General features: G+C 69.5%; 207 protein-coding genes, 3 tRNA genes and 1 other RNA gene (2 of these 211 cut by a window edge). 128 read left to right on the top strand and 83 right to left on the bottom strand.

Annotated features, from left to right (window positions below):
- The 3 genes in view from ACU5E9_RS06705 to ACU5E9_RS06695 are tightly spaced (each overlapping or abutting the next) and all read right to left on the bottom strand, a layout consistent with a single transcriptional unit that may run on beyond the window.
- Nucleotides 1-797 carry the start of a PTS fructose transporter subunit IIABC gene (locus ACU5E9_RS06705; RefSeq protein ID WP_456812838.1) on the bottom strand. The gene continues 1,255 nt to the left of window position 1, outside the view, so the window shows 797 of its 2,052 coding nt (coding positions 1-797); it begins with the start codon at nt 795-797; the stop codon falls past the left edge of the window.
- Complete coding sequence (locus ACU5E9_RS06700) at nt 794-1,765, bottom strand: 1-phosphofructokinase family hexose kinase (RefSeq protein WP_456812837.1); 972 nt, start codon at nt 1,763-1,765, stop codon at nt 794-796. The genes ACU5E9_RS06705 and ACU5E9_RS06700 overlap by 4 nt, the downstream gene beginning before the upstream one ends.
- Nucleotides 1,762-2,550: a DeoR/GlpR family DNA-binding transcription regulator gene (locus ACU5E9_RS06695; RefSeq protein WP_456812836.1), complete on the bottom strand. Its 789-nt coding sequence runs from the start codon at nt 2,548-2,550 to the stop codon at nt 1,762-1,764. Before ACU5E9_RS06695 ends, ACU5E9_RS06700 begins: the two co-directional genes overlap by 4 nt.
- 599 nt (nt 2,551-3,149) lie before the next feature.
- On the opposite strand from ACU5E9_RS06695, the gene ACU5E9_RS06690 reads away from it, so the two are divergent.
- From ACU5E9_RS06690 to ACU5E9_RS06670, 5 genes are all read left to right on the top strand, one after another.
- Nucleotides 3,150-3,752: a DUF559 domain-containing protein gene (locus ACU5E9_RS06690; RefSeq protein WP_456812835.1), complete on the top strand. Its 603-nt coding sequence runs from the start codon at nt 3,150-3,152 to the stop codon at nt 3,750-3,752.
- Between the two features lie 77 nt (nt 3,753-3,829).
- On the top strand, nt 3,830-4,999 hold the full coding sequence (locus ACU5E9_RS06685; RefSeq protein WP_456812834.1) for an exonuclease SbcCD subunit D: 1,170 nt from the start codon (nt 3,830-3,832) through the stop codon (nt 4,997-4,999).
- Entirely contained in the window at nt 4,996-8,040 is a 3,045-nt protein-coding gene (locus ACU5E9_RS06680; RefSeq protein WP_456812833.1) for an AAA family ATPase, read from the top strand. The genes ACU5E9_RS06685 and ACU5E9_RS06680 overlap by 4 nt, the downstream gene beginning before the upstream one ends.
- Before the next feature lie 75 nt (nt 8,041-8,115).
- Complete coding sequence (locus tag ACU5E9_RS06675) at nt 8,116-9,414, top strand: S1C family serine protease (RefSeq protein ID WP_456812832.1); 1,299 nt, start codon at nt 8,116-8,118, stop codon at nt 9,412-9,414.
- A 67-nt stretch (nt 9,415-9,481) separates the two neighbouring features.
- Nucleotides 9,482-9,871, top strand: coding sequence for a DUF2834 domain-containing protein (locus tag ACU5E9_RS06670; RefSeq protein ID WP_456812831.1), 390 nt, complete (start codon nt 9,482-9,484; stop codon nt 9,869-9,871).
- Between the two features lie 27 nt (nt 9,872-9,898).
- Here ACU5E9_RS06670 and ACU5E9_RS06665 read toward each other — a convergent pair whose 3' ends face one another.
- The 5 genes from ACU5E9_RS06665 to ACU5E9_RS06645 all read right to left on the bottom strand — a co-directional run bounded on the left by ACU5E9_RS06665 (nt 9,899) and on the right by ACU5E9_RS06645 (nt 13,572).
- Nucleotides 9,899-10,282 carry a tyrosine-protein phosphatase gene (locus ACU5E9_RS06665; RefSeq protein ID WP_456812830.1) on the bottom strand — a complete coding sequence of 128 codons (384 nt, stop codon included), beginning with the start codon at nt 10,280-10,282 and terminating at the stop codon, nt 9,899-9,901.
- Between the two features lie 86 nt (nt 10,283-10,368).
- Nucleotides 10,369-11,004: a Pr6Pr family membrane protein gene (locus tag ACU5E9_RS06660; RefSeq protein ID WP_456812829.1), complete on the bottom strand. Its 636-nt coding sequence runs from the start codon at nt 11,002-11,004 to the stop codon at nt 10,369-10,371.
- 165 nt (nt 11,005-11,169) lie between these two features.
- Nucleotides 11,170-12,006: an amino acid ABC transporter ATP-binding protein gene (locus ACU5E9_RS06655; RefSeq protein ID WP_456812828.1), complete on the bottom strand. Its 837-nt coding sequence runs from the start codon at nt 12,004-12,006 to the stop codon at nt 11,170-11,172.
- Entirely contained in the window at nt 11,993-12,661 is a 669-nt protein-coding gene (locus ACU5E9_RS06650; RefSeq protein ID WP_456812827.1) for an amino acid ABC transporter permease, read from the bottom strand. Before ACU5E9_RS06650 ends, ACU5E9_RS06655 begins: the two co-directional genes overlap by 14 nt.
- Before the next feature lie 80 nt (nt 12,662-12,741).
- Entirely contained in the window at nt 12,742-13,572 is an 831-nt protein-coding gene (locus ACU5E9_RS06645; RefSeq protein WP_456812826.1) for an amino acid ABC transporter substrate-binding protein, read from the bottom strand.
- Nucleotides 13,573-13,803: 231 nt separating this feature from the next.
- On the opposite strand from ACU5E9_RS06645, the gene ACU5E9_RS06640 reads away from it, so the two are divergent.
- Nucleotides 13,804-14,793, top strand: coding sequence for an ADP-ribosylglycohydrolase family protein (locus ACU5E9_RS06640; protein WP_456812825.1), 990 nt, complete (start codon nt 13,804-13,806; stop codon nt 14,791-14,793).
- 21 nt (nt 14,794-14,814) lie between these two features.
- On the opposite strand, the gene ACU5E9_RS06635 is transcribed toward ACU5E9_RS06640, so the two are convergent.
- Genes ACU5E9_RS06635 through ACU5E9_RS06620 form a run of 4 tightly spaced genes read right to left on the bottom strand, consistent with a single transcriptional unit; the run spans nt 14,815 to nt 20,412 of the window.
- Nucleotides 14,815-16,929, bottom strand: coding sequence for a RecQ family ATP-dependent DNA helicase (locus ACU5E9_RS06635; RefSeq protein WP_456812824.1), 2,115 nt, complete (start codon nt 16,927-16,929; stop codon nt 14,815-14,817).
- Nucleotides 16,926-17,405: a PPOX class F420-dependent oxidoreductase gene (locus ACU5E9_RS06630; RefSeq protein WP_456812823.1), complete on the bottom strand. Its 480-nt coding sequence runs from the start codon at nt 17,403-17,405 to the stop codon at nt 16,926-16,928. The genes ACU5E9_RS06635 and ACU5E9_RS06630 overlap by 4 nt, the downstream gene beginning before the upstream one ends.
- Before the next feature lie 50 nt (nt 17,406-17,455).
- Entirely contained in the window at nt 17,456-17,872 is a 417-nt protein-coding gene (locus tag ACU5E9_RS06625) for a VOC family protein (RefSeq protein WP_456812822.1), read from the bottom strand.
- A gap of 32 nt (nt 17,873-17,904) precedes the next feature.
- Entirely contained in the window at nt 17,905-20,412 is a 2,508-nt protein-coding gene (locus ACU5E9_RS06620) for a glycoside hydrolase family 65 protein (protein ID WP_456812821.1), read from the bottom strand.
- Nucleotides 20,413-20,498: 86 nt separating this feature from the next.
- Here ACU5E9_RS06620 and ACU5E9_RS06615 point away from each other — a divergent pair, with 86 nt between their 5' ends.
- Nucleotides 20,499-21,803 carry a M18 family aminopeptidase gene (locus ACU5E9_RS06615; RefSeq protein ID WP_456812820.1) on the top strand — a complete coding sequence of 435 codons (1,305 nt, stop codon included), beginning with the start codon at nt 20,499-20,501 and terminating at the stop codon, nt 21,801-21,803.
- Nucleotides 21,804-22,235: 432 nt separating this feature from the next.
- Here the strand turns inward: ACU5E9_RS06615 and ACU5E9_RS06610 are convergent, their stop codons facing one another.
- Nucleotides 22,236-23,744, bottom strand: a complete 1,509-nt coding sequence (locus ACU5E9_RS06610) for a SulP family inorganic anion transporter (RefSeq protein WP_456812819.1) — start codon at nt 23,742-23,744, stop codon at nt 22,236-22,238.
- 75 nt (nt 23,745-23,819) lie between these two features.
- On the opposite strand from ACU5E9_RS06610, the gene ACU5E9_RS06605 reads away from it, so the two are divergent.
- Nucleotides 23,820-24,440, top strand: coding sequence for a MerR family transcriptional regulator (locus tag ACU5E9_RS06605; RefSeq protein WP_456812818.1), 621 nt, complete (start codon nt 23,820-23,822; stop codon nt 24,438-24,440).
- Between the two features lie 30 nt (nt 24,441-24,470).
- Nucleotides 24,471-25,490: a hypothetical protein gene (locus ACU5E9_RS06600; protein WP_456812817.1), complete on the top strand. Its 1,020-nt coding sequence runs from the start codon at nt 24,471-24,473 to the stop codon at nt 25,488-25,490.
- Nucleotides 25,491-25,558: 68 nt separating this feature from the next.
- Here ACU5E9_RS06600 and ACU5E9_RS06595 read toward each other — a convergent pair whose 3' ends face one another.
- Nucleotides 25,559-26,476, bottom strand: a complete 918-nt coding sequence (locus tag ACU5E9_RS06595) for an oxygenase MpaB family protein (RefSeq protein WP_456812816.1) — start codon at nt 26,474-26,476, stop codon at nt 25,559-25,561.
- A gap of 102 nt (nt 26,477-26,578) precedes the next feature.
- Here ACU5E9_RS06595 and menC point away from each other — a divergent pair, with 102 nt between their 5' ends.
- The 3 genes from menC (at nt 26,579) to ACU5E9_RS06580 (ending at nt 28,505) form a co-directional block, all read left to right on the top strand.
- Nucleotides 26,579-27,688 (top strand): o-succinylbenzoate synthase, encoded by a 1,110-nt coding sequence (gene menC / locus ACU5E9_RS06590; protein WP_456812815.1) that lies wholly within the window; start codon nt 26,579-26,581, stop codon nt 27,686-27,688.
- A 119-nt stretch (nt 27,689-27,807) separates the two neighbouring features.
- Nucleotides 27,808-28,179, top strand: a complete 372-nt coding sequence (locus ACU5E9_RS06585; protein ID WP_456812814.1) for a VOC family protein — start codon at nt 27,808-27,810, stop codon at nt 28,177-28,179.
- 35 nt (nt 28,180-28,214) lie between these two features.
- The gene (locus ACU5E9_RS06580) at nt 28,215-28,505 is read left to right on the top strand and encodes a hypothetical protein (protein WP_456812813.1); all 291 of its coding nucleotides are present in this window, start codon (nt 28,215-28,217) and stop codon (nt 28,503-28,505) included.
- Here ACU5E9_RS06580 and ACU5E9_RS06575 read toward each other — a convergent pair.
- The gene (locus ACU5E9_RS06575; protein WP_456812812.1) at nt 28,465-29,325 is read right to left on the bottom strand and encodes a DUF429 domain-containing protein; all 861 of its coding nucleotides are present in this window, start codon (nt 29,323-29,325) and stop codon (nt 28,465-28,467) included. The genes ACU5E9_RS06580 and ACU5E9_RS06575 overlap by 41 nt on opposite strands.
- 72 nt (nt 29,326-29,397) lie before the next feature.
- Between ACU5E9_RS06575 and ACU5E9_RS06570 the strand changes: the two genes are divergently transcribed.
- On the top strand, nt 29,398-30,873 hold the full coding sequence (locus tag ACU5E9_RS06570) for a sugar porter family MFS transporter (RefSeq protein WP_456812811.1): 1,476 nt from the start codon (nt 29,398-29,400) through the stop codon (nt 30,871-30,873).
- Between the two features lie 23 nt (nt 30,874-30,896).
- Here the strand turns inward: ACU5E9_RS06570 and ACU5E9_RS06565 are convergent, their stop codons facing one another.
- The 10 genes from ACU5E9_RS06565 to ACU5E9_RS06520 form a co-directional block, all read right to left on the bottom strand.
- On the bottom strand, nt 30,897-31,622 hold the full coding sequence (locus ACU5E9_RS06565) for an RNase H family protein (protein WP_456812810.1): 726 nt from the start codon (nt 31,620-31,622) through the stop codon (nt 30,897-30,899).
- Nucleotides 31,623-31,644: 22 nt separating this feature from the next.
- Nucleotides 31,645-32,823: a MarP family serine protease gene (locus ACU5E9_RS06560; RefSeq protein WP_456812809.1), complete on the bottom strand. Its 1,179-nt coding sequence runs from the start codon at nt 32,821-32,823 to the stop codon at nt 31,645-31,647.
- A 43-nt stretch (nt 32,824-32,866) separates the two neighbouring features.
- Nucleotides 32,867-33,181 (bottom strand): DUF6510 family protein, encoded by a 315-nt coding sequence (locus ACU5E9_RS06555; protein ID WP_456812808.1) that lies wholly within the window; start codon nt 33,179-33,181, stop codon nt 32,867-32,869.
- Nucleotides 33,178-33,891, bottom strand: a complete 714-nt coding sequence (locus tag ACU5E9_RS06550) for a ferredoxin reductase (protein ID WP_456812807.1) — start codon at nt 33,889-33,891, stop codon at nt 33,178-33,180. Before ACU5E9_RS06550 ends, ACU5E9_RS06555 begins: the two co-directional genes overlap by 4 nt.
- Before the next feature lie 32 nt (nt 33,892-33,923).
- Nucleotides 33,924-34,517 (bottom strand): sulfite oxidase-like oxidoreductase, encoded by a 594-nt coding sequence (locus tag ACU5E9_RS06545; protein WP_456812806.1) that lies wholly within the window; start codon nt 34,515-34,517, stop codon nt 33,924-33,926.
- Between the two features lie 37 nt (nt 34,518-34,554).
- Nucleotides 34,555-34,929 (bottom strand): nuclear transport factor 2 family protein, encoded by a 375-nt coding sequence (locus tag ACU5E9_RS06540; protein WP_456812805.1) that lies wholly within the window; start codon nt 34,927-34,929, stop codon nt 34,555-34,557.
- A gap of 60 nt (nt 34,930-34,989) precedes the next feature.
- On the bottom strand, nt 34,990-36,420 hold the full coding sequence (locus ACU5E9_RS06535; RefSeq protein WP_456812804.1) for a DUF222 domain-containing protein: 1,431 nt from the start codon (nt 36,418-36,420) through the stop codon (nt 34,990-34,992).
- 196 nt (nt 36,421-36,616) lie between these two features.
- Complete coding sequence (locus ACU5E9_RS06530; RefSeq protein WP_456812803.1) at nt 36,617-37,843, bottom strand: DUF4232 domain-containing protein; 1,227 nt, start codon at nt 37,841-37,843, stop codon at nt 36,617-36,619.
- A 41-nt stretch (nt 37,844-37,884) separates the two neighbouring features.
- Nucleotides 37,885-38,262: a TraR/DksA family transcriptional regulator gene (locus ACU5E9_RS06525; protein ID WP_456812802.1), complete on the bottom strand. Its 378-nt coding sequence runs from the start codon at nt 38,260-38,262 to the stop codon at nt 37,885-37,887.
- 2 nt (nt 38,263-38,264) lie between these two features.
- The gene (locus ACU5E9_RS06520; protein WP_456812801.1) at nt 38,265-39,923 is read right to left on the bottom strand and encodes a molybdopterin-dependent oxidoreductase; all 1,659 of its coding nucleotides are present in this window, start codon (nt 39,921-39,923) and stop codon (nt 38,265-38,267) included.
- A 433-nt stretch (nt 39,924-40,356) separates the two neighbouring features.
- Here ACU5E9_RS06520 and ACU5E9_RS06515 point away from each other — a divergent pair, with 433 nt between their 5' ends.
- From ACU5E9_RS06515 to ACU5E9_RS06495, 5 genes are read left to right on the top strand one after another with little or no spacing between them, the layout of a single operon-like run.
- Entirely contained in the window at nt 40,357-42,096 is a 1,740-nt protein-coding gene (locus ACU5E9_RS06515; protein ID WP_456812800.1) for a glycosyltransferase family 2 protein, read from the top strand.
- Nucleotides 42,093-42,824: an HlyD family efflux transporter periplasmic adaptor subunit gene (locus ACU5E9_RS06510; protein WP_456812799.1), complete on the top strand. Its 732-nt coding sequence runs from the start codon at nt 42,093-42,095 to the stop codon at nt 42,822-42,824. Before ACU5E9_RS06515 ends, ACU5E9_RS06510 begins: the two co-directional genes overlap by 4 nt.
- Nucleotides 42,821-44,917 carry a glycosyl hydrolase gene (locus ACU5E9_RS06505; RefSeq protein ID WP_456812798.1) on the top strand — a complete coding sequence of 699 codons (2,097 nt, stop codon included), beginning with the start codon at nt 42,821-42,823 and terminating at the stop codon, nt 44,915-44,917. Before ACU5E9_RS06510 ends, ACU5E9_RS06505 begins: the two co-directional genes overlap by 4 nt.
- Nucleotides 44,918-44,934: 17 nt before the next feature.
- Nucleotides 44,935-47,433 carry a DEAD/DEAH box helicase gene (locus ACU5E9_RS06500; protein WP_456812797.1) on the top strand — a complete coding sequence of 833 codons (2,499 nt, stop codon included), beginning with the start codon at nt 44,935-44,937 and terminating at the stop codon, nt 47,431-47,433.
- Nucleotides 47,434-47,482: 49 nt separating this feature from the next.
- Nucleotides 47,483-48,538, top strand: a complete 1,056-nt coding sequence (locus tag ACU5E9_RS06495; RefSeq protein WP_456812796.1) for a Gfo/Idh/MocA family protein — start codon at nt 47,483-47,485, stop codon at nt 48,536-48,538.
- A gap of 8 nt (nt 48,539-48,546) precedes the next feature.
- Here the strand turns inward: ACU5E9_RS06495 and ACU5E9_RS06490 are convergent, their stop codons facing one another.
- The 3 genes from ACU5E9_RS06490 to ACU5E9_RS06480 form a co-directional block, all read right to left on the bottom strand.
- On the bottom strand, nt 48,547-48,939 hold the full coding sequence (locus tag ACU5E9_RS06490) for a LysM peptidoglycan-binding domain-containing protein (protein ID WP_456812795.1): 393 nt from the start codon (nt 48,937-48,939) through the stop codon (nt 48,547-48,549).
- Nucleotides 48,940-49,147: 208 nt separating this feature from the next.
- Complete coding sequence (locus ACU5E9_RS06485; protein ID WP_456812794.1) at nt 49,148-50,527, bottom strand: L-serine ammonia-lyase; 1,380 nt, start codon at nt 50,525-50,527, stop codon at nt 49,148-49,150.
- Nucleotides 50,528-50,549: 22 nt separating this feature from the next.
- Nucleotides 50,550-51,509, bottom strand: a complete 960-nt coding sequence (locus ACU5E9_RS06480; RefSeq protein ID WP_456812793.1) for a helix-turn-helix transcriptional regulator — start codon at nt 51,507-51,509, stop codon at nt 50,550-50,552.
- A 61-nt stretch (nt 51,510-51,570) separates the two neighbouring features.
- Here ACU5E9_RS06480 and ACU5E9_RS06475 point away from each other — a divergent pair, with 61 nt between their 5' ends.
- Together ACU5E9_RS06475 and ACU5E9_RS06470 are read left to right on the top strand one after the other, a co-directional pair.
- Nucleotides 51,571-52,578: an ATP-binding cassette domain-containing protein gene (locus ACU5E9_RS06475; RefSeq protein ID WP_456812792.1), complete on the top strand. Its 1,008-nt coding sequence runs from the start codon at nt 51,571-51,573 to the stop codon at nt 52,576-52,578.
- Nucleotides 52,575-53,381, top strand: coding sequence for an ABC transporter permease (locus ACU5E9_RS06470; RefSeq protein ID WP_456812791.1), 807 nt, complete (start codon nt 52,575-52,577; stop codon nt 53,379-53,381). Before ACU5E9_RS06475 ends, ACU5E9_RS06470 begins: the two co-directional genes overlap by 4 nt.
- Before the next feature lie 9 nt (nt 53,382-53,390).
- Here the strand turns inward: ACU5E9_RS06470 and ACU5E9_RS06465 are convergent, their stop codons facing one another.
- The 5 genes from ACU5E9_RS06465 to ACU5E9_RS06445 all read right to left on the bottom strand — a co-directional run bounded on the left by ACU5E9_RS06465 (nt 53,391) and on the right by ACU5E9_RS06445 (nt 59,379).
- Complete coding sequence (locus ACU5E9_RS06465; protein WP_456812790.1) at nt 53,391-53,984, bottom strand: CoA-binding protein; 594 nt, start codon at nt 53,982-53,984, stop codon at nt 53,391-53,393.
- Nucleotides 53,981-55,282, bottom strand: a complete 1,302-nt coding sequence (locus ACU5E9_RS06460; RefSeq protein ID WP_456812789.1) for an O-acetylhomoserine aminocarboxypropyltransferase/cysteine synthase family protein — start codon at nt 55,280-55,282, stop codon at nt 53,981-53,983. Before ACU5E9_RS06460 ends, ACU5E9_RS06465 begins: the two co-directional genes overlap by 4 nt.
- A gap of 100 nt (nt 55,283-55,382) precedes the next feature.
- Nucleotides 55,383-56,405 (bottom strand): YeiH family protein, encoded by a 1,023-nt coding sequence (locus ACU5E9_RS06455; RefSeq protein WP_456812788.1) that lies wholly within the window; start codon nt 56,403-56,405, stop codon nt 55,383-55,385.
- A gap of 90 nt (nt 56,406-56,495) precedes the next feature.
- On the bottom strand, nt 56,496-57,596 hold the full coding sequence (locus ACU5E9_RS06450; protein WP_456812787.1) for a fatty acid desaturase family protein: 1,101 nt from the start codon (nt 57,594-57,596) through the stop codon (nt 56,496-56,498).
- A gap of 190 nt (nt 57,597-57,786) precedes the next feature.
- Entirely contained in the window at nt 57,787-59,379 is a 1,593-nt protein-coding gene (locus ACU5E9_RS06445; RefSeq protein WP_456812786.1) for a dolichyl-phosphate-mannose--protein mannosyltransferase, read from the bottom strand.
- A gap of 53 nt (nt 59,380-59,432) precedes the next feature.
- On the opposite strand from ACU5E9_RS06445, the gene rsmI reads away from it, so the two are divergent.
- From rsmI to ACU5E9_RS06400, 9 genes are all read left to right on the top strand, one after another.
- Nucleotides 59,433-60,308, top strand: a complete 876-nt coding sequence (gene rsmI / locus ACU5E9_RS06440) for a 16S rRNA (cytidine(1402)-2'-O)-methyltransferase (protein ID WP_456812785.1) — start codon at nt 59,433-59,435, stop codon at nt 60,306-60,308.
- 66 nt (nt 60,309-60,374) lie between these two features.
- The gene (metG, locus tag ACU5E9_RS06435; protein ID WP_456812784.1) at nt 60,375-61,937 is read left to right on the top strand and encodes a methionine--tRNA ligase; all 1,563 of its coding nucleotides are present in this window, start codon (nt 60,375-60,377) and stop codon (nt 61,935-61,937) included.
- The gene (locus ACU5E9_RS06430) at nt 61,930-62,886 is read left to right on the top strand and encodes a TatD family hydrolase (protein ID WP_456812783.1); all 957 of its coding nucleotides are present in this window, start codon (nt 61,930-61,932) and stop codon (nt 62,884-62,886) included. The genes metG and ACU5E9_RS06430 overlap by 8 nt, the downstream gene beginning before the upstream one ends.
- A complete protein-coding gene (gene rsmA / locus ACU5E9_RS06425; RefSeq protein ID WP_456812782.1) occupies nt 62,883-63,776 on the top strand; it encodes a 16S rRNA (adenine(1518)-N(6)/adenine(1519)-N(6))-dimethyltransferase RsmA in 894 nt (297 codons plus the stop codon). Before ACU5E9_RS06430 ends, rsmA begins: the two co-directional genes overlap by 4 nt.
- Before the next feature lie 56 nt (nt 63,777-63,832).
- Nucleotides 63,833-64,768 carry a 4-(cytidine 5'-diphospho)-2-C-methyl-D-erythritol kinase gene (locus ACU5E9_RS06420; protein ID WP_456812781.1) on the top strand — a complete coding sequence of 312 codons (936 nt, stop codon included), beginning with the start codon at nt 63,833-63,835 and terminating at the stop codon, nt 64,766-64,768.
- A gap of 80 nt (nt 64,769-64,848) precedes the next feature.
- Nucleotides 64,849-66,654 (top strand): ABC-F family ATP-binding cassette domain-containing protein, encoded by a 1,806-nt coding sequence (locus tag ACU5E9_RS06415; RefSeq protein WP_456812780.1) that lies wholly within the window; start codon nt 64,849-64,851, stop codon nt 66,652-66,654.
- 289 nt (nt 66,655-66,943) lie between these two features.
- A complete protein-coding gene (locus tag ACU5E9_RS06410; protein ID WP_456812779.1) occupies nt 66,944-67,834 on the top strand; it encodes a MetQ/NlpA family ABC transporter substrate-binding protein in 891 nt (296 codons plus the stop codon).
- 72 nt (nt 67,835-67,906) lie between these two features.
- Nucleotides 67,907-68,947 (top strand): methionine ABC transporter ATP-binding protein, encoded by a 1,041-nt coding sequence (locus ACU5E9_RS06405; RefSeq protein ID WP_456812778.1) that lies wholly within the window; start codon nt 67,907-67,909, stop codon nt 68,945-68,947.
- Nucleotides 68,948-68,949: 2 nt separating this feature from the next.
- Nucleotides 68,950-69,609 carry a methionine ABC transporter permease gene (locus ACU5E9_RS06400; RefSeq protein ID WP_456812777.1) on the top strand — a complete coding sequence of 220 codons (660 nt, stop codon included), beginning with the start codon at nt 68,950-68,952 and terminating at the stop codon, nt 69,607-69,609.
- Between the two features lie 18 nt (nt 69,610-69,627).
- On the opposite strand, the gene ACU5E9_RS06395 is transcribed toward ACU5E9_RS06400, so the two are convergent.
- Entirely contained in the window at nt 69,628-70,119 is a 492-nt protein-coding gene (locus ACU5E9_RS06395) for a MarR family winged helix-turn-helix transcriptional regulator (protein ID WP_456812776.1), read from the bottom strand.
- Nucleotides 70,120-70,223: 104 nt separating this feature from the next.
- On the opposite strand from ACU5E9_RS06395, the gene ACU5E9_RS06390 reads away from it, so the two are divergent.
- From ACU5E9_RS06390 to ACU5E9_RS06380, 3 genes are all read left to right on the top strand, one after another.
- Nucleotides 70,224-70,295 (top strand) — tRNA-Gln (locus ACU5E9_RS06390).
- A gap of 21 nt (nt 70,296-70,316) precedes the next feature.
- On the top strand, nt 70,317-71,741 hold the full coding sequence (gene glmU / locus ACU5E9_RS06385) for a bifunctional UDP-N-acetylglucosamine diphosphorylase/glucosamine-1-phosphate N-acetyltransferase GlmU (RefSeq protein ID WP_456812775.1): 1,425 nt from the start codon (nt 70,317-70,319) through the stop codon (nt 71,739-71,741).
- Entirely contained in the window at nt 71,742-72,719 is a 978-nt protein-coding gene (locus ACU5E9_RS06380; protein WP_456812774.1) for a ribose-phosphate diphosphokinase, read from the top strand.
- Nucleotides 72,720-72,803: 84 nt separating this feature from the next.
- Here ACU5E9_RS06380 and ACU5E9_RS06375 read toward each other — a convergent pair whose 3' ends face one another.
- Nucleotides 72,804-73,103: a DUF1905 domain-containing protein gene (locus ACU5E9_RS06375; RefSeq protein WP_456812773.1), complete on the bottom strand. Its 300-nt coding sequence runs from the start codon at nt 73,101-73,103 to the stop codon at nt 72,804-72,806.
- A gap of 9 nt (nt 73,104-73,112) precedes the next feature.
- Nucleotides 73,113-73,475: a hypothetical protein gene (locus ACU5E9_RS06370; RefSeq protein WP_456812772.1), complete on the bottom strand. Its 363-nt coding sequence runs from the start codon at nt 73,473-73,475 to the stop codon at nt 73,113-73,115.
- 94 nt (nt 73,476-73,569) lie between these two features.
- Here ACU5E9_RS06370 and ACU5E9_RS06365 point away from each other — a divergent pair, with 94 nt between their 5' ends.
- On the top strand, nt 73,570-74,838 hold the full coding sequence (locus ACU5E9_RS06365; protein ID WP_456812771.1) for an APC family permease: 1,269 nt from the start codon (nt 73,570-73,572) through the stop codon (nt 74,836-74,838).
- Nucleotides 74,839-75,440: 602 nt separating this feature from the next.
- On the opposite strand, the gene gndA is transcribed toward ACU5E9_RS06365, so the two are convergent.
- Both gndA and ACU5E9_RS06355 read right to left on the bottom strand, forming a co-directional pair.
- Entirely contained in the window at nt 75,441-76,844 is a 1,404-nt protein-coding gene (gene gndA / locus ACU5E9_RS06360; RefSeq protein WP_456813508.1) for an NADP-dependent phosphogluconate dehydrogenase, read from the bottom strand.
- Between the two features lie 120 nt (nt 76,845-76,964).
- Nucleotides 76,965-77,675, bottom strand: coding sequence for a FadR/GntR family transcriptional regulator (locus tag ACU5E9_RS06355; RefSeq protein ID WP_456812770.1), 711 nt, complete (start codon nt 77,673-77,675; stop codon nt 76,965-76,967).
- 221 nt (nt 77,676-77,896) lie between these two features.
- On the opposite strand from ACU5E9_RS06355, the gene ACU5E9_RS06350 reads away from it, so the two are divergent.
- The 3 genes from ACU5E9_RS06350 to mfd all read left to right on the top strand — a co-directional run bounded on the left by ACU5E9_RS06350 (nt 77,897) and on the right by mfd (nt 82,881).
- Entirely contained in the window at nt 77,897-78,517 is a 621-nt protein-coding gene (locus ACU5E9_RS06350) for a 50S ribosomal protein L25/general stress protein Ctc (protein WP_456812769.1), read from the top strand.
- Between the two features lie 111 nt (nt 78,518-78,628).
- Complete coding sequence (gene pth / locus ACU5E9_RS06345) at nt 78,629-79,216, top strand: aminoacyl-tRNA hydrolase (RefSeq protein WP_456813507.1); 588 nt, start codon at nt 78,629-78,631, stop codon at nt 79,214-79,216.
- Between the two features lie 29 nt (nt 79,217-79,245).
- The gene (gene mfd / locus ACU5E9_RS06340) at nt 79,246-82,881 is read left to right on the top strand and encodes a transcription-repair coupling factor (RefSeq protein WP_456812768.1); all 3,636 of its coding nucleotides are present in this window, start codon (nt 79,246-79,248) and stop codon (nt 82,879-82,881) included.
- Here mfd and ACU5E9_RS06335 read toward each other — a convergent pair.
- Nucleotides 82,811-84,016 (bottom strand): Na+/H+ antiporter NhaA, encoded by a 1,206-nt coding sequence (locus ACU5E9_RS06335; protein ID WP_456812767.1) that lies wholly within the window; start codon nt 84,014-84,016, stop codon nt 82,811-82,813. The genes mfd and ACU5E9_RS06335 overlap by 71 nt on opposite strands.
- Before the next feature lie 140 nt (nt 84,017-84,156).
- Between ACU5E9_RS06335 and ACU5E9_RS06330 the strand changes: the two genes are divergently transcribed.
- The 9 genes from ACU5E9_RS06330 (at nt 84,157) to ACU5E9_RS06290 (ending at nt 92,499) form a co-directional block, all read left to right on the top strand.
- Nucleotides 84,157-84,882, top strand: coding sequence for a MazG family protein (locus tag ACU5E9_RS06330; protein WP_456812766.1), 726 nt, complete (start codon nt 84,157-84,159; stop codon nt 84,880-84,882).
- Between the two features lie 15 nt (nt 84,883-84,897).
- Nucleotides 84,898-85,431 carry a ferritin gene (locus ACU5E9_RS06325; protein ID WP_456812765.1) on the top strand — a complete coding sequence of 178 codons (534 nt, stop codon included), beginning with the start codon at nt 84,898-84,900 and terminating at the stop codon, nt 85,429-85,431.
- A 120-nt stretch (nt 85,432-85,551) separates the two neighbouring features.
- Nucleotides 85,552-86,805 carry a histidine--tRNA ligase gene (gene hisS / locus ACU5E9_RS06320; RefSeq protein ID WP_456812764.1) on the top strand — a complete coding sequence of 418 codons (1,254 nt, stop codon included), beginning with the start codon at nt 85,552-85,554 and terminating at the stop codon, nt 86,803-86,805.
- Nucleotides 86,806-86,966: 161 nt separating this feature from the next.
- Nucleotides 86,967-88,247, top strand: coding sequence for a phosphopyruvate hydratase (gene eno / locus ACU5E9_RS06315; RefSeq protein WP_456812763.1), 1,281 nt, complete (start codon nt 86,967-86,969; stop codon nt 88,245-88,247).
- Nucleotides 88,248-88,424: 177 nt separating this feature from the next.
- Nucleotides 88,425-89,054: an FtsB family cell division protein gene (locus tag ACU5E9_RS06310; RefSeq protein ID WP_456812762.1), complete on the top strand. Its 630-nt coding sequence runs from the start codon at nt 88,425-88,427 to the stop codon at nt 89,052-89,054.
- Nucleotides 89,051-89,587, top strand: a complete 537-nt coding sequence (locus tag ACU5E9_RS06305) for a DUF501 domain-containing protein (protein WP_456812761.1) — start codon at nt 89,051-89,053, stop codon at nt 89,585-89,587. Before ACU5E9_RS06310 ends, ACU5E9_RS06305 begins: the two co-directional genes overlap by 4 nt.
- Nucleotides 89,584-90,861 (top strand): S8 family peptidase, encoded by a 1,278-nt coding sequence (locus ACU5E9_RS06300; protein WP_456812760.1) that lies wholly within the window; start codon nt 89,584-89,586, stop codon nt 90,859-90,861. The genes ACU5E9_RS06305 and ACU5E9_RS06300 overlap by 4 nt, the downstream gene beginning before the upstream one ends.
- A gap of 39 nt (nt 90,862-90,900) precedes the next feature.
- On the top strand, nt 90,901-92,352 hold the full coding sequence (locus tag ACU5E9_RS06295) for an NAD(P)/FAD-dependent oxidoreductase (protein ID WP_456812759.1): 1,452 nt from the start codon (nt 90,901-90,903) through the stop codon (nt 92,350-92,352).
- A gap of 70 nt (nt 92,353-92,422) precedes the next feature.
- Nucleotides 92,423-92,499: transfer RNA gene (locus ACU5E9_RS06290), tRNA-Leu, on the top strand.
- A gap of 96 nt (nt 92,500-92,595) precedes the next feature.
- Here the strand turns inward: ACU5E9_RS06290 and ACU5E9_RS06285 are convergent.
- Nucleotides 92,596-95,169, bottom strand: a complete 2,574-nt coding sequence (locus ACU5E9_RS06285; RefSeq protein WP_456812758.1) for a hypothetical protein — start codon at nt 95,167-95,169, stop codon at nt 92,596-92,598.
- Between the two features lie 252 nt (nt 95,170-95,421).
- Here ACU5E9_RS06285 and ACU5E9_RS06280 point away from each other — a divergent pair, with 252 nt between their 5' ends.
- From ACU5E9_RS06280 to ACU5E9_RS06265, 4 genes are read left to right on the top strand one after another with little or no spacing between them, the layout of a single operon-like run.
- Nucleotides 95,422-96,072, top strand: coding sequence for a TetR/AcrR family transcriptional regulator (locus tag ACU5E9_RS06280; protein WP_456812757.1), 651 nt, complete (start codon nt 95,422-95,424; stop codon nt 96,070-96,072).
- Nucleotides 96,069-97,316, top strand: a complete 1,248-nt coding sequence (locus ACU5E9_RS06275; protein ID WP_456812756.1) for an alanine racemase — start codon at nt 96,069-96,071, stop codon at nt 97,314-97,316. Before ACU5E9_RS06280 ends, ACU5E9_RS06275 begins: the two co-directional genes overlap by 4 nt.
- Nucleotides 97,313-98,623: a D-arabinono-1,4-lactone oxidase gene (locus ACU5E9_RS06270; RefSeq protein ID WP_456812755.1), complete on the top strand. Its 1,311-nt coding sequence runs from the start codon at nt 97,313-97,315 to the stop codon at nt 98,621-98,623. The genes ACU5E9_RS06275 and ACU5E9_RS06270 overlap by 4 nt, the downstream gene beginning before the upstream one ends.
- Nucleotides 98,620-100,068: a glycoside hydrolase family 1 protein gene (locus ACU5E9_RS06265; protein ID WP_456812754.1), complete on the top strand. Its 1,449-nt coding sequence runs from the start codon at nt 98,620-98,622 to the stop codon at nt 100,066-100,068. Before ACU5E9_RS06270 ends, ACU5E9_RS06265 begins: the two co-directional genes overlap by 4 nt.
- Nucleotides 100,069-100,162: 94 nt before the next feature.
- Here the strand turns inward: ACU5E9_RS06265 and ACU5E9_RS06260 are convergent, their stop codons facing one another.
- Nucleotides 100,163-100,897 (bottom strand): ABC transporter permease, encoded by a 735-nt coding sequence (locus tag ACU5E9_RS06260; RefSeq protein WP_456812753.1) that lies wholly within the window; start codon nt 100,895-100,897, stop codon nt 100,163-100,165.
- On the bottom strand, nt 100,894-101,628 hold the full coding sequence (locus tag ACU5E9_RS06255) for an ABC transporter ATP-binding protein (protein ID WP_456812752.1): 735 nt from the start codon (nt 101,626-101,628) through the stop codon (nt 100,894-100,896). The genes ACU5E9_RS06260 and ACU5E9_RS06255 overlap by 4 nt, the downstream gene beginning before the upstream one ends.
- A gap of 182 nt (nt 101,629-101,810) precedes the next feature.
- On the opposite strand from ACU5E9_RS06255, the gene ACU5E9_RS06250 reads away from it, so the two are divergent.
- Both ACU5E9_RS06250 and ACU5E9_RS06245 read left to right on the top strand, forming a co-directional pair.
- Nucleotides 101,811-102,377: a LemA family protein gene (locus ACU5E9_RS06250; protein ID WP_456812751.1), complete on the top strand. Its 567-nt coding sequence runs from the start codon at nt 101,811-101,813 to the stop codon at nt 102,375-102,377.
- A gap of 38 nt (nt 102,378-102,415) precedes the next feature.
- Nucleotides 102,416-103,300: a M48 family metalloprotease gene (locus ACU5E9_RS06245; RefSeq protein ID WP_456812750.1), complete on the top strand. Its 885-nt coding sequence runs from the start codon at nt 102,416-102,418 to the stop codon at nt 103,298-103,300.
- Nucleotides 103,301-103,390: 90 nt separating this feature from the next.
- On the opposite strand, the gene ACU5E9_RS06240 is transcribed toward ACU5E9_RS06245, so the two are convergent.
- Complete coding sequence (locus ACU5E9_RS06240; protein WP_456812749.1) at nt 103,391-104,611, bottom strand: winged helix-turn-helix domain-containing protein; 1,221 nt, start codon at nt 104,609-104,611, stop codon at nt 103,391-103,393.
- Between the two features lie 150 nt (nt 104,612-104,761).
- Here ACU5E9_RS06240 and ACU5E9_RS06235 point away from each other — a divergent pair, with 150 nt between their 5' ends.
- Genes ACU5E9_RS06235 through ilvA form a run of 6 tightly spaced genes read left to right on the top strand, consistent with a single transcriptional unit; the run spans nt 104,762 to nt 111,440 of the window.
- Complete coding sequence (locus ACU5E9_RS06235) at nt 104,762-105,898, top strand: ABC transporter substrate-binding protein (protein ID WP_456812748.1); 1,137 nt, start codon at nt 104,762-104,764, stop codon at nt 105,896-105,898.
- The gene (locus tag ACU5E9_RS06230) at nt 105,888-106,748 is read left to right on the top strand and encodes an ABC transporter permease (RefSeq protein ID WP_456813506.1); all 861 of its coding nucleotides are present in this window, start codon (nt 105,888-105,890) and stop codon (nt 106,746-106,748) included. Before ACU5E9_RS06235 ends, ACU5E9_RS06230 begins: the two co-directional genes overlap by 11 nt.
- A complete protein-coding gene (locus ACU5E9_RS06225; protein ID WP_456812747.1) occupies nt 106,745-107,629 on the top strand; it encodes an ABC transporter permease in 885 nt (294 codons plus the stop codon). The genes ACU5E9_RS06230 and ACU5E9_RS06225 overlap by 4 nt, the downstream gene beginning before the upstream one ends.
- On the top strand, nt 107,626-108,801 hold the full coding sequence (locus ACU5E9_RS06220; RefSeq protein WP_456812746.1) for an ABC transporter ATP-binding protein: 1,176 nt from the start codon (nt 107,626-107,628) through the stop codon (nt 108,799-108,801). Before ACU5E9_RS06225 ends, ACU5E9_RS06220 begins: the two co-directional genes overlap by 4 nt.
- A 9-nt stretch (nt 108,802-108,810) precedes the next feature.
- Nucleotides 108,811-110,187: an AI-2E family transporter gene (locus tag ACU5E9_RS06215; protein WP_456812745.1), complete on the top strand. Its 1,377-nt coding sequence runs from the start codon at nt 108,811-108,813 to the stop codon at nt 110,185-110,187.
- Entirely contained in the window at nt 110,184-111,440 is a 1,257-nt protein-coding gene (gene ilvA / locus ACU5E9_RS06210; RefSeq protein ID WP_456812744.1) for a threonine ammonia-lyase, read from the top strand. The genes ACU5E9_RS06215 and ilvA overlap by 4 nt, the downstream gene beginning before the upstream one ends.
- Before the next feature lie 71 nt (nt 111,441-111,511).
- Here the strand turns inward: ilvA and greA are convergent, their stop codons facing one another.
- Together greA and ACU5E9_RS06200 are read right to left on the bottom strand one after the other, a co-directional pair.
- Entirely contained in the window at nt 111,512-112,000 is a 489-nt protein-coding gene (greA, locus tag ACU5E9_RS06205; protein ID WP_456812743.1) for a transcription elongation factor GreA, read from the bottom strand.
- A 412-nt stretch (nt 112,001-112,412) separates the two neighbouring features.
- Nucleotides 112,413-112,808: a DUF4307 domain-containing protein gene (locus ACU5E9_RS06200; RefSeq protein ID WP_456812742.1), complete on the bottom strand. Its 396-nt coding sequence runs from the start codon at nt 112,806-112,808 to the stop codon at nt 112,413-112,415.
- Nucleotides 112,809-112,885: 77 nt separating this feature from the next.
- On the opposite strand from ACU5E9_RS06200, the gene mca reads away from it, so the two are divergent.
- The gene (gene mca / locus ACU5E9_RS06195; RefSeq protein ID WP_456812741.1) at nt 112,886-113,755 is read left to right on the top strand and encodes a mycothiol conjugate amidase Mca; all 870 of its coding nucleotides are present in this window, start codon (nt 112,886-112,888) and stop codon (nt 113,753-113,755) included.
- Nucleotides 113,752-114,063: a hypothetical protein gene (locus ACU5E9_RS06190; protein WP_456812740.1), complete on the top strand. Its 312-nt coding sequence runs from the start codon at nt 113,752-113,754 to the stop codon at nt 114,061-114,063. The genes mca and ACU5E9_RS06190 overlap by 4 nt, the downstream gene beginning before the upstream one ends.
- A 42-nt stretch (nt 114,064-114,105) precedes the next feature.
- Here the strand turns inward: ACU5E9_RS06190 and trhA are convergent, their stop codons facing one another.
- Complete coding sequence (trhA, locus tag ACU5E9_RS06185) at nt 114,106-114,807, bottom strand: PAQR family membrane homeostasis protein TrhA (protein WP_456812739.1); 702 nt, start codon at nt 114,805-114,807, stop codon at nt 114,106-114,108.
- A gap of 76 nt (nt 114,808-114,883) precedes the next feature.
- Between trhA and ACU5E9_RS06180 the strand changes: the two genes are divergently transcribed.
- The 3 genes from ACU5E9_RS06180 to ACU5E9_RS06170 all read left to right on the top strand — a co-directional run bounded on the left by ACU5E9_RS06180 (nt 114,884) and on the right by ACU5E9_RS06170 (nt 118,355).
- On the top strand, nt 114,884-115,663 hold the full coding sequence (locus ACU5E9_RS06180; protein ID WP_456812738.1) for an isoprenyl transferase: 780 nt from the start codon (nt 114,884-114,886) through the stop codon (nt 115,661-115,663).
- Nucleotides 115,660-116,805: an aminotransferase class V-fold PLP-dependent enzyme gene (locus ACU5E9_RS06175; RefSeq protein WP_456812737.1), complete on the top strand. Its 1,146-nt coding sequence runs from the start codon at nt 115,660-115,662 to the stop codon at nt 116,803-116,805. The genes ACU5E9_RS06180 and ACU5E9_RS06175 overlap by 4 nt, the downstream gene beginning before the upstream one ends.
- A gap of 200 nt (nt 116,806-117,005) precedes the next feature.
- Nucleotides 117,006-118,355: a PhoH family protein gene (locus tag ACU5E9_RS06170; RefSeq protein ID WP_456812736.1), complete on the top strand. Its 1,350-nt coding sequence runs from the start codon at nt 117,006-117,008 to the stop codon at nt 118,353-118,355.
- Nucleotides 118,356-118,427: 72 nt separating this feature from the next.
- Here ACU5E9_RS06170 and ACU5E9_RS06165 read toward each other — a convergent pair whose 3' ends face one another.
- The 5 genes from ACU5E9_RS06165 to xseA form a co-directional block, all read right to left on the bottom strand.
- Nucleotides 118,428-119,852 (bottom strand): class II fumarate hydratase, encoded by a 1,425-nt coding sequence (locus ACU5E9_RS06165; protein ID WP_456812735.1) that lies wholly within the window; start codon nt 119,850-119,852, stop codon nt 118,428-118,430.
- A gap of 74 nt (nt 119,853-119,926) precedes the next feature.
- Entirely contained in the window at nt 119,927-120,565 is a 639-nt protein-coding gene (locus ACU5E9_RS06160) for a carbonic anhydrase (protein ID WP_456812734.1), read from the bottom strand.
- Nucleotides 120,562-121,302: a DUF4245 domain-containing protein gene (locus tag ACU5E9_RS06155; RefSeq protein WP_456812733.1), complete on the bottom strand. Its 741-nt coding sequence runs from the start codon at nt 121,300-121,302 to the stop codon at nt 120,562-120,564. Before ACU5E9_RS06155 ends, ACU5E9_RS06160 begins: the two co-directional genes overlap by 4 nt.
- Nucleotides 121,299-121,520 carry an exodeoxyribonuclease VII small subunit gene (locus ACU5E9_RS06150; RefSeq protein ID WP_456812732.1) on the bottom strand — a complete coding sequence of 74 codons (222 nt, stop codon included), beginning with the start codon at nt 121,518-121,520 and terminating at the stop codon, nt 121,299-121,301. Before ACU5E9_RS06150 ends, ACU5E9_RS06155 begins: the two co-directional genes overlap by 4 nt.
- Nucleotides 121,521-121,563: 43 nt before the next feature.
- A complete protein-coding gene (gene xseA / locus ACU5E9_RS06145) occupies nt 121,564-122,790 on the bottom strand; it encodes an exodeoxyribonuclease VII large subunit (RefSeq protein ID WP_456812731.1) in 1,227 nt (408 codons plus the stop codon).
- Nucleotides 122,791-122,904: 114 nt separating this feature from the next.
- Here xseA and ACU5E9_RS06140 point away from each other — a divergent pair, with 114 nt between their 5' ends.
- Complete coding sequence (locus ACU5E9_RS06140; RefSeq protein ID WP_456813505.1) at nt 122,905-123,945, top strand: 4-hydroxy-3-methylbut-2-enyl diphosphate reductase; 1,041 nt, start codon at nt 122,905-122,907, stop codon at nt 123,943-123,945.
- Between the two features lie 18 nt (nt 123,946-123,963).
- Here ACU5E9_RS06140 and ACU5E9_RS06135 read toward each other — a convergent pair whose 3' ends face one another.
- Together ACU5E9_RS06135 and fbaA are read right to left on the bottom strand one after the other, a co-directional pair.
- On the bottom strand, nt 123,964-124,533 hold the full coding sequence (locus ACU5E9_RS06135) for a DUF6264 family protein (protein WP_456812730.1): 570 nt from the start codon (nt 124,531-124,533) through the stop codon (nt 123,964-123,966).
- 26 nt (nt 124,534-124,559) lie between these two features.
- Nucleotides 124,560-125,585 carry a class II fructose-bisphosphate aldolase gene (fbaA, locus tag ACU5E9_RS06130; RefSeq protein ID WP_456812729.1) on the bottom strand — a complete coding sequence of 342 codons (1,026 nt, stop codon included), beginning with the start codon at nt 125,583-125,585 and terminating at the stop codon, nt 124,560-124,562.
- A 228-nt stretch (nt 125,586-125,813) separates the two neighbouring features.
- Between fbaA and glpX the strand changes: the two genes are divergently transcribed.
- Nucleotides 125,814-126,746, top strand: a complete 933-nt coding sequence (gene glpX / locus ACU5E9_RS06125; protein ID WP_456813504.1) for a class II fructose-bisphosphatase — start codon at nt 125,814-125,816, stop codon at nt 126,744-126,746.
- 18 nt (nt 126,747-126,764) lie between these two features.
- Here glpX and ACU5E9_RS06120 read toward each other — a convergent pair whose 3' ends face one another.
- Genes ACU5E9_RS06120 through ACU5E9_RS06110 form a run of 3 tightly spaced genes read right to left on the bottom strand, consistent with a single transcriptional unit; the run spans nt 126,765 to nt 129,162 of the window.
- The gene (locus tag ACU5E9_RS06120) at nt 126,765-127,433 is read right to left on the bottom strand and encodes a pentapeptide repeat-containing protein (RefSeq protein ID WP_456812728.1); all 669 of its coding nucleotides are present in this window, start codon (nt 127,431-127,433) and stop codon (nt 126,765-126,767) included.
- A complete protein-coding gene (locus ACU5E9_RS06115) occupies nt 127,433-127,885 on the bottom strand; it encodes a nitroreductase family deazaflavin-dependent oxidoreductase (RefSeq protein ID WP_456812727.1) in 453 nt (150 codons plus the stop codon). The genes ACU5E9_RS06120 and ACU5E9_RS06115 overlap by 1 nt, the downstream gene beginning before the upstream one ends.
- Nucleotides 127,886-127,890: 5 nt before the next feature.
- Nucleotides 127,891-129,162, bottom strand: coding sequence for an MFS transporter (locus ACU5E9_RS06110; RefSeq protein WP_456812726.1), 1,272 nt, complete (start codon nt 129,160-129,162; stop codon nt 127,891-127,893).
- Nucleotides 129,163-129,233: 71 nt separating this feature from the next.
- On the opposite strand from ACU5E9_RS06110, the gene prfB reads away from it, so the two are divergent.
- The 4 genes from prfB (at nt 129,234) to smpB (ending at nt 133,106) form a co-directional block, all read left to right on the top strand.
- Nucleotides 129,234-130,340, top strand: coding sequence for a peptide chain release factor 2 (gene prfB / locus ACU5E9_RS06105; RefSeq protein ID WP_456812725.1), 1,107 nt, complete (start codon nt 129,234-129,236; stop codon nt 130,338-130,340).
- A gap of 81 nt (nt 130,341-130,421) precedes the next feature.
- Nucleotides 130,422-131,615, top strand: a complete 1,194-nt coding sequence (gene ftsE, locus ACU5E9_RS06100) for a cell division ATP-binding protein FtsE (protein ID WP_456812724.1) — start codon at nt 130,422-130,424, stop codon at nt 131,613-131,615.
- Nucleotides 131,612-132,526 carry a permease-like cell division protein FtsX gene (gene ftsX, locus ACU5E9_RS06095; RefSeq protein ID WP_456812723.1) on the top strand — a complete coding sequence of 305 codons (915 nt, stop codon included), beginning with the start codon at nt 131,612-131,614 and terminating at the stop codon, nt 132,524-132,526. Before ftsE ends, ftsX begins: the two co-directional genes overlap by 4 nt.
- Before the next feature lie 103 nt (nt 132,527-132,629).
- Complete coding sequence (smpB, locus tag ACU5E9_RS06090; protein ID WP_456812722.1) at nt 132,630-133,106, top strand: SsrA-binding protein SmpB; 477 nt, start codon at nt 132,630-132,632, stop codon at nt 133,104-133,106.
- On the opposite strand, the gene ACU5E9_RS06085 is transcribed toward smpB, so the two are convergent.
- The gene (locus tag ACU5E9_RS06085) at nt 133,103-134,800 is read right to left on the bottom strand and encodes a DUF222 domain-containing protein (RefSeq protein ID WP_456812721.1); all 1,698 of its coding nucleotides are present in this window, start codon (nt 134,798-134,800) and stop codon (nt 133,103-133,105) included. The two genes, smpB and ACU5E9_RS06085, sit on opposite strands and share 4 nt — an antisense overlap.
- Nucleotides 134,801-135,123: 323 nt before the next feature.
- Here ACU5E9_RS06085 and ssrA point away from each other — a divergent pair.
- Nucleotides 135,124-135,509, top strand: a transfer-messenger RNA (tmRNA) gene (gene ssrA / locus ACU5E9_RS06080).
- 128 nt (nt 135,510-135,637) lie between these two features.
- On the opposite strand, the gene ACU5E9_RS06075 is transcribed toward ssrA, so the two are convergent.
- Nucleotides 135,638-136,450 carry a class II glutamine amidotransferase gene (locus ACU5E9_RS06075; RefSeq protein WP_456812720.1) on the bottom strand — a complete coding sequence of 271 codons (813 nt, stop codon included), beginning with the start codon at nt 136,448-136,450 and terminating at the stop codon, nt 135,638-135,640.
- Nucleotides 136,451-136,634: 184 nt separating this feature from the next.
- Here ACU5E9_RS06075 and ACU5E9_RS06070 point away from each other — a divergent pair, with 184 nt between their 5' ends.
- Nucleotides 136,635-137,804 (top strand): carboxylate-amine ligase, encoded by a 1,170-nt coding sequence (locus ACU5E9_RS06070; protein WP_456812719.1) that lies wholly within the window; start codon nt 136,635-136,637, stop codon nt 137,802-137,804.
- Between the two features lie 53 nt (nt 137,805-137,857).
- On the opposite strand, the gene ACU5E9_RS06065 is transcribed toward ACU5E9_RS06070, so the two are convergent.
- On the bottom strand, nt 137,858-138,595 hold the full coding sequence (locus ACU5E9_RS06065) for a PIG-L family deacetylase (RefSeq protein ID WP_456812718.1): 738 nt from the start codon (nt 138,593-138,595) through the stop codon (nt 137,858-137,860).
- Nucleotides 138,592-139,809, bottom strand: coding sequence for a glycosyltransferase (locus ACU5E9_RS06060; RefSeq protein WP_456812717.1), 1,218 nt, complete (start codon nt 139,807-139,809; stop codon nt 138,592-138,594). Before ACU5E9_RS06060 ends, ACU5E9_RS06065 begins: the two co-directional genes overlap by 4 nt.
- A 105-nt stretch (nt 139,810-139,914) precedes the next feature.
- On the opposite strand from ACU5E9_RS06060, the gene ACU5E9_RS06055 reads away from it, so the two are divergent.
- Nucleotides 139,915-141,255: a GAF domain-containing protein gene (locus tag ACU5E9_RS06055; protein ID WP_456812716.1), complete on the top strand. Its 1,341-nt coding sequence runs from the start codon at nt 139,915-139,917 to the stop codon at nt 141,253-141,255.
- Between the two features lie 9 nt (nt 141,256-141,264).
- Here the strand turns inward: ACU5E9_RS06055 and ACU5E9_RS06050 are convergent, their stop codons facing one another.
- Complete coding sequence (locus ACU5E9_RS06050; RefSeq protein WP_456812715.1) at nt 141,265-141,792, bottom strand: septum formation family protein; 528 nt, start codon at nt 141,790-141,792, stop codon at nt 141,265-141,267.
- Nucleotides 141,793-141,829: 37 nt separating this feature from the next.
- Complete coding sequence (locus ACU5E9_RS06045) at nt 141,830-142,645, bottom strand: inositol monophosphatase family protein (protein ID WP_456812714.1); 816 nt, start codon at nt 142,643-142,645, stop codon at nt 141,830-141,832.
- 114 nt (nt 142,646-142,759) lie between these two features.
- On the opposite strand from ACU5E9_RS06045, the gene ACU5E9_RS06040 reads away from it, so the two are divergent.
- A tRNA-Lys gene (locus ACU5E9_RS06040) sits at nt 142,760-142,835 on the top strand.
- Between the two features lie 135 nt (nt 142,836-142,970).
- Nucleotides 142,971-143,333: a DUF805 domain-containing protein gene (locus ACU5E9_RS06035; protein WP_456812713.1), complete on the top strand. Its 363-nt coding sequence runs from the start codon at nt 142,971-142,973 to the stop codon at nt 143,331-143,333.
- On the opposite strand, the gene ACU5E9_RS06030 is transcribed toward ACU5E9_RS06035, so the two are convergent.
- Nucleotides 143,322-144,350, bottom strand: coding sequence for a LacI family DNA-binding transcriptional regulator (locus tag ACU5E9_RS06030; RefSeq protein ID WP_456812712.1), 1,029 nt, complete (start codon nt 144,348-144,350; stop codon nt 143,322-143,324). The genes ACU5E9_RS06035 and ACU5E9_RS06030 overlap by 12 nt on opposite strands.
- A 139-nt stretch (nt 144,351-144,489) precedes the next feature.
- On the opposite strand from ACU5E9_RS06030, the gene ACU5E9_RS06025 reads away from it, so the two are divergent.
- The 6 genes from ACU5E9_RS06025 to ACU5E9_RS06000 all read left to right on the top strand — a co-directional run bounded on the left by ACU5E9_RS06025 (nt 144,490) and on the right by ACU5E9_RS06000 (nt 153,592).
- Nucleotides 144,490-145,794, top strand: a complete 1,305-nt coding sequence (locus ACU5E9_RS06025; RefSeq protein ID WP_456812711.1) for an MFS transporter — start codon at nt 144,490-144,492, stop codon at nt 145,792-145,794.
- A gap of 57 nt (nt 145,795-145,851) precedes the next feature.
- Nucleotides 145,852-148,269: a glycoside hydrolase family 2 TIM barrel-domain containing protein gene (locus ACU5E9_RS06020; protein ID WP_456812710.1), complete on the top strand. Its 2,418-nt coding sequence runs from the start codon at nt 145,852-145,854 to the stop codon at nt 148,267-148,269.
- Between the two features lie 138 nt (nt 148,270-148,407).
- Nucleotides 148,408-149,583, top strand: a complete 1,176-nt coding sequence (locus tag ACU5E9_RS06015) for a ScyD/ScyE family protein (RefSeq protein WP_456812709.1) — start codon at nt 148,408-148,410, stop codon at nt 149,581-149,583.
- 152 nt (nt 149,584-149,735) lie between these two features.
- Nucleotides 149,736-150,254, top strand: coding sequence for a peptide-methionine (S)-S-oxide reductase MsrA (gene msrA / locus ACU5E9_RS06010; RefSeq protein ID WP_456812708.1), 519 nt, complete (start codon nt 149,736-149,738; stop codon nt 150,252-150,254).
- Between the two features lie 308 nt (nt 150,255-150,562).
- Complete coding sequence (locus tag ACU5E9_RS06005; protein WP_456812707.1) at nt 150,563-152,611, top strand: glucose PTS transporter subunit IIA; 2,049 nt, start codon at nt 150,563-150,565, stop codon at nt 152,609-152,611.
- A gap of 117 nt (nt 152,612-152,728) precedes the next feature.
- The gene (locus tag ACU5E9_RS06000; RefSeq protein ID WP_456812706.1) at nt 152,729-153,592 is read left to right on the top strand and encodes a fumarylacetoacetate hydrolase family protein; all 864 of its coding nucleotides are present in this window, start codon (nt 152,729-152,731) and stop codon (nt 153,590-153,592) included.
- A 23-nt stretch (nt 153,593-153,615) separates the two neighbouring features.
- On the opposite strand, the gene ACU5E9_RS05995 is transcribed toward ACU5E9_RS06000, so the two are convergent.
- On the bottom strand, nt 153,616-154,419 hold the full coding sequence (locus tag ACU5E9_RS05995; RefSeq protein ID WP_456812705.1) for a GntR family transcriptional regulator: 804 nt from the start codon (nt 154,417-154,419) through the stop codon (nt 153,616-153,618).
- A 361-nt stretch (nt 154,420-154,780) separates the two neighbouring features.
- Here ACU5E9_RS05995 and ACU5E9_RS05990 point away from each other — a divergent pair, with 361 nt between their 5' ends.
- The 27 genes from ACU5E9_RS05990 (at nt 154,781) to ACU5E9_RS05860 (ending at nt 189,078) form a co-directional block, all read left to right on the top strand.
- Nucleotides 154,781-155,770, top strand: a complete 990-nt coding sequence (locus tag ACU5E9_RS05990; RefSeq protein ID WP_456812704.1) for an LLM class flavin-dependent oxidoreductase — start codon at nt 154,781-154,783, stop codon at nt 155,768-155,770.
- Nucleotides 155,767-157,041: an NtaA/DmoA family FMN-dependent monooxygenase gene (locus ACU5E9_RS05985; RefSeq protein WP_456812703.1), complete on the top strand. Its 1,275-nt coding sequence runs from the start codon at nt 155,767-155,769 to the stop codon at nt 157,039-157,041. Before ACU5E9_RS05990 ends, ACU5E9_RS05985 begins: the two co-directional genes overlap by 4 nt.
- A 247-nt stretch (nt 157,042-157,288) precedes the next feature.
- A complete protein-coding gene (locus ACU5E9_RS05980) occupies nt 157,289-158,593 on the top strand; it encodes an NtaA/DmoA family FMN-dependent monooxygenase (protein WP_456812702.1) in 1,305 nt (434 codons plus the stop codon).
- A gap of 2 nt (nt 158,594-158,595) precedes the next feature.
- On the top strand, nt 158,596-159,897 hold the full coding sequence (locus ACU5E9_RS05975) for an NtaA/DmoA family FMN-dependent monooxygenase (RefSeq protein WP_456812701.1): 1,302 nt from the start codon (nt 158,596-158,598) through the stop codon (nt 159,895-159,897).
- Nucleotides 159,898-159,926: 29 nt separating this feature from the next.
- Nucleotides 159,927-160,805 (top strand): ATP-binding cassette domain-containing protein, encoded by an 879-nt coding sequence (locus ACU5E9_RS05970; protein WP_456812700.1) that lies wholly within the window; start codon nt 159,927-159,929, stop codon nt 160,803-160,805.
- Entirely contained in the window at nt 160,802-161,635 is an 834-nt protein-coding gene (locus ACU5E9_RS05965) for an ABC transporter ATP-binding protein (protein WP_456812699.1), read from the top strand. Before ACU5E9_RS05970 ends, ACU5E9_RS05965 begins: the two co-directional genes overlap by 4 nt.
- The gene (locus tag ACU5E9_RS05960; RefSeq protein ID WP_456812698.1) at nt 161,632-163,149 is read left to right on the top strand and encodes an MFS transporter; all 1,518 of its coding nucleotides are present in this window, start codon (nt 161,632-161,634) and stop codon (nt 163,147-163,149) included. Before ACU5E9_RS05965 ends, ACU5E9_RS05960 begins: the two co-directional genes overlap by 4 nt.
- A complete protein-coding gene (locus ACU5E9_RS05955) occupies nt 163,146-164,285 on the top strand; it encodes an ABC transporter permease subunit (RefSeq protein WP_456812697.1) in 1,140 nt (379 codons plus the stop codon). Before ACU5E9_RS05960 ends, ACU5E9_RS05955 begins: the two co-directional genes overlap by 4 nt.
- A gap of 21 nt (nt 164,286-164,306) precedes the next feature.
- Nucleotides 164,307-165,131, top strand: a complete 825-nt coding sequence (locus ACU5E9_RS05950) for an ABC transporter permease (RefSeq protein ID WP_456812696.1) — start codon at nt 164,307-164,309, stop codon at nt 165,129-165,131.
- A gap of 115 nt (nt 165,132-165,246) precedes the next feature.
- Complete coding sequence (locus tag ACU5E9_RS05945; RefSeq protein WP_456812695.1) at nt 165,247-166,953, top strand: ABC transporter substrate-binding protein; 1,707 nt, start codon at nt 165,247-165,249, stop codon at nt 166,951-166,953.
- A gap of 62 nt (nt 166,954-167,015) precedes the next feature.
- A complete protein-coding gene (locus ACU5E9_RS05940; protein WP_456812694.1) occupies nt 167,016-168,497 on the top strand; it encodes an MFS transporter in 1,482 nt (493 codons plus the stop codon).
- Nucleotides 168,494-169,993: an MFS transporter gene (locus ACU5E9_RS05935; protein ID WP_456812693.1), complete on the top strand. Its 1,500-nt coding sequence runs from the start codon at nt 168,494-168,496 to the stop codon at nt 169,991-169,993. The genes ACU5E9_RS05940 and ACU5E9_RS05935 overlap by 4 nt, the downstream gene beginning before the upstream one ends.
- Before the next feature lie 204 nt (nt 169,994-170,197).
- Entirely contained in the window at nt 170,198-171,103 is a 906-nt protein-coding gene (locus ACU5E9_RS05930; protein ID WP_456812692.1) for an ABC transporter ATP-binding protein, read from the top strand.
- Complete coding sequence (locus ACU5E9_RS05925; RefSeq protein ID WP_456812691.1) at nt 171,096-171,920, top strand: ABC transporter ATP-binding protein; 825 nt, start codon at nt 171,096-171,098, stop codon at nt 171,918-171,920. The genes ACU5E9_RS05930 and ACU5E9_RS05925 overlap by 8 nt, the downstream gene beginning before the upstream one ends.
- Nucleotides 171,917-172,963: an ABC transporter permease gene (locus ACU5E9_RS05920; protein WP_456812690.1), complete on the top strand. Its 1,047-nt coding sequence runs from the start codon at nt 171,917-171,919 to the stop codon at nt 172,961-172,963. Before ACU5E9_RS05925 ends, ACU5E9_RS05920 begins: the two co-directional genes overlap by 4 nt.
- Nucleotides 172,960-173,823 (top strand): ABC transporter permease, encoded by an 864-nt coding sequence (locus ACU5E9_RS05915; RefSeq protein ID WP_456812689.1) that lies wholly within the window; start codon nt 172,960-172,962, stop codon nt 173,821-173,823. Before ACU5E9_RS05920 ends, ACU5E9_RS05915 begins: the two co-directional genes overlap by 4 nt.
- Nucleotides 173,824-173,885: 62 nt before the next feature.
- Nucleotides 173,886-175,544, top strand: a complete 1,659-nt coding sequence (locus ACU5E9_RS05910) for an ABC transporter substrate-binding protein (protein ID WP_456812688.1) — start codon at nt 173,886-173,888, stop codon at nt 175,542-175,544.
- A 25-nt stretch (nt 175,545-175,569) separates the two neighbouring features.
- Nucleotides 175,570-176,889 (top strand): NtaA/DmoA family FMN-dependent monooxygenase, encoded by a 1,320-nt coding sequence (locus ACU5E9_RS05905; RefSeq protein ID WP_456812687.1) that lies wholly within the window; start codon nt 175,570-175,572, stop codon nt 176,887-176,889.
- A 22-nt stretch (nt 176,890-176,911) separates the two neighbouring features.
- A complete protein-coding gene (locus tag ACU5E9_RS05900; RefSeq protein WP_456812686.1) occupies nt 176,912-178,417 on the top strand; it encodes an MFS transporter in 1,506 nt (501 codons plus the stop codon).
- A 95-nt stretch (nt 178,418-178,512) separates the two neighbouring features.
- The gene (locus ACU5E9_RS05895) at nt 178,513-180,150 is read left to right on the top strand and encodes a DUF2252 domain-containing protein (protein WP_456812685.1); all 1,638 of its coding nucleotides are present in this window, start codon (nt 178,513-178,515) and stop codon (nt 180,148-180,150) included.
- A 209-nt stretch (nt 180,151-180,359) separates the two neighbouring features.
- A complete protein-coding gene (locus ACU5E9_RS05890) occupies nt 180,360-181,445 on the top strand; it encodes a LacI family DNA-binding transcriptional regulator (protein ID WP_456812684.1) in 1,086 nt (361 codons plus the stop codon).
- A 154-nt stretch (nt 181,446-181,599) separates the two neighbouring features.
- Nucleotides 181,600-183,279: an ABC transporter substrate-binding protein gene (locus tag ACU5E9_RS05885; protein WP_456812683.1), complete on the top strand. Its 1,680-nt coding sequence runs from the start codon at nt 181,600-181,602 to the stop codon at nt 183,277-183,279.
- Entirely contained in the window at nt 183,272-184,354 is a 1,083-nt protein-coding gene (locus tag ACU5E9_RS05880; RefSeq protein ID WP_456812682.1) for an ABC transporter permease, read from the top strand. The genes ACU5E9_RS05885 and ACU5E9_RS05880 overlap by 8 nt, the downstream gene beginning before the upstream one ends.
- Nucleotides 184,351-185,283, top strand: coding sequence for an ABC transporter permease (locus tag ACU5E9_RS05875; protein ID WP_456812681.1), 933 nt, complete (start codon nt 184,351-184,353; stop codon nt 185,281-185,283). Before ACU5E9_RS05880 ends, ACU5E9_RS05875 begins: the two co-directional genes overlap by 4 nt.
- Complete coding sequence (locus ACU5E9_RS05870; RefSeq protein WP_456812680.1) at nt 185,280-187,010, top strand: ABC transporter ATP-binding protein; 1,731 nt, start codon at nt 185,280-185,282, stop codon at nt 187,008-187,010. Before ACU5E9_RS05875 ends, ACU5E9_RS05870 begins: the two co-directional genes overlap by 4 nt.
- On the top strand, nt 187,007-187,837 hold the full coding sequence (locus ACU5E9_RS05865; RefSeq protein ID WP_456812679.1) for an alpha/beta fold hydrolase: 831 nt from the start codon (nt 187,007-187,009) through the stop codon (nt 187,835-187,837). The genes ACU5E9_RS05870 and ACU5E9_RS05865 overlap by 4 nt, the downstream gene beginning before the upstream one ends.
- 44 nt (nt 187,838-187,881) lie before the next feature.
- Nucleotides 187,882-189,078 (top strand): glycoside hydrolase family 1 protein, encoded by a 1,197-nt coding sequence (locus ACU5E9_RS05860; RefSeq protein WP_456812678.1) that lies wholly within the window; start codon nt 187,882-187,884, stop codon nt 189,076-189,078.
- A gap of 87 nt (nt 189,079-189,165) precedes the next feature.
- On the opposite strand, the gene ACU5E9_RS05855 is transcribed toward ACU5E9_RS05860, so the two are convergent.
- Nucleotides 189,166-189,828 carry a DUF7002 family protein gene (locus ACU5E9_RS05855; protein ID WP_456812677.1) on the bottom strand — a complete coding sequence of 221 codons (663 nt, stop codon included), beginning with the start codon at nt 189,826-189,828 and terminating at the stop codon, nt 189,166-189,168.
- A 59-nt stretch (nt 189,829-189,887) separates the two neighbouring features.
- Nucleotides 189,888-190,706 carry a ferritin-like domain-containing protein gene (locus tag ACU5E9_RS05850; protein WP_456812676.1) on the bottom strand — a complete coding sequence of 273 codons (819 nt, stop codon included), beginning with the start codon at nt 190,704-190,706 and terminating at the stop codon, nt 189,888-189,890.
- Nucleotides 190,707-190,851: 145 nt separating this feature from the next.
- On the opposite strand from ACU5E9_RS05850, the gene ACU5E9_RS05845 reads away from it, so the two are divergent.
- Both ACU5E9_RS05845 and ACU5E9_RS05840 read left to right on the top strand, forming a co-directional pair.
- On the top strand, nt 190,852-191,331 hold the full coding sequence (locus ACU5E9_RS05845; protein WP_456812675.1) for a DUF2975 domain-containing protein: 480 nt from the start codon (nt 190,852-190,854) through the stop codon (nt 191,329-191,331).
- Nucleotides 191,331-191,561 (top strand): helix-turn-helix domain-containing protein, encoded by a 231-nt coding sequence (locus ACU5E9_RS05840; RefSeq protein WP_456812674.1) that lies wholly within the window; start codon nt 191,331-191,333, stop codon nt 191,559-191,561. The genes ACU5E9_RS05845 and ACU5E9_RS05840 overlap by 1 nt, the downstream gene beginning before the upstream one ends.
- A gap of 56 nt (nt 191,562-191,617) precedes the next feature.
- On the opposite strand, the gene ACU5E9_RS05835 is transcribed toward ACU5E9_RS05840, so the two are convergent.
- The gene (locus ACU5E9_RS05835; protein WP_456812673.1) at nt 191,618-192,292 is read right to left on the bottom strand and encodes a LysE/ArgO family amino acid transporter; all 675 of its coding nucleotides are present in this window, start codon (nt 192,290-192,292) and stop codon (nt 191,618-191,620) included.
- Between the two features lie 68 nt (nt 192,293-192,360).
- On the opposite strand from ACU5E9_RS05835, the gene ACU5E9_RS05830 reads away from it, so the two are divergent.
- Entirely contained in the window at nt 192,361-193,260 is a 900-nt protein-coding gene (locus ACU5E9_RS05830) for a LysR family transcriptional regulator ArgP (protein ID WP_456812672.1), read from the top strand.
- An 82-nt stretch (nt 193,261-193,342) separates the two neighbouring features.
- Here the strand turns inward: ACU5E9_RS05830 and ACU5E9_RS05825 are convergent, their stop codons facing one another.
- From ACU5E9_RS05825 to ACU5E9_RS05805, 5 genes are all read right to left on the bottom strand, one after another.
- Nucleotides 193,343-194,122: an anti-sigma factor family protein gene (locus ACU5E9_RS05825; protein WP_456812671.1), complete on the bottom strand. Its 780-nt coding sequence runs from the start codon at nt 194,120-194,122 to the stop codon at nt 193,343-193,345.
- Entirely contained in the window at nt 194,119-194,625 is a 507-nt protein-coding gene (locus tag ACU5E9_RS05820; protein ID WP_456812670.1) for a sigma-70 family RNA polymerase sigma factor, read from the bottom strand. Before ACU5E9_RS05820 ends, ACU5E9_RS05825 begins: the two co-directional genes overlap by 4 nt.
- 26 nt (nt 194,626-194,651) lie before the next feature.
- On the bottom strand, nt 194,652-195,386 hold the full coding sequence (locus ACU5E9_RS05815; protein WP_456812669.1) for a YceI family protein: 735 nt from the start codon (nt 195,384-195,386) through the stop codon (nt 194,652-194,654).
- Nucleotides 195,387-195,483: 97 nt separating this feature from the next.
- Entirely contained in the window at nt 195,484-196,305 is an 822-nt protein-coding gene (locus ACU5E9_RS05810; protein ID WP_456812668.1) for an IclR family transcriptional regulator, read from the bottom strand.
- A gap of 115 nt (nt 196,306-196,420) precedes the next feature.
- A complete protein-coding gene (locus ACU5E9_RS05805) occupies nt 196,421-197,443 on the bottom strand; it encodes a PAS domain-containing protein (protein WP_456812667.1) in 1,023 nt (340 codons plus the stop codon).
- 559 nt (nt 197,444-198,002) lie between these two features.
- Between ACU5E9_RS05805 and ACU5E9_RS05800 the strand changes: the two genes are divergently transcribed.
- The 3 genes from ACU5E9_RS05800 to ACU5E9_RS05790 all read left to right on the top strand — a co-directional run bounded on the left by ACU5E9_RS05800 (nt 198,003) and on the right by ACU5E9_RS05790 (nt 201,218).
- Complete coding sequence (locus ACU5E9_RS05800) at nt 198,003-199,274, top strand: quaternary amine ABC transporter ATP-binding protein (protein ID WP_456813503.1); 1,272 nt, start codon at nt 198,003-198,005, stop codon at nt 199,272-199,274.
- Entirely contained in the window at nt 199,271-200,257 is a 987-nt protein-coding gene (locus ACU5E9_RS05795) for an ABC transporter permease (RefSeq protein ID WP_456812666.1), read from the top strand. The genes ACU5E9_RS05800 and ACU5E9_RS05795 overlap by 4 nt, the downstream gene beginning before the upstream one ends.
- Nucleotides 200,258-200,324: 67 nt before the next feature.
- Nucleotides 200,325-201,218 (top strand): glycine betaine ABC transporter substrate-binding protein, encoded by an 894-nt coding sequence (locus ACU5E9_RS05790; protein ID WP_456812665.1) that lies wholly within the window; start codon nt 200,325-200,327, stop codon nt 201,216-201,218.
- Between the two features lie 52 nt (nt 201,219-201,270).
- Here the strand turns inward: ACU5E9_RS05790 and ACU5E9_RS05785 are convergent, their stop codons facing one another.
- The 5 genes from ACU5E9_RS05785 to ACU5E9_RS05765 form a co-directional block, all read right to left on the bottom strand.
- Nucleotides 201,271-201,720, bottom strand: a complete 450-nt coding sequence (locus tag ACU5E9_RS05785) for a flavodoxin family protein (protein ID WP_456812664.1) — start codon at nt 201,718-201,720, stop codon at nt 201,271-201,273.
- An 89-nt stretch (nt 201,721-201,809) separates the two neighbouring features.
- The gene (locus tag ACU5E9_RS05780) at nt 201,810-202,658 is read right to left on the bottom strand and encodes an alpha/beta hydrolase (protein ID WP_456812663.1); all 849 of its coding nucleotides are present in this window, start codon (nt 202,656-202,658) and stop codon (nt 201,810-201,812) included.
- The gene (locus ACU5E9_RS05775; protein ID WP_456812662.1) at nt 202,615-203,223 is read right to left on the bottom strand and encodes a CbiQ family ECF transporter T component; all 609 of its coding nucleotides are present in this window, start codon (nt 203,221-203,223) and stop codon (nt 202,615-202,617) included. Before ACU5E9_RS05775 ends, ACU5E9_RS05780 begins: the two co-directional genes overlap by 44 nt.
- A complete protein-coding gene (locus ACU5E9_RS05770; RefSeq protein ID WP_456812661.1) occupies nt 203,220-203,906 on the bottom strand; it encodes an energy-coupling factor ABC transporter ATP-binding protein in 687 nt (228 codons plus the stop codon). The genes ACU5E9_RS05775 and ACU5E9_RS05770 overlap by 4 nt, the downstream gene beginning before the upstream one ends.
- Nucleotides 203,903-204,646, bottom strand: a complete 744-nt coding sequence (locus tag ACU5E9_RS05765; protein ID WP_456812660.1) for a biotin transporter BioY — start codon at nt 204,644-204,646, stop codon at nt 203,903-203,905. The genes ACU5E9_RS05770 and ACU5E9_RS05765 overlap by 4 nt, the downstream gene beginning before the upstream one ends.
- Before the next feature lie 196 nt (nt 204,647-204,842).
- Here ACU5E9_RS05765 and ACU5E9_RS05760 point away from each other — a divergent pair, with 196 nt between their 5' ends.
- Nucleotides 204,843-205,112, top strand: a complete 270-nt coding sequence (locus tag ACU5E9_RS05760; RefSeq protein WP_456812659.1) for a GlsB/YeaQ/YmgE family stress response membrane protein — start codon at nt 204,843-204,845, stop codon at nt 205,110-205,112.
- Nucleotides 205,113-205,119: 7 nt separating this feature from the next.
- Here ACU5E9_RS05760 and ACU5E9_RS05755 read toward each other — a convergent pair whose 3' ends face one another.
- The 3 genes from ACU5E9_RS05755 to ACU5E9_RS05745 all read right to left on the bottom strand — a co-directional run bounded on the left by ACU5E9_RS05755 (nt 205,120) and on the right by ACU5E9_RS05745 (nt 207,750).
- Nucleotides 205,120-206,910, bottom strand: coding sequence for a glycoside hydrolase family 15 protein (locus ACU5E9_RS05755; RefSeq protein ID WP_456812658.1), 1,791 nt, complete (start codon nt 206,908-206,910; stop codon nt 205,120-205,122).
- A 48-nt stretch (nt 206,911-206,958) separates the two neighbouring features.
- Nucleotides 206,959-207,411, bottom strand: coding sequence for a hypothetical protein (locus ACU5E9_RS05750; protein WP_456812657.1), 453 nt, complete (start codon nt 207,409-207,411; stop codon nt 206,959-206,961).
- Between the two features lie 114 nt (nt 207,412-207,525).
- Nucleotides 207,526-207,750, bottom strand: a complete 225-nt coding sequence (locus ACU5E9_RS05745; protein WP_456812656.1) for a hypothetical protein — start codon at nt 207,748-207,750, stop codon at nt 207,526-207,528.
- A gap of 100 nt (nt 207,751-207,850) precedes the next feature.
- On the opposite strand from ACU5E9_RS05745, the gene ACU5E9_RS05740 reads away from it, so the two are divergent.
- The 4 genes from ACU5E9_RS05740 to ACU5E9_RS05725 all read left to right on the top strand — a co-directional run bounded on the left by ACU5E9_RS05740 (nt 207,851) and on the right by ACU5E9_RS05725 (nt 214,660).
- Nucleotides 207,851-209,020, top strand: coding sequence for an SLC13 family permease (locus ACU5E9_RS05740; RefSeq protein WP_456812655.1), 1,170 nt, complete (start codon nt 207,851-207,853; stop codon nt 209,018-209,020).
- Between the two features lie 94 nt (nt 209,021-209,114).
- Nucleotides 209,115-209,726 carry a TetR/AcrR family transcriptional regulator gene (locus ACU5E9_RS05735; protein WP_456812654.1) on the top strand — a complete coding sequence of 204 codons (612 nt, stop codon included), beginning with the start codon at nt 209,115-209,117 and terminating at the stop codon, nt 209,724-209,726.
- A gap of 3 nt (nt 209,727-209,729) precedes the next feature.
- Nucleotides 209,730-212,708, top strand: a complete 2,979-nt coding sequence (locus ACU5E9_RS05730; protein ID WP_456812653.1) for an MMPL family transporter — start codon at nt 209,730-209,732, stop codon at nt 212,706-212,708.
- On the top strand, nt 212,705-214,660 hold the full coding sequence (locus ACU5E9_RS05725; protein ID WP_456812652.1) for a YhgE/Pip family protein: 1,956 nt from the start codon (nt 212,705-212,707) through the stop codon (nt 214,658-214,660). The genes ACU5E9_RS05730 and ACU5E9_RS05725 overlap by 4 nt, the downstream gene beginning before the upstream one ends.
- Here the strand turns inward: ACU5E9_RS05725 and ACU5E9_RS05720 are convergent.
- Complete coding sequence (locus ACU5E9_RS05720) at nt 214,657-215,472, bottom strand: sugar phosphate isomerase/epimerase family protein (protein WP_456812651.1); 816 nt, start codon at nt 215,470-215,472, stop codon at nt 214,657-214,659. The two genes, ACU5E9_RS05725 and ACU5E9_RS05720, sit on opposite strands and share 4 nt — an antisense overlap.
- Before the next feature lie 79 nt (nt 215,473-215,551).
- On the opposite strand from ACU5E9_RS05720, the gene ACU5E9_RS05715 reads away from it, so the two are divergent.
- The 9 genes from ACU5E9_RS05715 to ACU5E9_RS05675 all read left to right on the top strand — a co-directional run bounded on the left by ACU5E9_RS05715 (nt 215,552) and on the right by ACU5E9_RS05675 (nt 226,220).
- Nucleotides 215,552-217,834, top strand: coding sequence for a bifunctional alpha,alpha-trehalose-phosphate synthase (UDP-forming)/trehalose-phosphatase (locus ACU5E9_RS05715; RefSeq protein ID WP_456813502.1), 2,283 nt, complete (start codon nt 215,552-215,554; stop codon nt 217,832-217,834).
- Between the two features lie 84 nt (nt 217,835-217,918).
- A complete protein-coding gene (gene ilvD, locus ACU5E9_RS05710; RefSeq protein WP_456812650.1) occupies nt 217,919-219,613 on the top strand; it encodes a dihydroxy-acid dehydratase in 1,695 nt (564 codons plus the stop codon).
- Between the two features lie 38 nt (nt 219,614-219,651).
- Nucleotides 219,652-221,472, top strand: a complete 1,821-nt coding sequence (locus ACU5E9_RS05705) for an acetolactate synthase large subunit (protein WP_456812649.1) — start codon at nt 219,652-219,654, stop codon at nt 221,470-221,472.
- Nucleotides 221,473-221,474: 2 nt separating this feature from the next.
- Entirely contained in the window at nt 221,475-221,984 is a 510-nt protein-coding gene (gene ilvN / locus ACU5E9_RS05700) for an acetolactate synthase small subunit (protein WP_456812648.1), read from the top strand.
- Nucleotides 221,985-222,027: 43 nt separating this feature from the next.
- Nucleotides 222,028-223,056: a ketol-acid reductoisomerase gene (gene ilvC, locus ACU5E9_RS05695; protein WP_134454082.1), complete on the top strand. Its 1,029-nt coding sequence runs from the start codon at nt 222,028-222,030 to the stop codon at nt 223,054-223,056.
- 297 nt (nt 223,057-223,353) lie between these two features.
- Nucleotides 223,354-224,040 (top strand): DUF998 domain-containing protein, encoded by a 687-nt coding sequence (locus ACU5E9_RS05690; protein ID WP_456812647.1) that lies wholly within the window; start codon nt 223,354-223,356, stop codon nt 224,038-224,040.
- Between the two features lie 153 nt (nt 224,041-224,193).
- Complete coding sequence (locus ACU5E9_RS05685) at nt 224,194-225,249, top strand: zinc-dependent alcohol dehydrogenase family protein (protein ID WP_456812646.1); 1,056 nt, start codon at nt 224,194-224,196, stop codon at nt 225,247-225,249.
- Nucleotides 225,250-225,327: 78 nt separating this feature from the next.
- Nucleotides 225,328-225,849, top strand: coding sequence for a DNA polymerase III subunit gamma/tau (locus ACU5E9_RS05680; RefSeq protein WP_456812645.1), 522 nt, complete (start codon nt 225,328-225,330; stop codon nt 225,847-225,849).
- Nucleotides 225,849-226,220: a bacitracin resistance protein gene (locus ACU5E9_RS05675; protein ID WP_456812644.1), complete on the top strand. Its 372-nt coding sequence runs from the start codon at nt 225,849-225,851 to the stop codon at nt 226,218-226,220. Before ACU5E9_RS05680 ends, ACU5E9_RS05675 begins: the two co-directional genes overlap by 1 nt.
- Before the next feature lie 8 nt (nt 226,221-226,228).
- Here the strand turns inward: ACU5E9_RS05675 and ACU5E9_RS05670 are convergent, their stop codons facing one another.
- The gene (locus ACU5E9_RS05670) at nt 226,229-226,630 is read right to left on the bottom strand and encodes a DoxX family protein (RefSeq protein ID WP_456812643.1); all 402 of its coding nucleotides are present in this window, start codon (nt 226,628-226,630) and stop codon (nt 226,229-226,231) included.
- Between the two features lie 97 nt (nt 226,631-226,727).
- Here ACU5E9_RS05670 and serA point away from each other — a divergent pair, with 97 nt between their 5' ends.
- Nucleotides 226,728-228,320 carry a phosphoglycerate dehydrogenase gene (gene serA / locus ACU5E9_RS05665; RefSeq protein ID WP_456812642.1) on the top strand — a complete coding sequence of 531 codons (1,593 nt, stop codon included), beginning with the start codon at nt 226,728-226,730 and terminating at the stop codon, nt 228,318-228,320.
- A gap of 62 nt (nt 228,321-228,382) precedes the next feature.
- Here the strand turns inward: serA and ACU5E9_RS05660 are convergent, their stop codons facing one another.
- Nucleotides 228,383-228,634: a DUF6458 family protein gene (locus tag ACU5E9_RS05660; RefSeq protein WP_456812641.1), complete on the bottom strand. Its 252-nt coding sequence runs from the start codon at nt 228,632-228,634 to the stop codon at nt 228,383-228,385.
- Between the two features lie 174 nt (nt 228,635-228,808).
- Here ACU5E9_RS05660 and ACU5E9_RS05655 point away from each other — a divergent pair, with 174 nt between their 5' ends.
- On the top strand, nt 228,809-229,026 hold the start of the coding sequence (locus ACU5E9_RS05655; protein ID WP_456812640.1) for a 3-isopropylmalate dehydrogenase. The gene runs 862 nt beyond the window's last position; the window shows 218 of its 1,080 coding nt (coding positions 1-218); the start codon lies at nt 228,809-228,811; its stop codon lies off the right edge, out of view.

Genomic DNA, 229,026 nt, shown 5'->3' with positions numbered 1-229,026 from the left:
GACTGGATGACGGGCTTGCCGGCGAAGCGGTTCTTGTCGCGCACGTCCACGTCGACCGCGAAGATCACGGCGTCGGCGGAGTTGATGACCGAGGCAGCCAGCGGGGTGGCCCCGGCGGAACCCTGGGTCTCGACCTGCAGATCGATTCCCATCTCCTTGGCGGCTGCGACGAGCGCATCCGCTGCCATGTAGGTGTGCGCGATGCCGGTGGGGCACGCCGTGACGGCTACGAGGCGGCGGGTCCCGGATGCTGCATCACCCGTGGTGCCGGCGCCGGTGGGGGCGGAGGTCGGGATGGAGGTGGTGGTGCGCCCGGCGGCGGGGGAGGACGGTGCGGCGGCGGCGACCGGGGCGACGATGTCGGTGACCAGGGTCACGATCTCGTCGGAGGTCTTCGCGGCGCGCAGGGCGGCGGTGAAGTCTTTCTTCATCAGCGACCGGGCCAGCTTCGACAGGATCTTCAGGTGGTCCTGGTCGGCGCCCTCCGGGGCGGCGATCATGAAGATCAGGTCGGCGGGGCCGTCGGCGGAACCGAAGTCGACGGGCTGGGACAGGCGCGCCACGGCCAGTGTCGGCTCGGTGACGGCCGAGGACCGGCAGTGGGGGATGGCGAGACCGCCGGGGATGCCGGTGGATGTCTTCGCCTCACGGGCGAGGGCGTCTGCGTACAGGCCCTCGATCTCGGTGGCCCGGCCGGCTCCGACAACGAGCTCGGCGAGGTGCCGGATCACGGTCGCCGGCTCGGCGCCGAGGTTCTGGTCCAAAGCAACGAGCTCTGGGGTAATCAGTGCACTCACTGGTCATCCTCCTTTGGATGGGTGGCAAAAGCCGTCACGGTGACGGCGGTGGGATCGGTTTGGTTCACGGCCGGCACGGTTGAGCCGGGCAGGGATGCGGCAGCGGCGCCGTGGGCGACGGCCTGACGCAGGCAGTCCGGGGCGGATGCTCCGGCCAGGTCGCGGAGCAGGAAGCCTGCCAGCGAAGAATCTCCGGCGCCGACGGTTGAGACCGCGACGATCGGGGGACGGGTGGCGAGCCAGTAGCCATCCTTGGTCACCAGCAGGGCGCCCTTGGAGCCGAGGGTGGCCAGCACGGCGCCGACCCCCGCTGCGATCAGGGCCTGGCTCGCACGGGCGGCCAGGTGCGGGTCGGCCTCGAGGCTGTCGGAGTCGCCGATGCCGGTGAGCTCGGCGAGTTCGTCGGCGTTGGGCTTGAGCAGGTCGGGGCCGGCACTGATGGCCGCGGCCAGGGGAGCGCCGGAGGAATCGATGGCGACCTTGGGGGCGTTCGTTCCGAAGCGGCTCTTCAGCGCCAGGGTGACGTCGGCGTAGAAGCTGTCCGGGACCCCGGGCGGCAGGGACCCGGCCAGGACGAGCCAGCCGGCGCCGTCGGCCTTCTCCAGGACCAGCTCGACCAGGGCCGCCTGCTGGTCGGCGCTCAGCGCCGGGCCGGGCTCGTTGACCTTGGTGGTGGTGCCGTCGGGTTCGGTGATGGCGACGTTGCTGCGGAGGGTGGCGCCGATGGGCAGGCCCAGGTGCGGGATGCCCTGCGCGGTGAGCGCGAGCAGCACCGGGTCGGTCGCGTCGCCGGGCAGGATGGCCAGGCTCTCGATGCCGGAGGCGGTGAGCGCGCGGCAGATGTTGACGCCCTTGCCGCCGGGCTCCTGGTGCGCGTCGACCGCGCGCTGAACCTCGCCGCGGCCGAGGGGGCCGGCGAGCTCGATGGTGCGGTCGAGGCTGGGGTTGGGGGTGAGTGTGACGATCATGCGATTACGACCTCGACATCCGCCGCGGCCAGGGCCTCGGCAAGTTTGGGGGAAGGGGGAGCGTCGGTGATGAGCGCGTCGATATCGCTCAGGGCGGCGAACCTGACCAGGGTTTCCTGGTCGAGCTTGGAGGAATCGGCGAGGGCGACGACGCGGCGGGCGGAGCGCACGATGGCGGTCTTCACGGCGGCCTCGACCGAGTCGGGGGTGCTGAAGCCGAAGTCGGCGGCCACGCCGTTGGCGCCCACGAAGGCGATGTCCGGGCGCATGGCGTCGAGCATCTGCGTGGTGCGGGTGCCCACGATGGCCCGGGTGAGGCCCCGCACCCGGCCGCCGAGGATCTGCAGCGAGATGGCCTCGTTGCCGGCCAGCTTGTACGCGATGGGGAGGGCGTTGGTGATGACGAGGAGCTCGTCGCCGGGCTTGGCGGGCGTCCACTCGAGCAGGCGGTCGGCGAGCAGTTCGGTGGTGGTGCCGGAGTCCAGGATGATCGACCCGGTGGTGCTCGCGGGGATCATGGCGAGGGCGGCATCGGCGATGCGGGCCTTCTCGTCGTGGCGCTGGCTCTGGCGCTCCTCGAGGCTGGGCTCGGACATGCTGAGCCGGTCGATGGCGACGGCGCCGCCGTGCACCCGGCGGAGGTGCCGGCTGAGCTCGAGCACGGAGAGGTCGCGGCGCACGGTCTCCGGCGTGATGTCGAAGCGCACGGCGAGCTCGTTCACGGTCACCCGGCTGCGGTCGGACACCATCTCGGCGATCATCGACTGACGCTCTTCGGCGAACATCGGGCCTCCTCGACGGTGAGAACTTCAGCGGATGCACGGTGGGGACCCGCGCGCTTTTGTTACGCCCGACTTTATCCCCGCTTCCCCCCTAAAGTCAACACAAACACAGACAAACAAAGATGCCAGGTTGCCGCCGGCGGTGAGTTACGTACTTTCCGCCCTCGATTTGCAAACGAAGGCCAAAAGTCCGTAACTCACTTCCCATCGAGCCGGGAGTGTGGAGAACTTCGGCGGGAGATCGGGGGATGGGGCACTCTCGACCGATGACCGCACGCATTCCGCTCCCCGACGGTTGGGCCGATCGCCCATTCCGCACCGGCGATGCCGTGGGCGCTGGCGTGAGTCGATCGAGACTGGATGGCGGCGATCTCGCCCGGCCGTTCTGGGGCGTCCGTGTCCCGGCGCAGGGGGCGGCGAGCGGCCGGGGTTACGCGACGCGCAGCGAGGTTGAGGCGCTCTGCCGTGCACTGCTCGTGCGCATGCCGCCGGACGCGTTCTTCACTCACTCCACAGCGGCATTGCTCCTCGGCTTGCCAGTGCCATCTCGGCTAGCGCGCCTTCGGCCGCTGAATGTGGGTGTACCCGCCCCGACCCGGCCGATGGAGGCCCGCGATGTCGTCGGCCATCGTCTCAGCCTCTCGCCGCACGACCTCGTCTACCGCGGCACGCTCCGGCTCACGAGCCCGGCTCGTACGTGGCTTGACCTCGCTGCGGCCCTCACCTTGCACGAACTCGTTGCCATCGGTGACTACCTTGTGCACTGGGAATCGCCCATCGTCACGCCGGGGGAGCTGGCCGCAGCGCTGGAGGCCTATCAGGGCCGCCGAGGACTGCAACGCGCCAGGGCCGCCCTCCCACTCCTCCGGGACCGCTCCGAATCGCCCCGCGAGTCCGTGCTGCGGGTGATCATCGTGCTCGCCGGCCTGCCCGAACCCCTCTGCAACTACAACGTCTTCGACGAGGACGGGCGGTTCCTGGCGAGGGGAGACCTGGCCTACCCCGAGTACAAGCTGCTCCTCGAATACCAGGGCGACCAGCACCGCACCGACCGGGCGCAGTGGCGCTCGGACATCCGCCGCACCGGTCGGCTCGAGGACGCGGGGTGGCAGGTGCTGCAGTTCACCGACGACGACCTCCGCGACCCGGCCGCACTGGTGGCGCGCATCCGGCTGCGGTTGCGCGCGCGAGGTGCGCAGCTGTGACCCGGAAGCGAGGGAGAAGTGGGGGCACGCGCGGCGGCCAGGCGGGCTCTGTCGGTGGCCGGAGGTAGCGTGAGGGTATGAAGATCCTGCACACGAGTGACTGGCATATCGGGCGCACCTTCCACACCCACCAGACCCTCGACCACCTGCGCATCGTGCTCGACGCCCTGGTCGAGATCGTGCGTGAACGCGGCGTCGACGTGGTCGCCGTCGCGGGCGACGTCTTCGATTCCGCGACCCCGTCGGCCGACAGCTATGCGCTGCTCAGCGGCACCCTGCAGCGCCTGCACGCCACCGGCGCCCGCGTCGTGATGACCAGCGGCAACCACGACTCCGCCACCCGGCTCGGCTTCCAGTCCGAATGGGCGGGCCTGGCCGGCATCCACGTCGTCACCGGTTTCGACCAGTACCGCACCCCGATCACGATCGACGACCAGCACGGCCCCGTGCACTTCTACGGCATCCCGTTCCTGGAGCCGGCCCTGGTGCGTCACCACTACCCCGACGAGCTCCTCAAGACCCACGAGCAGGTGCTGGGCCTCGCGATGCGGCAGGTGCGTGCCGACCTGGCCGGGCGTGGTGGCCGTTCGGTGGTGCTCTCGCACTGCTTCGCGGCGGGTGTTGCCGCGAGCGACGTGGAGCGCGACATCACGGCCGGCGGCATCGACCTCGTACCGGCCAGCGTCTTCGACGGCCCCGACTACGTGGCGCTCGGCCACATCCACGGGCGTGCCCGCCTCAGCGAGCGGGTGCGGTACTCCGGCGCCCCGCTGCACTACTCCTTCGCCGAGGCCGACAAGCCGCGCGGGGCCTGGCTCGTCGAGCTCGACGCCGACGGCCTGGGCGAAGTGGAATGGGTCGACCTGCCCATCCCGCGGCGCCTGAGTGTGCTCACCGGCGAGCTCGCCGCGCTGGCGGAAGACGACGAGTTCGCGTTCGCGGAGGACGACTGGGTGTCCGCGGTTCTCACCGACCAGGTGCGTCCGCTGGACGGCATGCGCACCCTGCAGAAACGGTTCCGGCACTGCATCGAACTCAGCCACCGCCCCACAGTGACCGCCCCCACCGAGGTCTCCACGTACACGGAACGCGTGAAGCACAAGAGTGACCCCGAGATCGTCGCCGGGTTCCTCGAATTCGTGCGCAACGGGGTGGGGCTGAGCGACTTCGAGCGCGACCTCGTCGCCGAGGTCCTGGCGACGAACCCGGATGCATCGAGAGACGCCACTGCGGAGGCATCAGCGTGAAAATCACCCGGCTGCGCATCGCGGGCTTCGGCCCCTACAAGACCGAACAGGTCGTGGACTTCACCCGGTTCGACGCCGACGGTATCTTCCTGATCACCGGCAAGACCGGAGCGGGCAAGTCCAGCATCCTCGACGCCATCTGTTTTGCCCTGTACGGCTCCGTGCCCCGCTTCGACGGCAGCGAGCTGCGGCTGCGCAGCGACCACTGCGACCCGGCCGACCCGAGCTTCGTCGAGCTCGAATTCACCCTCAAGGGCGACACCTACCGGGTGTACCGCACGCCCCGGTACGAGAAGCCGAAGAAACGCGGCACCGGCACCACCACCGCGCAGCCCGACGCCCGCCTCGAGCGGCTGGTCGGGGACACCTGGGTGGGCATCGCCGCTCGCCCCGTGGATGTGGGCAACGAACTCAGCAGCATCCTGCCGCTCAAGCAAGACCAGTTCCTCCAGGTCATCCTGCTCGCCCAGAACCGGTTCCAACGGTTCCTGCTGGCCAAGACCGACGACCGGCTCACCGTGCTGCGCACGCTGTTCGGCACGCTGCGGTTCCAGCAGCTGGAAGCCGACCTGCTCGCCCGCCGCAAGGTGCTCGACGATGAACTGTCGCTCGTGCGGCACGAGATCGACGGCATCGTGGCGGCGACACTGCGCCAGGCCTGGCGGGCCGAGGACGCGGCCGACGCCGGTACCGACGACGCCGACAACACCGGCGCGCCCGCGCAGCCCGACCAGCCCGACCTCGCCTGGTTCGAAGCGCACCTCGACGCCGTCGCCGAACGCCTCTCCGTGCAGGCCGCACACGCCGACACTGCCGCCGCCGCCCTCATCACGGCCACCGCGGCGTGGGAGCGCGCCGAGGAGCTGCGCCGGAGACAGGACCGCCGGGATGCGGCCGCACGCGCGCTGACCGCGCTCGACGAGCGCGCCGCGGAGATGCTGGATCGGCGCGAGTCCCTGCGGCGGGCCGAGCACGCCGCCCGGGTCTGGCCGCAGGTGCGCGCCTGCACCGAGGCCGCCGCCGACGTCACCGCGGCCGAGGATGCCGAGACCGCCGCCCGGGCAGCGTGGCAGCGTCTCGCCGCCACTGACACTGGCACTGGGACTGGCACTGATACCCAGGCGCCGGATGCCGCCGCCCTGTCCGACCTGATCGACGACAGGCTGCGGCAGCTCGGCGGCCTGGACGAGGTCCTCGCCGACGAGCGCCGACTGCCCGACCTGGAGGCGCAGATCGCCGCGCTTCAGAGTCGCTCTGCCGACCACGTGCACGCCCTCGACATCGCCCGGCTGCTGTTGCTCGCGCTGCCGGAGCGCATCGACGCGGCGACGGATGCCCTCACCCAGGCCACCCTCGGCGCCGCCCGCGCCCCCGAGGCGGAGGCAGCCCTTGCCCGTGCCAAGGCGGCGCTGGCCGCGGCCGAGGACGTGCGCCGGCTCGAGACGGAACTCGTCGGCGTGCACCGGGCCGAACGGGAGGCCGTGGCCCGGAACACCGCCGCCGCCGTGCACTACCAGGAGCTTGTGGACGCCCGGCTCGGCGGTTTCGCGGTCGAACTCGCCGCCGGTCTCGTGAACGGTACGCCGTGCACGGTCTGCGGGGCCACCGAGCATCCCGCCCCCATGGCCGGCGACACCGAGCCCGTGACCGAGGACGACCTCGACGGCGCCAGGGCCCTGATGGGCCGCCGGCAGGCCGCCGTCGATGCCGCCCGCGCGGACTCGCAGAAGGTGGCGACCGCACTCACCGAGGCCCGCACCCGCGCCGGCGGGGGAGACGCCGATGATCTCGACATCGCGGTCCGTGCGGCACAGGACACCCTGGCCACGGCCACCGCGCACCTCGCCCGGGTGCCCGGCCTCGAGGCCGAACTGGCCCGGTTGCGCGCCGACCAGGCCGAGGCCCAGGCTGCCCTGGCCCCGCTGCAGCTGGCCAGGGACGAAGCCGCCGTGCAGCTCGCCCAGCTCGGCACCGAGCGGGACAGCCTCACCGCCCGGATCCTCGCGCAGCGGTCCGGATTCGACAGCGTCACCGAACGCGCCGACAGCCTGCAGGCCGAACTCGACGCCGCCCGCGCGCTCGGCGACGCCCTGGCGCGGTCCGCGACGGCGCGGCGCACCGCGGCGGCCCTCGCCGACACCCTCGCCGTGCAACTGAGCGAGGAAGGCTTCACCGACGAGGCCGAGGCCGTCGCCGCCCGGCTCACCCCGGCCCAGATCGACGCCGGCCAGGCCGCCATCCGCGCCCACGACGACGAGCTCGCCGCAGCACGGGGCGTGCTCGCCGAGCCTGCGCTGGCCGGACTGCCCGCCGACCCGGTCGACCTCGCCCCGGCACGCCTCGCCCGCGACGAGGCCGCCGCCTCGCGCGACGCGGCCATCGCCCGCCGTGAGTCCCTCCGCGAACGCGTCGGCGCGCTCACCGCGCTGGTGGCGGATGCCCGGGCCCGGTTCGCCCTGGCCGCCGACCTGCTCGCCACCCAGGCCCAGGTGCGCCAGCTCGCCGCCGTCGTACACGGTGACGACCCCAACACCAAGCGGATGAAGCTCGAGACCTACGTCCTGGCCGCGCAGCTCGAGGAGATCATCGCAGCGGCGAACAACCGGCTGCGCACCATGACCGGCGGCCGGTACGCCCTCGAACACGACGACGCCCTGCAGTACCGCGGCAACCAGGCCGGACTCGGGCTCGCGATCCGCGATGAGCACACCGGTCGGGCCAGGGCCACGCACTCCCTGTCCGGCGGTGAGACATTCCTGGCGTCGCTGGCGCTGGCGCTCGGGCTGGCCGAGGTGGTGTCCAACCAGGCCGGCGGCATCGCCCTGGACACCCTCTTCGTGGACGAGGGCTTCGGCTCGCTCGACGCCGAGACCCTGGAAACGGCGATGAGCACCCTGGACAGCCTGCGCGCGGGCGGCCGCACCATCGGCCTGATCAGCCACGTCGAATCGATGAAGGAACAGATCCCGGCGAAGCTGCAGATCCGGGTGACGCCGCAGGGATACAGCGAAATCGAGAGCCTTTCCTTGGTCGGGTCATAGCTCGCACATAGCTTCACCGGCTTGTCTGAATCCAGTCGCGTTCCGTCCCCGGGCGCCAAGGAAAGGACACAGAGCATGAGCGAGTCTGACGCACCGGTCGAGACGCCCCCGAAGGCCCACCACCAGCGCTGGCGCACCGGCGACGTCGTCGCCATGGGCCTCGCTGCCGCGCTGGTCGTCGGCTCGGCCGGCACCGGTCTCTTCGTGCTGGCCACGAACGCCGACACCCCCGCGGCCGCCACGGCCAGCACCCAGACCGACACCACGTCGACCACCCCCGACACGACCACACCCGACATAACCACCCCCGACACCACCGCCCCGGATACCTCCAGCCAGGACAGCTACAGCGGCCAGGCGTTCGGCGGACCAAGCGGCGGATACGGCGGGGCCGGCGGGTACGCCGGCGGCCAGACGGGCACGAGCGGCTCTGCAACGGCCACCCTCGACACCACCGCAGCGACCGACGCCCAGTCGGTGGGCGTGGTCGTGATCGACACCGAACTCGCGTACGAAAGCGCCGCCGCCGCCGGAACCGGCCTCATCCTCACCTCGGACGGCCGCATCCTCACCAACAACCACGTCGTCGAGGGGGCCACCAGCATCACGGTCACCGTGGTCTCCACCGGCACCGAATACACTGCGGAGGTGGTGGGCACCGACGCCACCGACGACATCGCCGTGCTCGAGCTCGTCGACGCGAGCGGGCTCGCCGTCGCCGACCTCGACACCTCCGGAGCCGTCGCCGTCGGCGACGCCGTCACCGGGGTGGGCAACGCCAACGGCACCGGCACCCTCACCTCCGCGGCCGGTACCGTGCTCAACCTGGAGCAGTCGATCACCGCGCAGGACTCCGACGGCTCCGACGCCGAGGACCTGACCGGACTGATCGAGGTCGACGCCGACATCGAGTCCGGCGAATCCGGCGGCCCGCTTTACGACGCCGACGGCGAGGTGATCGGCATCGACACCGCCGCCTCGAGCGGCACCGCCGACATCACCGGCTACGCCATCCCCATCGAAGACGCCCTCGCGATCGTCGACGCCATCGACGCGGCCGCCGCCACCGGCGAGGACACCGACACCATCTCGGTCGGCTACCCGGCCTTCCTCGGCATCGGCCTGGGCTCCGCCACCGAGACAGATGCCGCGCTCGTCTCCGGCGTCATCGCCGAGACTCCGGCCGAGACCATCGGCCTCGCCGCTGGCGACACCATCACCGCCATCGACGGCACAGCGGTGGCCACCGCCGCCGCGCTTTCCGCCGCCCTGGCCGGCTACGAGCCCGGCGACACCGTGACGCTCGACTGGGTCGACGCCGCCGGTGCGACCGACAGCGCCGCCGCCACCCTCATCGCCGGGCCGGTCGGCTGAGCCGACCCGCCCTGCCCCGCCCACACCAGTGTGCCGCGATCGACCAGATCGCGGCACACTGGTGTGCATGACCCCCGCAGACGCACTACCCGCCCGCGAACACCCCGCCGACGCCCGCGCGACGGCCTCCGGCTGGACCACCCTCGTCTTCGTCTACCTTGCCCTGGCTATCGTCGGGCTGATCGGCACCTGGACCTGGAACATCCAGGCGATCCTGGAGGGCGGGAACTTCATCGCCGACTGGACGATGAGCGGGCCCGCCGTCTCGTCGCTGACCACCGACCTGCTGGTCGCGGCCATCGCCGGCAGCATCCTGATCATCGTCGAGGCGCGCCGCCTCGGCATGCGCGCCGGCTGGGCCTACGTGCTGCTGGGGCTGGTCACGGCGTTCGCGTTCGCCTTCCCGCTCTTCCTCGCGCTGCGGGAACGCCGGCTGGTGCTGGCGCGGTCCAGCTGAGACTGCATCGGCTGAGACCGGCGCCGGTCAGCTCACGTCGCCGGCGGCGAAGCCGGCCTCGTCGCCGGCGAAGCGCTCCCGCAAGGCCAGAAAGTGCGACACGGTCAGGCCGTGCCGCAGCAGGTACGGTTCGGGCCCGCCCAGCAAGCCGATGGCGGCAAGGGCGTCGAGCAGTGCGGAGGGGTGCGGTTCGGCCGGTAGCGCAGAAGCCACGGCCTCGTCCTGCGGGAGCCCGGCCACCAGCAGGGCCAGGGCGAGCACCAGGCCGGTGCGGTGATCGTCGCCGGGGCCGTGAACCAGGAGCGGCCCATCATCCTCGGCGAGAACGGCGACGGCGGCGGCGAGTTCGGCGCCGCGATGGTCGACCAGATCGGCGTAGACCCGGGCCCGGTCAGTGTGGATGCCGTTCATGAAACCCTCCAGAGCGTTACCGGTCGCATGACCGGTCGGCCATGCCGTGCCCAGTGTGCGGCGTCGAGGTGAACGGCAGGTGACGCTCAGGCCGGGTCGGCCTCCAGGGTCGCCGGTTCGCGGCGCCCGATCCGGCTCAGCCCGATGGCCGCGGCCGAGATGCCGACGATGACCACGGCGATGACCACGATGTACAACAGCACCGACGGCCATCCGCCCGGTTCACCGGGGTTGAGGAACGGGTAGGTCCACCAGTCGGTGAACGTGCCGCGCAGCAGGGCGTAGGCCAGCCAGGCCAACGGGTAGATCAGCGCGAAACCGATCTGCTTCCAGGCCAGCGCGGGGCGGCCGGGCGCCACCAGCCAGTCGAGCAGGATCAGGGTCGGCGCCCACACGTGCAGAACCTCGTTGGGCCAGCTGAGGCCCACGAAGCTGCCATCCGGCGGCAGGTTGCGCAGCAACAGGTTGTAGACCACGCCCGTGATCACGGCGTATGACAGGGTCGACATCCGCACCCGGGCCAGCAGCTCGGGTTCGGCGGCCAGACGCAGCGCCAACACACCACCGACGAAGAGCACCACGACGTTCATCAGGCCGGACTGGATGGTGAAGTATCCGAAGTAGCCGGCCGGATCGAACGCATTGTTGAGGAGCTGGTCGGTGATCTGGGTGATGATCGCCGTCAGGACGAGGGCGGCCAGCAGGATGCGCAGCACCCCCACGATCCGTCGATACGGTGTGGGTCGAGACGGTGTGGGTCGAGACGGTGTGGGTTGAGTGGAGGTGCGGGCGGTCGCCGCGTCGAAATTCACCTGTTCAGGTTAGGCCACCGCGCGGCCGTCATCCGGGAGGCGGGCTGGACGGGCCTGTACCTAACAGGCCCGTGCCTAGAAAGGGAAGAGCAGCCGGTGCAGGAACTGGCGGGTGCGTTCGTGCTGGGGGTTCCGCAGCATCTCGCGGGGGTCGCCGTGCTCCACGATGGTGCCGCCGTCGACGAAGGCCACCTCGGTGGCAACCTCACGGGCGAATTCCAGCTCGTGGGTCACGATCACCATGGTCCAGCCTTCGCCGGCGAGTTCCTTGATCAGCCGCAGCACGTCGCCGACGAGTTCGGGGTCGAGGGCGCTGGTGGGCTCGTCGAAGAGCAGCAGGGTAGGGCGGAGGGCGAGCGCCCGCACGATGCCCACCCGCTGCTGCTGGCCGCCGGAGAGCTCGAACGGGTAGCTGTCGCGCTTCTCGGCGAGACCGACCCGGTCCAGCAACGCCAGCGCTTCGGCCTCGACCTCGGCGCGCGGTCGGCCCTGCACGATGACGGGGCCCTCCATCACGTTCTCGAGCACGGTCTTGTGCGGAAACAGGTTGTAGTGCTGGAAGACCATGGCGGAACGGTCCCGCAGGGTGCCGAGGGCCTTCTTCGGTACCCCGGCGCGGGAGCCGTGAGCCGGGGCGAAGTCGATGACCACGGGAGCGTGCGACGCGTCTTCCGCGCCGACGATCTCGATGGTGCCGCCGTCGGCGATCTCCAGGCCGTTCAGGCAGCGCAGCACGGTGGTCTTGCCCGACCCGCTCGGCCCGATCAGGGCCAGCACCTCGCCGCGGGCGACGGTGAGGTCCACGGACTTCAGGACCTGGTTGGAACCGAAGCTCTTCTGCAGTCCGCGAACCGTGAGCAGGGCCTGTGCGGGCGGCGTCGGGTCAGACGGAGTCTGATCAGTGGGCGACATAACGGTCCAATCGCTTCTCGAGTACGCTCTGGCCGCTGGAGAGGACGAGGCAGATGACCCAGTAGAGCAGTGCGGCCTCGAGGTAAAGGGCCATGAACTGCCCGCTGAACGCCGCCACCTGCTGGGCCTCGCGGAACAGCTCGGTGACCAGGATGAGCGACGCCAGCGAGGTGTCCTTGACCAGGCTGATGAAGGTGTTCGACAGCGGCGGCACCGACACCCGGGCCGCCTGCGGCAGGATGATGCGGGTCAGGGCGCGCCGGTGCGACATGCCGATCATGTAGGCAGCTTCCCACTGTCCCTTCGGGACCGACAGGATGGCCGCGCGGATGACCTCGGCCGCGTAACCGCCGACGTTGATCGAGAACGCGATGATGGCGCTCGGCCACGGGTCGATCACCACACCGAGCGACGGCAGGCCGTAGAAGATCACGAACAGCTGCACCAGCAGCGGGGTGCCGCGCACGATCGAGATGTACACCCGCGCGATCGACGACACCCACTGCCGCCGGGACAACCGCATCAGCGCCAGCGCGAGGGCCAGCACCAACCCGATCGCGAACGAGGACAGCGCGAGCGGGATGGTGCCTCTGATCGCACCACTCAGCATCGGCCACAGCGAATCCAGCATGAGCTGCCAGGTGGACTGGCTCATCGGGGCGTCACGCGTGTGTCAACTGGTCGTGCATCAGGTGCTCGGGGAACATCAACAGCCGTTTCTCTCGTCGGTTGAGCCTACTGGGAGACGTCCGCCCCGAAGTAGGTGTCCGAGATGGAGGCCAGGGTGCCGTCTTCGCTCAGCGTGGCGAGGGCATCCGACACTGCTTCGGCCAGCGCGGTGCCGCCCTGGGCGAAGGCGAACGCGCTCTCCGAGCGGTCCTCGGTCTCGGCGGCGATCTTCAGGCCGGCGGCACCGGTCTGCTTCTTGTAGTCGAGGTAGGTGAGCTTGTCGTTGATGGTGGCATCGACGCGGCCGTCTTCGACCAGCGCGACGGACTGCGCCCAGCCCTCGACGCCCTGCACGGTGGCGCCGCTCTCGGTGGCCAGGGTATTCCAGTTGCTTGTGAGCGACTGGGCGGTGGTCTTGCCGGCGAGGCTCTCGAACGAGGTGATGTCGGTGTTGTCTTCCGGCACCACGATGACGCCGGTGGAGTAGGTGTACGGGGTGGAGAACTCGTAGGACTCCTCGCGCTCAGGGGTGATCGAGACCTGGTTGGCGATGGTGTCGAAGCGACCGGCCTCGAGGCCGGCGAAGATGGCATCCCACTGGGTCTCTTCGAACTTGGCCTCGACGCCCAGCTGGTCGGCGACCGCGCGGGCGACCTCGACGTCGTAGCCGGTGAGGTCACCGGAGCCGTCGGCGTGGAAGGAGAACGGGCGGTAGGTGCCCTCGGTACCGATGGTCAGGGTGCCGGATTCGAGCACGGAGCTGAGCGACTCGTCGGTGCCCGTCGTGGCGCTGCTGGTGTCGTCACCCGCGGACGCGCTGCACCCGGTCAGGGCCACCGCGGCGGCGAGCGTGAGGACTGTGGCGGAGACGAGGTGGCGCTTCATGTGAATGTTCATCCAATTTGCTATCGCGGGCTGTGGCCTGGTGGGTGCTGGGGTGTGGGTCTTCCGGGTAAGAAGGCACACACCGAGGTTAACAAGCCGCACACCACGGGGGTTATTCCGATGACGTCGAATGACACCCCTGACCCCCCGTTGTGGCACACCCGGCCACCTGTCGGGCGGTGGGCTTTCGGCATATGCTGCCGCCGTCGCACTCAACCCGAAGGAGTACGCGTGAAATTGTCGATGCTTCAACATGACCGTTCGTCCGGTGTTTTGCTCGGTATGGCCTGCGGTGATGCGCTGGGCGCCGGCTACGACCTGGCCGGCCCGCTGCCGCCCGACGCCCCTGTCGGCATGCGCGGCGGCGCCGATGCCGGTGCGCTGATGGCCAGGGGGGAGTGGACCGACTACACCGCGTTGGCCGTTCCGGTGGCCAGGGCGGCGGCCGACGGGCTCGACCTGCGCGCCGAATCGACCCTCGACATCATCGCCGCCGAGTGGGTGGACTGGGCGCACACCGCCCCCTTCGCCGGCCTGCAGCTCGGTGCCGCGCTCAGCGTGCCCGACCTCACCGCCGCAGCGGTGCGCCAGAGCGCCAGGAAGCGGCACGACCTGGTCGGCCGCAGCGCCGGCACCGGCTGCCTGCTGCGCACCGCCCCGGTGGCGCTGGCCTACCTGCACGACCCCCAGGCGCTGGCCGAGGCGGCGCGCGCACTCAGCGACCTCACCCACTGCGAGACCGACGCGGGAGACGCCTGTGTGCTCTGGGGACTCGCCATCCGTCACGCCGTGCTGGAGGGCGAACTCGACCTGAGGGTCGGCCTGGATGCGCTCGCGCCCGCCCGGCGCCAGCTCTGGTCGGCCCGTATCGCCACGGCCGAGCGCCGGGAGCCGCGGGAGTTCACCCGCAACGGCTGGGTCGTGCAGGCGCTGCAGGCGGGGTGGTCGGCGATCGTGCACACCAGGGACGACGACGCATCCCAGTACCGGCGCGGCCTGGAGGCTGCGGTGCGCGGAGGCGGCAACACCGACGCCGTGGCCGGTGTCGCCGGCGCACTGCTCGCCGCCCGGTGGGGCCTGGCCTCGGTGCCGAGCGAGTGGCGCCGCCTGGTGCAGGGCTGGCCGGGGCTCCGCGGCGCTGACCTCGTGCGCCTGTCGGTGCTCGCCGCGCACGGCCAGGACACCAATGAGGCCGGTGAACGGGAGAACTTTCGACTCCACGTAGTGCTGTAGCGGGGGTGGTGCTGGAGCGGGTCAGGACCGCAGGGCCAGAGCGAACGGCAGGACCTCCGGCGCGCCGGCCCGGCGGAGCAGGCGACCGGCGACGGTGATGGTCCACCGGCTGTCACCGAGGTCATCGACCAGCAGCACCGGTCCGGTGGCGTCGGCGAGGTTGGCCGCGAGTTCCGGCCCCACCTCGAACGCGCCCCAGACGCTGGAGAGCCGGTAGGCGCTGTTGCCGCCGGTCTCGCCGGTGGGCCCTGCGCCCACGAGGCTGAGGGTGCCGAGCATCGGCAGACGACCCACCCGGCTGAGCTCGGCCGCCACCGACGCCACGAGCAGCGGATGCTTCCGGGACGGCATCGCCACCACGCCCACGGGCCGCTCCGCCCAGCCCCACTCGGCGAGCACCCGCACGCAGGCCGCCAGCAGCGCCGGCGACGCGGGAGCATCCGGGGTGGCCGGGGCGAAGATGTCGCGGAGAGTGTTGCCCCAGCCCAGGTCGGTGAGCCGGGCCAGCGCCCGGCCGGGCAGCACCCGGTCGCCGGGGTCGATGCGGCCCTTGGCCGCCACCCCGAGGCGGTCGGCGCCGGTGGGCCACTGCGCGCGCGGTTCGAGGGCGACGCCCACCCGGTCGAGGGCGGAGGCGGCCGTGCTCGCGGCCCCGGCGAGCACCTCGGTGGGATACCAGGGCGAGGTGCAGTTGTCGCAGCGGCCGCAGGGCACGGCGGTGTCGTCGTCGAGGGCGCGCTGCAGGAACTCCATCCGGCAGCCGCTGCCGCGTTCGTACTCGATCATCGCGTTCTGCTCGTTCACCCGGGCCTGGCCGATGCGTTCGTACCGGTCGCTGTCGTACACCCACGGTTGCCCGGTGGCCACCCAGCCGCCGGTGACGCGGCGCACGGCGCCGTCGACGTCGAGCACCTTGAGGAGCAGCTCCAGGGGGGAGCGGCGCAGGTCCACCCGCGACTCCAGGGCCGGGGTGGACAGTGGGGCGCCGCCGGCGTTGTTCAGCGCGAGGAGCACGGCTTCCGCCTTGTGCTGGCTGGGCATCGACGAGGTGGCGAAGTACTGCCAGATCGCTTCGTCTTCCACCCCGGGCAGCAGCAACACGTCGGCGTTCTCGGTGGCGCGGCCGGCGCGGCCGACCTGCTGGTAGTAGGCGACGGGGGAGCTGGGCGCGCCCAGGTGCAGCACGAAGCCGAGGTCGGGCTTGTCGAACCCCATGCCGAGCGCGCTGGTGGCCACGAGGGCCTTGACCCGGTTGGCCTTGAGCAGGCCCTCGGATTCCTCCCGCTCGGTGGTGTCGGTCTGGCCGGTGTAGGCGCGCACCTCGTGGCCGGCGCCCTGCAGCAGCCGGGCGGTATCCTCGGCGGCGGAGACGGTGAGGGTGTAGATGATGCCGCTGCCGGGCAGTTCGGCGAGGTGGCTGAGCAGCCAGGCCAGCCGGGCCCGGGAATCCGGCAGGCGCAGCACGCCGAGCCGCAGCGACGCCCGGGCGAGCGGGCCGCGGATGGTGACCACGTCGGTGCCGCCACGAGAGACCTGCTCGGCCACATCCGTCACCACGCGGCTGTTGGCGGTGGCGGTGGTGGCCAGCACGGGCACCCCGGCCGGCATGGCGGCGATCAGGTCGCGCAGGCGTCGGTAATCCGGCCGGAAGTCGTGGCCCCAGTCGGAGATGCAGTGTGCCTCGTCGACCACGAGCAGGCCGACCCGGTCGAGCAGGGCGGGCAGCTGTTCGTCACGGAAGGAGGGGTTGTTCAGCCGCTCCGGGGAGACCAGGAGCACGTCGACCTCGTCGGCGCGGAGCTGGGCGAGCACGTCGGTCCACTCGTGCGCGTTGGCGGAGTTGATCGACACCGCACGCACGCCGGCGCGGGCGGCGGCGGCGACCTGGTCGCGCATCAGCGCCAGCAGCGGCGACACCAGGATGGTGGGCCCGGCGCCCTGGCGGCGGAGCAGAAGGGTCGCGACGAAGTACACGGCCGATTTGCCCCAGCCGGTGCGCTGCACGACGAGGGCGCGCCGGCGCTGGTCGACGAGGGTCTCGATGGCCTCGTACTGGCCCTCGTGGAAGTCGGCGTCCGCGCGGCCGACCAGGGTGCGGAGGATGCCGAGGGCGTCTTCGCGGGTGGTGGTGCTCACAGCGCGTCGAGCCGGGCGGCGACGTCGGCGGGGAACCCGCCGGTGGCGATGGGGCTCCACCGGGTGGGCGTGATGCGGATGAGGGACTTGTCCTGCAGGGCCATCGCCTCGCGGTACTCGGCCCAGTTCGGGTGCTCGCCCGCGATGCAGCGGAAGTAGTCGACCAGCCCGTCGCCGGCCTCGGGCATGTGCAGGATCTCGGCGGTACCGTCGACCTGCACCCAGGCGCCGTCCCACTCGTCGGAGAGCACCAGCACGGAGGTCTGCGGGTCGCGCTCGGCGTTCCGGGTCTTGGCCCGGGACGGGTAGGAGGAGATCACGATGCGACCCGCCTCATCGACTCCGCCGGACACCGGTGAGATCTGCGGCCGGCCGTCGCTGCGGGTGGTGGCCAGCAGCATCCGGTGCCGGGGTCGCACGAAGTCGAGCAGGTCGGGCAGGGAGACGGTGGTGCTGGTTGCGACATTACGGGCCATGCCCTCAGGCTAACCGGCTGCGCTGACAGAGCTGCACTGACAGAGCGGGGCTAGGGCAGTTGCTCCGGCACGGCCGCTGTGTCCAGGTGTACGACCTCCCAGAGGTGCCCGTCCGGGTCCTGGAAGCTGCGGCTGTACATGAAACCCATGTCCTGCGGTTCATAGGAAAAGCTGCCGCCGGTGGCGAGCGCAGTGTCGGCCAGCGTGTCGACGCCGGCCCGGTCGTCGGCGCTGATGGACAGGATCACCTCCGAGCTCATCGACGAGTCCACGATGGACTTGCTCGTGAACCGGGCCCAGGAGTCGTGGGTGAGCAGCATCAGGTAGATGTGGCCGTCGTCGAGCACGATGCAGGCGGCGGTGTCATCCGTGAACTGCGGGTTGAGGCTGAAGCCGAGGCCGCTGTAGAACGTCGTGGCGCGGTCGAGGTCCGCGACGGGCAGGTTGACGAACATCATCATGGACATGGGGCCAGTAAATTCCGAACCCTCCCGGCCCGCTAGGCACCGAGGAGGAAATCTCGGGTTTGGCCGGGGTAGAGCAGCGCCTCCCGCCCCTCCACCCGCACCCGGATCGGTGTGGCCCCGCCGCCGGGCAGCTGCAGCCGCAGGTTGCCGGCGGTGACCTCCAGGCGGATGGGCTGCTCGCGGTAGTTGATGCTGAAGCCGATCTTGTCGAGCTGGGGCGGCAGCGCCGGATGCAGCCACAGCATGTCGTCGCGGATCTCCAGGCCGGTGTAGCAACGCATCACCATGTCGATGGAACCGGCCATGGCGCCCAGGTGGATGCCTTCGTTGGTGGTGCCGCCCGGCACGAAGACGAGGTCGCTGTCCACCGCCCGGCAGAGCGCCTCCCAGGAGCGCCCCCGGTCGGACCGGGCATCCACCCAGGAGTGCACCACGTTGCTCAGGGTCGACCCGTGCGTGGACCTGGCCCGATAGAACTCGACGGTGCGACGGGTCAGTTCGGCGGAGAGTGAGTAGCCCAGGTCTTCGATCAGCTCCCGCAGCTCCTCGGCCGAGAACAGGTAGAGCAGCATGAGCACGTCCGCCTGCTTGGCGACCCGGTAGTTGTTGGTGCTGTCGCCCTCGGCGTTGAGGATCAGGTCGAGCCGGCCGAGGGCCTGGGCGTCGCTGCCGTACCGGGCGCGGTAGCGGTCCCAGTCGAGCTCGGGCAGCGCCTCGTAGCCGTCGAACTGGCTGAGTACCCCGTCGGCGTGGAAGACCAGGCGCATCCGCCGGCCGATCCTGTCCCAGCTGTCCACCTCGTCGGGGCGCAGCCGCAGCCGGTTCCAGAGCGGCCGGCAGGACCGGCCCTCGAGCAGCCCCACCGTGTCAACGGCCCGCCGCAGCACCCACGCGGCCATGACGTTCGTGTAGGCATTGTTGCGCAGGCCCTCGCCCGGGTGGCCGGGCAGGCCGTCGTGGAACTCGTCGGGGCCCATGGTGCCGGCGATGTCGTACCGGTCGGCGGCGTCGTCGTACTCGGTGAGGCTGGCGAAGAACCGGGCGATCTCCAGCAGCAGCTCGGCGCCCTGCTCGATGAGGTACTCGATGTCGCCGGTGGCCTGGTAATAGCCCCAGACGCTGTAGGCGAGGGCCAGGCCCACGTGGTGCTGCAGGCCGGAGTGGTCGGGCATCCACCGGTTCGTGCGCGGGTTGAACAGCTCGGTGGGGGTGACGTCGCGGCCGTCGATGCCGCTCTGCCACGGGAACCGGGCGCCCTCCTGCCCGGCGGCCCGTGCGGCGGCGCGGGCCTCTCCCAGCCGGCGGTAGCGGTAGCCGAGGAGCGACCGGCTGAGGTCTGGCCGGCGCAGGGTGAGTACCGGGTAGACGAACACCTCGTCCCAGAAGACATGGCCGCGATAGCCCTCGCCGTGCAGCCCGCGAGCCGGCACGCCCGCGTCGAGGTCGGCATCCACCGCGGCGACGGTCTGCAGCACGTGGAAGGTGTTCAGGTTCAGGGCCAGGGACTGCCGGGCGCCGCTGTGCAGGTGCACGGCGAACTCGTCCCAGAGGATCTGCCACTCCCGCTCGTGCGCCGCGAGCAACTCGGCTGGGTCCGCGGCGCGGCGCAACCACGTGGCCACTGCCGCCGACGGCGACACCACGGCCCGGTCCCTGGAGGTGCTGACGGTGACGACCTTCTCGACCCGCAGCGGCACGCCGCGCTCCAGGGTGAGGTCGAGTTCGTGGGCGACCCAGCGGCTGGAGTCGGTGAGGAACCGGCGAACCGGGTCCAGCCGCACCCCGTTGATGTAGACGCGGGTGCGCGCCGCCATGGCGATGTGGATGCCCGACCGGCTCGTCTCCACTTCCAGCAGCACCGACTCCTGACCGAGCGCCCGCGCCGTGCCGGGCATCAGGTGCAGGTGGGCGAGCAGCCGGTCGGCGGCCACGTTGCGGTTGGCCACCCGGCCGTCGATCGCACTCCGCACGGTGAGCGGGCCCGACCAGTCCTCGGCGGTGAAGGTGGTTTCCAGCACGGCGACGTGGGGGGAGGCCTGGGAGACGAAGCGCCGGCTCAGCACCCGGGTGACGTGGCCGCGGGAGTCACGGAAGCGCATCAGCCGGATGAGGAGGCCGCGGCGCAGGTCGAGTTCCTGGCTGTACTCGAGCAGGTCGGCGCTTTCCGGGTGGAACCAGCCGGTGTCCGGTGCGGTGAAGTCACCCACGCTGCTGGTGCCGGTTCCGGTGCGGAACCAGAGCGAGAGCCAGTTCGGGGCATTCACCATGTGCTCGTCGTCGCGGACGTGTTCGCCCGGGGAGGCCTCGGTGTCGCCGGCGGCCTCGCCGACGTGCACCTCGGTGCTGAGTGGGTTGTAGACGCCGGCGAGGTAGGTGCCCGGGTAGTGCACGGCATCCGTGCGGGCCTCTGGCGCCGCGCCGCGGGTGCCCCAGTAGCCGTTGGCGAGGGTGCAGAGCGCTTCCCGGTAGCCCTCGGTGTCGGGGTCGAAGCCGTCGAAGTGCAGCAGCCACGGGTCCGCTGTCGTGTCGCCCTCAGTCACGGATGCCTCCTCGCCTGTCCCGAGAGTCGCACCGCTTGGTGTCGTTGTCGAGGGCAACACCGCAAGGCGGATGGTTGGATGGAGCCATGACTTCTCTCTCGGCATACATCGACGATTTCGCCCGTTTCATCTCCGCGTCGCCGTCGTCGTATCACGCCGCCGCCGAGACGGCCCGTCGACTCGACGCGGCCGGCTTCGAACGCCGGGACGAGGCCGCGGACTGGTCGGTGCTCCCGCCCGCCCGATCCAGCCAGGCCGCGGCGGGTGCCGGCCGCCACTATGTGGTGCGTGACGGGGCGATCATCGCGTGGGTGCAGCCGGCCGGGGCGCAGGGGACCACGCCGTTCCGCATCCTGGGCTCGCACACCGATTCGCCCGGATTCAAGCTCAAGCCCAAGCCCACCACGGGATCGTACGGCTGGCTGCAGGCCGGTGTCGAGGTGTACGGCGGACCGCTGGCCAACTCCTGGCTCGACCGCGAGCTCGAACTGGCCGGCCGGCTGGTCACCGTCGACGGGGTCGAGCACCTCGTGCGCACCGGTCCGTTCCTGCGCATCCCGCAGCTGGCCGTGCACCTGGACCGCTCAGCCAACGAGGCGCTCAGCCTGGACCGGCAGCGGCACCTCAACCCGGTGTTCGGGGTGGGCGACATCCGCCAGGCCGACCTGGTCGGACACCTGGCGGCGCTCGCCGGGGTGGCCGGGGAGGACGTCGCTGGCTACGACATCCTCACCGCCGACACCAACCCGCCCGCCCGGTTCGGGCTGAACGACGAACTCTTCGCCGCCGGGCGGATGGACAACCTCTCCTCGGTGTTCGCGGGCCTGGTTGCGCTGCTCACCGTGTCCGACGACGAGGACTCCATCAGCGTGCTGGCCGCGTTCGACCACGAGGAGCTCGGTTCGCAGTCCCGCTCCGGCGCGAGCGGCCCGATGCTCGACGACATCCTCAGCCGCATCGGCGACGACCTCGGCGCCACGGTGTCCGACCGGCTGCGGGCCTACGCCGACTCCTGGTGTGTCTCGGCCGACGCCGGCCACTCCGTGCACCCCAACTACCCCGAGCGGCACGACCCGGCGAACCTGCCGCTGGCCGGCCGGGGCCCGCTGCTGAAGATCAACGCCAACCAGCGCTACGCCACGGATGCCGCCGGTGCGGCCCTCTGGGCCCGCTGCAGCGCCGCCGCCGGGGTGGCCTACCAGGAGTTCGTGTCGAACAACACGGTGCCCTGCGGCTCCACGATCGGGCCGCTCACGGCGACCCGGCTCGGCATCCGCACCGTGGATGTGGGCATCCCGCTGCTCTCGATGCACTCGGCCCGCGAGCTGGCGCACGTGAACGACCCGTTCGCCCTGTCTGCAGCGATCAGCGCGTTCTTCGCCGGGGCGTAGCCCGCGTCGCAGCGTGCGGGAGTGCTCGTGGCGTGCGAAAGTGCGCGCATTAACCCACGCCACGAGCATTTTCACCCGCCGCGAGACATATCGCGTGCCACGGGGTGCAGCAAAATGGTCGGTGGGTCGCGATACGCGGGAGGGTCGCGCCTAGGGCGAGCGCATACCCGGAAGGACAACTGTCGCGGCACTAGTTGGTGCTCGTGGCACGTGTTCGTCCCGGCGGCACATGCACGAACACGTGCCACCGCACGTGAGACGTGCCGCGGCGCGTGGTGCCGGCTGGTGGCGCACGTTGGTTGTCGTGGCCCAGGTTGTTCTTCGTGGCGCAGGTTGTAACCTGCGCCGGGAGAGATAACCTGCGCCGCGAGACCTAACCTGCGCCACGAGACATAAGGTGCGCCGCGAGACGCGGGGTGGGGCGTACAGCCGCTAGAGGCGCCCGGTGAGGCGGCCGTGCATGGCCCGGCTGCGTTCGTCGAGGCCGTGGAAGGCCACGGTGGCGCCGTGCTGGCGGTACTTGGTCTCGACCGAGTCGAGCACGGCCACGGTGGAGGCATCCCAGATCTGCGCCTGGGCCAGGTCGACCTCGACCGCGGCGGGGTCGATGCCGTAGGAGAACTGTTCCACCAGGTCGTTGCTGCTGCCGAAGAACAGCGGCCCGCTCACCGCGTACCGCACCGAGAGGCCGTCCTCGGCAAGGGTGCGGTCCACCTTCACCACGTGCGCCACCCGTCGGGCGAACAGCACCATGGCCAGCACGACCCCCGCGACGATGCCGATCGCGAGGTTGTGGGTGGCCACGACCACCGCGACGGTGGTGGCCATCACGACGGTCTCCGACACGGGCATCCGTCGCAGGGTGGCCGGGCCCACACTGTGCCAATTGACGGTGGTGACGGCCACGACCATCATCACGGCCGCCAGCGCCACCATCGGGATCTGCTCCATCAGGCCGCTGAGCGCGGTGACGAGCAGGAGCAGGAACACCCCGGCCACGAAGGTGGAAATGCGGGTGCGGGCCCGGCCGAGCTTCGCGTTCACCACGGTCTGGCCGATCATGGCGCAGCCGGCGATACCGCCGTACAGCCCGGCCAGCATGTTCGCGATACCCAGCGCCCAGGACTCGCGACCCTTCGTCGAACGGGTGTCGGTGATGTCGTCGACGAGCTTGGCGGTGAGCAGGGTCTCGACCAGGCCCACGAAGGCCACGCTGAGCGCGGTGGGCCAGATGATCTGCAGGGTCTCGAGGTTCAGCGGCACGAGCAGCGGGGTGAGGCCCGGCAGGCCGCCGGAGACGTCGCCCTGGTCGCCGACGGTGGGCACGGCCAGGTGGGCGATCATGGCGATCGCGGTGACGACGACGATGGCCACCAGCGGTGCGGGCACCGCCCGGGTGAACCGGGGCAGGCCGAGCACGATCAGCACAGTGAGCGCGAAGAGCGGGTAGACCAGCCACGGCACGTTCACCAGGTGCGGCACCTGCGCGACGAAGATCAGGATGCCCAGCGCGTTGACGAAGCCGATCATCACCGAGCGCGGGATGAAGCGCATCAGCCGGGCCAGACCGGTGACACCGAAGAGGATCTGCACGATCCCGGCCAGGAGCACCGCCGGGAGCAGGTATTCGACGCCGTGGTCGGCCACGAGCGGAGCGACCACCAGGGCGACGGCCCCGGCGGCGGCCGTGACCATGGCGGACCGGCCGCCGAGGAATGACATCGACACCGCAAGCACCACTGAGGCGATGAGGCTCACCTTGGGGTCGACCCCGGCGATGATCGAGAACGAGATCACCTCGGGGATCAGCGCGAGGGTGGTGACGACTCCCGCGAGCACCTCGACGCTCAGCGCCTTCGGCTGCCGGAGGGTGGCGCGCACGGTCGGCGGGGTGGGAGCGGACGGTGCGGCGGATGTCGAGGCGGTGGGGCGTGTGGGCAATGTGCAACTGTAATCGGCAGGGAAGATGCCCTCGGCATATAGACAGCGGCACTATCGGATAGTTACACTATCCGTATGAAAATGGCGCAGCTGAGCACGACCAGCGGGGTTCCCGTCGCGACGATCAAGTACTACCTGCGCGAGGGGCTCCTGCCGGCGGGGGAGCGGCACGGTCCCAACCAGTCCGTGTACGGCCCGGCGCACCTGCGACGATTGCGCGTCATCCGGGGACTGCTCGGTGTGGGCGGACTCAGCGTCGCCGCCGCCCAGCAGGTGATCGACGCCATCGATTCCGATCTCGGCCTGCAGCACACCTTCGATATCGCCCAGCGCACGGTGTCGGCCCAGATCCCGCCGGACTCCGTGTCGGCGGAGGCCATTGCCCACGTCGACGACGTGCTCAGCGGATGGCGGGTGTCGCCGGACAACCCCGGCCGCCTGGCCGCCGCCCGGGTGCTGCAGACTCTCGCCGAACTCGACCAGCCCGACCTCAGCGGCTGGGTGCCCGGCTACGCTGCGGCGGCGCTCGCCGTGGCGGAAGCCGACCTCGACGAGATCGATGCCCGCCCCGGCCTCGAAGCCAAGACCGAGATGGTCGTGGTCGGCACCGTGCTCGGCGACGCCCTCTTCGCCGCACTGCGCCGGGCTGCCCAGGAACACGTGTCCGCCCAGAGGTACGCACCGCCCACCCCGTAACCCCCATCCACCCGTCAGGAGTCCGTCATCATGGCCAGTACTCGCACCGGAACCGCCACCACCTTTCGCAGCATCCTGCTGAACGGGCCGCCGCCGCAGGGATCACCGCTGAACGGCCTGCCGGGCATCCGCTGGCACCGGCCGCTGCTCTGGCTCGCCGCCGGGATGGCGGTCGTCGCGATCGGCGCGGTCGTGGGCCTTGTGGTCGATCCCCGCACCGTCACGGGTGCGCCGCTCTGGGCCAAGCCGCTCAAGTTCGCTATCTCGGTGGGCATCTACGCCCTGACCCTGGCCTGGCTGATCGGGCTGCTGCCGGCCGGACCCGCCCGCCGGCGCCGGCTGGCCTGGTGGGCCGGCACCGTCGCGGTCGTGTTCCTGCTGGTGGAGATGGTGATCATCGTCGGAGCGGCCTGGGCCGGCCTGAGCAGCCACTTCAACGTGACGACGGCGTTCCACGCCGCTCTCTGGTCGGTGATGGCGGTGTCGATCGTGATCGTGTGGGTCGCCGCCGTGCCGCTGGCGATCCTGCTGCTCCGCACCGACCTCGGCGACCCGGGCCGCGCCCTCGCCATCCGCGCCGGCCTGCTGATCGCCCTGGTCGGCATGGGCCTGGCGTTCCTGATGACCGGGCCCACCGCCGCCCAGCTGGACGACTACCAGGGCATCGTGGGCGCCCACACCGTCGGTGTGCCCGACGGCGGCCCCGCCCTGCCGCTGCTGGGCTGGAGCACCGTGGCCGGCGACCTGCGCATCCCGCACTTCGTCGGGATGCACGCCCTGCAGGTGCTGCCGTTCTGCGCCCTGCTGCTCGAGGTGCTCGCCCGGCGGTGGCGCGCCCTCGCCCGCCCGCTCGCCCGCCGCGGCATCCTGCGCGCCCTGGTGGGCCTCTACCTCGGCGTGCTCGCGCTCGTGACCGGGCAGGCCCTCGCCGGCCAGTCCATCGTGCAGCCGAGCGCCCCGGTCCTGGCCATCGCGGCGGCCCTCGTCGTGGCCACGGCCGTCGCCATCACCCTCACCCTCCGCCGGGAATCCCGCCGGGCGCGGGCATAACTCCTGCAATTCTTCGCTGGAGCCCCGTTTTCGGTCCGAATCCGCCGTTTCGAGAAAATCTGCAGGAGTTATGCCACCGGGTCGGGGGAGTTGAGCCGGGCGATCCGGGTGCGGGCGGCATCCTCGGAGGTGGAGGAGGCGCCAAGGAGCAGGCGCACCAGGCCGAGCACGGCACCGGTGGCCCAGACCACCGGCAGGGGGGAGCGACGGAGGCCCAGCATCCGGCGGTATTCGGCGGGGATCGACGCGACGGCCCCGGCGAACATGATGCGGTAGAACGGCATCATCCCGCGCCGGAGCGGCGGGTTGCGGATGAAGCGCACCGCCTCGGCGACCCGGTCACCGCCCATCAGGACGCCGGCGTCGGAGAACGCGCGCAGCTGCGCGGCGAGTTCGGTGTCGGACCGGGGCGGGTCCTGCACGCCGACGAGTTCGCCGGCCTTGGCCCACTCGCGTACGTACCGGTCGGCGCCGCCGGGGATCGGGCCGCCCCAGAGCCGGTGGCTGGCGAGGAAGGCATCCGTGAACACCACGTGCACCCAGGCGAGCAGCTCGGGGTCACCCGCCGAGTACGGCCGCTCGACCCCCTGGGCGTCGAGGTACGTGCCCACGACCCGGTCGTGGAACCGGCCCACCCGGCTGGACTCGAGCTCGGCCTGCCCGGTGGCGGCGAAGGTCACGGTGACGAGCCACTGGATGGTGCCGCTGAGCCGGCCGAGCGGGTCCTCACGGTACCTCGACCAGTCGTGTACCCCGGCCATCGCGCCCGGGTGCAGGGTCTGCATGAGCAGCGCACGGATGCCCGCGACCATGGTGGCCATGCCGCCGTGCACGGCCCAGGACGCCGATCCCGGCCCGAAGAAGCCGGCATCGTCGCCCAACTCCATCGTGCCCACCCACGCCGGCCGGCCCTCGTCGTTGCCCGACAGGGTGACCAGGAGGTGTGAACGCCAGCTGTTCACGAATCCGTCGATGAGACTGCCCATTCTCGAACCCTAATCGACCGGTCCGGGCGGATGGCTGGGCGTGTGATCCGAATCCGGCCGGGAATCGGGCGTGGCTAGACTCCGAGGGAAAAGGAGCCGCACATGAGGATCGAGAACATCGAGCTGCGCCGGGTGGGCCTGCCGCTGGTGCGGCCGTTCCGGACCTCGTTCGGCACGATCACCGAGCGGGAGATCACCCTGGTGCACGTGAGCACCGCGGACGCGGAGGGCTGGGCGGAATGCGCCGCCGAGGTACGGCCGCTGTACAGCTCGGAGTTCCTGGCCGGCAGCGACCTGGTGATCCGCGACCACCTGATCCCGCGGCTGCAGGCCCTGGGCGACAGCCTCACCGCGGAGCGGGTGGCCGGCGCCCTCGCCCCGGTGAAGGGCCACCGGATGTCGAAGGCGGTGCTCGAGACCGCGATCCTCGACGCCCAACTGCGGCAGACCGGGCAGTCCTTCGGCGGCTACCTCGGCGCGGTACGGGACACCGTGCCGGCCGGCGTCTCGGTGGGGATCATGGACTCGGTCGACGAGTTGCTCGGCGCCGTGGTCGGCTACCTCGACCAGGGCTACCTGCGCATCAAGCTCAAGATCGAACCCGGCTGGGACCTCGCGCCGGTGCGCGCCGTGCGGGAGAGATTCGGTCCCGACCTGCTGCTGCAGGTCGACGCGAACACCGCGTACACGCTGGCCGATGCCCGGCACCTGGCCCGGCTGGACGCTTTCGACCTGCTGCTCATCGAGCAGCCGCTGGGCGAGCGGGACCTGCTCGGGCATGCGGCGCTGGCCCGGCTGATCCAGACCCCGGTGTGCCTGGACGAGTCGATCGAATCGGCCGAGGACGCTGCCGCGGCGATCAGCCTCGGCGCGTGCAGCATCATCAACGTGAAGCCGTCGCGGGTGGGCGGCTACCTGGAGGCCCGGCGCATCCACGATGTCGCGGCCGCGCACGGCGTGCCGGTCTGGTGCGGCGGGATGCTCGAGACGGGCATCGGCCGCGCCGCGAACGTGGCCCTCGCCGCCCTGCCGAACTTCGTCCTGCCGGGCGACACCTCCGCCTCCGACCGGTACTACGCAGAGGACCTCACCGCCCCGTTCGTGCTCGACAACGGTCACCTCCGGGTGCCCACCGGCCCGGGCACGGGGGTGGAGGTGCTGCCCGACGTGCTCGCGGAAGTGACCAGGTCGCGGCAGGACATCCGCTTCTAGCCGCCTCTGTCTGCTTCTAGCCGGCTCTGTCTGCTTCTAGCCGGCGCCCGGCCCCAGTCGTATGCTGGCGCCGTCTGCGTCGTGGCAGTCGGCCTCGGCGCGCAACGAGAGGATCCGCCATGGACATGAAGATCGAACTCGTCTACATCCCCACGACCGACGTCGACCGGGCCAAGAAGTTCTACGTCGACCAGGTGGGTTTCAACGCCGACTACGACCAGGTGGTGAGCGACGAGCTGCGTTTCGTTCAGCTCACCCCGCCCGGCTCGGCCTGCTCGATCGCACTCGGCACGGGCCTGACCGATATGGAGCCGGGCTGGCAACGGGGGCTGCAGATGGTGATCGCCGACGCGGATGCCGCCAGGACCCAGCTGCTGGCCGCTGGGGTGGAGGCCAGCGACGTGGACGAGCAGCCCTGGGGCCGGTTCGTCTACTTCGCCGACCCGGACGGCAACACCTGGGCGTTGCAGCAACTGCCGCCGCGGGACTGACCGGTGCCGACCCGCCGCGCACCTACGCTGGGCTGATGCCCTCCTACCGCGTGATCATGTCCATCGGCGCCCTGCAGAGCGGCGTTCGACCGGATGCGGTGCTGCCCGCCGCTGCCGCCGCGGCGGCGGACCTGACGACGGTGGAGGCCTCCGACCTGGCCGTGGTGGCCGGGTCGGCCCGCGCCACCGTGCGCTTCACGGCCGACGACGGCGATGCCGCGCTGGCCATCGGCCGTCACGTCGTCGAACAGACCCGGACGGTCGCCGAACCGGTGAGCTGGCTGGTCACTGAACGGGTGAAGGGGCGCTGGCTGCCGGTGCGCTGACGGCGCCGCGACGCTGCTCCGGCCGGGCCGGCGCGATGATCGTGCCCCGCCGGCCGTCGACGACCAGAGGGTCGGCGGCGCCGAGAACCTGGCTCCGCGCTGTGCCGAAGGTGCGCCAGAGCGACGCCGTCCAGGCGCAGAGCAGGGCGTCGATGAGGTCTTCGCGGTGTTTGTACGCCGTGTCGGTGAGTGGTGACGGCTCGGTGACCAGGCGGTCGGAGGCCTCGTGGCTGGTCAGGTCGAGCGGGGGAGAGGCCTTGTTCAGCCGCCAGATCCGTTCGATCAGGTCGTCGCACACCACGGCGCGAGCCGCCCGGCGCTCGATGAGGGGCAGCGCCGGATTCATCCGTTTGTACCGTGGACGTTTGTCGTCGTAGCCGAACTCCGCGGCGCCCACCAGGGTCGTGTACGGGTAGCACTCGAAGACGCTCGGAGTGGCGGAGTCGACCGGGTCGAGGCCGTCGGTATACGCCCAGCCCAGGTCCTCCAGCCGGCGGCGCAGGGTGACGCCGCCCAGCCGGGGCAGTGCCCGGTTGGAGGCGTTGGCCGAGACGTGCCACCGACCGTAGCGTGACCCGGTCTCCCGTTCGCAGATGCGCATCCCGGTGGGGTTGTTCACCACCAACGGCGCGTCGACGGCCAGGACGGAACCCGGTTCGACCAGGGATTGCACCCAGTCGACGACCTCGTCGATGCCGCGGGCCCAGCCTGCACTGATGACCCGACCGGTTTCGTCGATGCAGGCGAGCCCGCTCTCGTTCGCCGGTTTCGCCGCCGTGCCCTCCGCCCAGGCCAGATCCACCCCCAGGAAACGCGTCATGGGTCATGGATAGCACGTAAACTCGTCAGGTTGCTTATCAGCACACACACAATCGAAGAGGGGGATGTGGGAATGAACGACACGACTGAGCCTGCACAAATCACACCGGCCACGAACCGCAAGGTCATCGCGCTGGCGATCGCCGGCGCGTTCGGCGGCTTCCTCTTCGGATTCGACTCGTCCGTCATCAACGGCGCCGTCGAGGCCATTCAGGGCCAGTTCGGCCTCACCGAGGCCATCACCGGCTTCGCCGTGGCCAGCGCCCTGCTCGGTGCCGCGACCGGCGCCTTCCTCGGCGGCCGTTTCGCCGACCGGTTCGGCCGCATCCCGGTGATGCTCGCCGGCGCGATCGTGTTCTTCGCCAGCTCGGTCGGGTCCGGCCTGGCCTTCGGCGTGGTCGACCTCATCGTCTGGCGGGTGCTCGGCGGCATCGGCATCGGCCTGGCCTCGGTGGTCGCACCCGCCTACATCGCCGAGATCTCGCCACGGCAGATTCGCGGTCGGCTCGGTTCGCTGCAGCAGCTCGCCATCACCATCGGTATCTTCGCCGCCCTGCTCTCCGACGCGGTGTTCGCCACGACCGCCGGCGGCGCGAGCGAGATGTTCTGGTGGGGCCTGGAGGCGTGGCGGTGGATGTTCCTGGTCAGCGCCATTCCGGCCCTGGTCTACGGCGTGATCGCGCTGCTCCTGCCCGAGTCCCCGCGCTACCTGGTGCTGCACGACAAGGAGGACAAGGCCCGTGAGGTTTTGCTCCGGGTGACGCCGAACGGTGACATCGACCGCGAAATGCGGGACATGAAGGCCTCCATCGCGGACGACGTGAAGGCAAAGCGCACCGGGTCCCTGCGCGGGCCCGTGTTCGGCCTGAAGCCCATCGTCTGGGTCGGTATCACCCTGTCGGTGTTCCAGCAGTTCGTGGGCATCAACGTGATCTTCTACTACTCGACCACCCTGTGGAGCGCCGTGGGCTTCGAAGAGTCCAGCTCGCTGGCGATCTCGGTTGCCACGTCGATCACGAACATCCTGGTGACCCTGGTCGCCATCGCCCTCGTCGACCGGATCGGCCGCCGGCCCATCCTGCTCACCGGATCCATCGGTATGACGGTGTCGCTGGCCACCATGGCCATCGCGTTCAGCCAGTCGGTCATGGTCGACGGCGAGCTGTCGCTGCCGGGCGCGTGGGGACCGATCGCGCTGGTTGCCGCGAACGTCTTCGTGATCTCATTCGGCGCCTCCTGGGGACCGGTCGTCTGGGTGCTGCTGGGCGAGATCTTCCCGAACACCATCCGCGCGAAGGCGCTTGGCCTGGCCGCGGCCGCCCAGTGGATCGCGAACTTCCTGATCACGGTGACGTTCCCGCCGATGTCGGCGTGGTCGCTGCCGCTCACCTACGGCATGTACGCCCTGTTCGCCGGGCTGTCGTTCCTGTTCGTGTTCACCAAGGTGCCGGAGACGAACGGCATGTCGCTCGACGAGGCCAACACTCTGCTGCCGAACAAGAACGCGGCGAAGGCGAAGGCCGCCAAGAAGAACACGGCGCGGGCGTAACCCGCCGCTCAGCTCAGCTCAGCTCAGATCAGGTCGCGGAGCAGCTCTTCGGGGCTGACTCCGCGGCTGGTCGCCCGGCGCTTGAGCCGACCGAGCTCCTCGGCGCTCAGCGCCACCTGCACGGTGTGCGGGCGGTCGACCTCGAGGTCGAACAGGCCCAGGTCGGCGGAGGCGCGCGGCGCCGTTTTCTGTGCCGGAGCCACGGCTTTCGCGGGCGCTCCCTTCGCAGGCGTTCCCTGAGCGGGCGCCGCCGCGACTCGCGGGGTCGACGCCGGCACCGGTCCGCCGGCGACGAAACCCGGCCCGGCGGAGATCGTGGCACCGCGCTGGTAGGCCTCGGAGACCGCGCGGGCGCGGGAGTCGGCGGCCTCGTTGAGCGGGTGGTTCGCGTGGCCCTTGACCCACTCGAAGCGGTACTTGCGGCCGACCAGGGCTTCGTCGATCTCCTGGAGCAGATCGAGGTTCATCACCGGCTTGCCGTCGGCCTTGCGCCATCCCTTGGCCTTCCAGCCGCGCATCCACTTGGTGACCGAGTTGATCACGTACTGGCTGTCGCAGAGCACCAGGAGGTCGTCGTCCACATGAGCGGTGGCGCGGAACAGCTCGAGAACGGCCTTCAGCTCGCCCTGGTTGTTGGTGGCGTGCTTCCACCCGCCGGCGGCCCAGTTGTTGTCGTCGATGTACCAGGCCCAGCCGGCCGGTCCAGGGTTGCCAAGGGCCGAGCCGTCTGCGGCGGCGGTAATAGTCATTGCCCTAGTCTGCCAGCGACGGTCAGCTCTGAATGCAGGTGCCGGAATCGACCGCGCCGGAGAGGCCCGCCGCCTGGTCGACGACCGGGGCGACTTCCGACATCGCCAGCGCGTAGCCCACGTTGGCCGTGTTGGCGGCCTTGGCGAAGATGACCCCGGCGACCCGGCCGTCGACGGCGAGCAGCGGGCCGCCCGACTCGCCCTGCTGCACATCGGCCGCGAGCGTGTACACGGCCCGCGGGGTGGGGGACTGGCCGTAGATGTCGGCCACGAGCACCGAGTCCAGCGAGATCACCCGGGCCGGGTCGGAGTCGAACGGGCCACCGAACGGGTAGCCCAGGCTCACGGCCTCGCTGTCGACGGCGAGGTCGCCCTGCAGCGACAGCGGCGCGGCGGTGAGGCCGGGCACGGCGATGATCGCGAGGTCGTCGATGGGGTCGAAGTAGACGATCTCCCCGGTGATGGCGCCGGCTCCCGGCACCTCGACGACGGCGTCGGTCACCCCGGCCACGACGTGGGCGTTGGTGAGCACCCGCTCGGGCGCGATGACGAAGCCCGAGCCGGACTGGCTCTGGCCGCAGGCCACGGCGTTGCCGGTGATGCGCAGCACGGACTCGGCGGCCGTGTCGAGGGCGGCGCTGTCGAGCTGCGCGTCGGGCAGGGTGGGGCTCTGGCCGCCGAAGGCATCCGCGATCACGGGCAGGCCGTCGTCGACGACGGTGGAGCGCAACTCCGCGAGGAAGCTCTTGACCGGCACCGGGGTGACCGAGTCGATGGTGCGCACGACGCCGGACGAAGCGATGGCGGAGGTGAGCAGGGGGATGCCCAGTGCGCTCACGCTGAATGCCACCATCGAGATCACCGCGGCGGCGGCGGCCACGCCGACCACGGCGCCGAACAACCGGTCGATGCCGCGCAGCTTGCGCGGGGTGCGGTTGCGGAGGGCCCGCCCGATGGTTTCGCCGATGGTGAGGCCGGCAATCACGAGCAGCAGGGCCGCGGCGATCGACGCTGGGGTGCGCCATTCGATTGCGGGCACCCAGCCGGGCACCAGGGGCACCACGAAGTACGCAGCGACGGCGCCGGCGACGAGGCCGAGGAGGCCGCTGATGCTGCCGATCAGGCCGCTGCGAAAACCGGCCCCAAGACTGGCGAACAGCAGCACGATAAGAATGATGTCGAGGATGACCGAACCCTGCATGCACGCTCCTGCTTTGCGAGGCGGATGCCCCGCCAGTTGTAGCCTAGGCGGGCGACGGTGGGTTTTGCTGGGAAGCGCGCTCGTCCCGGTGCAGCTCCACGAAGCTCAGGCCGTGCAGGTCGAGACAGACGTTTTCGCCGGTGTCGACCATCCTGAGCAGGATCTCGGTGCAGCCGGGACAGCGCAACAACAGGCCGTGTGAACTCGGGTACAGCCGCGCGGTGGCGAGGGCTGCGGTGCGGCCGCAATGGGCGCAGCGCCCCCGGGCGCTGACGACGTCAATGGCGAAGAACTCGCTGAGCGGACCCGCGGCGGCGTTGCCGTCCAGGTAGTCGAGATCGTCGAGGTCGCGGGTCACGGTCTGGTCCCGGTACCGCCGTAGCGTTCGGTCTTGATCCGGTCGGCGGAGTGCCCGGCCTGCACGAGCCAGTCGGCGACGGTTTCGACGAAGGCGGTGGCGCCGCAGATGAACACGGCCGGATTGTCGGTGGCCGGCAGCGCGTAGTCGGCGACGGTCGCCGCATCCAGGCGCCGGGGCGGTGTGCTGCTGCCGGCCGGTGCCTCGCGGGTGTACACGATGGTGACGTCCACCAGCGGTGACCGGGAGAGGTCGTCGAGCTCGGCGCCGTAGTAGACGGCGTCGGGGCCGCGCACCGAGTAGAGCAGCCGGAACTGTGCGCCGGCGCCGGGGGTGTTCGGGTCGGCGGCGGCGTGAGCGCGAAGCATGGCCATCAACGGCACCACTCCTGAGCCGCCGGCGATGAGCTGCACGGGCGACGGATCCGCCGGATCCCAGACGAACCAGCCGCCGACGGGACCGCGCACCTCGAGCTGGTCGCCCACCGCCACCTGTTGCACGAGGTAGGGCGACACCTCACCGTCGGCAAGCTCCTCCACCGTGAGGTCGAGCTCCTCGCCGGGCAGCGCCGAAGCCACCGAGTAGGAGCGCACGGCGGTGTAGCCGTCCGGGGCGGTGAGGCGCACATCCACATGCTGGCCGGCCTGGTGACCGGCCAGGCCGGGCAGCCGCAGCCGCAGGGTGCGCGCGGTCCGGGTCTCCTGGGTCACTCCGATCACCTCCGCCACGTTCCAACCGGTTCTCACCAGTAACGCTCTTCGCGCCACGGGTCGCCGTACATGTGGTAGCCGTTGCTCTCCCAGAAGCCGGGCTCGTCCTGCCGCAGCATCTCGAGTCCGCGCACCCACTTGGCGCTCTTCCAGAAGTACAGGTGCGGCACCAGGAGTCGTGCCGGTCCACCGTGGGCCGGTTCAAGGGCCTCACCGTCGAACTCGTGCGCGATCCAGGCCTTGCCGCCGAGCAGGTCGTCGAGCGGAACGTTGGTGGTGTAGCCGCCGTAGGAGTGCGCCATGGTGAACTCGCAGTCGGACTCGACCGATTCGAAGAGGGTGTCGAGGGAGACGCCGCGCCAACTGGTGCCCAGCTTCGACCAGCTGGTGACGCAGTGGATGTCGGTGCTCACGTCGTCCTGCTTGAGCGCGAGGAACTCCGCCCAGCTCCACCGGTGCACCTGGCCGGTCTCGGTGGTGATGGTGAATTCCCATTCCTCCGGGGCGATGCGCGGCGTGGGGCCGGCCGACAGGACCGGGAAACCCTCGGTGAGGTACTGGCCCGGAGGGAGTGCAGGGTCGTCGCGGCGGCGACGGCCGAAGAAGCCTGGTGAGACGATTCCCATGGTGATCCTTTCGGGTGACTGGCGGCAGCCTATCGGGTCAGTCGGCCTCTGGTGCCTTGGCGTGGTCCATGTACCACTCGGTGCATTCGGTCGCGCGTCCGTCGGGTGCGAAACGGATGACCCACAGGTTGCTGTAAACGGGACCGTCGGTGTACCGGGTGGTTCCCTGCACCACGGTGACGTCCGGCGTCTCGGCGAGCGGTGCCCACTCGAAGGTGAAGCTCCCTGGGCCGTCGGCGAGGTCCAGCCAACCGTCGACGATCGCGTCGGCGCCTTGCCACGGCGCGGCGTACGGCTCGGTGCGGTAGGTGGCGTCGTCGGTGAAGAGGGGGCGGATGTCGTCAGGTTCGTTCGACGCCCAGGCGGACTGGTAGCCGCGCATCCACCGGTCCGTCCGCTGCTCGTTGTTCATCACTCCGTTGTAGTCGCATCCGCACGATCGGGCCAGTCTTTCGGCCGGTGCGAGAGGAGATTAGAACGGCGGGGGTGAATCGGGAAGCGGCGCCGGCGGGTGTTCGGGTGGCAAGGCGATGCTGGTGTCGGGTGTGTTGGTGTATTTCTTGCCGCCGGGGCTGATCCAGGTCAGGGCGCCGCCCGGCCCTTGTTGGGTGGTGAAGCTGGATTGGTGTTTCAGTCGATGGCAGCCCTTGCAGAGGCAGATGAGGTTGTCGACGTGGGTCTTGCCGCCGGTGTTCCAGGCTTGGGTGTGGTCGATCTCACTCAACGTGGCCCGCCGGTTACACCCGATGCCCTGGCAGGTTTCATCGCGGATTTCCACGTATCGGCGCATGTCCGCCGGCGGCGCGTACTGCTCGCTTCCCACGGAAAGCCGGGCCCCCGTCTCGGGGTGGGTGAGGATGCGGGTCCAACTGGTCGCCGTTCCCGCGATCTGCCGGGCCGTTTCCGGGTCGATCGGCCCGTACCCTTCGAGGATCGCGGGTTCGTCGCTGCGGCCCAGCAACGTCAACGCGGGAACGGTGATGTGCACCGTGCCGCGGATGCCGTGCCCACGCCCGCCCGGACCAACCCCGTCCAGCAGCAGGTCCCGGTACGCGTCGGCGCGACGCTGGTCCTTGGTGCGGGCCTGCACCGGCTCCTCCGCCCCGCCGCCCGCAGCACCGGGTGCGGCGTTGGCGGCGTTGGTCGCGTTGTCGTCCGTGTCGAGGTCGGCCGCGATCCGGCTGAGCCGGTCATACGCCGCCTGCGCTTCATCGGCTTTCAGGTAGGCGTTCAGCCACGCCATCCCGTCGGCGTCGGGCCGGAACACCACCCGCCGGGTCGCGAAGCCCGCGTCGGCGCGTTCCTGCAGCGGGACCGGGTGCATCCGCTCCCGGATCCGGAGAGCGGCCTTGGCGAACTGAGTCGAGGTGCGCTTTTCGGCCGCCCCCAGCACCGCCGCTTCAAAGCGCGGCAGCACCTCCTCGGGCAGGTTCACCGTGAGTTCGAGCATCTTCACCGCGTGCCCCCAGGTGTTCCGGCCCGCCGTCAACGACTCGTGGAACGCGGGCAGGTCCCCGGCCAGCCGGGTGGCGTCGAAGATCATGCTGCCGGCGGTGTTCGCCCGTACCCGCAACACCATCGCCGCCTCGGCCGCCATGCTGCGGCGGGCCAGTTCCTCGTCGTCCCAGGCCGGGCCGTGCGCGGCGGTGTCGGGGTCGTTGTGGCCGGACTCGATCGGGTCGCCGCGCAGGCCGGCGAGGATGCGGGGCTCGTGACCGAGCCGGTCCAGTTCGGCGAGCAAGCGGACCCGTTCGGCGTAGCAGCCGGCGAGGGCTTTCTCGTTCTCGAGCAGCGGGTCGATGACCGCACGGATCGCTTGCGCGACGAGATCCGCGACCGGGTCCACGGCGGCGTTGGGGGTGTCGTCGGGAAGGTCCTGGGGTGTGGCATCTGGGGTGGCCATACGCCTATAGAACCATGCACCACTGACACTCCCGATCTCAGTGAATCACTGGTGGAGAACCCGAAAAGCACCCACCTGTGGAGGAGCGGCCGACGCCGAAAATTGATCGGTCGGACCCGACATCGGCCCGGCCAGAATTACACTCCGCACCGCCTGGTAAATCTGGCCGGGGAGGTTCTGTCGAGAGCTGGTGCGCCTATTCGCCGGCTGGTGTGGGTTCGCTGACCGACCAGGCCGTGACGAAGACCTCGCCGCCGGCCACGATGTCCAGGGTGATCGGCCAGGAGCCGCGCTTCAACCCCGGATACAGTGCGGAGTACAGGGTGTACGTGGCCAGTTCGCCGTCGGTGGCCATCGCGTTCCAGCCGATTCTGGTCACTCCGTAGCCACCGGCGGGCACGGTGATCGGCATCGCCCCGGGGTCCTCGGCCATGAACGATCCGCCGTGCGTGATTGTCACGTCGATGGCCGACCCGTCCGCGTCGGCGAACGCGAGGTCGGGGTAGCCGTCGAGCACGCAGGGCGTGTCGGAGAAGTTCATCACTTCGATGCTGAGCACCCGGTGCCCGGTGGCGGCGTCCGGGTCGCCGAGCAGAGGAGTCGCCTGCTCGGGGGTGCACCAGCTGGGGTCGATGTCGTCCAGATCAGCGCCCGGCGCGACCTCGGCCGGAGGCGTGGCAACGACGTCTGGATCGGGCACGGCGCCGAGGGTGTGGCCCTCACCGACGGCAGAGGATTCGGCGGCAGCCACCCGGGCCGCCCGATTGCCGGCCCCAACGGTGCCGGCGGAGAGACACAGCGCCAACACGGCGATGCCTGCCAGCACCAGGTGCGGCCGGCCGGATGCGGCGGTGTGCTGCGCAGCCGCGGCCGGCGGGTCAGCCGCCGCGGCATTGTCTTCTCCCGCGGCGCTGGCGTGCGCGGCGAGCCAGCCCCGCGCGGGCCGGCGCGAGCCGAGCAGGGCCGGGATCCAGCCCCACAGCAGGCCCCAGTATCCGCTCTGCAGCATCACGCTGCCGGCGGGGTCGAGGATGAACGCGGCCCGGCTGGGCGGAAACCCGGTGACGATCGCGCTGAGGGCGAAAGGTGCGGTGGCGAGCACCCCGGTGGCGACGGCCACGAACCAGAGGGCGAGGAACCGGGTGGAGCGTGCGCCCGACCCCGCCCCGCCGACCAAGCCGGCCAGGAACAGGTGCACCAGGAAGACGACCACGGTCGAGACGACGGGCACCACGACGATCCAGGGCCAGGTGAGATTCCACACCCCGGACGGCATACCCTCCGACACCACATGGGACAGGATCTGGCGGGGCAGCCGCTCGCGCCAGGAAACAAAACCGAAGACCGCGGAACAGCCGAGCCAGAGGGCAGCCGCAACCACGCTCGGCCCCCAGCCGAGTCGTACGCGCCCCCACGATGACATGGCTCGAGCCTAGGGGAGCCCGGGCGCGACGGGAGGCCGGCCTAGCCCTGGCGGGCGCAATCGATGCACAGTTCGGCCGCCGGGCGGGCCTCCAACCGCTCGCGCCCGATCGCCTCGCCCCGGCGCAGGCACCGGCCGTAGCTGCCGTCGTCGATGCGGAGCAGCGCGGCGTCGATCGCCGCCAGGGATGCGGCCAGTTCGGCGTGCACTCCCGCTCGCAGGGACCACTCGTCGGAGAGGGTCGGGCCCTCGGGGTCGTGCTCGTCGTCGGCGTCCCCGCCGCTGCGGGCGGCCCGCACGGCGTTGAGGGTGTCGCCCTGCCGGCCCAGCTCCCGCTCGAGGTCCCGGCGTTGACGCCTGAGCAGGGCGCCGAAATGGGCGAGGTCGCTCACCGAGAGTTCGGGCACGGGCGCTGCCACGGTCAGGAGACCGACACGCTGATCTCGTGCAGGCCGGTGGCGCCATCCGGTGCGACATCGGCGAGCTTGCTGGTCTGCACCAGGCCGTTGGCATCAGTCGCCCGCACCCGCAGGGTGTGCGAACCGCTGGTGGCCGGCCAGTCCCAGCGCCACTGCCGCCAGGTGTCGACCGAGATCGCGTCGGCCAGCGTCGCGGAGTTCCACGCGCCGTCATCGACCTGCACGTCCACGGCCGAGACGCCCACGTGCTGGCTCCACGCCACCCCGGCCACGGTCACGGTCCCGGCGGCGACGGTGGTGTTCTCGCGGGGCACGTCCACGCGCGATGACAGCTTCACCGGCCCCTTCTCCGACCAGCCGCGGGTGGACCAGTAGGCCGTCTCAGCGTCGAACCGGGTGACCAGGAGCTCGGTGACCCACTTGGTGGCGGACACGTAGCCGTAGAGACCGGGCACCACCATCCGCACCGGATAGCCGTGTTCGAGCGGAAGCGGGTCGCCGTTCATGCCCACCGCAAGGATCGCGTTGCGGTCGTCGGTGAGGGCCTCGAGCGGCGTGCTGGCCGTCCAGCCGTCCTGGCTGCGGGAGAGCACCATGTCTGCCTCGGCCGTGGGCCCCGCCCGCTTGAGCAGCTCGCGAATCGGGTAGCCGAGCCAGACGGCGTTGCCGATCAGGTCGCCGCCCACGTAGTTCGACACGCAGGCCAGCGTGGTCGTGCTCTCCGCCAGCGGCAGGGCGAGCAGTTCGGCGAAGTCGATCTCCACCTCGTTCTCGACCAGGCCGCTGATCTTCAGGGTCCAGGTCGATGGGTCGATGCGCGGCACCGAGAGGGCGGTGTCGATGCGGTAGAAATCGGCATTGGGCGTGATGATCGGCGCCAGGCCCTCGATGTCGAACGATGCCCCGGCAGGGATGGGCGCGCCCGGCGTGGTGGGGGAGGGCAGGGTGAACAGTGCCCTGGCCGCATCCGCTGCCCGGCTGCCCGCGGTGAGCAGCTGCCCGCCGAGAGCTGCGAGCACCCCGACTCCCGCGCTGACGCCCGTGTAGACGAGAAAGCGGCGCCGGTCGAGTGCCGCGCGAGCCGCCGCCGCGGGGGTGACGGATGCGGTGCGCCCGGCCTGCACGGACGCCGCGGCCGCGGCAGCCGCCGGAGCCACGCTGGCACGCAACCGGTTCAGCAGCATGGTCAGCACCAGCGCGGCGACCAGCATCGCCAGCACCGGCGGCACGGCGTCGAACGGAGACGCCCCGGCGCGGGTGAGCGCCGCGACCAGGGCCACGAGACCCACGAGCACAATCACGAACCGCCCGAACGGCGGCCGGCGGTACTCGAGTACGCCGGCCAGCGCGGCGAGTACGACCGCGACCAGGGCGATGAACACGATCAACGCCGCCTTGTCGCCGGTGCCGAAGAGCGCGATCACCGTTTCCTTCACCCAGGCGGGCGCCAGGTCGATCAGGAGCGCACCGACCACCAGCACCGGGCTGGCGCCGGGTGCGATGAGTCCAGCGGTCAGTTCGGCCAGGCCGAACCCCGCCAGCACCGCCGCCAGGCCGGCCAGGGCCGGCAGCCAGAACCGCACTGACGGGCCCACAGAAGCGGGCCCGGATGGTCGCGCGGACGGCTCGGCGGCCGCCGTCGGCGGGAGGTTGCTGGACATGGGCTCAGCTTAGGTTTGCGCGCTGGGAGAACTGCCGGTAGCGGCTTACGAATCTCTTACGAGTGTGCCCCACTTGCGTCCCCCGCACAGGGGTCATGTTGAAAGCCCTGATTAACGCCGTGTTACGAACAGGAAAACCCTGCAGCTAAAAGCGGCCAAACGCTGTGCTTTCCTCACTGTCTGTGTTTACAGTTGCGCCAGGTCCGCTGCTCGGGTTACCCGCCCCTTCCGCCGGATGCTTCGCGTGTTCCGTTTGATCAATACCTCGCTCCATCGATACCTCGCCCCATCGAAATCCGGACAACGACGCCCGCCGCCAGACCGTCCCGCGTCCCTAGCGCACCCGGCCTGGTTGAACCATTTCCCGCGAGCCTCGCCCGAGACCTCCCTCGCGAACCCCGGACCCGAATCCGGTAGCCGAAATGAGACACGGATGACGACCCTTCATCCCCGCATTGACGACCCCGCGCTCATGCACCGGATCCCTCCGCACCGCCAGCGCGCCGACCAGGCCCGCGCCAATCAGGACGGGGCACGGCCGGCCCGCGCCGGGCACGACCACTCGCCGTCCCTGGTGATGCTGGTGCTGGTGGCCACCATCGGCATCCTGGCCTACGCCAACTTCCTGCTCAACCCGGCCAGCCGCGGCGACTGGCTGCCGTACACCCTGGTGATCATCGCCGAATCCAGCCTGATCTTCCAGGCGCTGCTGTCGATGTGGACCATCCTGTCCGGGTCGCAGGACCCGCGCGACTTCGGCTTCCACCAGGCCAAGGCCGCCCTGTTCGCCACCCGGTCGAGCCCGCGTGGTCCCGGAGCGGCCGCCTCGGATCGGCGGCCCCTGCACCTGAACGGGCAACCCACCAGCGTGGACGTCTTCATCACCACCTACGGGGAGGGCCTGGACGTGATCCGGGAGACGGTCAGCGCCGCCCTCGCCATCCGCGGGGCGCACGTCACCTGGGTGCTCGACGACGGCCGGTCCGACGATGTGCGTGACCTCGCCGCCGAACTGGGGGCCCGCTACCTGCGGCGGCTGAGCTCCAACGGCGCCAAGGCGGGCAACGTCAACCACGCCCTCACCGCCAGTGCGGGGGAGTACTTCGTGATCTTCGACGCCGACTTCGTGCCGGATCCCGAGTTCCTGGTGGAAACGCTGCCGTTCTTCATCGACGACAAGGTCGCGTTCGTGCAGACGCCGCAGGCCTACCGCAACCTGCACAACGTGATCTCCCGCGGCGCCGGCTACATGCAGTCGGTGTTCTACAAATTCATCCAGCCCGGCCGCAACCGGTTCAACGCCGCGTTCTGCGTGGGCACCAATGTGATCTTCCGCCGCGACGCGATCAACGACGTCGGCGGCATGTACACCGACTCCAAGTCCGAGGACGTCTGGACCTCGCTCAAGCTGCACGAGCGCGGCTGGCGGACCATCTTCATCCCGATGGTCCTGGCCACCGGTCACGCCCCGGACACCGTCGAGGCATATACCAAGCAGCAGCTGCGCTGGGCCACCGGTGGCTTCGAGATCCTGTTGACCAGCAACCCGCTCAGCCCCCGCCGCCGCCTCACCTTCGACCAGCGCCTGCAGTACCTGGTCACCGCGTCGTTCTACCTCACCGGCATCGCCCCGCTGCTCCTGCTGGCGGTGCCGCCGCTGGAGATCTTCTTCGACCTGCGGCCGATGAACCTCTCGACCAGCCTGGCCACCTGGCTGGTGTACTACGCGGGTTTCTACCTGATGCAGGTGGCGCTGGCGTTCTACACGATGGGGTCGTTCCGCTGGGAAACCCTTATGCTGGCCGCCGCGTCGTTCCCGATCTACCTGGCCGCCCTGGTGAACGTGGTGACCGGCACGGAGCAGCAGTGGCGGGCGACGGGCAACCGGTCGCAGGTCTCCTCGCCGTTCAACTTCATGATCCCGCAGGTGCTGGTCTTCGTCTTCCTCCTGCTCACCTCGGTGGTGGCGGTGTGGCGGGACCTCGGCATCGGCGCCCCCACCCTCGCCACCGCCTGGAACGTGACCAACACCGTCATCCTCGGCAGCTTCATCGGCGCGGCCCTGCACGAGAGCCGGGCGACGAAGCTGAGCCTCGCGGCCGAGCGCCGGCGGGTCAGCATCCGTGCGCACCGGCCGGCGGATGCCCCGAGCCGTGAGGCGGTGACCGCGTGACCTGGATCAATCGCCTCAAGCTGCTCACCGGACTGATCGGCGTCGTCGGACTCGTCGCCGTACTCACCGTGGTCTTCAACCAGCGCCAGGCGCAGGTGGCCAGCGTCTCGGCCTCGATCCAGGCGGCGCAGTACCCCGTCGGCACCGACTACGGCGGAGTCGTGATCGACCGGCTCGTCGACGAGGGGGACACCGTCACCGCCGGGCAGGAACTGTTCACGGTGCAGAGCCCCACCCTGCAGGCCGACCTGGCCGAGGGCCTCGTGAGCCTCGAGAACGTGGCGTACTCGGTGGCGCCGGACGGGATGCTCACCCTCACGGCTTCCGTCGACGGCACGGTCACCGGGATCAAGACCGAACGTGGGTCGTTCGTGCAGGCCGGCCAGGTGCTCGCTACCGTGGACCGGGGCGGGTCGCTGTTCGTGTCGGCCCAGTTCGTGCTCACCAGTACCGACTACGCCAGGGTCGAGGAGGGCGCGCACGTCGACATCGTGCTGCCCAACCAGGCCAGGGTCTCCGGCACCCTGGAGTCGATGGAGGTGTCAACGGTCGACGGCCAAGCGGAAACCACCGCCAGGGTCAGCAGCACCGGGTTCGCCGACGGCGAATTCAACGGCCTCGTCGCACCCGGCGCCCCGGTCTCGGCCACCCTGTCGCTCCGCGACGACGGCCCGCTGGCCGGCGTCAGCGACGGCGTGTTCGCTTTCCTCCGCACGATCGGACTGTGACGGTGCGCTCGAGACGACGCCAACTGGCCCTGAGCCTTGCCGCCGTGATCACCGCTGCGGCGCTGGCGGGCTGCACTCCGTCGGCGGCGCCGTCGCCGGCCGGCGGTGCCACCGGCAGCACCGACCCGGCGGGAACCACTGTCTTTCCCACCGCCGAGGTCGGACCGCTCGTGAACGCGGTGCCGCAGCGCACCATCAGACCCCTGCCGGCCGCGCGCCTAGCCGAGGGCCCCATCCCGCCGACCAACCGCTGGTTCTCCGGTCTGGTCTTCGGTGACGAGTCGATGCCGGTGTTCCCGCTGCCGCTGTCCTTCCAGCTCACGGACACCGGATTCGCCTTCGGGCTGCCCACGGTGAAAACCGAGAGCGCCGTCATCCTGGGCGGCAACACCCCCGCCATCCGCGTGCACCTCGACGCCGGCGGCCAGCCGGTGCAACAGGTCGTCACAGCGTACGACGAGGCGTCGGTCACCATCACCGCCAGCGCCGCCGGAATCGCGCAGGGCTCCACCGTCATCGCCGAGGGCTCCCCGTTCGTGTCGTTCACGGCCGCCACCGACGCTGCCCTCACCATGCCGACGGCGTTCACCCCCGCCGGCGACGGAGTCTTCACCACCGAGGTGGCCGGCACCGTCTACGGGCTGGTCTCCGCCGGCACCCTCACCGACGACGGCACCGGCCTGTCGATCCCGCGGGGCGGCACCGCCAGCTGGTTCGCCGTGCCCGCCGACGGGTCGTTGCAGGTCCTCGCCGCCGCCGCGGCGCATCCGCTCGCCGGCACCCGGCTCGACTACGACAGCGCACCGGGCGCGGCAACCACGACACTCTCCTACGACACCGTCGACGGCGGCGACACCCTGGTGGCCGCGATGCCGCACCAACTGGACGGCATCGCCGACGCCGCGACCTGTGACGCGGGCAGCTACCCGAGCATCTACGGCACCCTCACCCTCTGCGCCGGCACCGAGCTGAGCTGGACGGTGCCCACCGTGCTCCCAGACGGCGCGCTGGACCTGTCCGGCGTGGTGGGGGAGGACCGCCAGCGCCTGGCGGACCAGGTGCGCGCCGACCTGGAAACCACGGGAACCTTCGCCGCCGACACCTACTTCGGCGGCAAGTCCCTCTACCGGGCGGCGAACCTGCTGGAGGTGGCCCGCCAGGTGGGCGCCGACGATGCCGCCGCCGAGCTCACCGACCGGCTCACCACGGCGCTCGACGAGTGGCTGGAGCCGGCCGGCTGCGAGGAGCGCACCGAACGCTGCTTCGTCTACGACGCCCAAGCCAAGGGAATCGTGGGACTGGCCACCTCTTTCGGCTCCGAGGAGTTCAACGATCACCACTTCCACTACGGCTACTTCTTCTACGCGGCAGCCGCCATCGCGGCCGACGACCCCGCCGCCGCCGCCCGCTGGGCGCCGGTGCTCAACCTGCTCGCCGCCGACCTGGCCACGAGCGGCGGCAGCGAATACTTCCCGGACCGGCGGGTGTTCGACGCCTACGCCGGGCATTCCTGGGCCAGCGGCACCTCCCCGTTCGGTGACGGCAACAACCAGGAATCCAGCTCGGAGGCCGTGACCGCGTGGAACGGCCTGGCCCTCTGGGCCGACGCCAGCAACCAGCCGGACCTGGCAACCCAGGCCGGCTGGATGCTCTCCAGCGAGGCAGCGTCCGCCAGCGCCTACTGGACCGACTTCGACCTGACCGACCCGGTCTATGCCGGGTTCGACCACACCGTCACCTCACTGGTCTGGGGCGGCAAACGCGACTACGCCACCTGGTTCAGCGCCGAGCCGAGCGCCATGCTCGGCATCCTGGTGCTGCCGATGAGCCCCGTCGCCGGGTACCTCGGCGGCGACCCCGACCGGGTCGCGGCCAACCTGGCCGACTCCGTGCCCGGCGGGAACGAGCCGACCAGATACGACGTGATGTTCGGCGACTACCTGCTGATGTACGCGGCCCTGCAGGGCCCGGATGCGGCATCCGCTGCCCTCGAGGAAGCGGACAGCCTGCCCGCGGAACGCATCGACGACGGCAACAGCCGCGCCTACCTGCTGGCCTGGCTGATGCAATGGAGGACGCCGCCAGCCGGATAGGGGAGGATTGGGGGATCATGGCAACCCTCACCGCCCTCCCGCACGTCACCGACCCCGACGTCCTCTTCGAGGCGTTCGAACTGTGGGCGGCGGATGCGGGTCTGAGGCTCTACCCGGCGCAGGAGGAAGCGGTCATCGAGATCGTCTCCGGGGCGAACCTGATCCTCTCCACCCCCACCGGCACCGGCAAGTCCCTCGTGGCCGTCGGTGCGCACTTTGCCGCGCTGTCGGCCGGCAAGCGCACCTTCTATACCGCCCCGATCAAGGCGCTGGTGAGCGAGAAGTTCTTCGCGCTGGTGGAGATCTTCGGCGCCGAGAACGTGGGCATGATGACCGGCGACTCCTCGGTCAACTCCGACGCCCCGATCATCTGCTGCACCGCCGAGATCCTCGCCAACCTCGCACTCCGGAACGGCGAAGACACCCCGGTCGACCAGGTCGTGATGGACGAGTTCCACTTCTACTCCGACCCCGACCGCGGGTGGGCCTGGCAGGTGCCGCTGCTGCTTCTGCCGCGGGTGCAGTTCATCCTCATGTCGGCCACCCTCGGCGACGTCACCGACATCGCCGCCGACCTGTCCCGCCGCACCAACCGCGACACCGCCGTCGTCACCGGTGTCGAGCGCCCCGTGCCGCTGCACTACTTCTACGAGACCACCCCGGTGCACGAGACCGTGGAGGACCTGCTCAAGACCGGGCAGGCACCGGTCTACATCGTGCACTTCGCCCAGGCCGCCGCCCTCGAACGTGCCCAGGCGCTTTCCAGCGTGAAGGTGGTCACCAAGGAGCAGAAGGAGGCCATCGCCGACCTCATCGGCGAGTTCCGGTTCACCACCAGCTTCGGCAAGACCCTCTCCCGCCTGATCCGGATGGGCATCGGCGTGCACCACGCCGGCATGCTGCCCAAGTACCGCCGCTTGGTCGAGCAGCTCGCCCAGCGCGGCCTGCTCCGGGTGATCTGCGGCACCGATACCCTTGGCGTGGGCATCAACGTGCCCATCCGCAGCGTGCTGTTCACGGCGCTGACCAAGTACGACGGCGTCAAGATGCGCCAGCTGAATGCCCGCGAATTCCACCAGATCGCCGGCCGGGCCGGCCGGGCCGGCTTCGACACCGCCGGCACCGTGATGATCCAGGCGCCGGACCACGAGACCGAGAACCTCAAGGCCATCCAGAAGGCCGGCGACGACCCGAAGAAGAAGCGCAAGATCATCCGCAAGCGCGCCCCGGAGGGCTTCGTCTCCTGGGGCGAACCGTCCTTCCGGCGCCTCGTCGACGCGGAACCGGAAACCCTGACGTCGAGCATGCAGATGACCAGCGCCATGCTGATCAACGTGATCGCCCGCGGCGGCGACGCGTTCGCAAACGTGTACTCGCTGGTGTTCGACAACCACGAACCGTGGAAGCGCCAACTCGCCCACGCCCGCCGCGCCCTGGGCATCTACAAGACCCTGCGCGCCGCCGGCATCGTCGAGCAGGACGCTGACGGCAGCATCCGCCTCACCGTCGACCTGCAGGCCAACTTCGCGCTCAACCAGCCGCTGTCCCCGTTCGCGCTGGCCGCCTTCGACCTGCTCGATATCGAGGCGCCCACGTACGCGCTCGACATGATCTCGGTGCTCGAGGCCACCCTCGACGACCCGCGCCCGGTGCTTATGGGCCAGCAGTTCGCCGCCCGCGGCGAGGCCGTGAACGCCATGAAGAGCGAGGGCATCGAGTACGACCAGCGGATGGAGCTGCTCGAGGAGATCACCTGGCCCAAGCCTTTGGACGAGTTGCTCAGCTACGCGTTCGAGACCTACAAGCAGTCCCAGCCCTGGATCGCCGACTTTCCGCTGCGCCCCAAGACCGTGGTGCGGGACATGTACGAACGCGCGATGTCCTTCGGCGAGTTCGTCGCCTACTACAAGCTCGCCCGCAGCGAGGGCGTGGTGCTGCGCTACCTCTCGGATGCGTACCGGGCCGCCCGGCAGACCATCCCCGACGAGGCCAAGACCGAGGATCTGCTCGACCTGATCGAGTGGCTCGGCGAACTCGTACGCCAGGTGGACTCCAGCCTGCTCGACGAGTGGGAGGAACTCATCCACCCCGACCTGGCCGCGCACGAGTCGACCGCGCACGCCGTGGTGCCGCCAGCCCCGCACCGGCTCACCACCAACACCCGCGCGTTCCGGATTCTGGTGCGCAACGAACTGTTCCGCCGGGTGCAGCTGGCCGCGCTGGAGAACTACGACGCCCTCGGCGACCTCGACCGGGAGCACGGCTTCACCGCGGATGCCTGGGCCGACGCCATGGACGGCTACTACGCCGAGCACGACGAGCTGCTGGCCGGGGCGAACGCCCGCGGCGCCGGCCTGCTCATCCTCGACGAGGGTGCGGAGGTGTGGACCGCCCGGCAGATCTTCGACGACCCGGCCGGCGACCACGACTGGGGCATCAGCGCCACCATCGACCTGGCGGACTCCGACGAGCTGGGTGTGCCGGCCCTGACGGTGACCGGAGTGAACCGGCTCTAGCGGCCGCGGCCCGCGCTCGCCAGGTGCGGCCGGGGCGTACGCTCGAAGAATGCCTATCGAACAGACCGAGATTCCCCTGACCGCTCCGATCCGCGCCGGCGTGATCGGCTACGGACTATCGGGGCGGGTGTTCCACGCGCCGTTCCTCGCCGCCAACCCGGACTTCTCGCTCGACGTCATCGTGACCGCCAACCCCGAGCGGAGCGCCTCGGCCCTCGAGGCCTACCCCGACGTGCGGGTGCTCGCGACCGCTGAAGAACTCTTCGCTCGCGGCGACCTCGACCTCGTCGTGATCGGCACCCCACCGGAAACCCACGTTCCGCTCGCGCACGCCGCACTCGACGCCGGGCTGGCCGTGGTGATCGACAAGCCGTTCTCCACCACCTCCCAGGAGGGCTGGGAACTGCTCAACCGGGCGAAGAGCCTCGGACTGTCGATCACGGTGTTCCAGAACCGACGCTGGGACGGTGACTTCCTCACCCTGCAGGCCCTCCTGGCGGAGAACGCCCTTGGCGAGGTGTACCGGTTCGAGTCGCGGTTCGAGTCCTTCAAGCCCGGCCCTCCCCGCAGCTGGAAGGCCGACGCGACGCCTGATCAGGGCGGCGGCATCCTCTTCGACCTCGGTGCCCACCTGATCGACCAGGCCGTGCTGCTCTTCGGTCCGGTCGACGACGTCACCGCGAACCTGCAGACCCGGTACCCGGGTGGAGCCGCGGACGATGACAGCTTCGTCTCGTTGCACCACGGCTCCGGGGTCACGTCGCACCTCTGGATGAGCAAGTTCGCCGCGCAGGTCGGACCCCGCTACCGGGTCCTCGGCTCCGCCGCCGCGTTCGTCAAGTGGGGACTCGACGGTCAGGAAGAAGCGATCCAGGCCGGCCGGCTGCCGAGCGACCCGGCCTTCGGCCTGGAAGACGAGAGCGCCTGGGGCACCCTCGGCACCGACGGGAACACCACCGTCGTACCCACCCAGCGGGGCCGGTACGTGTCCTTCTACACCGAGCTGGCCGACGCGCTGCTGCGCGGGGCGCCGGTGCCGGTGGATCCCGCCGACGCTCTGCGGACCATCGAATTGATGGAGCGCATCCACGCCCTCACCCGGTAGCGGGGCTATTAGCCGGTCTTGGTCCAGTCCAGGTTGAGCACCTGGCGCTCGTAGATGTCCTCACCGATGCCGGCGACCTTGGGGTTCATCTTGAGCAGCTGCTGCATGGGAACGTTGAAGCGCTGGGCGATGTCGAAGAACGAGTCGCCCGGCAGCACCTTGTAGCTGATCGGCATCCCGGTGCCGTCGAGCACCGGCGCGCCCTGCGCACCGGGGATGGCGCCCAGATCCACTGCGGGTCCCTCCGGGAGCGGTTCCGGTGCAACCGGGGGATTCGGGTCGAGGGACGGATCCTCCACGACCGGTTCCTGGGTCGGCTCGGGCGTCGGCGTCGGCGTCGGCGTCGGCGTGGGCGTGGGCGTGGGTGTCGGGGTCGCGGTGACGACGACGGTCTGCGTCACCACGGGCGCCGGAGCGGCCGCGCACCCGGCGAGAACCAGCCCGGCGGCGACGAGCGCCAGAGCGGTGAGTGGACGGCGGATGGCGCGCGCAGACGATGCGGAGCGCGCGGAAAAGATGGACTCGTTGATGGTGTACCCCCAGGGAACCTAGCTTAGGTCAGGGATTACGCTGCCGCGGCATCCCGCTGTGCCCCCTTCGGGTGATCGGTCAGCATTCGATGACGTTGACCGCGAGGCCGCCCTCGCTGGTCTCCTTGTACTTGGTCATCATGTCCAGGCCGGTCTGCCGCATGGTCTCGATCACCGTGTCCAGCGAGACCAAGTGGGTGCCGTCCCCGTGCAGGGCGAGGCGCGCGGCCGACACCGCGGTGGAGGCGGCGATCGCGTTGCGTTCGATGCACGGCACCTGCACGAGCCCGCCGACGGGGTCGCAGGTGAGGCCGAGGTGGTGCTCCATCGCGATCTCGGCGGCATTCTCCACCTGCCGGGGGGTGCCGCCGAGCACGGCGCAGAGCGCGCCGGCGGCCATGGCGCAGGCCGAGCCGACCTCGGCCTGGCAGCCGCCCTCCGCGCCGGAGATGGAGGCGTTCGCCTTGACCAGGGATCCAATCGCCACGGCGGTCAGCAGGAACCGGCGGATGCCGGCGGCGTTCGCGCCCGGGACGAAGCGGAGGTAGTAGTGCGCGACGGCGGGGATGATTCCTGCGGCCCCGTTGGTGGGCGCCGTGACGACGCGGCCGCCGGAGGCGTTCTCCTCGTTCACGGCCAAGGCGAAGGCGTGCAGCCATTCGGTGGAGGTGTCCCGTTCCCGCGCGTGCAGGCCGTCGTATTCTTCCAGCTGCATACGAATGGCCGAGGCGCGCCGCTTGACCCCGAGCCCGCCGGGGAGGGTGCCGGACGCCTCGAGTCCGGCTTCGACGCAGGCGTGCATCGCCGTCCAGATCGCGTCGAGGCCGGCATCCAACCGATCGGTGCCGTGCACGGCCTCCTCATTGGCGCGGGCGACGTCGCAGATGCCGATGCCGTGGGTGTCGCAGAGCGCCAGCAGCGCGGCGCTGGAGGCGTATGGCATCGGCTGGGCCACGGTGGCCGCCGGCCGGATCGGGTCGCCGTCACGGCGGATGAAGCCGCCGCCGATCGAATAGTAAGTCTCCTCGAGCAGGGCCGCCCCGGCCGGGTCGTCGCCCCAGGCGGACAGGGTCATGGCGTTGGGGTGGCCGGGCAGCCGGGTGCGCGGCTCGAACACCACATCGCTCTTCTGCACCGGGACCGGATGGGTGCCATTCAGCAGCAGGGTGGCGCCGTCGGTGAGATCGACCCAGCGGTTGCGCACGGCGTCGGGGTCGCAGGCCTCGGGACGCAGGCCCTCCAGGCCCGCCAGGATCGCGTCCGGGGTGCCGTGGCCGAGCCCGGTCGAGCCCAGGGAACCGAACAGGGAACAGCGGATGCGGCGCACCTCCGGCAGCCGTCCGCTCTCAGCGAGGTGCTCGGCGAAGGTCAGGGCGGCGCGCATCGGGCCGACGGTGTGGGAACTGGATGGACCGATTCCGATGGAGAAGAGGTCGAGAGCCGATACGTACGCAGTCACCTGCCCCATCGTACGCGGGCGGCTACCGGGCGGCCGTGCCGATCCGTTCGGCCCGGCCACGGAGGAAGGCCAGCACCTCCTCCGACGCCTCGACGGTGTAGCGCACCTCGTCGGGGATCCACAGCAGCGCCGTCGCGAGGCCGGCCAGGTGGTCGCCGGCGAGCGGCCAGTCGGTGTGTCCGGCGTCGCGTGCCGTGGCGTCCCCGGCCCACCGGCCGAACAGGGTCCTGGCCTCGGTGAGGGGAAGTTCGAGCACCACCGTCGCGGTGTAGCCGGGGTCCACGTGGCGCACAGCCCTGGCCACCAGGGCGGCGGCGTGCTCGGCGCTCAGGTCGCGCGGCGGAAACAGCACCCGGGTTTGCTCGAGCTTCGAAATGCGGTCCAGCCGGAAGGTGCGCCAGTCGGCGCGACCGAGGTCCCAGGCCAGCAGGTACCAGCGGCGCCCGTACGGAACCAGCATGTGCGGTTCGGTGCTGCGGGTCGTGCCCTGACCGGTCGCGGCCGTGTAGCCGAACCGGATGCGTTCGCTGTCGCGGCAGCTCAGCGCCAGTTGGGCCAGCAGGTCGGCGTCGACCACCGGGCCGTCTCCCGGCGTCAGCGCCGTGTGCGATTGCAGCGCCTCGATGCGGCGGCGGAGCGCGGGCGGCAGCACCTGCTCGATCTTGGCCAGAGCGCTCAGGGTGGTGTGCTCGCCACCGCGCAACCCGGCGGCGGCCTGCGACCGCAGGCCGACGGCGATGGCGACGCCCTCATCGTCGGTGAGCAGCAGCGGCGGCAACCCGGTGCCGGCCACCAACCGGTAGCCGCCGACGGCGCCGCGCGCGGCATCGATCTGGTACCCCAGCTCCCGGAGCCGCTCGATGTCCCGCCGCAGCGTGCGATCGGTCACTCCGAGCCGGTCGGCGAGTTCCCGGCTCGACCAGTGCCGGTGGCTCTGCAGCAAGGAGAGCAGGTCGAGGGCGCGGGTGGTGGTGTCCGACATGTTTTCAGTATCCCCCCGCATGAGGACAGGAAGTGTCCTAATGCCCTTTTAGTCTGGCCGCATGACAACCACACAGAACACCCAAACCCTGATTGAAGCGCGAGGACTGGGCAAGTCCTTCGCGGCGAAGGGCGGAGCCATCGACGCGGTGAAGGACCTCGACCTCGAGGTGCGCCGCGGCGAGCTGGTGGCGTTCCTCGGCCCGAACGGGGCCGGCAAGTCCACCACCCTGCGGCTGCTCACCACCCTGCTGCCGCCGAGCACCGGCGAGGCCAGCGTGGCCGGCTGCGACATCCGCCGCGACCCTGCCGGCGTGCGTCGCCGCATCGGCTACATCGGCCAGGGCAGTTCGGCCGGGCACAACCAGCGGGTGCGCGACGAACTCCTCAGCCAGGGGGCGTTCTACGGCCTGGGCCGGCGGGAGACCCAGGCGCGTGCCGACGAACTGCTCAAATCGCTCGACCTCGGCGCCCTCGCCCGCCGGCAGGTGCTCGGCCTCTCCGGCGGCCAGAAGCGGCGGCTCGACATCGCCCTCGGCCTGATCCACCGACCGGAGCTCCTCTTCCTCGACGAACCGTCCACCGGGCTGGACCCGCAGAGCCGCGCCAACCTCTGGCAGCACATCGTGGCCCTCCGTGAAGACGTGGGCACCACGATCTTCCTCACCACGCACTACCTCGACGAGGCTGACCAGCTGGCCGAGCGGGTGATGGTGATGGACCACGGCGTCGTGATCGCCGATGACACGCCGACGGCCCTCAAGGCCCGCCTGGCCGGCGACCGCATCACGCTCACTTTCGACTCGGCGGAGGATGCGGCGACCGCCGCCCGGCACACCGGGGGCGCCGCCGCCGGCGCTGTCGTGACCCTCACTGCTGAGGCGGCCGCGGCCGGGGAGAGGGCGCTACCGGGACTGGTCCGCTCCCTCGACGCGGCCGGGCTGCCGCCCGTGGCTCTCACCCACCGCCAACCCACCCTCGACGACGTGTTCCTCACCCTGACCGGCCGGAGCCTCCGCGAAGAAGGTCGGTCGGCATCCGAATCGACCCCCCAGGAGGTGGCAGCATGACCGCCCAGACCCAGACCCAGACCCAGCCCCAGACTCAGCCCGTGTCCGCCCGGCCCGGGGTGACCGGCGACACCTGGAACGTGCTCGTGCGGGAGCTCCGCCCCGTGCTGCGCGACCCGTTCAGCGCCCTGTTCAGCCTGGTGCAGCCGCTGGTGTTCCTCGGCCTGTTCGGCCCGCTGCTGGTGGCATCCTCCGGCCTGCCGGCGGGGGAGACCCTGCAATGGTTCGTGCCCGGCATCCTGGTGATGGTGGCGCTGTTCGGCACGGCCTCCACCGGCGCCAACCTGCTCGGCGAGATGCAGACCGGCTCGCACGAGCGCACCCTGGTCGCGCCGCTGTCCCGCAGCGCCCTGCTGATGGGCCGGGCCCTCAAGGAGGTGGTGCCGCTGACCGTGCAGGGCCTGGTCATCTGCCTGGTGGCGCTGCCGTTCGGCTTCACCCTGAGCGTGCCGGGACTGGTCATCGGCTTCGTGCTGCTGGCCGTGTTCGGCGTCGGCTTCGGGGCGCTCAGCTACGCCGTGGCCCTGGCCTGCCGGGGCCGGGACTGGATGTTCTGGATCATCCACCAGACCCTGATCTTCCCGCTGATGATCCTCTCCGGCATGCTGCTGCCGCTGGATGACGCCCCGGGCTGGATGAAGGTCGCGGCGGCGCTCAACCCGCTCAGCTACGTGGTGCAGGCCGAACGGGACCTGTTCGCCGGCCAGCTGGCCACCGCCGGGGTGCTCGGCGGCTTCGTGGCCGCGGCGGTGACCGCGGTGGTCGGCCTGTGGGTCGGCATCCGCGCGATGCGCAGGTTTTAGCGAGCCGGGTTAGCGGATGGTCTTGCGGGCTGTGATCTGCCCGGTGTCGAAGCCGAGCAGGTGCAGCCCGCCGTGGAACCGGGCGTGCTCGATCTTGATGCAGCGATCCATCACGATGGTGAGCCCCTTCGACTCGCCATACTCGGCGGCTTCCTGGTTCCAGATGCCCAGCTGCACCCACACCGTCTTGGCGCCGACGGCGATGGCATCGTCGATCACGGAGGGGATGTCGGACGCCTTGCGGAAGACGTCGACGATGTCGGGCACCTCGGGCAGCGAGGCCAGGTCGGGGTAGGCCTTCTCACCCAGGATCGTGTCGGCGCGCGGGTTGACGAAGTAGACCCGGTAGTCGCTTGACTGCTGCAGATAGGTGCCCACGAAGTAGCTGGACCGGGCCGGGTTGGGCGAGGCGCCCACGATCGCGATCGACTTCGCGCGACGCAGGATGCCCAGGCGCGCCTTGGCGTCCGGTCCCTCCCAGGTGCGCTGGGTGCGTAGCAGCTTCGCCAGCGGGGAGTTGGCGGGGACGCTGCAGCTCAGCCCGTTGGTCAGCTGGACCGTCTCGGTGCTGTCCACTGTGGCAGGTACGGTGTCGGTGCTCATGCTGTTCCTCCCGTTCCGGCGGCCTGGGCCAGGGCCTGGTCGAGATCGTAGATGATGTCGTCGACGTCTTCAATGCCCACGCTGATGCGCACCAGGCCGGCCAGGACGCCGGCGTCGATGAGCTGCTGCTCGCTGAGCTGGGCGTGGGTGGTGGAGGCCGGGTGGATCACGAGGGTCTTGGCGTCGCCGATGTTGGCGAGGTGGCTGGCCAGGTCGACCGACTCGATGAAGGTGCGTCCCGCATCGCGGCCGCCCTTGACGCCGAAGCTGAACACCGAACCCGGCCCCTTGGGCAGGTACTTGAGTCCGCGCTCGTAGTGCGGGTGGCTGGGCAGGCCGGCCCAGTTGACGAAATCGACCCGCGGGTCGGCGTCGAGCCATTCGGCCACGATGCGGGCGTTGTTCACGTGCGCCTGCAGCCGGTAGGGCAGCGTCTCCACGCCCTGCGCGAGCAGGAACGCGGAGTGCGGGGCGAGCACCGGGCCGATGTCGCGCAGCTGCTCGGCGCGGAGGCGGGTGAGGAACGCGTACTCGCCGAAGTTGCCCGACCATTCCAGGCCACCGTAGCTGGGCACGGGCTGGGCGAAGAGCGGGAACTTGTCGCTGTGCCAGTTGAACCGGCCGCTCTCCACGACCACGCCGCCGAGGGTGGTGCCGTGGCCGCCGAGGAACTTGGTGGCCGAGTGGATGACAATGTCGGCGCCCCATTCGATCGGCCGGCAGAGGTAGGGGGTGGCGATGGTGGAGTCGATGATCAGCGGGATGCCGGCGGCGTGTGCCACGGCGGCGAGGCCCTCGATGTCGGCGACCTCGCCGGACGGGTTCGCCACGGTTTCGGCGAAGATCAGCTTGGTCTTGTCGGTGATCGCCGCGGCGTAATCGGCCGGGTCGGCGGACTGCACGAAGGTGGTGTCCACCCCGAAGCGGCGCAGGGTCACGTCGAGCTGGGTGATCGAACCGCCATAGAGGTTGGCGCTGGAGACGATGTGGTCGCCCGCGCCGGCCAGGCTGGCGAAGGTGATGTACTGCGCGGCCAGGCCGGAGGCGGTGGCGACGGCGCCCAGGCCGCCCTCGAGGCTGGCGATGCGCTCCTCGAACGCCGCCACGGTGGGGTTGGACAACCGGGAGTAGACGTTGCCGTACTTCTGCAGCGCGAACCGGGCGGCCGCATCCGAGGTGTCATCGAAGACGAACGCGCTGGTCTGGTAGATGGGCAGGGCCCGTGCCCCGGTGACGGCGTCGGGGATGTTCCCGGCGTGGATTGCCCTGGTGGTGAAGCCGTACTCGCGATCTGCCATGGCAATACGCTACCGGCCGGGTCGGGGCCGAGAAGCGGTGCGGCGTAACAGTGCGCCACATGCGGGCCGTGGAGGTCCGGGTTTCATCGCTGAATCGAGATCAGCTGATAAGGACGGCGCCGAGCGCCAGCACGGCGATCAGCAGCCAGGAGGCCAGCCCCACGCCGAGGGCCCGCCCGCCGGTGCGCAGCAGCGAGCCGAGCCGCACCGCGGTGCCGAGGCCGAACAGCGCCATCGCCAGGAGAATCGTCTGCACCAGGTCGGCGGCGTCGAGGACCGCGTCCGGCAGCGGCACCAGCGTGCGCACGAGCACGAGCGACAGGAACCCGGCCACGAACAGCGGCACCACCGGCGGCCGTGCCGTGACGGCGGGGGAGTCGGACCCGGTTCCGGCGGCATCCCCGGCCGGGGTGACGGGCACGGCCACGCGGCGGCGCTCGTAGACCGCGACGCTCGCCACGATGGGCGCGAGCATCAGCACCCGGGTGAGCTTGACCACCACGGCCACGGCGAGGGCGGCCGACCCGGCGATCTGCGCGGTCGCGACGACCTGGCCCACGTCGTGCACCCCGGCGCCCACCCAGTGGCCGAACTGCAGGTCGGTGAGGCCCAGCGGATGCCAGAGCAACGGCAGCACGCCGATCGCGAGGGTGCCGCACAGGGTGACCAGCGCCACCGGGGTGGCGGTCTCCTCGTCCTTGGCCTTCACCACGCCGCTCATCGCCCCGATGGCGGAGGCGCCGCAGATGGCGAAGCCGGTGGCGATGAGCAGCGGCTGGTGCCCGGGCAATCCCACGAGCCGGCCCAGCCACAGGGTGCCGACGAAGGTGAGCAGCACGATCAGCACGGTGGTGGTGATGGTGAGCCAGCCGAGCCCGGCGATGTCGACCAGGCTCAGCTTGAGGCCGAGCAGCACCACGCCCAGGCGCATGAGGCGTTTGGCCGCCAGCGACAGGCCAGGCTTCAACGGCCCGGCCAGCGCCGGTCGCAGCACGGGCAGCTGCCCCGCGAGGATGCCGAGCACGACCGCGGCGGTCAGCAGCGGGATCCCGGGCACGAGCGCGTGCACCAGCCACGCGACCAGCGCGGCCATCCCGGCCACGCCCACTCCCCACATCCACATCTGCCCAACCCTACCGATCAGCCAGCGAGGCGTGAGAAAAGCCCCAAGAATCCGAGATTCTTGGGGCTCAGCTCAGGGCTCGCGAGGTGGTCAGCGGTGGTGGAAGCGCTGCACCATCGGGCAGTCGAAGGGGTCGCGGGCGGCCAGGCCCACCTTGTTGAGGTAGGCGACGACGATGCCGTAGGACTCGAACAGGCCGGTCTCGGTGTAGAGGATCTTGTTCGACTCGCAGTATTCCTTGGTGATCTCCTGCGCCTTCTTGAGGTGCGGGCGGGCCATGTTCGGGAACAGGTGGTGCTCGACCTGGTAGTTCAGGCCGCCCATGAAGGTGTCCATCAGGGTGCCGCCGCGGATGTTGCGGCTGGTGAGCACCTGGCGGCGCAGGAAGTCGACCTTGCTCTCGTGCGGCAGCTGCGGCATGCCTTTGTGGTTGGGAGCGAAGGAGGCGCCCATGTAGACGCCGAAGACGGCCATCTGCACACCGATGAAGGCGAACGCCATGCCCAGCGGCAGGAAGTAGAAGATGGCGGCGAAGTACAGCACGATGCGGCTGGTGAGCATGGTGATCTCGAGCCAGCGCTTGTCGACCTTGCCCTTGCCGAACACGGTCTTGAAGCCGTGGATGTGCAGGTTGATGCCCTCGAGGGTGAGCAGCGGGAAGAAGAGGTAACCCTGCTTGCGGGTGATGAAGGAGGTGAGCCAGTTGACCTCTGCGGCGTCCTTCTCGTTGAAGCGGATCACGTCGGGCTCGATGTCGGGGTCCTTGCCCACGACGTTCGGGTTGGCGTGGTGACGGCTGTGCTTGGTCATCCACCAGGCGTAGCTGATGCCGACGAAGAGATTGGCGAGGATGCGGCCGGCCCGGTCATTCGCGGGGCCGGACTCGAAGACCTGGCGGTGCGACGCCTCGTGGGCGAGGAAGGCGAACTGGGTGAGGATGATGCCGAGCACGCCGGCGATGATCAACTGGTACCAGGAGTCGCCGAGCAGCACGAAGCCGACGCCGAGGCCCACGGTGATCAGGACAAGGGCGGCGAAGACGCCCCAGTAGAAGCCGGTGCGGCGGCCGAGCAGACCGAGGTTCCGCACGGTGTGCAGCAGGGAGGAGTACTCGGTGGTGGGGTTCTTGGAGTCGCCACCCTTGCGAGTGCGGACAATACGCACCGTGGGTGCGGCAGATGCTTCCGACATGAGGCCTTTGGTTTGTATCTGGACTTCTCAGTCGGTAATAGAGCAAACACTCGTCAAGCAGATACCGGATATCCTACGGGTCGCGGCCCCGATTTCGCCGGGAATTCACACCCCTTTAACAGGGGATGTATTCCAATTTCAGCATATGTCGAAATGTATGCACGCTCTGCAATATCAACGAAAGTGCTGGTCAGCGCCAGCTCGGCAGCCAGATGTGCATCTGCCAGAACGCGAACGGTACCTGGGTGCCGGTCCAGAGCGGCAGGAAGAAGGCGCTCACCAGGGTGGCAATGCACAGAAAAGCGACGACGACGACGAGCCCGACGGTGTTGCCCTGGCCGGTTTCGGAGCGGGGGGTGCGCCCGCCGATGCCCAGCAGCATCCCGATGACCAGGGTGAGGCCGAGGATCAGGTAGGGCTCGAAGGCGATCGTGTAGAACTGGAAGACCGTACGGTTCAGGTACGCCAGCCAGGGCAGGTAGCCGGCGACCATGCCCATCAGGATCAGCCCGACCTGCCACTGGCGGTAACGCACGAGCCGGTAGACCAGGTAGAGGATGGCCGCGGTCGCCGCCCACCAGATGATCGGGTTGGCGATGCCGGTGATCGCCTCGGAGCAGGTGGCGTAGTCACAGCCCTTCTCGCCGAGGGAACTGCCCTGGTAGTACATGCTCGTCGGGCGGGTGAGGAACAACCAGGTGAGCGGGTTCGCCTGGTACGGATGCGGAGTGACCAGGCCGACGTGGTAGCCGTACGCGGCGCTCTGGTAGTGCCAGAAGCTCTGCACGGAGTGCGGGACCCAAGCGAGCACCCCGGTCCAGGCCTGGCCGGCCTGGTCGGCGAAGTCGCGGTAGTAGCCGCCCGTGGTGACGAACCAGCCGGTCCAGGAGAGCAGGAACGTGACCACGGCGATCGGCACCATCAGCAGGAACGTGACCGGCCCCTGCTTGAGGATCGCGCCGCTGATCCAGAACGGCAGCCCGGCCCGGCGTCGGGCGAGGGCGTCGACGACGACGAGGTAGATCCCGAACGCGGCCAGGAAGTAGGCGCCCGACCACTTCACCGAACAGGCCAGGCCGAAGGCCAGCCCGGCGGCGACGACCCACGGTCGCCACCACAGGGCCGGTCCCCAGGTGGATTCGACCTCGTTGTCCCGTTTCTCCGCCAGCCAGGCCGCGAGGCGCTTGCGGTGGTGGTCACGGTCCAGCAGCACGGCGCCGAAGCCGAGCAGCCCGAAGAACATCACGTAGTTGTCGAGCAGGGCCACCCGGCTCATCACGATCGCGTTGCCGTCGATGGCGAACAGGAAGCCGGCGATCGAGGTGAGCAGCACCGACCCGAACAGCTTCTGCGCGATGAGCATGACGAGCAGCACGGCGAGCACGCCGACCATTGCGGTCATCACCCGCCAGCCGAACGGGTTGTCGGCACCGAACACTGCCATGCCCAGTGCGATCAGCCACTTTCCGAGCGGCGGGTGCACCACGAACGAGGCCGCGGTGGTGAAGATGTTGCTCTGCCCGGCGGCGAACAGGGCGTCGGCGCCATCCGGCCAGGCGGACTCGTACCCGTTGTTGAACAGGCTCCAGGCGTCCTTCACATAGAAGGTCTCGTCGAACACCAGGGAGGCAGGGTGGCCGAGGTTCCAGAACCGCAGTACCGCGGCGAGGAGCAGCACCAGGGCCGGACCGGCCACACGCACCCAGCGGGAGGACCACAGGGTCGACCACGGGTCGGGCCGACGGGGGGCCTGGTGGTCGGTCTCACTGAGGGTGGGGAGCACCTCACCATCGTAGTGAGCCGCCGCGGGGAGCCGCGTGCTGCGAGACTGGGAGCATGATCATTCTGGCAGCCACCCCCATCGGAAACCTCGGGGATGCCTCGGCCCGCCTCATCGAGGCGCTGCGCACCAGCACCGTCATCGCCGCCGAGGACACCCGGGTGACGGTGCACCTGCTCAAGGCCCTCGGGGTGGAGAACCGGCCGCGGCTGATCGCGCTGCACGACCACAACGAACGCGGCAAGGCCGCCGAACTGGTCGAACTGGCCCAGGGCACCGACCTGCTCGTGCTCAGCGACGCCGGCATGCCCACCGTGTCCGATCCCGGCTTCCACCTGGTGGATGCGGCGATCGCGGCCGGCGTCGTCGTCACCGCCATCCCCGGACCGTCGGCGGTGCTCACCGCTCTGGCCGTCTCCGGGCTGCCCACCGACCGGTTCACCTTCGAGGGCTTCCTGCCGCGCAAGCACGGCGAGCGGATGCAGGCCCTGCGCGAGGTGGCCACCGAACGCCGCACCATGGTCTTCTTCGAATCGCCCAACCGCCTGGCCGCCTCGCTCACCGACCTCGCCGCCGTCCTCGGCGAAGGTCGTCGTGTGGTGGTGTGCCGGGAACTGACCAAGTTCTATGAAGAGGTCAAGCGCGGCACCGCCGCCGAACTCGCCGAGTGGGCCGAGGCCGGGGTACGCGGAGAGATCTGCATCGTCGTCGCCGGCGCCGAGGCCAAGGTGCTCGACCTCGCCACCGGCGTGGAGGAGGTGCTCGCCCTCGTGGCCGGCGGTGCCCGGCTCAAGGACGCCGCGGCGGACGTGTCCGCCGCATCCGGCCTGGGCAAGCGCGACCTCTATGAGGCGGCCCTCACCGGCAAGTCCGGCGGAACCGGCCCGGGCCGCACCAAGGCCGCCCCGCAGCCCGATTTCCCGTTCTCCTGACAGCCGCGCCCCGGCGCGCGGCGTAACGGGGTCGGCGGGTTCGGCGGCTCCACATAAGATGTGAGCATGTCCGACGGCTCTTCTTTCTACATCACCACGCCTATTTTCTATGTGAATGATGTCCCGCACATCGGGCACGCCTACACGGAGGTGGCCGCGGATGTGCTTGCCCGCTGGCACCGCCAGCGTGGGGAGGACGCCTGGCTGCTCACCGGCACCGACGAGCACGGCCAGAAGATCCTGCGCACCGCCACCGCCAACGGGGTCACCCCGAAGGAGTGGGCCGACCGCCTGGTCGAAACCGCGTGGAAGCCGCTGCTGGAAACCGTCGACATCAAGAACGACGACTTCATCCGCACCACCGACGTCCGCCACGAGGTGAACGCGCAGAAGTTCCTGCAGCACCTCTTCGACGCCGGCCACATCTACACCGGTGAGTACGAGGGCTTCTACTGTGTGGGCTGTGAGGAGTACAAGCAGCCCAGCGACCTCGTCGACGGCACCGGCGAGTTCGCCGGCCAGCAGGTCTGCGCCATCCACTCCATCCCGGTCGAGCTGCTGCACGAGAAGAACTATTTCTTCCGGATGAGCACCTTCACCGACCAGCTGCTGGCGCTGTACGAGGCCGACCCCACCTTCATCCAGCCGGAATCCGCCCGCAACGAGGTCATCTCGTTCGTGAAGCAGGGCCTCTCCGACCTGTCGATCTCCCGGTCGAGCTTCGACTGGGGCATCAAGGTGCCCTGGGATGACAGCCACGTCGTCTACGTCTGGTTCGACGCCCTGCTGAACTACATCACCGCCGCCGGCTACGGCCAGGACGACGAGAAGTTCAGCCGCCTGTGGCCGGCCACGCACATCGTCGGCAAGGACATCCTCCGCTTCCACGCCGTGATCTGGCCCGCCATGCTGCTGGCCGCCGGGCTCCCCGTTCCCGCCAAGGTCTTCGGCCACGGCTGGCTGCTCGTCGGCGGCGAGAAGATGAGCAAGTCCAAGCTCACCGGCATCGCCCCGAACCAGATCACCGACACCTTCGGCTCCGATACCTTCCGCTACTACTTCATGCGCGCCATCAGCTTCGGCCAGGACGGCTCGTTCTCCTGGGAGGACCTCTCCGCCCGGTACCAGTCCGAACTGGCCAACGGCTTCGGCAACCTCGCCTCCCGCGTCATCGCCATGGTCGTGCGCTACTGCGACGGCGAGATCCCGGCCGGCGGCACGCCGACCGACGCGGATGCGGCCATCAACGCCACCGCGATCCGGGTCACCGAAGCCGCCGGCGAGGCCATCGACCGGTTCGCCCTGCACGAAGCCCTCGCCGCGGTGTGGGAACTCGTCGACGAGCTCAACGGCTACATCACCGCGCAGGAGCCGTGGGCGCTGGCCAAGAACCCCGACGACCGCGAACGCCTGGAAACCGTGCTGCACACCGTCGTGCGCGGCCTCGGCACCCTCGCCGTGCTGCTCTCGCCGGTGACCCCGCAGGCCACCGCCACGCTCTGGAGTGCCCTGGGCGGCACCGGCCTGGTCGAAGACCAGCGCATCGACCGGGCCTGGGAGTGGACCGGTGGCACCCACGTGTCCCCGCTGGCCGCCCTGTTCCCGCGCATCGAGGCCACGGTTGGCTAACGACTCCGCCGACAGCACCCACATCCGCTCCCGCGAGGCGAGCGCCGGCAGAGACCTGGTCTACCCGCCCGCGCCCGTTCCGCTGGTCGTGGGCGTGTACGACAACCACACCCACCTGGAAATCAGCGACGGCATCACCCCGCTCACCGTCGCCGAGCAGCTCGACCTCGCCAGCGGCGTGGGCGTGCGCGGTGTCATCCAGGTGGGCACCGACGTGGCCACCTCGCGCTGGTCGGCCGAGCTGGCCGCCCGCGAACCGCGGATGCTCGCCGCCGTGGCGATCCATCCCAACGAAGCACCGGAGCTGGACAACGCCGGCACCCTCGACGACGCCCTCGCTGTGATCGACGAACTCGCCGGCCGGCCCCGCGTGGTCGCGATCGGCGAGACCGGCCTGGACTTCTACCGCACCGCGCCCGACGGCCGGGCCGCGCAGTTCCGGTCGTTCGAGGCGCACATCGAGATCGCCAAACGGCACGGCCTCGCCCTGCAGATCCACGACCGCGACGCCCACGACGAGGTCGTCGAGACCCTGCTGCGGGTGGGAGCTCCCGAACGAACCGTCTTCCACTGCTTCTCCGGCGGGGCCGAGCTGGCCCGGCTGTGCGCCGACCAGGGCTGGTACATGTCCTTCGCCGGCCCGGTGAGCTTCAAGAACGCTGCCACCCTGCGCGAGGCGCTGGCCGTGGCGCCGCGCGCGCTGCTGCTGGTGGAGACCGACGCCCCCTACCTCACGCCCACCCCGCACCGGGGCCGGCCCAACGCGCCCTATCTGCTGCCGCACACGGTGCGGGCCATGGCCGACCACCTCGGCACGGATGTCGGCGTCCTCGCCGCCCAGATCACCTCGAACACCGAACTCGTCTACGGCCGGTGGGACGCGGAACCCGTCGTGCTGCCCGACACGCGAACCGACCCCCGCACCAGCCCGGCCGGAGGCCTCGCATGACCGACTCTGCCCACGAACCCGCCCACGAGCCTGCCAAGGCCTCCGCCGCGCCCACCCTGCTCGGACCCGCGGAGATCCGCGACCTCGCCGAGATGCTCGGCGTGAACCCGACCAAGAAGCTCGGCCAGAACTTCGTCATCGACGGCAACACCGTGCGCCGCATCGTCAAGGTCGCCGCCGTGCAGCCCGGCGAAACCGTCGTTGAGGTCGGCCCCGGCCTCGGCTCGCTCACCCTGGGCATCCTCGAGGTGGGCGCGAAGGTCGTGGCCGTCGAGATCGACGACCGCCTCGCCGAGCAGCTTCCGCTGACGGTGCAACTCATGCAGCCGGACGCCCAGCTCACCGTCATCCGCGCCGACGCGCTCAAGATCGCCGAACTGCCCGGCGAGCCCACCCGGCTGGTGGCGAACCTGCCGTACAACGTGTCGGTTCCGGTGCTGCTGCACCTGCTCGAGCACTTCGACTCCATCCGCGCCGGCGTGGTCATGGTGCAGGCCGAGGTGGGGGAGCGCCTGGCCGCGGCGCCCGGTTCCAAGATCTACGGCAGCCCGAGCGTCAAGGCCGCCTGGTACGGCTCGTTCCGCACCGCCGGCAAGGTGAGCCGGCAGGTGTTCTGGCCGGTGCCGAACGTGGACTCGATCCTGATCGCGTTCGAACGGCGTCAGGAGGACCTCGAGTCCGAGGAGCTGCGCCTGGCCACGTTCGCGCTCGTCGACGGGGCCTTCCAGCAGCGCCGCAAGATGCTGCGCCAGTCGCTGTCCACGGTGATGGGTGACTCCACCCAGGCCACCGCCGTGCTCACCGCTGCGGGAATCGACCCCACCGAGCGCGGCGAACAGCTCACCGTGCACGATTTCCTCACCATCGCCAGGGCCTGGCTGGCGGCCTGAGCCGTGGCTGGGGGAGCGCGACCGGGGCGGCCTTTTCGCTGGGCTAGGTTAGGAACATGACCGACACGGCGACCTCACCTGTTGTGCATGCGAGGGCACCGGGCAAAATCAACGTCTTCCTCAAGGTGGGGGCCGTGATGGACGACGGCTACCACGATCTCGCCACCGCGTTCCAGGCCGTCTCGCTCTACGAGGATGTGCGCGCCACGGCCGCGGAGGGCTTCACCGTCGCCTTCACCGGATCGATCGACACCTCCGGCCTGGCCGTGGACGAGAGCAACCTCGCCATCAAGGCGGCCCGCGCCCTCGCCACCGCCACCGGCTACACCGGCGGCGTGCACCTCGAGATCGACAAGAACGTTCCCATCGCCGGCGGCATGGGCGGCGGGTCGGCGGATGCGGCCGCGACCCTGCTGGCCTGCGACACGCTCTGGGGCACCGAGGCGAGCAAGGAAGAGCTGTTGCGGATCGCGGCGACCCTGGGCGCCGACGTGCCCTTCGCCGTGACCGGTGGCACCGCCATCGGCACCGGCCGCGGCGACCAGCTCAGCCCGGCACTGGCCAAGGGCCAGTTCCACTGGGTGCTCGCCCTGGCCGACTTCGGCATGTCCACCCCGTCGGTGTACAGCGAGCTGGACCGGCACCGCACCCGGCACGCGCAGGACATCTTCCCCGCCCAGGCCCAGCCCACGGTGGATGCGAACGTGCTGCAGGCCCTGCGCGCCGGCGACCCGGCCATGCTCGCCGACACCATGCACAACGACCTGCAGGCGCCGGCGCTGCAGCTGGCCCCCGGGCTCGGCCGGGTACTCGAACTCGGCGAGGCGAACGGCGCGCTGGCGGGCATCCTGTCCGGCTCCGGTCCCACCGTGGCGTTCCTCGTGCCCGACCAGGACGCGGGCCTCGAGCTGCAGGTGGCGCTGAGCGCCGCCCGCCTCCACGTCGTGCGCGCCACCGGCCCCGTGCACGGCGCCCGCATCCTCCACCCCTAGACCCGGCCTGCGTGTCGCGCACCGTTGCGCGGGCCAGCCGCGGTTCCGGCTCCCAGCTGCGACGGCTAGGCTCGAACCCTATGGCACATTTGCTCGGGGCCGAGTCCCTGCACCTTGAATTTCCCACCCGCGTTATCTTCGACAGCGTCACCGCCGGACTGAACGAGGGTGACCGCATTGGCATCGTCGGCCGTAACGGCGACGGCAAGTCCACCCTCCTGCGCCTGCTCGCCGGCCGCATGGAGCCCGATTCCGGCCGGGTGACCCGCCGGCGCGGCGTCACCATCGGCGTCCTCGACCAGTCCGACGACCTCGTCAACGGCCAGACCGTGGGCCACACCATCGTCGGCGGCATCGACGAGCACGTCTGGGCCGGCGACGCCAAGGTACGCGACGTCATCGCGGGCCTCGTCCGCGACATCCCCTGGGACACCCTCGTCGACGACCTCTCCGGTGGCCAACGCCGCCGGGTGGCCCTCGCCCAGGTGCTCATCGGCGACCACGACGTGGTCTTCCTCGATGAGCCCACCAACCACCTCGACGTGGAAGGCATCTCCTGGCTGGCCGGCCACCTCAAGAACCGCTGGGCCCAGAACTCCGGCGGCCTCGTGGTCGTCACCCACGACCGGTGGTTCCTCGACGAGGTCTGCAACATGACCTGGGAGGTGCACGACCGCCTGATCGAACCCTTCGAGGGTGGTTACGCCGCGTACATCCTGCAGCGCGTCGAGCGTGACCGGATGAGCGCCGTGATGGAGGGCAAGCGCCAGAACCTGATGAAGAAGGAACTGGCGTGGCTGCGCCGAGGCGCGCCCGCCCGCACCGCCAAGCCCAAGTTCCGCATCGACGCCGCCAACGAACTGATCGAGAACGAGCCGCCGCCCCGCGACACCGTGTCGATGCAGTCGATGGCGATGCAACGCCTCGGCAAGGATGTCGTCGACCTCGTCGACGTCAGCGTCAGCTTCGGTGAGAAGACCGTGCTCAACAACATCACCTGGCTGATCGCGCCGGGCGAGCGCACCGGTATCCTCGGTGTCAACGGCGCCGGCAAGTCGACCCTGCTCAACCTCGTCGCCGGCACCCTCACGCCCGACACCGGCAAGGTCAAGCGCGGCAAGACCATCAAGGTCGCCGTGCTCACCCAGCAGCTGTTCGAGTTGGACGACATCCGCAACCACCGGGTGAGCGACGTCATCGCCCGCCAGCGCACCTCGTACATGGCCGGCGGCAAGGAGATCACCCCCGGGCAGATGCTCGAGCGGATGGGCTTCATGAGCGCGCAGCTCTCCACCCAGGTCAAGGACCTCTCCGGTGGGCAGAAGCGTCGCCTGCAGTTGCTGCTGATCGTGCTGGACGAGCCGAACGTGCTCATCCTCGACGAGCCCACCAACGACCTGGACACCGACATGCTCGCGGCCATGGAAGACCTGCTCGACTCCTTCCCCGGCACGCTGCTCGTCGTCTCGCACGACCGGTACCTGATCGAGCGCGTCACCGACAACCAGTACGCGGTCTCTGACGGCGGCTTCCACCACCTGCCCGGCGGTGTCGACCAGTACCTCGACCTGCGCAAGCGCCAGGTCGCCGGTGGCTCCTTCACCGCGGATGCGGCCTCGCCGACGTCCGCCTCCGTCAAGGGATCCGGCAAGCCGGCCCTCGGCGGCGCGGAGCTCCGCAACGCGCAGAAGGAACTCGCGTCGATCGACCGCAAGGTGGCCAAGCAGCAGGCCAAGATCAAGGACCTGCACAACAGCCTCGCCGCGCACGACCAGAGCGACTACACCGGCCTGGGCGCACTCCAGGCCGAGGTCACGGCGGCCGAGGACGCCGTCGCGGGCTTTGAGACCCGCTGGGTGGAACTGTCGGTGCTGCTCGAAGAGTGAGTCAGCTGTTTCACGCGTCGGCTGAGCCCGATGATCGAACGCCGCCCCGGTCGCAGATTCTGTGACGGGGCGGCGTTTGTCGCAGAACCTGTGACGTTCTGTGACCCGACGGCTCACGGGCGCGCCAACCTGCGGCTACCGTAGAGGAGTGCCACGCGACGCTGCTGCACAGACTCCCGCGCGCACCAGCCCTGTGGTTTCTCTGTGCCTGAAACGAATGTGTCGAGCGTGGCGCGGTTTCCGCCTGTACCGGGCGGATGCACACAGCGACCGAAACGTGGAGATCAGCGTGAAGAACACCATCGTGAAAAAGGGCCTCCTGCCCATCCTGGCCATTGGCGCCAGCCTGACCCTGCTCGCCGGCTGCGCCGGTGGCGCGGGCGGTGACGACGAGACCGTGAAGATCGGCGTCGTCGGGGCCAGCGACCCGTACTGGGCCGAGTACACCGAGGCCGCAGCCGAGGAGGGCATCACGGTCGAGATCGTCGACTTCGCCGAGTACAACCAGCCCAACCCGGCCCTCACCAACGGCGACATCGACCTGAACCAGTTCCAGCACCTGGCGTTCCTGGCCGACTACAACGTCTCCTCCGGTGAAGACCTGACCCCGATCGGTGCGACGGCGATCTACCCGCTCGGACTGTACTCCAGCAAGATCACCGACGTCGACGAGATCAAGAAGGGTGACACCGTCGCCGTTCCGAACGACTCCAGCAACCTGGGCCGCGCACTGCTGCTGCTCGAGGGCGCCGACCTGATCACTCTGAAGGACGAGGGCACGATCTTCTCCACCCTCGACGACGTCGACACCGACAAGTCCAAGGTCGAGGTGACGGCCTTGGAGCCCTCCCTCACCGCCACGTCGCTGCCCGACGTTGCCGCGGCGGTTGTCAACAACGACTTCGTCGAGAAGGCCGGCCTCAAGTTCGAGGACGCCATCGTCAAGGACGACCCCGCCGACGAGACCGCGCTGCCGTATGTGAACGTCTTCGCGGCGCGCGCCGAAGACAAGGACAACGAGACCTACGCCAAACTGGTCGAGATCTACCAGAACACCAAGGCCGTCACCGACGGTGTGCTCGAGGTCTCCGGCGGCTCGGCTGTACTGGCTACCACCCCGGCCGCCGAACTCCAGGACACCCTCGCGACGGTGGAGAAGGAAACCGAAGCACAGAAGTAGGCAGTATCCCGGCCGGCCGGACCGCTCGCGCGGTCCGGCCGGCCTTTCCCCGTTCCAACCGAAGGATCGTGCATGTCCAGTCCCACCCCACTCGTCGAACTGCGGAACGTCTCCAAGGTGTATCCCGCCACGCTCAAGGGCGCGCCGGATGTGACGGCGATCGACGACGTGAGCCTCACCGTCGACGCCGGCGACGTCTACGGCATCATCGGCTACTCCGGGGCGGGCAAGAGCACCCTGGTGCGCCTGGTGAACGTACTCGAACGCTCCACCGCGGGGCAGATCCTCATCGACGGCCGCGACGTGGCGCAGCTGCCCGAACGCGAGCTGAGGCCGGTGCGCCTGGGCATCGGCATGATCTTCCAGCAGTTCAACCTGCTGAACTCCCGCTCGGTGGCCCGGAACGTGGCCTACCCGCTCGAGGTCGCCGGCCGGGACAAGCCCGAGCGGGCCAAGCGGGTCGCCGAGATGCTCGATTTCGTCGGCCTCGGCGACAAGGCCGGCGCGTTCCCCGACCAGCTCTCCGGCGGTCAGAAGCAGCGGGTGGGCATCGCCCGCGCCCTCGCCAGTTCGCCGTCGATCCTGCTCGCCGACGAGGCCACGAGCGCCCTGGACCCCGAGACCACCCACGAGGTCCTCGACCTGCTCAAGCGGGTCAACCGCGAGTTCGGGGTGACCATCATCGTCATCACCCACGAGATGGATGTCATCCAGACGTTGGCGACGAAGGTTGCCGTGATGGACAAGGGCAAGGTGATCGAGCGCGGCGACGTCTTCGACGTGTTCTCGAACCCGCAACAGGCCGCATCCGCCCGGTTCGTGTCGACGGTGGTGAAGGGGCAGCCCTCCGCGCCGGAGCTGGCCGTGCTGCGCGCCCGCCACAACGGCCGCATCGTCACCCTCGCCTTCCGCGACGACAGCGTCGACCAGAGCCGGGTGTTCAGCGAATTCTCTCGCGACGGGGTGGCCTTCCAGGTCGTCTACGGCGGCATCAATGAAATCCAGGGCCGCCCGTTCGGCCACCTCACCCTCGCCCTGACCGGGGAGGACGCGACCATCGACACCGCGCTCGACCGGGTGCGCGCGTTCACGACCATCACCGAGGTGCGCTGACCATGGAATCCCTCATCAACCTGCTGCCCGAACTGTGGAAGGCCGCAGGGGAAACCCTCTACATCGTCGGTTTCACCCTGTTCTTCGGGGGTATCGGCGGCCTGCTCGTCGGCCTCGGTCTCTACCTCAGCCGGGCCGGCAGCATTCTGGAGAACCGGGGCGTGTTCTCGGTTCTCAACGTGCTCGTCAACACCGTGCGGCCCATCCCGTTCATCATCTTCCTCGCCGCGGCACAGCCCCTGGCCCGGCTGGTCGTGGGCAGCGGCATCGGCAACAACGCGATCATCTTCACCATCGCCCTGGCCGCGTCGTTCGCGATGGGACGCATCGTGGAGCAGAACCTGCTCACCGTGACCCCCGGCGTGATCGAGGCCGCCCGCAGCGTGGGCGCAGGCCCCGTGCGCATCATCTTCACGGTGCTGCTGCCGGAGGCGCTCGGCCCGCTGATCCTGGGCTACACCTTCATCTTCGTGGCCCTGGTGGACATGTCGGCCGTGGCCGGGTACATCGGCGGCGGCGGGCTGGGCGCGTTCGCTCTGCTCTACGGCTACCGCCAGTTCGACCCGCTGGTCACCTGGGCGGCCGTGCTGCTGATCATCGTCTTCGTGCAGCTGGTCCAATTCCTCGGCAACCGCCTCGCCCGCAAGGCCCTCCGGCGCTGACCGCGGGCTGTCGCGGGGCTAGTCGAAGTCGAGGCTGAGCTTGCGGAGCAGGGCAGCGAGGCCGTCCTGGTCTGCGGGGGAGAGGCTTTCCAGCAGCGCGGCCTCGGCGTCGACCAGGCGGGTGATCGCCGCATCCACCCGGGTGAGGCCGCCGGCGGTCATGCCCACGAAGATGCCACGGCCGTCGTTGGGGTCGGTGCGCCGGGTGACCAGGCCGCGTTCGACGAGCCGGTCGATGCGGTTGGTCATGGTGCCGCTGGAGACCAGCGTCTGCTGCAGCAGCAGCTTGGGGCTCAACTCGTAGGGCGCGCCGGCCCGGCGGAGGGCCGAGAGCACATCGAATTCCCAGGAGTCCAGTTCGGAGCGGGAGAACGCCGTTCGGCGGGCGCGGTCGAGGTGCTTGCTCAGCCGGGCCACCCGGGAAAACACCTGCAGGGGAGTGAAATCCAGGTCCGGACGCTCGCGCAGCCAGGCATCAACGATCCGGTCGACTTCGTCATTGGCGGGCATCCCTTCATTATCGGGCCTGCCGGGAGCCGGAACGGGCCGATGACGCCCAGAGTCCCGCACATCTGGCAGACTTGTCTCCGTTGCCCGGCCCACAGCCGGAGCAATCCGCCGTGGTGTAATGGCAGCACGACAGCCTTTGGAGCTGTTAGGTCTAGGTTCGAGTCCTGGCGGCGGAGCTCGCGTTTGAGAGGAAACCCGTGACCGATTCCCGACTCGCCGTCATCGTGCTCGCCGCAGGGCAGGGCACCCGCATGAAGTCCAGCCTGCCCAAGCTCATGCATCCGCTGGCCGGCCTGCCGATCATCAGCCACGTGCTGGCGACCGCCCGGGCGTTGGATGCGGCGCATGTCGTGACCGTGCTGCGGCACGAACGCGAACGCCTCGCCGAGCTCGTCGCCCTCGACCTGCCGGAGAGCCTGCTCGTGGACCAGGACGAGATCCCCGGCACCGGCCGCGCGGTCGAGCAGGCCGTCGCAGCGCTGCCCGCCGACTTCGACGGCGACGTACTCGTGATCAGCGGCGACGTGCCGCTGCTGAACGCCGCCACCCTCACCAACTTCATCGACGCGCACCGCGAACGCGCCGTCGCCGCGACCGTGCTCTCCGCGTTCCCCGGCGATGTGACCGGCTACGGGCGCATCATCCGCTCGCTCGACGGCACCTTCGACCGCATCGTGGAGCACAAGGACGCCAGCGACGACGAGCGCGCGGTCGACGAGATCAACGCCGGCGTCTACCTCTTCGGCCTGTCCGAACTGCGCGACCAGCTGGCCCGGCTCACCACCGACAACGTGCAGGGCGAGAAGTACCTCACCGACGTGATCGGGCTGCTGCGCGCCGCCGGCTCCGAGGTGCGCGCCGTGCCGGTTGCGGATGCCTGGCTCGTCGCCGGCATCAACGACCGGGCCCAGCTCAGCGACACCGCCGCCAAGCTCAACGCCGTGATCGTGCGCGGCTGGCAGCTGGCCGGCGTGACCGTGCAGGACCCGGCCACCACCTGGATCGACCTCAAGGCCACCCTCGCCAACGACGTGACCCTGTTGCCCGGAACGCAGATCCTCGGCTCCACCACGGTGGCCACCGGCGCGATCATCGGCCCGGACACCACCCTGCTGGACTGCGAGATCGGTGAGGGGGCCACGGTCAAGCGCACCGACGGCACCCTCGCGGTGATCGGCGCCGGCGCCACCGTCGGACCGTTCGCGTACCTGCGACCGGGCACGTGGCTGGGCGCGGACGGCAAGATCGGCACCTTCGTGGAGACCAAGAACGCCGTCATCGGCGAGGGCAGCAAGGTGCCGCACCTGAGCTACGTCGGCGATGCCACCGTCGGGGTGCACTCCAATGTCGGGGCCGGCACGATCTTCGCGAACTACGACGGCGTTAACAAGAATCCGTCCGTGATCGGGTCGCATGTGCGCACCGGGTCGCACAACGTGTTCGTCGCGCCGATTAGAATTGGCGACGGAGCCTACACGGGAGCCGGAACGGTCGTCCGCAAGGACGTTCCCGCCGGGGCGCTCGCGATCAACGTGGCTCCGCAACGCAATATGGTCGGTTGGGTAGAGACCAACCGGCCGGGAACAGATGCGGCGACAGCCGCGTCACAGAGCGGAGACTAGGTGCCTGGAATCAAGAGCAGCGGCGAGAAGAAATTGGTGCTCATCTCGGGGCGAGCGCACCCTCAACTCGCGATCGACATCGCCGCGGAGCTTGGTTCGGAGCTGATCCCCACCGACGCACGCACTTTCGCGAACGGCGAGATCTACGCCCGTTTCGACGAGAGCGTGCGCGGGGCCGACGCCTTCGTCATCCAGTCGCACACCAACCCGATCAACGAGTGGTTGATGGAACAGCTGATCATGGTGGATGCGCTCAAGCGCGCGTCGGCCAAGCGGATCACCGTGGTCGCCCCGTTCTACCCGTACGCCCGCCAGGACAAGAAGGGCCGCGGCCGCGAGCCGATCTCTGCCCGCCTCGTCGCCGACCTGTTCAAGGTCGCCGGCGCGGACCGGATCATGTCGGTCGACCTGCACGCCGCCCAGATCCAGGGTTTCTTCGACGGCCCCGTCGACCACCTGTTCGCAATGCCGGTGCTGCTCGAGCACTTCCGGGTCAAGCTGGACCCGTCCACCCTCACCATCGTGTCCCCGGACATGGGCCGGGTGCGTGTCGCCGACATCTGGAGCGACAAGCTCGGCGCCCCGCTGGCCATCATCCACAAGCGCCGCGACCCGCTGGTGCCCAACCAGATCACCGTCCACGAGATCGTCGGTGAGGTCAAGGGCCGCGTCTGCCTGATCGTCGACGACCTGATCGACACCGGCCGCACCATCGTCCAGGCCGCTGAAGCCCTCCGGGCCGCCGGCGCCATCGGCGTCGTCGTGGCCGCCACCCACGCCGTGTTCAGCCCGCCCGCACTGGACCTGCTGCAGAACCCGGCCATCCAGGAGGTCGTCGTCACCGACACCCTGCCGATCCCCGAGGACAAGCGTTTCCCCACGCTGACCGTGCTGCCGATCGCGCCGCTCCTGGCGCGCGCCATCCACGAGGTCTTCGACGAGGGTTCCGTCACGTCGATGTTCGAGGGCGCCGCGTAAGCATCCGCCCCGCAGCTGGTGCTGCACCCGCCAGGCCGGTCCCGTTCTCGGGGCCGGCCTTCGGTGTGTTCGGGTACCGAAGGGTCAGAGCACCAGTTCGACGGTGACCGTGGTCGTGTCGCCCACGTCGATGCCCTCGGCCTGGCGGATGGCTTTCTTCACCGGCAGCACGAACCGGCCGGTGGCGCTCTCGGGAAAGATCGAGGTGGCCCAGCGGGAGTCGTTGATGCGCACCCGCACCCGTTGCGCGCCGAAGCCGGTGCGCAGACCGTCGGTGAGCTCGCGGATCTCCTCGGACTGGTCGGCGGGCAGGGAGACGAACACCCACGCGTTCATGCTCTCGGTGTTCCACAGCAGTGCCGTGAACGTGAAGGTGGGTCCCATCGGCTGCCGTCAGGAGACGCTGGTGGCCGGCGGTCGGAAGGGGCCGGGGATGATGCCCAGCGGCAGCACGAAGGTCTTGCGCTCGTTCTGGTCGATCGCGTAGCACTGCCAACCGAAGCCGCCGGGCCCGGTCAGGTCGAACCGGGCGTCGATGCCCTCCGAGAGCGGGTAGTAGCGCGCGACCGCCTGGGTGCACGCCCGCGCCGCCGTGGCGGTGGCGATGCTCAGGCTGGTCAGGATGCCGGGAACGACCAAGGCCACCAGGCCCAATACGACGACGAGCCGCATGAGCAGCACCATCCGCCGGCCGCGCAGGGGCCGGGCGGAGTCGTTCGGCTCGTAGCCGGAGAGTTCGGGGTGTTCGCTCGTCATGGGTGCCATCCAGTAAATCAGACCGCGCGCCCGCGCGCGCCTGCCAGGGGTGTTCGGATGCCCGCCGTTCACGTTGGCTGCCTACGCTGGGTGGGTGACTGGTACAAGCCAACCGGACCGGGCGCCGACCCTGGCCCGGCACCTCGGCACGGGCGGGGCCATCGTCGTGGGCCTGGCGGCGATGATCGGCGCCGGCGTGTTCTACGTCTGGGCGCCCGCGGCGGCCGTCGCCGGTTCCGGGCTGCTCATCGGGCTGGTCCTCGCCGGGCTGATTGCCTCGCTGAACGCCCTGAGTTCGGCCCAGCTGGCGATGAGCCACCCGGTCTCCGGCGGCGCGTACGCGTTCGGCCGGGCCACCCTCGGCCCGTGGTGGGGATTCTCGGCCGGCTGGCTGTTCCTGGCCGGCAAGACCGCGTCCGCCGGCGCCATCGCCCTGATCCTGGGCGGCTACCTCTGGCCGGAGCAGGCCAGGCTGGTCGCGGTGCTCGCCCTGCTCGCGCTCGGCGCCGTGAACCTTGCCGGTATCCGCAGCACGGCCCGGCTCAGTGCGGTGGTGGTCTTCCTGGTGCTCGGTGGGCTGGCCGCGCTGGTGTCCTGGGTCGTCGCCGGGATCGTCGGCGGCGGGCGCCCGGCGACCTTCGACCCGGGCACGCTACTCGACGCCGGCTGGGCGGGCATCCTGCAATCGGCCGGCCTGTTGTTCTTCGCCTTCACCGGTTACGCCCGGATGGCCACGCTGGGGGAGGAGGTGCGGAACCCGCGCCGCAGCCTGCCCCGGGCGATCGTGATCGCGCTCGGCCTCGCCCTGGTGATCTACGGGGTGATCGGCTGGCTCACCGTCACGGTGCTCGGGCCTGCCGCCCTGGCGCTCTCGGTCTCGCCCCTGGCCGACCTGGTGGGCGGCACGGAGCCGTGGACGAGCATCGCCAGGCTGCTGGCCGCGTTCGCCTGCCTGGGCTCGCTGGCGGGCATCCTGGCCGGCCTCAGCCGCACCGGCCTGGCCATGGCGCGGCAGGGTGACCTGCCCGGCGCGCTCAGCCGGATCTCGCCGGGCCGGCAGGCGCCTGCGACGGCCGAGGTGACGATGGCGCTCGTCGCCGTGGCCGGCGTCGTGCTGCTGGACCCGGCCCAGCTGGTCGGTTTCTCGGCCTGCGCGGTGCTGATCTACTACGCGATCGCGCACCTCGCCGCCCTGCGGCAGCCCCGCGAGCAGCGCTGGCTGCCTCGCTGGGTGCAATACCTGGGTGCGGCCGGCTGCCTGCTGCTCGCGATGATCCTGCCCTGGCCCGGCGTCCTCGCCGCCCTCGCCTGGCTCGCCCTCGGTCTTCTCGCCCGGGCCCTGCGCCGCCCCCGCCCCGCCTAACCCGCGGCGGGATCGGCGGCTCCTCCCCAGCTGGCGCGCCGGGCGGGTGTGCACCACTACGCTCGGCACGCTGTCCGGTGCGCCGGCGGATGCGACTCTCGGCGTATAACAGACGACCGACGGCGTGCTCGTGACCAGCCCGGCCCGCACCCTGCTCGACCTGGCCAGGACAGCGAGCTTCGAGGATGCCGTCGTCGCACTCGATCACGCCACCAATCCCCGCCGTGCGACGCCGGAGGTGCTCACGTATCCGGACAAGGTGTCGGAGATGCTGGCACGTGCTGTCTCGCTCCGTGGCCTCGCCAAGGCGCAGCGGGCGATCGACTGCCGGGGGAGGCCGTCTACGAGGAGAAGATCCGCGAGGACCACCTGCGCGCCGAGGGATTCCGGGTGGTGCGGTGGGGCCCGGCGGAGCTCGCCGACCGGGCCGCCCTGAGCCGGTTGCTGATCGCAGCGGGCCTGCCGGTCATCCGCTGACTCGCACCCGCGGTCGGCGGCCCGGCGGAGCAGACAACTGTTGCCCGTGCGGACAACTGGTCCCGTTACGCCGGGTGCAATTGTCCGCACGGGCAACAGTCGCCGTGCGGATGGTGCGGGTGGAGCTAGTGCGAGGAACCCTCGGTGACGATCTCGGTCCGGTCGCCGGACCACAGGGTGTGGAAGGTGCCTTCCTTGTCGACGCGCTTGTAGGTGTGCGCACCGAAGAAGTCACGCTGGCCCTGGGTGAGGGCAGCGGGCAGGCGGTCGGCACGCAGGCTGTCGTAGTACGCCAGCGACGACGCGAACACCGGCGCGGGGATGCCGGCGTGGGCGGCGTCGGCGACGACGTTGCGCCAGGAGTCCTGCGCCGTGGCGACGACATCGGTGAAGAACGGGGCTGTCACGAGCGAGACGAGTCCCGGGTTCTCGGTGTACGCCTCGGTGATGCGGTTCAGGAAACGGGCGCGGATGATGCAGCCGCCACGCCAGATCTTCGCGATCTCGCCCTTCTTGATGTCCCAGTTGTACTGCTCGGCGCCGGCGACGATGGCGTCGAAGCCCTGCGAGTAGGCGATGACCTTGGATGCGTACAGCGCCTGGCGCACACCCTCGATGAAGCCGTCCACGTCTTCGACGGGGTTGGCGGTCGGGCCGGGTAGGGCGGCGGCAGCGGCACGCTGCGCGGGCTTGGAGGAAACGGACCGGGCGAACACGGCCTCGGCGATGCCGGAGACGGGGATGCCGAGGTCGAGCGCGGTCTGCACGGTCCACACGCCGGTGCCCTTGCTGCCGGCCTGGTCGAGGATCACGTCGACGAGCGGCTTGCCGGTCTCCGCGTCGACCTGCTTGAGGACCTCAGCGGTGATCTCGATCAGGTAGCTCTCGAGCTCGCCCTTGTTCCACTCGGTGAAGATCTCGGAGATCTCGGCCGGGGTCTTGCCGGTGCCGCGACGGATGAGGTCGTACGCCTCGCCGATGAGCTGCATGTCGGCGTACTCGATGCCGTTGTGGATCATCTTGACGAAGTGGCCGGCGCCGTCGGTGCCGACGTGGGTGACGCAGGGCTCGCCGTCGACGACCGCGGCGATGGACTCGAGGATCGGGCCGAGGGTGACATACGCCTCTGCGGAGCCGCCGGGCATGATGCTCGGGCCCTTGAGGGCGCCTTCTTCGCCACCGGAGATGCCGGCGCCGACGAAGTTGATGCCGGTCTCGCGCACTGCCTTCTCGCGGCGGAGGGTGTCGGTGAACAGGGCGTTGCCGCCGTCGACGATGATGTCGCCGGGCTCGAACAGTTCGGTGAGCTGGCTGATGACCGCGTCGGTGCCCTTGCCGGCCTGCACCATGATGATCGCGGTGCGGGGGGTCGCCAGCGACGCGACGAACTCCTCGATGGTCTCGGAGGCCACAAAGCCGGCCTCGGGGTGCTCGTCCATGAGCAGCCGGGTGCGTTCGGGCGAACGGTTGTAGACGGCCACGGTGTTGCCTTCGCGGCTGGCGAGGTTGCGGGCGAGGTTGGAGCCCATCACCGCCAGGCCGACAACGCCGATGTTTGCTGAACCGGTTTCTGACACGTGTTCTCCCTTAGATCTGTGAGTTGTGATCATGTTCAAGATTAGTGGCTTGCTCAGACCATGTAATCATACTTATAGCGTTGATGCGGGATCGGCGGCCCAGGTGGGCTGCACCTCCGCATAGGTGCGGCGCATGATCAGCTCCATGGCCGCCCGCGCCTGATCCGGCCGGGCGGCCGCGATCGCATCCGCGACGTCGGCGTGCAACTGCAGGGTGTTCTCGTGCGGGTGGTCCGGCTGCAGGCCCAGGTCGGTGCGGCCGGAGAGCACCGCCGCGACGGGCTCGCCGAGCTTGGCGAACATCTCATTGCCCGAGCCCTCCAGCACCAGCCGGTGAAAGCGGATGTCCAGCTCCAGGAACGAGGACAGGTCGCCGGAGTCGCCCGCTGTGCGCATCAGCTCGGACACGTCCAACAGCTCGGCCGCGACGGAGGGCGCGGCGTGCCGGGCGGCCAGCTCCGCGGCCATCGGCTCCACCGCCGAGCGCAACTCGGTGAGCGAGCGCAGCTGTTCCCCTTTGCCGGGGCCGAGCAGGCGCCAGCGGATGATGGTGGGGTCGTAGGCGTTCCAGCTGGCCGGCGGCAGAACCTTGATGCCGACCCGTTTGACCGACTCGACGAGGCCCATCGATCCCAGCACCCGGATCGCCTCCCGGATCACCGACCGGCTCACGCCCTGGCGGCGTTCGATCTCGTCGGAAAGCAGGACGGTGCCCGCCGGAACCGTCCCGTCGACGATGGACCGCCCGACGTCTTCGGTCACTCGGGTGTGCAGGCTGGGCATGGTCGTCACTTTATCGTCTAGACTGTGGAGTTGAACTTCGGCGAGGGATTCGCGCCAGCCGGGAAACCGGCGCCAGCGAAATCCGTAATCGACGCGGCGAAAAGTCCTCCCCGGTCTTTCCTCACGCTGACATGCGTTCGAGTTGAATCAGTATCCATTCGTCGGGCTCAGGAGCCCGCGACACCACATCCGGGCGCACGTCGCCCGCAAGGAGACACACCATGGCCGAGGCCAAGAACAACAACAACAAGATTTCCGCTGACGCTCGCAACAGCTTCGGCAAGGGCGCTGCCCGCAAGCTGCGCGTGCTGGGCAAGATCCCCGCCGTCATCTACGGCCACGGCACCGACCCCGTGCACGTCGCCCTGCCGGCCCACGAGATCGGCCTGCTGCTGCGTCGTGCGAACGCCGTCCTGGAGCTCGACGTCGAGGGCACCACGCACCTGACCCTGGTCAAGGACGTGCAGAAGGACCCGGTTCGTCAGATCATCGAGCACCTCGACCTCATCGTCATCCGCAAGGGTGAGAAGGTCCAGGTTGAGGTCGCCGTGCACGTGACCGGCGAGTCCGCTCCCGGCACCATCGCGGACCTCGACGCCAAGACCCTGCTGCTCGAGGTCGAGGCCACGAACATCCCGCAGAGCGTCAGCATCGACATCGAGGGCCTCGAAGACGGCACCCTCATCCACGCCAGCGAGGTCAAGCTGCCTTCCGGCGCTGAGCTCATCTCCGACCCCGAGATGGTCGTCGTCGGCGTGCACCTGCCCGCCGAGGAAGAGGAAGAGGAAGAGGAGACCGCCGAAGGCGAAGAGGCTCCCGCCGAGGACGCTGCCGCCGAGTAGCCTTCCCCCTCCACCCGCCGGACAGAAACTCTGTGCTGTAGAAACTCTGTGCTGTAGAAATTCTGTGCTGTAGAAACTCTGTGTGACAGAAACTCCGTGTAAAGGAACCCCCTGGACGAGAATCTCTGGCTCGTAGTCGGGCTCGGTAACCCCGGGCCCGGCTACGCCGGCAACCGCCACAACGTCGGCCACATGGTGACCGCCGTGCTCGCCGACCGACTGCGGGCGAACTTCAAGAACCACAAGGCGAATTCCGCCGTCGCCGAGGGACGCAGCTTCCCCGGCGGCCCCAAGCTCGTTCTGGCCAAGCCGAACAGCTTCATGAACCTTTCCGGCGGGCCCGTCGCGGCGCTGCTGCGCTTCTACTCGATCGACGTCTCCCGCCTCATCGTCGTGCACGACGAGCTGGACCTGCCGTTCGACACGATGAAGATCAAGGTGGGTGGCGGCCACGGCGGCCACAACGGGCTGCGCGACATCATCGCCGCCACCGGCAGCAACGAGTTCATCCGCATCCGGATGGGTATCGGCCGTCCGCCCGGCCGGCAGAACGCCGCCGACTTCGTGCTGCACGACTACACCAGCACCGAGCGCGCGACCCTGCCGATCATGCTCGAGGATGCCGCGGACGCGGTCGAGATGATCGTCGCCGACGGGGTCACCTTGGCCCAGCAGAAGTTCCACGCCCCGCCCGCCTAGCGAGTCAGCGAAACCCGTAGACTTGTGCGGTGATTCTTCAGGGCTTGATTCCGGCGCTTTCCCGCGCCTCCACGTTCGACAACGCTCTGGCCTTCGCGGCCCGTGACGCCGACTTCTCCCTCACCGAGGGGCTGCGGGCCCCGCTGCTGGCCGCCCTGATGGAACAGCGCAACCGCCTCGACAAGGGCCGGGCCCTGTTCGTCATCACCGCCACCGGGCGCGAGTCCGAGGCGCTGCGGGAGAACCTCGGTTGCTTCTCCGACGAGGCCGAGATCGTCGAGTTCCCCGCCTGGGAGACCCTGCCGCACGAGCGCCTCAGCCCCAGCGCCGAGATCGTCGGCCGCCGGCTCTACGCGCTGCGGCGGATGCGCGACTGGGAGGCCCAGGATGCCGCCGCCCGCCGCCCGCTGATCGTGGTGGCCTCGGTGCGGGCCGCGCTGCAGCCCGTGGCCGACAACCTCACCGACTTCGACCCGCTCGAACTCACCGCCGGCGGCCGCGGTCACGACCTGGCGGCCATCGCCGTCGACCTCGTGAACGTGGCCTACGCCCGGGTCGACATGGTGACCCGCCGCGGCGAGTTCGCCGTGCGCGGCGGCATCCTCGACGTGTTCCCGCCGATGGCGGCGCATCCGTACCGGATCGAATTCTTCGGCGACGAGGTGGAACAGATCCGCGCGTTCGCGGTGGCCGACCAGCGCTCGATGCCCGAGCCGATCAGCTCGGTGAGCTTGCCGCCGAGCCGGGAACTGCTGCTCAGCCCCGCCGTGCGGCAGCGCGCCCGGGAGATGCAGCACGAGTTCCCCAGCCTCGCGGGCCTGCTCGCGAAGGTGGCCGAGGGCATCCCGGTGGAGGGCATGGAGAGCCTCGCGCCCGCCCTGGTCGACCGGCTCGTGCCCGTCACCCACTACCTGCCCCGCCAGGCCGCCGTCGCCGTGATCTCACCCGAACGGGTCGCTTCCCGTGCGATCAGCCTCGCCGAGACCAACCGGGAGTTCCTCTCCGCCGCCTGGAACGCCGCCACGGCCGGAGCGGAGGCCCCGATCGACCTGGCCAGCGGTGACTTCCTCACCCTGGGCACCCTGCGGGACGCCGTGCGCTACTCCGCCCCGGGCGAAGCCGCCACCGAACGGGTCTGGTGGACGATGAGCTCGTTCCAGGCCGCCCCCACCGACATCGAGGTGCTGCCGGAGCACCGGGAGATCGACGAGCTGCTCACCATCCGCATCGAGGGCGACGCGGTGCCGAGCTTCCAGGGCAACGTCGAGGGCGCCGTCGGGCACCTCTCCGCACGCCTCAAGGACGGCTGGACCGTCGCCGTCGTGGCCCAGGGCGCCGGCCTCGTCGACCGGGCCGCCGACGTGCTCGCCGGCGCCGAACTGCCCGCCCGCATCGTGGAGGAGTTCCCGGCGACCCCCGAGCCCGGCATCGCGTACCTGCTCAAGGCATCCATCGCGCACGGCTTCGAGATCCCGGAGACCAAGCTCACCCTGGTCAGCGAGAGCGAGTTCTACGGCCGCACCGTCGGCTACGACGCCCGCCAGATCAAGAAGCTCGCCAGCCGGCGGAAGAACGTCGTCGACCCGCTGCAGCTCAAGACCGGTGACCACGTGGTGCACCAGACCCACGGCATCGGCAAGTTCCTCGAGCTGACCCAGCGCGAGGTCTCCAGCGGCGGCCGCAACCCGGTCAAGACCACCCGCGAATACCTGGTGCTCGAATACGCGCCGTCCAAGCGCGGCCACGGCGGCGACAAGCTCTACGTGCCCACCGACCAGCTCGACCTGGTTTCCCGCTATGTCGGCGGTGAGGCGCCGGCGCTCTCCAAGATGGGCGGCAGCGACTGGTCGGCCGCGAAGACCAAGGCCCGCCGGGCGGTGCGCGACATCGCCGTCGAACTCGTCAAGCTGTACTCCGCGCGGATGGCCAGCAAGGGTCACGCGTTCGGCCCCGACACCCCGTGGCAGCGGGAGCTCGAGGAGGCGTTCCCGTTCGCGGAGACGCCCGACCAGCTCACCACCATCGAAGAGGTCAAGGCCGACATGGAACGGCCCATCCCGATGGACCGGCTGCTCTCCGGCGACGTCGGTTTCGGCAAGACCGAGGTGGCGGTGCGCGCCGCGTTCAAGGCCATCCAGGACGGCAAGCAGGTGGCCATGCTCGTGCCCACCACCCTGCTCGTGCGCCAGCACATGGAGACCTTCCAGGAGCGTTTCGCGGGGTTCCCGATCCACCTGCGCGCGCTCAGCCGGTTCCAGACCGACAAGGAATCCCGCGAGACCGTGGCAGGCATGCTCGACGGCACCGTCGACATGGTCATCGGCACCCACCGGCTGCTGTCGGACAACACCATCTTCAAGGACCTCGGCCTGGTCATCATCGACGAGGAACAGCGTTTCGGTGTCGAGCACAAGGATGCGTTGAAGAAGCTCAAGACCAACGTGGACATCCTCGCGATGAGCGCCACGCCCATCCCGCGCACCCTGGAGATGGCCGTCACCGGCATCCGGGAGATGTCCACCCTGGCCACCCCGCCCGAGGACCGGCACCCGATCCTCACCTTCGTCGGCCCGTACTCCGACCGCCAGGTGGCCGCCGCCATCCGCCGGGAACTGCTGCGCGAGGGCCAGATCTTCTTCGTGCACAACCGGGTCTCCAGCATCAACCGGGTGGCCGCGCAACTGGCCGAGCTGGTACCGGAAGCGCGTGTCGCGGTGGCGCACGGGCAGCTGCCCGAGGCGCAGCTGGAGCAGGTGGTGGTGGATTTCTGGGAGAACAAGTTCGACATCCTGGTCTCCACGACCATCATCGAGACCGGTCTGGACATCGCCAACGCGAACACCATCATCATCGACCGGGCCGACAAGTACGGCCTCAGCCAGCTGCACCAGCTGCGCGGCCGGGTGGGCCGGGCCCGGGAGCGGGCCTACGCCTACTTCCTCTACGACGAGAACAAGCCGCTCAGTGAGATCGCGCACGACCGCCTGGCCACCATCGCGGCCAACAACGAGCTCGGCGCCGGCATGCAGGTGGCGCTGAAAGACCTCGAGATCCGCGGAGCGGGCAACCTGCTCGGCGGCGAGCAGGCCGGCCACATCGCCGGGGTCGGCTTCGACCTGTACCTGCGCATGATCGGTGAGGCGGTGTCGACCTTCCGCGGCGACGTAGCCGAGGGCCAGACCGAGCTGCGGCTGGAGCTGCCCGTCGACGCGCACATCCCCGAGGAATATGTGGACAGCGAACGGTTGCGTCTGGAGGCCTACCAGAAGCTCTCCGGCGCCAGCGGCCCCGCAGCCGCCGACGACCAGATCGGCCTCGTGCTCGAGGAGCTCACCGACCGCTACGGCGAGCCGCCGGAGGCCGTGAGCAACCTCATCGCCGTCTCCCGGTTGCGCCGGCACGCCCAGCAGGCCGGCCTCGGCGAGGTCGTGGCGATGGGCTCCAACCTGCGCGTCGCGCCGGTGGACCTGGCCGACTCCATGCAGGTGCGGGTGCAGCGGATGTATCCCGGCACGAAGTACTCGGCCGCGGCCGGGTCGATGATCGTGCCGCTGCCGCGCGTGAACGGCGAGCCGGTGGCCGACGCCGCCCTGATCAAGTGGACGGGAGCGCTGCTGGATGCCGTGTTCCCGCGGCCCGTCGATACTGCCGTGCCCGCACACTGACCACAACCGCTGAGACGAGGATGGCGACCCCCGAGCCGAGCAGGACGGCGAGGGTGGCTTCGTCGACCACCTCGGTGTTCCCGGCGAACGCGAGGGCGCCCATCAGCAGCGACACCGTGAAGCCGATGCCGCCCAGGCACGCGACCATGACGATGTCGGCCAGCTTCAACCCGGCGCCCGACCCGCTGGGGCGCCGCGAGATCAGGCTGCCGAGCGCCCCGGCCAGGGTGATGCCGATGAGCTTGCCCACCGGCAGGGCCACCAGGATGCCCCAGAACGCCGGGCTGAGGTCGGCCGGGCTCACCCGCGGGATCGCGACCAGAGCCGCGGAGAAGGCGAACAACGGCAGGATCACGGCGTTCGAGTACGGCTCGAGCACGTGGTGGGCGCGGCCACCGGGAACCCGGGCCATCACCAGGCCGAGGATGACGCCGGCGATGGTGGCGTGCACGCCGGACAGGTAGGTGAAGTACCAGGTCGCCACGCCCAGCACGCCGAGGACCAGGACGACCGGCCAGACCGGCTTCCGGCCGAGCACCCAGGGGGAGCGGGGCTTGAGCAGCCGGCTGGTGACACCGAACAGGGTGGCCGTGATGGCGGCCACACCGATGAACTGCAGTTGCGGGTCCTGCGTGAAGAAGAACGCGATGATCAGGATGGCGACGAGGTCGTCGAGCACCGCCAGGGCGAGCAGGAACACCCGCACCCGGGTGGGGATGCCGCGGCCGAACACCGCCAGCACACCCAGGGCGAAGGCGATGTCGGTCGCGGTGGGCACCGGCCAGCCGGCCGCCAGCCCGGAGCCACGGGTGAGCAGCAGGTAGATGCCGGCCGGCACCACCACACCGCCCAGGGCGGCGAGGGCGGGCAACGCGGCCTTGCCCAGGCTGTTCAGGTCGCCGATGACGAGTTCGCGCTTGAGTTCGATGGCGATGAGGAAGAAGAACACCGCGAGCAGGCCGTCGCTGATCCAGTGCTTCGCCGACAGGTCGAGCCCGAAGATGCCGGTGGGCAGGTGCTCATTGGCGGCCATGATGAGCGCGGGGCCGAAGGCCAGGTTCGCGGCCACCAGGCCGAGCACCCCGGCGATCAGGAGGAATCCGGCGGCGTAGCGCTCGGAACGGATGAAGGTCATGCGGTGTCCTGTCCACCCGGCAGCAAAGCGGGTCGGTTCGACGTCGAGAACGACAACGCGTCGCCCGCCGACCAGACTTCCCGGCACACCTGCGCCCAGTTTAGCCGGGCCTCCCGGGACGGGGCCGCCTACGATGGAGTGTGACCGATTCAGCCCAGCCCACCGCATCCGCCGGCAGCCCCTCCAGCCTCGACGAACTGGTGACGACGGTCGCCCGGCTGCGCGCGCCCGGTGGCTGCCCGTGGGATGCGGAGCAGACCCACGAGTCGCTCGTGCAGTACCTCACCGAGGAGACCCACGAGCTGATCGAGGCGATCGAGAGCGGCAGCCGCGAAGACCTGCTCGAGGAGCTCGGCGACGTGCTCTACCAGGTGGTCTTCCACGCGGCCATCGCCGCCGAGACGCCCGGCGAGGGGTTCGACATCCAGGATGTCGCCGCCGGGATGACCCGCAAGATGGTGGGCCGGCATCCGCACGTGTTCGGTGGCACGAAGACGCAGAGCCTCGACGAGGTCGTCGCCGGCTGGGACGACGTGAAGGCGGCCGAGAAACCGCACCGCACCAGCGTGCTCGACGGCATCCCGCAGGGCATGCCCGCCCTGGCACTGGCCGACAAGGTGATCGGGAAGGCCCAGAAGATCGGCCTGCTCGAGACGGATCCGCCGGCGCTGCTGCCCATCAACAGCGAGGCCGAGCTCGGCCCGATCCTGCTCGCGATCGTGTCGGCGGCCAAGGCGCAGGGCCTCGATTCCGAACGGGCCCTCCGCACCGCCCTCCGCGACCTGCAGGAGGAGATCCGCGCGGCCGAACGGGAGAGCGGCTCCGACCCCGCCGACGCCGGCGTCATCGCGTTCCCCTCCGAGTAGCACTAACGTCGGACCATGACCGAGACATCCTTCAACGCGCTCCTGACCCAGCAAATCGGCAACGAGTTCGCCGCGTCCCAGCAGTACATCGCCATCGCCACCTGGTTCGACAGCCAGGACCTGCCCCAGCTCGCCGCGCACTTCTACCGCCAGTCGGTGGAGGAGCGCAACCACGCCATGATGCTCGTGCAGTACCGGCTCGACCGCGGCCTCGAGGTCGTCATCCCCGGCGTGCCCGCCGTGATCAACGGTTTCACCAACATCGTCGAGCCGATCGCGCTGGCCCTCGCCCAGGAGCAGCAGGTCACCGGCCAGATCGAGGCCCTGTTCCGGGCCGCCCGCTCCGACGGTGACGCCCTCGGCGAGCAGGCCATGCTCTGGTTCCTCAAGGAACAGGTCGAGGAGGTCGCCTCCATGTCGACCCTGCTCACCATCGCCAAGCGCGCCAAGGACAACCTCTTCGACATCGAGAACTTCATCGCCCGCGAGCACGTCGGCGACGCCGGCCTCGAAGCGGATGCCCCCGGCGCCGCCGGCGGCGCCCTCTAACCCCACGGCGCCGCAACTGTTACCCGTGCGGACAAGTGCACCCGGCACACCGGGCCCACTTGTCCGCAGCGGGAACAGTCGCGGCCGGGCGGACCTGCGCGACCTGACAGAATTGGGGGCATGGCAACAGCAGTGACCCCTCCCCGCGGCATGCGCGACTTCCTTCCGGCCGACAAGGCCACCCGCGAGAGGGCGCTGGGCGTCATCCGGCAGAGTTTCGCCGCGCACGGCTTCGACGAGATCGAAACGCCCGTGATGGAGGACACTGCCAGGTTGCACTCCGGTCTCGGCGGCGACAACGAGAAACTCGGCTTCGCCGTGCTCAAGCGTGGCCTCGCCCCGGCCGACCTCGTGGCCGCGGCCGACGCGGACGACCTGCTCTCGCTGGCCGACCTGGGCCTGCGCTTCGACCTCACCGTGCCGCTGGCCCGGTTCTACGCCAGCCACCGCGCCGACCTGCCCGCCGTGTTCCGGTCCATCCAGATCGCCCCGGTCTGGCGCGCCGAACGCCCGCAGAAGGGCCGCTACCGCCAGTTCATGCAGTGCGACATCGACATCATCGGCGAGGCCGGCCCGCTGGCCGAGATCGAACTGATCACCGCCACCGTCGCCGCGCTCGACAACCTGGGTCTGACCGGCTGTTCGGTGCGCATCAACGACCGGCGCATCCTCAGCACCATGCTCGCCAGCTGGGGCGTCGCGGCCGACCTCACCGAACGCGCCCTGATCACCCTCGACAAGCTCGACAAGATCGGCGTGGACGGCGTCGTCACCGAGCTCGGCGGCCTCGGCATCGAACGCGACGGGCTGGCCGACACCCTGGCGGGCTTCGCCGACGCCGGTTGGCCCGACCCCGCGGATGCGCCGGCCTGGCTGGACGCGGCGGCGTACGCCGACCTGCAGTCGCTCCGCGCCGCCCTGCCCGGCGTTGCCCTGGAGTTCGACCCCACCCTGGTGCGGGGGATGGGCTACTACACCGGCACCATCTTCGAGATCGCCCACCCCGACCTGGGCTACTCGCTCGGCGGCGGCGGCCGCTACGACGGCATGATCGGCCGGTTCCTCGGCACCGATGTGCCCGCCTGCGGCTTCTCGATCGGCTTCGAGCGGATTGTCGACCTGCTCGCCGGCGCGGACGACGAGACCGGCAACGCCGTCGTCCTCGTGCACGAGAAGGACGCCGACCCGGCCGCGCTCGTCGCCCTCAAGACGGCTCTCGTGGCCCAGGGCCTGCGGGTGCGCCTGGACAAGCGCACCAAGAATCTCAAGGCCCTGCTCGAACGGGCCGGTGCCGCCGGCTACGGCCGGTTCGCCTTCGTGACCGACGACTCCGTCGCACCGGAGGACCTCGTCTTCAAACCGCTGGCCGACTGAACGGCGCGTGATCTGCCGGTGAACGGGACTTCAGTCCTGACCGCACCCGCGTACCGATCACTAGACTGGTCAACGGACTGGGACACAGCGGCGTCTTCCTCAAAATCCACCCGGACTTAGAAATCCAAAAATAGATAGACAGACAGACACAGGAGATAGTTGTGGCTCTTATTGACGCAGTTGTTGCACGCGAAATCCTCGACTCTCGGGGAAACCCGACCGTCGAGGTCGAGGTTCTGCTCGAGGACGGCACGCTGAGCCGTGCCGCCGTTCCATCAGGCGCCTCCACCGGTGCCTTCGAAGCTTACGAGCTGCACGACGGTGACAAGAAGCGTTACCTCGGCAAGGGCGTGCTCAAGGCCGTCGGCTCCGTCACCGACGAGCTCGGCCCGGCCGTCGAAGACCTCGACGCCGCCGACCAGCGCATCATCGACATGGTCCTCAACGAGACCGACGGCACCGTCAACAAGGAGCGCGTCGGCGCGAACGCCATCCTCGGCGTGAGCCTGGCCGTCGCCAAGGCCGCAGCCAGCTCGGCCGACCTGCCCCTCTTCCGCTACCTCGGCGGCCCGAACGCCCACACCCTGCCGGTGCCGATGATGAACATCATCAACGGTGGCTCGCACGCTGACAACGACGTCGACATCCAGGAATTCATGGTTGTCCCGCTCGGTGCCCCCACGTTCAGCGAAGGCCTGCGCTGGGGCGTTGAGGTCTACCACGCCCTCAAGGGCCTGCTGAAGAGCAAGGGCCTGGCCACCGGCCTCGGCGACGAGGGTGGCTTCGCCCCCAACCTGCCCAGCAACCGTGCCGCGCTCGACCTCATCGTCGAAGCCATCACGCTCGCCGGCTACACGCCCGGCACCGACATCGGCCTGGCACTGGACTGCGCCGCCACCGAGTTCTTCAAGGACGGCGTGTACCACTTCGAGGGCAAGGAACTGACCTCGACCGAGATCGTCGCGTACTACGCCGAGCTCCTCGAGGCGTACCCGCTCGTCTCCATCGAAGACCCGCTCGAGGAGGAGGACTGGGAAGGCTACGTCCACCTCACCGCTCAGCTCGGCGACAAGGTTCAGATCGTCGGAGACGACCTGTTCGTCACCAACCCGATCCGCCTGGCCAAGGGCCTGGAGATCAAGGCTGCCAACTCGATCCTGATCAAGGTCAACCAGATCGGCACCCTGACCGAGACGATGGATGCCGTCGCCCTCGCCCAGCGCGCCGGCTACACGACCGTCATCTCGCACCGCTCCGGTGAGACCGAAGACACCTTCATCGCCGACCTCGCCGTCGCGACGGATGCCGGCCAGATCAAGACCGGTGCCCCGGCCCGCAGCGAGCGCGTTGCCAAGTACAACCAGCTCCTGCGCATCGAAGAAGAGCTCGGCGAGGCCGCGGTCTACGCCGGCCGCTCCGCGTTCCCGCGCTTCAAGGCGTAACCAGCACCAGAGCAGGACCCCAGCCCGGCGGGCTGGGGTCCTTCTTCTTGCCTGCGGGTTTGCTCAGGATCGCCGCCGCGCCACCCGTGGCGGAGCTCAGCGACCGAAAGTTCTGGCACTCTAGAACAGGAGAAATCCGCCGCCGGGCGCTACCGGTGGCAATCGGAGGGGAGTGACGTGACCTGGAACGGCTCGGGCATGACCCCGCCACGCCTCCCCGAACCGCGCCGCCCCAAGCCCAAACCCAAGGCCGACCCGGCCAAGGCGCCGGCCAAGCCCGCCGCCACGTCCACGACGAAGGCCGCCGGCAAGACCATGCCCCGGCCGGACTCGAAGGCCCGTACCGTGCGGCAACCGGTGCAGCTCGCCAGCACCGAGACCGCGGCCGGCAACTGGCTGCGGGGACTGCGCCTGTCCGGTTTCTCCTTCGTGATGATGGGCATCCTCGTCCTGGCCGTGATCGTCCTGGCCCCGAGCGTGCGCACGTACGCCGAACAACGCCAGCAGATCGACGAGCTCCGCGCCACTGTCGCCGCGCAAGAAGCGGATGTCGACAACCTCAAGGATGAACGGGAACGCTGGAACGACCGCACCTTCGTCACGACCCAGGCGCGTGACCGGCTCTCCTACGTGATGCCGGGCGACGTCAGCTTCCTGGTTCTCAACGACACCGGCGCCACCGTCGACGGTTCCGCCGACACGGCAGCCGTCAGCACGGCCATCCAGGACACCGAAGTCGACTGGGTCGACTCGATGTTTCGATCGGTGATGACCGCCGGGCTCGCACCACAGGAGGCAGCGAAATGACCAGACCCCCCTTCGACCCCGCCACCGCGGCCGACATCAGCACGGTCTCCGCGCAGCTGGGCCGCCCGGCGCGGAACGTCATCGGCATCGCCGCGCGCTGTGTCTGCGGCGCTCCCACCGTCGTCGCGACCGCGCCGCGCCTGGCGGACGGCACGCCGTTCCCCACCCTGTACTACCTGTCGCACCCTGCTGCGACCGCCGCGCTCTCCTTCCTCGAAGCGACGCAGGTGATGAACGAGTACAACCAGATGCTCGCCGACGATGAGGGCCTCCGCGCCCACTACCGATCCGCGCACGAGAGCTTCCTGGCCGATCGGGAAATGATCGGCGTGGTCCCCGAACTCGCCGGGGTGTCCTCCGGCGGCATGCCCGTTCGGGTGAAGTGCCTGCACGCCCTCGCCGCGCACTCCCTGGCGGCGGGACCGGGTGTCAACCCGATCGGCGACCTCGCGCTGATCCGCGCCGCCTGGTCGCCCGCGGTGTGCGAATGCCTGGACTACGCCCCGCCGGTGGCGCCGCCGGCCGACGCGTGAGTCGGCCCTGGCGCCGACCCCTCGCCGTCCTGGCGATCCTTGCCGCCGTGGTCGTGCCCGTCGTAGCGGTCGCCGGTGACGCTCCGGCCGCCCGCGCCGACCAGGTTCGCGACCTCGAATACTGGCTGAACGACTACGGCTTCAGCGAAGCCTGGAACACCAGCAAGGGCTCCGGCGTGACCGTCGCCGTCATCGACACGGGTGTGGACGGCAGCGTCGCCGAACTCAGCGGTGTTGTCACCGGCGGCACGGATGTCTCCGGCCTCGGCTCGTCCAACGGCCAGACCCCGGTCGGGGAGGACAACGAGCACGGCACCCTGGTGGCGTCGCTGCTCGCCGGCCGCGGCACCGCCACCGACAGCGGCCTGATCGGCGTCGCCCCGGAGGCGAAGATCCTCAGCGTCTCGGTGGCCTTCGGCACCAGCGGGGCGGAGCTGAGCAATGACGACCAGATCGCCAAGGGCATCCGCTGGGCCGTCGACAACGGCGCCGACGTGATCAACATGTCGCTGACCCGCAACACCCTGGACTGGCCCACCAGCTGGGACGACGCCTTCATGTACGCCTTCGAGAACGACGTCGTCGTCGTCGCCGCCGCGGGCAACCGGGGCAGCGGCACCGCCGAGGTCGGGGCTCCGGCCACCATCCCCGGCGTGCTCACCGTCGCCGGCGTCGACCGGGCCAAGGAGGCCAGCTTCGACGCGTCCTCGCAGGGCATCACCATCGCCGTCGCCGCGCCCAGCGAGAAACTCGTCGGTGTCGCCCCCGGCGGCGGCTACCTGCAGTGGGACGGCACCAGCGCGGCCGCCCCGATCGTGTCCGGCCTGGTGGCGCTGGTGCGCTCGAAGTTCCCGAAGCTGGATGCCGCCGGGGTGATCAACCGGATCATCGAAACCGCGAACGCCAACGGCCACACCGTGCCCAGCCCGATCTACGGCAACGGCCTCATCGACGCCGCCGGGGCCGTGTCGGACTCGGTGCCGAAGTCGACCTCCGCCACCCCCACCGAGCTGTTGCAGGAGTGGATCACCCTGCACCGCCGGGCGATCACCGCACCGGTGACCCCCACCGAAACGGCCCCGGCGGAGCCGATCGTACCCGATCCCGACCCCGCCCTGCCGGAGCGGAACACCGCCGCGGCCTGGCTGCCGAGCCCCCTCACCCTCACCTACGTGAGCCTGCCGCTCGCCGTACTGGTGGGGTTTGGTATCCTTGTAACGCTGTTCGGCATTGGGGCCACGCGGCATTTCAAGCGAATTCGTTCCAAGCTCTAAAATTTCGCGTATCCAATCCCTGTAGGAGGCCTTCTAATCGTGCCCAAAATTCTCATCGTCGGTGGCGGCTACGCGGGGTTCTATACCGCCTGGAAGCTGGAGAAGTGGCTGCGCCCCGGCGAAGCCGAGGTCACCATGGTCGACCCGCTGCCGTACATGACCTACCAGCCGTTCCTGCCCGAGGTGGCCGCCGGATCGATCGATCCCCGCCACTCGGTCGTCGCGCACCGCGCCCACCTGAAGAAGACCAGCGTCCTCACCGCGAAGGTCACCCACGTGAACCACGCCGAGAAGACCGCGACCATCACGCCGCCCGTCGGCGAGCCGTGGGAATTCAAATACGACATCGTCGTGGTCACCGCCGGCGCCGTGTCGCGCACCTTCCCGATCCCCGGGGTCGCCGACCAGGCCATCGGCCTGAAGACCATCGAGGAAGCCGTCGCGATCCGCGACAAGGTCCTCACCAACTTCGACAAGGCAGCCCAGCTGCCCGCCGGCCCCGAGCGCGACCGCCTGCTGACCTTCGTGGTCATCGGCGGCGGCTTCGCCGGCATCGAGGTCTTCGCGGAACTCCGCTCCTTCGCCAGCTCGCTGCTGACGAAGTACCCGGAGATCGCCTTCGAGGACACCCACTTCCACCTCATCGAGGCCATGGGTCGCATCATGCCCGAGGTGTCCGAGTCGACCGCGCTCTGGGTCATCAAGAACCTCGCCGAGCGTGGCGCAGAGGTGCACCTGAACACCCAGCTCACCTCCGCCGTCGACGGCGTGATCGAGCTCTCCACCGGTGAGTCGTTCGAATCCGACCTCATCGTCTGGACCGCCGGCGTCATGGCGAACCCGGGCATCGTGCGCAACACCGACCTGCCGATCGAGGAGCGTGGCCGCCTGAAGGTGCGCACCGACCTGCGCGTGGGCACCGAGGACGAGATCATTGCCGATGCCTGGGGCGCCGGCGACATCACCGCCGTTCCCGACCTCTCCGGCGGCGGCGTCGGCGGCTTCTGCGTGCCCAACGCGCAGCACGCCGTTCGTCAGGGCAAGCTGATGGCCAAGAACATCGTCGCGGTCCTCCGCGGCGAAGGCACCGTCGAGTACAACCACAAGAACCTGGGCGCCGTCGCGGGCCTTGGCCTGGGTGTCGGTGCGTTCCAGTCCGGCAAGTTCGCCCTCAAGGGCTTCCCGGCCTGGGTCGCCCACCGCGGCTACCACGGCCTGGCCATGCCGAGCTGGGAGCGCAAGATCCGCGTTGTCGGTGGTTGGGTGCTGAACATCTTCCTCGGCCGCGACATCGTGTCCATCGAGGCTGTGCAAACCCCGCGTGCGGTGTTCGAGCAGTTCGCCTCCCGTCCGAAGCCGCCGGTCGCCGCCCCCGCCGAGGCCCCGGCCGCGCCGGTCAAGGCGCCGCGCGCGCCGCGCAAGGCTCCGGTCAAGAAGCCCGTCGAGGTCGCCGCCGCCGAATCCGGCACGGAGACCGTCGCCGCACCGTAAAGTCACCAGTGGATGCCGCACGCTCGTGCGGTATCCGCTCGTGATGCCCGACTGCTCGTTAGTCGGGCGTGCCCCCGTAGCCCAACCGGCAGAGGCAGGCGACTTAAAATCGTCACAGTCTGGGTTCGAATCCCAGCGGGGGCACCATCACGCACGGCCCGGTGCTGTTTCTCAGCGCAACAGTGCCTCTCAGGGCAACACTGCCTCTCAGGGCAACACTGCCGCTCGGTGCAGCTGTACCGGTCAGCGCTGCGCGGGGAGCACGAAGCGCTGCCAGGCCCAGGCGGCCACGCTCACCCCGGCGAACAGCACGCCGGCCACCCAGAGCAGCCGCACGCTGCCGTCGCCGGTCCAGGCGTCGATCGTGGGGGAGAGCAGCACGAACAGGGCCAGGAACGCCGGCACGGTCAGTGCCGCCCAGACCGGCGGCGACCAGGCGAGGACGCTGCGTCCGCTGGTGCTTCCCACCGGGATCAGCACGAGAACGGCCGAACCGATCGACGCCAGCACCACCGTGTTCACGAATTCGGCGGCGAGGGTGCTGACGAACCCGTCGGCCGTGGGAAGCGTGCCCACGACGACCAGGCCGACCAGCCCGAGCGCCAGCAGGCTGCCCGCCCGCACGGCCGCGAGCTTGCCCCGTTCAGCGGCGAGCGGCCCGGTGCGCACCACCACACTGCCCAGCAGGCCGAAGAGCAGGGCGGGGTGCAGCTCGAGGGCCCGGGAGGCGAGAGCGGTGATCGCCACCAGCACCAGGTAGCGAGGCAGGATGGTGGTGGTCACGTCCAGGTGCAGGGCGCGGGAACCCCACCATTGCGGCACCAGCATGGCCACGGCGTTCACCACGGCCAGGGCGAGCAGCACGGCGAGCAGTAACCGCAGGTAGCTCGGTGTGCCGGCGACTGGGCCGGAGAGCAGCACGAAGACCGACGCAGCAACCAGGGCCACGCCGCCGATGACGGACTGGCTCAGCTGGACCGTCGGGGCCACCTCGAAGTCTTCGCGGGGGTGATTGCGGCCCGCGACGTGGTGCCCGGTGAAGATCGGCCGGCCGCCCCTGGCCCGGGAGACCGTGCCGGCCAGCAGCCGGGCGGGGAAGACGAGGAGCAACAGCGCACCCAGGGTGAGGAGGGCAGCCTGCGGCCACGGGAACTGGGCCACGGTCCACGGCGGGATCACGGCGGTGCTGAATTGGGTGGGGTCGCTCCAGCCTCCGGGCACCGTCAACTCCGGGGGCGCGCCGGCCTCGTCGTCGGGTCCGGACGGGGCCGGGACGCCGGGCGTCGGGGTCGCCGAGGGGCTGCCGGGTGTGGTGGGAGCCGGTGTGGTGGGAGAGGGTGTGGCCGGGGGCGCTGATGCGGCCGGGGTCGGCGTGGCCGGCACGGCGGCGGTGGGGCTGGGCGTGGGTTGCGGGGTCGCCGTGGGGGATGGCGTGGCCGCGGCGGGGCCGAAGCGCACCCGGATGGGTTCGCTGCCGGCGCTGACATTGCCCGCCGCATCCTGCTGCACCGCGCGCAGGGGGTAGGAGCCGGCGGCCACACCCGAGCCGGAGCAGGACCAGGTGCCACCGGAGACGACGCTGCTGCACACCGAGTACGGGCCGGCGAAGACGGTGACGGTGGCCCCGTTCTCGCCCTGGCCGTAGTACTGCGACCCGGCCAGGGACACCGTGCTGCCGGCGGTGGGGGCGACCACCACGGGGGAGGCCGGGGCATCGACGTCGATCGTCAGGGACACCGGAGCGCTGGCCGGGGACGAGTCCGGGGCGCTGAAGCCGGTCTGCTGGGAGGCGGTGATCTGCTCAGGACCGCTGACCAGGCCGCCCTGCAGCAGGCAGGCCCAGGCGCCGGAGGAGTCGACGGTGAATGAGCAACTCTGGCCGCCCGCGAGGGTGGCGGTGACGGTGGCGCCGGGGTAGCCCGTTCCGCGGACCAGCCCGCCGGTGCTGGACTGGCCGGTCGCCCCGCCCGTGACGGTGGGCGCCTGCAGCACCCGTACGGTGTGCGAGGCGGAGAAGCTCGCCTGGCCGGTGGCCACGACCCGGAGTTGGACGGCCGGTCCGCTGGGCAGGAGCACGCCGGCGCAGCTCCAGGTCGGGGTCCCGTCGGTGGCGACGATGCAGATCGGATCCCCGCCGGTGGGGGAGAGGAGCTGGATTTCGTGGGCGGGGTCGCGGCTGCCGGAAATGCTGGTGCTGCCGCCGACGAAGCTGCCGGTGGCCGGCGCGTCGATCGTCGGGGCGGATGCCGGCGGTGGCGACGTCGGTGTGGGGGTCGGCGTGGGCGTGGGCGTGGGCGTGGGCGTGGGCGTTGGCGTGGGAGTGGGAGTGGGAGTGGGCGTCGGAGTCGGCGTTGCGGTCGGTTTCGGCGTCGGTGTGGCCGTCGGCTTACGAGTTGGTGTCGGCGTCGGGGTGGGAGTGGCCGTGGCCGTGGGCGCCGGCGAGGGCGACCTGGTGGCAGTCGGGGATGGCGTCGAGGTGGGCGAAACCGATGGCGTCGGGGCGACGGACGGTGCCGGGGCGGCGCTTTCCAGCGGCGCCTTCGGGGGCGTCGGCGCGGAGCTCGTCGTGGGCGTTGGGGTGGGCGTCGGCGTGGGAGTGGGCGTCGGGGTCGCGGTAGGCGTCGGCGTCGGTGTGGCCGTCGCCGTGGCGGTCGGCGTGGGCGTCGAGGTGGCGGCCGACACCGATGCGGGCGGACCCAGCAGGGGAACGGTGAGCAGCAGGCCCAGGACCGCGCCGGCCAGCATCGACGCGCGCTTCAGCCGGCGACGGGGTCGGATGACCGGCCCGTGCGCGGAACTGCGACGTTGCGTGGACATGAACCCCCTCCCTCCATTCCATGGGCCATGCCGGTGAATGTCAACGTGGCGCGCCTCCCCGACCCGGAATTTGCCGAAGTTGTTATGAGCTGAAATCCGGTGTTCGCCCGACCGGTGCGGCATACTGGCGACTGGGTCATCTGCCCCACTCCCATGAGTTGAAACCCCATGAGTCGAAACCCCATGAGTCGAAACCCCATGAGTCGAAACCCCATGAGTCGAAACCCCATGACTCGAAACCGAGGTGCACCCGTGACACGCATATCCGCGGTGGACCGGCGCAGTGCACTGGTCGGAGCCGCCCTCAGGGTGGTCGCCGAGCGGGGCGTCGCCCACGCCACCACCCGGGCCATCGTCGCGGAGGCCGGAATGAAGCTGGCCAGCTTCCACTACGCCTTCGAGAGCCGGGACGAGTTGATGACCGAGCTCATCCGCTCGGTCACGGCCGACGAGGCCTCCGCTGTCCTGCCCGCGGCTCCGGCGGGAGAGGCCCCCGTGGCCCCGGGCGTGGACTCGCTCCGGCGCATCCTGCGCAGCGGACTGCAGCGCTACGCGGACCACCTGGTCGCCGAACCGCTCCGCGAGAAGGCCATGCTCGAGCTCACCCAGTACGCCCTGCGGTCCCCGGAGATGCAGCACCTGGCCCGGGAACAGTACGACGCCTACCACGCCCTCGCCGCGACGGCGCTGGAGTCCGCCGCCCGGCAGAGCGGATGCGAGTGGCTCCGCCCCGTCGATGACGTGGCCCGCCTGCTCGTCGCCCTCACCGACGGCGTCACCGTCGCCTGGCTGGTCGACCGCGACGACCCGGCCACCGCCACCCTGCTCGACCTCGCTGCAGACTCCGTCGCGGCCCTCGGGCGCGCCCGCACGAACACCGACCCGAAAAAGGTGAGCCCGTGATCCCCGAATCCACCCTCGACCTGTCCGTCCGCCCGGAAACGGCGCCGTGGCTCACCGCCCAGTCGTACTGGGAGGGGCTCACCGCGGCCACCCGGGGCCTGGACACACCCGTCGGGGTCTTGCACCTGGACGCGCTGCGGCACAACACCCACGACATGCTCGGGCGCGCCGCCGGCACCCCGATCCGCATCGCCAGCAAGTCCCTGCGGGTGCGTGGGGTGCTCGAAGCCGCCCTCGCCCTGCCGGGTTACAGCGGCGTACTGGCGTACACGCTGCCCGAGGCGCTCTGGCTGGCCGAGAGCATCGACGACGTCGTCGTCGGCTACCCCAGCGTCGACGTGGACGCGATCCTCCGGCTCGGCCGGTCGGCCGAGCTGGCCGGCCGGGTCACGCTGATGGTCGACTCGCTCGACCACCTCGATGCCGTCGACGCGGTGCTCCCGCCGTCCCGGCGGGAGAAGATCCGGGTCTGTCTCGAGCTCGACGCATCCTGGAACGCGCCGGTGCTCGGCCACCTCGGCGTCTGGCGTTCGCCCGTGCACACGCCGGAGGACGCCAGGGCCCTCGCCGTCGCCATCGTGTCCCGCCCAGGTTTCGACCTGGTCGGGCTGATGGCCTACGAGGCCCAGATCGCCGGCCTCGTCGACCAGCCCGCCGGGCGCCCGGTGCTGGGGCGCGTGAACCGCTGGGTGCGCAACAACTCCATCGTCGACATCAGCACCCGCCGCGCCGCCGCCGTCGCGGCCGTCCGGCAGGTTGCCAATCTCGAGTTCGTCAACGGCGGCGGCACCGGGTCGCTGGAGAGCACCCACGCCGACACCTCGGTCACCGACATCGCCGCCGGCAGCGGATTCTTCGGCGGGCACCTCTTCGACAACTACTCCGGGTTCCGGCCGGCGCCGGCGGCCGCGTTCGCGCTCTCGGTGGTGCGGAAGCCCACCCCGGCGTCGGCGACGCTGCTCGGCGGCGGCTGGATCGCCTCCGGCCCGCCCGGCACCGACCGTTCGCCCCGCCTGGTCTGGCCGGAGGGCCTCAACCTGGTTCCCCGGGAGATGGCCGGCGAGGTGCAGACCCCCGTCACGGGCGCCGCGGCCCGCGACCTGCGGGTGGGCGACCGGGTCTGGATGCGGCACACCAAGTCGGGGGAGCTCAGCGAGCACGTCAACGAATTCGCCCTGGTCCACGACGGAAATGTTGTCGACATGCTGCCAACCTATCGAGGCGAGGGCAAGGCCTTCCTGTGAGCGCCAGCGGCGCCCTCTGGCGCAACTGGGCGCGCAGCCAGTCGGTGATCCCGGCCCGGGTGGAGCGGCCCAGCAGCGCCGAGGCCGTGCAACGCGCGGTACTCGCCGCCGGCCGCACCGGGTCGCGCATCAAGGCCGTCGGCGCCGGGCACAGCTTCACCGGCATCGCCCTGGCCCCCGGTGTGCAGCTCGACCTCGACTGGAGCGGGGTGCGTGCCGTCGACGAGGCCGCCGGCCGGGTGACCCTCGCCGCCGGCACCCACCTCTACCAGCTGCCGGCGCTGCTGAAGCCGTACGGCCTCGCCCTGCAGAACATGGGCGACATCGACCGGCAGACCATCGCCGGCGCCATCTCCACCGGCACACACGGCACCGGCGGCGGGTTCACCGGCCTGGCCGGCCAGGTCGTCGGCGTGACCCTCGTCACCGGAGACGGATCGTTGCTCACTGTGAGCGAGACCGAGAACGCCGAGCTGCTGCCCGCCGTGCGGGTGGGACTCGGTGCCCTCGGAATCCTGGTCGACGTCACCATCCAGTGCGTGCCCGCGTACCTGCTGCACGCTGTGGAGACCAATGAACCGTACGAGTCGGTGCTCGAGTCTTACCTGGCCCGGAGCGCCACCGCGGACCACTTCGAGTTCTACTGGTTTCCGCACACCGACGCGGTGCTCACCAAGACCAACACCCGGCTGCCCCCGGGCGCCGCCAGGGCGCCGCTCGGCCGGATGCGCCGCTTCGTCGAGGACGAACTCCTCGCCAACGGCTTCTACCGCGGCACCTGCGCCGCCGGCGTGGTGATCCCGGCGCTGGTGCCCCCGGTCAACCGGCTCGCCGACGGGCTCACCGGCCGCCGCGACTACACCGACCTCTCCCACCGGGTGTTCGTCACCAACCGCACCGTGCGGTTCCATGAGATGGAATACGCGCTCCCGCGGGAACAGGTGCCCGACGCCATCCGTGAGGTGCGCGCGCTGATTGAGAAACGCGGCTGGCGGATCTCCTTCCCGCTCGAGGTGCGCTCGGCCGCGGCCGACGACAGCTGGCTGTCCACGGGCTTCGGCCGGGATACCGGCTACATCGCCGTGCACCGGTACTACCGCGAGAAGCCTGGTGAGTACTTCGCCGGGGTGGAGCCGATTATGCGCGCGCACGGCGGACGCCCACACTGGGGGAAGATGCACGACCTCGACGCCGACGCCTTGCGGGCGGTGTACCCGCACTTCGACGACTTCCTCGCCGTGCGGGACCGGCTCGATCCGGAGCGTCGTTTCAGCAACCGCTACCTGGAAAGAGTCCTCGGCCGATGAACAGCAATACCCCGGCGTCCCGCGCCTGGCAGCACCGCGCGGGGGAGCTGGGCGACCGGCTGCCCACCGGTTTCCAGATCGGAACCGCCACTTCCGCCTTCCAGATCGAGGGCGGCGCCAGGGACGGCGGCCGGGGCGAATCCAGCTGGGACGCCTTCACCCGGCAGAAGGGCCGCATTCTCGACGGCCAGAACGCGTCGGTATCGGCCGACCACATCGCGAACCTCACCGACGACGTCACCCTGTTGCGCGAGCTCGGCGCGGACCTGTACCGGTTCTCCTTCGCCTGGCCGCGCCTGCAGCCCGACGGTCGCGGGTCGCTCAACCGCGCCGGCCTGGCCTTCTATGACCGGTTGCTCGACGAGCTGCTGCGCACCGGCATCCGCCCGATGGCCGCGCTCCACCACTGGGACACCCCGCTCGCGCTCCGCGGCGGCTGGCTGAACCGCGACACCGCGCTGCGGTTCGGCGATTACGCGCACCAGATGGGCGAGGTCTTCGGCGACCGCATCGACGCCTGGGTCACCGTGAACGACCCCGCCACCGTCACCGTCAACGGCTACATGACCGGGGTGCACGCCCCCGGGGAGACGCTCCTGTTCGACGCCCTGCCGGCCGCCCACCACCAGCTGCTCGCCCACGGCCTGGCCGTGCAGGGCCTGCGCGCCGCGGACGTGCGCGGCCAGGTGGGCATCACCAACCAGCACACCCCCGTGCAACCCGGCACCGACCGCGAGGCCGACCGGGATGCGGCGGCCCTGTACGACCTGCTGCAGAACCGGCTGTTTGCCGACCCCGTGCTGCTCGGCCGCTACCCCGACCCGGTCGGCGTGTTCGAGAACGAACTGCGCTACCTGCACGAGATCGAACCGGACGACCTGCGCACCATCCACCAGCCGCTGGACTTCTACGGGGTCAGTTACACCGCGCCCAGCCGGGTTGCGGCGGGGGTGCGCCGCACGGCCGTGCCGGCGGGCAAGCCCGACGACATCCCGGCGGTGAACCGGCTCCCGTTCCGTCTCGAGGCGTTCCGGGAGCATCCGGTGACCGGGTCCGGCTCGCCGATCGCGCCGGAATACCTGCCCGTGCTCCTGACCGAACTGCGGGACCGGTACGCCGACGCCTTGCCGCCCGTGTACCTCACGCTCGCGGGCGCCGGCTTCCCCGACCGCACGGATGCGCAGGGCGCCGTGAGCGACCTCGCCCGCATCGACTACCTGGCCGAGCACCTCGTGGCCGCCGTGGAGGCCGTCCAGCCCGGCGGCCCCGCCGAGGGGGTCGCCCTGCGCGGCTGCCTGGTCTGGTCCCTGCTGGACTCCTTCGAATGGGCCACCGGCTACACCCAACGCTTCGGCCTGGTCCACATCGACTTCACCGACCCGTCCCGCCCGCGCACCCCCAAACTCAGCTACACCTGGCTGCAGCACCTCCTCAGCTCCCGTTAACCCGCTCCCGTTGACCCACCCCACAGCCCGCGAGCCGTGACCTGAGCCCCCCACACCGGCCGGGAGGCGTGCCCTGCTCACGGGGCGCGGACGGTCAGGGCGTGCGGCGGCGGAGGGTGATCGAGCCGAGGATCACGGCGCCCACGATCCAGGCCAGGATGATCAGCAGCTCGCCGAGCACGTAGGCGGTGTCTTCGCTGCCGGTGGCGACGGCGTTGAGCGCGTCGACGGCGTGCGAGAGCGGCAACCAGTCGCTGATCGCCTGCAGTACCTCGGGCAGCTGGTCCCGCGGCAGGAAGATGCCGCCGAGCAGGATCTGCGGGAACACGATGACCGGCATGAACTGCACCACCTGGAATTCGGTGCGCGCGAACGCGCTGGCCAAAAGGCCCAGGGTGGTGCCGAGGATCGCGTCGGCCACGGCGACCGCCACCAGCAGCCACACCGACTCCTCGATCTCGAGGCCGCAGACCGTGACGGCGAACAGCACCGCGATGCTCGACTGCAGCACCGCGAGCAGGCCGAACGCGAGGGTGTAGCCCAGGATCAGGTCGCCCTTGCCGAGCGGCATCGACAGCAGCCGCTCGAGCGTGCCGGTGCGCCGCTCCCGCAGTGTGGTGATGCTGGTGACCAGGAACATCACGATGAACGGGAACAGGGCGATCATGGCCGGGCCCACGCTCTGGAAGACATCGGTGTCCGAGAAGATCCAGGCCACCAACCCGACCAGCAGGCTCGGCACCAGCAGCAGGAGCGCGATGGTGCGAGGGTCGTGCCGGATCTGGCGGAGCACCCGGGCGGTGGTGGCCAGTGTGCGCATCGGGGTCATCGGCTGTTCCCGCTCGTGTTGCCGATCAGGCCCAGGAACGCGGCGTCGATGTCGGCCGCCCCGGTCGCGGCGAGCAGCCCGGCCGGGGTGTCGTCGGCGAGGACGTCGCCGTCACGCATCAGCAGCAGCCGGTCGCAGCGGGCCGCCTCGTCCATCACGTGGCTCGAGACGAGCAGGCTGGTGCCGCCGGCAGCCAGGCCGTGGAACAGCGCCCAGAGGTCCCGCCGCAGCACGGGGTCCAGCCCGACGGTCGGTTCGTCCAGCACCAGGAGTTCGGGGGAGCCGAGCAACGCCACGGCAAGCGACACCCGGCTGCGCTGGCCGCCGGAGAGCGAGCCGACCAGCTGGCGGGAGGCCGCACCGAGGTCCGTCGCACCGATCACCCGGTCCACGTCGGCGCGGCCGGCGCCGAGCACCGCACGGAAGTAGTCCAGGTTCTGCCGTACCGTCAGGTCGTCGTACACGCTGGCATCCTGGGTGACGTAGCCCACCCGCCGCCGCAGCTCCGCGGAGCCCGCCGGGCGGCCGAGCACGGTCACCGCACCGGATTGCACCACCTGCACGCCCACGATCGCCCGCATCAGGGTGGTCTTGCCCGACCCGCTCGGCCCGATCAGGCCCACGACCAGGCCCGCAGGGATCGAGAGGCTGAGGCCGCGCAGCACCCGGTGCGAGCCCCGCCGGGCGTGCAGCTCCGACACCACCACCGCGGGTTCCGACACTGTGTCCATGCCTGCATTATTCGCCGGTCAGGACATAAAGTCACGCAATCAGCGGGGAGGTTGCTTGGAGTGTGATGGGAAGGGAGTGGGAGCCCAGGTGGCCTTCGTTATGATGGCTGCATCGCACACATGCTGCGGCGGCCCGCCTCGTGCGTTCCGTCTCGCACGTTCAATCGCAAGGAGACGCTGCCATGGAATGGCTCATCCCGGTTCTCATCGTCGTCGCACTCGTTGCGATCGCGGGTATCTACCTGTGGGCGACGTACAACTCGCTCGTCACCCTCAAGGTGCGGGTGGATGAAGCGTGGAGCGACATCACGGTGCAGCTCAAGCGTCGTGCCGACCTGATCCCCAACCTGATCGAGACGGTCAAGGGCTACGCAGCCCACGAGAAGTCAGTCTTCGAGAACGTCACCAAGGCCCGCGCCGAGACCCTGTCCGCGCAGGGCCCGGTCGACGCCGCCGCGGCGGAGAACCACATGCAGTCCGCCCTGAAGAGCATCTTCGCCGTCGCCGAGGCATACCCGCAGCTGCAGGCCAGCCAGAACTACCTGCAGTTGCAGGGCGAGCTGGTCGACACCGAAGACAAGATCCAGGCCTCCCGCCGGTTCTACAACGGCGGTGTGCGCGAGCTGAACACCAAGATGCAGACCTTCCCGAACCACACATTCGCCAAGCAGCTCGGTTTCAGCCAGCGCGAGTTCTTCGAGGTCACCGACTCCGCGGCCATCGCCGAGCCGCCGCGCGTGCAGTTCTAACCGCACCCCCGAACGAGCCGTAACCCTGAAGAGGATCCATGTATAGCGCGATCGCGCGGAACAAGCGCAACACCGTCTTCATCATCGTGCTGTTCCTGGCGATCATCTCCGGTCTGGGCTGGCTGGCCAACGCCGTCTACGGCCAGGGCGGCTACGGCATCCTGATCCTGACGATCGTGGTCGCGGCCGGTTATGCGCTCATCCAGTACTTCGCCGCCGGCCGCCAGGCCGTGTCGATGAGCGGCGGCATCCGGGTGAACAGCGTCACCGACCACCCGCGGCTCTGGCGCATCGTGGAGAACCTGTCGATCACCACCGGCACGCCGATGCCCGAGGTGTACATCATCAACGACCCCGCGCCCAACGCCTTCGCCACCGGCCGCGACCCGCAGCACGCCATCGTGGCCGCGACCACCGGGCTGCTGGACATCATGGACGACGCCGAACTCGAGGGCGTGATGGCCCACGAGATCGGGCACGTGCGCAACTACGACATCCGGGTATCGATGATCGTCTTCGGCCTCGTCGTGGCCGTGGGTTTCATCTCCGACATGTTCCTGCGGATGGCCTTCTTCGGCCGCAACAACAACAGCAACGGCAACCCCGTCGTGCTGGTGTTCGGCCTGGTCGCCATGATCGTGGCCCCGCTGATCGCCTCGATCGTGCAGCTGGCCGTGTCCCGGCAGCGCGAATACCTCGCGGATGCCACCGGCGCGCTCACCACCCGGCAGCCGGATGCGCTCGCCAGCGCCCTGGCCAAGCTCGGCGAATACGGCCGCCCGATGCGGAAGCAGAACACCTCGATGGCGCACCTCTGGATCGCCGACCCGCTCAAGCCCGGCGTGATGGACAAGCTCTTCGCCACCCACCCGCCGCTGGGCGAGCGCATCGAGCGCCTGCACGCGATGGGCAGTAAGTTCTAGCCAGCGCGGCCTGACCCAACTGGTCCCGCACCGGACAAGTGGTCCCGGTGTGCCGGGTCCTTTTGTCCGCAGCGGGAACAGTTGCTGCGGCTAGGCAAGCTGGGCGGCAAGCTCGGCGGCCAGGGCGGGCGCGAGGGTGCCCCGGGGGACCACCTCGATGGTGTCCAGGCCCTGCCAGGCGGCCGTGCTGCGGAGCACCCCGGCGAGGCGGGCGGCAGTGTCCGTCGGGGCGGTGGGCTCGGCCCAGCTGGCCTGCACCCGCAGCACCCCGGACTGCCGGTCGTTCTTGAGGTCGACCCGGCCCACGATGGTGTCGCCGAGCAGCACCGGGAGCACGTAGTAGCCGAACTGGCGTTTCTCCTTGGGTGTGTAGATCTCGATCCGGTAGTGGAAGTCGAACAGGCGCTGCGCCCTGGCGCGTTCCCACACCACCGGGTCGAACGGGCTGAGCACGGCGGCGGCGTCGATCCGGCGCGGCAGCCGGGCGTCCCGGTGCAGCCACGCATCGCCGGGGGCACCGTTCCTGCCCCAGCCCGGAACCTGCACCGGGATGAGCTCACCGGCGTCCTCGAGCTCGTCGATCGCGGCCCTGGCCGGCTCCGTGCGCAGCCGGAAGTAGTCGGCCAGGTCCTTCACGGTGCCGATACCGTGCGCCCGGGCGGCCTGGGCGATGAGCGCCCGGTGGGCGTCGGCGGCCGGAATCTCCCGGTCGAGCAGCTCGGTGGAGAAGACCTGCTCGGGCAGCGCGTAGACCCGCTCGAAGCGTTCCCGGCCGCCGCTGACCACGTCGCCCCAGCGGAACAGGGTCTCCAGGCCGATCTTCACGTCTGACCAGCCCCACCACGGGCCGCGGTTCTTGTTGGCGTCGTGTTCGATGGCGCTGGCCCGCATCGGGCCGTTGGCCGCCAGCTCCGCCTTGAGCCAGGCGAGCATCGGGGCGTTCTCCTGCGACCAGTGCGCGTCGTCGGCGGCGGCCCGGTCGCGGTATGCCTGCATCCGCCAGCGGAACAGCGGCCAGTCATCCACCGGGATCAGCGAGGCCTCGTGCACCCAGTACTCGGTCAGGCGCGGATTCGCGCCGCTGCTGAGCCGGTCCAGCTGTGCCTTGTCGTACGGTCCGAGCCGGCTGAACGCGGGCATGTAGTGGCTGCGCTCGAAGACGTTGACGGAGTCGATCTGCAGCAGTGCGAGCCGGTCCACCAGGGCGCCGAGCTGGCGGATGCCGGGAGCTCTGGTCGCGGGCGGGCGACCGAAGCCCTGCGCGGCCAGGGCGACGCGGCGGGCGAGGGCGGGGGAGAGGGTCTGGACCACGCCTCGACCCTACCGGCGGCCAGGGACATCCGACGTTCACGCGCCGTTCAACGCGGTGGCGCCCCTCAGCCATTCGGCGCTTCTAGTCTCACAGCGATCGGTAACCCGGTACCTGACTGCTCATACCCCGACTTCCCCTACGGAGGACCCTTGCCTACCACCCGAACCCTGGCGGCCACCATCGCAGCGACCGCAATCGTCGCCCTCACCCTGACCGGTTGCTCGGGAGCCGCGGATGCCGCGGGCACCGACGGTTCCGTCGACGCGGCCACCGCCACCAGCCTGTCCGCCTTCGGTGACCTGGCCGCCCTCGAGGCCGCCGCCATCGATGAGGGCGCCCTGAACGTGATCGCCCTGCCGCGCGACTGGGCCAACTACGGCGCCGTGCTCGACCTCTTCGCCGAGAAATACCCGGAGATCACCATCACCGAGGCCGCCCCCGACGGCTCCAGCGCCGAGGAGATCCAGGCGGCCGAGAACCTGGCCGGCCAGGACACCGCCCCCGACGTCTTCGACCTCGGCCTGGCCGTCGCGCTCTCCAGCACCGACCAGTTCGCCCCGTACCAGGTGGCCAGCTGGTCCGACATCCCCGACGCCCTGAAGGAAGAGAGCGGGCTGTTCGTGGGTGACTACGGCGGATACATGGCCGTCGGCTACGACCCCGACGCCGTGCCGGCGCCGGAAGAACTCAGCGACCTGCTCGGCGACGAGTACAAGGGCAAGGTCGCCATCAACGGCGACCCGACCCAGGCCGGCGCCGCGTTCGCCGCCGTCGGCCTGGCCGCCGTGCAGAACGACGGCTCCGTCGACGACTTCCAGGCCGGCATCGACTTCTTCAGCGACCTCAACGCCGCAGGCAACTTCGTGAAGATCGACCCGACCCCCGCCACCATCGCTTCCGGTGAGACCCCGGTCGTCTTCGACTGGGACTACCTCAACGTGGGCTACGGTACCCAGCTGGAGGGTGAGCGCAACTGGGAGGTCGTGGTCTTTCCCGGCACCGGGTACGCCGGCTACTACAACCAGGCCATCAACAAGGACGCCCCGCACCCCGCCGCGGCGCGCCTCTGGCAGGAGTTCCTCTACAGCGACGACGCCCAGAACCTGTGGCTGGCCGGCGGCGCCCGCCCCGTGCTCGCCGAGGCCATGGCCGCGGACGGCACCATCGACGCCGACCTGTTCGACGCGCTGCCCGCCGTGCCCGACGAGACGGTGGTTCCCACGGCGGACCAGAGCGAAGCCGCCGCGACGCTCCTCGGCGAGAAGTGGGCAGCGGCTGTCCAGTAGGTTCCGTGTGCCGGCAGCAGCCTTCGGGCTGCTGCCGTTCGCGGTCTACGTGCTGCTCTTCCTCGCGCTGCCGACCCTGATCGCCGTCGGCACCGGGTTCGTCGACGGCGATGGCGGCTTCACCCTCGACACCGTCGCCGCCCTCGGCGACCCCGTCGTGCTGAACGCCTTCGGCAGCTCGATCGGGTTGTCGGCGTTGACCGCGGTGATCGGCGCCGTCGTCGGCGCCCTGGTCTGTTACGCGCTCCTCGGCGCGGCCCCGGACGGGCCGCTCCGTTCCACCATCGACTCGCTCAGCAGCGTGCTCGCCCAGTTCGGCGGGGTCATGCTCGCCTTCGCGTTCGTCGCGACCATCGGCATCCAGGGCATGATCACGGTGCTGCTGCGCGACACGTTCGGTATCGACATCTACGCGGACGGCGTGTGGCTCTACGAACTGCCCGGCCTGGTGCTGCCCTACATCTACTTCCAGGTTCCCCTCATGGTGATCACCTTCATGCCCGCCCTGGTCTCGCTGAAGACGACCTGGGCCGAGGCCAACGCCACCCTCGGCGGCAGCACCCGCAGCTACTGGCTGCGGATAGCCCTGCCGGTGCTGGCCCCGTCGTTCCTGGGCAGCCTGCTGCTGCTGTTCGCCAACGCGTTCTCGTCCTACGCCACCGCCGCTGCCCTCACCAGCCAGGGCTCGCAGATCGTGCCGCTGCAGATCCGGTCGGCCCTGACCAGCGAAACCATGCTCGGCCGGGAGAACCTGGCCGGGGCCCTGGCCCTCGGCATGATCCTCGTGATGACCGCCGTGATGATCGGCTACTCCGTGCTGCAGTCCCGCGCGGCGAGGTGGCAACGATGAGCGCCGGCCTGCGCACGCGTGGCGGCGTCGCCCACGCCCCGAGCCGGCTGGCCCGCGGCCTGATCCTCGGCAGCGTCGGGCTGGTCTTCGCGGTGCCGATCCTGGCGATGATCGAATTCACGCTGCGGCGGGGCCTCGCCGGCGGGTACGACTTCCACCGCTGGACCGACCTGTTCGCCGGCGGCCTCACCGGTGAGTACCGGCCCGTGCTGGTGGCGCTGGGCAACTCGGTGGGCCTGGCGGTCGGCACCGTCGCCATCGTGCTGCTGCTGCTCGTGCCCACCATGCTGCTTGTGCACATCCGCTTCCCGCGCCTGCGCCGCACGCTGGAGATCATCTGCATCCTGCCGATCTCGATCCCGGCGATCGTGCTCGTGGTGGGCCTGGCCCCGGTGTTCTCCGTCGTGGCCCGCCTCGCCGGCAGCGGAGTCTGGACCCTCGCGTTCGCCTACGGCATCACCGTGCTGCCCTTCGCCTACCGGGCGATCCAAGCCAACCTCGACGGCGTAGACGTGCGCACCTTGAGCGAGGCTGCCCGCACTCTCGGCGCCGGCTGGGGCAGCGTGCTCGTGCGGGTGCTGGTGCCCAACCTCCGCCGCGGCATCCTGGCCGGCGCCTTCATCGCCGTCGCCGTTGTGCTGGGCGAGTTCACCATCGCCTCCCTGCTCAACCGGGTCAACCTGCAGACTGCGCTGGTGGTGGTGAGCAAGAACGACCCGTACACGGCCGTGATCCTCTCGCTGGTGGCGCTGTTCGTGGCGTTCCTGCTGTTGATCGCGATCGGCCGGCTCGGCACCGAACGCCGGCGGCGCACCACCACGCCCCTCACCCCGATCCCGACCCCGACCCCGACCCCGACCCCGACCGGAGCCCGCCCATGAGCCAGCCGTCAGCGCGCGCAGCGCAGCCCACAGCGCAGCCCACCCCCCGCGCCGGGGCCGTCGTCGAATTCGCCGGGGTGGTCAAGAGGTTCGGCAACCACCTGGCGCTGACCGAGTTCGACCTCACCCTCGCGGCCGGCGAACTCGTCGCACTGCTCGGCCCCAGCGGCAGTGGCAAGACCACGGCGCTGCGGGTCCTCGCGGGCCTGGAGAACACCGATGACGGCCGCATCCTGATCGACGGCGACGACGTCTCCTGGCTGCCCACCAGCCGCCGTGACATGGGGATGGTGTTCCAGTCCTACTCCCTGTTCCCGCACCTCAGCGCCGGCCAGAACGTCGAATTCGGGCTGCGGATGCGCCGGGTGCCGGCCGCGGAGCGCCGCACCCGGGCCGCGGATGCGCTGGCTCTCGTCGGCCTGGACGCCCATTACGACAGGTACGCGCACCAGCTCTCCGGCGGCCAGCAGCAGCGGGTGGCGCTGGCCCGGGCGCTCGTGACCGAACCCCGGGTGCTGCTGCTGGACGAACCGCTTTCCGCCCTGGACGCGAAGGTGCGGGTGGGCTTGCGCGAACAGATCCGGCGCATCCAGACGGAGCTGGGCATCACGACCCTGTTCGTGACCCACGACCAGGACGAGGCCCTGGCGGTGGCGGACCGGGTGGCGGTGATGCGGGACGGCCGGATCGAGCAGGTCGGCACCCCGGAGGAGCTGTACACCCGGCCGGCGACCCCGTTCATCGCCGATTTCGTCGGCCTGTCCAACCGGCTGCCCGGAATGGTGCGGCACGGTTTCGCCGAGGTGCACGGAGTGACCCTGCCGCTGCTGGACCCCTCCCAGGCGGACGGCCCGGTGCGCATCTTCGTGCGCCCGGAAGACCTCACCCTGGAAAGTGCCGGAGCGTCCTCCGCCCGGTCTGTGCCCGGGATGGCTGTGCCCGAGACGGCCCTGCCGGGCACGGTGCTGCTGTCCAGTTTTCTCGGCTCGCTGCGGCGCACCAGCGTGCTGCTGGAGCACGGTGGAACCGTCGTCGTGCAGCACGACGTGCGCCAGCGGCTGGAGGTGGGCGAGAAGGTCTCCGTACGATTCGGCGGCGCGCCGGTGCCGGTGGAGGACGCGTCGGGACCCGCCGCGGCCGGCGCCCCCGTTTCGGTTGTCGCACCGTCTTAGACTGGTCCGGTGAGCACATCGACGGGACGGTCCGGGTGGTTCGGCAAACGTAGGAGCGGGAAGGTCCAGGGCGCTGCCGCGCCGGTGACGGCCGCGCTCGCACCGCTGTCGCCGGGGGACGCGGTGCCGGGCGATTCGGTGCCGGGCGATTCGGTGCCGGGCGATACGGTGCCGGACGAGGTCGCCGTGGAACCGGCCGTGCCGAACGGCGTCGACGAGAACCTTCCGGCGGGACTCCGTCTGGCCGGCGCCTGGTCCTGGCGGCTGCTGGTGATCGCCGCCGCCATCGCCGTCGTGCTCTTCCTGGTGGTGCAGCTGCGATTCATCGTCATCCCGCTGCTCGTGGCGGTGCTGGTCTCGGCGCTGCTCGTGCCGCTGGTCGGGTTCCTCACCCGGCACCACTGGCCCAAGGGCCTGGCCGTGGCGGTGGCCCTGGTGGGCACCCTCACCGTGATCGCCGGCCTGGTCACCCTCGCCGTCACCCAGATCGCCGCTGGCTCCTCCGGGCTGAGCGCCCGGTTCACCTCCTCGTACGCGAGCCTGAAGGAGGCCCTGGCGGCGTCACCGTTGCAGCTGAGCGAGACCGAGATCAGCCGGTACCTCAGCGACGTCGTCGACGCCGTGCAGGCCGACAGCCAGGTATTCATCACCGGGGCGCTCTCGGTCGGGTCGTCGGTGGGGCACCTGCTCACCGGGGCGCTGCTGGCCCTGTTCAGCCTGTTGTTCATCCTCATCGACGGCGCGAGCATCTGGAAGTGGATCGTGCGGCTCTTCCCGCGCCGGGCCCGCCCCGCCATCGACGGCGCCGGCATCGCCGGTTGGACGACGTTGGGCAACTTCGCCCGGGTGCAGATCCTGGTCGCGTCCATCGACGCCGTCGGAATCGGGTTGGGAGCCTTCTTCCTCGGCGTGCCGATGGCCATCCCGATCGGCGTGCTCGTTTTCCTGGGCTCTTTCGTGCCCATCGTCGGCGCCGTCGCGACGGGTGCGGTGGCGGTGGTCATCGCCCTGATCTTCAACGACTGGTTCGTTGCCCTGTTGATGCTCGCGGTGGTGCTGCTGGTGCAGCAGATCGAGGGTCACGTGCTGCAACCGTTGATCATGGGCACCGCCGTGAAGGTGCATCCGCTCGGCGTGGTGCTCGTCGTCGCCGCCGGGGCGCTCCTGGCCGGCATCCCCGGTGCACTGTTCGCGGTGCCCGTCGCCGCCGTACTGAACGTTATGATCAGCTACATCCACAGCGGCGCCTGGCGTGGCGACTTGCCGCCACTGGGCACGCCGGCCGGGTCGGTGCTGTGGCAGACCGTGCCGCAGCGACCGGGCTTCCGGCAGTCCCGCCCCCTCAGCCCCGCCGCCACCGCTCAAGCCCGAAAGACCCGTTCATGACAGACACACCCGTTCCCCTGGCAGAACCGGCCCTCGCCGGCCCCACCCTGGCCGATTTCGAGGCGGCCCGCGCCGTGGTCGCGCGGGTGGCCGACGTCACCCCGATGGAGAGCTCCCGCTACCTGTCCACGATCCTGGGATCGCCGGTCTTCCTCAAGTGCGAGAACCTGCAGCGCACCGGGTCGTACAAGATCCGTGGCGCCTACAACCGGCTCTCCAAGCTCACCGACGAGGAGAAGGCCCGCGGCGTCGTCGCCGCTTCGGCCGGCAACCACGCCCAGGGCGTGGCGTTCGCCGCCCGCGAGCTGGGTATCCAGGCGACCATCTTCATGCCCGTCGGCGTTGCCCTGCCCAAGCTGCAGGCCACCCGCGACTATGGCGCCCAGGTGATCCTGCGCGGCCACACCGTCACCGAACCGCTCCTGGCCGCGGCCGAATACGCCCGCGAGACCGGCGCCATCCTGATTCCCCCGTTCGACCACCCGGATGTTGTCGCCGGCGCCGGCACCCTGGGCCTCGAGATCCTCGACCAGGTGCCCGACCTCGACACGGTGATCGTGCCGATCGGCGGCGGCGGCCTCACCGCGGGCATGGCCAGCGTGCTCAAGCAGTACGCCGCCAGCCACGGCCGCACCATCCGGGTCATCGGGGTGCAGTCGGAGAACGCCGCGGCCTACCCGCCGTCACTGGCTGCCGGCGAGGCCCTCGCCATCGACATCACCCCCACCATGGCCGACGGCATCGCCGTGGCCAAGCCGGGCCTGCTCAACTTCGCGATCATCCGAGACGCCGTCGATGAGATCGTCACCGTCAGCGAAGACGACATGGCCCGGGCGCTGCTGGTGCTGCTCGAGCGCGCCAAGCTCGTGGTCGAACCGGCCGGCGCCGTCTCGGTCGCGGCCATCCTCGCCGGCAAGATCACCGCGACGGGCAACACAGTGGCGATGCTCTCCGGCGGCAACATCGACCCGCTGCTCATGCAGCGCGTGATCAGCCACGGCCTGGCCGCATCCGGCCGGTACCTCAAGCTGCGCATCATGCTGCCCGACCGCCCCGGCCAGCTCGCCCGCATCTCCGAACTGCTCGCCGAGGCCGCCGCGAACGTCATCGAGGTGCTGCACACCCGGCACGGGGTGGGCCTGCAGATCAGCGAGGTCGAACTCGACATCAGCGTGGAGACCCGCGGCCCCGAGCACCGCCAGCACGTCGTCGAGACGCTGCGTGCCGCCGGCTACGACCCGCGCACGGACTAGCAGCACAGCACGCAGGAAAGACGAAAGGCCGGCTGCACACGCAGCCGGCCTTTCTCGTTCGCTTGCGGGATCTACCCGGTGAAGGTCTCCACGAGGTGGATCTCCACGGCGATCTGCTTGCCGTTGGGGGTCTCGTAGCTCGTCTTCGCGCCCACCTTGAGTCCGATGATCGCTTCGCCCAGCGGGCTCTTCTCGCTGTAGACGTCGAGGTCGCTGTCGCCGGCGATTTCCCGGCTGCCGATCAGGAAGCGCGACTCATCGCCCGCGATCGTGGCGGTGATGATGGTGCCGGGCTCGACGATGCCCTTGCTCTCGGGGGCGTGGCCCACCTCGGCGGTGCGCAGCAGCAGGGTGAGGGTGCGGATGCGCGCCTCCATCTTGCCCTGCTCTTCCTTGGCAGCGTGGTAGCCGGCGTTCTCCTTGAGATCACCCTCCGAACGAGCGGATTCGATCTTGTTGGCGATATCGATGCGAGCGACGGTGCTGAGAGTGTCCAGCTCCGCAGCGAGGCGGTCGTAGGCCTCCTGGGTCAGCCAGGTGACCGAGGTTTCGGTAGTCATGGTTCTCTCCTTCTCGTGCTGATCGGTGATGCGCCGGCAGATGGTGCGCCGATGGTGCCGCGGGTGGCGGCCGTTCGCCGCTGAGACGGCCGATGGCCGGATGCAGCGCTGTGCTACTGGTGGGACGCTGTGTTACTGGTGGGTCGTACTGCTGTGCAGAACTACAGCTGTTCAGAAATACTGCTGTTCAGAAATACTGCTGTTCAGAAATACTGCTGTTCAGAAATACTGCTGTTCAGAAATACTGCTGTTCAGAAATACTGCTGTTCAGAAATACTGCTGTTCAGAAATACAGCTGTTCAGAAATACAGCTGTTCAGAAATACAGCTGTTCAGAAATACAGCTGTTCAGAAATACAGCTGTTCAGAAATACAGCGGACGCCCCGACTATTGCCAGGGCGAATACATCAGTCTAGGTCAACCAGCAACGGTAAATCAATCCGGTGTTGCTCAGCTCCGTGGTGTGCAAGACCTCGGTGAACGAGCGCGTGTAGTCCGTGGATGCGGGCAGGTCGATGACCTTCCAGCCCACCGTCGTGAAGGTCTCGTTCAGCGCCTGCACGGCGCAGCTGGATTCCGTGCCGGTGGGCAGGGAGACCTCGAAGGTCACGCTGACGCTGTTCTCATCGATGATCTGGTGCCCGATGTCCCTGGCCTCGATCGACGGCGCCGCACCGTCCAGGCCGGCCCAGACGACCCACGCGGTGAGGACCAGCGCGAACACTCCCGCGGTGATCCACAGAACCCTACGGTCACGCAGCCGGGTTCCGGACGTGCGTCCATAGCGATCGTCGAGGTTGCTGCTCACGGGCACTGACGACTCCACACTTCCGGTTCTACGATTAGGCTTGACCCAAGGTTAGCTGGCATTTCTGAGGAGTTTTCTTGACCCTGCGGCTCTTGGCAGTGCACGCTCATCCCGACGACGAATCGAGCAAGGGCGCGGCGACATACGCGTACTACCGGAGCCTCGGCGCCGAGGTGCTCATCGTCAGCTGCACCGGCGGGGAGCGCGGCAGCATCCTCAACGAGGACCTGGCGGATTCGGCCATGGCGGCACGGGACCTCTCCGGTCTCCGCCGGCTGGAGATGGCGGCCGCCCAGAAGGCGCTGGGCATCCAGCACCGCTGGCTGGGCTACCAGGATTCCGGCATGCAGGACGACGGCGGCGTGCCGAAGAACTCCTTCGCCGACATCCCGCTGGAGTACTCCGCCGAACCGCTCGTGCGGATCATCCGCGAGTTCCGCCCGCAGGTCCTCATCACCTATGACGAGAACGGGGGTTACCCGCACCCCGACCACATCCGCTGCCACGAGGTCTCCCTGGAGGCGTTCCGGGCCGCCGCCGACGCCGACCGCTACCCGGATGCCGGGCCCGCGTGGCAGATCGACAAGCTGTACTACGACCGCATCTTCAACCTCGAGCGCATGGATGCCATGTACCTCGAGTTGAGCGTCACCGAGCCGGACTCCGACTTGCTCGAACCGCTGGCCACCGCACGGGAACGGATGAGCGAGTACCCCAAGCTGGCGACGACGCACGTGCCGATCGGCGACTTCCTGGAGGTACGCGACGAGGCGCTCAAGGCCCACGCCAGCCAGGTGTCGCCCACCAGCAGCTTCTTCTTCTGGCCCAACGACATGGTGCGCAAGGCCTGGCCGTACGAGGACTTCCAACTCGTCGAATCGAAAGTTGACAGTGACATGCCCGAATCCGATCTCTTCGCCGGCGTGAGCGACAGGGACGACGCATGAGCGCCGTCTTCGCCCCGGTGGTCGGCTTCATCCTCAGCAACACCCCGCCGCCGGAGTTCAACCCGGACACCGTCACGCCCGGGCCGTGGGGCTTCTTCGCGATCTTCTTCGTGGCCGCCGTGACCCTGCTGCTGGGCATGGACCTGGCCCGCCGCATCCGCCGCACCAACTACCGCGCCGAGATGCAGGAACGCCTGCAGGCGGAGGTTGCCGAGCGTGACGCCGCCGCGGCCGCTGCGGCCGCCGATCAGAACAGCACCGATCAGAACAGCGCCGAGCAGAAGAAGACTGACAACTCTCAGGGGTAAGCGGGCCTCAGGGGTAGAGCGGTCCTAGGGGTACAGCGGGCCTCAGGGGTACAGCGGGTGGGTCGCGATGATCAGGATCGCGACCCAGTGGCAGAGGAACGCCACCACCGTGAGCGAGTGGAAGATCTCGTGGAAGCCGAACACGCCGGGAACCGGGTTGGGCTTCTTGAGGCCGTAGACGACCGCGCCGACCGAGTAGCACAGCCCGCCGACCATGATCAGGGTCATCATCACGGCGTCGGCCTGGAAGAAGTCGACGATGAACATCAGCGCGCCCCAGCCGAGCGCGAGGTACAGCGGCACGTAGAGCCAGCGGGGCGCGTTGATCCAGAACACCCGGAACGCGATGCCAAGGATGGCCCCGCCCCAGACCAGGCTGAGCAGCAGCACTGACTTCTCCGGCGGCAGGGCCAGCACGGTGATGGGAGTGTACGACCCGGCGATGAGCAGGAAGATGTTGGCGTGGTCGATGCGCTTGAGCATCATCCGGGTGCGCGGCTGCCAGTTGAAGCGGTGGTACAGCGCGGAGTTGCCGAACAGGAGCAGCGAGCTGACCACGAACACCGCGGAGCTCCATTTGGCCGCCGGGCCCTCGGCCGCCGCCAGCAGGATGATCCCGGCCACGATGGTGATGGGGAACACCCCGGCGTGGATCCAGCCCCGCCAGGTGGGCTTCTCGGGAACCTGGTGCTCGATCTCGTCTTCGAGCAGGGGGAGATTCGGGATGTCGTCCGCGGAGGCCATGCAGTCAGGATACGGCAGGCCGACGGGTGGCGCGGCGCGAACGCCAGCCGGATTGGACTAGCGTAACTGTGTGCACATGCGGCAATTCTCCCTCGGACGCGGACTCCTCTACCGGGTCTACCAGCGTCGCCTGCGCCGCGGCCTGACCGCGGCGGTGCTCCCGCAGCATGTGGCCATGATCATCGACGGCAACCGGCGCTGGGCCCGGCAGCTCGGCTACGACTCCGCCGCGCACGGGCACCGTGCTGGGGCGGCGAAGATGCGCGAATTCCTGGAGTGGTGCGACGACCTCGGCATCTCCGTGGTCACCCTGTACCTGCTGTCGGCCGACAATCTCACCCAACGCCCCACCGAGGAACTCTCCGCCCTGTTCGAGATCATCGCCGACCTCGCCGAGGACCTCTCGCACTACCGCGACTGGCGGGTGCAGCAGGTCGGCTCGAAGAAGTGCCTGCCCGGTCCGTTGGAGAGCGCGCTGGGCGCCGCCGAGGACCGCACCGCCGGCAAGTCCGGGCTGCACGTGAACCTCGCCGTCGGCTACGGCGGTCGCACCGAGATCACCGACGCCATGCGCAGCATCGTGGCCACCCACCACGCCCACGGCGGCACCCTCGAGGACCTCGCCGAGACCCTCACCCCCGAGCTCATCGGCCAGCACCTCTACACCGGCGGCCAGCCCGACCCCGACCTCGTCATCCGCACGTCGGGCGAACAGCGCCTCAGCGACTTCATGCTCTGGCAGAGCGCCCACAGCGAGTTCTACTTCGTCGAGGCGCTCGGCCCCGACCTTCGCCAGGTCGACTTCCTGCGGGCCCTGCGCGACTACGCCAAGCGGCACCGCAGGTTCGGCGGATGAGCTCCGGCGCCGCCTGGGACGCCTATCTGGACGGGTTCACCGAAGACCCGGGTTACCTCGACTACGGCCGGATCGGGCCGCTCGCGCGGGTCGTCGCCGCCGAGGCGCTCGGCCAGACCGAGGTGCTCACCCGGGCCCGGTTCGGCAGCCTCGGCCATTTCGGTGAGCAGGACCTGCGGATGCGCCACGCCGTCGCGGCCGTCACCGGCTTCCGGCCCGACCAGGTCGCCGCGCAACCGAACACCAGTATGGGGCTCATGCACGCCATGTTCGGCCTGACCGGCGACGTGCTGCTCTCCCCAGCGGACTTCCCCAGCGTGCCCTTCGCGGCCGTGCGCGCCGCCGAGGCGCTGCACGTGGCCGATCCGCTCTGGCTGGCCTTCGACGGCACCTCGGACACCGCGGGCCAGGTCACGCCCGGCCAGGTGCGGGACCAGCTCACCCCGGGCACCGTCGCCGTTGCCGTCAGCCTGGTCGACTCCCGCACCGGGTTCAGGGTCGACCTGGACGGCATCCGCCAGGTCATCGGTGACCGCCTGCTCATCGTCGACGCCATCCAGGGGTTCGGTGTGGTGGATGCGGCCTGGGACGCGGCCGACGTCGTCGCCTCCGGCGGCCAGAAATGGGCTCGTGCGGGGTGGGGAACCGGGTTCCTGGCCCTCAGCGACCGCGCAGTGGAGCGCCTCACCCCGGTGGTGTCCGGCTTCATCGGCACCGACCAGGCCGAGCCCTGGGACGAGGTGCCGCCACCGGTGCGGGCCGCGTCCGCATTCCGGGTCACCAACGCCGACGGCGTCGCCCAGGCCCGGTTCTCGGCGGCGCTGGAGGAGATCGCCCGGGTGGGCGTGCCCGCCATCGAAGCTGCCGTCGGCGTGAACGCCGAGCGACTCGTCGAGCTGGCCGACGAATTCGGGATCCCGGTGCGCTCGTCCCGCGACGCGCGGGAACGGGCCGGCCTGGTGGTGCTGGAGCCCGCCGCAGAGCGCCTCACCGCGCTGGGCGCCGCCCTGCACAACCACGGCGTCACGGCCACCAGTCGGGGCGGCACCGTGCGCCTGAGCACGCACGCCAGGCTCACCGAGGAGACCGTTGACATGCTGCGCGGCGCGTTCACCGCGTACTCCGCCGACGCCGCGTACTGAGCACCCCGTACGGGCGTCGCGACTGTTAACGTCTGGTGTCGTTGGGCGTGTCGTTTTTTGTATTTCCCGCCAACCGACGTAGCTTCATCTCATCAGGTACGGCACCTGATCGAGACGGCCACATAAGTACGGCTCGAGAAAAAGCTTGTGGTCGCTCGCCAAAGAATCCGCACCTTCACCGGTGCGGGGTGGGAGTGGTTGTGACCGCTAATCGAACCGACTACCTGAACGCTGAACAGACGACGTCAGGAGTCGACCAAACCGAGCGTACGTTCGTGCTTGACACCTCGGTTCTCCTGTCCGATCCGAAGGCGATCTTCCGATTCGCCGAGCATGCAGTGGTTCTCCCAGTGGTGGTGATCACCGAACTCGAGTCCAAGCGCAATGACCCGGAGATCGGGTATTTCGCCCGCCAGGCACTGCGCTACCTCGATGAACTCCGGGTGAAGCACGAACGACTCGACTTCGCCATCCCGGTGGGGGAGGGCGGCAGCCTCAGGGTCGAGCTGAACCATTCGAACATGTCGGTGCTGCCCAACGGCCTGCAACTGGGCGACAATGATTCGCGCATCCTGGCGGTGGCGATGAACCTCGCCAACGACGGGCTCGCGGTCACCGTGGTGTCCAAGGACCTGCCGTTGCGGGTGAAGGCCGCTTCGATCGGCCTGGCCGCTGACGAGTACCGGCACGAGCTGGCCGTGGACTCCGGCTGGACCGGCATGGACGAGATCACCCTGAGCGCCGAGCAGGTGAACGACCTCTACGACAAGGAGTCCCTGCAGACCCGCCTGGTGCAGGACATGCCGGTGAACACCGGCCTGGTCATCCACTCCGACCGCGGCTCGGCGCTCGGCCGGGTCACCGGCAGGGGCGAACTGCGCCTGGTGCGCGGCGACCGGGACCTGTTCGGCCTGCACGGCCGTTCCGCCGAGCAACGCCTGGCGATCGACCTGCTGCTCGACCCGGAGATCGGCATCCTGTCGTTGGGAGGTCGAGCGGGTACGGGGAAGTCCGCGCTCGCCCTCTGCGCCGGCCTGGAGGCCGTGCTGGAGCGCCAGCAGCACCGCAAGATCATGGTGTTCCGGCCGCTCTACGCCGTGGGCGGCCAGGAGCTCGGCTACCTGCCCGGCGACGCGCAGGAGAAGATGGGGCCCTGGGGCCAGGCCGTCTTCGACACGCTCGGCGCCCTGGTGAGCGAGAACGTGCTCGAGGAAGTGGTGGAACGCGGCATCCTCGAGGTGCTGCCGCTCACCCACATCCGCGGCCGGAGCCTGCACGACGCCTTCGTGATCGTCGACGAGGCGCAGTCGCTGGAGCGGAACGTGCTCCTGACGGTGCTGAGCCGGATCGGGCAGAACTCCCGGGTCGTGCTCACCCACGATGTGGCGCAGCGCGACAACCTGCGCGTGGGCCGCTTCGACGGCGTCGCGAGTGTTATCGAGACCCTGAAGGGGCATCCGCTGTTCGCGCACATGACCCTCACCCGGTCCGAGCGCAGCGCCATCGCCGCTCTGGTCACCGAGATGCTGGAGGGCAACGAGCTGGCCTGATGACCCCGTTGGTCGAGCTTGTCGAGACCCGGGTCTCGACAGGCTCGACCAGCGCAGCTACTCGACCAGCAGTTACGCCTGGGGCGGGCGGGTCATGCTCAGGACGTCGAGGGCAGTGTCCAGCTGCTCGAGAGTGACCTCGCCGCGCTCGACGAAGCCGAGGTCGATCACGGACTCGCGCACGGTGAGGCCCTGGGTGACGGAGTGCTTGGCCACCTTCGCGGCGGCCTCGTAGCCGATCACCCGGTTGAGCGGGGTGACGATCGACGGCGAGGATTCGGCCAGCGCGCGGGCACGGTCGAGGTTGGCCTCAAGGCCGTCGACGGTCTTGTCGGCGAGCACCCGGGCGCCGTTGGCGAGCAGCCGGATCGACTCGAGCAGCGCAGTACCCATCACGGGGATGGCCACGTTGAGCTCGAAGGCTCCTGAGGCGCCGGACCAGGCGATGGTGGCGTCGTTGCCGATCACCCGGGAGCAGACCATGAGCACGGCCTCGGGGATGACCGGGTTGACCTTGCCCGGCATGATCGACGAGCCCGGCTGCAGGTCGGGGATGCTCAGTTCACCGATGCCGGTGTTGGGGCCGGAGCCCATCCAGCGCAGGTCGTTGCAGATCTTGGTGAGTCCGACGGCGATCGTGCGGAGCGCGCCGGAGGCGTCGACGAGACCGTCCCGGTTGGCCTGCGCCTCGAAGTGGTCGAGGGCCTCGGTGATCGGCAGTTCGGTCTCGTCGCAGAGCAGCTCGATGACCAGCTGCGGGAAACCGGCCGGGGTGTTGATGCCGGTGCCGACGGCCGTGCCGCCCAGCGGGACCTCGGCGACGCGGGGGAGCGCGGTGCGCACCCGCTCGATGCCCAGGCGCATCTGGCGGGCGTAGCCGCCGAACTCCTGGCCGAGGGTGACCGGCGTGGCATCCATCAGGTGGGTGCGGCCGGCCTTGACGGCGGTGGCCCACAGTTCGGCCTTGGCCTCGAACGCCACCGCGAGGTGGTCGAGCGACGGGATCAGGTCGTCGATCAGCGCGCTGGTGACGGCGATGTGCACCGAGGTGGGGAACACGTCGTTGGAGGACTGCGACGCGTTGACGTGGTCGTTGGGGTGCACCGGGCTGCCCAGCCGCCGGGTGGCGAGGGTGGCGAGGACCTCGTTCATGTTCATGTTCGAGGAGGTGCCACTGCCGGTCTGGTAGACGTCGATCGGGAACTCGGAGTCGTGCCGGCCGGTGATGACCTCGTCGGCGGCGGCCGCGATGGCGTCGGCGATGTTCGCGTCCAGAACACCCAGGCGGGCGTTGGCCTGCGCGGCCGACTTCTTGATGCGGGCGAGGGCGGCGATCTGGGCGGACTCGAGCACCGAGCCGGAGATCGGGAAGTTCTCGACCGCCCGCTGCGTCTGTGCACCGTAGAGCGCGGCCACGGGAACCCGCACCTCGCCCATGGTGTCGTGTTCGATCCTGTACTCAGTGGGTACAGCGCCGGTCTCAGTTGAAATGTCCACCACGGTGTGTCATACCTTTCGATTCAATGTGCACGCGCCTGACGCTGTGCAGGCACATAAAGCTCGCATGACGCCTAAACGACGCCGACGACGATGTCTGGATCAGCGCGACCCTCGAGGAGCCGGTAATTCGCGCCGACGATAGCCAATGTACCGTCTGCGACGGCGGCGCTGATCATCTCGGAGCGTTGCACCAGCTCCGCGACGGTGTCGCGCAGGTGTTCCCGGCCGACGGCGGATGCGTCCACCCGGTCCGGGTCGAGCGGGCCGGTCTGGGTGCCACCGACGCGGCGCACCGCCGGCACGATCTTCTGGATGATGTTGTCGATGTGCGGGGGCAGTGCGTCGGGCTCGTCGGCCTGCGAGTCGATGGCGGCGCGCACGGCGCCGCAGCGGTCGTGGCCGAGCACCAGGATCAGCGGCACCTTGAGCACGGCGACGGCGTATTCGAGCGAGCCGAGCACCGAGTCGGAGATGACCTGGCCGGCGTTGCGCACGACGAACAGGTCGCCGAGGCCCTTGTCGAAGATGATCTCGGCGGCCAGCCTGGAGTCGCTGCAGCCGAACAGTGCGGCCATCGGCGTCTGCTCGAACGCGGTTTCCGCCCGGCGGTCGACATCCTGGCGGGGATGCTGCGGCGAACCGTTCACAAAGCGTTCGTTGCCCTCGGCGAGGTCGTTCCACACTTCGGCTGGGGTGGGGGTGCTGGTCATTCGGAGGACCCGTCCTGTTCTGTGCTGGACTGTTCGGTGCTGGACTGTTCTGTGCTGGACTGTTCTGTGCTGGACTGCTCGGTGCTGTTGGACTGTTCGGTGGTGATCTGCTCGGCGAGGGCCCCGGCGACGACCGCGAGCTCGTCGTCGGGGGCGGTGCCGATCAGCAGGTAGCTGCTGGCCCCGGCCTCGGTGACCAGGGCGGATTCGAAGTTGCCCTGGTCCTCGGCCGGCACCGGGTTGCGGTACACATCCCACTCGACGCCGTCGATGCTGATGGTGTCGCTGGCGGCCACCTTCTGCAGCTGGTCGGCGAGCCAGGTGGGGTCGGCGTCGACGGCCTGGGTGAGACCGACGAACTCGTTGGTGGGGGTGATCAGGCCGATGTACCAGCTGGAGACGCCGTCGCTGCCGCCACTCCGCCACTCCGCAGCGTTGGCCGCCCAGCCGCCCGGCAGGACGGGCGCGGCCAGGGGCACCTCGATGCCGGGCTGGGCCTGCTCGGCCACGGCGGCGTAATCGACGTTGCGGGTGAGCGGGGTGTCGCTGCGGGGAACGATGAGCACGAGCACGATGACCGCGCCCACCGTCGCGAGCAGCGAGTAGACGAGGTTGTTGATGGTCTTCCGCGACCGATAGTTGCGTGAGTTCGTCGCCAGCCGGGTGGCACGTTCCTCGGCGGTCTCCGGCCGGCCGAGCTCGGCGACGACCCGGGGCGGGCGAGGCGGGCGGCTCATTCCGCGGTGGCCGCGCCGCGGGCGGCGTCCAGGCGCGCCTTCGCGCCGATCAGCCATTCCTCGCAGCGGGTCGCGAGGGCTTCGCCCCGCTCCCACAGTGCCAACGACTCCTCCAGGGTCGACCCGCCCTGCTCGAGCACCGAGACGACACGGATCAGTTCATCCCTGGCCTGCTCGTAGCTGAGATCGTTCGTGGGCGTGGCGGCGGGCGAAGTCATGTGATCCATTCTATTTCGACAGTTTGATTTCGAAACCGCGGGCCTATTTCGACACCGCGGGCACGGTACCGACGCCAACGGTGATGCGCAGGTCGGTTCCGGCCGGCGCCTGGTCGGCCGTGCGGAGCACGTGGCCGTCCGGCAGCTGCACGATCGCGTACCCGCGGTCCAGGGTGCCCTGGGGGGAGAGCGCGCGCAGCTGGGAGCGCAGTTCGACGACGCTGGAGCCGGCCCGTTCGAGGGTGCGGTGCACGAGCTCGGCGCCGCGGGCGACGTACCGGGTCAGGTCCTGCGACCGGCTGTCGATGATCCAGTCCGAGCCGCTGAGCACGGGGCGGCTGCGGAGCTGTTCGAGCCGGTCGACCTCGCTGGCGAGGATGCCGGTGAGCCGGCTGCTCAGGCGCGCCCTGGCCTGCTGCACCCGGTTGAGTTCGTCCGACACGTCGGGCACCACACGCTTGGCCGCGTCGGTGGGGGTGGACGCGCGGAGGTCGGCGACGTCGTCGAGCAGCGGCCGGTCGGCCTCGTGGCCGATCGCGCTGACCACCGGGGTGCTACAGGCGGCGACGGCGCGCACCAGGCCCTCGTCGCTGAAGCCGAGCAGGTTCTGGAAATCGCCGCCACCGCGCGCGACGATGATCACGTCGACGGTGGGGTCGGCATCCAGCCGCTGGATGGCGGCGGTGACCTCGGCGACCATCCGATCACCCTGCACGGCGGCGTGGACGACGCTGAAGTCCACGGCCGGCCAGCGCAGCTGGGCGTTGCGCAGCACGTCCTTCTCGGCGTCGGAGTCCTTGCCGGTGACCAGGCCGATACGGTGCGGCAGGAACGGCAGCGCCTTCTTGCGGGAGGCGTCGAAGAGTCCCTCGGCCTTCAACTGGGCCCGCAAGCGCTCCAGTCGTTCGAGCAGGTCGCCGAGCCCGACGTGGCGCAGTTCGTAGACCTGCATCGTGAGCGTGCCGCCCTTGACCCAGTAGTTCGGCTTGACGAGGGCGATCACCCGGTCGCCCTGCTTGAAGTCGCCGGTGAGGCGGGCCTTCACCGACGACCAGACCGTGAAACTCACGGTCGCGTCGATGGAGAGGTCTTTCAGCTTGCCGTAGACGTTGCCGCCGCTGGAGCCCCACTGCACGATCTCGCCCTCGACCCAGGCGGTGCCGAGCCGTTCGATGTAGCCGCGGATCTTGTTGGAGAGCACTCCGACCGGCCAGGGCGCGTCGATGGTGGGAGGTGCGTCGCCCGCGGCGGGCATCGTGACGGCGTTCATGGGTCTCCTGGATCTGGCCGACGGGAACTGTCGGCTCGCACGGTCTGTTCAGACGCGCCCGCTTAGACTGTTCGGGTGAGTACCAGTACTAATGCGCCCGTGATCGGCCTTGGCATGCCCAGAATTCCGAGCCTGCGCAACAGGCTCAAGGATACCCCCGTGGATGGCCTGAAAAAGGTGCTGCTCGCGGCCCCACGCGGCTACTGCGCCGGCGTCGACCGCGCCGTCATCGCCGTCGAGAAGGCGCTTGAGCTGTACGGCGCGCCGGTCTACGTGCGCAAGCAGATCGTGCACAACACCCACGTGGTGAGTGAACTCGAGAAGCAGGGCGCGATCTTCGTCGAAGAGGTGGATGAAGTTCCCACCGGTTCGCACATCGTCTTCAGCGCCCACGGGGTGTCGCCGGCCGTGGTGAACGCCGCCGCCGAGCGCGGCCTGTCGGCCATCGACGCCACCTGCCCGCTGGTCACCAAGGTGCACCGCGAGGCCGTGCGCTTTGCCAGGGACGACTTCGAAATCTTGCTGATCGGCCACGAGGGCCATGAAGAGGTCGAGGGCACCGCGGGTGAGGCGCCGGAGCACACCACGCTCGTCGGCAGCCCGGACGAGGCCGACACCATCACGGTGCGCGACCCGAACAAGGTTGTCTGGCTGTCGCAGACCACGCTGAGCGTGGACGAGACCATGGAGACCGTGCGGCGCCTGCGCGCCCGGTTCCCGAACCTGCAAGATCCGCCCAGCGACGACATCTGCTACGCCACCCAGAACCGCCAGGTGGCCATCAAGAAGGTCGCCCGCGACTCCGACCTGGTGATCGTGGTGGGCTCGGCGAACTCGTCGAACTCGGTGCGCCTGGTCGAGGTGGCACTGGAATACGGCGCGAAGGCCGCCTACCGGGTGGACTACGCCAGCGAAGTGAAGCAGGAATGGCTCGACGGCGTGAACACCGTCGGCGTGACGAGCGGGGCATCCGTGCCGGAGGAGCTCGTCGAGGAGCTGCTGCGCGACCTGGCCGGAGCCGGTTACGGCGACGTCACCCAGGTCAAGACCGCTGAAGAGGACCTGCTCTTCTCGCTGCCCAAGGAGCTGCGCAAGGACCTGCAGGGCAACACCGACGCCCGCGCGATCGGCGGGCGGGTCAGCCGGACCGAGTAGGTCGAGCGGTCCGGCGGGCTACGGCTGGCTGAAGTAGTCGAGCAGGGCCGAGTCGCCGGCGAGCACGACGGCCATCGCGGCGACCAGGAGCACGAACGACACGACGCCGCCGATCAGCGGCACGTAGAACGCGCGCCGGTGGCGGAGCGTCAGCAGAATCGACAGCACTGCGGTGACCAGCCAGATGACAACCTGGCCGATGCTGCCGGCGGTGATGATCGCGGCGACGGAGTTGGCCGGGGTATAGGTGCCGAGGCCTGCCTGCGTGTAGAGCATCTGCATGGCCTCGGGCAGGGGCACCAGCACCGAAATGGTGATGAAGGTGCCCAGCAGCCCGAGCACCAGCAGGATCGCGGTGACGGGACGGTCCCAGGCCGGCGCCGCGGTGCGCGGCCGATCGGCCGGTTCCGTCGGCGCCGAGGGGCGCGCCGGGGCAACGGTGGCAGAGGCCGCAGGAGGGGTTTCCTCCTGCGGCGGGGTCCAGGTCCAGCCTTCCGGAGCCAGCTCGCCGTAGCGGGGCTGGGGGCGGTAGTCCACCGGCGGGGTTGCCGCCGGCTTCTGGTCTGGAGTGTTCTCTGCCATCGTCATCCGGTTCGCTCTGCTAGCTGTACTGACTAGCTGTTCGAGTGGCCGGCGCTGCCGAGCTGGCGGGTGGCCTGGGCGACGCGGGCGGCCATGGCCGTCTCGGCGACCTTGCCCCAGGCGCGCGGGTCATACAGCTTCTTGTTTCCGACTTCACCGTCGACCTTGAGCACGCCGTCGTAGTTCTTCAGCATGTAGTCGGCGATGGCGCGGGTGAACGCGTACTGGGTGTCGGTGTCGACGTTCATCTTCACGACACCGTTCTTGACGGCCTCGGCGATCTCGGCGTCGGTCGAGCCCGAGCCACCGTGGAAGACGAGGTCGAGCGGCAGGGCGCTGGTGCCGTACTTGGCGGCGACGCTGGCCTGGATCTCCGCGAGGAGCTCCGGGCGCAGCTTGACGTTGCCGGGCTTGTAGACGCCGTGCACGTTACCGAAGGTGAGGGCGGCCATGTAGCGGCCCTGGTCGCCGAGGCCGAGGGCCTCGATCATCTTGACGGTGTCGTCGAAGGTCGTGTACAGGTTGTCGTTGATGTCGCCCTCAACGCCGTCTTCTTCGCCGCCGACGGCGCCGATCTCGACCTCGAGGATGGCGTTGATCGCCTTGGTGCGGCTGATGATGCCCTTGGCGATCTCGAGGTTCTCGTCGAGCGCGATGGCCGAGCCGTCCCACATGTGGGACTGGAAGATCGGGTTGAAGCCGTCGGCCACTGCGGTCTCGGAGGCCGAGATGAGGGGCAGGACGAAGTCGTCGAGCGCACCCTTGGGGCAGTGGTCGGTGTGCAGGGCCACGGTGACGGGGTAGTTGTCAGCGACGGCGTGCGCGAACTTGGCGAACGCGAGGGCGCCGGCGGCGCGGTTCTTGACGGTGTGGCCGGCGAAGTAGTCGGCGCCACCGGTGGTGACCTGGATGATGCCGTCGGAGCCGGCTTCGGTCAGGCCCTGGAGCACGGCGTTGATCGACTGCGAGGAGGAAACGTTGAATGCGGGGTACGCGAACCCCTTCGACTTGGCCTTGTTCAGCATTTCGGCGTATTGGTCTGGGGTTGCGATGGGCATTGCTTCTCCTCGAAATCGAGCGGGGGTGTCCGTCAAGTCTAGCGAGGGCACATGTGGAAGCGCTCGGGGTACAAGGTCCCGCCGCACGGGCGCTGGGTAAGCTGGCCCCGTACCGGCGATGCTGCCGGCTGAGTCCATCAGCAACCCACATACGATCTCGAAGGACACCAACACACAGTGACTACCGAACACGACTCCCTCTACCTCCACCCCGACCGCAGCCTCGGCATGGAGCTGGTGAGGGCGACAGAGGCCGCCGCCATCCGCGCCGTGCCGTTCATCGGCCGCGGCGACAAGAACGCCGCCGACGGCGCTGCCGTCGATGCGATGCGCAAGTTCCTCGGCACGGTCGATTTCGACGGCGTCGTCGTCATCGGCGAGGGTGAGAAGGACGACGCCCCGATGCTGTTCAACGGCGAGCACGTCGGAAGCGGCCGCGGACCGTCCTGCGACATCGCGGTCGACCCGATCGACGGCACGTCGCTCACCGCCAACGGCCGCCAGAACGCGCTGAGCATGATCGCCGTCGCCGACCGCGGCAGCATGTACGACCCGAGCGCCGTCTTCTACATGGACAAGATCGTCACCGGTTGGGAGGGCCACGGCGTCGTGGACCTGCGCCAGCCGATCGGCGAGAACATCCGCGCCCTGGCCAAGGCCAAGGGCAAGGATGTGTCCGACATGACCATCGCGATCCTGGACCGGCCCCGGCACGCGGGCCTGATCGAGGAGGTGCGCGCCGCGGGCGCCGGCACCCGGCTGATGCTCGACGGCGACGTGGCCGGCGGCATCAACGCGGCCATCACGGAGACCCGCATCGATATGTGCGTGGGCATCGGCGGTACCCCGGAGGGCATCATCACGGCCTGTGCGCTGAAGGCCCTCGGCGGCTTCATCCAGGCCCGGCTGCACCCCAAGGACGACGACGAGGCCCAGCGGGCCATCGACGCCGGCCACGACCTGGACCGGATCCTGGGCGTGAACGACCTGGTCACCAGCGACAACACCTACTTCGTCGCCACTGGCGTCACCGACGGCCAGCTGGTCGGCGGGGTGCGCAAGATGGGACCGAAGATCCGCACCGAGTCCATCGTGTTGCGCGGCAAGACCGGCACCATCCGCCGGGTCGTGGCGGAGCACCTCGCGGAGAAGTGGCTCTAGCCAGCCATACGTTTCGGCCTATTCGACGATGATGCCCAGCTGCGCGGCGAGCAGCGGAGCGAGCAGCGCGAGCTGGGCGTCGTCGATGGTGGCGCCCTTGAGCCCTTCCAGGCTGTGGATGGCCGAGAAATCGCTGGAGCGCAGGTCCACGTCGGTGAGCCGCGCCCCGGCCACATCGAGGGTGCCGATCCGGCAGTCCCGCAGTTCGAGCCTCTGCACGGTGGCGCCGGAGAGGTCGAGCTCGTCGATGATGCAATTGGAGAGCAACACGTCGGTGACGGTGGCGTTCCGCAGGTTGATGAAGTCGAGCTTCGACCCGTCCAGCTGCACACCGCGCAGGCTGGAATCGTAGAGTTCGACCGAGCCGAGCCGCGAGTGCTCGATGCGGACGTCGCGCCAGCTGGACCGGGGGGCGCTGAAGACTGCCGCGTGCAGCTCGGTGGCGATGCACTCGTTCCAGGTGCTGCCGCGCAGCACCGTCGTGTTCAGGTCGACCCCGTGGAATTCGCATTCCGCGAACCGGGTTCCGGTGAAGTCCCGCCCGGAGAAGTCCACCCGGCTGTAGCGTTCGGCCTCACGGTCGTCGCCGCGGCCGACCAGGGCGCCGTCGTTGTCCAGCAGATTGTCGAGCACGATCCGGTCGAGCTGGGGGCCGCGTTTCTTCGACCGGCTCGGTGGCCTGGCCACTAGGAGGCCGGCGGTGCTGCGATCGGTTCGAGCAGGAACACCGGAATGACCCGGTCGGTCTTGACCTGGTAGTCGGCGTAGTCGGGGTACGCCGCCACGGCGCGTTCCCACCAGATCGCCTTTTCTTCGCCGGTGATCTCGCGGGCGGTCATGTCCTGTCGCACCGGTCCGTCCTGCACCTCCACCAGTGGATGCGCCACCACATTGGCGTACCAGACCGGGTTCTTCGGGCTGCCGCCGAGGGACGCGACAGCGACGTACCGGCCGTCGTGCTCGACCCGCATGAGCGGAGCCTTGCGGATCTTGCCGGACTTGGCGCCCAGGGTGGTCAGGACGATCACGGGCATCCCGCGCATGGTCGTGCCCTTGGTGCCGCCGGAGGTCTCGTACAGGTCGACCTGGTCACGGACCCACTTCTCGGGGCTGGCTGCGTATTCTCCGGTGAGGGGCACGATGTCTATCTTTCTCTCGGGGTGGGACGGGGATGCCGCGGCGCGTACCGCGGGATGTAGCGCCAGAGCACGCCGGCGCCGATGAGGCCGACGACGCCCATGACACCACTGGCCACCGACAGCGACACCAGCGCGGTGATGCCGGCGACGGCGAGGGGAGCGGCGGCGCTGCCGAAGTCGGCGGTGAACCGCCAGGCACCCAGGAACGGGGCCGGACCGGTGGGCGGGGCCAGGTCGGCGCCCAGGGTCATCAGCAGGCCGCTGCCGATACCGTTGGCCAGGGACAGGAACATGGCCACGCCGATGAACCACTGCACGTTCGCGGGCGCGTCGTGGGTGAACGCGAGCGCGAGCATCCCGAGGCCCAGGCCGATCATCGACGGGATCGCCGTCCACATCCGGCCGAACCGGTCCATGATCTGCCCGCTGGAGTAGAACAGCGCGAAGTCGATGCCGCCGGCGATGCCGATGATGAGGGCGGTGTCGGGTTCGTTGATGCCGATGCTCACCGCCCAGAGCGGTAGCAGCACCGTGCGGGTGGCGCGCATCGCGCCGACCAGGCCTGCGCCGGTGCCGAGCCGCAGCAGCACGCCGCGGTAGCGCCAGATCGTGCTGAACAGGCCGGCGGTCTCCGCCGCGGCGAGGTCCTCGCCGGCCGTCCGCACGGGGGTGTCCTCGCTGCCGGGCTGGGCGCTGGCGAAGGTGCTCGACGGGTCGGGCAGCAGCAACAGCACCAGGGCGGCCGCCAGGCAGCAGACGATGAAGATCCAGAAGACCGCGGTCGTGCCGCCGGTGAGGTGGATGACGCCGGCCGCGATGAACGGGCCCACGAACCAGCCGGCCCGGAAGACGCCGCCCAGGGTGGACAGCGCCCTGGCCCGGTAGGCCACCGGAACGTAGCTGGTCATGAACGCGTGCCGGGCCAGAGCGAACACGGCCGTGGCCAGGCCGATGAGGAAGATGCCGACGGCGAGCACGATGGGGTTGGGCGCGACGATGCAGACCAGGACCGCGAGCACCGCGAGCACCGAGGCGCCGATCATCGAGTTGCGTTCGCCGAAGCGGGACACCACGGCGCCGCTGGGGATGTCGCCGATCAGTTCGCCGACCATGACCATGGCCGCGATGAAGCCGGCGAAGGCCAGGGACGCGCCGAGGCCGTCGGCGACGAGGGGGATGAGCGGGATCATCGCGCCCTCACCGATGGAGAACAGCATGGTGGGCAGGAACGCTGCCAGGGCCACCCCTCGGAGACTGAAAGGGCGCTCGGTACTCATCGAATCGATGCTACCGCCGTCTCCGCCGGATCAGGTGCCGTCGCGGGCAGCCCGGTAGGCTGGATTCCACAATGATTGAGCTGGATTTCTCTGAGCAGATCGCCGCGCTGCGGGCCACGTTTGACGACATCCGGTCGGTGATCGACATCGACAGGCTGAAGCTGGACATTGCCGAGTTGAGCGACCAGGCGGGTGCCCCCGACCTGTGGAACGACTCCGAGCACGCCCAGAAGGTGACCAGCGAACTCAGCCACCGCCAGAGCGAGCTCAAGCGGATCGACAGCATCGAGTCCCGCCTGGACGACCTCGAGGTGCTCGTCGAGCTCGCCAACGCCGAGGGCGACCAGGACTCCGCCGACGAGGCCACGGCCGAGCTGCTGAGCGTGCAGAAGGTGCTCGGCGACCTCGAGGTGCAGACGCTGCTCAACGGCGAGTTCGACCCGAACCCGGCCGTGATCACCATCCGCGCCGGCGCCGGGGGAGTGGACGCCGCCGACTTCGCCGAGATGCTGCTGCGCATGTACCTGCGCTGGGCAGAGCAGCACGACTACACCACCAACGTGCTCGACGTGAGCTACGCCGAGGAGGCCGGCATCAAGTCGGCCACCTTCGAGGTGAACGCGCCGTACGCGTTCGGCACCCTGAGCGTCGAGGCCGGCACGCACCGCCTGGTGCGGATGAGCCCGTTCAACTCCGCGGGCAAGCGGCAGACCTCATTCGCCGCCGTCGAGGTGGTGCCGTTGATCGCCCAGGCCGAGGCCGTGGAGATCCCCGACAACGACATCCGCGTGGACGTGTTCCGTTCCAGCGGCCCCGGCGGGCAGTCGGTCAACACCACCGACTCCGCCGTGCGAATCACCCACCTTCCCACCGGCCTGGTGGTGAGCTGCCAGAACGAGAAGAGCCAGATCCAGAACCGTGCAGCGGCCATGCGGGTGCTGGCGTCCCGGCTGCTGCTGCTGCAGCGTGAGCAGGAGGCGGCCACCAAGAAGGAATTCGCCGGCATCATCACCGCCAGCTGGGGCGACCAGATGCGCAGCTACGTGCTCGCCCCGTACCAAATGGTGAAGGACCTGCGCACCGAGTACGAGGTCAACAACCCGTCCAACGTGTTCGACGGTGACCTGGACGGCTTCATCGCCGCGGGCATCCGCTGGCGCAAGACGCCCACCGAGTAGGAACATCCGAAACTGTTGACTTGCCCATTGGGTATGTCGCAATTGGAAAAACTTGGCCTGCCTGCCTAGGCTCGAAACGCCATGATCCGATTTGATCACATCACCAAAAAATATCCCGGTACGAACCGACCGGCCCTGAACTCAATCGACGTCGAAATTCTTCGCGGCGAGTTTGTCTTCCTGGTCGGAGCTTCGGGCTCGGGAAAGTCCAGCTGCCTTCGCCTGATGCTGAAGGAGGAGAAGCCGTCCAGCGGCAGCATTCACGTGCTGGGCCAGGATCTGCGCTCCATCTCCAACCGCAAGGTGCCCTACTTCCGGCGCAACCTCGGGGTGGTCTTCCAGGACTTCCGGCTGCTGCCGAACAAATCGGTATACGACAACGTCGCGTTCAGCCTGCAGGTGATCGGCAAGTCCCGCGGGTACATCCAGCAGGCCGTGCCCGACACCCTGCAGATGGTCGGGCTGGCCGAAAAGGCCCAGCGCCTGCCGCACGAACTCTCCGGTGGTGAGCAGCAGCGCGTGGCCATCGCCCGCGCCATCGTGAACAAGCCGCAGATCGTGCTGGCCGACGAGCCCACCGGAAACCTGGACCCCACCACGAGCGCGGAGATCATGGCGCTTCTCGCGCGGATCAACGCCAGCGGCACCACCGTGATCATGGCCACCCACGAGGCCGGCATCGTCGACAAGATGAAGCGCCGGGTCATCGAGCTGTCCGCCGGGCAGATCGTGCGTGACGAACGCCAGGGCGGCTACGCCACCGCGGCGATCCCCATGGTGTTGCCCCCGGGTGAGCGGGCCGCGTCCCGGTCCTCCCGGATGCCCACGACCATCGCGGCCCCGGCCGAACCCCTGACCTTCCCCGCCGATCCCGACCCGGCGCTGACCCAGCCCGCTGCGTCGGTTCCAGCCGCGTCCGCGGCCGAGCCCGCAGCTGAGACCGCGACGCTGCCCGCAGCCGAGGCCGTTCCGGCGGCCGCCGCGGTCGGCACCGAGCCCACGCCGACCGCCGAGCCGCAGTTCCAGCCGCAGCCGGTGGCGGCCACCGCACCGGAGCCCGTCACTGTTCCGGCCGCGCCGGAGCAGCAGGACCAGCGGGAGCAGGCCGAGACTCCGGTCGAGGAGCCGCCCACCACCACGATGTCACGGCCGGTCATCCCGGTCACCCAGCACGACGAACCAGAACAGCTCACGCTGGCCGAGAAACTCGGCCTGCGGGCTCCGGGCGAGAAGCCCGACCCGACCACTGAGCAGAACGTAGGACCCACCCGATGAGACTCGGACTTGTGCTTTCCGAAGCATCCACAGGCCTCCGCCGCAACGCCTCGATGGTCGTCTCCGTCGTGCTCGTGACCTTCATCTCGCTCACCTTCGTGGGTGCGGCCATCCTGATGCAGATGCAGATCGGCCAGATGAAGAACTTCTGGTACGACCGCGCCCAGGTGGGCATCTACATGTGCACCAGCCTGTCGACGGCCGAGACCTGCACAGCGGGGGAGGCGTCCCCGGAGCAGATCGACGCCGTCAAGGCCCAACTCGAGTCGCCCACGCTGGCGACGTTCATCGACAAGTACTACTTCGAGACCCACGAACAGGCTTACGAGAACTTCCAGACGCAGTTCGCCGGCAACCCGGTGGCCGAGTACGTCACGCCAGAGCAGCTCAACCAGACCTTCTGGGTGAACCTCGTGAATCCGAGTGATTCCGACGTCCTGGTGGAGGGCCTGTCCGGTGTGGCTGGAGTCGAGAGCGTCGCCGACCAGCGCAAGTACCTCGACCAGATCTTCTCGGTGCTGAACGTGGCCAGCTACACGGCGATCGGTATTGCATCGCTGATGTTGGTTGCGGCGGCGTTGTTGATCGCCACCACGATCAGGCTGTCGGCCTTCTCGCGGCGCAAGGAGCTGGGCATCATGCGCCTGGTAGGCGCGTCGAACAGGTTCATTCAAACACCGTTCATCCTGGAGGGCGTGTTCGCGGCCCTGCTGGGTTCCGTGCTGGCGGGCGGTGCGACGGTGGCAATAGTGCAGTACTTCGTGCAGGGCTATCTGGGTGACAAACTCACTGGGTTCGCCCTTGTCGGGCTGGATGACGCCTTCCTGGTGGTGCCGATGCTGGTGTTGATCGGAGCCGCCCTGGCTGCCGCGTCGGCCAACTTCGCGATCACCCGCTACCTGAAGGTCTGATCATTCGACGGACGTAGCCGTGGAGCGGCCGCTCGGTCCGCTAGACTGATGGGCTGCCTGGCGGATGCCGGGCGCCAAGACCGAACCGATCGAGGAGAATGCCGTGCCCAGGGAAAAAGGCGAGAAGGTCGTCGCGACCAATCGCAAGGCGCGCCACGACTACCTCATCGAGGACACCTACGAGGCCGGAATGGTGCTCAGCGGCACCGAGGTGAAGTCGCTCCGCGCCGGCCGGGCGTCGCTCGTCGACGGCTACGCGTTCATCGAGTCTGGTGAAGCGTGGTTGGATGCCGTTCACATCCCCGAGTACGCCGCGGGCACCTGGACCAATCACCCGCCGCGCCGCAAGCGCAAGCTGCTGCTGCACAAGCAGGAGATCATCAAGATCAGCCACAAGACCAAAGAGGGCGGCTACACCCTCATTCCGCTGAAGATCTACTTCAGCAACGGTAAGGCCAAGGTCGAGATTGCCGTGGCCAAGGGCAAGAAGGAATACGACAAGCGGCAGACCCTGCGCGAACGCCAGGACAAGCGCGAGTCCGACCGGGCCATGTCCGCCCGGCGCAACCTCGGCGACTAGCTCCGCGAGTCGTGGGCCCGGTGCGGGTCTGGTTTTCGCCATCTGCCGGACGGGTCGATCCACCGGGGCGCTTTGACCTGAGGCACGCCTTTCACCATGCGGATCTCCCAGCCGGAGGTCTCGATGGTGTGGTGGTGGTACCAGCAGAGCAGCACCCCGTTGGACACGTCGGTGGGTCCGCCCTTGAACCAGGGCACGACGTGGTGCACCTCGGCCCATTGGGGTGGGGAGCTGCAGCCGGGGATGATGCAGCCGCCGTCTCGGGCGGTGATGGCTCGGCGTTGGGCCCGGTTGAAGAAGCGGATTCTTGTGCCCAGGTCGAGGACGGCACCGTTCTTAGCCAGATACACGGGCTGCATGCCGCCGTTGTCGATCATCTGGTTGACGGTTTTCATCGAGATCGGGGCGTCCACTCCGTCGATCCAGCCCAGCCCGGTTCCGGCCAGCAAGTCTGCGGCGTTCACGTGCACCATCACGGTGGGTGGCATGCCGCCCATGGTGGGGGTGCGAGGGTCCTGAGCAACCTGGGTGAGGATGCCGCGGAGGATGTCAGCCCGCTTCTGTCCGCCGGTGCGCTCGTCGAGGATCTCGCCGGGGACCAGTTCGCCGGCCTCGATGCGCTGCTGCTCCTCCGCGGACGGGAATTTCGGGGCGCTGCGGGCGGACTGGTAGGTGTTGAACAGGGCCTGCATGATGCCCTTGAGGTCGGGGGGGACCCCGCCGCGTATTGGGTAGAGGCCGTCGCGTTTGTCCCCGAAGGTGATGGTTGATTTCGCTTCGAGGGTCGGTTCGTTCGGGGCCGCGCCGTCGGGGTTGAGCAGCGCCCGGCTACGGGCGGCCAACTTGCGGATCTCATCGGCCGTGTAGCTGAATCCGTCGGAGTCGCCGAGCCTACCGACCCGCCCGGCGCCGGCAGCCGGTTCGTCGGTGGCCTGGATCCGGCCGAACACGGACCCGGTGGCGCGTTCCACGAGGCCGGCTTCGGCGTCGTCGACCCGGTCCTGGTCGGCGTCGAAACGGCCGTGCACCTTGTAGTCCGCCAGGCCGGCCACGATCGTCGCGGCCGCATCCACACCGAGCTCTCCGGCGGTGAGCGCCGCGGCAACATGCGGGAACACCGGCTCGAGCACCCGACCGGCGATCACGCGCGGGGCGACCTTGTCGCCCAGCTCCATGCGGCGTTTCATCTCCGCGATCGAGGTGCCGGTCAGCCGGGTGAGGAGATCGTTCTGGTGGGGTGCGCCGAGCTTCCAGGCCAGGGAGTCGTTGCCCAGTCCGGGCCGGGATCGGTCACCGACCGTCGCGGCGGTGCGGACCCGGGCGGCATCCACCGGGCGGCCGGCCCGCTCCACGGCCTGGGTCAACGCGATGACCTCGGGGTCGCTGAGCCCCTCCACATCAATTGACGCCAAGACGGCCTGGGTGGTTCGCGCGGCGTCGTCGAGGGCTTTGAGCTTCTGTCCGAACGGCCCGGCGAGTACCCGTTGCACGGCGGGGAGCTCAGCCGGTTCCTGCCACGCCGGCCGCGTCTCCTTGGGCGGGAGAGGAGAGTCGGCGCTGTTGGTGGCGGGTCGTACCATCGCGTCGATAATGGGCGCTGGTACGGCGAGGCTGGTGTTCCAGTCAGCCGAGGGCTGAGCGGCGGGAGTGCCTCCCGTCGCTGCTGTGGAACCACCTGCCAGGTCGTCGTCCATACCCACATTCTCCCACGAATGAGAGGCTCATGTGAGGAAATGTCATCTTATCCACACGTCAATATCGCAACTGATTCCCAATCTGACAAGTGGTCCCGGTGTGCCGGGCCCATTTGTCCGCAGGGGGAACAGTTGGCGGTGGCGAGCGGTGGCGAGCGGTGGCTGGCGGTGGGGCGGCGGCTCAGGGTGGCTAACGGTGGCGGGGGAAAGTGTTGTATCCTGAAAGGCCGTGGTGGTGGGCTGAAAATGTTCGCCACTACGGTTTTGGAAACTCAACAGCGTGTGACAACAATCCGCGTTCTGCCCAGGTAGAACGTGAACATGGGGATGATCGGTTTCGACATTGCCTGCGTAACTGTGAGAAGCGGGTCGAGGATGCAGGGTTATCTCGTTAACGATCTCTGCAAAACTATAAGTGCCGATTCAACTCGCACTGCCAAGCGTTCCGCTTTCGCCCTCGCGGCCTAAGTAGAACCACATTTTGGCCGTCAGACCGGGAATGCTCTCTACCCGGATACTGACGTCATTTAGAGAGATTGCTCCTATCCTGAGCCTCGGGGTATAGGGGGACTTAAACGAGGGCTGGGCTCGTCGGATCAGCTGCCAGTGGCAAGTTCCGGAGCCGAGTAGAACGTCTTCACTGGATACACCCGTAGAAGAAACATGACTGCAGCAGTGGACCGGGGTTCAATTCCCCGCATCTCCACCACTGGGTTGTTGTCACACGCTGTTGTTCTCACACGCTGTTGTTCTCACACGCTGCTGAATCCATACCCAACGCCACCCCTCGGGGTGGCGTTTCGTGTATCTCCCGCCTATCTCGAGCCGACCGGCGTCTCAGTCGGCCAGGAACGGCTGGTGGCGGTAGCCATCGGCGTCGAGGATGACGGCTGTCGCCTCCGGCACCTCCACGAAGACGCCGGGCAGGTCGTTGAGCGGCTCGGAGACCACGACCTTCGCCTGGTCGCCGAAGTCCGCCAGGCGCTCCACGTCGGGATACATGCCCCGCAGCGTGGGAACGTCGGTGGAGTGGAACAGCGACCGGGTGCGACCCTGGGTGGAGTAGCGGAACGCCCAGAGGGTCTCGCCATCCGACACCGCCACGGTGCCCTGCCAGGGGAATTGCACGCCGTGGGAATGGCCGACGGATTCGACGGTGCGCATCGCCCTCCCGATGGCGGCGATCGGGTCATCGCGCAGGCCGTACGTGAGCGCGAGATGGAAGACCACCTCGGAGTCGGTTGTGCCGAGCACGTGCGGATACAGCGAGGGATCGATCTCCATCGTGAGGTCGCGCCTGAGTTCCGGCCAGTCCGCGATGGCGCCGTTGTGCATGAACATCCAGTTCTCGTACCGGAACGGATGGCAGTTCGTCTGCTGGATCGGCGGGCCCGCCGCCGCCCGCACATGGGTGAAGAACAGAGGGCTCACAATCGCCCGGGTGAGCTCGCGCAGGTTTTGGTTGTTCCACGCCGGGTCGATGCTGTGGAAGACCGCCGGCTCGGTGTTCGCGGCGCCACCCGAGTACCAGCCGAAGCCGAATCCGTCACCGTTGACGGTCTCGGCGCCCAGCGGAGAATCGAGGGACTGCGCCACGATGGAGTGCTTGGCATCGAGCACGATGGTCGCGGCACGCAGCGGTTCTCCCATATAGGCCAGCCACCTGCACATAATGTCTTCTCCCGTCCCGCGCACCGGCACACGGAGCGCACGCGACCAGTGTGCACCGTTCTCGCGCAACCCGATCGGCTCTTGACCGACTCGGATCAAGCGACGAGAATCACCTGAATGGTTCCACCCTCGGACCTGTCCGGGGACGACGGAAGAGGTCATTATGGCCACGTTCGGCATCGAAGAGGAGTTCCAGTTCCTCGATCCGCACACCCTGCGGCCAGCAGATGTGGGTGCCCAGGTTTACGAACGTCTCCTCGCCATGCCCGCCTGGCGTGAGGTGACGCACCGTGAGTTCCTGGCCTCGCAGGTGGAACACGCATCCGTGGTGTTCGATCGGCTGGACGTCGCCCGCGCGGCAATGGTGGGCTTCCGCCGTGTTGTCGCGGAGTGTGCCGCAACCCTGGGCGTCGTGGTGGCCAGCGTCGGCACCCCGCCGGACACGACCCAGTTCCCGTCGATCACGGATGTCGACCGGTATCACCGCATCGTGCGGACAATGGACGGGGTGATCGCCGACCACCAGGTGAGCGGCCTGCACGTGCACGTCGGTATCCCGAACCGGGAGGCCGGGGTGATTGCGCTGAACGCCGTCCGGCCCTGGTTGCCGCTGTTCAGCGCACTGTCCTCGAATTCCCCGCTGTGGTGGGGACACGACACCGGGTACGACAGCTGGCGCACGGTGCTGCTGCGCCGGTGGACGACCTCGGGCAGCCCGCCGGCTTTCCTCGACGCCGCGGACTACGACCGCCGGATCGCCCGGCTGCTGGGCATCGGCGGCACGGTCGATCTCGGGGTGATCATGTGGGACGTGCGCTTGTCGGAGCACCTGCCCACCATCGAGTTCCGCATGGCCGACGCGCAGCTGGACGCGCACTCGACGCTGCTCATCGCCGCGCTGTGCCGGGCCTTCGTGGCGCACGCACTGAACGTGCCCGCTGCGCACAGCGTCGCCGCGCAGGCTTCGGCCGAGGTGCCGTCGGAGTTGCTGTCGGCCGCCCTGCTGCATTCGGCGCATTTCGGCATGCGGCACGAGGTCTTCGACCCATTCACCGGCGGGCTGTTGCCGGCGCACGACTGCCTCTATGCGTTCGTCCGGATGCTCGAACCCGAGCTGGTCGCCTCCGGCGACAGCGCCTTCGTCACCGAGGAGGTGGCCCGGCTCGTGACCGACGGCACCGGTGCGGCGCGGCAGCGCGCGGCCTTCCAACGGGCCGGGCTGCCCGGACTCCGCCGACTGCTCAGGACGACGATCACGTCCGACGGCCGCGACGGGGACGGCACCCGGCCGTTCGCACCGGTCGCCCTGCGAGTCGGCTCCGCCCTGGCCTGAGCGGCTACCCGGGCCTGAGCGACTGCCTGGGCGATACTCTGAACGAGACGCTGCTAGACGGCGTGCAGGCGGAGGCCCGCGGAGGTGCTGATGGCCTCCCGCTGCCCGCCGGAGTGCACGATGTCACCGCCGTGCACGGTGAGCTGGCTGGCATGCGCGCGCAGCGCATCCGTCACCAGGCCCAGGTGCTGGGGGAGGTCGAACCACTCGGCGTCGGCGGCCGGTTCCTCGAGCACCTCGGCGAACGGCGTGCGGGTGGCCGCACAGGCCGCGAGGGCGGCCTCGTGGGCGCGCACGTGGTCCGGGTGCCCGTAGCCGCCGCCGTTGTCGTAGCTGACCACGAGCGAGGGCCGGAGCACGCCGAGCAGGGCGATGAGATCGTTGGTCACCTCGGCCAGCGGCGCCACCGACAAAGCGTCCGCCGCGGCATCCGAGGCCGGTCCGGCCAGTCCGGGACGGATCCACACCATGCCGGAGTCCCGGTAGCGGCGCGGGGCCAGGCCGGGCACGCGGGCGGGTTGCTCGCCGAGCCAGAACCGCTCGGTGATGCCCAGGATGCGCGTGGCTCGGGCGAGTTCCCGCTCACGTTCCCTGGCCAGCCGCGCGGTACCGGCCAGGGCGGTGAGCGGTCCGGCCACAACCTCGCCGCGTTCGCCGCGGGAGCAGGTGACCAGGTACACGTCGCTGCCCCTGGCGACGAACTCGGCGATGAGGGCGCCCGTCGAGATGGTCTCGTCGTCGGGGTGGGCGTGCACGAACAACACGGATTCCCGGCCGTCGAGCAGGCTCACGCTCCGACCGAAACGGGCAGCAGGGTGCGGTAGACCTCGAGCAGGGCGGCCGCGGAGCGAGGCCAGTCGAAGATCTCGGCCCTGGCCCGGGCGGCCAGCGACAGGCGGCGGGCCAGCTCGGGGTCGCCGAGCACCTCGGTGAGGGCGGCGGCCCAGTCCTGCGGGTCCCTGGATTCGATGATGAGCCCGGTGTCACCGGCGAGTACGGCCTCACGCAGGCCGCCGGTGCCCTGGGCGACGACGGGTACCCCGCTGGCCGCGGCCTCCAGCGCCACGAGCCCGAAGGTCTCGGAGTGCGAGGGCACCAGCACGACCCTCGCGCCGCGGAACAGGGCGGCGAGGTCGACGCGGGACCGCGGGCCGACGAAACGCACGCCGTTCGCGATGCCGTGTGCGGCGGCCAACCGGGTGAGCTCGTCGATGTAGCCGTCGTAGTCGGCCGAGGCGTCGCCCGCGATCACGAGCTCCGGACGCAGATGCTCCGGCACGGCGGCCAGCGCTTCGATGGCGAGGTCGAGGCCCTTGAGCGGTTGCAGCCGCCCGGCGACGACCGCGTAGCCGAGCGGGGATCCGCCCGCGGCCGGCGGCCGGGTACGGGGATGGAAGAGGGTGCCGTCGACGCCGGGATGAACCACGGTGATGCGGTCGGGGGAGCCGCCCAGGCGGCGCACGACGGTCTCGGCCTCCGCGGCGCTGATCGCCACGATGGCGTCGGATTCGCGGGCCAGCCGCGCCTCGCCGGCCATCCGCCCGCCGGACTCCGGGCGTTCGCCCTCGGAGAGCGGGGTGGCCGCGTCGGCCGCGATGGAGTGGAAGCTCTGCACGTGCGGAACGCCGAAGCTGCGGGCCAGGGGGAGCATGGCGATGCCGGAGAACCAGTGGTGCGAGTGGATGACGTCCCACGGCCCGAGGGTGCTCGCCCGGCCGCGGAACTCGTCGATGAACTCCTCGTGGTCGCCCTTGGGCACCGACCGGAGCGGTCCGGCGTCGAGGTAGCGCAGCGTCACGCCAGGGCCGAGACGGCGGGCGGCCGGCAGGTCGGGGGAGGAGCGCCGGGTGAGGATCTCGACGTGGTGCCCGGCCGCTGCCATGGCTTCGGCCTGGTGCCGGACGACGACGTTCATGCCGCCGGCGTCACCGGAACCGGGCTCGGCGCCGGGCGACGTATGCAATGAGACCAGGGCAATGCGGAGGGGATCGGTAACGGGAGACACTACAGAATCTTAGGACATCAGGCGGATGCGTATGATGAGCAGCAGTTGTATGCAATGTTCGCTTGCGGCCGGGTTCGCACTCACCGCGTCCAGTTGGAGGGTCACGTGCACGGAATCCTCCGTTGGACCATGGCCCCCGTGATGCGTGGCTGGGCCGCGAACCTTGAGCGAAAGTTCGCCGGCGTGCCGCAGCCGCTGGACGCCCCGCAGGTGCATTCGCCGGGCCGGGACAGCCACCGCATCCTGATCGTGGGCGGCGGGATGGCCGTCGGCTGGGGTGTGCTCAGCCACACCCTCGGCCTGCCGGGCTCCCTGGCCAGGGCGCTCACCGCTCGCACCGGCCGCGGCGCCGGGGTCGACGTCACGGCCCGGTCCAGCATGACGGTGCGAACGGCGCACCGGCACATCGACTTCGACACCCTCCGGCGCTATGACGCCGTCGTGCTGACCCTGGGCATCGGCGATGCCGGCCAGCTCACGTCCCCGCGTGCCTGGCTGCACGATCTGGCCCGGCTGGTCGAGCGCATCCAGCTCTCGACCGCGGGAGGAACCGAGATCTACCTCGCCGGAATCGTGGCGCTGTCGTCGCTGCCGATCTTCAAGACCCCACTCGGCGCCCTGGCCGGGGCCCAGGCCCAGGCGCTCAACCGGGCCAGCATCGCCTACTGCGCCCAGCAGAACGGCATCAGTTACGTGCGCCTCCCCGCCACCGTGGCGTCGACGTCGGGCCGGTTCCGCTCCGCGACCGACTACGAGGTCTGGGCGGATTCCCTGGCCGCCCAGATGGTGGCCGCGCTGCCGCGGGCGTCCGGGTCGGCCGGCGAGCGGGACGATGCCGCGCTGCCGACACGCACGGCCGAGGAGACCGAGGCGGCCAGGCACCGGGCGCTCCTGACCCTGAACCTGCTCGATACGGCACCGGAGGAACGCTTCGACCGGATCGTCGCGCTGGCCAGTTCCACGCTGGGAACCAGTGCCGCCGCATTCACCGTGCTCGACGGCGACCGGCAGTGGCACAAGTCGGTGGTGGGCCTACAGGTCACCGAGATCCCGCGGAGCAGTTCGTTCTGCACGGTCACCGTCCTCGAGCCCGCCGCCCTGATCGTGCCGGATGCCCTGCTCGACGACCGCTTCCGGGACAGCCCGCTGGTTGTTGCCGGCCCGCGCCTGAGGTTCTACGCCGGTTTCCCCATCGAGTCGCCCACGGGGGAGCGCATCGGGGCGCTGTGCGTCTACGACGAACAGCCGCGTTCCGTCGACAGTGTGGATGTGGTGCTGTTGCGGGAGCTGGCCCTCGTGCTGCAGAACGAACTCTGGCGGCCGGTGGACGGTGCCGGCACCGATCCTGGCAGCTCCGTTCCTGGCAGCACCGTTCCTGGCAGCACCGTTCCTGGCAGCACCGTTCCCGGCAGCGCCGCCGCCGACGGCGCCGCGTCCCCGCTCTGACCGGAGCGCTTACCGGGCGGCGCCGGCCAGGGATCCGGTGACGGGCCCGCTCATGTCGCCGATCAGGCAGTGCACCACCCGGTCACCGGCCGGCGCGGGTGCCGCGCTCGCGTCCGGCAGGAGGTAGGTATAACCGAGGGCGGATGTCGCGTCTTGGGACAGGCCCAGGAACGGCAGGAAAGCGGCGGCGCAGCCCTCCTCGGCGGCGGCCACGAGGGCATCCGTGCCGGGGGCGGCACCCGCATCATCGGCCGTGCTGGCGACGTCAAGGTCATCGTAGACCTCCCAGTCGTGCGCTTCCGTGCACGGCACGGCGTCGAGCCCGGACAGGATGCCGCCGTTGACCGCGTTGATGCAGTCGCCGACCGCGAGCTGTGACACGTCGGTGTCGCCGCCGTCGATCACCGCGAGCGCGCCGTCGGTCTCGCCCGATGGGAGGAACGCCCCGACGACGCTGCACCCGGCGAGCAGCAGGACCGCTGTGCCGAGCAGGCCGCACCACAGCAGGCGCCGGCGGGGAGCGGGGGAAGCGTTCATGCGCGCGCGCGTGCCGGGGACGTCGGCCGGTGCCGGGTCAGGCCGTCGGAGCGGTGAGGGCAGCCAGGGCGGCCTCGTGCAGTCGGCCGTTGGTGGCGAGGGCGCTGCCGTGCCACGGGCCGTCCTGTCCGTCCACGGAGGTGAAGCGCCCGCCGGCCTCCTGCACGATGGGCACGAGAGCGGCCATGTCGTACGGCTGCAAGTCGAATTCACCGGCGATGTCGAGGTGTCCCTCGGCCAGCAGCATGTACGACCACATGTCGCCGTAAGCGCGGGTGCGCCACACCTGCCGGGTGAGCGAGACGAGGGCATCCAGCCGGCCGGCGGCATCCCACTGCTGGATGCTGCCGTAACTGATCGAGGCATCCGCGAGCGTCTCGACCCCGGAGACGCCGATCCGCTTCGGCGGCGCATCGGGGAAACGCGCGTCGATCGACCAGGCGCCGCCTCCCACTGCCGCCCACCAGCGCTTGCCGAGTGCGGGGGAGCTGACGACCCCGAGCACCGGAACGCCATCGACGGCCAGCGCGATGAGGGTGCCCCAGATGCTGATGCCGCGGAGGAACCCGGCGGTGCCATCGATCGGGTCGATGATCCACTGCCGGCTCGTCGGCCCGGCGGTGCCGAATTCTTCGCCGAGGATCCCGTCGTCGGGGCGTCGCTCGGCCAGGAGCGTGCGGATGGCGCGTTCGACGGCCTGGTCGGCATCCGTCACCGGGGTGCGGTCGGGCTTGGTGGTCACAACCAGGTCGAGGGCCTCGAACCGCGCCATGGAGATCGTGTCGGCCGAATCGGCCAGCTCGAGGGCGAGGGTGAGATCATCGGCAAGGGTCAGCGGCAGGGTCTCGGTCACGCTCCCCAGAATAGTGCTGCAGCGCGACACGCCGATGTTGGCGCTCGATTGGCGCCGGGTTCGAAACTGGTGGTAATGTCTCATGTCGGCAGGGGAAGCCCCGCCGATAAACATGCACCTCTAGCTCAATTGGCAGAGCAGCTGACTCTTAATCAGCGGGTTCCCGGTTCAAGTCCGGGGGGGTGCACCAGGGTGAAAAAGAAAGACCCCGACCAGCCGGTCGGGGTCTTTTTCACTGCCGGGGCACGCACGGCTGCTGGTAGCGTCGATACGCTCACGCAGAGCCACCAGGCCGAGCATTCTCCACGATCTCAGGAACCACCACATGAACTTCGGCCCCGCCATCGCCTCCGGTTTCACCAAGTACGTCACGTTCACCGGGGAAGCGCGCCGTTCCGAATTCTGGTGGTGGACCTTGTTCACCGCCGTGGTGATGCTGGTGCTCAGCCTGGTCGACGGTGCCCTCACGGGTCTTCGCGGCGTCGGGATCCTGTCGACGGTCTGGGCCCTGGCGGTCCTGCTCCCGTCCCTGGCGATCTCGGTGCGCCGGTTGCGGGACGCGGGGAACAGCTGGCACATGCTGTTCGTGCTCCTGATCCCGGTCATCGGGATGGTCATCCTCTTCCTCGTGCTGTGCCAGCCGAGCACGGAGCGCTCACCGGCTGCGCACTCACTCTCAGCGGAGTGACGCCGGGGCGATCGATGACTCCCGCGCGACGAGATGTGTCGCCAATTGCAGCCGGGGCGAGATCGGCCGTTTTCCCTCCGCCATGCCGATGACGGTTTCGATGGCCAGCGTGCCGATCTCGCGCATGGGCGTGTGCACCGTGGACAGGGTAGTCAGCGCCGGAAACCCTGAGTACGTGTCGTCGTAGCCGACCACGCTCACGTCCTCCGGCACCCGGCGACCGGCCAGGTGCACGGCGCGAACGACGGCCATCGCATCGCCGTCGTTGGTGACGAAGAACGCCGTCGGCGGGTCGGTGAGGTCGAGCATCACGGGCACGGCCGCGGCGGCGGTGCCCATGCCCGTCTCGGACACCAGCTCGGCTTCGAAGTCGATGCCGGCGGTGGCCAACGCCTCCCGGTACCCCGAGAGGCGTTCACGCAACCCCGGGTTCGCGGGGTCGCCGCCGAGGAACCCGATGCGCCGGTGGCCGAGCTCGAGTAGGTGCCGCGTGGCGTCCATCCCGCCGCGCCAGTGGTTGGAGCCGATGCTCACCACGGATGCGTCGACCAGGTTCGGGGCATCGACGGCGACCAGCGGCACGCCGTACTGGGTGCAGGCGCTCACCAGAGCCGCGTCGACGGTGGTTGTCACCACAACGAGGCCGGAATGCCCCTTGGCCGCGAGCCGGCGCACCCAGGCACGGTCGAGCACGACGTCGGTGCCGCGGTGGGAGTCCGTGACGTTGGTGACGAGATCGACGCCGAGGGCCTGGGCGCCGTCGACGAGGCCGCTGAGCACGCCCAGCGAATACAGCGCGACGAGGTTGTCGAAAACCACTGTCACCGTGCGGTTGTCGGCCGGGGCCCGCTCCCGGGTGATGGCGATGTAGCCGCGGTCGCGCATGACGGCCTCGACTCGCAGGCGGGTCTCCTCCGACGTGCCGCCGCGGTGGTTGAGCACCTTCGACACGGTGGCCTTCGAGACGCCCGCGGCGTCGGCGATGTCCGTGAGCGTGACGCGGCGGGGGATTCGCATGGGCCTCCAATGGCCGGTCCTGCTGCTGCGCAGGGAAACAGTTTCGCCTCGTTGAGTTTGTAATCAATGCCAAATCGCGGCTAGCGTACTTTTGTTCATTGAAACTTACGAAACAGTTTAGCGCATGTGAAGGACGAAGATGTCGCAACAGCCCCGATCGACCGTTTTCAACGTTGATCCCCACAACGACACGCTGACAACCACGAACGTGGTGGTGGGACGCACGTCGCTCTCCACGTTCAACTGGCGGATCGCGGTTGCCCTGTTCATCGCGGGGATCCTCTGGATCGGCCCGTACATCGGCAGCATCGCCGTGCTGCTGCCCGCCGCCGTCGAGCAGGTCGCTCCGGACCAGAAGGTGCAGCTCGTCGGTGTGCTCGGCATCCTCGGCGCCGCCCTGTCCCTGGTCGCGAACATCGTGTTCGGTGCACTGTCCGACCTCACCCGGTCCCGCTTCGGAGCGCGCACCCCGTGGGTGGTCGCCGGTTCCATCGCGACGGCCATCGGCCTCCTCGGGCTCAGCACCGCGCAGACACCGACCGCGCTGATTCTGTGGTGGGGCTTCTACATGCTCTTCCTGAACGCGATCATCGCCCCGATGGTGGCCGTGATCTCCGACAGCGTCCCGGTGAAGTACCGCGGCACGGTGTCCGCGATCTATGGCGTGTCCCTCACCGTCGGCGCGTCCCTGAGCACGATCATCGGCGCCAACTTCGTCGGAGCTCCCAGCACCGGCCTGGTCGTCTTCGCCGTCGCGACGCTGGCCTCCGGCGTGGTCTTCGCCGTGCTGATGCCCAACCGGCCCAACCGCGACCAGCCCCGCGCCACCCTCTCCGCCCGGGAACTGCTCAAGAGCTTCTCCTTCCCGCGCACGGGTGCCCGGGACTTCTACTTCGCCCTCGGTGGCAAGTTCTTCCTCCAGGCCGGCATGTTCTCCATCACGAACTACCAGCTCTACATCCTCACCGACTACATCGGGCTCGACACCGGCGGCGCCGCCGGCCTGATCGCGATCAGCGCCACGATCACCCTGGGGGCATCCATCCTCTTCGGCTTCATCGCCGGCCCGCTGTCCGACCGGGTGGGACGCCGCAAGCCGTTCGTCATCGGCGCGGCCCTGCTGATCGCCATCGGTGTGCTGTTTCCCCTCGTCGCACCGTTCGCCTGGGCGATGATCGCGTTCGCGATCTTCTCCGGTGTCGGCAACGCCACCTTCACGTCGGTCGACCAGGCCCTGAACATCGAGGTGCTGCCGGACAAGGCGACCGCGGCGAAGGACCTCGGCCTGCTCAACATGGCCAACTCGGGCGGCCAGATCCTCGGCCCGGTCGTGACCAGCGTGCTGGTTGCGTCCACCGGCGGGTACCAGGCAACGTTTATCGCAGCGTTCGTGATGCTCGGCGTCGCTGCCGCGCTGATCCTGCCCATCCGGAAGGTGCGCTGAGCGTACCTCCGCTCCCCAGTTCGGCTGTCCGCACGTCCCCTTGATCGGAGTCACCCCATGACACGCACATCCTTCACCGACGGTTGGTCCTACCGCACCCCCCTCGGCCCGTTCGCGGCCGCCGGCGACGACGCCGTCACCGCCACCCCGGTGCGGCTCCCGCACGACGCCCTCCGCGACGCCGAGCGTTCGGCGCAGGCGCCCAGCAAGGGCGGCGCGGCCTACGCGCCAGCCGGCGCCTACACCTACCTCAAGGACTTCGACGTCCCAGCGGACTGGGCCGGCAAGGTCGTCCGCCTCGAAATCCAGGGCGCCTTCCGCCGCGCCATGGTGTTCCTCAACGACGAGTTCGCGGGCAACCGGGCGGATGGCTTCGCGCGGTTCTTCGTCGACCTCACCCCGTTCCTCCGCTTCGGCGCCGCCAACACCCTCCGCATCGAGGTGCGCTCCGGGGAGGATTCCCGCTGGTACGCCGGCGCCGGGCTGCACCGCCCGGTGCTGCTGCACGTCGACGAGGCCGTGCACATCGTGCCCGACGGTGTGCGAGTGACCACGGTGCGGGTGGAAGACGACCAGGCCGTACTCGAGGTCGCGACCACGGTGACGAACCTGGGCATGACCACCGCGCAGGTGGAGGTCGGCACCACCGTCATCGCGCCGGACGGCGCGACGGTCGAGGGCGACGAGACCCCGGTCACCCTCGCGCCCGGCCGCACCTCGGTCGTGCGCCAGCGACTCTACGTGCAGCACCCCGAGCTCTGGAGCGTGGACACCCCGGCTCTGTACTCGGTGCACACCCGGCTCGGTGAAGTGACCACGGGTGTGGTCACCGCTGTCGGCATCCGCACCGTCACCGTCGACCCGCACAAGGGCCTCCGCATCAACGGGCACGAGGTGCTGCTGCGCGGTGCCTGCGTGCACAGCGACAACGGCCCGCTCGGGGCGGCCTCCATCGCCCGGGCCGAGGAACGCCGCATCCAGCTGCTCAAGGACGCCGGCTTCAACGCCATCCGAACGGCGCACAACCCCGCGTCGCCGTCGATGCTGGACGCCTGCGACCGCATCGGCATGCTCGTCATCGACGAGGCCTTCGACATGTGGACACGCGGAAAGACCAACTACGACTACGCCGCCGAGTTCCCGCAGTGGTGGGCGGCGGACCTGGATTCGATGGTGGCCAAGGACTTCAACCACCCCAGCGTCATCATGTACTCGATCGGCAACGAGATCATCGAGGTCGGCACGCCGCACGGCGCCGCCTGGGCCAGGGACCTCGCCGAGCACGTGCGTGCGCAGGACCCCACCCGCCTGGTCACCAACGGTGTGAACGCGTTCCTCGCCGTGATCGACGAGCTGTCCAGCATCCTGGAGAAGGACCAGGGCCTCAACGAGCTCATGGGGGACATGGGCGGCGGCATGAACGCCATCAGCACGTCGGATGCGGTCACCCGGCGCACCGCCGAATCCAGTTCAGTGCTCGACGTGCTCGGCCTCAACTACGCCGAGGGCCGGTACAGCACGGACGCGGAGCTGTTCCCGCACCGCGTCCTGGTCGGCTCCGAGACGTTCCCGACCCAGATCGGCAGCCTCTGGCCGCTGGTCGTGGCCAACCCGAACGTAATCGGCGACTTCACCTGGACCGGCTGGGACTACCTCGGTGAGGTCGGCATCGGCGCGACCGCGTACGCCGAGGACCCGGAGGCGGTCGCCTCCCTCGAACGCGAATACCCCTACCTCACCGCCTGGAGCGGCGACCTCGACATCACCGGTCACCGCCGGCCGGCCTCGTACTACCGGGAGATCGTCTTCGGGCTGCGCACCGAGCCGGCCATCGCGGTGCTCCGCCCCGAACGGTACGGGCAGACCATCACGATGCAGTCCCCGTGGGCGTGGAGCGACTCCGTCTCGTCCTGGACCTGGCCCGGCTTCGAGGGCAAGCCCGTGAGCGTCGAGGTCTACGCGGATGCCGACGAGGTGGCCCTGCTGCTGGACGGCACGGAGGTCGCCCGCGGCCCCGTCGGCGGAACCCGCCCGATGCTGGCCGTGTTGGAGACCGTGTACCGGCCGGGCGTGCTCACCGCCGTGGCCTACCGATCGGGCGCCGAGACCGGACGCACCTCGCTGACCGCGGCGACCGGACCCACGCTGCTCACTGCATCCGTCGACCGGAGCTCGATCCGGAACGACGACACCGACCTGGCCTTTGTGGCGATCGAGCTGCGCGACGCCGGGGGAGTGCTCGTCACGGGAAGCGATCGCTCCGTTCGGGTGCAGGTCGCCGGCGCCGGCGTGCTCGCCGGGCTCGGCAGCGGCAACCCCAAGACCGCCGAGCGGTTCGACGCCGACACCCGCGACACCTTCGACGGTCGCGCCCTCGCGGTGATCCGGCCCACGGGGGCCGGCACCATCACGGTCACCGTCAGTTCCACCGACAACGAGCCGGTGGTGATCGAGATCGAGGCCGGCGCCGTCTGAGCGGCTGCCGGGTGACGGCACGCGCGGTTCGTCGCTGAACCTGAGAAAACCTCGACAAACTCCGGAGCCGGCGGGATAGTGGGCGGACGTGGCGGATTTCCGTCGCGCCCGCGCACTGCGCTAGCAAAGGAGCTACAGATGAAAACCCGGACCATCGTCGCGGCCGTCTGCACCGCCGCGCTCGCCACCGTCGCCATCTCCGCGCCGGCTTCGGCAACCTCGAAGAACCCGTTCGGCCCCCTGAAGACCATCGGATCCGACCTGATCGGGCCGTTGAGCCTCGCAGTCGACACCAACGGCACGTCGTATGTGTCCCAGAACTTCGCCGGCACCCTGGAGCAGATCACCCGGTCCGGCGAGCGGACCACCGTCGCCAGCGCCGAAGGGCTCGAGATCGGCGCCGTCTCGACCCGTCGCGGCAACGTCTATTTCGCGCAGGGAGACCAGCCGACGGCCACGTTCTCGCTGATGAAGCTCAACCGGGGCGGCGCCCCGACGGAACTGGCCGACCTCGGCGCGTACGAGGTAGAAAAGAATCCGGACCAGATCAACACCTACGGGTTCGTCGGCCTCAGCGAGGAGTGCGCGGCGCAGTTCCCGCCGCCGCCGACGGGTCCTCCCGGCCCCGACACCCCGCCGCCGGCGACCTACACGGGCGTCGTGGACACGCACGTGTACGCCTCCGCCGCAACCCGAAAGGCGGTGTACGTCGCCGATGCCGGCGCCAACACCATCCTCCGCGTCGGCCTCGACGGCACGGTGTCGACCGTCGCCGTGCTGCCACCGCTCGCTCCGGTACCCGCGCCGGCCGGTCTCGTGGCACAGTACGGCTACCCGGAGTGCGCGGCCGGGGTTCCGTACGCGTTCGAGCCGGTGCCCACGGATGTCGAGGTCGGCCCCGACGGCTGGCTGTACGTGACCTCGCTGCCGGGCGGACCGGAAGACCCCAGCCTGGGTGCTCGTGGCAGCGTCGTGAAGATCAACCCCGCCAACGGTGAGATCGTCACGGTGGCCACCGGATTCGTCGGAGCCACGGGGGTTGCCATCGACGACAGGACCGGGGCTCTCGTTGTCGCCGAGATGTTCGGCGGTCCTGAGGGCACCGGGCAGGTCTCCCTGGTCCTGCCGAACAGCCAGACGGCGTCGGCCTCGCTTCCGCTCGCATCGCCGGCCGCGATCGAGTACAGCGACGGGAAGGTCTACGTGACCCACAACGCCGCCATCTTCGGTCCGGACGGACCTGAGCCCGGGAACCTGTCGGTCTTCAAGCTCTCCGGGAAGGGGCACCATCACGGGCACAACTCGAACCGGTAACATCCATCCAACGACAAACCTGTGAGCGACCTGTGGGTGGTGCGGCTGTCGGAACAGTCCGCACCACCCGCGCGTTGTGCAGGAAGTGAGCCGCGACCGGCAGGTTACGGTTGCACGGCTCACGGCTGGATCACGAACGAGGAGAGCACACGATGAGCGGAACCACTGAGAAGGCAACACTGGCTGGCGGCTGTTTCTGGGGCGTCGAGGAACTGGTGCGGAAGCGCGAGGGCGTTCTGTCCACCCGGGTCGGCTACACCGGCGGTGACACCCCCAACGCGACCTACCGCAACCACGGCGACCACGCCGAGGCGATCGAGATCACCTTCGACCCCGAGCGCACGAGCTTCCGCGAGCTGCTGGAGTTCTTCTTCCAGATTCACGACCCGTCCACCAGGGACCGCCAGGGCAACGACCGCGGCCGCAGCTACCGCTCGGCGATCTTCTACGCGGATGCCGAGCAGGAGCGCGTGGCCCGCGACACCATCGCGGATGTGGACGCCTCCGGCATCTGGCCCGGCCCGGTCGTGACCGAGGTCGAGCCCGTCGGAGACTTCTGGCTGGCCGAGCCCGAGCACCAGGACTACCTGCAGAACTACCCCAACGGGTACACCTGCCACTTCGTCCGGCCCGGCTGGGTGCTGCCGCGACGCGAAAACGTCGCCAGCTAGTCCAGCGCCGTTATACAGGGAAGGCCCGGTCGCACGTCTGCGACCGGGCCTTTTCGCGTGTCCACAGGCGGTTTCAGACCGGCGGCGGAAAATGAGTGAAACCTCATTTTTTTACGGGTTGACCTGCGGGAACGCAGGTGAACACCGGCCGGTGGGACCTATGGCCCGAGCCATTTCTGCTACAAACATGTAAATTACAACCGGTCTGTAAAACTTAACAGACGATTCTCAGCCGACCAATCTGGTCCGCGTTGAGCTGTTCCAGGCGGCAACCCATCGCTTGGCATCAACACCCGAAGGAGACCCAGGTGGCGTCAACACCCGCTGGAGACATTATTCAGAGCATCGGTGGTGCCGGCAACGTCGTTGCCCTCACCCACTGTGCGACCCGCTTGCGGTTCACGCTCAAGGACGCATCCGTCATCGACCAGGCCGTCGTTGAGGCGATCCCTGCCGTCCTCGGTGCGGTTCCCCAGAGCGGCGACCGGTTCCAGGTCGTCATCGGCGGCGCCGTCGAGACCGTGTACAACGAGATCCTCGCGCTTCCGTCGATGAAGAACGTCGGCTCCGGCGAGTCCGCCGACGACATCAAGGCCAAGGAACGCGCCAAGGGTCCCCGTGGCAAGTTCGCCGCGCTCGACACCTTCTTCGAGGTCCTCTCCGACTCCTTCCGCCCGATCCTGGGCGCGCTGCTGGGCGCCTCGCTCTTCATCACCTTCATGGCCCTGATGGCCACCCTCGGCGTCATCCCCGCGTGGAACGCGCCGGGTGTCACCCTTGAACCGGGTTGGGCCTTCATCAACCTGATGTGGCAGGGCGTCTTCGTCTTCCTGCCGCTCATGGTGGCCTATAACGCTTCCAAGCGCCTCGGCGCCGACCCGTGGGTCGGCTTCGGCATCATGGCCGTCGTCATGCTGCCGGGCTTCTCCGCCCTGGCCGCCACCGACGGCGCCCAGACTGTCTTCGACGGCAAGGCCGCCATCGTCTCGATCTTCGGCCTGCCGCTGACCGTCACCGACTACAGCTCGCAGGTCTTCCCGCCGCTGCTCATGGCGGCCGCTCTCGGCCTGCTCACCAAGGGCCTGAAGAAGATCATCCCGGCCAGCGTCCAGCTGATCTTCGTACCGTTCCTCAGCATGCTCGTCATGATCCCCGTGACGGCCTTCCTCATCGGCCCGATCGGCGTCTTCGGCGGAGCGGCCATCGGCGAGTTCCTCAAGTCCATCAACGACTTCTCACCGCTCATCTTCGCGATCGTCATCCCGTTGGCCTACCCGTTCATGGTTCCCCTTGGCCTGCACTGGCCGCTGAACGCCGTGATGCTGCTGAACATCCAGTCCCTCGGCTATGACTTCATCCAGGGCCCGATGGGCGCCTGGAACTTCGCCTGCTTCGGTGCGACCGCCGGCGTTCTCTTCCTCGCCATCCGCGCCAAGAACAGCCAGATGAAGCAGACCGCGACCGGTGCACTCGCCGCCGGACTCCTCGGTGGTATCTCCGAGCCGTCGCTGTACGGCATCCACCTGCGGTTCAAGCGCATCTACCCGCGCATGCTGGTCGGTTGCCTCGTCGGTGGTGTCATCATCGGTATCGGCGGTGGCGTCACGACCAACGCGTTCGTGTTCACGTCGCTGCTCACCATCCCCGCGTTCAACAACATCCCGCTGTACGCGGTCGCCGTTGCCGCATCCTTCTTCACCGCGATGATCCTCGTGATCCTCTCCGGTTACCTGTCGCCCGAGCAGAAGGCCGAAGCGGCCGCCCAGCTCGCCGCCGACCAGGAGATGGAAGCCAAGAACGCCTCCGTCGCGACCGTAGCTGCACCCGTTGCCGCCTCGACCGCCACGGCTGCCGCCGCCGCACCCGCCGCCGGCGGAACCGCGACCATGGTCGCCACGGTCCTCGCCACCATCGGTTCGCCGGTTGCCGGCATCGTCGTGCCGCTCGACGAGGTACCCGACCCCGTGTTCAGCAAGGGAATCGTCGGACTCGGCGTCGGAGTGGACCCGACCGGGGACACCGTCTACGCTCCCGCCGCCGGCAAGGTCCTCGTCGCACAGCCGACCGGGCACGCCTTCGGACTCATGCTGGAGGGCGGCATCGAGATGCTCATCCACGTGGGCATCGACACCGTGAACCTGGCCGGCAAGGGCTTCGACGTCAAGGTCAAGGCCGGCGACAAGGTCGAGGCGGGTACCCCGCTGGTGACCTTCGACCGCGCCGTGATCGAGGAAGCCGGCTACTCGCTGGTCACCCCGGTCCTGGTGACCAACCCGAAGAAGTTCGGCTCCATCGACCAGGCCGCATCCGGCCAGGTGTCGGTCGGCAGCCCGCTCCTCACGGTTACCGCCAAGTAGGCAACACCCTTCACAGGCACAAGACGGGCAGGGAATCCCCTGCCCGTCTTGTGCTTTTTCTGCGCCCGGCGCCGGATCCCGCGCGGTGCGGCGAGCCGGGTTGTGTACGGTCGATACATGACGACGCTCCTCCGGCTCGGCCCGCTCGGTTCCGAAACGCCCGCCATCGAGGTCGACGGGGTGGTCTACGACCTCTCCCCGTTGACGACCGACATCGACGGCGCCTTCCTCGCCGCAGACGGCATCCGTCGGGCGCGGGACGCCGCCCGCTCCGGTGCGCTGCCCGTGCTCCCGCACGCCGCTGACCTGCGGGTGGGTGCGCCGATCGCACGCCCGGCCGCTGTGCTCTGCATCGGCCAGAACTACGCTGCCCACGCGGCGGAGTCCGGCAACGCCGCACCCACCACCCCGATCGTGTTCTTAAAGCACCCGAACACCGTCGTCGGCGGGTTCGACGACCTGGTGCTGCCGAAGGGATCGCAGCAGGTCGACTGGGAGGCCGAGCTGGGAGTCGTCATCGGAACGCGGGCGAGCTACCTGGACTCGGTGGACGACGCCCTCGCGCACGTCGCCGGGTACGTGGTCAGCCACGATGTCTCCGAGCGCGTGTGGCAGAAGGACATCTCCGGCGGGCAGTGGTCCAAGGGCAAGATCGCGCCGGGCTTCAACCCGCTCGGGCCCGGCCTCGTGCCCGCCGACGAGGTCGATCCCCAGGCGCTGCGGATCTGGTCGACAGTGAATGGGGACAAGCGCCAGGACTCGTCCACCGCGGACATGGTGTTCTCGGTGGCCTACCTGGTCTGGCACCTGTCGCAGTTCACGGTGCTCGAACCCGGTGACCTCCTGAACACCGGCACCCCGGAGGGCGTCGCCATGTCCGGCCGGTTCCCGTACCTGGCCGCGGGCGACACCATCCGGATGGGCATCGACGGACTCGGCGCCCAGGCGCAGCACGTCGTGGCGTGGCAGCCGGCCGACTGAGCGGGCCGGTCGGCTGCCGTCGGTTACGCCGCCCCAGTATCGGCAGCGGGGCCGTGCCCTGCCGTCCAGGTGGTGGTCGTGAGCGCGACCCGGCTGGCGATGTAGTAGGTGTGGCTGAACTCCCGCGGCGTCCCGGTGGCGTCCACCAGCAGGCGTTCCTTGAGCATCAGGGCGGTGCCAGGGGCGACGTTCAACAGGCGCGCGGTGCGCTCGTCCGATGACACCGCCTGCACGCTGCAGTCGATCCTGGCCAGCTTCGACTTGTACGCCCGCTCGAAGAGCACCTCGAACGACTCCGACGGGCACTCCGAGGTGTACTGACGGTCACCGCCGGACATCGTGGAGTAGTTGATGTAGATGAGGAACGGCACCCCGTCCCGGAAATCGACGAACTGGGTCACTTTGACGGTGTCTTCCGACGTGTGCAGCAACCCGGCGATCAGGGGAGTGGTCGGAATCGTGGAACTGCCCAGGTTCGTCATCGCGTGACGGAACGTCTCGTCGGTGTTCCACCCGTTGCCCGAGCCGATCTGGATGTCCTCGATCGAGTCCATCACGATGGTGCCGTGCCGGCGCTCGCGCGACACTATGCCTTCCTCCGCCAGCAGCGCGAGGGCCGCGCGCACGGCATTACGGCTGGTGGAGTAGGTGCGCACCATGGAGTCCTCGTCCAGCCGGTCGCTGGCTCCCACGACGCCCCGACGGATTCCGGACCGGATCTGGGCGTGCAGCCGCAACGGTGATCGCTGCCGGATATCGTCACTCTCCGGGGCGCGGGCGCGGGTCATTTCCTTGAAGGCGCGCTCGCGGTCGAGTTGGTTGTCCATGCTGTGACTCCCTGGTGAACGGCGGGTCTCCCCGCCGCGTGTGGCGTATGGACTGGTCGGTCAGTGGCACCCGTAGGACACGGCGGCTTGATTCAGTGTGCGTCACCGCCCATTACCACCGAGCGAGCAACGTGTAAATTCTGCGTTTCCACCAGGTCCACCACCGGCGTAACACGGCGCTCCTGCCGGCACGAGCCCCGCTATCAGGCCCGGTTTCCCGCGGTTCGGGGGCTGCCTGAGCGGCGTAATGGGGGCGTCATCACGGAGTATCGGTGAAGAAACATCGGCTTCGTAGCGTTGCCGGCACGGTCACCGCACGGCGCCAGCCCGGTGTGACCCCGGCCCAGAACGGATGCCCCCAGTGATCGTTACCGCGACAATCTCCATCAATTCCGGCGTTGGTCTCAGCGCCGTCGAGGGGGCCGCGCGCCGTTTCGATGACGCCGGCATGACGGCGCTGCTGCTCGACGAAGGTGGCCGAGCAGGCGCGTTCGAGGCGACCACCCTTGCCGGCTACCTGGCCCGCCGCACCAGGCAGATCGGGCTGGTGCCCGCGAACAGCGCCCTCTACGGCTTTCCGTACCACTTGGCCCGAAGGCTGGCCACACTCGACCACCTCACGGCCGGCCGGGCCGGCTGGCTGATCCGCCCGGCAACGCTCGAGCACGAGATCTCGGCGTACGACTGGCGCACCCCGGGCCACCCCGGCGTCGAAGCCGACCGGGCGAGCGAATTCGTCAAGATAGCGCTCGCGCTCTGGGACAGTTGGGAAGACGGCGCCGCCCGACCCGACAAGGTGACCGGCGACTTCAAGGATGACTCCAGGATCCACGCGATCAACCACGACAGCCCCGCGTTCCTCGTGCGCGGCCCCCTGGACGTTCCCCGCTCCCCGCAGGGCCGCCCGTCCCTTTTCGTCACCGTCGCCCGAGCCGGGGACGTCGAGTATGCCGCCGCGGTCGCCGATGTGATCACGGTGGACGGCACCGCGGACCTCGTCACCGCCGACCTTGTCAGCGCCGACCTTGTCAGCGCCGTGCGGGATGCCCTTGACCGCGCCGGCCGCACCGACGCCGTGCGGTTGCTCGTGCGCCTGCCGGCCGGCTCCGCGGTCAGCGACCCGGCGGTCACCGACCCGGCGGCCTTCGCGGCGCTGGCGGGTGACCTCGTCGACACGCTCGGCGTGGACGGAGTCGACGTGGCCGGTGACGGGTCGGACGCCTGGTCGCACTGGCTCGCCGAGGCGGCCGCGCAGCTGATCGAGCCGTCCGGGAGCCGGGGCGCACCGGCGACCCTCGCCCGCAGCCTCGGCCTCACCGGCCACCACGTCCCGGAGGAGAGGGCAGCATGACCCGCACGATGCACCTGAGCGTCAACCTGAGCGAGTACGGCCGGCACTCCGGCGGATGGCGCCACGAGATCAGCGACGTCCGCCAGATCCCCAACACCGATGTGTACCTGCACGCCAGCCGGGTCGCAGAGGCCGGGCTGTTCGACCTTGTCTTCATCGCCGACACCCCCGTGCACGTGCCGGGACGCACGGTGAGCGCCACGCGGCTGGACCCGTTCGAGATGGCCACCGCCATTGCAGCCGAGACCAGCTCGATCGGCATCATCGTCACCATCTCCACCAGCTACAACGAGCCGTACGACGTGGCCCGCCGGGCCGCGTCGACCGACCACATCCTCAATGGTCGGCTCGGGGTCAACTACGTCGCGTCCTCGGGCGACGCCACCGCCCAGAACTTCAACCACGCCGTGCAGTTGCCGCACGCCGAGCGGTACGAACGCTCGAACGAGTTCCTGGACGTGGTCACCGGCCTGTGGGCGGGAGCGCCGACACCCGACGCCCCCGGCACCCCGACCCGGCATGCCGGCACCCACTTCGAGGTGAGCGGACCACTCGACGTCTACCGCCCCCCGGCGGGCCGGCCGGCCATCGTGCAGGCCGGATCCTCCGACGAAGGCCGTGACCTCGCCGCACGCTGGGCGGATGCGATCTACGCCGGCGGATCCACGCTGGAGCGCGCGCAGGAGTACTACCAGGACATCCGTAGGCGGGCAGCGGCCTACGGCCGCGACCCGGACAGCATCAAGATCCTGCTGGGCATCATGCCGTTCGTCGGGGCGACCGATGCGGAAGCCCACCAGCTGCACAGCACCCTCGACGACAACCATGCCGAAGGCGCGGACGTCATCGCGCACCTGAGCGGCCTGCTCGAGTACGACCTCACCCAACACGACCCGGGGGAGCCGTTGCCGTTCGACCGGCTGCCGACGGTGACGTCGGCCAGCGTCAGCCAGGCCACGCTGTTCACCCGGATGGCGCGGGAAGAGTCGTTGTCGATCGCCGAGATCGCGTTCCGGTCCTACATCGGCGGCCTCGCGAACATGCAGTTCGTCGCCACCGGAACCCCCGGACACATCGCCGATGTGATGCAGGAATGGTTCGAGGCCGGCACCTGCGACGGTTTCGCTATTGTCGCCCCGATCCTGCCGAAATCGATCGAGGACTTCGTGGAGCTCGTGGTTCCGGAACTGCAACGGCGGGGACTTTTCCGCACCGAATACGAGAGCAGCACGCTCGCCGAACGCTTCGGCCTGGCGCACCAGGACGCCTGAGACGAACGATGGCGAGGCCCGCACGAAAGTGCGGGCCTTTTTCGCGGATCCCGGGCGCCGCAACCGGCGTAACACGGCCATCCGAGCGTCAATTCGGCTGTTTTCTGGCGTTTGACCGGCTGTTTTATTTTGATACCGAGCGGCGTAATGCTTTCTTCACCCTGAGACACAGAGCCGGAAACATGCTCTCCGTACCGTGAATCGTGTTCGGTTTTCCAATGTTTCGATGAGTGTCCCGGAGTGAGAAATGACGGCAAACCCCTTCCATCTCGGCTGGTTCTATTCCAAGGGCTTCGGTCCAAAGGCCTGGAAGCACCCCTGGGCCGGCTCGGCCGTGTCCCGATTCACCAAGCCCGACATGGCCGTCGACCTGGCCCGGTCCATGGAGCGCGCCGGTTTCGACTACATCATGGTCGAGGACTCGTCCAACGTGCCCTACACCTACCAGGGCTCGCACGACGCCTACCTGCGGCACTCCGTCGACACTCCCAAGCTGGACCCGATGGTGCTCGCCCCCTTCCTGACGGCGGCCACGAGCAAGCTCGGTGTCGTGATCACCTGCTCGACCACCGAGTACCACCCGTTCATGCTGGCCCGCAAGATGAACGCCCTTGACCACGTGTCCGACGGGCGCATCGGCTGGAACGTCGTCACCGGTTCCAACGACGGGGGAGCGCAGAACTACGGCAGGGACAAGCAGTACCCGCACGACGAACGCTACGACATGGCCGACGAGTTCCTCACCGTGACCCAGGGATTGTGGAACTCCTGGGAGGAGGACGCGCTCGTCCTCGACCTGGAGAAGGGCATCTTCGCGGACGGCTCGAAGGTGCACCCGATCAACCACGAGGGCACGTACTTCCGCTCCCGCGGGCCGTTGAGCTCACCGCGCTCGCCCCAGGGCTCCCCGGTGATCTGCCAGGCCGGCGGTTCCGACCGCGGAAAGGCCTTCGCCGCGCAGTGGGCGGAGACGATCATCGCCAGTGCCGGCACGCCGGAGAAGATGAAGGCGTACCGCGACGAGATCCGCACCCTCGCCACGGCGGCCGGGCGTGACCCCAACTCGATCAAGCTGCTCTTCCTGGTCTCACCCATCGTCGACGAGAGCCGGTCCACGGCACTGGAACGCTCGCAGGCGGCGAAGGAATTCGACGACAACGAAATCCAGTACCAGCTCGCCTCGCTGTCCCGCCTGAGCGGCATCGACTTCGCGCAGTTCGCCCTCGACCAGCCACTGCCGGAACTGACCAGCAACGGCCACCAGTCGATGGTGGCGGGCCTGGTCGGCAAGGTGCTGAACGACGTGATCCGCACGAACCATCTCTCCGGCGGCAACGAGAACTATGTCGGCACCGCCGACGACGTCGCCGGGTACATGGACGAGGTCATGCAGGAGGTGGGCGGCGACGGGTTCCTCATCGCCAACAGCTACTTCTCCCGCCGCTACAGCCTGGAGATCTGCGACGGCCTCGTGCCGGAGCTGCAGCGCCGCGGGCTCACCCGCACCGCCTACGAGCACGACAACTTCCGCGACAACCTGATGGCGTTCTGACGATGAGCGCACAACCCTTTCACCTGGCCTGGTTCGGCGCCGGAGGCTTCGGCGTGAAGTCCTGGGGCAAGACCTGGTCGGGCCGGGGCGGCCAGGACTGGACCGATCCGAAGCTCTGGATCGACACCGCCCAGGCGCTGGAACGAGCCTGCTTCGACTACATCATCATCGAGGACTCGTCCTACGTGCCGGATGCCTACGGCGGGAACTCCAAGGCGTACCTGGCCAGCGCCACGGCCACGCCCAAGCTCGATCCGAGCGTGCTCGCCCCGATCATGGCCCACCTGACCGAGCGCATCGGCATCGTGCCGACACTGTCCATCACCGAGTACCACCCCTACATGCTGGCCCGCAAGATCAACGCCCTCGACCACATGTCGAAGGGACGCACCGGGTGGAACATCGTCACCTCCTCGAGCCACCGTGCGGCACAGAACTACGGCCACGACCAGCTCGTCGAACACGACCTGCGGTACGACATGGCCGACGAATTCTTCGACCTGGCCTGCCGGCTCTGGGACTCCTGGGATGCCGACGCCGTGGTCATGGACGAGGCGAACGAGATCTGGGCCGACTACGAGAAGGTGCACACCGTCGACTTCGAGGGTCAGTTCTTCAAGTCCCGCGGACCCCTGAACGGCTCCAGGTCGCCGCAGGGCCACCCGGTGTTCACCCAGGCCGGCGGCTCCGCCCGTGGCCAGCAGTTCGCCTCGCGCACGGCCGACTCCATCATCTCCGGCGTCGACGGCGGCGTGCCCGCGATGAAGGCGTTCCGCGACAGCGTGCGGCAGCAGGCGATCGGTTGGGGACGGAACCCGGACGACTGCAAGGTGCTCTTCCTCGCCTCCCCGGTCCTCGGCGAGACCGACGAGGAAGCCAGGGCCAAGCGCGCCCGCCAGATCATTCACGCCGAGGAACACCCCGAACTCGGCCTGCTGCACCTCTCCCGGCACAGCGGGATCGACTTCGCCCAGTTCCCCCTCGACGAGCCCATCCCCGACACGGCCAAGACCAACGGGCACCAGCAGATGCTGGCCCAGGCCATCGGCAAGACCCCGCGGGAGTTCCTGCGCCAAAACCTGGGCGCCGTCGAATTCGTCGGAACCCCCGACACCGTGGCCGCCCAGATGGACGAGGCCATGCAGGAGGTCGGTGGCGACGGCTTCCTGATCAGCAACTTCGACCTCAACCGCCGGTACGTCAGCGAGATCACCGACGGCCTCGTGCCCGCGCTGCAGCGGCGGGGGCTCGTGCGCACCGAATACGCGCACGACACCTTCCGCGAGAACCTTCTCGAGTTCTGATGACCCCGACCAGCACCACACGATCCAGGATGAGGACCACCGTGACCGGCACCGCACCCGAACTGCTGAGAGTTGACAACCTGAGTGTGACCTACGGCCACGGCGACAAGGCCCACCGCGCCGTCACCGGGGCGAGCTTCACCATCGCCGAGGGCGAACGGGTCGCCATCGTCGGCGAGACCGGGTCGGGCAAGACCACCCTGGCCCTCGCCCTGGCCGGCCTGCTCACCACCCCCTCCGCCCACATCGATTCGGACGGCATCCACTTCGACGGGGAGAACGTGCGCCGTGGCCCCGTCCGCACCGTTCCCAAGCGCACCCCGGGCATGGCGATGGTGTTCCAGGACGCGATGACCTCGCTGGACCCCGTCGCCACGGTCGGCAGCCAGTTCGCGGATGTGCTCAAGGGGATCGGCAGCATCCGCCGCCGCCAGACCACTGACCTCGCCCGCGACTGGCTGCGCAAGGTCGGACTGCACGACGTCGACCGCATCCTGCGCCTGCGCCCCTACGAACTCTCCGGCGGCATGCGCCAACGGGTCATGCTCGCCCTGGCGCTCTGCGGCAAGCCGCGGCTGCTCATCGCCGACGAACCGACCTCGGCGCTGGATGCGTCGGTGAGCCGCGACGTGATGGACCTGCTCAACGACATGGCACAGATCGAGAAGGCGAGCCTGCTCGTGGTCAGCCACGACATCGAACTGTGCCGTGTCTATGTGGACAGGATCATCGTGATGTACAAGGGCGACATCGTCGACATCTGCCGTGCCGACCGGATCGAGGAGGACGCCACCCACCCGTACACCACCGCCCTCACCGCCTGCGTGCCCACGCTCGGCCACTCCCAGCTCGACACCCTGCCCACCCTCGAGGACTCGTTCCCCGCAGCCCGGGCGGTCGTGGCATGAAGGCCTCCAACGTCACCGACCTCGCCCCGGAACTGATCCTCCGCACCGAGGCGGTCAGCAAGGTCTTCGGTCGCAAGGAATCGGCCCTCGTCGCGGTCAAGCCGCTGGACATCGCGTTCAGCACCCGTTCCGCCGTCGGCATCGTGGGGGAGTCCGGCTCGGGCAAATCCACCCTCTCCAGGATGCTCGTCGGCCTGGACAAGCCTTCCTCCGGCCGCGTGCTGCTGGGTGACAAGGATGTCGCGGCCCTCACCGCGAAGATCCCGTCGGCCCGCCAGTTCCGCGGCACCGTGCAGTACGTGGCGCAGGACACGTCCTCCTCCTTCGATCCCCGCCGCACCATCCGGGACGCCATCGAGACTCCGCTGCGCCTGCTGCGCGGCATCAGCGGAGCCGCGGCCGAGACCGAGATCCGCGAGATCCTCGACCTGCTGCGGCTGGACGCGGCCCAGCTGGACCGTTACCCGCACGAGGTCTCCGGCGGGCAGCGGCAGCGGTTCTCCCTCGCCAGGGCGCTCGTGGTCCGACCGCGCTTCCTGGTCTGCGACGAGGTCGTCTCGGCGCTGGACGTGTCGGTGCAGGGCGCGGTGCTGAACACCATCAAGCGCTACTGCGCCGAGCACTCCGTCGGGCTCCTCTTCGTCTCGCACGGGCTTCCGGCCACGGCCTTCATCGCCCGCCACCTCGTGGTGATGCGCTTCGGCGAGGTCGTCGAGTTCGGCCCCACCGAAGAGATCCTCGCCGGCCCGAAGCACCCGTACACGGCGTCGCTGCTCGACGCCTACCTGCGCGGGCCGCGGCACCTCCTCGCCGTCGAGGACGCCTCGTGAGCGAGCGGGTCGTGGAGCGGCCCGTCGGCCACCCGGCCGAACCCATCGTGGCGGACGGCGTGCCCGGCACGTACCCGTGGAAGGTGCTCACCGTCACCACCCTCGGCAGCCTGCTCGTGTTCGTCAACAGCACCTCCGTGAACGTGGCGTTGCCGTCGATCTCCACCGACTTCGGGGTGCCGGCGGCAACGGCGGACTGGTTCCTGCTCTCGTTCATGCTCAGCCTCACCGGGCTGGTGCTGGTCTTCAGCCGCATCTCCGACATGGTCGGCCGCCGCCGCCTCTACCTCGGCGGCCTGCTGCTGATGACCCTGGCGAGCGCCGGCGCCGTCTTCGCGGCCGGTCCGGCGGCGCTGATCCTCTTCCGCGCCCTGCAGGGTATCGCCGCGGCGGCCATCATCACCAACGCGAACGCGCAGATCGCCGACGCCTTTCCCCAGCGCCTCCTCGGCGTCGGGTTGAGCATCAACATCATGATGGCGTCCGTCGCCTCCATGCTGGGACCCGCCATCGGCGGGATCCTGCTCGAGGCCTTCGGCTGGCGGTCGCTCTTCATCGTCAACATCCCGTTCGGGGTGCTCGGCCTGGCCCTCGGCCTCCTGGTGCTGCGCAAGGAAGCACCCCGGGCATCAACCGGAGCCGCGGCCCGGTTCGACTACGCCGGCGCTGTCGTGTCGACCCTGGCCCTGGCCGCGCTGATGTTCGGCATCAACCGGCTCTCGGCCTGGGGCTGGGCCGATCCCCGGGCGCTCGGACTGCTGGTCCTGGCCGTCGTGGCCTTCGCCGTGTTCGGCGCTGTCGAGAAACGCGTCCGTGAACCACTGGTGGACTTCGCGCTCATCCGGGACCGGGCCCGCGGGCTGGCCTACGCGACCGCCTTCCTGATGTCGTTCGGGCAGGCATCCGTGCTGGTGCTCGTCGTGCTCTACCAACAGCTGGTGCTCGGTGTCCCACCGGCCGAGACCGGCCTGGTCGCCGCGGTGTCCGCGGCCTCGGTCATGATCGCCTCCCCGTTCGCCGGTCAGCTCACCCGCTGGTTCAGCTCCCGGAGCGTCTCAACGGTGGGCGCCCTGATCTCCCTCTTCGGCTATGCCGCCCTGCTGCTCTGCTTCACCGGCGGCCGCGACTCCGGCCTGCTGATTCCCGCCCTGGCGCTGATCGGCGCAGGCAACGGAATCTTCACCGCACCGAACACCGCGGCGGTGATGGGCGGCCTGCCGCCGAACAAGCGCGGCATCTCCAACGGCATCCGCTCCGTGCTCTACAACGGCGCCCAGACCATGGGGACCGCCGTGGTCCTGCTCATCCTCGGCCAGTGGCTCACCACCGCCGGCATCAACGGCTACAGCGGCACCGTCGACGCGCCGGAGACGGTCATCGGCGGGTTCCTCACCGCCGGGCTGCTCCTCGTGGCCTGCACCCTGACCGCCGTGATCTGCTCGGCGGCCCGCGGCGGCTCCTGGCGCGCCGGCCACCTCGTCCGACCCGGCACCCCGAAAGGACTCGCCCAGTGATCGACTTCAGTTCAACCAGACACGAGGCCCTGGCCACTCCCGTCGCAACGGCTCCCGCTCCCTCACCCCGCCGCCCGTCACGCGGGCGCGCGGACGCCTGGATCGCCCGGAACCGGTGGTGGATGCTGCGCAGCCTGGTACTGCCGGTGCACATCGCGGTGTTCGCCACGATCTCCTTCTTCCTGGTGCGCCTCGTTCCCGGCGACCCGGTGCTGGCACGGATGGACACCAGCGGCGGCTTCAGCCAGACCGACTACGACGCCGCGGCCGAGGCCATGGGCCTGGACGGCTCGATCCTGGACCAGTTCGGCGCATTCTGGCAGCAACTCATCCGCCTCGACCTGGGAACCTCCCAGATCACCGGCCGGCCGATCTGGGAGGAGATCACCTCCCGGCTGCCCTCCACCATCGAGCTGGTGCTGCTGGGCCTGCTCGGGGCCGTGCTGCTGTCATTCGCGCTGGCACTGGCCACCCTGCTCTCCAACAGCGCCCGGGTGCACAAGGTCCTGGCCGGCTACGGCAAGCTCGCCGGCGCCGTGCCCGACTTCGCGTTGGCGATCCTCGGCCTGGTGCTCTTCTACACGATCCTGCGGATCATCCCCGCCCCGATCGGCCGCACGTCGCCGGGCCTCGCCGCCGTCGACACCGTCACCGGCTTCCCGATGCTGGATGCCGTGATCGCCGGCAACGGTGAGGTCTTCGGGTCCATCGTCGGGCACTATCTCCTGCCCGTCGTCGTCATCGTCCTCGTCTACACGCCGAACATCTGGAAGCAGCTGGCGCTGGGCGTCGAGGAGCAGGCGGCCGCAGCGTCGACGCTGTTCAAGATCGCCTCCGGCGCCACCCGCGCCTCGATCTACCGCAGCATCCTCCGCCGCGCCTCGGCCAGCGCCGTCGTGATGATCGGCGCCCTGTTCGGCGGACTGGTCGGGGGTGTCGTCGTCCTCGAGCAGCTGTTCGGATTCGGCGGCATCGGCGCCTTCGCCATCACCTCGGTCGACAACCTCGACTTCCTGGGCCTGCAGGGGTTCCTCGTCGTCATCGCCAGCCTGTGCCTCGTGGCGTATTTCCTGGTCGACATCCTCAACATGCTGCTCGACCCGCGTCGCCGCCCCGGCGCGCGCGTCGACGGTTGACCCAAGAGAGTAAGGATCCACATGCCCAAGGCCTCGCTCAGCGCCTCCATTCCGTTCGCCGTGCTCGTCCTGATCGCGATCATCGGTCCGCTGCTGGTGCCGTACGACCCTGAACGGGTCGTGGGCGCGTCCACCCTGGCGCCCAGCGCGGCGCACTGGTTCGGCACCGATTCCACCGGAATGGACGTGTTCTCCCGGGTGGTCGCCGCCACCAGGATCAACCTCGTGATGGCGCTCATCGTCACCGTCTTCGCCACCACCGTCGGCCTCATCATCGGCCTGATCATCGGCATGAACGAGGCCGGCACCGGCATCGCCGGCATCCTCGGCCGGGGCACCAACCGGCTCGTCGACCTCAGCGACGCCGTCCCCGCGCTCATCGTGGGCATCGTCGTCGTCGGCCTGTTCGGCCCCTCCGTGCTCAGCCTCAGCCTGGCGCTGTCGTTCATCATGATGCCGGGCCAGGTGCGGTTGACCCGGGCGGAAGTGCTCAAGGTGCGCGGCGACGCCTACCTGGACGCGGCCAGGATGGCCGGGCAGACGCCGCTGCAGGTGATGCTTCGCCACGTGCTGCCCAACTCGGCCCGGCCGGCGATCGAGAACAGCTCCCTCATCTTCGGGGTCTCGATCATCGTGTCGGCGTCCCTCGGCTTCCTCGGCGTCGGGCTCGTCCCGCCGACGCCGGAATGGGGCGCAATGATCTCCGCTGGCGTCTCCGACGTCATGCTCGGAACCTGGTGGACAACGGTGTTCCCCGCACTGGCCCTGTGCCTCGCCGTCGCCTGCGCGGCCGGGGCGACAGGCGTACTCACGCGACTGACGCGGGGTGCGATCCTCACCCGGTGACCCACGGCAGGCCAGCACTGCCAGAGTCATCGCCCTCTCCACCGGCACCAACCCATCCGCATCACCTCACCCCCTGAGCGCATCCCCAGCGCACCCCCACACCTCGGAGGATCTTGTGAACATCAGCACAACCCGCGCCAGTCGCGCATCGACGGCCTCGGCCAGCCCGCCCCGCCGCCGGAACGCCCTGCGCGTCGGCGCCGTCATCCTGGCCAGCACCCTCGCCCTCAGCGCCTGCTCCGGTGGCGAAGACACCTCGACGGCCTCGGCCGAAACGCAGGATTCCCTTGTCGTGGCCGTTCCGGCCCTGGCCCCCACCCTGGATGGCGCGGTCGGCGGCGGCGGCACCACCCTGGAGTCCTTCGAGATGAACGCCAACCTCCAGGCGGGCCTGGTCCGGAACCCCTACATCGACGGCCAGACCGAGAACACCGTCGTGCAGGACTTCAACGAGTACGTCCCCTACCTCGCCGAGGGTTACGAGGTGAGCGAGGACGGCCTGGTCTACACGTTCACCCTCCGCGACGACCTGCTCAGCCAGGTCGGCAACCCCATCACTGCCGACGACGTGCTCTGGTCGTTCGAACGCAAGTGGGCCAGCCCCCTGTACAGCAAGACGGTCTGGCAGGGCGGGTTCACCGACCCGGCCTCCAGCCTCGCCAAGATCGACGACCACACCGTCGCCTTCACCCTCACCAACCCCGGCTTCGGCGTCACCTTCCTCGGCCTGCTCGCCAACATCCAGGGCCACATCTATGACAGCACGCTGATGAAGGAGAACGCCACCGCCGCCGACCCGTACGCCCTCGAATGGGCCAAGACCAACTCCGGTTGGGGCCTGGGCCCGTACAGCGTCGAGTCCCAGGTTCCCGACCAGGAGATGATCCTCGCCGCCAACCCCAACTACGTGTTCGGGGAACCGGCCATGAAGACCGTCACGCTGCGCGTGGTCGGTGACGCCGGCACCCGGGCCAGCCTCGTCGCCACCGGCGACGTCGACATGGCCGAGGGTGTGCGGCCCGCCGACCAGGCGAAGCTCGCCAACACCGACGGCATCGTGGTGCCCGAGGCCGACCCGATCGAATACGTCGACCTCACCCTGGTGACCAACAAGGCGCCGTTCGACAACGAACTGGTGCGGCAGGCGATGGCCTACGCGATTCCCTACGACGACATCATCACCCAGATCTACAGCGATCGTGCGGTGCGCACCACGGGAAACATCAACACCAACACCGCCGGCTACTCCGTCGACGACCTGCCCAGCTACGACTACGACCCCGAGAAGGCCAAGGACCTGCTGGCCGACGCCGGTTTCGCCGACGGCCTCGCGTTCTCGCTGAGTGTCTCGAGCGCAAACCAGGACTTGGTCGACGCGAGCGTGCTCATCCAGTCCTTCGCCAAGGACGCCGGATTCGACGTCACGATCGACCAGCAGACCGCCCAGGCCTTCGGGCAGGGCCGCACGGAGGCCACCTTCCAGGCGATCCTCTACCGCAACCGCGCGCAGGTGCAGACGCCGACATACGCGTCGACGCTGTTCTTCAAGCCCGGCAACGACTCGTCCAACCCGTCCCGCTGGGAGGACGAGGCCAGCGTCGAGTACTGGAACGTCGTCAACGAGGCCCTCGCCTTGCCGGACCCCCTGAGCGATGAGGCCGGCGAGAAGTGGATCGAGGCGCAGACCATCCTCCTCGAGGCGACGCCGGAGGTCTTCATCGCGTCGATCCAGCCGTCGCAGGTGTTCACCAGCGACATCGCCGGGTTCGCCTACCGGTCGGAGAACGCGATCGACTTCGGGAACATCACGATCGTCGAATAGAAGCACCGCCCCATCCGCACCACCGCCACCAACGCGCACCCCGGAAAGGCACGTGAGCCCGCGTGGTCGCACCCCTTCGAGTAGCCCCCACCCCCACCCCGGAATCAGACCCGGCTGCAGAAGCCCGTCACGCCAGGCGGGTCCTGGCGGTGACGACGCTCGGCATCACCTTCGTCGTCATCAACGGCAGCTCGGTCAATGTCGGACTGCCGTCGATGTCCGCGCATTTCGACGTGGCCGCCAGCACCGCCGACTGGTTCCTGGTCGCGTTCATGCTGGCCAACACCGCATCCATCCTCGTCTTCGGCCGGATCAGCGACATGCTCGGCCGCAAGCGCATCTACCTCGCCGGGCTCGCGGCCTTCGTCGTGCTCAGCGTGCTGTCGGTGTTCGCCCCCAACGCCGGGGTCCTGATCGCCCTGCGGGTGCTCCAGGGCATCGCGGCGGCCACGACGGTGACGAACACCGCCGCCCTGATCGCGGATGCGTCGCCGCCGAACCGCCTCGCCAGGGGACTCGGACTCAACCTCACCGCCGCTGCCGTGGCGAACACCATCGGCCCGACCGTCGGTGGTGTCCTCATCACCGCGTTCGGCTGGCAGTCGGTGTTCCTCATCAACGTTCCCTTCGGCATCGCCGCCATCGTGCTCGGCGCGTACGTGCTCAAGGACACCCACCGCGCCGGGGCGGCCAGGGAGAAATTCGACTATGCCGGGGCCGGCCTGTCCGCCGCCGGGCTCGCCGCCCTGCTCTACGGCGTCAACCGCGTCTCGTTCGGCGGTATCGCCGATCCCGGCGTCATCGTCTTCATCGGCAGTGGCGTCGTGCTGCTCGCCGCCTTCGTCGTCGTCGAGACGCGGGTGGCGCATCCGCTGGTCGACGTCAGCCTGGTGCGGGACTGGGGCAGGGCGTGCGCCTACGGTGCCGCGTTCTTCAACTCGTTCTCCCGCGCGGGCGTCGTCGTGCTGGTGGTCCTGCACGAACAGATCGTCGGCGACCGTACCCCGGCCGAAGCGGGAATCGTGGTGATGGTCATGGCCATCGCCATGATGGTCGCCTCGCCGATCGCGGGCCGGCTCTCCGACTCCTACGCCGCCCGCGGACTGTCAGCCCTGGGCGGGTTGGCCCTGGTCGTCGGCCTCACCGGCCTGGCCGTGTTCATCCGGGATGACTCTCCGGTGGTGACCATGGTCTGGCTGGCGGTAGTGGGCGCAGGCATCGGCCTCTTCACCGCCCCGAACACGACCTCGATCATGGCCGGGGTGGCGCCCAACCGGCGGGCGACCGCGAACGCCGTGCGCTCGATGCTGTTCAACAGCGCCCAGGCCCTCGGCACCACGGTGTCGCTGCTCGTCGTCGCCGCATCCGGCCTGAGCTCGTACGCCGGCACCGTGAGCAACCCGCTCGTCGAAGCCGGCTTCCAGCGCGGCCTGTTCGTCCTGGCCGGCTCTGCCCTGCTGGCCCTCGTCCTCGCCATCATCCGGGGCGGGCCCTGGCTGGCCAGGATCCCGGTGGGCCGGGAGCGAGCCGGCGCCGGCTCGTGATCGACGCGGGCACCGTCGATGGCAATGCCGTCGATGGCAGTGCCGTCCCTGCACCGGCCGACGACCCTGCTCCGGCCAGTTTCCGTGCCGGCCGCGGAGTGGCCGTGCGGGTACTCGTCACGACGACACTGTCCGCTCTCCTGATGTTCGGCACGGCCAGTGCCATGACCGTGGCCCTGCCGGCCATCTCCCGCGACTTCACGGTGCCGGCCCCCACGGCGGACTGGTTCCTCCTGGCCTTCCTCCTCGCGAACACCGCCTTCATCCTCGTGTTCGGCCGGTTGTCCGACTCCTTCGGCCGGCGCTCGCTCTACTTGAGCGGGCTTGCCGTGTTCACCCTCGCGAGTCTCGGCTGCATCTGGGCCCCGACCGAGGGTGTCCTGATCATTCTCCGGGCCGTCCAGGGGCTGGCCTGCGCCTGCGCGGTCAGCAATTCCACCGCCGTGCTCTCCGACGTGTTCCCGGCCCGCACGCTTCCCCTTGCCCTGAGCATCAACGTCACCGGAGGGGCCGCCGCCACGCTGCTCGGTCCCGTGGTCGGCGGGCTGCTGGTGGAGGGAGTCGGCTGGCGGGCGATCTTCGTGGCGGCGGTGCCGCTCGGGCTCGCCGCGCTGGCCACCGGGTGGGGCAGCCTGCGCTTCCTGCATCGCCCGCAGGCAGATCCAGGGACAGCCCGGGAACGATACGACTTCGGCGGGGCCGCCCTCTCGATCGTGGCACTGTGCGCACTCCTGATCGGAGTGAACCGGGTCTCGGAGTGGGGGATCGACGACCCGCGGGTCTGGGTGTGCTTCGCGGTCGCTGTGGGCGGCGCACTGGCCTTCGTGGCCGTCGAGGCGAGGGTCGCGACCCCGCTGCTCGACCTGGCCCTCCTGAAGCATGGGCGCGGCCGGGTGTACCTGTCGTCCTTTTTCACGTCCTTCACCTTCGGGTCGGTGGCGGTGCTGGTCGTGCTCTACCGCCAGATCGTCGAAGGGGCCGGCGCTTCCTCGGCCGGGCTGGTCATCGTGCCGATGGGCGCGGCCATCCTGGTGGGGGCGTTGGGCGGCGGTGCCCTCGGGGCCCGGGTGCCCGCCTGGCTACTGATGGCCTGCGGCGCCGGGGTACTCACCCTCGGCGCGATCGGCCTGGCGGCAGCGCTGCACCTCCAGCTACTCGACCTGCCGCTCGCACCGTTCCTGGCGGCGTGCGGCCTGGGTGAGGGCGTGTACATGGCCGCCGTGACCCGGTCGATCATGGTCGGAGTCCCGGCCAACCGCCGGGCGATCGCCAACGGGTTCCGCAGCGTCCTGCACAACGGCGCCCTGGCGCTGAGCACGGCCGTCGTCCTGCTGATCATCACCGCATCGACCGGCCAGAGCTACGCCGTCGCCGCGGGGGAGTCCGCCAGGGGCGGGTTCGTCGTCGCCACCGTCATCCTGTGCGGCTGCGGCACCGTCGGCTTCGCCACCGCGTTCCGCCGGCGCCGTCCCTCGGGCGCACAACGGAGCCGGTGAACGGCGCAATCTGATCGGGCGAAAACAGGCCGGGCGCCAAAACCGCCGGTCAAGCCTAAGTTCGGCAGCCCTCCAGCACGTTTCTCATGGCGTGCCTGCAGGCGTAATGAGGTCGTCATTGCGACACCGCCAGACCGAAACATGGCGCTTCTACTGTGGTGACCACGCCTCGACGAGGCCCACTTGTTCAGAAGGAGTTCCGCCATGGTCACCACCGACACGATCTCGCCGTCGCAGACCAGCGTCACCGGGCCCATCCAGCCGGAACCCGTGCTGAAGGTCGAAAACCTCATCGTCGACTACGGCGACGTGCGCGCCGTCAATTCGGTCAGCTTCAGCATCGCAGCGGGGGAGCGGGTCGCCCTGGTCGGCGAGTCCGGTTCGGGTAAGACGACACTGGCCCTGGCCATCGCCGGGTTCCTCACCCAGGAGAACATCACCGTCGCCGCGTCAACGTTGCGCTTCGACGGCACCAGCATCGTGCGCAAACGTCACTCCCGGCTCCCGGAGCGGGTGCCGGGGATCGCCATGATTTTCCAGGACGCCATGACCTCGCTCGACCCCGTCTGGACCGTCGGCAGCCAGCTGACCGCCGTGCTGCGGGCGAACGAGGATCTCAGCCGCCGGGAGGCCGGTCAGCGCGCCCACGACTGGCTGCGCCGGGTGGGGCTGCCGGACTCCGACCGCATCATGGCGGCGCGCCCGCACCAGCTCTCCGGCGGCATGCGGCAGCGGGTGATGATGGCGATCGCCCTGAGCGGCCAGCCCCGGCTCCTGATCGCAGACGAGCCCACCAGCGCCCTGGACGCCTCGCTGTCCCGATCCGCGATGGACCTGCTCGAGGAGCTCACGACACAATTCGGGGCCTCCCTGCTCATCGTCAGCCACGACATCCACCTGTGCATGGAGTACTCCGACCGCACCCTCGTGATGTACCACGGCGACATGGTGGAGCAGGGCGAGTCGGCGACGCTGCTGGCGCAGGCCGAGCATCCGTACACGGCCGGCCTGTTGCGCTGCGTCCCAACCCTGGAGACGGCGAATCTGGCCCATCTGCCCACCCTCAAGGACTTCCTCGTCGCCCCCGGAAAGGTTGCCGCTCATGGCTGACACCAGTCCCGCCCGATTCGAACTCGACGGTGTGAACAAGGTCTACACGGTCGGGCACGAGCGCCACACCGCCCTGCAGGACATCAACCTGGTGCTGGACGCCGGCGCCCGGGTCGGCATCGTCGGTGAGTCGGGGTCGGGAAAATCGACCCTCGCGAAACTTCTCGTCGGGTTCGAGACCCCCACCAGCGGCACGGCGTCGTACGCCGGCCGGGAGGCCAGGACGCTGCTGGCGAAGAAGGCCGACATGCTCGCGTTCCGGCGTGCCGTGCAGTTCGTGGCCCAGGACACCACCTCCTCGTTCAACCCGCGCTACAGCCTGCGGGAGTCGGTGGTGCGACCGGCGCGTCAGCTGCTCGGGATGAGCCGGGCAGAGGCCAACGCCCGCGCCGACGAGACCTTCGCCCTCCTGGAGTTGGCACCGGCCCTGGCAGACCGGCGGCCCTCCGCGGTGTCCGGCGGTCAACGCCAACGGTTCAGCATCGCCAGGGCGCTCGTGGTGCACCCGAGGGTACTGATCTGCGACGAGGCCGTCTCGGCCCTCGACGTGTCGGTGCAGGGCACGGTGCTCAACCACCTCAAGGACTATTCCACCGAGACCGGCTGCGGCATCGTCTTCGTCTCCCACGGCCTGCCCGCCACCGCCTTCCTCTGCGACGAACTCGTGGTCATGAGCAACGGCCGGATCGTGGAGACGGGGCGCACCGCCGAGATCCTCGCCGCTCCCCGGCATCCGTACACCCAGTCCCTTCTCGACGCCTATCGGTACACAACCACAACGGCGCCGACCACCGAGTTCGTGGAGAACCCGCTATGAAAACCCTGTTCACGCGCAACCGGTGGTGGATCACCCGCGTCGCGATCCTGCCCGTGCACCTGCTGGTCTTCGCCGCCGTCACGTTCTTCCTGATCCGCGCCATTCCGGGCGACCCGGTTCTCACGGTCACGGACTCCGACGTGTCGCCGGAACAGTACGAGGCGGTGAAGGAATCCCTCGGCCTGAACGGGTCGATTGCACAGCAGCTCGGCACCCACCTGCTCCGGGTGCTGACCTTCGACCTCGGCAACGCCATGGTGTCGGGGCGGCCGGTGCTGGAGGAGTTCGCCCAGCGGCTGCCGTTCACCCTCGAGCTCGTCGTCCTGGCCGTCGCGAGTGTGATCGTGTTCTCCCTGCTCGCCAGCTGGGTCATCGTCTTCCGGCCGCGCAACGTGCTCAGCCGGGCGCTGCGGATCTACGCCCGCACGGCCGGCGCCATCCCCGAGTTCGTGTTCGCCGTCGCCGCGATCTTCTTCTTCTACGCCACCCTGAAATGGGCGCCGGCACCGCTCGGCCGGGTCGATTCGAGGCAATCCCTGCCCGACGTCGTCACCGGGTTCCCCATCATCGATGCCCTCCTGGCGGGCGACCTCGACGTGGCCGCCGCCATCCTGCGGCACCTGGTGCTGCCGATCCTGGTGCTCACCGTCGCCCAGTCGGCCCTGGTGATCAAGATGCTCATCGCCGGGCTCGACGAAGCCCTCGACGCACCGCCCACCCGGTTCCGGATCGCCTCCGGCGCCTCCCGCGGCACCGTGCTGCTCAGCGTCTACCGCCGGGCCGCACCGCCGGCGGTCACCATCCTGGGGCAGATCGTCGGCAACCTGATCGGCGGGGCCGTCATCATCGAGGGGCTCTTCGGGATCGGGGGGATGGGCCAATACGCGGTCGATGCCATCAACGCGAAGGACGTCGTGGCCATCCAGGGCTTCCTGATCGTGGTCTCGGCGCTCACCATCGTCGTCTTCCTGGCCATCGACATCTGCAACATGCTGCTCGACATGCGCCGCCGGCCCGGCGCGGCAGCGACGGTCGTCGCATGAGCGCCGCCATGCTCGCCACCGCGCCGGCCCTGACCGGGCGGAAGCGCTCCTCCTCACTGCGTCGCACCGTCCTCGCGCTCCTGCCGCTCGGCGTGATCGTCGTCGTCGCGCTGCTCGGGCCGCTGCTGGTCACCTATGACCCGATCCGGGTGTCCGGTCCGCCGTCGCTGAAGCCCGACGCCGAGCACTGGTTCGGCACGGATGCGTCCGGCATGGACATCTACTCCAGGGTCGTCGCCGCCACCCAGATCAACGTCCTCCTGGCCACCTCCGCGGTGCTGCTCACCTCCGTCGCGGCGCTGACGATCGGCCTGCTCACCGGAATGTACGAATCCGGCCGGGGGATCAGGGCGTACCTGGCCCGCGGCACCTCCCGGGTGCTGGACCTGTTCGACTCCGTGCCGGCCATCATCGTCGCCATGGTCCTGGTCTCGCTGTACGGGGTGAGCCCGGTCACCCTGGTCGTGACCATCTCGATCATCATGGCGCCGGGCCAGGCCAGGCTCGTGCGCACCGAGGTCCTGCGGATCCGCTCCGAAGCGTACCTCGACGCCGCCCGCATGGCCGGCGCCAGGGAAACCAGCATCGTGCTGCGGGAGGTGCTGCCCAACGCCAGCTGGCCGACCATCGAGAACGCCAGCTACGTGTTCGGCGCCGCCGTCATCCTCACCGCCGCCCTGGGCTTCCTCGGCATCGGCCTGCCACCGCCCACGGCCGAGTGGGGCTCCATGATCGCCAAGGGAGCCTCGGACGCCACGGTCGGCCGGTGGTGGTCCGCGCTCTTCCCCGCCGCGGCACTCAGCGTCACCGTCGCCAGCGTCACCCTCGCCCTCGGCACCCTGCGCTCCCGCCGACCCTGACCCCTGCCCGCCCCTTCGCACCCCTTCGCACCCCTTCGCACACCCACACAGTAAGGAACCCCATGCCTCGCTCTGCCCAAAAACGGCCCAGGCGCGCGATTGCCGCCACCGCCATGCTGCTCACCGGTGTGCTCGCGCTCGCCGCGTGCTCCTCGTCGTCCTCCGAGACCGCCGACGCTCCGCCGGCGAATGACGGCACCCTGGTCATCGCGGCCGCAGCGCAACCGGCCACGTTCGCCTTCGACGCCGGCGGCGGCGGGTCGTACGAGATCATCGAATTCATCATCAACAACGGGGCCACGCTCATCCGCTACCCCTATGCCGAGAACGAGAACGGCGTGCTGGCGCAGGACTACTCCTCCTACGAGGGCGTCCTGGCCGAGTCCTACGAGACCAGCGACGACGGACTCACCTACACATTCCACCTCCGCGACGACGTCGTGAGCCAGGCCGGCAACCCGTTGACCGCTGAAGACGTGCGGTGGACCTTCGAGCGCAAGTTCAACATCCCCACCAGCAGCGTCAAGGCGATCATGGCTCCCGGCCTGACCGACCCGGCCACCCAGCTCACCGTGATCGACGACAAGACGATCTCCTTCACCCTGACCGAGGCGGGCTACGGCTACACCTTCCTCGGCAACCTGACCGTGCTGATCTCCCAGATCTACGACTCCACCCTGCTCAAGGAGATGGCCACCCCCGAGGACCCGTACGCGGTCGAGTGGACCAGGGCGAACGCGAACTTCGGATACGGCGCCTACAACCTCGACAGCTTCACCCCCGGTGAAGAAATGGTCATGACCGCCAACCCGGACTACGCGCTCGGCGAGGCCGAGGTGAAGAACATCGTCTACCGGGTCTCCTCCGAAGCCGGCACCCGGGCGACCCTGCTGCGCAACGGCGACGTCGACATCGCCGAGGAACTCCTGCCCGCCGACCAGGTCCAGCTCGCCGACGAGGGGCTGATCGACCTGCCCGACGTCAAGACCAACAACCTCAACACGCTGCAGCTGGTCTCCAACAAGGCGCCGTTCGACGACCCGGCCGTCCGCGCCGCCTTCGACTACGCGATTCCCTACGACGAGATCATCGAGAACGTCTACCGCGGCCGGGCGCAGCGCCAGGTCGGACTCCTGCCCGCCGACCTGCCCAACTACGACGACACCGGCCTCGAGTCCTACGAGTACGACCCCGAGAAGGCCAAGGACATGCTCGCCGACGCCGGGTTCCCCGACGGCATCGAGCTGGACCTGACCGTGTCGAACTCGGTTCCCGACCTGCAGGAGACCGCCATCCAGATCCAGTCCTACGCCGCCGACGCCGGCTTCACCGTCAACATCAACGAGGTGGCCCCCACCTCGGTCGTCGAGGGTCGCCGGGACGGCACCTTCCAGGCCTACCTCCTGCGTCAGCAGCTGATCAACCTGTCCCCGTTCTACGTGCTCGACATCTGGTTCAAGACGTCGCCGACCTCCAACGTGGCCCAGTGGTTCAGCCCGGAGTACCGCGCCACCATCGAATCCGGCAGCCTCATCGCCGACCAGCTCAGCCCCGAGGCCAACGAGGTCTGGAACGCGGCGCAGCAGCAGCTGATCCAGGAGAGCCCCGTCGTTCCCATCGCGACGGTGGACCCGCTGAGCGGCTTCGGCGCCACGGTCGACGGTTACGCCTGGCGCACCGACAACGTCCTCGACTACTCGCAGTTCACGTTCACCTCGTGAGCCTGACGGAAACAAGGAAGGCACCATGACCAAGAAATTCCACCTCGCCTGGTTCGTCGCGAACGGCTTCGGCGTCCAGGGTTTCCGGGACGGCTGGGACGGCATCTGGTCCGGCACCAACGGCCGCGACTTCGCCAAGGCCGATTTCTACGTCGACATGGCGAAATCCCTGGAGCGGGCCGGCTTCGACTACATGATGCTCGAGGACTCCTCGAACGTGCCGTACACCTACGGCCAGTCGCACGAGACCTACGTCAAGCACGCCATCGCCACCCCGAAGCACGACCCGGCGCAGCTGGCACCCATCCTCGCCTACGCGACCAGCAAGATCGGGATCGTCGCCACGCTCTCCACCTCCGAGTACCACCCGTATATGCTCGCCAGGCAGATCGCGACCATGGACCACCTCTCCGAGGGCCGTGGCGGGTGGAACATCGTCACCGGCAGCAACGACGGCACCGCCCAGAACTACGGCAGCGCCGGGCACTTCCCGCATGACGAACGCTACGACCGGGCCGACGAATTCATCGACGTGGTCAAGCAGTTGCTCGGCTCCTGGGATCCCGACGCGGTGGTGATGGACCGGGAGACCGGAACCTTCGCCGACCACAGCAAGATCCGGCCGATCAATTACGAGGGCCAGTTCTACTCCTCGCGCGGGCCGCTGAACGTTGCTCCCACCCCGCAGGGCCGGCCGGTGTTCTGCCAGGCCGGCGGGTCACCCCGCGGCCGGGAATTCGCCGCGATCAACGCCGACACCGTGATCGGCTCCGCGAACGGCATCGCCGAGATGAAGGCGTTCCGCGAGGACATCCGGGCCCGGATGGTGGCCAACGGGCGCAACCCTGATGACTGCAAGGTCCTGTTCCTGATCGACCCGGTCCTGGGCGAGACCCACGAGGCCGCGCTCGACCGCAAGAAACGGCAGCAGGCCGAGACGGCGGCGAACTTCGAACGGGAAGCAGCCAACTTCGCCCGGGTGACGGGAATCGACTACGCCACCATGGATCCGGACGCGCCGATCGGGGAGCTCAAGAGCAACGGGCACCAGAGCGTGCTCGAGGCGCGGCTGAAGTCGGGCGTGAAGACGGTTCGCGAATTGATCACGAGCCGCTCGCCCACGGACAGCCTGGGCCTGGTCGGCACGCCGGAGGAGGTCGCCGACGAAATGGGCGCCGTGATGGAGGAGATCGGGGGAGACGGTTTCCTCTTCGGAACCCGCACCGTCAACCGGCACGCAATCAGCGAGATCACCGACGGCCTGGTCCCCGCACTGCAACGCCGGGGACTGACCCGCACCGAGTACGAGTTCCCCACCTTCCGGGAGAACCTGCTCGCCTTCTAACGCGAGCGGCCCCATCCGCTGGATGGGGCCGCTCGCTCTGCCGCCGTCGCCGGGAGTGCGACGGCTCTTCCGAGAGGACATCATCGCCATTCACGCTCACGCTCCCGCGTCCGGCCCCGAGTCGCGCCCGTCCCTGCGACCCGTCGTGGTGCCGCTCAGCGGCCTGTTGGTCGCACAATTCGTCGCCGGTCTCAGCGGCACCATCGTTGCGACCTCGATCCCCACCATCATGCGAGCCCTGGACGGCCCAACCAGCCACGCCACCTGGCTGGTCGCGGCGACGATCCTGGCCAACACGGCCTCCACCCCGATCTGGGGCAAGCTCGGCGACCTCTTCGCGACCAAACGGATCCTACAGATCGCCATCGGCTTCTTCGTCGTCGGCTCGCTGCTGGCCGGGTCGACGGGAACAACGGGCACGCTCATCGCCGCCCGCGCCATCCAGGGCATCGGACTGGGCGGGCTGCTCTCCCTGATCGCCGTCGTCATCGCCGGCCTGGTGGAGCCACGGCAACGCGGCCGGGTGAACGGTTGGCTGACCAGCGTACAGACCACCGCGACGATCACCGGCCCCGTGCTCGGCGGCCTCATCGTGCAGCTGCCCGGACTCGGGTGGCGGTGGTGCTTCTTCCTCGGAGTCCCCTTCGCCGTCGCTTCCATCGTCATCATCGCCGCGACCCTGCAGCTGCCGGCCCGCACCGTGGTGCGCGGCCGCGCCGACTGGGCCGGCGCGCTCCTCGTCGGGTCCTCCATCGCGGCGCTGCTGATCTGCATCACCGTCGTCAGCGATGCGGGGTGGAGCGTTCCGGCGGCGGTCATCGGCAGCTACGGGGTGCTGGCCCTGATCGCTGTTGTCATCGTCGAGCTGCGGGCGGACGATCCCGTCGTGCCGCTGCGCCTCCTCGGCAGCCGCACGCCCTTGCTCTGCGTCGTCGCGGCGGTGAGCGTGGGCACGAACCTGTTCGGCGGCACCGTGTTCGTGAGCCAGTACCTGCAGACCGGGCTGGGCCTGCCTCCGACGGCATCCGGGCTGCTGCTGATCCCGATGGCCGTCGGCACCGTGGCGACGGCCCTCGTGGCCGGGCGGTTCACCAGCCGGACCGGGCGCATCCGCCCGGTTCTCATCACAGGTGCGTCGATGCTGGTCGTCGGCAACATCGTGCTTTCCCAGGTCGATCTCTGGCCGGTTCCGCTGGCCATCGTCGGCACCGTGCTGATCGCGGCCGGGCTGGGCGCCCTGACCCAGAATCTGGTCCTGACGGCGCAGAACTCCGTGCCGTTCGCCCGGGTCGGGTCGATCAGCTCCTCGGTGATGTTCTTCAACTTCCTGGGCGGCACCGTGGGGCTCGTCATCTTCGGGGCGGTGCTGGCCGCGGAGATCTCCGCCCTCGTGGCGGGCGGAGCGTCGACGGCCGAGGCGACCGTGACGGCGACCCCGGACATCTTCGCCCTCGCCGCACTGGTGTCGGCGCCGGCCCTGATCGCGGTGCTCGCGCTGCCGGGGGTGCTCCTGCGCAGCTCGCGTTAAATGCGCCGAGGGCGCCCCCGCCATTGACAGGGGCGCCGGCCGGGACAATCGTGGACCTTCGATCGGGCAGCGTCGCCGGAGAAAGGGCCGCCATCATGACCGAGCAGTCGAGCACGACCGAGGAGCCGAGAACAGCGCCCTCGAACAGCACCGAGCCTTCGAACAGCACCGAGCCTTCGAACAGCGCCGAGCCTTCGAACGGCACCGAGCACTCGAGCACCGAGTCCGCCACCTCAGGCAAGACGGCGCCTCCGACCAAGAACGGCCGGTCCCGCACGAACGGGCAGGCCAGGAAGTCCGGCACCCCGGTCCAGGTCCCGCACCCGACCGTGGCCGAGCGGGCCGCCGCGGGCAGGGCCGCGCGGCAGAACGCGACGGTGTCCAGCCATCGCGGCTGGGAACCCGCCGCGGACCGTCCGGACCCCGTCGCCCTGCTCGAGGAGCAGAACCGCACCAGGGAGAAGGAGCTGGTACCGGTGCGGCACGGCCGCATGATGGCCTCCCCGTTCACCTTCTACCGCGGCGCCGCCAAGATCATGGCGGCCGACCTCAAGGACGTCCCCCGCGCCGGACTCATCGTGCAGCTCTGCGGTGACGCTCATTTGTCCAACTTCGGCGTGTACGCCTCGCCGGAGCGCAGCCTGTTGTTCGACCTCAACGACTTCGACGAGACCCTGCCCGGCCCGTTCGAATACGACGTGCTGCGGATGAGCGCGAGTTTCACCATTGCCGCCCGCAACAACGGCTTCACCGCCGATGAGGTGAGCTCCGTCACCCGGCGCGCCGTGCAGTCCTACCGGGAGGGCATGGCGCAGTTCGCTTCGATGGGCGCACTGGACGTCTGGTACGCCAAGCTGTCCGAGCAGGACCTGATCACGGCGATGGACACCGTGCGGTCGACCCAGAAGGGCAAGGCCGCCAGAAAGGCCGTCAAACGCCTCGAGAAGAACACGATCAAGGGCGCCGCCAAGGCCAGGACCCGGGACAGCCTGCAGGCCCTCGCCAAGCTCGCCGAGAAAGTCGACGGCCGCTACCGGATCGTCAGCCAGCCGCCCATCGTCATTCCGGTACGGGACTTCGGCTCCCTGTTCGGCGTGAGCGCCGACGAGACGCAGGCGGCAGTCCACGATCAGCTCGAGGCGTACCGCGCCGCCCTGCCGGCCGACCGGCGCCGGCTGCTCGAACGTTTCAAGGTGGTGGATGTGGCCCACAAGGTCGTCGGCGTCGGCAGCGTCGGCAGCCGGGCATTCATCGCCCTGCTGGAGGGGCGGGACGACCAGGACCCGCTGTTCCTGCAGGTGAAGGAGGCCACCGCATCCGTGCTCGAGGACCACCTGCCGCCGAGCGAATACGAGCCGGGGGAGCGGGTGGTACAGGGGCAGCGGATGATGCAGGCAGCCAGCGACATCTTCCTGGGCTGGACCAGGGGAGTGCAGGCCGGCCGGTACCTGTACTGGCGCCAGCTGCGCGATATGAAGGGGTCGGCGGTGGTCGAGGGGATGGTGCCCGCCGGCATGACTTTCTATGCCCATGCCTGCGGCTGGACCCTCGCCCGCGCACACGCCCGGTCGGGCGACCCGATCGCCATTGCCGCCTATCTCGGGACGAACGACAAGTTCGACAAGGCGGTCACCGACTTCTCCGAGCGTTATGCCGACCAGAACCAGCGGGACTACGACGCGTTCCTCGAGGCCGTGCGCACCGGCCGGCTCGTCGCCCGGGCCGGCGTCTGACCCGCAACTGTTCCCCGTGCGGACAAATGCACCCGGTGCGCCGGGTGCATTTGTCCGGAACGGGAACAGAAAGGGCCGGTCGGGCGCGGGTCCGGGCCGGGGCCGCCGTACGATGGCAGGACACACCACCGCTGACTGCGGCAGGCACCGCGCTGCACTGCGGCAGGCGTCCGCTCGACTGCGGCGGCACCGAAGGCGAAGGAGGAGACGTGGCGAAGGCACCCACGGTCTACGACGTCGCCGAGCGTTCCGGCGTCTCGATCGCCACGGTCTCCCGGGTATTGCGCTCCCCGGCCGCGGTGCGCGAGCACACCCGCGAACGGGTCCTGGCCGCCGTGGCCGAACTCGGCTACGTGCCCAGCGCCGCCGCGCGGGGACTCGCGGCCCGGCGCACCAACGTCATCGGCCTGTTCTTTCCCGGCCACGACGAAACCGTGCCGGACCAGCCCGTCGACTCTGCCCGTGGCGACACCGTGCCCATCGTGGACGGCGACGCCGATGCCTCCTCCGACACCGAGAACCTCTACTTCGACGAGGTGCTCCGCGGCGCCGAGATCGAGGCCTGGCGCCGCGGCTTCGCCCTGATGGTCGCCGCCGGGCGCGGCTCGAGCCGGGAGGCCCTCGTCACCGACATCGCCGGCCGGGTCGACGGGCTCGCCGTGCTCGCCCGCACCGTTCCCGACGAGCTCCTCGCCTACGTCGCCCGAAGAATCCCGGTGGTGATCCTGGCCGGCGCCCAACGCGCCGACGACTTCGACCACGTCAGCGCGAGCAACGGACCCGGCATGCGTACCCTGGCCAACTACGTGCTGCAGGACCACGGCGTGCACGACGTCGTCTACATCGCCGGACCGCTTGATTCCCCCGACGACGCCGAACGGCTCGCCGGCTTCCGGGACGCCCTCGCCGACTCCGGCGTGGCCCCCGACAGTGTCCCGATCCTCCGCAGCGACTTCACCCGGGAGGGCGGCCGGGCCACGGCCGCCCGCATCCTCGCCGGGCGCCGCCCGCGCGGCATCCTCTGCTCCAACGACGAGACCGCCCTCGGGGTGCTCGACGTGCTCGAGCAGCGCGGCATCCGCGTGCCGGAGGATGTGCTGGTCACGGGCTTCGACGGCATCACGGCCGGCCGGCATTCGAGGCCGCGCCTGACCACGGTGCACCAGCCCATGGTGGAGCTGGGCCGGGCCGCCGTGCACGCCATCACCGCCCGGCTCGACGACCCGAACCTCGCGCCCCAGGCGTTCACCCTGCCCGTCGAGGTCGTACTGCGGGAGAGCTGCCCCCGCGTCTGACCGGCAGATCGGCGACACCGAAACCGATCAAACGCTTGCAATCCGTTAATGTATGCGCATACAATCGACGAACAGATCACGCGTCCGTGCGCTTCACCCCGCACTACACCCCCGACGCGGTCAGCTCAACGATGACTGAGGAAACCCGGTAGTAATGATGCAACCCATTCCATCTCGGCGGAGGTCCCGGCCACTGGCCCGCACCCTCGCCGCCGCCGCGGTCTTCGTCGCCGCATCCGCCCTCGCCGCCTGCAGTATCCAGATCCAGAGCGCGCCAGACCCGTCCATCCCCGACGACACCATGCTCGTCGCGGCCGACAACGGCTCACCGCTGTTCGAGAAGAACTTCAACCCGTTCATGATCAACAAGCGGGTCGCGGCGTTCTACATGTACGAGCCGCTTATCGTGCTCGACAACCTCAACGCCGAAGAGCACCCGTGGCTCTCCACCGGCTACACCCAGCCGGACCCGTCCACGATCGTCTTCGACATCCGCCAGGGCGTGACCTGGTCCGACGGTGAGGACTTCACCGCCAAGGACGTGGGCTTCACCTTCCAGCTGCTCAAGGACAACCCGTCCCTCGACCTGCAGGGCATCTGGAGCTACATCGACACCTTCGAGGTCGGCGACGACACCGTAACGGTGCACCTCACCGCCCCGGACGTGCCGGCCGCGCAGCTGATCGCGTCCACCACGCTGATCGTGCCCGAACACATCTGGGCCGACGTGGAGGACCCCACCACCTGGCGGAACCCCGACCCGGTGGGCACCGGCCCGTACACGCTGGGCAACTTCGCGCCGCAGCAGTACACCGTGGACAAGAACCAGGACTACTGGCAGGCCGACACCGTCGCCGCCGAGCACCTGATCCTCCCGGCCACGAACACCCAGCTCGACGTCGCCACCAAGGGCTACGACTGGGCGTACTCGTTCATCAGCGATGTCGAGGGCGCCTGGGTGGATGCCGGCAACCAGAACACCTACTGGTTCCCGCCGGGCGGCACCATCGCCCTGTTCCCCAACCTCACCAAGGCGCCGTACAACGACGTCAACGTTCGGCTGGGCCTCTCCACGGCCCTCGACCGTGCCGCGGTCGGTGACGCTGCCGCCGAGGGGTACATGGACCCGGCCGGGCAGACCAACATCCTGTTGCCCAACCAGGAAGACGTTCTCAACCCCGACATCCCCGACTCCGGACTGATCACGCAGGACACCGCCCAGGCGCTGGACTACTTCGCCGCCGCCGGCTACACGCAGCAGGGCGGCAAGCTCGTCGACGCATCCGGCACCCAGCTCAGCCTCACCATCACCACCGCCGCCGGCTACAACGACTGGCTCAAGGGCGTGCAGGAGGTGCAGAAGCAGTGGGGCGCCATCGGCGTCGACGTGAAGGTCGAATCCCAGCAGCCCGCCGCGTACACCCTGGCACTCCGCAACGGCGAGTACGACTTCGCCATGGGCGCCACGGGAGGAACCGGAAACACCTTCCGCGACTTCAACAACCTGCTCTCCAGCGAATGGGTCAAGCCCGTCGGCGAGGAGGCCAGCAACAACTTCGAGCGGTTCAGCGACCCCGCCGTCGACAAGATCCTGGCCGAGTACAAGGTCGCGCTCGACCCCGCGGTGCAGGCCGACCTGGCCAACCAGCTGCAGGAGGTCGTCTACGACCAGATCCCGTCGATCAGCCTCTACTACGGCGGTTCCTGGGGCCTGTTCAGCGACGCGAAGTTCACCGGCTGGCCGAGCGCGGACGACCCGTACGCCTCGCCCAAGACCTACGAGTCCACCCCGCTTCTCGTTCTCACCAATCTGAAGAAGGTCAATGATGACTAGCACCCAAGCGGCGCCGCGCGGCGTCGACGGCGTCGCGCCCGCGGGCACGAGCCCCACGGATGCCGCGCGCGAGCCCAGCCCGGCGCTGGCCGCGCTCGGCTACGTCGGCCGGAAGCTCGGCCTGTTCGCCCTCACCCTGTGGGCCGCCGTCACGGTCAACTTCCTGCTGCCGCGGCTGATGCCCGGCACGCCGGCGGATGCCGCCCTGGCCAAGCTCGCCCAGAACGGCCCCGTCTCCGAGGCCACCAAGGCCGCGATCGAAGCCCAGCTCGGCGTGCCCACCGGCAACATCCTGGAGCAGTATTTCGCCTACCTGCACCAGGTGGTGACGCTGGACTTCGGCATCTCGTACACCTTCTACCCGCAGAGCGTGGGGGAGCTGGTCTCCGCGGCCCTGCCGTACACGCTCGTGCTCGTGGGCCTGGTCACCGTCGTCGCGTTCATCCTCGGCACCCTGCTCGGGGTGCTCGCGGCCTGGAAGCGCGGCACCTGGCTCGACAGCGTGCCCACCCTGGTGGGCTCGTTCATGAGCGCCTTCCCGTACTTCTGGACGGCGCTGCTGCTGCTCTTCTTCGCCGGTTACGTGCTGCGGCTCTTCCCCACCTCCGGCGCCTACGGACCCACGGCCGAGCCGAACCTCTCGTTCGAGTTCCTCGGCGACGCGCTCTACCACGGGGTGCTGCCGGCGCTCACGATCCTGATCACCTCGCTCGGCGGCTGGATCCTGGGGATGCGCAACACCATGATCTCCACCCTCGGCGACGACTACGTGACCTTCGCAGAGGCGAACGGGCTCAAGCCCCGCACCATCGCCCTGCGCTACGCCGCCCGCAACGCCATCCTGCCCAACCTCACCTCCTTCGGCCTGGCCCTCGGCGGGGTCGTCGGCGGCTCGATCCTGGTGGAGCAGGTCTTCGGCTACCCGGGCATCGGCTACCTGCTCTTCAACGCCGTCACCAACCAGGACTACCCGCTGATGCAGGCACTCTTCCTGATGATCACCGTGAGCGTGCTCATCGCCAACTTCCTCGTCGACATTTTGTACGGCGTGCTGGACCCGAGGACCCGACGATGACCACCTCACTGCCACCCACCACCGCCATCCTGCGCGCCCCGGTCACCCCGGCCGGCGAGGCGCCCTCCGCCTGGAAGGTCGTCGCCCGGGTCGCCTCCACGATCTGGTCGAACAGCAAGGCCCGCATCGGCCTGCTCATGCTGGCCGTGTTCGTGTTGCTGGCGATCTTCGCCCCGCTGATCGCGCCCTACGGCGCCAGCGAGACCGGCTTCGAACGCAGCGCAGACCCCAGCGCCGCACACTGGCTGGGCACCACCGCCGCCGGTGAAGACGTGCTGAGCCAACTGCTCTACGGCGCCCAGGTCAGCATCTTCGTCGGCCTCGTCGCCGGCCTGCTGTCCACCGTCATCGCCGTGCTCATCGGCCTGAGCTGGGGTTACGTGCGCGGTTTCGGCGCCGACGTGATCAACTTCATCGTCAACCTGTTCCTCGTCATCCCCGGCCTGCCGCTGATGATCGTGATCGCGGCCTACCTCTCCGGCGGTGGCATCGGCATGATCATCGTCGTCGTGGTGATCACCGGATGGGCGTGGGGCGCGCGAGTCCTGCGCAGCCAGACCCAGTCGCTGCGCTCCCGAGACTTCATCACCGCCGCGGTCTTCAGCGGCGAACGCCCGTTCCGGATCGTGTTCCGCGAGATCCTGCCCAACATGACCTCGCTCATCGTCGGCAACTTCTTCGGCGCGGCCACCGCGGCGATCCTCGCCGAAGCCGGCCTGGAGTTCCTCGGCCTTGGCGACTCCACCGTGGTGAGCTGGGGCACGATGCTCTTCTGGGCGCAGAACTCCAACGCCCTCCTCACCGGCCAGTGGGCGCTCCTGTTCGCCCCCGGCCTCTGCATCGCCCTGCTGGCCACCTCCCTCACCCTGATCAACTTCGGCGTCGACGGCATCAGCAATCCCCGCCTCCGGGAAGGAACCAAGAAATGACCCCGTCTCCGTTCACCCCGGCCCCGCCCGCCGCGAACACCACCCTGCTCGAGGTGCACGACCTCTCGGTGCACTACGGCTACGGCGCCGCTGCCACCCACGCGGTGCAGAACGTCTCCTTCCGGCTGGCCCACGGCGAGTTCGTCGGCCTGGTGGGGGAGTCCGGCTCGGGCAAGTCCACCCTCGGCTTCGCGCTCACGGGCCTGTCCAAGCCGCCGGCGCACATCGAGAAGGGCCGCATCCTCTTCGGCGGCAAGGACATCGCCAGCCTCGACGCCGAGCAACTGCGTGAGCAGCGCCACGGCGGCATCGCCATGGTGCTGCAGTCGGGCATGAACGCGCTCAACCCGGTGCGCAGCATCCGCAACCACTTCATCGACATTTTCCGCGCCCATGGCCACGTCGAGAGAAGCCGCTGGAGCGCCCGCGCCACCGAGCTGATCGGCAAGGTCGAACTGACCCCGCAGGTGCTCGACCGGTTCCCCGGCGAGCTCTCCGGCGGCATGCGCCAGCGGGTGTCGATCGCCCTGGCGCTCTCCCTCGAACCCGAGCTGATGGTCTTCGACGAGCCGACCACGGCGCTGGACGTCCTCGTGCAGCACGCCGTGATGAACACCATCATCGAGCTGCAAAAGGCCGAGAACTTCACCGCCATCCTGATCAGCCACGACCTGGGCATCGTGCTCGAATCCGCGCAGCGGGTGATGGTGATGCACGAGGGCCGCATCGTCGAGGATGCGCCGGCGCGCCAGATCCTGGAGAACCCTCAGGCCGACTACACACGGATGCTGCTCTCGCACTACGCCGACCCGCGCGCCGACGTGGTGGAACTGCCCGGTTTCGCCGACCGTCAGCAGCGCCAGAACGAGGGCGCCGCCCGCGCCGACGGTGCCACCCACACGCCCACCGTCTCGCCGCGCACCCGGCGCACCGACCAGCAGAGCATGATCGTGCAGAACGTGTCCAAGGTGTACCCGGCTCCGCGCCGCGGTGAGGCGCCGGTGCGGGCCGTGGACAATGTCTCGTTCACCCTCGAACCCGGGTCGGCCCTGGCGCTCGTCGGCGCCTCCGGCTCGGGCAAGTCCACCATCGCCAAGCTCATCACGGCGGTGGAGAAGCCCACCAGCGGCAGCATCCGCTTCGGCGACCTCGACGTGGGCACGCTGAACCGCCGGAACTTCCGCCAGCTGCACCGCGACGTGCAGATGGTCTTCCAGGACCCGTACTCGGCGCTCAACCCGCTGCACACCGTGGAGTACACGCTCACCCGCCCGGTGATCAACTTCACCGGGCTGCACGGTGCCGAGGCCCGCCGCCGGGTGCTCGAACTGCTCGACATCGTGGGCCTGAACCCGGTGGAGGAGTTCGCGGCCAAACTGCCGCACCAGCTCTCCGGCGGCCAGCGCCAGCGCGTGGTCATCGCCAGGGCACTGGCCAGCGACCCGCAGGTGATCATCGCCGACGAGCCCGTGTCGATGCTCGACGTGTCGCTGCGCGCCGGGGTGCTCGCCCTGCTCGAGGACCTCCGCGAACAGTGGGGGGTGAGCCTGCTCTACATCACCCACGACCTGCTCTCGGCGCGCGTGGTCACCGACAACATCATGGTCCTCAACCATGGCGCCGTGGTCGAGCGGGGCATCACCGCCGATGTGCTGCGCAACCCGCAGGACGACTACACGATCCGGCTGCTCGACGCGATCCCCAACCCGCGGAAGGACGTCGCGTGAGCGCGCCGTTCGGCTCGCTCACCCTGGCCCCTGAGCTCGAACACTTCACCGTGGACACCGCCGCCGGCCCACTCACCGCCTTCCGGGTCCTCCCGGCGGGGGAGCGCCGCGGCGTGGCCCTGCTCGTGCCCGGCTTCACCGGCTCGAAGGAGGACTTCCGGTTGCTGCTGCCGCTCATCGCGGCGCACGGCTGGGAGGTCGTGAGCTACAGCCAGCGCGGCCAGGCCGACTCCGCGGCCCCGGTGGGCGTCGAGAACTACCGGCTCGACGACTTCGCCGCGGATGCGGTGCAGGTCGCGGAGGCCATCGGCCACGGTTCGCCGGTGCACCTGGTCGGTCACAGCCTCGGCGGCCTGGTCGCCCGGGCCGCGCTGCTACGTGACCCTGCGCTGTTCGCCGACCTCACCATGCTCTGCTCCGGCCCGGGCGGCCGGGACCGCTCGCACGCGGCCGACGCCGCGCTGGTGGCCGAACACGGCACGCTGGCCCTCTGGGCGCTCGACCACCCCGACGGCAGCGTCCTCACCGCCGACGATGAATTCCTGCGCGACCGGTTCATCGCGTCGTCGGTCGACAATTACCTCGGCGGCGCGTTGATCCTGCAGGCCGCGGTCGACACCTCCGCCGAGGTGCACGCGACCGGCGTGCCCACCCTGGTGGCGCACGGCGACACCGACGACGCCTGGCCCATCCCCGCGCAGCGGCTGATGGCCGAGCAGCTCGACGCGTCGTACCGGGTCATCCCGCAGGCGGGCCACCTGCCCAACCTCGACAATCCCGGCTTCACGGCCGCCATGCTCAACGACTTCTGGGCATCCACCAGCTGATTCTTGTCACCACCTCGCACCACCGCTACCCAAGGAGATCCTCCATGCTCACTTTCCCCGATGGCTTCCTGTGGGGCGCCGCCACGGCCGCCCACCAGATCGAGGGCAACAACGTCAACAGCAACTGGTGGCCCAAGGAACACGCCAAGGGCACGACCATGGTCGAACCCTCCGGTGACGCCGCCGACAGCTTCCACCGCTACCGCGAGGACATCAAGCTGCTCGCCGACCTGGGGCTGGACACCTACCGGTTCAGCATCGAGTGGGCCCGCATCGAGCCCGAGCGCGGCTTCACCTCCCGCTCGGCCATCGACCACTACCGCCGGATGGTCGACACCTGCCACGAGTTCGGCATCGAACCCGTCGTGACCTTGATGCACTTCACCGTGCCGCGCTGGTTCGAGAACGACGGCTTCTGGCGCGCCAAGGACGCCGCGGACCTGTTCGCCCACTACACCGAACTCGCCCTGCCCGTCGTGGCCGAGGGCGTCAACTACGTGTGCACCATCAACGAGCCCAACATCGCCGCGATGCTCGCCGGCGGGGAGGACGCCGCCAACCTGGTGGCGCACGGCCTGCCCGACCCCGACCTGCAGGTGGCGGATGCGCTGCTGCTCTCGCACCAGCGCTCCCGCGAGGTGCTGTCGCAGGTGAACGGGCTGAAGACCGGCTGGACCATCGCCACCCAGGCCTTCGTGGCCGTGGACGAGGAGGGCGCGGACGAGAAACTCGCCGAGTACGCCTACCCGCGCGAGGACTGGTACCTGGAGACCGTGAAGGGTGACGACTTCATCGGCGTGCAGGCCTACACCCGCACCTTCATCGGCCCCGAGGGTCCCCGGCCCGTCGCCGAGGGCGTGGAGACCACCCTCACGGGCTGGGAGTTCTTCCCGCCTGCCGCCGGCATCGGCGTGCGCGCCGCCTGGGAGCTCACCGACCACGTGCCCGTGATGGTCACCGAGAACGGCATCGCCACCGCGGACGACAGCCGCCGGATCGCCTACACCCAGGGCGCCCTCGAGGGGCTGCACTCGTGCATCGACGACGGCATCACCCTGCTCGGCTACCTGCACTGGTCGGCGCTGGACAACTACGAGTGGGCCTCCGGCTTCGCACCCACCTTCGGCCTGATCGAATGGGACAAGCAGACCTTCGCCCGCACCCCCAAGCCCAGCGCCAGCTGGCTCGGCGAGGTCGCCCGCCGCAACGGCCTCGAGGCGACGCCCGCGCCCGCCGCCTAACTGTTCCCAAAACGGACAAATGCACCCGGTGTGCCGGGTGCATTTGTCCGCACGGGGAACAGTTGTGCGGGAGAACTGCGGCGCAGGCTAGACGAAGCGCTCGAGGACCGTGCCGTCGCGGACGCGTTCGACCCGCTTGACGTGCTTGGTGATGTCGCGCACCCCGCGGTACACCGCGAGTTCGGCCACATCCACCACCTTGGTCGACGCGTGCGCCCGGGTCGGATGCGTGAACTCGGCGATGGACTGGAAGCTGTCCCGGCCGCGTGGCTCGGCACTGAAGCGCTGGGCGAAGCCGGTGTTCACTGTCGTGAGCTCGATGTCGTCCTCGTGCGCGGCCACCAGGCTGCGGGTGTCCACCGTGATCACGGTGTGGGCGTCGTCCCGGTACAGCCGCGCGGCGAGGAGTTCGTCGAGGCGTGCCTTTTGCAGGAAGAAGAACACCCGGTCGTTCAGCATCGCGTACCACTCGCTGGGGGACAGGTCCTCGAGCGCGGCGGCGAGCGAGGCCTCGTGCATCGCCTTCTGGTGCCGGATGACGGCGGTGCCGTAGTCCGGATGCGTCAACTCGATCGACTCCCCACGCCGCTTGGTGAGGATCGCGGCCTGGGGAGCCCCCTGCCGCACACCCCAGCGCGTGACGAGCGAGGCGATGCTGAGCAGCCCGTGCCGCTCGATGGCCGGCCACGCCCCATCCGCTGCCGCGTGGTACAGCTCGGGATAGAGGCGGATCAGGTCCTTGGAAAGCACGGGGTAAGCGTACCGCCGGGACCGGGCCCGCTACACCCGGTTCCGGCGGCCCGGGCCGGCTACACGCGTGCCGGAACCCGGCCGACCCGGCCCAGCCGCTCCCCGCTGGGCATGACACTGGGACCGAACGGCGTTTCCTCCCGGTTCAACCGGAACGCGAGGGGGAGTGCCCGGCCGAAGTGGCGCAGCGCCCGATGCCAGAAGACCGCAGGCGAGAGACCGCAGGCGCGCATCGCCGGCCCGTGGTCGATGGCCAGCACCGTGGCGGTGCCCACCGCGAGCATCCAGGCCGCCGAGGCGGCGAGCAGGCGGGCCGGGCGGGGCGTGCGCTCGAAGCCCATCCGCAATTGGTCGATCTGGAAGCGCACGTGCTCGACCTCGTCGGTGAGGATGCGCCGCGCCACTCCCTGCACCACCGGGTCGGCGCAGCGTCCGAGCGCGGCGAAGTACTCCATCGCCACGGTCTCGACGATGAGGAACAGGGCCACCTCGGTGCGGAGGCCCAGCATGCGACGGAGCGCGACGAAGGCGCCGTCGGTCCAGTGCGCGCTGAGCGGCTCCGTGCCGAAACGCTCAAGCGCCGCCCGGAACAGTGCAGAGTGCTTCTGCTCCTCGGTGACGAACAATCGCAACGCCCAGTCATAGCCGTGGTGGTTCCGTCGGCGGGCCTTGGACAGCAGCCCCCGGCCGTCGCCGCTCTCCCCGAGTTCGAACCGCTGCAGCGACCTGGCGATGGCGGCGAGGTCGGCGGCCGGGAGCGGGCTGACCGAGTCCCACGGGATCAGGGCATCCAACCTGTCGTGGCGGGCGAGGTTCGCCTCGAAGTACGCCGTCCAGATCGCGAATTCCGGCGTGGATGGTGCGGTGTGCTGAGTCATTCGAACTCCTCCTGTCGAGCGTGTCGGTGCGGCCTGCTGGCCGTCCGAACGCGATTGCTGTAACCTGACGAGCGTTAACATATCGAAAAACGATATGAATTGCACGTTATTCGATACAAATGGATTTTCGACAGGGAGGGGCGTCATGTCTCGAACGGTTCTGCTCACGCTTCGGATTCTCCTGGCGCTCTTGTTCGCGGCGTCGCTCGCCGCTCAGGTCGCGTCGGGCACGATTGCCAGGGCGGCCCCGGACGGTGCGCTGGCCACGATTCTCGTGGTGCTCGTCCTCGCCGGCGGGCTGGCCGTGGAGGTCGTGCTGATCAGCGTCTGGATGCTCGTGGCAATGGTGCAGGGCGAGACGATCTTCGACGAACGCGCCGCGGCCGACACCTGGGTGAATGCGGCGATCGGGGCGCTCCTGGCCGGGGCGGCTGTCGCGTTCGGCGGGGTGATCGCCGTCGTGATCGTTCAGCTCGGCGAGCCGGATGCGGCGGGCTGGCCGCTCGCGCTTCTCGCCGCCGCCGCAACCGGGGCGAGCGCCGCCCTCGCCCTGCTCGTCGGGGTGATGCGCCGGCTCCTGCACGCCGCCATCCAGCTGCGCAGCGAACTCGCCGAGGTCGTCTGATGGCCATCGTGATCAACCTCGACGTGGAACTGGCCAAGAAGAAGATGTCGGTGACCGACCTGGCCGCCGGCATCGGCCTGGCCGTGGCCAATGTGTCGATCCTGAAGAACGGGCGAGCGAAGGCGGTGCGGTTTTCGACCCTCGACGCGATCTGTACCGTTCTGGGCTGCCAGCCGGGGGACATCCTCACCCATGTCCCCGACGACGTGGCCGATCCGGACGACGCCTGAGCGGCGGCCTACCGCCGTGCGAGCGCCGGGCCGACCAGTCGTGCCCGGTGCCACCGCTAGAGGTCGAAGGCCAACCGTAGGCCGAGGACGATCATGACCACGGCGATGAGGGCGTCGAGCACCCGCCAGGCGCCGGGCCGGGCGAAGACCGGGCGCAGCAGCCGGGCGCCGAAGCCGAGGCCGGCGAACCAGAGCAGGCTGCCCAGCATGGCTCCGCCCGCCCACCACCAGCGCTCGTCGGCGACCTGCTGCGAGGCGACGGCGCCGAGGAACACCACGGTGTCCAGGTAGACGTGCGGGTTGAGCCAGGTGAGGGCCAGGACCGTGGTGACCGCGAGCCGGGTGCCGGTTCTCGTGCCGGCCCGCAGGGTGGTGACTGTCGTGCCGGACGGGGGCGGCTCCGGGTCCTCCGATAGGACGAGAGCGCCGGGCCGGATGGCGCGCCGCGCCGCCCACAGGCCGTAGCCGATCAGGAACAGGGCCCCGAGGATGCGCACCACCACCATGGCCGCCGGCGCCGTCCGCACCAGTGCTCCCATGCCGAGCACACCCGCGAGGATGAGCACCGCGTCCGAGAGGGCGCAGATGACGACGACGGGAATGATCACCCGGTTGCGGCCCTCGATGCCCACCCGCAACACGAAGGCGTTCTGGGCGCCGATCGCGACGATGAGCGAGAGCCCGGTGAGAAGCCCGAGGAGGGCGGGCAGGAGGGTGGTCGCGGGGCTCATCTCTCCACGGTAGGCACTGCCGCATATCCAGTCCAGCTACAGTTCCTGATGATGCGTAAGCTGAGCTTATGCAGCGATTCACACTCGACCAGCTCAGCACCCTGCGCGCCCTGATCGAGGATGGCACCTTCGAGAAGGCGGCCCGTCGCCTGCACATCACCGCGTCCGCGGTCTCCCAACGCGTCAAGGCCATGGAGCAGTCCGCCGGCCGGGTCCTGGTGCAGCGCACCACGCCGGTGACCCTCACCCCGGCCGGGAGCGTCGTGCTGCGCTATGCGCGCCAAGTGGAGTTGCTCGAGGCCGACACCCTGCGTTCGCTGCAGGAGGGCGGTCCGGCCGGCGGGGCGGTGCCGATCTCCCTCGCCGTGAACGCCGACAGCCTGGCCACCTGGTTCCTCGGCGCGCTCGCCGCCGTGGCCGACGAACACAACCTCGCCTTCGACCTGCACCGGGAGGATCAGGAGCACACCACCTCGCTGCTGCGCTCCGGGGCCGTCATGGCGGCGGTCACCTCCAGCCGGGACCCCATCCAGGGCTGCGTCACCGAACCGCTCGGCCGGATGCGCTACCGCGCCGTCGCCACCCCCGGCGTCGTCGCCCGCTGGCTGGCGGGCGGCGCGGCCACGCTGTCGGAGGCACCCGTGGTCACGTTTGACCGCAACGACGACCTGCAGGATGCGTTCCTGCGTGCCCGCGCCGGGCGCCCGGGAGCCGCGCCCCGGCACGTCATCCCCGCCTCGAACGACTTCGCCCGGGCGGTGCTGCTCGGGCTGGGCTGGGGCGTGCTGCCCGAGCAGCAGTGTGCGGCCGAGATCGCCGACGGTCGCCTGGTAGAGCTGGCGGCGGCGCATCCGCTGGACGTGCCGCTGTACTGGCAACGCTGGAATCTGTCGTCGCCGCTGCTGGACGCCGTGTCGGCGGCGGTGCGGGACCAGGCCGCGCGCACGCTGTTGCCGCTGACCGGCTGAGCGCCGGTCCGGGTGCGCGACAGGTGGGTGTCCGCTAGAGGTCCGTGTCCTTAGAGGTCCGTGTCTTTAGAGGTCCGTGTCCTTAAAGGTCCGTGTGCGCGAGTGGGGTTCCGCTCCGGCTCGCCCGGATCTCGATGCTCTGGATCTGGTCGCGGCTCACCTCGGTCGACGCGGCAAGGTTCTCCGTGCTCGGGCTTGTCGCCGTCCAGGTCGCGAGCACGGTGGAGGCGCCGGACCGGTCGGTCATGACCATGTCGTAGTCCTGGGGCCCGTTGTCCTTCCAGAGTTCGTTGAGATACACGCAGGACCAGTCGAACCGGGTGCCCCAGTCCGTTTCGGTGATGGTGAGCGCGGCGGTGAGCGCGTCGGCCTCCATCGGCTCCATGTTCACGACCTGGGTCACGGAGCCGGGCGCACTCGAGGCCGGCGGTTCGGTGGTGGTGGGTGCCGGTCCGGCCTGCAGCGCGGGAGTACCGGTGAGGGCAACCCCGAGCAGCCCGCCGCCGAGCGCGATGACGGCCGCGGCCGCGATGGCGCCGACGGCCAGGCGGATGCGGGTGCGCCGGGTGCGCTTCACGGCCGCGCCGGCCAGCCGCTGCACGAGCCCCGGCTGGTGCAACGCCGTGCGGAGGTGCGCGTCGGCGTCGGTCGAGCCGGCCGGACCAGCGTCGGCGATGGCGACGGCCTCCGCGACGGGCAGGGCACTGAGGATGCCGGGCAGCCCGGCGAGTTCGGCGACAGCGCCGGCGCAGGCCGGGCAGGTCTGCAGGTGACGTTCGAAGTCGCGCCGATCCTCCGCGCTGAGCGCGCCGAGCACGTAGGCGGCGTCCCACTCGCGGAAACGGTCGGGGGTGGAGGTCATTCGGTGACCCCTCTTTCCTGTAGGGCGAGCCGCATCGCTCGCAGGGCGTAGTGCAGGCGCGACTTGACGGTGCCCTCCGGCACCTGTTCGCGGCGGGCGATCTCGGTTATCGACTGGCCGAGGTAGTACGCGCTCACCAGCACCGTGCGGTGTTCGGGCGAGAGCGTGGTGAGGGCATCCGTGAGCAGCCAGCGGTCCAACACGGCCTCGGTGGCGTCCGCGGTGGCCTTCTCGGGCAGGGCGTCGGTGCTGATCTCCCGGGCGTAGCGGGCGCTCCGCCGGTCGTCGATGACGATGTTGCGGGCCACGGTGAACAGCCACGCGCGGGCGGCCTCATCGTCCCGGTCCAGCAGCGCGGGGCGCTTCCAGGCACGCAGCAGCGCCTCCTGCACCACGTCCTGCGCGAAACCGTAATCCCCGGTCAGGCGCACGACGTAGCGGAAGAGGGCCGGGCCGTGGGCGTCGTGCAGTGCCCGCAGGAGCTCCGCTTGCGGTTCTGCCACGTTCACCTCCCGGTCCGGCCGTTGAGTCAATTCTGCGCGAGGTTCAGGGAGAACTCGACGGAGCCCTCGTCCTCGACCGACACGAAGCCGAGGTTCGGCGCGTCCACGCCGTAGTCGCTGAAGGTGATCGGGATGCTGCCGACGGCCTGGCCGCCGGTGTCGGTGAGGGCGGCCTGCAGTTCGACGGAGACCGGCTGCGTCTCCCCGTGCAGGGTGAGCTCGCCGGTGGCGGTGACCGTCTGGGCCACCCCGGCCTGCGGGGCTTCGAGGGTCACGGGTTCGGTGAGGGTGAAGGTGGCGGTGGGGAAGTCCCCGGCCTCCATCGCGGAGTCGCGGAAGTAGGAGTCCCTGGCGCTCTCGTCGGTGGCGATGCTCGCGACGTCCACGGTGATCGTGGCCGCGGTGAGGGAGAGGTTCTCCACCGTGAGGTCACCGGAGACCTCCTCGGTGCGACCGGTCACGGTCACGTCCTGGCCCTGCAGCACCTCGTCGACGCGGTAGCCCGCGAACGAGTCCGCGGCCACAGCCCAGCTGCCGGACAGGTCGTCGGGGTTCACCGCTGTGGTCGTACCGGTGGAGTCCGTACCGGTGGAGGCCGCGCCGGTCGAGTCCGGTGTGCTGGCCGCGATGGTGGGTGCGGCCTCCGCGACGCCGTTGGCGTAGCCGGCGTAGATCGAGGGTCCCCACACCAGGGCAGCGCCGCCGATGACCACGACGGCTCCGCCCGCAATCCACAGCCCGGTCTTCGTCTTCTTCTGCATGTCACCCTCGTTCATGGTCGGTTCGGATGACGCTCATCCACCCTGAACAACGAGACGGCGGCCTCGAAGGTTCACCGAAACCCGAAAATAGTTCGCACTACCCGGCGCGGCCGCTGATCCGGCGGCCCAGCTCGACCGCCGCGTGCTCCACGGCGGCGGCCAGTTCCGGCCACCGCTCGGGCGGCACACTGGCGCGGGCGAAGGTCACGGCGATGCCGGCGGCGGGCCAGCCGCTGTGGTCCCGCACGGCCACGGCGACGGATGCGATGCCCTCGGTGACGTCGCCGTCCTCGGCCGCATACCCCTGCGTGCGCACCTCGGCCAGGAGTCGGCTGAGCTCGCGGTAGCTGGTGGGCGTGCCAGCCGGGTGCTCGGCGCCGCCGCTGGAGCGTTGCACGAACGCCGCCGGATCGGGAAACAGGGCCCGCAGTTGCGACGCGGGGAGCGTGGCCAGCAGCGCCCGCCCGCTGGCCGTGAGATGGCTGGGCAGCCGCACCCCGACATCCGTCACCAGGGCCGGCCGGCGGGGCGCGCGCTCCTCGACGAGGTAGATCACGTCGCGGCCGTGCAACACGGCCAGGTGGGCGCTCTCGCCGATCTTGTCGACCAGGGCGGCCAGGATGGGCCGGCCCAGCCGGGCCAGCGGTTCCTGCCGGGAGAATCCGCTGCTCAGCTCGAAGGCGGCCAGCCCGATGCCGTACCGCCGGGCCTCGGGGTAGTGCAGCACGAAGCCGAGCTCGGTCAGCACCCCGAGCAGCCGGTAGACCGTGGACCGGGGGAGGCCGAGCGCCTGCGCGATGGTCGAGGCCGGCACGGGCCCGCGTTGGGCGGCCAGATGCGAGAGGATGCCCAGGGTGTGACGCGCGGCGGGCACGTCGGCCTTCGCGGGCGCCACACCGTGTTCCCGTGGCGAAACCATGGCCCACCCTTCCCTGGTTTCCCACTCTAACCGGCCCATCGTGACCGGCCCATCGTGGCCGGACCATCGTGGCCGGCGCCGCCGTGGCAAGGACAGACCCGGTGGGGCCGGGAAGTCAGGTCTCCGAACTCAACGGCGTCGATGGCCGGGTCGGTTCGGGCTCCAGGTCGACATCGGTGTGATCGCGGATGGTGACCAGGGTGCGGAGGGCCGCGCGGTTCCGCACCCGGGTGGGGCTCGGCATCGCGGGTTCCTGGGTCACCACCAGCACCCGGGTGTCGGTGCGGAACACCTCGTCCTGCACCGGGCGTCCGCTGCGGAGCAGCTCGGAGAGTCCGGCCGGCAAGTCGAGCCGCGCGATGGTAGGGGAACGCGGCCCGCCGCGCGGACCGTGCCGGGGCGGGAGGCCGAGCAGCCGCGCGGCCTGGTCGTTGTAGTAGACCAGGTCGCCTTTGCGGTCCACGAGCAGCAGGCCGTCCCGCACGGAATGCAGCACGGAATCGTTGAGGAGGAAGTTTCGCGCCAACGCTTCGGGTCCCCAGCCCAGTGTGACCCGGTTCAGGTACCGGCCGAGGAACCAGATGGCCACCGACCCGGCCAGTATCAGGGTCAGCGCCAGTGCGAGGACGGCGGGCAGGCGCGCGTCGAGCACGGTTTGCACGGTGCTCGTCTCCACCCCGGCGGCGACGATGCCCACGACGGTGGCGTCGGGATCGAGGATGGGGACTACGGCGCGCACCATCGGCCCCCTGTCACCGGAGGTGACCTCGGTGAAGGAGGCCCCCGCGGCGGCGCGCGCCGTCCCGAGCGTCTGGACGTCACCGATCTGGGTGGCATCCGGGTGGGTCCAGCGGACTCCGGACGGGCTCATGATGGACAGGGTGTCGACATCGGCTTGCTCGCTCACGGCGAGGGTGTACGACTGCAGGGCGGCGGTCGGATCGGACGACTGGGCGGCGGTCACGACCAACGGGCTGTCGGCGATCGACACCGCCACGGACATCATCCGGTCCGCCATCGCCGAATAGCCACGGTCGCGGGCATCGACGTACACCGCGGTGCCCACCAGGACCGTCAGCACGCTGATGAACACGCAGTGGGCCAGGAGAAGCCGGCGTGCAATGCTCCAGCCGTCCATCGAGCGCACTCGTCCTTTCGCCAGTGAAACCAACGGAACCGCCGGGGTGAAGATGGGCCCGCAACTGTGAACGTACGCCTTCCTTGCATTTCTGGTCGGGGATGCATCGCCGCGCCGCGCTCGCCGGGCGCACGACCCCGACCTGGGCACCATCCATATCCGCTTCTGACCGGCACTTATTGGACGGCCGGATGCGGGAGGCAGCCTCCGTTCGGGGAGCCGGCGGACAAACGGCGTGTTAGGCTCGATGACGGTCTTACGACCCTTCACCAGGACGCGAACGCGCAGCCCCCAGCCAGACGTGGGCCAGCGGACGTACGGTGAGGCCCCGACGGATGTGACCCCATGGTCGCTCCTGCCCCCACCGTTTTGACGGTGTTGAGGCCGGTCGCGGCCTACCCGTCCGACACAGCGAGCCACCCTCCCGACCGCGCAGGCGGTCTATTCGGCGTGCTCCGGAGAATCCGTGACCGAAATCATCGCCGTTAAGGCAGACGAATCCGCCCCCGAGGCGGAACAGAACAGCACAGCAGAATCCGCCACAGCCGGAGAACCCGGAATCGCCGTCAAGGCCGACAAACTCTACAAGGCCTTCGGTCGACGTCCGCACGACATCGTCAAGAAGCTCCAGGGCGGCGCCAGCCGTGACGAGCTCGCGCACCTGGGAACGGCCGCCGTCATCGACGCCTCGTTCGAGGTCAAGCGCGGCGAGATCTTCGTGGTGATGGGCCTGTCCGGCTCGGGCAAGTCCACCCTGATCCGCATGCTCAACGGCCTGCTCGAAGCCACCTCCGGCTCGGTCAGCGTCGGCGGCACCACCATCACCGGCATCCCGGCCGCGAAGCTGCGGGACGTCCGCCGCCAGAGCATCTCGATGGTCTTCCAGCACTTCGCGCTGCTGCCGCACCGCACCGTGATCGACAACGTCGCATACGGCCTCGAGGTGCAGGGCATGCCCCGCGCCGAGCGCCTGGCCAAGGCGCGCACCATCATCCGCCTGGTCGGCCTGGACGGTTGGGCAGACAACCTGCCCTCCGAGCTGTCCGGTGGCATGCAGCAGCGCGTCGGCCTCGGCCGCGCCCTGGCCGCAGACACCGACGTGCTCCTGATGGACGAGGCGTTCTCCGCCCTCGACCCGCTGATCCGCCGCGAGATGCAGGAACAACTGATCGAGCTGCAGGCCGAGCTCGGCAAGACCATCATTTTCATCACGCACGACCTCAACGAGGCGATGTTCCTCGGCGACCGCATCGCGGTCATGCGCGACGGCCGGATCGTGCAGATCGGCACCCCGGAGGAGATCCTCACCGACCCGGCCAACGACTACGTGGCCCAGTTCGTGCAGGATGTCGACCGGGCCCGCGTGCTCACCGCCGGCAGCGTAATGGAACCGGCCCGGTCGGTCGTGACCGTGTCCGCCGGCCCGCGTGCCGCGCTCCGCACCATGCGTGACCTGCAGACCTCGGCCACCTTCGTGTTGCGCCGCGACCGCAGCTTCGCCGGGGTCGTCCGCGACCGTGACGTGCTCAAGCAGGTCAAGGCCGGCGATAGCGACCTGCAGGCCATCATCCTGACGGCCACCGCAGTGTCCGCCGACACCGCCCTGGTCGACCTGGTCGAGCTGGCCGTGGAGAGCGACCTGCCGATCGCCGTGGTCGACGACCGCAACCGGCTCCTCGGCGTCATCCCACGGGTCACCCTGCTGGCCGCGCTCGGCAACGTCAGCACCGGCACGGGCGAGCTGCCGGTCATCGAACCGCCGGCCACCATCTCGATGAGCATCATCACCGAAACCCTGCGCGAAACCGCGCCGGAAGGAGTACAGCCGTGAGCTTTGCAGCCGACACCGACTTCCGCATCCCGCTGGGTAGCTGGGCCGATTCCTTCATCGACTTCATCACCGACACCTTCGGGTTCTTCTTCGACTTCGTGCGCGCCATCTTCAGCGGCGCCTACGACCTCGTCGACCTCGCCCTGGCGACCCCGCCGTTCTGGGTGATCATCGTCGTCGCCGGCCTGCTGGGCCTGATGATCCGCGGCTGGAAGTTCGCCGTGGGCACGGTCATCGGCCTCGTCGTGATCGTGGGCGTGGACCAGTGGGAGAACGCGATGGACTCCCTCGCCCTGGTCCTCGTCGCGAGCATCCTGGCGATCTTGTTCAGCGTGCCGCTGGGCATCCTGTCGGCCAAGTTCAGCCTGGCGTCCGGCATCATCCGGCCCATCCTCGACTTCATGCAGACCATGCCGGCCTTCGTCTACCTGATCCCCGCGCTGATCCTGTTCCGCGTCGGTGTCGTGCCCGGGATCGTGGCCACGATCATCTTCGCCATGGCCCCCGGTGTGCGCCTGACCGAGCTGGGCATCCGCAGCGTCGACCACGAGGTCGTCGAGGCCGGCCAGGCCTTCGGCGCCTCGCCGTGGCGCATCCTCCGCCAGATCCAGCTGCCCCTGGCGATGCCCACCATCATGGCCGGCATCAACCAGGTCATCATGCTGTCGCTGTCGATGGTCGTCATCGCCGGCATGGTCGGCGCCGGTGGCCTCGGCCAGCAGGTGGTCGCCAGCCTGAACCGCATCGACGTGTCGCTCGGCTTCGAAGCCGGCCTCTCCGTGGTGATCCTCGCCATCTTCCTCGACCGCATCACCGCGGCGCTCGGCGGCGGCAATACCCCGATCGGCCGTTTCCGCGCTGCCCGCAAGCACCGCGGCACGCCCGTGCAGCCGACGCCGGCGGATGTGTCCGCCACCGGTGCATCCGACACCGACGCTGGGATCGAGGCCAACAAACGGCCCGGCGTGCTCGTCGGCTCCTGAACCTCACCGCCCTGCACATCACCACCCTGCACCGCCCGCCGCCTCACCGGCGGCACGAAAGGAACACATGAAGAACCGTTCACTCAACGTCCTCGCCCTGGGCGCCGTCGGACTCCTCGCCTTCTCCGGCTGCGCCGCGGCCGAAGCCGAGACCGTCGGCGACGGCAACTCCGACAACAAGGACCTCACCATCGCCGTGTTCAACGGTTGGGACGAGGGCATCGTGGCCTCCGAACTGTGGAAGGCCATCCTCGACGAGAAGGGCTACAACGTCGAACTCGAGTACGCCGATGTCGCCCCGGTCTACGCCGGACTCTCCACCGGTGACTACGACCTCAACCTCGACGTCTGGCTGCCGAACACCCACGCCTCGTACATCAAGGAATACGGCGACGACATCACCGAGATCTCGGCCTGGAACGACGAGGCCAAGAACACCATCGCCGTGAACGCGGATGCCCCGATCGACTCGATCGCGGAGCTGGCCGAGAACGCCGACCTGTTCGACAACCGCCTCGTGGGCATCGAGCCCGGCGCCGGACTCACCGAGGCCGTCACCGACAACACCATCCCCACCTACGGCCTCGAGGACATGGATTACCAGACCTCCTCGACCGCCGCGATGCTCACCGAGCTGACCGCAGCCGAGAAGTCCGGCGAGAACATCGCCGTGACCCTGTGGGAGCCGCACTGGGCGTACGGATCGTTCGACCTGAAGAACCTCGAAGACCCCGAGGGCACCCTCGGCGTCGCGGAGACGATCCACGCTTACGGCAAGAAGGACTTCTCCACCGACTTCCCGCAGGCCACCGAGTGGCTCGGCAACTTCACGCTCGACCTCGAGCAGCTGACCTCGCTCGAGACCGCGATGTTCGTGGACTACGACGGCCAGGACTACGGCCCCATCGTCGAGAAGTGGATCGAAGACAACCAGGAGTACGTCGACTCGCTCACCAAGTAAGCGACTGCCTCATCGTGAACGGCCCGTGCTTCGGCGCGGGCCGTTTCGCGTGTCAGGCGCTGGCGCGAAGCTCGGCGCCGACGAACGCCGCCCAGGCGCCGGCCCTGTCGGTCTGGCCCGGGGCCAGCGGACCCTCGGTGCCCTCCACGATGAACCCCTGCGGCTTCGCGACAATGGTGGCGCCGGCCCGCTGCAGGGCCTGCGAGATCTTGCCCGCGGCATCACCGTGGATGAAGAGCTTGATCCGGGTGTCGAACGCGGCGGCGCGTACCCCATCGAGCGAGCCCGGCGTCAGCTCGCCCAGGAACTCGTGCATCTTCGCGGTCGGCCGCCACCCGTTGATCGGGCAGCCCACCACGAGCACGTCCACGCCGCGGAGGCTCTCCGCCGTGACGTGGGCGACGTTGAGGGTGGCGGCGTCGCGACCCAACTCTGACGCAATCACCTCCGCAATGGTGCGGGTGTTGCCGTACCTGGTGTCATAGACGACGCGAGCGCGCATGAATCCTCCTTGGTCGGGGCGGCGTTGGCCGACACCGGCCATACTGGACCGCCACCCGACGGGCGACAAGAGCCCCAAGGTCCCGCGGGTTACTCCGACTGCGTGAAACGCTCCGCGACGAACTGCCCGAGAGCGTCGGTGATGGCCTGTTCCATCTCGGCCGGCGTGATCGTGGCGATGCCGTCGCCGGGCTGCGCGCCATAGGCGCCGAACGCGGCGTGGTTGGCGCCCTCGATCTGCACGAAGGTGCTGTCGGCCGGCAGCAGGCCGGCCGTGTCCTGGATCTTGGCCGGGGTGCTGAGGCCGTCGTCGCTGCCGCTGATGCTCAGCACGGCCAGGTCGTCGTCGACGGCCGAGGCGCAGTAGCTGGCGAACAACACCAGGCCGGACACCGGGGTGCCGTCCGCCCGGGCGTCGTCGGCGAGCATGCAGGCGCGCACCCCGCCGAGCGAGTGGCCGCCCACGAACCAGGCCGTCACATCCGGGGCGGCGGCTGTGAAGGTGGCCAGGGGCCGTTGATCGAAGAAGGCAAGGTTGAGGGTCGGCTTGGTGATCACCACCGTCAGCCCGGAGGCTTCCGCGGTCCCGGCCAGCGTGGCGAGGTACGCGTACGGGTCTACCTTGGCGCCGGGGATGAACACCAGGCCGGCGATGGTCGTTCCCTCGACCGGGGTGATGACCACGGAGTCCGGCGTGTCTGTCACCGTGACGGCGGGATTGTCGAAGACGGCCTGGGCCGCCGACCGGTCGGCGGGCATGACGAGCTGCGTCCAGACCAGGAGCGCGATGACCCCGAGGACCAGGGCGATAAGGGCGCTCCAGCCGGCGACGGCGATGCGGGTGCGCAGTCGGGAGGCGGGCCGGGGAGTCGTCGGCGTCTCGGGGGAGGAAATGTCAGTCGTCCAATCCGCGTGCGGCGAGTGCCTCTCCGATCGCATCGGCGGCGTACAACGAGCGTACGACCACCGGAACGGCCAACGCGACCACGGAGCCCTGCGCGCCGCGTGCGCGCCGGGCATCGAGCACTTCCCGCACGATCTCGGCCACCAGGGGGATGCAGCGGATGGTCAGGGCGACGAGCAGGCCCACCCGGTCGGTGTCGACCCAGCGCCGGAAGGGATGCAGCAGGATCTGGAACGCCTCCAGCACCGCGGTGACGGTGGTCGTGAGCGTGAACAGGGCGGCGAGGGCCACGGCCACCACCAGCCGGCCGGCCATCAGGCCCGCGGTGGTCCAGCCGGCCACCGAGCCCCCGGCGACGAGCACCTGCACCGGCACGGCGAAGACGAGGATCCACAGGACCGGGCCGATCTGCGGCCAGGCCGCTGTGGGCGGAATGCCGGCGACGGCATAGAGCAGCACCACGACGACCAGCTCACCCGCGAGGACGAGCGGGTCGGCCACGAACCCGACCAGCACCATCCCGAGCATCAGCACGGCCAGTTTGAGCAGCGCCGGCGAGCGGTGCAGCAGGGAGGTGCCGGGGCGGTACAGGCCGATCATGCCAGCAGGCTCAGGTAGGCGCTGAGGGCCGCCGCCGGAACGTCATCCGCCACCACCGTGCCTTCGTCGATGACGAGCACCCGGTCGAAGCCGTCGAGGACCTCGAGGTCGTGGGTCACCACGATCACCTGCTGGGTCAGCGAGACGAGCAGTCCGGTGATCAGGCGGGTGTTGCGGGCATCCAGCAGGGTGGTCGGCTCGTCGGCCACGACGATGCTGGGCCCGCCGACGAGGACCGCGGCCAGGGCGAGCAGTTGCTTCTGGCCGCCGGAGAGCCGGTGAGCGGGGCGGTCGGCCAGCGCGGTGAGGCCGAACTGCTCGAGCGCCGCGGCCGTGCGGGCAGCGATCTCGGCGGCGTCCAGGCCTCGGCGGCGCAGGGTGAACGCCACGTCTTCCTGCACGGTGGGCATGACGATCTGGTTGTCGGGGTTGGTGAAGATGAAGCCCACCTCGCGCCGCACGAGCTTGGCGTTCTTTCGCACGTCGAGGCCGTTCACGGTGACGGTGCCGCTCGTGGGCGTGACGAGGCCGTTGATCATGCGGGCCAGGGTGGACTTGCCGCTGCCGTTCGCGCCGACGATGCCGATACGGCGTTCGGTGAGGTGCAGGTCGATGCCGTTGAGCACCGGCTGGTCGTCGAAGCCGTGCGAGACGGCCTCGAAACGGATGCCGGCAGCGGTCACGCCTGTGCCCCGGGGTCGGCGACCGGCCGGGCCAGCGATGCCGGGCGGCGCGTGGGGATGAGGCCGGGGTACGCCTTGTGCACCTGCTTGGCCACGAGCACCGTCACGACCACCTTGACCAGGTCGCCGGGCAGGAACTTGACGCTGTCCAGGGCGGCCGCCCACAGCGGCAGGCCCAGGTTGATCGCGGTGACGGGCACCCCGATCAGGTAGACGGCGACGATGCCGCCCAGCACGGTGGCGCCCAGGGCGGGCCAGAACGGGTACCGGGGCAGGAGCCAGGCGGTGAGGGCGCCGATGACGACGACGCCCAGCAGCCAGCCGTACGGGTAGCCGGCTGCGGGGGAGGTGGTGAACCAGACCAGTCCACCGCGGCCGCCGGACAACAGCGGCAGGCCGGCGGCCGCGAGGGCGAGCAGCAGCAGCACCGCGAGGAACCCCTTGCGGGCACCGAGGATCGCGCCGGCCAGCATCACACCAAGGGTCTGGAACGTGATCGGCACCGTGCTGGCACCGAGGGAGATCGCCCCGGGGAAGCCCAACGCGGCGATGACGGCGGCAAAGATGGCGATCTGCGCGAGGTCGCGCACGCTCAGCCGGCCCGTGCGCGCGGCGCGCGCGGTGCGGCCGGTGCTGGACGGGGCGGTGCCGGACGTGGCGGTGCCGGACGTGGCGGTGCCGGAGGGGGTGGCGCTGGACGGGGTGGTACCGGACGGGGGAGTGCTGGGGCGGGCTGTCATGGTCTTCAATCTAGAATTCGGCACCGGGGGCGCGCAGTGGAATACCTACAAAGAATCCGGGTGAAGTTTGCGGGCCGCCCGGCTGGCTCGATTCCGGCACCGCTGGACGCGCCTATCGGACCGGGGACGACGGATTTAGAATCAGCGCAGCCGGCCGGCGAGTCCACCGACGCCGGGACAACGGAAGGCTGTCACCATGGGATTCTTCGGTTTTCTCCTCCTCGGTCTGCTGGCGGGCGCGATCGCCAAGCTGATCCTGCCCGGCAAGCAGGGCGGCGGCTGGTTCGTGACCCTGCTCCTCGGCGTGATCGGGGCGCTCCTGGGCGGCTGGATCGCCGGGTTGCTCTTCAACGTCGATATGGGCTCGTTCTTCGACCTGCGCACCTGGGTGATCGCCATCCTGGGTTCGATCGTCGTTCTGCTCATCTACGGGCTGGCCACCCGTAACCGCACCAGTTCGTCCTGACAATCCCTCAGGCCACGGCTTGCCGCGCCGCGGCCGCGACCAGCGCATCGGCGGCACGCACCAGGGTCAGATGGGAGAGGGCCTGGGGCGTGTTGCCGGCGTGGTGCCCGCCCGCCACGTCGTACTCCTCCGCCAGGAGGCCGACGTCGTTGGCCAGCCCCACCAGGCGATGCATCAACGTGAGGGCGTCATCGGTGCGGCCGGACGCCGCGTACTGCTCGACCAGCCAGAACGAGCAGGCCAGGAACGGATGCTCGCCCGGGTCGAGGCCGTCCAGCGACGCCCGGCTGGCGTAGCGCAGCACGAGGCCCTCGCGCAGCAGGTCGGATTCGATGGCCGCGACGGTGCCCAGCATGCGCGGGTCGTCGGCGGCCAAGAATCCCACCTGCGGCAGAACGAGCAGGGATGCGTCCACCTCGTCGCCGCCGAAGTACTGGGTGTAACACCCGCGGGCCGCGTTGTAGCCGCGCTTCTCGATGTCAAGGCGCACCTCGTCCCTGGTCTTCCGCCAGCGGTCGACGGGCCCGGGAAGGCCGTACTCGGTGACACCGCGCACCGCCCGGTCGAAGGCCGCCCAGACCATGACGCGGGAGTGGGTGAACTCGCGGGCCTTCCCGCGCACCTCCCAGATGCCCTGGTCGGGGCGGCGCCAGTTAGCCTCCAGGTACGTCATCAGGGCGAGCTGCAGCGGCCAAGAGAACTCGGTCTCCTCCACGCCGGCGCCGCGGGCCTCGTGCAGGGCCACCATCACCTCGCCGACGACGTCGGACTGGAACTGGGCGACAGCGCCGTTGCCGACCCGCACGGGCGCGGAGCCCCGGTGGCCGGGCAGGCTGGTCAGTTCCCGCTCCGGCAGGTGCCGCTCCCCGGCCAGGCCGTACATGATCTGGAGGTCGTTCGGGTCGCCGGCAATGGCGCGCAGCAACCATCCCCGCCAGTCCTCGGCTTCGACCTCGTACCCGTGCGACAGCAGCACGGACAGGGTGAGCGACGCGTCGCGCAGCCATACGTACCGGTAGTCCCAGTTGCGGCTGCCGCCGACCAGTTCCGGCAGCGAGGTCGTGGCCGCGGCGACGATGCCTCCGGTGGCCTCGTGGGTCAGCGCCCGCAAGACCAGCAGCGACCGCACGACAGCGTCCCGGAATGGGCCCTCATGCGTGCAGCTGTCGGCCCACTCCGCCCACCAGTCAGCCGTGCTGTCGTAGGCGAGCGGCACGTCCAGGGCCGCCGGCAGCGGTAGGTGCGAGGCATACCAGGTGAGTTGCACCGTGAGGCTCTCGTGCACGGAGACGGTGAACCGGCCGGCGTGCCGGTGGTCGGCGGCGCGCAGGGCGGGCCCGCGCACCACGACGGCGTCGGGGCCGGCCACGGCGATGATGCCGGCGGTCTTCTCGTGGCGGAGTTGGCGCACCCACGGCACCGTTTCGCCGTAGTTGAAGCGCAGGCGCAGGTCCTGCACCATCTCGACGCTGCCGGAGAGGCCACGCACGGTGCGTACGACGTCGGCGCGGCCGTCGCCGTGCGGCATGAACTCAGTCACCTCGACGGAGCCGGTCCGGGTGGTCCAGACCGTGCGGAGGATGAAGCTCTCGCCGACATAGGACCGGGTGGACGTGGCCGCCGGATCGGCCGGGGCCAGGAGCCAGCGGCCCTGGTCTTCGGCGCCGAGCAGCGCCCCGAACATGGAGGCGGAGTCGTACCGGGGCAGGCACAGCCAGTCGATGCTGCCGTCCCGGCCGACCAGGGCGGCGGAGTGGCAGTCGCTCAGAAGGGCGTAGTCCTCGATGTGTTGCGGCATGGAGATTATCCTCACACGCCGCCGGTGCCGCCGGTTGCGCTGGTGGGGCTAGGCGACCAGGCGGGATGTCGTACGGGCGCCGTCGTGCTGTTCCGCCCACACCGAGATCGGGGCGGGGTTCCACGGCAGAGCAGTGGGTTCGGCGCCGGAGGAGACCAGGACCGCCCCGGTGTCCACCGCGGTGATGCCGTCGGCGGGAGTGTCGGTGCGCGGTTCGGCGATGTTCGCGGGCGCGGCCGTTTCCTCGGTGCGCAGGCGGATGGTCTCGGTGGCGAGCAGCTCGGTGAGCGAGGCCGCGATCTGGTGGGCCTTGAGGCCGTGGAAGATCATGTCGGTGTCGTCGGCCTGACGCGGCACGAGGGTCCAGGCACCCTCCGCGCCGACGAGCTCGCCGAGCGCGGCGTGCAGGTGCTCGAAGACCTGGGCGTTGCTGAGCTCGGGAATGGAGGGCGCGACGGGCGCGACAATGACGGGTGCGGTGCGACGGCGACGTCCGAACATCGTGGGCCCCTTCCTTCTAACTGGCTGACTACGTGAGAAGTCCAGTTTCGCCGTCCTGACTGCGAACGCGGGGGGTGACACGCCGACGGCGCCGTACTGATGGGGCGGATCCGCCTATTTCTTCTTATCCTTCGCGTCGCCGCGCGATGTGCCGCTCGTGAGCGACTTCTCATCGGCGTCCTTGACGACGTTCCCGACAGCCACAGCCACGGACAGGCCCCAGCCGATCCAGGTCAGAACGAGGCGCCAGTCCCTCGGACCATGCCGGGTGGCCTGCAAGATGTTCCAACCACCGGCGACGACACCGATCATGGCGCCATTGAACAAAAACTTCCGCATGTGTTCCTCCTGGTTCTACGCTACCGGGGTGGCCGTCGATCACGCGAGTCGGCCGATTGTGATTCCCCGGGGTGGGTGTCCCGACGGCCGAAGGAGAGCGATGCGCACGGCGATCATCGGAACGGTGTTGCTCTGTGCGGGAATCATAGCCGTGATCACGGGCATCCTGCCCTGGCCGGCCACCGAGGAGCTCATCGACCGGGTGCTGCCCATCCTGGTCTTCGTTGTGGCGATCACCGTCGTGGCCGAGCTGGCCGCCGCCGCCGGGGTGTTCACCTTCGTGGCGGAGCGGCTCACAATGTGGGGCAGGGGGCGCACCTGGGTGCTCTGGTTGCTGGTCGTTGCCCTGGCGGTGGTGAGCACCATCTTCCTCTCCCTCGACACCACGGCGGTGTTGCTCACGCCCGTCGTGGTGGTGATGGCCCGGCACGTCGGCCTCAGTCCGCTGCCGTTCGCCCTCACCACGGTCTGGCTGGCCAACACTGCATCGCTCCTGTTGCCGGTGTCGAACCTCACCAACCTCCTCGCCCAGGGACACCTCGGAACCCTGCTCGGGCACCGCGTGACGCCGGTCCAGTTCGCGCTGCTCACCGGCGCACCGGCTCTCACCGCGATCCTGGTGACGGTCGTGGCGATCTACCTGGTCTGCCGGCGCCCCCTGCGGGTCGGCTACGAGGTGACTCCGCCCAGCCGGGTGACCAACCCGGTCCTGTTCGGCACCAGCGCGGTGGCCGTCGTCGCGCTCATCCCCGCGCTGGTGTCCGGCGTGCCGGTGTGGATTCCGGCCGTGCTGGCCGCCCTGATCCTGGTGGTGATCTTCTTCGTGCTGGACCGCGGCAGCCTCAGCCCCGGGCTGGTTCCCTGGCCCCTGCTGCTGCTGGCATCCGGGCTGTTCCTGGTGATGGCAGCCCTGCATGAACTGGGCCTGGGGGAGCTGCTCGATGCGGTGGCCGGGTCGGGCGAAGACCCGGTGAGCCTGCTGCGCTTGGCCGGGTCCGGCATGCTCGGCGCCAACGCGATCGACAACCTGCCGGCCTACCTCGCACTCGAACCCGTCGCGAACTCTCCGGTGCGGATGGTGGCGCTCCTGATCGGCGTGAACGCCGGTCCCCTGATCACGCCGTGGGCGTCGCTGGCGACGCTGCTCTGGCACGAGCGGTTGAGCAGCCTGGGAGTGGAGATCTCCTGGCGGCGGTACCTGCTGCTGGGCCTGGTGGTCGCCCCGGTCACGGTGGTCGCCGCCACCCTGGTCCTGGCCCTCACGGTGTGACCCGGGTACCGCGAGAGCCCGCCGAGGCTGGACGTTTCCCGACAATCTGACCGATCGTGCAGAACCTGACCGATCGGACAACTATCGTGATCGGGTGATCACAGACAACACCGCGCGGAAGACCACGAGCGACGAGCTCCGGCTGATCGCGCTCGAACAGTTCGCCTCGATCGGCTTCGCCGGGGCCTCACTGGCCCACATCGCCGACGTCGCCGGGTACTCCAAGTCCAGCGTGCTCTACCACTTCGCCTCCAAGGAGGCGCTGCTGGAGGCGGTACTCACCCCGGCGATCGACCGGCTTGAAGAGATCCTCGAGTCCTTCCTGGCCGTGCCGGAGACCGAGGCGACGCGGCTGCGCTTCGTCGATGACTTCATCGACTTCATCCTCGAGTTCACGCTCGAACTGCACACCTTCATCAACCAGGCCCAGTCGCTTACCGGCATCGCGGTCATCGACCGTGCCGGCGTGCTCATCGTGCGGCTCTCCAACGCCATCTGCGACAACAACGCCAGCGTCGAAGACCGGATCCGGTTCGGCATGGCCCTGGGCGGTGCCGCCTACACGCTCGTCGCCGGCATGAATTTCAGCGCCCCGGTGGCGCGCCCCGACACCGCCCCCGACGAGATCCGCGCGGCCCTCCGCGTGGTCATCATCGAACTCCTCGCCCCGGTGTCCGTCCGCCCGCAGTCCGATTCCCGGAAGTAGACCATGGCAACCTTTCTCTATCGCATCGGTCACTTCGCCTACCGGCGGGCCTGGCTCGTCATCGGCGTCTGGGTGGTCATCCTCGGCGGCATCCTCGGCGCCAACGCGGCCCTGGGCGGAACCACCCAGGAGTCCTTCGCGATTCCGGGCACCGAATCACAGGACGCCATCGACAAGCTCGCCGAGGTCTTCCCGCAGGCGGCCGGGGCGACGGTGCAGGTCGTCTACCAGGCGCCGGACGGCGCATCCGTCAGTGACGCCGCCTTCCGGGACGCCATCACCGCGATGGGCACCGAACTGGCCGACATCGACGGCGTGAACACGGTCATCGACCCGTTCTCCGAATACGCCTCTGGGGCCGTCTCCGACGACGACAGCACCGCCATCACCCGGGTGCAGCTCGACGGGCAGTCCTCTGACGTGTCCGAGGCCACGATCGACGCCATCGTCGACACCCAGGACACGGCCGAGGATGCCGGCCTCACGGTCGCGTTCGGCGGCCAGGTCTTCCAGGACAACACCTTCGGGATCACCGTCACCGAGGTCTTCGGCGTGCTCTTCGCCGGTGTCGTGCTGCTGATCACCTTCGGCTCGCTGATGTCGGCCGGGATGCCGCTGCTGATGGCGCTCGTGGGCGTGGGCGTTGCCATCGGCGGCATCGGAGCCGTCTCCGCCTTCGTCTCGGTGTCGAGCACGGCGCCCATGCTGGCCATGATGCTGGGCCTGGCCGTGGGCATCGACTACTCGCTGTTCATCCTCTCCCGGCACCGGAACCAGCTCGCCAACGGCGTCGATCCGCACGAGTCCGCCGCGACCAGCGTGGCCACCGCCGGTAGCGCCGTGGTCTTCGCCGGCATCACGGTGATCATCGCCCTGCTCGGCCTGCTCGTGGTGGGCATCCCGTTCCTCAGCGTGATGGGCATGGGGGCCGCGTTCGCGGTCCTGATCTCCATCGGCGTGGCCATCACCCTGCTGCCCGCCGTGCTCGGCCTGGCCAAGGGCCGCCTCGCCCCCAAGCCCGGCAGCCGCGGGCACCGCCGCGCCACCACCCCCGACACCGGCCGGCCCACCCTTGGCCACCGCTGGGTGGCCATCGTGCTCAAGGCCCCGGTCGTGGCCGTGTTGGCCGTCGTCGGCATCCTCGGCGTCCTGGCGATCCCCGCGCTCAGCCTCGACCTCAACCTGCCCGACAGCGAGTCCGAGCCCGTCGACTCCACCCAGTACCAGGCCTTCAAGCTGATCGAGGACGGCTTCGGGCCCGGGTACAACGGCCCACTGATCGTGATGGTCGACATCACCCAGACCACCGACATCTTCGGCGACCTCGGCACCATCGCGGACGACCTCCGCGACCTGCCCGACGTGGCCTACGTCAGCGACGGACAGCCCAACGAGACCGTCGACACCGCGATCATCCAGGTGATGCCGGAAAGCGGACCCAGCTCGCCGAAGACCAAGGAGCTGGTGCAGGCCATCCGCGACCTGGCCCCGTCGATCGACGACGAGCTCGGCACCCCGGTCACCGTGACCGGGGCCACCGCGGTGTCCATCGACATCTCGAACCGGCTCACCAATGCGCTGCTGCCGTTCGCGCTGATCGTCGTCGGCCTGTCGGTGATCCTGCTCACCATGGTGTTCCGCTCGATCTTCGTGCCGGTCAAGGCGGCCCTGGGCTTCCTGCTGTCGGTATTCGCCTCCCTCGGCGCCACCGTGGCGATCTTCCAGTGGGGCTGGCTGGCCGACCTGCTCGGGGTCTCCAACCCCGGGCCCATCCTCAGCTTCCTGCCGATCCTGCTGATGGCGGTGCTCTTCGGCCTGGCCATGGACTACGAGGTCTTCCTCGTCTCGGGTATGCGGGAGGAGTTCGTCAAGACCGGCAACGCCCGCCGCTCTGTGGTGCACGGCTTCTCGCACGCGGCCCGGGTGGTCACGGCCGCCGCGCTGATCATGTTCTTCGTGTTCTTCGCCTTCGTGCCGGAGGGCTCCGGCGCCATCAAGGGCATCGCCTTCGCCCTGGCCGTCGGGGTCTTCCTCGACGCCTTCCTGGTGCGGATGACCCTGGTCCCCGCCGCCATGGCCCTGGCCGGCACCGCCGCCTGGTGGCTGCCGCGCTGGCTGGCCCGCATCCTGCCCAACGTCGACATCGAGGGGGAGGGCCTGCGCCAGCACCTGGACGACAGCGCCTGGGCACGCGCCCAGAACGATGACATCACCGCGGACGCCCTCGTCGTGGGCCTGCCGGAGAGCCGCCTGGGCCCCATCGACCTCGCCGTCGACGCCGGGAGCGTGCTGGTGCTCACCGGCGCGGACTCCGCCCGGCGCGTTCTGGCCGCCACCCTGGCCGGCCGGCTCGACCCCGTCGAGGGCCGCCTGCAGGTGCGGGGCGCCGCCCTCCCGTCCGACCGCGTCATCGCGATGCGCTCGGTGGCGCTCGCCGATGTGTCGGACACCCGTGAGCACGGGCTCACCGTGGCCGAGGTGCTCACCGAACGGCTCGACCTTGCGCAGCCGATGTTCGGCTCCCGCACCCGCGGCGCCCAGCTGCAGCACTGGATCGACCGGCTCAACGCGGTATTGAATCACGCCGTACCGAATCACGCCGTACCGAATCACGCCGTACCGACTCACGCCGGACTGAACCCGGGCGAGCGCGAACCACGTGCGCTCACCGGCGAGACCCCGGTGTCATCGCTATCGGCTCTGGCGCGGGCGGCGACGCTCGTCGCCGCGGCGCTCGCCGAGCGCCCCGGCGTGCTGATCGTGGACCTCGGTGACGGGCTGCCAGCCGACGCCGCCGGCCGGGATCCGGCTGCCGTGTTCGCCGCCCTCGCCCCGTTGGGCACCACCCTCATCCTGAGCGCATCCGCCCTTGATGTCGTCGACCCCGCCGTCACGCAGGAACGTGGTGTGCAGCGGCTCGACCTGAACACGATCGCGTCGTCCTCCGACCAGACCGAAACCGGAAAGGCCCTGCACCGATGAGCACCAGGCTTGACAGACTATTCAGCCGGACTCCCCGCCAGCGCCGCGGTGCTGCCGTGGCCGGCCTTGCCGCCCTGATCGTGGTGCCGCTGGCCGTCGCCGGGCTGTTCACCGGCGCCCTGAACACCGCGGACGAACGGGTCGACACCCTGCCGGCCCTGGTGGTCAACGACGATGAGTTCGTCACCACCACCCAGGCCGACGGCACCGAGCAGCAGGTCCTCGCCGGCCGGCAGCTCGTGACCGAACTGACCAAACCGGCCACGGACGGATCGGACTCCACGGGCTTCGCCTGGGAGATCTCCAACGACGAGGATGCCAAGAAGGCCCTCGCCGACGGCAGCGCGTACGCCGTGCTGACCATCCCGGCCGATTTCTCTTCCTCGGTCACCTCCCTCTCCGGGTCCACACCGACCCAGGCCGACCTGGCCATCCGCACTGACGACGCGCACTCCTTCCTGGCCGGCTCCGTGGCGCAATCCGTGGGCACCGCCCTCACCGGAGCGTTCGGCACCGAGATCACCAAGCAGTACCTCGGCGGGCTCTACACCAGCCTCGGCACCCTCGGGGACTCCCTCGTCGCCGCCGCCGACGGCTCCGCCCAGCTCGCCACCGGCGTCACAAGCGTCGCCACCGGCCTTGACACACTCGCCACCGGCACCCAGGCCACCGCGGATGGCGCCGCAGCGGCGGCGACCGGCGCGTCCAGCCTCGCGACCGGCGTCGGCTCGTACACCGGTGGAGTCGACGCCCTCAGCAGCGGCCTCGGCAGCCTGGAGTCCGGTGCCGCCGGCCTCAGCCAGCTCTCCGACGGTGTCGCCCAGTACACCGGCGGGGTGCGCGCCGCCGCCGACGGCATCGACCAGCTCGGCTCGGTCGCAGCGGCCATCCCCGCCGCCGCGCTGGCGCCGCTGGACCCGCAGACCCGGGCCGCCGTGCAAGGCGTCCTCGGCGGCGTCGTCCAGGCGCAGGACGGACTGAACACCCTGGCCGGCTCCGGGGCCGTCTTGAGCGAGCAGACCACGGCGGCAGTCTCCGGCGTGCAGGGCGGCATCTCGCAGAGCGCCGCCGGGGCCGCGCAGCTCGCGGCCGGGTCGGAGGGCGTCCGCACCGGCGCGACCGACCTCGCATCGGGCATCGGCACCCTGTCCGACGGTGTGGCGCAGCTCGCCACCGGAACCGTGGCGGCGGCGGACGGCGCCCACCAGCTCGAGACCGGGGCCGGCGACCTCGCCAGCGGCCTCGCCACCGGCGCCGAGAGCGCCTCTGCCCTCACCGACCTCGACCCGACCAGCACAGCCGACGTCGTCGCCGAGCCCATCACCCTGGCCACCGAACGGGACAACCCGCTCGATTCGATCGGCCCGATCATCGGCATGCTGTTCGTGCCCGTCGGCCTCTGGATCGGGGCCCTCGCGATCTTCCTGGTCATGAAGCCGCTCTCTGCGGTCGCCCTGGCGTCCACCGCGAGCACGGGCCGGCTGCTCGGGCAGAGCCTCGGCCGCGGTTTCCTCATCGCGGCGGCGCAGGCCGTCGCGGTGGTGCTGCTGCTGCACACCGCCCTCGGCGTGGACTGGCTGCTGGCCCCGGCCACGCTGGGCTTCGCCCTGCTGACGGCGCTGGCCTTCGTGGCGGTGAACCACGTCCTCACCGCCGCGCTCGGCCGCATCGGCGTCGTCGTCTCGCTGGTGCTGCTCGCGCTGCAGCTCGTGGCAGTCGGCGGCCTCTACCCGATCGAGCTGGTCTCCGCGCCGTTCCGGGCGATCAGCCCGTTCCTTCCGCTCACCTGGGCGGTGTCGGGCATCCAGGCGATCGTCTCCGGCGGCAGCACGGCGGATGTGGCCGGTGCGGTCGTCGCCCTGCTCCTCTTCGCCCTCATCGCCACCCTGCTCTCCGCCGCGGTGCTGACCCGCCGCCGCGGCGCCCGCGCCTTCGCCCTCTCCCCGGCCTAACCCGGCCCAAAAGTCCCGCCGGATCGTTGGGTGTGAGTTCGGGCGAAGGCCAGGGACTCCTGGAGCATCGCCAGGCGGGTGAGTTCGGTTCGGGCGGTGCGGGTGTTCACCTCGGCGACGATGGTGCCCGTCCAGTCGCGGGACGCGAGGAGCTGCAGCACCTCGGCGACGGGCTCAGCGCCGTGGCCGGGCAGCAGGTGCTCGTCGAAGACCCGGCCCTCGTCGAGGGAGCCGGAGCCGTCGCAGAGGTGCACGTGCCGGAGGCGCTCGCCCAGCGCCGTGGCCATCGCCAGGCTGTCGTGGCCGCTCAGGGCGCAGTGCGAGAAGTCGAGGGTGACGGCTGGGCAGTCCATCCGGGTGGTGTCCCAGCCGGGGGAGTAGGCCTTGACGCCCCGGCCGCCGATCTTCCACGGGAACATGTTCTCGACGGCGATCTGCAGGCCGGTGGAGGTGCCCAGCTCGCGCACGATCTCGAGGAAGTCCTCCGCATACCCGGCCTGCCAGCGGAACGGCGGATGCACCACGACGGTTTCCGCGCCGACTGCCGCGGCCAGGGCGGCGGACTTCTCCAGCTTCACCCGGGGGTCCCGGCCCCAGACGAAATGCGTGAGCAGCAGCACCGGGGCGTGGATCGAGAAGATCGGCAGGCTGTAGCGCTCGGACAGGACGGCCAGCGCCGCCGCATCCTGGGTGGTCTCGTCGCGGGTGACCATCACCTCGATGCCGTCGTATCCGGCCGACTTCGCCAACCGGAATGCGTCCTCCAGGGGCAGCGGGTAGACGCAGGTGGAGCTCATGCCGATGCGAATCACGGCGTCAGCATAGTCTTCGCTGGTAACCTCGAGGTGCAGCCAGGTGCTCCGCATGGGCGGGCACCGGAATGGATGAGTCATCGAAACCGCACCCGACACGACAACCGACACGACGCCAGAGAGCGCAGAGCCACAGACGGCCTCCGAGCCCGGCCCCGATTCCGTCGCGCCCGGCAACTTCGACCTCGTGGTGGTGTCCAACCGGCTTCCCGTGGACTACGAACTCGCCGAGGACGGCACGGAGAGCTGGCGCACCTCGCCCGGCGGCCTCGTCACCGCGCTCGAACCGATGATGCGCGCCTCCGACGGCGCCTGGGTGGGCTGGCCCGGCGTGGCCGACCGCGAGTTCGACCCGTTCGAGAACGACGGCATCTCCATCGTCCCCGTGCGACTGAGCACCGAGGACCTCGAGCTCTACTACGAGGGCTTCTCCAACGACACCCTCTGGCCGCTCTACCACGACGTCATCGCCTCGCCGAGCTACCACCGCGAGTGGTGGGAGGCGTATGTGCAGGTCAACCGCCGCTTCGCGACCGCTGCCGCCGCATCCGCCGCGCCCGGCGCCACGGTCTGGGTGCACGACTACCAGCTGCAGCTGGTGCCGCGGATGCTGCGCGACGCCCGGCCCGACCTCGTGATCGGGTTCTTCAACCACATCCCGTTCCCGCCGTTCGGCATCTTCGCCCAGCTGCCCTGGCGCAAGCAGATCCTCGACGGGCTCCTCGGCGCCGACCTGATCGGCTTCCAGCGGCTGGCGGATGCCGGCAACTTCTCCCGCGCCGTGCGCCGCCTGTTCGGCTACTCCACCCGCGGCGTGGCCGTGGACGTGCCCAGCCAGAACGGCCAGCACCGCCGGGTCATCGCCAAGCACTTCCCGATCTCGATCGATGCCGCGGCGTACGAGGAGATGGCCAAGCGCCCGGAGATCCAGGAGCGCGCCCGCCAGATCCGCGAGGACCTCGGCAACCCCAAGACGATCATGCTCGGGGTCGACCGGCTCGACTACACCAAGGGCATCGGGCACCGCATCAAGGCGTTCGGCGAGCTGCTCGAAGACGGCGCGCTGAACGTCGAGGACGTCACCCTGGTGCAGGTCGCCAGCCCGTCCCGCGAGCGGGTCGCCACCTACATGCAGCTGCGCGACGAGATCGAACTCGCCGTCGGCCGCGTCAACGGCGACTACTCCACCATCAGCCACACCGCGATCAGCTACCACCACCACGGCTACCCCCGTGAAGAGATGGTGGCGCTCTACCTGGCCGCCGACGTCATGCTCGTCACCGCGCTCCGCGACGGCATGAACCTCGTCGCCAAGGAGTATGTGGCCGTGCGCCACGACGGCGACGGAGTGCTCGTGCTCAGCGAGTTCGCCGGCGCCGCCGACGAACTCAAGCAGGCCGTGCTGATCAACCCGCATGACATCGACGGCATGAAGGCCGCCATCGTGAAGGCCATCACCATGCCCAAGCGTGAGCGCACCCGGCGGATGCGCGCGCTGCGCCGCAAGGTCTTCGACAACGACGTGGCCGCCTGGAGCGCCTCGTTCCTGCAGACCCTCACCGGCGGGGCGGCCGTGGCCAGCGGTGTGCCGGAGAACCTGGTCAATGCGCTCCGGGATCTGAGCGCCGCCGAAACCATCCTGGTGGCCCTCGACTTCGACGGCACCCTGGCGCCGCACGTCGACGAGCCGGAGGACGCCCGTGCCGTCGACGGCACCCACGACGTCGTGCAGCGCCTGCTCGATCTGGACGGCGTGCGCGTCGCGTTCGTCTCCGGCCGCGCGCTGGTGAGCCTCAAGCACGTCGCCGAACCGCAGAGCGAGGTGCTCCTCACCGGCTCGCACGGCATTGAGGTGCAGCTGGATTCCAGCGGCATCGAACTGGGTCTGGTGCCCGAGGAGGTCGAGAAGCTCGACACCCTCACCCGGGTGCTTGAACGCATCTCCGGACCGGTGTTCGGCACCTGGATCGAGCAGAAGCCGGCCGGTCTCGCCCTGCACACCCGCCTGGCCACGGCGCAGGACGGCCAGGCCGTGCAGCGGGAGGCCCGCGACCAGCTCGCCGAGCTGCTGCCGTCGCTGACCGTGCGCGAGGGCAAGAACGTGCTGGAGTTCTCGGTGCGCTCGAGCACCAAGGGCGACGCCCTCGAACGCCTGCGGGTGCACACCGGCGCCGACCGGGTGCTCTACGCAGGCGACGACGTCACCGACGAGGACGCCTTCACGGTGCTCGGCGAGGGCGACCTGGGCCTGAAGATCGGCCCCGGCGCTACCCTGGCCGGCTACCGGGTGCGCGGCCCCAAGGAGGTCACCCAGGTGCTCGCGCTGCTGGCCGACTTCCGCGCCGCCGCCCAGCAGGAATAGCCCGTCCCACGAGGCCCGGCCCGTCGCGGGCGGCGACAGGTGCGCATGACCTGCGTGCCGTCCGCGACGTTCTAGACTCGGAGCATGTCTGAGATCGATATCAAGCCACGCAGCCGCGACGTCACGGATGGCATCGAAGCCACCACCTCCCGCGGCATGCTCCGCGCCGTGGGAATGGGCGACGCCGACTGGGACAAGCCCCAGATCGGCATCGCCAGCTCGTGGAACGAGATCACCCCGTGCAACCTCTCCCTTGACCGCCTCGCGCAGGCCTCCAAGGAGGGTGTGCACTCCGGCGGCGGCTACCCGCTGCAGTTCGGCACCATCTCCGTCTCCGACGGCATTTCGATGGGCCACGAGGGCATGCACTTCTCCCTCGTCTCCCGTGAGGTCATCGCCGACTCCGTCGAGGTCGTCATGCAGGCCGAGCGCCTCGACGGCTCCGTGCTGCTGGCCGGCTGCGACAAGTCGCTGCCCGGGATGCTCATGGCCGCGGCCCGCCTCGACCTCGCCAGCGTCTTCCTCTACGCCGGGTCCATCGCACCGGGCTGGGTGAAGCTCTCCGACGGCACCGAAAAAGACATCACCATCATCGACTCGTTCGAAGCCGTCGGCGCCGTCAAGGCCGGCCGCATGAGCGAGGCCGACGCCAAGCGCATCGAGTGCGCCTTCGCCCCCGGCGAGGGTGCCTGCGGCGGAATGTACACCGCCAACACCATGGCCAGCGTGGCCGAGGCCCTCGGCATGAGCCTGCCCGGCTCCGCCTCGCCCGCCTCCGCCGACCGCCGCCGCGACTACTACGCGCACCGCTCCGGCGAGGCCGTCGTCAACCTGCTGCGCCTCGGCATCACCGCCCGCGACATCCTCACCCGGAAGGCGTTCGAGAACGCCATCGCCGTGGCCATGGCCTTCGGCGGCTCCACCAACGTGGTGCTGCACCTGCTCGCCATCGCCCAGGAGGCCGAGGTCGAGCTCACCCTCGACGACTTCAACCGCATCGGCGACAAGGTCCCGCACATCGGCGACCTCAAGCCGTTCGGCAAGTTCGTCATGAACGACGTCGACCGCCACGGCGGCGTGCCCGTCGTGATGCGCGCACTGCTGGAAGCCGGACTGATCCACGGTGACGCGCTCACCGTGACCGGCAAGACAGTGGCCGAGAACCTCGCCGAGATCGACCCGCCCGACCTGGACGGCACGGTGCTGCGCACCCTGGACAACCCGATCCACGCCTCCGGCGGCATCACCATCCTCAAGGGCTCCATCGCCCCCGAGGGCGCCGTCGTCAAGACCGCCGGCTTCGACAGCGACATCTTCGAGGGACCCGCCCGGGTGTTCGAGCGTGAGCGCGCGGCCATGGACGCCCTCACCAACGGGGAGATCCTCAAGGGCGATGTCGTCGTCATCCGCTACGAAGGCCCCAAGGGCGGACCCGGCATGCGCGAGATGCTCTCGATCACCGCGGCCATCAAGGGCGCCGGGCTCGGAGCCGATGTACTACTATTGACTGATGGTCGATTCTCAGGCGGCACAACCGGACTGTGTATCGGCCATATAGCACCCGAAGCGGTGGACGCAGGTCCCATCGCCTTCGTGCGCGATGGTGATCTGATACGGGTCGATATCGCAGCTCGCTCGCTTGACCTACTGGTCGACCCTGCCGAGCTGACCGCCCGCCGAGAAGGCTGGGCACCGCTTCCTCCCCGTTACACCCGTGGCGTCCTCGCCAAGTACTCCAAGCTCGTGCAGTCTGCTGCCCGGGGCGCGACCACGGGCTGATTGACACCATCCGTCACCGATTAAGGGAATTGCCTCTCATGACCACGGAACCCTATCCCGTGCCATCCCCGTCCGCTCCCACCCCTGGGCCGGCCGACACCGCCTCCGGGCCTCCCCGGGTCCTCACCGGCTCCGGCGCGATCCTGGAAACGCTCAAGCTGCTCGGCGTCACCGACGTCTTCGGCCTGCCCGGCGGCGCCGTCATCCCGCTCTACGACGAGCTGATGAGCCAGGACGACATCCGCCACATCCTCGTTCGCCACGAACAGGGCGCCGGCCACGCCGCGGAGGGCTACGCGTCCTCCAGCAACCGGGTCGGGGTGGCCATCGCCACCTCCGGCCCCGGCGCGACCAACCTCGTCACGGCGATCGCCGACGCCTACATGGACTCGGTGCCGCTGCTGGCGATCACCGGCCAGGTGTTCAGCACCCTGATGGGCACGGATGCCTTCCAGGAGGCCGACATCGTCGGCATCACCATGCCGATCACCAAGCACTCCTTCCTGGTGAAGCGGCCGGAGGACATCCCCGCGGCGCTCGCCTCGGCGTTCCTGATCTGCAACACCGGCCGCCCCGGCCCGGTCCTGGTGGACATCACCAAGGACGCGCAGCAGAACTCGGCGCCGTTCATCTGGCCGCCCAAGCTCGACCTGCCCGGCTACCGGCCGATCACCAAGGCGCACGGCAAGCAGGTGCAGGCCGCGGCAGCACTGCTCGCCGGCGCGAAGAAGCCCGTCTTCTACGTGGGCGGCGGCGTCATCCGCGCCCAGGCGTCCCCGGAGCTGCTCGAGCTGGCCGAACTGACCAACACGCCCGTCGTCACGACCCTGATGGCCCGCGGCGCGTTCCCGGACTCGCACAAGCAGCACCTGGGCATGCCCGGCATGCACGGCACCGTCTCCGCGGTGCTGGCGCTGCAGGAATCCGACCTGATCATCGCCCTGGGCGCCCGCTTCGACGACCGGGTCACCGGAAAGGCCTCGGAGTTCGCCCCGCACGCCACCATCGTGCACGTGGACGTCGACCCGGCCGAGATCGGCAAGATCCGCGCCGCCGACGTGCCCATCGTCGGTGACGCCAAGGACGTGATCGCGGACCTCACCGTCGCGTACCGCGAGGCGATCGCCTCGACCACGCCCGACCTCGAGGAGTGGTGGACGTACCTCGACGGCCTGCGCAAGCAGTTCCCGCTCGGCTACACCGAGCCGGCCGACGGCCTGCTCGCCCCGCAGTACGTGATCCAGCGCATCGGCGAACTCACCGGTCCGGAGGGCGTCTTCGCCGCCGGCGTCGGCCAGCACCAGATGTGGGCGGCGCAGTTCATCAAGTACGAACGGCCCAACTCCTGGCTCAACTCCGGCGGCGCCGGCACCATGGGCTACTCGGTGCCCGCGGCGATGGGCGCCAAGGTCGCCGAACCGGACCGCACGGTCTGGGCGATCGACGGCGACGGCTGCTTCCAGATGACCAACCAGGAGCTCGCCACCTGCACGATCAACAACATCCCGATCAAGGTGGCGATCATCAACAACTCGTCGCTCGGCATGGTGCGCCAGTGGCAGTCCCTGTTCTACGACGGCCGGCACTCCTTCACCGACCTGAACACCGGTCACGGCACCGCGATGGTGCCCGACTTCGTGAAGATGGCCGACGCATACGGTGCCCTGGGCATCCGCGTCACCAGCGCCGACCAGGTCGATGACGCCATCAAGCTCGCCCTGGCGACCAACGACCGGCCCGTGGTGATCGACTTCATCGTGAGCCGAGACGCCATGGTGTGGCCGATGGTCCCGCAAGGCCTCAGCAACTCGTCCGTGCAGTACGCCAAGGACCACGCCCCGACCTGGGGAGAGGAGTAACCATGAGCACCCACGTTCTCAGCCTCCTCGTCGAGGACAAACCGGGTCTGCTGACCCGGGTGGCGGGCCTGTTCGCCCGTCGCGGTTTCAACATCGAGTCCCTCGCTGTGGGCCACAGCGAAATCCCCGGCCTGTCGCGCATCACGATCCTGGTGGACGTCGAAGACGCTCCGCTGGAGCAGGTGACCAAGCAGCTGAACAAGCTGATCAACGTCATCAAGATCGTTGAGCTCGACCCGGCCCTGTCGGTGCACCGGGAGCACCTGCTCGTCAAGGTGCGTGCCGACAACAGCACGCGCTCCCAGGTGCTCGAGGCGGTCACCCTGTTCCGTGCCCGCGTCGTCGATGTCGCAACGGATGCCGTCGTCATCGAGGTGACCGGCGACTCCGGCAAGATCCAGGCGTTCCTGCGTGTGGTCGAGCCCTACGGCATCAAGGAGATCGCCCAGTCCGGGCTGCTCGCCATCGGCCGCGGCTCCAAGTCGATCACCGAACGCGTCTTCAAAAACTAACCAGCTCTCTCACTACTGACCAACAACCAAGGAGAACACCACATTGTCTGAAATCTTCTACGACAAAGATGCCGATCTGTCCCTGATCCAGGGCAAGAAGGTCGCCGTCATCGGCTATGGCTCGCAGGGTCACGCCCACGCGCAGAACCTTCGCGACTCCGGCGTCGAGGTCGTCATTGGACTCAAGGAGGGCTCGAAGTCCCGCGCCAAGGCCGAAGAGGTCGGCTTCACCGTGAAGAGCGCCGCCGAGGCATCCGCCTGGGCCGACGTCATCGTGGTGCTCGCTCCCGACCAGGTGCAGCGTCACCTCTACAAGGACGACATCCTCCCGAACCTCGCCGACGGCAAGGCGCTCGTCTTCGGCCACGGCTTCAACATCCGCTTCGGCTACATCGAGGCGCCCGCGGGCGTCGACGTGGTCATGGTCGCCCCCAAGGGCCCGGGTCACACCGTGCGTCGCGAGTTCGAGGCCGGCCGTGGCGTTCCCGTCATCGTCGCCGTCGAGAAGGATGCGTCGGGCAACGCCTGGCCGCTGACCCTCAGCTACGCCAAGGCGATCGGTGGCCTGCGCGCCGCCGGCATCAAGACCACCTTCACCGAAGAGACCGAGACCGACCTGTTCGGCGAGCAGGCCGTTCTCTGCGGTGGCGCGTCGCAGCTGATCCAGTACGGCTTCGAGGTTCTCACCGAGGCCGGCTACCAGCCGCAGGTCGCCTACTTCGAGGTGCTGCACGAGCTCAAGCTCATCGTCGACCTGATGTGGGAGGGCGGCATCGCCAAGCAGCGTTGGAGCGTCTCCGACACCGCTGAGTACGGCGACTACGTCTCCGGCCCGCGTGTCATCGACCCGAGCGTCAAGGAGAACATGAAGGCCGTTCTCGCCGACATCCAGAACGGTGCATTCGCCGAGCGCTTCATCAACGACCAGGACGCCGGAGCTCCCGAGTTCCTCGCTCTGCGCAAGAAGGGCGAAGAGCACCCGATCGAGGCCACCGGCCGCGAGCTGCGCAAGCTGTTCGCCTGGAACGCCTCGAACGACGATGACTACGTCGACGGCGAAGCCGCCCGCTAGTCTCACCCGTTTTCCCGAAGGGGCCGGCCACGTCAACCGGCCCCTTCGGCGTGCCCGGCGCATCCGTCGCGCCCTGCCGTATCCGCCGCGCCGCCGCGTCTGCCGCCAGCGGATGAGAGTGAGTTGCCACCTGCGGCCCATTCGAGCTCACCGAGAGGGCGCCAACTGGCAACTCAACGGCAGCCCCCTCGTCGACTTGCCGGAAAGTGCCCCTTCAGAGCGGCGCACGGGGGTCTTTGCTGCAACTTGAGCGCCTCCCTGTCGGTGTCCTGTTCGGGGCCCGGTAGGCTTCCCCGCGTGAGTACGCGCAATCCCTCGGTCGAGCACGGGCCTGGCGCACCCGCCGCGCGGGAAGCGCGTGAGCGGCGCTCCACCCGGGTGCCGGCAACCATCGCCCTGGTCGGCGCAGTGCTGTACGTGCTGGTCGATATCGTGCTGCAGCTGCTGCCGCCGCATTACAGCGCCGTGTCCGAGGCCGAGAGCAACCTCGCGGTGGGACCGTACGGCTGGATCATGAACTTCAACTTCCTGGCCAGGGGAGTGGTGACAGTGTGTGTCGCCGTCGCCCTGTCCCGGTTCGCGCCACGATCCCGGCTGCGGAGCGCCGGACTCACCCTGATGCTGCTGGCGGGCGCGTGCTCCGCGGCGCTGGCGTTCCTGCCCACCGATGTCGCGGGCCCGGATGCGCCCGGGCTGGAGCCGACGACGCCGCTCGGCACCGCGCACCTCGCGGTGGCGGCGACCGGGTTCGTGGCGGCCCTGCTGGCGTTCCTCCTGCTCACGGCCTGGTTGCGCACCAGCGAACGGTTGCGGGCGGCCTTCCCCGCCGCCGCCATCCTCACCGGTGTCGCTCTGGTCGGACTGGTCTGGCTGGGAATCGCGGCCACGCTCCTTCCCGGCGTGATCGGATTGGCGGAACGGCTGTGCCTGGCCGGCGTCCTCGGCTGGGTCATCGCGGTCTGCGCCGTCGTGCGCCGGCGCTGACCCCCACCTCCCAGACTGGCCCATTTTTGCTAGTCCCGAGGCGCATCCGACTAGCAGAAATGGGCCAGTCAAGACGGGAGAGGGGTGTTTGCCTCGACGGGGCGCGCGTACTATGGCCGGCATTCGGCCACCGCGAGAGAAGGAGCCCCCATCGTGAAAGCACTCGTTTTTGGCGGACCGGGCCTCAAGAGCTGGACGGAAGTGCCCGACCCGAAGGTGCTGCGGTCGACCGACGCTATCGTGCGCATCGACACCACTACCATCTGCGGTACCGACCTGCACATCCTCAAAGGTGACGTGCCCGCGGTACAGCCCGGCCGCATCCTCGGCCACGAAGGCGTGGGCACGGTCGTCGAGGTCGGCGAATCGGTGGAGTCGATCTCCGTGGGCCAGCGGGTGCTCATCTCCTGCATCAAGTCCTGCGGGCACTGTGCCAACTGCAAGACCGGCCTGTTCTCGCACTGCCTGGGCGAGGAGGGCCGGTCGGGCATCGGCTGGATCTTCGGCCACCTCATCGACGGCACCCAGGCCGAGTTCGTGCGGGTGCCGTACGCGGACAACTCGCTCTACCCGCTGCCGGACGGGGTCACAAACGAGGAGGCCGTGATGCTCTCCGACATCCTGCCCACCGGCTTCGAGATCGGCGTGCAGTACGGCCAGGTCGCTCCCGGCGATGTCGTTGCGGTGATCGGGGCTGGGCCGGTGGGCCTGGCCGCCATCGCCACGGCCGGCCTCTACGGCGCCGGCGCGATCGTGGCGATCGACATCGACGAGAACCGGCTCGAGCAGGCCAAGACCTTCGGCGCTACCCACACCGTGCTCTCCGGCCGGCCGGAGTGGCGGGACGAGGTCCTCGCGGTGACGGATGGGGCGGGTGTCGACGTGGCCATCGAGGCCGTCGGCATCCCGGACACCTTCACCATGGCGACCGAGATCGTGCGGCCCGGCGGGCACCTGGCCAACGTGGGTGTGCACGGCAAGCCGGTGCCGCTGCACGTGGAGAATCTGTGGATCCAGAACATCAGCATCAGCATGGGGCTGGTGAACACGAACACCACCCCGATGCTGCTCAAGCTGGTGGCCCAGCACAAGATCCCCGCCGACCGGCTGGCAACGCACCGGTTCGACTTCAACCACGTACCGGATGCCTATGACACCTTCTCCCGTGCCGCCGAAACCCATGCGCTCAAGGTGCTGATCAGCCGCTGACTCCGGCGAAGATATTACGGGTAGAGAACACCGCCGTGTAACCGCTGGTGTGGCCGGGCCGCTCGGTAGGCTTGGCACATGACTTCTTCACGGGATGACGACGCGCTCGGCTGGGCCGGCGACGACGACCCCACCCTCGCCACCGGCAGCGGAAGCCCCGGCACTCCCAAGTCCACGCCGGCATCCACACCGGCGACCGCTCCGGCGTCCAGCAACAACACGGCACCGACTCCGACCGAGGACCTGCCGGAGGGCTGGGCAGTGACCGGCTCTCCCGGCGGCTACGTCGACGCCCCGGTCGCACGCGCGCCGATGTCCTCCCCGGCCCTGATCGGCCTGGGCATCCTCGCCGGCATCTACCTGCTTTACACGATCGGCTGGTTCGTGGGCGTCTCCCGCATCGACAACCCGCCCGGCGCCCTACTGAACCAGTTCATGTTCTCCCTCGGCACCTGGCTGGCGATCGCTGCTCCCGCAGTGTGGTTCGCGTCGTCGTTCTGGCTCACCCGCGGCAAGCCGCGGCTGCGCTGGACCTGGCTCATCCTCGGCGTCATCCTGCTCGCCCCACTGCCCTTCATCGCCGGAACCGGGGGACTCTGATGAGCGCCGACAAGACCGTCACGACCGCCACGTCCGACAAGACGCGCACCCGCCGAACGCCGGCCTGGCTGTCCGCGACCATCGCCATCCTGTTCGGCCTGTTCTACGCCTACAGCGCGTGGTCGGGCCTGGGCAACCTGATCGGGCTCAACACCGCGGCGGCTGCGCTGGACACCTCACTGAGCGGCTTCGGCTGGGGACTGCTGCTGACGGGTGTGCTCGCGCCCCTCGTCGTCTTCGGGATCGCATTCTGGCTCGGCCGCCGGCGTGAGGCCGGCCCGCAGGCGCTGATGCTGCTGGCCGGACTCTGCCTGATCTCCGCGCTGAGCCTCGACATCTTCGTGTTCGGGCTCGGCAGCCTCATCGTCTAGCGGTCAGCTCACCCGAACAGGCTCACGGCCAGCACCAGGCCGATCAGCACCACCTGGCCGAGCAGGCGCGGGACGAGCGGAATCGCCACGGCGCCGAAGCGTTCCTTGTGCCGGGCGGCGTAGGCATTGGCGGGGAACACTGCCACGAGGAACAGGGCCAGCGCGACACCTGACGTAACACGGGTGGCCGGCACGAGCAGGCCGATGCCGCCGAGAATCTCGCATACCCCGGTGAAGATGACCAGGTTCTTCGGCGACAGCCAACCGCGCGATCGCAGTCGTGGCGGGATCATGGCGGCCATCGTGCGCTGCACGCCCGGAGCGAAGTGGCTGATCCCGGCGAAAACGAACACCACCGCCAGGATGATTCGCAGCACGGTGAGGACGTTGGTCATTGACTCGGGGCTCATCGCTCCATTCTGGTGCCAGTAAAGTGTTGTGGTATCTGGCGCCCCATGCTCGAGGCGCGAGCTTCCCTCGCCTGACGCTTTCTAAGGATCTGTTTTCGTGTCGAAGCCCGTTGTATTAATCGCCGAAGAACTCTCACCCGCCACAGTCGATGCCCTGGGCCCCGACTTCGAGGTGCGTTCCGTTGACGGCACCGACCGTTCCGCACTGCTGGCCGAGCTGGCCACGGCCAACGCCATCCTGGTTCGCTCCGCGACCAAGGTCGACGCCGAGGCCCTCGCCGCCGCCCCGCACCTCAAGGTCATCGCCCGCGCCGGCGTGGGCCTCGACAACGTCGACATCAAGGCCGCCACCGCCGCCGGTGTCATGGTGGTCAACGCGCCCACCTCCAACATCATCTCCGCCGCAGAGCTCACCGTCGGCCACATCCTCAGCCTGGCCCGCCACATCCCGCCGGCCCACGGCGCCCTCGCGCAGGGGCAGTGGAAGCGCTCCAAGTACACCGGCATCGAGCTGTACGAGAAGACCGTCGGCATCATCGGCCTCGGCCGCATCGGCGCCCTGGTCGCCGCCCGTCTGCAGGCCTTCGGCGTGAACATCGTGGCGTACGACCCCTACATCACCTCGGCCCGCGCCCAGCAGCTCGGCGTGCACCCGGTGAGCCTGGACGAACTGCTCGAGCAGTCCGACTTCGTCACCATCCACATGCCGAAGACGCCAGAGACCACCGGCATGATCAGCGCCCCGCAGCTGAAGCTGATGAAGCCCACCGCGTATGTCGTGAACGTCGCCCGCGGCGGCCTGATCGACGAGGCGGACCTGTACACCGCGCTGGTCGACGGCACCATCGCCGGCGCCGGCCTGGACGTCTTCGTCAACGAGCCGCCGACCGGCTCGCCGCTGCTCGGCCTCGACAACCTGATCAGCACCCCGCACCTCGGTGCCTCCACCGACGAAGCCCAGGAGAAGGCGGGCGTCTCCGTCGCCAAGTCGGTGCGCCTCGCGCTCTCCGGCGAACTCGTCCCCGACGCGGTCAACGTCGCCGGCGGCGTCATCGACCCGACCGTTCGCCCCGGCATCCCGCTGGTCGAGAAGCTCGGCCAGGTGTTCTCCGGCCTTGCCGCGCACAGCCCGCTCACCAGCGTCGATATCGAGGTTCGTGGCGAGATCGTCGAGTTCGACGTCTCGGTGCTCAAGCTCGCGGCGCTCAAGGGCATCTTCACCAACGTCGTCAGCGAAACCGTCTCCTACGTCAACGCGCCGCTCCTCGCCGAACAGCGCGGAGTCGCGGTGCGGCTGATCACCGACGCCGAGTCGCCCGAGTACCGCAACCTGATCACCCTGCGCGGCGCCCTCGCCGACGGCTCGCAGGTGTCGGTCTCCGGCACCCTGGTGGGGCCGAAGCAGATCGAGAAGATCGTCGAAGTGAACGGCTACGACGTCGAGGTGCCGTTCGCCGAGCACCTCATCGTGATGCTCTACACCGACCGCCCCGGAATCGTCGCCGTCTACGGCCGCGAGTTCGGCGAGGCCGAGATTAACATCGCCGGCATGCAGATCGCCCGGCACGAGGCCGGCGGTGCGGCGCTGAGCGTGCTCACCGTCGACTCGCCCGTGCCCGCCAGCCTGCTGGCGTCGCTCCGCGATGCAATCTCGGCCGACGTGATGGTCGCGATCGACATCACCGAGTAGCGAGAGCCACAGAAAAAGCCCCGGATGCGAATCCGGGGCTTTTTCGTGTCGTGCGGGAGGAGTCAGACCTCGTCGATCGAGCGCTCCTGCTGGATGGTGCGCTCACCGCTGACCGGGTCGACGCCGGTGCGGGTGGTGCTGATGCTGCTGCGACGGCGGGTGAGCAAGACCAGCCCGAGGATGAAGACAAGCGCGCCGGCACCCATCAGCAGGTAGCCGACCAGGTCGATGCTGATCCAGTCGACCTGGATGTTCAGGGCCCACACCAGGATGGCGCCGACGACGAACAGGAAGATTCCCAATCCGATACTCATGATGAACTGCTTTCTTCGGGAAATGGCACGCACACGTCGGCGACGCGCACGGTCAGGGGTTCTCCAGCATAGACAGCGGAACGCGCACAGTAGGGTTGATTTGCAGGGTATCTCCAAGTCAATAACACGCCAATTCCGCCAGCCCACCGGCTGCCTCACCGTAATCGGAGCCGCATGTCCCGCTCAGTCAAGCTCGCAGTCATCGCCGGAGACGGCATCGGCCCGGAGGTCGTGGCCGAAGCCCTCAAGGTGCTCGATGCCGCAACCGCGACCGACCCGGTGACCTTCGAGCTCACGCACTTCTCGCTCGGAGCCACCCGGTTCCTCGAGACCGGCGACGTGCTCACCGACGAGGACCTGGCCGCGATCAGCGCGCACGACGCCATCCTGCT

It is taken from the genome of Cryobacterium sp. AP23 (genome assembly GCF_054075385.1).
The sequence above is the reverse complement of the archived record's forward strand: the minus strand, read 5'-3'. Positions and strand labels throughout refer to the sequence as shown.

Bases quoted from the DNA above. Each gene is read 5' to 3' on its own strand.
- ACU5E9_RS06700 (WP_456812837.1), bottom strand. From the start codon at position 1,765: ATGATCGTCACACTCACCCCCAACCCCAGCCTCGACCGCACCATCGAG.
- ACU5E9_RS06695 (WP_456812836.1), bottom strand. From the start codon at position 2,550: ATGTTCGCCGAAGAGCGTCAGTCGATGATCGCCGAGATGGTGTCCGAC.
- ACU5E9_RS06690 (WP_456812835.1), top strand. From the start codon at position 3,150: ATGGAGGCCCGCGATGTCGTCGGCCATCGTCTCAGCCTCTCGCCGCAC.
- ACU5E9_RS06685 (WP_456812834.1), top strand. From the start codon at position 3,830: ATGAAGATCCTGCACACGAGTGACTGGCATATCGGGCGCACCTTCCAC.
- ACU5E9_RS06675 (WP_456812832.1), top strand. From the start codon at position 8,116: ATGAGCGAGTCTGACGCACCGGTCGAGACGCCCCCGAAGGCCCACCAC.
- ACU5E9_RS06670 (WP_456812831.1), top strand. From the start codon at position 9,482: ATGACCCCCGCAGACGCACTACCCGCCCGCGAACACCCCGCCGACGCC.
- ACU5E9_RS06665 (WP_456812830.1), bottom strand. From the start codon at position 10,282: ATGAACGGCATCCACACTGACCGGGCCCGGGTCTACGCCGATCTGGTC.
- ACU5E9_RS06655 (WP_456812828.1), bottom strand. From the start codon at position 12,006: ATGTCGCCCACTGATCAGACTCCGTCTGACCCGACGCCGCCCGCACAG.
- ACU5E9_RS06650 (WP_456812827.1), bottom strand. From the start codon at position 12,661: ATGAGCCAGTCCACCTGGCAGCTCATGCTGGATTCGCTGTGGCCGATG.
- ACU5E9_RS06645 (WP_456812826.1), bottom strand. From the start codon at position 13,572: ATGAACATTCACATGAAGCGCCACCTCGTCTCCGCCACAGTCCTCACG.
- ACU5E9_RS06640 (WP_456812825.1), top strand. From the start codon at position 13,804: ATGCTTCAACATGACCGTTCGTCCGGTGTTTTGCTCGGTATGGCCTGC.
- ACU5E9_RS06630 (WP_456812823.1), bottom strand. From the start codon at position 17,405: ATGGCCCGTAATGTCGCAACCAGCACCACCGTCTCCCTGCCCGACCTG.
- ACU5E9_RS06625 (WP_456812822.1), bottom strand. From the start codon at position 17,872: ATGTCCATGATGATGTTCGTCAACCTGCCCGTCGCGGACCTCGACCGC.
- ACU5E9_RS06615 (WP_456812820.1), top strand. From the start codon at position 20,499: ATGACTTCTCTCTCGGCATACATCGACGATTTCGCCCGTTTCATCTCC.
- ACU5E9_RS06605 (WP_456812818.1), top strand. From the start codon at position 23,820: ATGAAAATGGCGCAGCTGAGCACGACCAGCGGGGTTCCCGTCGCGACG.
- ACU5E9_RS06600 (WP_456812817.1), top strand. From the start codon at position 24,471: ATGGCCAGTACTCGCACCGGAACCGCCACCACCTTTCGCAGCATCCTG.
- ACU5E9_RS06595 (WP_456812816.1), bottom strand. From the start codon at position 26,476: ATGGGCAGTCTCATCGACGGATTCGTGAACAGCTGGCGTTCACACCTC.
- menC (WP_456812815.1), top strand. From the start codon at position 26,579: ATGAGGATCGAGAACATCGAGCTGCGCCGGGTGGGCCTGCCGCTGGTG.
- ACU5E9_RS06585 (WP_456812814.1), top strand. From the start codon at position 27,808: ATGGACATGAAGATCGAACTCGTCTACATCCCCACGACCGACGTCGAC.
- ACU5E9_RS06580 (WP_456812813.1), top strand. From the start codon at position 28,215: ATGCCCTCCTACCGCGTGATCATGTCCATCGGCGCCCTGCAGAGCGGC.
- ACU5E9_RS06575 (WP_456812812.1), bottom strand. From the start codon at position 29,325: ATGACGCGTTTCCTGGGGGTGGATCTGGCCTGGGCGGAGGGCACGGCG.
- ACU5E9_RS06570 (WP_456812811.1), top strand. From the start codon at position 29,398: ATGAACGACACGACTGAGCCTGCACAAATCACACCGGCCACGAACCGC.
- ACU5E9_RS06565 (WP_456812810.1), bottom strand. From the start codon at position 31,622: ATGACTATTACCGCCGCCGCAGACGGCTCGGCCCTTGGCAACCCTGGA.
- ACU5E9_RS06560 (WP_456812809.1), bottom strand. From the start codon at position 32,823: ATGCAGGGTTCGGTCATCCTCGACATCATTCTTATCGTGCTGCTGTTC.
- ACU5E9_RS06545 (WP_456812806.1), bottom strand. From the start codon at position 34,517: ATGGGAATCGTCTCACCAGGCTTCTTCGGCCGTCGCCGCCGCGACGAC.
- ACU5E9_RS06540 (WP_456812805.1), bottom strand. From the start codon at position 34,929: ATGAACAACGAGCAGCGGACGGACCGGTGGATGCGCGGCTACCAGTCC.
- ACU5E9_RS06535 (WP_456812804.1), bottom strand. From the start codon at position 36,420: ATGGCCACCCCAGATGCCACACCCCAGGACCTTCCCGACGACACCCCC.
- ACU5E9_RS06530 (WP_456812803.1), bottom strand. From the start codon at position 37,843: ATGTCATCGTGGGGGCGCGTACGACTCGGCTGGGGGCCGAGCGTGGTT.
- ACU5E9_RS06520 (WP_456812801.1), bottom strand. From the start codon at position 39,923: ATGTCCAGCAACCTCCCGCCGACGGCGGCCGCCGAGCCGTCCGCGCGA.
- ACU5E9_RS06515 (WP_456812800.1), top strand. From the start codon at position 40,357: ATGACGACCCTTCATCCCCGCATTGACGACCCCGCGCTCATGCACCGG.
- ACU5E9_RS06500 (WP_456812797.1), top strand. From the start codon at position 44,935: ATGGCAACCCTCACCGCCCTCCCGCACGTCACCGACCCCGACGTCCTC.
- ACU5E9_RS06495 (WP_456812796.1), top strand. From the start codon at position 47,483: ATGCCTATCGAACAGACCGAGATTCCCCTGACCGCTCCGATCCGCGCC.
- ACU5E9_RS06480 (WP_456812793.1), bottom strand. From the start codon at position 51,509: ATGTCGGACACCACCACCCGCGCCCTCGACCTGCTCTCCTTGCTGCAG.
- ACU5E9_RS06475 (WP_456812792.1), top strand. From the start codon at position 51,571: ATGACAACCACACAGAACACCCAAACCCTGATTGAAGCGCGAGGACTG.
- ACU5E9_RS06470 (WP_456812791.1), top strand. From the start codon at position 52,575: ATGACCGCCCAGACCCAGACCCAGACCCAGCCCCAGACTCAGCCCGTG.
- ACU5E9_RS06465 (WP_456812790.1), bottom strand. From the start codon at position 53,984: ATGAGCACCGACACCGTACCTGCCACAGTGGACAGCACCGAGACGGTC.
- ACU5E9_RS06460 (WP_456812789.1), bottom strand. From the start codon at position 55,282: ATGGCAGATCGCGAGTACGGCTTCACCACCAGGGCAATCCACGCCGGG.
- ACU5E9_RS06455 (WP_456812788.1), bottom strand. From the start codon at position 56,405: ATGTGGATGTGGGGAGTGGGCGTGGCCGGGATGGCCGCGCTGGTCGCG.
- ACU5E9_RS06450 (WP_456812787.1), bottom strand. From the start codon at position 57,596: ATGTCGGAAGCATCTGCCGCACCCACGGTGCGTATTGTCCGCACTCGC.
- rsmI (WP_456812785.1), top strand. From the start codon at position 59,433: ATGATCATTCTGGCAGCCACCCCCATCGGAAACCTCGGGGATGCCTCG.
- metG (WP_456812784.1), top strand. From the start codon at position 60,375: ATGTCCGACGGCTCTTCTTTCTACATCACCACGCCTATTTTCTATGTG.
- rsmA (WP_456812782.1), top strand. From the start codon at position 62,883: ATGACCGACTCTGCCCACGAACCCGCCCACGAGCCTGCCAAGGCCTCC.
- ACU5E9_RS06420 (WP_456812781.1), top strand. From the start codon at position 63,833: ATGACCGACACGGCGACCTCACCTGTTGTGCATGCGAGGGCACCGGGC.
- ACU5E9_RS06415 (WP_456812780.1), top strand. From the start codon at position 64,849: ATGGCACATTTGCTCGGGGCCGAGTCCCTGCACCTTGAATTTCCCACC.
- ACU5E9_RS06405 (WP_456812778.1), top strand. From the start codon at position 67,907: ATGTCCAGTCCCACCCCACTCGTCGAACTGCGGAACGTCTCCAAGGTG.
- ACU5E9_RS06400 (WP_456812777.1), top strand. From the start codon at position 68,950: ATGGAATCCCTCATCAACCTGCTGCCCGAACTGTGGAAGGCCGCAGGG.
- ACU5E9_RS06395 (WP_456812776.1), bottom strand. From the start codon at position 70,119: ATGCCCGCCAATGACGAAGTCGACCGGATCGTTGATGCCTGGCTGCGC.
- ACU5E9_RS06375 (WP_456812773.1), bottom strand. From the start codon at position 73,103: ATGGGACCCACCTTCACGTTCACGGCACTGCTGTGGAACACCGAGAGC.
- ACU5E9_RS06370 (WP_456812772.1), bottom strand. From the start codon at position 73,475: ATGACGAGCGAACACCCCGAACTCTCCGGCTACGAGCCGAACGACTCC.
- gndA (WP_456813508.1), bottom strand. From the start codon at position 76,844: ATGGGCTCCAACCTCGCCCGCAACCTCGCCAGCCGCGAAGGCAACACC.
- ACU5E9_RS06355 (WP_456812770.1), bottom strand. From the start codon at position 77,675: ATGCCCAGCCTGCACACCCGAGTGACCGAAGACGTCGGGCGGTCCATC.
- ACU5E9_RS06350 (WP_456812769.1), top strand. From the start codon at position 77,897: ATGGCCGAGGCCAAGAACAACAACAACAAGATTTCCGCTGACGCTCGC.
- ACU5E9_RS06335 (WP_456812767.1), bottom strand. From the start codon at position 84,016: ATGACCTTCATCCGTTCCGAGCGCTACGCCGCCGGATTCCTCCTGATC.
- ACU5E9_RS06325 (WP_456812765.1), top strand. From the start codon at position 84,898: ATGACCGAGACATCCTTCAACGCGCTCCTGACCCAGCAAATCGGCAAC.
- hisS (WP_456812764.1), top strand. From the start codon at position 85,552: ATGGCAACAGCAGTGACCCCTCCCCGCGGCATGCGCGACTTCCTTCCG.
- ACU5E9_RS06305 (WP_456812761.1), top strand. From the start codon at position 89,051: ATGACCAGACCCCCCTTCGACCCCGCCACCGCGGCCGACATCAGCACG.
- ACU5E9_RS06285 (WP_456812758.1), bottom strand. From the start codon at position 95,169: ATGTCCACGCAACGTCGCAGTTCCGCGCACGGGCCGGTCATCCGACCC.
- ACU5E9_RS06265 (WP_456812754.1), top strand. From the start codon at position 98,620: ATGAACAGCAATACCCCGGCGTCCCGCGCCTGGCAGCACCGCGCGGGG.
- ACU5E9_RS06260 (WP_456812753.1), bottom strand. From the start codon at position 100,897: ATGACCCCGATGCGCACACTGGCCACCACCGCCCGGGTGCTCCGCCAG.
- ACU5E9_RS06255 (WP_456812752.1), bottom strand. From the start codon at position 101,628: ATGGACACAGTGTCGGAACCCGCGGTGGTGGTGTCGGAGCTGCACGCC.
- ACU5E9_RS06250 (WP_456812751.1), top strand. From the start codon at position 101,811: ATGGAATGGCTCATCCCGGTTCTCATCGTCGTCGCACTCGTTGCGATC.
- ACU5E9_RS06245 (WP_456812750.1), top strand. From the start codon at position 102,416: ATGTATAGCGCGATCGCGCGGAACAAGCGCAACACCGTCTTCATCATC.
- ACU5E9_RS06225 (WP_456812747.1), top strand. From the start codon at position 106,745: ATGAGCGCCGGCCTGCGCACGCGTGGCGGCGTCGCCCACGCCCCGAGC.
- ACU5E9_RS06220 (WP_456812746.1), top strand. From the start codon at position 107,626: ATGAGCCAGCCGTCAGCGCGCGCAGCGCAGCCCACAGCGCAGCCCACC.
- ilvA (WP_456812744.1), top strand. From the start codon at position 110,184: ATGACAGACACACCCGTTCCCCTGGCAGAACCGGCCCTCGCCGGCCCC.
- greA (WP_456812743.1), bottom strand. From the start codon at position 112,000: ATGACTACCGAAACCTCGGTCACCTGGCTGACCCAGGAGGCCTACGAC.
- ACU5E9_RS06190 (WP_456812740.1), top strand. From the start codon at position 113,752: ATGAGCGCCGTCTTCGCCCCGGTGGTCGGCTTCATCCTCAGCAACACC.
- trhA (WP_456812739.1), bottom strand. From the start codon at position 114,807: ATGGCCTCCGCGGACGACATCCCGAATCTCCCCCTGCTCGAAGACGAG.
- ACU5E9_RS06180 (WP_456812738.1), top strand. From the start codon at position 114,884: ATGCGGCAATTCTCCCTCGGACGCGGACTCCTCTACCGGGTCTACCAG.
- ACU5E9_RS06175 (WP_456812737.1), top strand. From the start codon at position 115,660: ATGAGCTCCGGCGCCGCCTGGGACGCCTATCTGGACGGGTTCACCGAA.
- ACU5E9_RS06160 (WP_456812734.1), bottom strand. From the start codon at position 120,565: ATGACCAGCACCCCCACCCCAGCCGAAGTGTGGAACGACCTCGCCGAG.
- ACU5E9_RS06155 (WP_456812733.1), bottom strand. From the start codon at position 121,302: ATGAGCCGCCCGCCTCGCCCGCCCCGGGTCGTCGCCGAGCTCGGCCGG.
- ACU5E9_RS06150 (WP_456812732.1), bottom strand. From the start codon at position 121,520: ATGACTTCGCCCGCCGCCACGCCCACGAACGATCTCAGCTACGAGCAG.
- xseA (WP_456812731.1), bottom strand. From the start codon at position 122,790: ATGAACGCCGTCACGATGCCCGCCGCGGGCGACGCACCTCCCACCATC.
- ACU5E9_RS06140 (WP_456813505.1), top strand. From the start codon at position 122,905: ATGCCCAGAATTCCGAGCCTGCGCAACAGGCTCAAGGATACCCCCGTG.
- ACU5E9_RS06135 (WP_456812730.1), bottom strand. From the start codon at position 124,533: ATGACGATGGCAGAGAACACTCCAGACCAGAAGCCGGCGGCAACCCCG.
- fbaA (WP_456812729.1), bottom strand. From the start codon at position 125,585: ATGCCCATCGCAACCCCAGACCAATACGCCGAAATGCTGAACAAGGCC.
- glpX (WP_456813504.1), top strand. From the start codon at position 125,814: ATGGAGCTGGTGAGGGCGACAGAGGCCGCCGCCATCCGCGCCGTGCCG.
- ACU5E9_RS06110 (WP_456812726.1), bottom strand. From the start codon at position 129,162: ATGAGTACCGAGCGCCCTTTCAGTCTCCGAGGGGTGGCCCTGGCAGCG.
- prfB (WP_456812725.1), top strand. From the start codon at position 129,234: ATGATTGAGCTGGATTTCTCTGAGCAGATCGCCGCGCTGCGGGCCACG.
- ftsE (WP_456812724.1), top strand. From the start codon at position 130,422: ATGATCCGATTTGATCACATCACCAAAAAATATCCCGGTACGAACCGA.
- ftsX (WP_456812723.1), top strand. From the start codon at position 131,612: ATGAGACTCGGACTTGTGCTTTCCGAAGCATCCACAGGCCTCCGCCGC.
- ACU5E9_RS06085 (WP_456812721.1), bottom strand. From the start codon at position 134,800: ATGGACGACGACCTGGCAGGTGGTTCCACAGCAGCGACGGGAGGCACT.
- ACU5E9_RS06075 (WP_456812720.1), bottom strand. From the start codon at position 136,450: ATGGGAGAACCGCTGCGTGCCGCGACCATCGTGCTCGATGCCAAGCAC.
- ACU5E9_RS06070 (WP_456812719.1), top strand. From the start codon at position 136,635: ATGGCCACGTTCGGCATCGAAGAGGAGTTCCAGTTCCTCGATCCGCAC.
- ACU5E9_RS06050 (WP_456812715.1), bottom strand. From the start codon at position 141,792: ATGAACGCTTCCCCCGCTCCCCGCCGGCGCCTGCTGTGGTGCGGCCTG.
- ACU5E9_RS06035 (WP_456812713.1), top strand. From the start codon at position 142,971: ATGAACTTCGGCCCCGCCATCGCCTCCGGTTTCACCAAGTACGTCACG.
- ACU5E9_RS06030 (WP_456812712.1), bottom strand. From the start codon at position 144,350: ATGCGAATCCCCCGCCGCGTCACGCTCACGGACATCGCCGACGCCGCG.
- ACU5E9_RS06025 (WP_456812711.1), top strand. From the start codon at position 144,490: ATGTCGCAACAGCCCCGATCGACCGTTTTCAACGTTGATCCCCACAAC.
- ACU5E9_RS06020 (WP_456812710.1), top strand. From the start codon at position 145,852: ATGACACGCACATCCTTCACCGACGGTTGGTCCTACCGCACCCCCCTC.
- ACU5E9_RS06015 (WP_456812709.1), top strand. From the start codon at position 148,408: ATGAAAACCCGGACCATCGTCGCGGCCGTCTGCACCGCCGCGCTCGCC.
- msrA (WP_456812708.1), top strand. From the start codon at position 149,736: ATGAGCGGAACCACTGAGAAGGCAACACTGGCTGGCGGCTGTTTCTGG.
- ACU5E9_RS06000 (WP_456812706.1), top strand. From the start codon at position 152,729: ATGACGACGCTCCTCCGGCTCGGCCCGCTCGGTTCCGAAACGCCCGCC.
- ACU5E9_RS05995 (WP_456812705.1), bottom strand. From the start codon at position 154,419: ATGGACAACCAACTCGACCGCGAGCGCGCCTTCAAGGAAATGACCCGC.
- ACU5E9_RS05985 (WP_456812703.1), top strand. From the start codon at position 155,767: ATGACCCGCACGATGCACCTGAGCGTCAACCTGAGCGAGTACGGCCGG.
- ACU5E9_RS05980 (WP_456812702.1), top strand. From the start codon at position 157,289: ATGACGGCAAACCCCTTCCATCTCGGCTGGTTCTATTCCAAGGGCTTC.
- ACU5E9_RS05975 (WP_456812701.1), top strand. From the start codon at position 158,596: ATGAGCGCACAACCCTTTCACCTGGCCTGGTTCGGCGCCGGAGGCTTC.
- ACU5E9_RS05970 (WP_456812700.1), top strand. From the start codon at position 159,927: ATGAGGACCACCGTGACCGGCACCGCACCCGAACTGCTGAGAGTTGAC.
- ACU5E9_RS05965 (WP_456812699.1), top strand. From the start codon at position 160,802: ATGAAGGCCTCCAACGTCACCGACCTCGCCCCGGAACTGATCCTCCGC.
- ACU5E9_RS05950 (WP_456812696.1), top strand. From the start codon at position 164,307: ATGCCCAAGGCCTCGCTCAGCGCCTCCATTCCGTTCGCCGTGCTCGTC.
- ACU5E9_RS05930 (WP_456812692.1), top strand. From the start codon at position 170,198: ATGGTCACCACCGACACGATCTCGCCGTCGCAGACCAGCGTCACCGGG.
- ACU5E9_RS05925 (WP_456812691.1), top strand. From the start codon at position 171,096: ATGGCTGACACCAGTCCCGCCCGATTCGAACTCGACGGTGTGAACAAG.
- ACU5E9_RS05920 (WP_456812690.1), top strand. From the start codon at position 171,917: ATGAAAACCCTGTTCACGCGCAACCGGTGGTGGATCACCCGCGTCGCG.
- ACU5E9_RS05915 (WP_456812689.1), top strand. From the start codon at position 172,960: ATGAGCGCCGCCATGCTCGCCACCGCGCCGGCCCTGACCGGGCGGAAG.
- ACU5E9_RS05910 (WP_456812688.1), top strand. From the start codon at position 173,886: ATGCCTCGCTCTGCCCAAAAACGGCCCAGGCGCGCGATTGCCGCCACC.
- ACU5E9_RS05905 (WP_456812687.1), top strand. From the start codon at position 175,570: ATGACCAAGAAATTCCACCTCGCCTGGTTCGTCGCGAACGGCTTCGGC.
- ACU5E9_RS05900 (WP_456812686.1), top strand. From the start codon at position 176,912: ATGGGGCCGCTCGCTCTGCCGCCGTCGCCGGGAGTGCGACGGCTCTTC.
- ACU5E9_RS05895 (WP_456812685.1), top strand. From the start codon at position 178,513: ATGACCGAGCAGTCGAGCACGACCGAGGAGCCGAGAACAGCGCCCTCG.
- ACU5E9_RS05885 (WP_456812683.1), top strand. From the start codon at position 181,600: ATGATGCAACCCATTCCATCTCGGCGGAGGTCCCGGCCACTGGCCCGC.
- ACU5E9_RS05880 (WP_456812682.1), top strand. From the start codon at position 183,272: ATGACTAGCACCCAAGCGGCGCCGCGCGGCGTCGACGGCGTCGCGCCC.
- ACU5E9_RS05875 (WP_456812681.1), top strand. From the start codon at position 184,351: ATGACCACCTCACTGCCACCCACCACCGCCATCCTGCGCGCCCCGGTC.
- ACU5E9_RS05870 (WP_456812680.1), top strand. From the start codon at position 185,280: ATGACCCCGTCTCCGTTCACCCCGGCCCCGCCCGCCGCGAACACCACC.
- ACU5E9_RS05860 (WP_456812678.1), top strand. From the start codon at position 187,882: ATGCTCACTTTCCCCGATGGCTTCCTGTGGGGCGCCGCCACGGCCGCC.
- ACU5E9_RS05850 (WP_456812676.1), bottom strand. From the start codon at position 190,706: ATGACTCAGCACACCGCACCATCCACGCCGGAATTCGCGATCTGGACG.
- ACU5E9_RS05845 (WP_456812675.1), top strand. From the start codon at position 190,852: ATGTCTCGAACGGTTCTGCTCACGCTTCGGATTCTCCTGGCGCTCTTG.
- ACU5E9_RS05840 (WP_456812674.1), top strand. From the start codon at position 191,331: ATGGCCATCGTGATCAACCTCGACGTGGAACTGGCCAAGAAGAAGATG.
- ACU5E9_RS05835 (WP_456812673.1), bottom strand. From the start codon at position 192,292: ATGAGCCCCGCGACCACCCTCCTGCCCGCCCTCCTCGGGCTTCTCACC.
- ACU5E9_RS05830 (WP_456812672.1), top strand. From the start codon at position 192,361: ATGCAGCGATTCACACTCGACCAGCTCAGCACCCTGCGCGCCCTGATC.
- ACU5E9_RS05825 (WP_456812671.1), bottom strand. From the start codon at position 194,122: ATGACCTCCACCCCCGACCGTTTCCGCGAGTGGGACGCCGCCTACGTG.
- ACU5E9_RS05815 (WP_456812669.1), bottom strand. From the start codon at position 195,386: ATGCAGAAGAAGACGAAGACCGGGCTGTGGATTGCGGGCGGAGCCGTC.
- ACU5E9_RS05810 (WP_456812668.1), bottom strand. From the start codon at position 196,305: ATGGTTTCGCCACGGGAACACGGTGTGGCGCCCGCGAAGGCCGACGTG.
- ACU5E9_RS05805 (WP_456812667.1), bottom strand. From the start codon at position 197,443: ATGGACGGCTGGAGCATTGCACGCCGGCTTCTCCTGGCCCACTGCGTG.
- ACU5E9_RS05790 (WP_456812665.1), top strand. From the start codon at position 200,325: ATGAAGAACCGTTCACTCAACGTCCTCGCCCTGGGCGCCGTCGGACTC.
- ACU5E9_RS05785 (WP_456812664.1), bottom strand. From the start codon at position 201,720: ATGCGCGCTCGCGTCGTCTATGACACCAGGTACGGCAACACCCGCACC.
- ACU5E9_RS05780 (WP_456812663.1), bottom strand. From the start codon at position 202,658: ATGCGATCGGAGAGGCACTCGCCGCACGCGGATTGGACGACTGACATT.
- ACU5E9_RS05775 (WP_456812662.1), bottom strand. From the start codon at position 203,223: ATGATCGGCCTGTACCGCCCCGGCACCTCCCTGCTGCACCGCTCGCCG.
- ACU5E9_RS05765 (WP_456812660.1), bottom strand. From the start codon at position 204,646: ATGACAGCCCGCCCCAGCACTCCCCCGTCCGGTACCACCCCGTCCAGC.
- ACU5E9_RS05760 (WP_456812659.1), top strand. From the start codon at position 204,843: ATGGGATTCTTCGGTTTTCTCCTCCTCGGTCTGCTGGCGGGCGCGATC.
- ACU5E9_RS05755 (WP_456812658.1), bottom strand. From the start codon at position 206,910: ATGCCGCAACACATCGAGGACTACGCCCTTCTGAGCGACTGCCACTCC.
- ACU5E9_RS05750 (WP_456812657.1), bottom strand. From the start codon at position 207,411: ATGTTCGGACGTCGCCGTCGCACCGCACCCGTCATTGTCGCGCCCGTC.
- ACU5E9_RS05745 (WP_456812656.1), bottom strand. From the start codon at position 207,750: ATGCGGAAGTTTTTGTTCAATGGCGCCATGATCGGTGTCGTCGCCGGT.
- ACU5E9_RS05740 (WP_456812655.1), top strand. From the start codon at position 207,851: ATGCGCACGGCGATCATCGGAACGGTGTTGCTCTGTGCGGGAATCATA.
- ACU5E9_RS05730 (WP_456812653.1), top strand. From the start codon at position 209,730: ATGGCAACCTTTCTCTATCGCATCGGTCACTTCGCCTACCGGCGGGCC.
- ACU5E9_RS05725 (WP_456812652.1), top strand. From the start codon at position 212,705: ATGAGCACCAGGCTTGACAGACTATTCAGCCGGACTCCCCGCCAGCGC.
- ilvD (WP_456812650.1), top strand. From the start codon at position 217,919: ATGTCTGAGATCGATATCAAGCCACGCAGCCGCGACGTCACGGATGGC.
- ACU5E9_RS05705 (WP_456812649.1), top strand. From the start codon at position 219,652: ATGACCACGGAACCCTATCCCGTGCCATCCCCGTCCGCTCCCACCCCT.
- ilvN (WP_456812648.1), top strand. From the start codon at position 221,475: ATGAGCACCCACGTTCTCAGCCTCCTCGTCGAGGACAAACCGGGTCTG.
- ACU5E9_RS05680 (WP_456812645.1), top strand. From the start codon at position 225,328: ATGACTTCTTCACGGGATGACGACGCGCTCGGCTGGGCCGGCGACGAC.
- ACU5E9_RS05675 (WP_456812644.1), top strand. From the start codon at position 225,849: ATGAGCGCCGACAAGACCGTCACGACCGCCACGTCCGACAAGACGCGC.
- ACU5E9_RS05670 (WP_456812643.1), bottom strand. From the start codon at position 226,630: ATGAGCCCCGAGTCAATGACCAACGTCCTCACCGTGCTGCGAATCATC.
- ACU5E9_RS05660 (WP_456812641.1), bottom strand. From the start codon at position 228,634: ATGAGTATCGGATTGGGAATCTTCCTGTTCGTCGTCGGCGCCATCCTG.